Origin of the sequence: Xenorhabdus santafensis, assembly GCF_033949405.1 — a bacterium.
Lineage (GTDB): Bacteria > Pseudomonadota > Gammaproteobacteria > Enterobacterales > Enterobacteriaceae > Xenorhabdus > Xenorhabdus santafensis.
Window position 1 is genome coordinate 1 of record NZ_VCDN01000011.1, and the last position, 230686, is coordinate 230686.

At 44.5% G+C, this 230686-nt stretch carries 194 protein-coding genes, 1 tRNA gene and 7 pseudogenes; 97 read left to right on the forward strand and 105 right to left on the reverse strand.

Going from position 1 to position 230686, the window contains the following annotated elements; genetic code table 11:
• Positions 1-68 precede the first annotated feature (68 nt).
• The 6 genes from FE392_RS01670 to FE392_RS01695 all read left to right on the forward strand — a co-directional run bounded on the left by FE392_RS01670 (position 69) and on the right by FE392_RS01695 (position 8387).
• Complete coding sequence (locus tag FE392_RS01670; protein ID WP_319928497.1) at positions 69-332, forward strand: helix-turn-helix domain-containing protein; 264 nt, start codon at positions 69-71, stop codon at positions 330-332.
• 643 nt (positions 333-975) lie between these two features.
• A complete protein-coding gene (locus FE392_RS01675) occupies positions 976-2469 on the forward strand; it encodes a type I restriction-modification system subunit M (RefSeq protein WP_319928498.1) in 1494 nt (497 codons plus the stop codon).
• 12 nt (positions 2470-2481) lie between these two features.
• Complete coding sequence (locus FE392_RS01680; protein ID WP_319928499.1) at positions 2482-3975, forward strand: type I restriction-modification system subunit M; 1494 nt, start codon at positions 2482-2484, stop codon at positions 3973-3975.
• A complete protein-coding gene (locus tag FE392_RS01685; RefSeq protein WP_319928500.1) occupies positions 3976-5100 on the forward strand; it encodes a restriction endonuclease subunit S in 1125 nt (374 codons plus the stop codon).
• A gap of 4 nt (positions 5101-5104) precedes the next feature.
• Positions 5105-8167 carry a type I restriction endonuclease subunit R gene (locus FE392_RS01690; RefSeq protein WP_319928501.1) on the forward strand — a complete coding sequence of 1021 codons (3063 nt, stop codon included), beginning with the start codon at positions 5105-5107 and terminating at the stop codon, positions 8165-8167.
• Between the two features lie 10 nt (positions 8168-8177).
• On the forward strand, positions 8178-8387 hold the full coding sequence (locus tag FE392_RS01695; RefSeq protein WP_319928502.1) for a hypothetical protein: 210 nt from the start codon (positions 8178-8180) through the stop codon (positions 8385-8387).
• An 81-nt stretch (positions 8388-8468) separates the two neighbouring features.
• Here the strand turns inward: FE392_RS01695 and FE392_RS01700 are convergent, their stop codons facing one another.
• Positions 8469-9038, reverse strand: coding sequence for a TetR/AcrR family transcriptional regulator (locus FE392_RS01700; protein WP_319928503.1), 570 nt, complete (start codon positions 9036-9038; stop codon positions 8469-8471).
• 107 nt (positions 9039-9145) lie between these two features.
• On the opposite strand from FE392_RS01700, the gene FE392_RS01705 reads away from it, so the two are divergent.
• From FE392_RS01705 to FE392_RS01715, 3 genes are all read left to right on the forward strand, one after another.
• Entirely contained in the window at positions 9146-9613 is a 468-nt protein-coding gene (locus tag FE392_RS01705) for a nuclear transport factor 2 family protein (RefSeq protein ID WP_319928504.1), read from the forward strand.
• 538 nt (positions 9614-10151) lie between these two features.
• Complete coding sequence (locus FE392_RS01710) at positions 10152-11915, forward strand: GNAT family N-acetyltransferase (RefSeq protein WP_319928505.1); 1764 nt, start codon at positions 10152-10154, stop codon at positions 11913-11915.
• Between the two features lie 132 nt (positions 11916-12047).
• On the forward strand, positions 12048-12500 hold the full coding sequence (locus FE392_RS01715; RefSeq protein WP_319928506.1) for a GNAT family N-acetyltransferase: 453 nt from the start codon (positions 12048-12050) through the stop codon (positions 12498-12500).
• Positions 12501-12565: 65 nt separating this feature from the next.
• Here the strand turns inward: FE392_RS01715 and FE392_RS01720 are convergent, their stop codons facing one another.
• The 5 genes from FE392_RS01720 to treB all read right to left on the reverse strand — a co-directional run bounded on the left by FE392_RS01720 (position 12566) and on the right by treB (position 18227).
• The gene (locus FE392_RS01720) at positions 12566-12892 is read right to left on the reverse strand and encodes a lysozyme inhibitor LprI family protein (protein WP_319928507.1); all 327 of its coding nucleotides are present in this window, start codon (positions 12890-12892) and stop codon (positions 12566-12568) included.
• Complete coding sequence (locus FE392_RS01725) at positions 12893-13372, reverse strand: hypothetical protein (protein WP_319928508.1); 480 nt, start codon at positions 13370-13372, stop codon at positions 12893-12895.
• A 111-nt stretch (positions 13373-13483) separates the two neighbouring features.
• A complete protein-coding gene (locus FE392_RS01730; RefSeq protein WP_319928509.1) occupies positions 13484-14824 on the reverse strand; it encodes a PI-PLC domain-containing protein in 1341 nt (446 codons plus the stop codon).
• A gap of 263 nt (positions 14825-15087) precedes the next feature.
• Positions 15088-16746, reverse strand: coding sequence for an alpha,alpha-phosphotrehalase (treC, locus tag FE392_RS01735; protein WP_319928510.1), 1659 nt, complete (start codon positions 16744-16746; stop codon positions 15088-15090).
• 47 nt (positions 16747-16793) lie between these two features.
• The gene (gene treB / locus FE392_RS01740) at positions 16794-18227 is read right to left on the reverse strand and encodes a PTS trehalose transporter subunit IIBC (protein WP_319928511.1); all 1434 of its coding nucleotides are present in this window, start codon (positions 18225-18227) and stop codon (positions 16794-16796) included.
• Between the two features lie 533 nt (positions 18228-18760).
• Between treB and FE392_RS01745 the strand changes: the two genes are divergently transcribed.
• The gene (locus FE392_RS01745; RefSeq protein WP_319928512.1) at positions 18761-19639 is read left to right on the forward strand and encodes a hypothetical protein; all 879 of its coding nucleotides are present in this window, start codon (positions 18761-18763) and stop codon (positions 19637-19639) included.
• Between the two features lie 336 nt (positions 19640-19975).
• Positions 19976-20944, forward strand: coding sequence for a LysR substrate-binding domain-containing protein (locus FE392_RS01750; protein ID WP_319928513.1), 969 nt, complete (start codon positions 19976-19978; stop codon positions 20942-20944).
• Between the two features lie 108 nt (positions 20945-21052).
• On the opposite strand, the gene FE392_RS01755 is transcribed toward FE392_RS01750, so the two are convergent.
• Genes FE392_RS01755 through FE392_RS01765 form a run of 3 tightly spaced genes read right to left on the reverse strand, consistent with a single transcriptional unit; the run spans position 21053 to position 23531 of the window.
• On the reverse strand, positions 21053-22231 hold the full coding sequence (locus FE392_RS01755) for a M20 metallopeptidase family protein (protein ID WP_319928514.1): 1179 nt from the start codon (positions 22229-22231) through the stop codon (positions 21053-21055).
• Positions 22231-22680, reverse strand: coding sequence for a hypothetical protein (locus tag FE392_RS01760; RefSeq protein WP_319928515.1), 450 nt, complete (start codon positions 22678-22680; stop codon positions 22231-22233). The genes FE392_RS01755 and FE392_RS01760 overlap by 1 nt, the downstream gene beginning before the upstream one ends.
• Positions 22680-23531, reverse strand: coding sequence for a DUF3100 domain-containing protein (locus tag FE392_RS01765; RefSeq protein ID WP_319928516.1), 852 nt, complete (start codon positions 23529-23531; stop codon positions 22680-22682). The genes FE392_RS01760 and FE392_RS01765 overlap by 1 nt, the downstream gene beginning before the upstream one ends.
• A 210-nt stretch (positions 23532-23741) precedes the next feature.
• Between FE392_RS01765 and FE392_RS01770 the strand changes: the two are divergent.
• Positions 23742-23861, forward strand: a pseudogene (locus FE392_RS01770) (type II toxin-antitoxin system HicA family toxin); the annotation flags it as partial.
• A 259-nt stretch (positions 23862-24120) separates the two neighbouring features.
• Here the strand turns inward: FE392_RS01770 and FE392_RS01775 are convergent.
• Positions 24121-25122, reverse strand: a complete 1002-nt coding sequence (locus tag FE392_RS01775) for a zinc-binding alcohol dehydrogenase family protein (RefSeq protein WP_319928517.1) — start codon at positions 25120-25122, stop codon at positions 24121-24123.
• 99 nt (positions 25123-25221) lie between these two features.
• Between FE392_RS01775 and FE392_RS01780 the strand changes: the two genes are divergently transcribed.
• Entirely contained in the window at positions 25222-25575 is a 354-nt protein-coding gene (locus FE392_RS01780; protein ID WP_319928518.1) for a winged helix-turn-helix transcriptional regulator, read from the forward strand.
• Positions 25576-25655: 80 nt separating this feature from the next.
• On the opposite strand, the gene FE392_RS01785 is transcribed toward FE392_RS01780, so the two are convergent.
• From FE392_RS01785 to FE392_RS01825, 9 genes and pseudogenes are all read right to left on the reverse strand, one after another.
• The gene (locus FE392_RS01785; RefSeq protein WP_319928519.1) at positions 25656-26777 is read right to left on the reverse strand and encodes a DgaE family pyridoxal phosphate-dependent ammonia lyase; all 1122 of its coding nucleotides are present in this window, start codon (positions 26775-26777) and stop codon (positions 25656-25658) included.
• The gene (locus tag FE392_RS01790) at positions 26761-27957 is read right to left on the reverse strand and encodes an amidohydrolase/deacetylase family metallohydrolase (protein WP_319928520.1); all 1197 of its coding nucleotides are present in this window, start codon (positions 27955-27957) and stop codon (positions 26761-26763) included. The genes FE392_RS01785 and FE392_RS01790 overlap by 17 nt, the downstream gene beginning before the upstream one ends.
• Before the next feature lie 23 nt (positions 27958-27980).
• A complete protein-coding gene (locus FE392_RS01795) occupies positions 27981-28631 on the reverse strand; it encodes a DUF4310 family protein (RefSeq protein WP_439153451.1) in 651 nt (216 codons plus the stop codon).
• Positions 28632-28633: 2 nt separating this feature from the next.
• Positions 28634-29425 (reverse strand): DUF4311 domain-containing protein, encoded by a 792-nt coding sequence (locus tag FE392_RS01800; protein ID WP_319928521.1) that lies wholly within the window; start codon positions 29423-29425, stop codon positions 28634-28636.
• 126 nt (positions 29426-29551) lie between these two features.
• Positions 29552-29842: pseudogene (locus FE392_RS01805) on the reverse strand (DUF4312 family protein); the annotation flags it as partial.
• Positions 29839-30288, reverse strand: a complete 450-nt coding sequence (locus FE392_RS01810) for a glycine-rich SFCGS family protein (RefSeq protein WP_319928522.1) — start codon at positions 30286-30288, stop codon at positions 29839-29841. The gene FE392_RS01810 and the pseudogene FE392_RS01805, both read right to left, overlap by 4 nt.
• Positions 30289-30307: 19 nt before the next feature.
• Positions 30308-30589, reverse strand: coding sequence for a transcriptional antiterminator (locus tag FE392_RS01815; RefSeq protein WP_319928714.1), 282 nt, complete (start codon positions 30587-30589; stop codon positions 30308-30310).
• 362 nt (positions 30590-30951) lie between these two features.
• A complete protein-coding gene (locus tag FE392_RS01820) occupies positions 30952-32895 on the reverse strand; it encodes a BglG family transcription antiterminator (RefSeq protein WP_319928523.1) in 1944 nt (647 codons plus the stop codon).
• An 18-nt stretch (positions 32896-32913) separates the two neighbouring features.
• On the reverse strand, positions 32914-33456 hold the full coding sequence (locus tag FE392_RS01825) for a dihydrofolate reductase family protein (RefSeq protein ID WP_319928524.1): 543 nt from the start codon (positions 33454-33456) through the stop codon (positions 32914-32916).
• A gap of 728 nt (positions 33457-34184) precedes the next feature.
• Here FE392_RS01825 and FE392_RS01830 point away from each other — a divergent pair.
• The gene (locus FE392_RS01830) at positions 34185-34724 is read left to right on the forward strand and encodes a hypothetical protein (RefSeq protein ID WP_319928525.1); all 540 of its coding nucleotides are present in this window, start codon (positions 34185-34187) and stop codon (positions 34722-34724) included.
• A gap of 164 nt (positions 34725-34888) precedes the next feature.
• Here FE392_RS01830 and paaY read toward each other — a convergent pair whose 3' ends face one another.
• Both paaY and paaX read right to left on the reverse strand, forming a co-directional pair.
• Positions 34889-35485, reverse strand: a complete 597-nt coding sequence (gene paaY / locus FE392_RS01835; protein ID WP_319928526.1) for a phenylacetic acid degradation protein PaaY — start codon at positions 35483-35485, stop codon at positions 34889-34891.
• Complete coding sequence (gene paaX / locus FE392_RS01840) at positions 35466-36407, reverse strand: phenylacetic acid degradation operon negative regulatory protein PaaX (protein ID WP_319928527.1); 942 nt, start codon at positions 36405-36407, stop codon at positions 35466-35468. The genes paaY and paaX overlap by 20 nt, the downstream gene beginning before the upstream one ends.
• A 563-nt stretch (positions 36408-36970) precedes the next feature.
• Here paaX and FE392_RS01845 point away from each other — a divergent pair.
• From FE392_RS01845 to FE392_RS01870, 6 genes are all read left to right on the forward strand, one after another.
• A complete protein-coding gene (locus tag FE392_RS01845) occupies positions 36971-38983 on the forward strand; it encodes a type VI secretion system Vgr family protein (protein ID WP_319928528.1) in 2013 nt (670 codons plus the stop codon).
• The gene (locus tag FE392_RS01850) at positions 38980-39810 is read left to right on the forward strand and encodes a DUF4123 domain-containing protein (RefSeq protein WP_319928529.1); all 831 of its coding nucleotides are present in this window, start codon (positions 38980-38982) and stop codon (positions 39808-39810) included. The genes FE392_RS01845 and FE392_RS01850 overlap by 4 nt, the downstream gene beginning before the upstream one ends.
• 34 nt (positions 39811-39844) lie before the next feature.
• Positions 39845-40114: a PAAR domain-containing protein gene (locus tag FE392_RS01855; RefSeq protein ID WP_319928530.1), complete on the forward strand. Its 270-nt coding sequence runs from the start codon at positions 39845-39847 to the stop codon at positions 40112-40114.
• A 12-nt stretch (positions 40115-40126) separates the two neighbouring features.
• On the forward strand, positions 40127-41713 hold the full coding sequence (locus tag FE392_RS01860) for a hypothetical protein (protein WP_319928531.1): 1587 nt from the start codon (positions 40127-40129) through the stop codon (positions 41711-41713).
• Between the two features lie 55 nt (positions 41714-41768).
• A complete protein-coding gene (locus FE392_RS01865; protein WP_319928532.1) occupies positions 41769-42605 on the forward strand; it encodes a hypothetical protein in 837 nt (278 codons plus the stop codon).
• Positions 42606-42723: 118 nt separating this feature from the next.
• The gene (locus tag FE392_RS01870; protein WP_319928533.1) at positions 42724-43695 is read left to right on the forward strand and encodes a hypothetical protein; all 972 of its coding nucleotides are present in this window, start codon (positions 42724-42726) and stop codon (positions 43693-43695) included.
• Positions 43696-43756: 61 nt separating this feature from the next.
• On the opposite strand, the gene paaK is transcribed toward FE392_RS01870, so the two are convergent.
• The 12 genes from paaK to paaA form a co-directional block, all read right to left on the reverse strand.
• On the reverse strand, positions 43757-45124 hold the full coding sequence (gene paaK / locus FE392_RS01875) for a phenylacetate--CoA ligase PaaK (RefSeq protein WP_319928534.1): 1368 nt from the start codon (positions 45122-45124) through the stop codon (positions 43757-43759).
• A gap of 215 nt (positions 45125-45339) precedes the next feature.
• Positions 45340-46554, reverse strand: coding sequence for a 3-oxoadipyl-CoA thiolase (gene pcaF / locus FE392_RS01880; protein ID WP_319928535.1), 1215 nt, complete (start codon positions 46552-46554; stop codon positions 45340-45342).
• Entirely contained in the window at positions 46551-47015 is a 465-nt protein-coding gene (gene paaI, locus FE392_RS01885) for a hydroxyphenylacetyl-CoA thioesterase PaaI (protein WP_319928536.1), read from the reverse strand. Before paaI ends, pcaF begins: the two co-directional genes overlap by 4 nt.
• The gene (locus tag FE392_RS01890; protein ID WP_319928537.1) at positions 47008-48654 is read right to left on the reverse strand and encodes a 3-hydroxyacyl-CoA dehydrogenase; all 1647 of its coding nucleotides are present in this window, start codon (positions 48652-48654) and stop codon (positions 47008-47010) included. The genes paaI and FE392_RS01890 overlap by 8 nt, the downstream gene beginning before the upstream one ends.
• A 2-nt stretch (positions 48655-48656) precedes the next feature.
• Positions 48657-49454 (reverse strand): 2-(1,2-epoxy-1,2-dihydrophenyl)acetyl-CoA isomerase PaaG, encoded by a 798-nt coding sequence (paaG, locus tag FE392_RS01895; RefSeq protein ID WP_319928538.1) that lies wholly within the window; start codon positions 49452-49454, stop codon positions 48657-48659.
• A 3-nt stretch (positions 49455-49457) separates the two neighbouring features.
• Positions 49458-50231: a 2,3-dehydroadipyl-CoA hydratase PaaF gene (paaF, locus tag FE392_RS01900; protein ID WP_319928539.1), complete on the reverse strand. Its 774-nt coding sequence runs from the start codon at positions 50229-50231 to the stop codon at positions 49458-49460.
• Between the two features lie 10 nt (positions 50232-50241).
• Complete coding sequence (locus FE392_RS01905) at positions 50242-50430, reverse strand: hypothetical protein (RefSeq protein WP_319928540.1); 189 nt, start codon at positions 50428-50430, stop codon at positions 50242-50244.
• 34 nt (positions 50431-50464) lie between these two features.
• A complete protein-coding gene (gene paaE, locus FE392_RS01910) occupies positions 50465-51553 on the reverse strand; it encodes a 1,2-phenylacetyl-CoA epoxidase subunit PaaE (protein WP_319928541.1) in 1089 nt (362 codons plus the stop codon).
• 13 nt (positions 51554-51566) lie between these two features.
• Positions 51567-52070, reverse strand: a complete 504-nt coding sequence (gene paaD, locus FE392_RS01915; RefSeq protein ID WP_319928542.1) for a 1,2-phenylacetyl-CoA epoxidase subunit PaaD — start codon at positions 52068-52070, stop codon at positions 51567-51569.
• A gap of 89 nt (positions 52071-52159) precedes the next feature.
• On the reverse strand, positions 52160-52957 hold the full coding sequence (gene paaC, locus FE392_RS01920; protein WP_319928543.1) for a 1,2-phenylacetyl-CoA epoxidase subunit PaaC: 798 nt from the start codon (positions 52955-52957) through the stop codon (positions 52160-52162).
• A gap of 12 nt (positions 52958-52969) precedes the next feature.
• Positions 52970-53257: a 1,2-phenylacetyl-CoA epoxidase subunit PaaB gene (gene paaB, locus FE392_RS01925; RefSeq protein WP_092509782.1), complete on the reverse strand. Its 288-nt coding sequence runs from the start codon at positions 53255-53257 to the stop codon at positions 52970-52972.
• A gap of 34 nt (positions 53258-53291) precedes the next feature.
• Positions 53292-54233: a 1,2-phenylacetyl-CoA epoxidase subunit PaaA gene (gene paaA, locus FE392_RS01930; protein WP_319928544.1), complete on the reverse strand. Its 942-nt coding sequence runs from the start codon at positions 54231-54233 to the stop codon at positions 53292-53294.
• A gap of 327 nt (positions 54234-54560) precedes the next feature.
• On the opposite strand from paaA, the gene paaZ reads away from it, so the two are divergent.
• Complete coding sequence (paaZ, locus tag FE392_RS01935) at positions 54561-56633, forward strand: phenylacetic acid degradation bifunctional protein PaaZ (protein ID WP_319928545.1); 2073 nt, start codon at positions 54561-54563, stop codon at positions 56631-56633.
• Positions 56634-56930: 297 nt separating this feature from the next.
• Here paaZ and FE392_RS01940 read toward each other — a convergent pair whose 3' ends face one another.
• Together FE392_RS01940 and FE392_RS01945 are read right to left on the reverse strand one after the other, a co-directional pair.
• The gene (locus FE392_RS01940; protein ID WP_319928546.1) at positions 56931-57974 is read right to left on the reverse strand and encodes an LLM class oxidoreductase; all 1044 of its coding nucleotides are present in this window, start codon (positions 57972-57974) and stop codon (positions 56931-56933) included.
• 23 nt (positions 57975-57997) lie between these two features.
• The gene (locus FE392_RS01945; RefSeq protein WP_319928547.1) at positions 57998-58621 is read right to left on the reverse strand and encodes a glutathione S-transferase family protein; all 624 of its coding nucleotides are present in this window, start codon (positions 58619-58621) and stop codon (positions 57998-58000) included.
• Between the two features lie 596 nt (positions 58622-59217).
• Between FE392_RS01945 and FE392_RS01950 the strand changes: the two genes are divergently transcribed.
• A complete protein-coding gene (locus FE392_RS01950) occupies positions 59218-60105 on the forward strand; it encodes a LysR substrate-binding domain-containing protein (RefSeq protein ID WP_319928548.1) in 888 nt (295 codons plus the stop codon).
• 153 nt (positions 60106-60258) lie between these two features.
• Here the strand turns inward: FE392_RS01950 and FE392_RS01955 are convergent, their stop codons facing one another.
• The 9 genes from FE392_RS01955 to yhfZ all read right to left on the reverse strand — a co-directional run bounded on the left by FE392_RS01955 (position 60259) and on the right by yhfZ (position 69511).
• A complete protein-coding gene (locus FE392_RS01955) occupies positions 60259-60876 on the reverse strand; it encodes a short chain dehydrogenase (RefSeq protein ID WP_319928549.1) in 618 nt (205 codons plus the stop codon).
• Positions 60877-61095: 219 nt separating this feature from the next.
• Positions 61096-62247, reverse strand: coding sequence for a TcdA/TcdB catalytic glycosyltransferase domain-containing protein (locus FE392_RS01960; protein WP_319928550.1), 1152 nt, complete (start codon positions 62245-62247; stop codon positions 61096-61098).
• A gap of 413 nt (positions 62248-62660) precedes the next feature.
• Positions 62661-63749, reverse strand: a complete 1089-nt coding sequence (locus FE392_RS01965) for an aminotransferase class V-fold PLP-dependent enzyme (RefSeq protein ID WP_319928551.1) — start codon at positions 63747-63749, stop codon at positions 62661-62663.
• A gap of 24 nt (positions 63750-63773) precedes the next feature.
• Positions 63774-65123, reverse strand: coding sequence for a YhfT family protein (locus tag FE392_RS01970; protein WP_319928552.1), 1350 nt, complete (start codon positions 65121-65123; stop codon positions 63774-63776).
• Between the two features lie 10 nt (positions 65124-65133).
• Positions 65134-65511, reverse strand: coding sequence for a DUF2620 domain-containing protein (locus FE392_RS01975; RefSeq protein WP_319928715.1), 378 nt, complete (start codon positions 65509-65511; stop codon positions 65134-65136).
• Positions 65512-65599: 88 nt separating this feature from the next.
• Complete coding sequence (locus FE392_RS01980; protein ID WP_319928553.1) at positions 65600-66445, reverse strand: phosphotriesterase family protein; 846 nt, start codon at positions 66443-66445, stop codon at positions 65600-65602.
• 406 nt (positions 66446-66851) lie between these two features.
• A complete protein-coding gene (locus FE392_RS01985) occupies positions 66852-68081 on the reverse strand; it encodes a YhfX family PLP-dependent enzyme (RefSeq protein WP_319928554.1) in 1230 nt (409 codons plus the stop codon).
• A gap of 104 nt (positions 68082-68185) precedes the next feature.
• Positions 68186-68548: a PRD domain-containing protein gene (locus FE392_RS01990; RefSeq protein ID WP_319928555.1), complete on the reverse strand. Its 363-nt coding sequence runs from the start codon at positions 68546-68548 to the stop codon at positions 68186-68188.
• Positions 68549-68602: 54 nt separating this feature from the next.
• Positions 68603-69511, reverse strand: coding sequence for a GntR family transcriptional regulator YhfZ (gene yhfZ / locus FE392_RS01995; protein WP_319928556.1), 909 nt, complete (start codon positions 69509-69511; stop codon positions 68603-68605).
• Between the two features lie 500 nt (positions 69512-70011).
• Between yhfZ and FE392_RS02000 the strand changes: the two genes are divergently transcribed.
• Positions 70012-70899: an alpha/beta fold hydrolase gene (locus FE392_RS02000; RefSeq protein ID WP_319928557.1), complete on the forward strand. Its 888-nt coding sequence runs from the start codon at positions 70012-70014 to the stop codon at positions 70897-70899.
• A 6-nt stretch (positions 70900-70905) separates the two neighbouring features.
• On the opposite strand, the gene FE392_RS02005 is transcribed toward FE392_RS02000, so the two are convergent.
• From FE392_RS02005 to gntX, 8 genes are all read right to left on the reverse strand, one after another.
• Positions 70906-71433 carry a GNAT family N-acetyltransferase gene (locus tag FE392_RS02005; protein WP_319928558.1) on the reverse strand — a complete coding sequence of 176 codons (528 nt, stop codon included), beginning with the start codon at positions 71431-71433 and terminating at the stop codon, positions 70906-70908.
• 34 nt (positions 71434-71467) lie between these two features.
• Complete coding sequence (locus FE392_RS02010; RefSeq protein ID WP_319928559.1) at positions 71468-72019, reverse strand: RBBP9/YdeN family alpha/beta hydrolase; 552 nt, start codon at positions 72017-72019, stop codon at positions 71468-71470.
• Positions 72020-72260: 241 nt separating this feature from the next.
• Complete coding sequence (gene glpD / locus FE392_RS02015) at positions 72261-73748, reverse strand: glycerol-3-phosphate dehydrogenase (RefSeq protein WP_319928560.1); 1488 nt, start codon at positions 73746-73748, stop codon at positions 72261-72263.
• A 299-nt stretch (positions 73749-74047) separates the two neighbouring features.
• Positions 74048-74806, reverse strand: a complete 759-nt coding sequence (locus FE392_RS02020; protein WP_319928561.1) for a DeoR/GlpR family transcriptional regulator — start codon at positions 74804-74806, stop codon at positions 74048-74050.
• Positions 74807-74926: 120 nt separating this feature from the next.
• Positions 74927-75763, reverse strand: a complete 837-nt coding sequence (glpG, locus tag FE392_RS02025) for a rhomboid family intramembrane serine protease GlpG (RefSeq protein ID WP_319928562.1) — start codon at positions 75761-75763, stop codon at positions 74927-74929.
• A 176-nt stretch (positions 75764-75939) separates the two neighbouring features.
• Positions 75940-76266 carry a thiosulfate sulfurtransferase GlpE gene (gene glpE, locus FE392_RS02030; protein ID WP_319928563.1) on the reverse strand — a complete coding sequence of 109 codons (327 nt, stop codon included), beginning with the start codon at positions 76264-76266 and terminating at the stop codon, positions 75940-75942.
• A 320-nt stretch (positions 76267-76586) separates the two neighbouring features.
• Positions 76587-77162 (reverse strand): Fe-S biogenesis protein NfuA, encoded by a 576-nt coding sequence (gene nfuA / locus FE392_RS02035; RefSeq protein WP_319928564.1) that lies wholly within the window; start codon positions 77160-77162, stop codon positions 76587-76589.
• A gap of 59 nt (positions 77163-77221) precedes the next feature.
• Positions 77222-77905 (reverse strand): DNA utilization protein GntX, encoded by a 684-nt coding sequence (gene gntX / locus FE392_RS02040; RefSeq protein WP_319928565.1) that lies wholly within the window; start codon positions 77903-77905, stop codon positions 77222-77224.
• Between the two features lie 37 nt (positions 77906-77942).
• Between gntX and bioH the strand changes: the two genes are divergently transcribed.
• Entirely contained in the window at positions 77943-78716 is a 774-nt protein-coding gene (gene bioH, locus FE392_RS02045; protein ID WP_319928566.1) for a pimeloyl-ACP methyl ester esterase BioH, read from the forward strand.
• A 219-nt stretch (positions 78717-78935) separates the two neighbouring features.
• Here the strand turns inward: bioH and FE392_RS02050 are convergent, their stop codons facing one another.
• Positions 78936-79379, reverse strand: a complete 444-nt coding sequence (locus FE392_RS02050; protein ID WP_319928567.1) for an OsmC family protein — start codon at positions 79377-79379, stop codon at positions 78936-78938.
• A gap of 211 nt (positions 79380-79590) precedes the next feature.
• On the opposite strand from FE392_RS02050, the gene FE392_RS02055 reads away from it, so the two are divergent.
• Positions 79591-80766 (forward strand): MFS transporter, encoded by a 1176-nt coding sequence (locus FE392_RS02055; protein ID WP_319928569.1) that lies wholly within the window; start codon positions 79591-79593, stop codon positions 80764-80766.
• A 120-nt stretch (positions 80767-80886) separates the two neighbouring features.
• On the opposite strand, the gene FE392_RS02060 is transcribed toward FE392_RS02055, so the two are convergent.
• The 5 genes from FE392_RS02060 to FE392_RS02080 form a co-directional block, all read right to left on the reverse strand.
• A complete protein-coding gene (locus tag FE392_RS02060) occupies positions 80887-81126 on the reverse strand; it encodes a FeoC-like transcriptional regulator (protein WP_319928570.1) in 240 nt (79 codons plus the stop codon).
• Positions 81127-81141: 15 nt separating this feature from the next.
• Positions 81142-83466, reverse strand: a complete 2325-nt coding sequence (feoB, locus tag FE392_RS02065) for a Fe(2+) transporter permease subunit FeoB (RefSeq protein WP_319928716.1) — start codon at positions 83464-83466, stop codon at positions 81142-81144.
• A 165-nt stretch (positions 83467-83631) separates the two neighbouring features.
• On the reverse strand, positions 83632-83859 hold the full coding sequence (gene feoA / locus FE392_RS02070) for a ferrous iron transporter A (protein WP_319928571.1): 228 nt from the start codon (positions 83857-83859) through the stop codon (positions 83632-83634).
• A 407-nt stretch (positions 83860-84266) separates the two neighbouring features.
• Positions 84267-84791, reverse strand: a complete 525-nt coding sequence (locus FE392_RS02075) for a pyridoxamine 5'-phosphate oxidase family protein (RefSeq protein ID WP_319928572.1) — start codon at positions 84789-84791, stop codon at positions 84267-84269.
• Between the two features lie 453 nt (positions 84792-85244).
• Positions 85245-87596: a Tex family protein gene (locus FE392_RS02080; protein WP_319928573.1), complete on the reverse strand. Its 2352-nt coding sequence runs from the start codon at positions 87594-87596 to the stop codon at positions 85245-85247.
• Between the two features lie 263 nt (positions 87597-87859).
• Here FE392_RS02080 and greB point away from each other — a divergent pair, with 263 nt between their 5' ends.
• Complete coding sequence (gene greB, locus FE392_RS02085; RefSeq protein ID WP_319928574.1) at positions 87860-88342, forward strand: transcription elongation factor GreB; 483 nt, start codon at positions 87860-87862, stop codon at positions 88340-88342.
• Between the two features lie 122 nt (positions 88343-88464).
• Here the strand turns inward: greB and FE392_RS02090 are convergent, their stop codons facing one another.
• Entirely contained in the window at positions 88465-88635 is a 171-nt protein-coding gene (locus tag FE392_RS02090) for a hypothetical protein (RefSeq protein ID WP_319928575.1), read from the reverse strand.
• Positions 88636-88657: 22 nt separating this feature from the next.
• Here FE392_RS02090 and ompR point away from each other — a divergent pair, with 22 nt between their 5' ends.
• The 14 genes from ompR to FE392_RS02160 all read left to right on the forward strand — a co-directional run bounded on the left by ompR (position 88658) and on the right by FE392_RS02160 (position 101879).
• Positions 88658-89377, forward strand: coding sequence for an osmolarity response regulator transcription factor OmpR (gene ompR, locus FE392_RS02095; RefSeq protein ID WP_319928576.1), 720 nt, complete (start codon positions 88658-88660; stop codon positions 89375-89377).
• On the forward strand, positions 89374-90489 hold the full coding sequence (locus FE392_RS02100) for an ATP-binding protein (protein ID WP_319928577.1): 1116 nt from the start codon (positions 89374-89376) through the stop codon (positions 90487-90489). The genes ompR and FE392_RS02100 overlap by 4 nt, the downstream gene beginning before the upstream one ends.
• Positions 90490-90675: 186 nt before the next feature.
• Entirely contained in the window at positions 90676-91716 is a 1041-nt protein-coding gene (gene pstS, locus FE392_RS02105) for a phosphate ABC transporter substrate-binding protein PstS (RefSeq protein ID WP_319928578.1), read from the forward strand.
• An 81-nt stretch (positions 91717-91797) separates the two neighbouring features.
• Complete coding sequence (pstC, locus tag FE392_RS02110; RefSeq protein WP_319928717.1) at positions 91798-92754, forward strand: phosphate ABC transporter permease PstC; 957 nt, start codon at positions 91798-91800, stop codon at positions 92752-92754.
• A gap of 1 nt (position 92755) precedes the next feature.
• Positions 92756-93685 carry a phosphate ABC transporter permease PstA gene (pstA, locus tag FE392_RS02115; protein WP_319928579.1) on the forward strand — a complete coding sequence of 310 codons (930 nt, stop codon included), beginning with the start codon at positions 92756-92758 and terminating at the stop codon, positions 93683-93685.
• 45 nt (positions 93686-93730) lie between these two features.
• Complete coding sequence (gene pstB / locus FE392_RS02120; protein ID WP_092509709.1) at positions 93731-94522, forward strand: phosphate ABC transporter ATP-binding protein PstB; 792 nt, start codon at positions 93731-93733, stop codon at positions 94520-94522.
• Positions 94523-94753: 231 nt separating this feature from the next.
• Entirely contained in the window at positions 94754-95470 is a 717-nt protein-coding gene (phoU, locus tag FE392_RS02125; RefSeq protein ID WP_319928580.1) for a phosphate signaling complex protein PhoU, read from the forward strand.
• 302 nt (positions 95471-95772) lie between these two features.
• A complete protein-coding gene (locus FE392_RS02130; protein WP_319928581.1) occupies positions 95773-96621 on the forward strand; it encodes an ABC transporter substrate-binding protein in 849 nt (282 codons plus the stop codon).
• 74 nt (positions 96622-96695) lie between these two features.
• Positions 96696-97433, forward strand: coding sequence for an amino acid ABC transporter permease (locus FE392_RS02135; protein ID WP_319928582.1), 738 nt, complete (start codon positions 96696-96698; stop codon positions 97431-97433).
• A gap of 1 nt (position 97434) precedes the next feature.
• Positions 97435-98178 (forward strand): amino acid ABC transporter permease, encoded by a 744-nt coding sequence (locus FE392_RS02140; RefSeq protein ID WP_319928583.1) that lies wholly within the window; start codon positions 97435-97437, stop codon positions 98176-98178.
• Between the two features lie 244 nt (positions 98179-98422).
• Complete coding sequence (locus tag FE392_RS02145; RefSeq protein WP_319928584.1) at positions 98423-98902, forward strand: Hcp family type VI secretion system effector; 480 nt, start codon at positions 98423-98425, stop codon at positions 98900-98902.
• Positions 98903-98927: 25 nt separating this feature from the next.
• Complete coding sequence (gene ssp4, locus FE392_RS02150; protein WP_319928585.1) at positions 98928-99944, forward strand: Ssp4 family T6SS effector; 1017 nt, start codon at positions 98928-98930, stop codon at positions 99942-99944.
• Positions 99945-99990: 46 nt separating this feature from the next.
• Positions 99991-100680, forward strand: a complete 690-nt coding sequence (locus tag FE392_RS02155) for a hypothetical protein (RefSeq protein ID WP_319928586.1) — start codon at positions 99991-99993, stop codon at positions 100678-100680.
• Between the two features lie 8 nt (positions 100681-100688).
• On the forward strand, positions 100689-101879 hold the full coding sequence (locus tag FE392_RS02160; protein ID WP_319928587.1) for a hypothetical protein: 1191 nt from the start codon (positions 100689-100691) through the stop codon (positions 101877-101879).
• Positions 101880-101926: 47 nt separating this feature from the next.
• Here FE392_RS02160 and FE392_RS02165 read toward each other — a convergent pair whose 3' ends face one another.
• Positions 101927-103408, reverse strand: a complete 1482-nt coding sequence (locus FE392_RS02165) for an MFS transporter (RefSeq protein ID WP_319928588.1) — start codon at positions 103406-103408, stop codon at positions 101927-101929.
• Positions 103409-103511: 103 nt separating this feature from the next.
• On the opposite strand from FE392_RS02165, the gene FE392_RS02170 reads away from it, so the two are divergent.
• Complete coding sequence (locus FE392_RS02170) at positions 103512-104063, forward strand: TetR/AcrR family transcriptional regulator (RefSeq protein WP_319928589.1); 552 nt, start codon at positions 103512-103514, stop codon at positions 104061-104063.
• A 183-nt stretch (positions 104064-104246) separates the two neighbouring features.
• A complete protein-coding gene (locus FE392_RS02175; protein ID WP_319928590.1) occupies positions 104247-105584 on the forward strand; it encodes an NCS2 family permease in 1338 nt (445 codons plus the stop codon).
• An 85-nt stretch (positions 105585-105669) separates the two neighbouring features.
• On the opposite strand, the gene FE392_RS02180 is transcribed toward FE392_RS02175, so the two are convergent.
• Positions 105670-107139, reverse strand: a complete 1470-nt coding sequence (locus FE392_RS02180; protein WP_319928591.1) for a glycosyltransferase family 39 protein — start codon at positions 107137-107139, stop codon at positions 105670-105672.
• Positions 107140-107286: 147 nt separating this feature from the next.
• On the opposite strand from FE392_RS02180, the gene yihI reads away from it, so the two are divergent.
• Genes yihI through hemN form a run of 3 tightly spaced genes read left to right on the forward strand, consistent with a single transcriptional unit; the run spans position 107287 to position 109407 of the window.
• On the forward strand, positions 107287-107805 hold the full coding sequence (gene yihI, locus FE392_RS02185) for a Der GTPase-activating protein YihI (protein ID WP_319928592.1): 519 nt from the start codon (positions 107287-107289) through the stop codon (positions 107803-107805).
• A 40-nt stretch (positions 107806-107845) separates the two neighbouring features.
• Entirely contained in the window at positions 107846-108031 is a 186-nt protein-coding gene (locus FE392_RS02190) for a high mobility group protein Z (RefSeq protein ID WP_319928593.1), read from the forward strand.
• A 2-nt stretch (positions 108032-108033) separates the two neighbouring features.
• Positions 108034-109407 carry an oxygen-independent coproporphyrinogen III oxidase gene (hemN, locus tag FE392_RS02195; RefSeq protein WP_319928594.1) on the forward strand — a complete coding sequence of 458 codons (1374 nt, stop codon included), beginning with the start codon at positions 108034-108036 and terminating at the stop codon, positions 109405-109407.
• A gap of 266 nt (positions 109408-109673) precedes the next feature.
• On the opposite strand, the gene FE392_RS02200 is transcribed toward hemN, so the two are convergent.
• The 9 genes from FE392_RS02200 to FE392_RS02240 all read right to left on the reverse strand — a co-directional run bounded on the left by FE392_RS02200 (position 109674) and on the right by FE392_RS02240 (position 127117).
• Positions 109674-110288: a YjaZ family protein gene (locus FE392_RS02200; RefSeq protein WP_319928595.1), complete on the reverse strand. Its 615-nt coding sequence runs from the start codon at positions 110286-110288 to the stop codon at positions 109674-109676.
• Between the two features lie 423 nt (positions 110289-110711).
• On the reverse strand, positions 110712-112145 hold the full coding sequence (gene glnG, locus FE392_RS02205) for a nitrogen regulation protein NR(I) (RefSeq protein WP_319928718.1): 1434 nt from the start codon (positions 112143-112145) through the stop codon (positions 110712-110714).
• 38 nt (positions 112146-112183) lie between these two features.
• The gene (gene glnL / locus FE392_RS02210; protein ID WP_319928596.1) at positions 112184-113227 is read right to left on the reverse strand and encodes a nitrogen regulation protein NR(II); all 1044 of its coding nucleotides are present in this window, start codon (positions 113225-113227) and stop codon (positions 112184-112186) included.
• A gap of 214 nt (positions 113228-113441) precedes the next feature.
• Positions 113442-114851, reverse strand: a complete 1410-nt coding sequence (gene glnA / locus FE392_RS02215) for a glutamate--ammonia ligase (protein WP_319928597.1) — start codon at positions 114849-114851, stop codon at positions 113442-113444.
• A 510-nt stretch (positions 114852-115361) separates the two neighbouring features.
• The gene (locus tag FE392_RS02220) at positions 115362-116582 is read right to left on the reverse strand and encodes a hypothetical protein (protein WP_319928598.1); all 1221 of its coding nucleotides are present in this window, start codon (positions 116580-116582) and stop codon (positions 115362-115364) included.
• 183 nt (positions 116583-116765) lie between these two features.
• Positions 116766-118376 carry a hypothetical protein gene (locus FE392_RS02225; RefSeq protein WP_319928599.1) on the reverse strand — a complete coding sequence of 537 codons (1611 nt, stop codon included), beginning with the start codon at positions 118374-118376 and terminating at the stop codon, positions 116766-116768.
• Between the two features lie 568 nt (positions 118377-118944).
• Positions 118945-123504: an inverse autotransporter beta domain-containing protein gene (locus FE392_RS02230; protein ID WP_319928600.1), complete on the reverse strand. Its 4560-nt coding sequence runs from the start codon at positions 123502-123504 to the stop codon at positions 118945-118947.
• Between the two features lie 260 nt (positions 123505-123764).
• Entirely contained in the window at positions 123765-125360 is a 1596-nt protein-coding gene (locus tag FE392_RS02235; RefSeq protein ID WP_319928601.1) for a hypothetical protein, read from the reverse strand.
• A gap of 116 nt (positions 125361-125476) precedes the next feature.
• Positions 125477-127117: a hypothetical protein gene (locus FE392_RS02240; RefSeq protein ID WP_319928602.1), complete on the reverse strand. Its 1641-nt coding sequence runs from the start codon at positions 127115-127117 to the stop codon at positions 125477-125479.
• 900 nt (positions 127118-128017) lie between these two features.
• On the opposite strand from FE392_RS02240, the gene typA reads away from it, so the two are divergent.
• From typA to fabY, 4 genes are all read left to right on the forward strand, one after another.
• Positions 128018-129841, forward strand: coding sequence for a ribosome-dependent GTPase TypA (gene typA, locus FE392_RS02245; RefSeq protein ID WP_319928603.1), 1824 nt, complete (start codon positions 128018-128020; stop codon positions 129839-129841).
• A gap of 284 nt (positions 129842-130125) precedes the next feature.
• Positions 130126-130743, forward strand: coding sequence for a glucose-1-phosphatase (yihX, locus tag FE392_RS02250; RefSeq protein ID WP_319928719.1), 618 nt, complete (start codon positions 130126-130128; stop codon positions 130741-130743).
• An 81-nt stretch (positions 130744-130824) separates the two neighbouring features.
• Positions 130825-131262, forward strand: coding sequence for a D-aminoacyl-tRNA deacylase (gene dtd / locus FE392_RS02255; RefSeq protein WP_319928604.1), 438 nt, complete (start codon positions 130825-130827; stop codon positions 131260-131262).
• Between the two features lie 95 nt (positions 131263-131357).
• Entirely contained in the window at positions 131358-132275 is a 918-nt protein-coding gene (gene fabY, locus FE392_RS02260; protein ID WP_319928605.1) for a fatty acid biosynthesis protein FabY, read from the forward strand.
• On the opposite strand, the gene FE392_RS02265 is transcribed toward fabY, so the two are convergent.
• Both FE392_RS02265 and FE392_RS02270 read right to left on the reverse strand, forming a co-directional pair.
• Positions 132265-134049: an AsmA family protein gene (locus FE392_RS02265; RefSeq protein ID WP_319928606.1), complete on the reverse strand. Its 1785-nt coding sequence runs from the start codon at positions 134047-134049 to the stop codon at positions 132265-132267. The two genes, fabY and FE392_RS02265, sit on opposite strands and share 11 nt — an antisense overlap.
• Positions 134050-134253: 204 nt before the next feature.
• Complete coding sequence (locus FE392_RS02270; RefSeq protein ID WP_319928607.1) at positions 134254-135639, reverse strand: nucleobase:cation symporter-2 family protein; 1386 nt, start codon at positions 135637-135639, stop codon at positions 134254-134256.
• A 243-nt stretch (positions 135640-135882) separates the two neighbouring features.
• On the opposite strand from FE392_RS02270, the gene gltS reads away from it, so the two are divergent.
• Together gltS and FE392_RS02280 are read left to right on the forward strand one after the other, a co-directional pair.
• Complete coding sequence (gene gltS / locus FE392_RS02275; protein WP_319928608.1) at positions 135883-137097, forward strand: sodium/glutamate symporter; 1215 nt, start codon at positions 135883-135885, stop codon at positions 137095-137097.
• Between the two features lie 298 nt (positions 137098-137395).
• Positions 137396-138541: an MFS transporter gene (locus tag FE392_RS02280; protein WP_319928609.1), complete on the forward strand. Its 1146-nt coding sequence runs from the start codon at positions 137396-137398 to the stop codon at positions 138539-138541.
• Here the strand turns inward: FE392_RS02280 and recG are convergent, their stop codons facing one another.
• The 5 genes from recG to gmk are packed head-to-tail and all read right to left on the reverse strand — an operon-like array spanning position 138542 to position 144439.
• A complete protein-coding gene (gene recG / locus FE392_RS02285) occupies positions 138542-140623 on the reverse strand; it encodes an ATP-dependent DNA helicase RecG (protein ID WP_319928610.1) in 2082 nt (693 codons plus the stop codon).
• Positions 140624-140630: 7 nt separating this feature from the next.
• Entirely contained in the window at positions 140631-141347 is a 717-nt protein-coding gene (gene trmH / locus FE392_RS02290) for a tRNA (guanosine(18)-2'-O)-methyltransferase TrmH (RefSeq protein ID WP_319928611.1), read from the reverse strand.
• Between the two features lie 5 nt (positions 141348-141352).
• A complete protein-coding gene (gene spoT / locus FE392_RS02295) occupies positions 141353-143467 on the reverse strand; it encodes a bifunctional GTP diphosphokinase/guanosine-3',5'-bis pyrophosphate 3'-pyrophosphohydrolase (RefSeq protein ID WP_319928612.1) in 2115 nt (704 codons plus the stop codon).
• An 18-nt stretch (positions 143468-143485) separates the two neighbouring features.
• Positions 143486-143761, reverse strand: coding sequence for a DNA-directed RNA polymerase subunit omega (gene rpoZ, locus FE392_RS02300; RefSeq protein ID WP_010848451.1), 276 nt, complete (start codon positions 143759-143761; stop codon positions 143486-143488).
• 54 nt (positions 143762-143815) lie between these two features.
• Complete coding sequence (gene gmk / locus FE392_RS02305) at positions 143816-144439, reverse strand: guanylate kinase (RefSeq protein ID WP_319928613.1); 624 nt, start codon at positions 144437-144439, stop codon at positions 143816-143818.
• Positions 144440-144746: 307 nt separating this feature from the next.
• Here gmk and ligB point away from each other — a divergent pair, with 307 nt between their 5' ends.
• Positions 144747-146573 carry an NAD-dependent DNA ligase LigB gene (ligB, locus tag FE392_RS02310; protein ID WP_319928614.1) on the forward strand — a complete coding sequence of 609 codons (1827 nt, stop codon included), beginning with the start codon at positions 144747-144749 and terminating at the stop codon, positions 146571-146573.
• Complete coding sequence (locus FE392_RS02315) at positions 146548-146733, forward strand: hypothetical protein (RefSeq protein WP_319928615.1); 186 nt, start codon at positions 146548-146550, stop codon at positions 146731-146733. Before ligB ends, FE392_RS02315 begins: the two co-directional genes overlap by 26 nt.
• Here FE392_RS02315 and FE392_RS02320 read toward each other — a convergent pair.
• Entirely contained in the window at positions 146698-147315 is a 618-nt protein-coding gene (locus tag FE392_RS02320; RefSeq protein WP_319928616.1) for a trimeric intracellular cation channel family protein, read from the reverse strand. The two genes, FE392_RS02315 and FE392_RS02320, sit on opposite strands and share 36 nt — an antisense overlap.
• A gap of 135 nt (positions 147316-147450) precedes the next feature.
• Here FE392_RS02320 and FE392_RS02325 point away from each other — a divergent pair, with 135 nt between their 5' ends.
• Positions 147451-148737 (forward strand): YidR family protein, encoded by a 1287-nt coding sequence (locus FE392_RS02325; protein WP_319928617.1) that lies wholly within the window; start codon positions 147451-147453, stop codon positions 148735-148737.
• Between the two features lie 319 nt (positions 148738-149056).
• Entirely contained in the window at positions 149057-149818 is a 762-nt protein-coding gene (locus FE392_RS02330; RefSeq protein ID WP_319928618.1) for a YdcF family protein, read from the forward strand.
• Between the two features lie 347 nt (positions 149819-150165).
• On the opposite strand, the pseudogene FE392_RS02335 reads toward FE392_RS02330, so the two are convergent.
• Both FE392_RS02335 and FE392_RS02340 read right to left on the reverse strand, forming a co-directional pair.
• Positions 150166-150459: pseudogene (locus FE392_RS02335) on the reverse strand (YceK/YidQ family lipoprotein); the annotation flags it as partial.
• A 338-nt stretch (positions 150460-150797) separates the two neighbouring features.
• Positions 150798-151499, reverse strand: a pseudogene (locus FE392_RS02340) (IS1 family transposase).
• 170 nt (positions 151500-151669) lie between these two features.
• Between FE392_RS02340 and FE392_RS02345 the strand changes: the two are divergent.
• On the forward strand, positions 151670-151957 hold the full coding sequence (locus tag FE392_RS02345; protein ID WP_319928619.1) for a transposase: 288 nt from the start codon (positions 151670-151672) through the stop codon (positions 151955-151957).
• A gap of 337 nt (positions 151958-152294) precedes the next feature.
• Here FE392_RS02345 and FE392_RS02350 read toward each other — a convergent pair whose 3' ends face one another.
• Positions 152295-153140 carry a DMT family transporter gene (locus FE392_RS02350; RefSeq protein ID WP_319928620.1) on the reverse strand — a complete coding sequence of 282 codons (846 nt, stop codon included), beginning with the start codon at positions 153138-153140 and terminating at the stop codon, positions 152295-152297.
• 11 nt (positions 153141-153151) lie between these two features.
• Positions 153152-154372 carry an ATP-grasp domain-containing protein gene (locus tag FE392_RS02355; RefSeq protein WP_319928621.1) on the reverse strand — a complete coding sequence of 407 codons (1221 nt, stop codon included), beginning with the start codon at positions 154370-154372 and terminating at the stop codon, positions 153152-153154.
• Between the two features lie 456 nt (positions 154373-154828).
• Between FE392_RS02355 and FE392_RS02360 the strand changes: the two genes are divergently transcribed.
• The 4 genes from FE392_RS02360 to FE392_RS02375 are packed head-to-tail and all read left to right on the forward strand — an operon-like array spanning position 154829 to position 159505.
• On the forward strand, positions 154829-155224 hold the full coding sequence (locus FE392_RS02360; RefSeq protein ID WP_319928622.1) for a RidA family protein: 396 nt from the start codon (positions 154829-154831) through the stop codon (positions 155222-155224).
• 31 nt (positions 155225-155255) lie between these two features.
• Positions 155256-156569, forward strand: coding sequence for a carboxyvinyltransferase (locus tag FE392_RS02365; RefSeq protein WP_319928623.1), 1314 nt, complete (start codon positions 155256-155258; stop codon positions 156567-156569).
• Between the two features lie 15 nt (positions 156570-156584).
• Positions 156585-157946 (forward strand): 3-phosphoshikimate 1-carboxyvinyltransferase, encoded by a 1362-nt coding sequence (gene aroA / locus FE392_RS02370; protein WP_319928624.1) that lies wholly within the window; start codon positions 156585-156587, stop codon positions 157944-157946.
• 29 nt (positions 157947-157975) lie between these two features.
• Positions 157976-159505 (forward strand): asparagine synthetase B family protein, encoded by a 1530-nt coding sequence (locus FE392_RS02375; RefSeq protein WP_319928625.1) that lies wholly within the window; start codon positions 157976-157978, stop codon positions 159503-159505.
• 88 nt (positions 159506-159593) lie between these two features.
• On the opposite strand, the pseudogene FE392_RS02380 reads toward FE392_RS02375, so the two are convergent.
• The 3 genes and pseudogenes from FE392_RS02380 to FE392_RS02390 form a co-directional block, all read right to left on the reverse strand.
• Positions 159594-160276 (reverse strand): annotated as a pseudogene (locus tag FE392_RS02380) (IS1 family transposase).
• A 415-nt stretch (positions 160277-160691) separates the two neighbouring features.
• Positions 160692-161948 carry a valine--pyruvate transaminase gene (locus FE392_RS02385; protein WP_319928626.1) on the reverse strand — a complete coding sequence of 419 codons (1257 nt, stop codon included), beginning with the start codon at positions 161946-161948 and terminating at the stop codon, positions 160692-160694.
• A 297-nt stretch (positions 161949-162245) separates the two neighbouring features.
• Positions 162246-162809: a DNA-3-methyladenine glycosylase I gene (locus tag FE392_RS02390; protein ID WP_319928721.1), complete on the reverse strand. Its 564-nt coding sequence runs from the start codon at positions 162807-162809 to the stop codon at positions 162246-162248.
• Between the two features lie 239 nt (positions 162810-163048).
• Here FE392_RS02390 and glyQ point away from each other — a divergent pair, with 239 nt between their 5' ends.
• On the forward strand, positions 163049-163972 hold the full coding sequence (gene glyQ, locus FE392_RS02395) for a glycine--tRNA ligase subunit alpha (protein WP_319928627.1): 924 nt from the start codon (positions 163049-163051) through the stop codon (positions 163970-163972).
• 9 nt (positions 163973-163981) lie between these two features.
• Positions 163982-166051 carry a glycine--tRNA ligase subunit beta gene (gene glyS, locus FE392_RS02400; protein WP_319928628.1) on the forward strand — a complete coding sequence of 690 codons (2070 nt, stop codon included), beginning with the start codon at positions 163982-163984 and terminating at the stop codon, positions 166049-166051.
• Between the two features lie 109 nt (positions 166052-166160).
• Here the strand turns inward: glyS and FE392_RS02405 are convergent, their stop codons facing one another.
• Entirely contained in the window at positions 166161-167066 is a 906-nt protein-coding gene (locus tag FE392_RS02405; protein WP_319928629.1) for an EamA family transporter, read from the reverse strand.
• Positions 167067-167125: 59 nt separating this feature from the next.
• Complete coding sequence (asd, locus tag FE392_RS02410) at positions 167126-168244, reverse strand: aspartate-semialdehyde dehydrogenase (protein ID WP_319928630.1); 1119 nt, start codon at positions 168242-168244, stop codon at positions 167126-167128.
• 330 nt (positions 168245-168574) lie between these two features.
• Between asd and FE392_RS02415 the strand changes: the two genes are divergently transcribed.
• The 8 genes from FE392_RS02415 (at position 168575) to FE392_RS02450 (ending at position 177552) form a co-directional block, all read left to right on the forward strand.
• Positions 168575-168651: transfer RNA gene (locus FE392_RS02415), tRNA-Pro, on the forward strand.
• Positions 168652-169253: 602 nt separating this feature from the next.
• Positions 169254-170864, forward strand: a complete 1611-nt coding sequence (dppA, locus tag FE392_RS02420; protein ID WP_319928631.1) for a dipeptide ABC transporter periplasmic-binding protein DppA — start codon at positions 169254-169256, stop codon at positions 170862-170864.
• 145 nt (positions 170865-171009) lie between these two features.
• Positions 171010-172029 (forward strand): dipeptide ABC transporter permease DppB, encoded by a 1020-nt coding sequence (gene dppB / locus FE392_RS02425; protein WP_319928632.1) that lies wholly within the window; start codon positions 171010-171012, stop codon positions 172027-172029.
• Between the two features lie 10 nt (positions 172030-172039).
• On the forward strand, positions 172040-172942 hold the full coding sequence (gene dppC, locus FE392_RS02430) for a dipeptide ABC transporter permease DppC (RefSeq protein WP_319928722.1): 903 nt from the start codon (positions 172040-172042) through the stop codon (positions 172940-172942).
• A 12-nt stretch (positions 172943-172954) separates the two neighbouring features.
• A complete protein-coding gene (gene dppD / locus FE392_RS02435) occupies positions 172955-173935 on the forward strand; it encodes a dipeptide ABC transporter ATP-binding protein (RefSeq protein WP_319928633.1) in 981 nt (326 codons plus the stop codon).
• The gene (dppF, locus tag FE392_RS02440) at positions 173932-174951 is read left to right on the forward strand and encodes a dipeptide ABC transporter ATP-binding subunit DppF (RefSeq protein ID WP_319928634.1); all 1020 of its coding nucleotides are present in this window, start codon (positions 173932-173934) and stop codon (positions 174949-174951) included. Before dppD ends, dppF begins: the two co-directional genes overlap by 4 nt.
• A gap of 236 nt (positions 174952-175187) precedes the next feature.
• On the forward strand, positions 175188-175895 hold the full coding sequence (locus tag FE392_RS02445) for a HAMP domain-containing protein (RefSeq protein WP_319928635.1): 708 nt from the start codon (positions 175188-175190) through the stop codon (positions 175893-175895).
• 187 nt (positions 175896-176082) lie between these two features.
• The gene (locus FE392_RS02450) at positions 176083-177552 is read left to right on the forward strand and encodes a M16 family metallopeptidase (protein ID WP_319928636.1); all 1470 of its coding nucleotides are present in this window, start codon (positions 176083-176085) and stop codon (positions 177550-177552) included.
• Positions 177553-177606: 54 nt separating this feature from the next.
• On the opposite strand, the gene alkB is transcribed toward FE392_RS02450, so the two are convergent.
• Both alkB and ada read right to left on the reverse strand, forming a co-directional pair.
• Complete coding sequence (gene alkB, locus FE392_RS02455; RefSeq protein WP_439153452.1) at positions 177607-178272, reverse strand: DNA oxidative demethylase AlkB; 666 nt, start codon at positions 178270-178272, stop codon at positions 177607-177609.
• 108 nt (positions 178273-178380) lie between these two features.
• Positions 178381-179442, reverse strand: coding sequence for a bifunctional DNA-binding transcriptional regulator/O6-methylguanine-DNA methyltransferase Ada (gene ada, locus FE392_RS02460; protein ID WP_319928638.1), 1062 nt, complete (start codon positions 179440-179442; stop codon positions 178381-178383).
• Positions 179443-179586: 144 nt separating this feature from the next.
• Here ada and FE392_RS02465 point away from each other — a divergent pair, with 144 nt between their 5' ends.
• Positions 179587-179778, forward strand: a complete 192-nt coding sequence (locus tag FE392_RS02465) for a hypothetical protein (protein ID WP_319928639.1) — start codon at positions 179587-179589, stop codon at positions 179776-179778.
• A 304-nt stretch (positions 179779-180082) separates the two neighbouring features.
• On the forward strand, positions 180083-180562 hold the full coding sequence (locus FE392_RS02470; RefSeq protein WP_319928640.1) for an Hcp family type VI secretion system effector: 480 nt from the start codon (positions 180083-180085) through the stop codon (positions 180560-180562).
• Positions 180563-180595: 33 nt separating this feature from the next.
• On the opposite strand, the gene FE392_RS21235 is transcribed toward FE392_RS02470, so the two are convergent.
• The 8 genes from FE392_RS21235 to FE392_RS02500 form a co-directional block, all read right to left on the reverse strand.
• Positions 180596-181027, reverse strand: coding sequence for a DUF1240 domain-containing protein (locus FE392_RS21235; RefSeq protein ID WP_369292866.1), 432 nt, complete (start codon positions 181025-181027; stop codon positions 180596-180598).
• A gap of 292 nt (positions 181028-181319) precedes the next feature.
• On the reverse strand, positions 181320-181751 hold the full coding sequence (locus tag FE392_RS21245) for a DUF1240 domain-containing protein (RefSeq protein WP_369292867.1): 432 nt from the start codon (positions 181749-181751) through the stop codon (positions 181320-181322).
• 3 nt (positions 181752-181754) lie between these two features.
• Complete coding sequence (locus FE392_RS02475) at positions 181755-182645, reverse strand: hypothetical protein (protein ID WP_319928641.1); 891 nt, start codon at positions 182643-182645, stop codon at positions 181755-181757.
• 366 nt (positions 182646-183011) lie between these two features.
• Positions 183012-183224: a 2-hydroxymuconate tautomerase family protein gene (locus FE392_RS02480; protein ID WP_319928642.1), complete on the reverse strand. Its 213-nt coding sequence runs from the start codon at positions 183222-183224 to the stop codon at positions 183012-183014.
• A gap of 92 nt (positions 183225-183316) precedes the next feature.
• Positions 183317-184294 (reverse strand): inner membrane protein YhjD, encoded by a 978-nt coding sequence (yhjD, locus tag FE392_RS02485; protein WP_319928643.1) that lies wholly within the window; start codon positions 184292-184294, stop codon positions 183317-183319.
• Between the two features lie 193 nt (positions 184295-184487).
• On the reverse strand, positions 184488-188873 hold the full coding sequence (locus FE392_RS02490; protein WP_319928644.1) for a hemagglutinin repeat-containing protein: 4386 nt from the start codon (positions 188871-188873) through the stop codon (positions 184488-184490).
• A 192-nt stretch (positions 188874-189065) separates the two neighbouring features.
• Positions 189066-190781, reverse strand: a complete 1716-nt coding sequence (locus FE392_RS02495) for a ShlB/FhaC/HecB family hemolysin secretion/activation protein (protein ID WP_319928645.1) — start codon at positions 190779-190781, stop codon at positions 189066-189068.
• 691 nt (positions 190782-191472) lie between these two features.
• Positions 191473-191991 carry an Hcp family type VI secretion system effector gene (locus FE392_RS02500; protein WP_319928646.1) on the reverse strand — a complete coding sequence of 173 codons (519 nt, stop codon included), beginning with the start codon at positions 191989-191991 and terminating at the stop codon, positions 191473-191475.
• Between the two features lie 918 nt (positions 191992-192909).
• Here FE392_RS02500 and tssB point away from each other — a divergent pair.
• From tssB to FE392_RS02595, 20 genes and pseudogenes are all read left to right on the forward strand, one after another.
• Positions 192910-193407, forward strand: coding sequence for a type VI secretion system contractile sheath small subunit (gene tssB, locus FE392_RS02505; RefSeq protein WP_319928647.1), 498 nt, complete (start codon positions 192910-192912; stop codon positions 193405-193407).
• Positions 193408-193427: 20 nt separating this feature from the next.
• Positions 193428-194906 (forward strand): type VI secretion system contractile sheath large subunit, encoded by a 1479-nt coding sequence (gene tssC, locus FE392_RS02510; RefSeq protein ID WP_319928648.1) that lies wholly within the window; start codon positions 193428-193430, stop codon positions 194904-194906.
• A gap of 2 nt (positions 194907-194908) precedes the next feature.
• Positions 194909-195349: a type VI secretion system baseplate subunit TssE gene (gene tssE / locus FE392_RS02515; protein ID WP_319928649.1), complete on the forward strand. Its 441-nt coding sequence runs from the start codon at positions 194909-194911 to the stop codon at positions 195347-195349.
• Positions 195350-197182: a type VI secretion system baseplate subunit TssF gene (tssF, locus tag FE392_RS02520; RefSeq protein ID WP_319928650.1), complete on the forward strand. Its 1833-nt coding sequence runs from the start codon at positions 195350-195352 to the stop codon at positions 197180-197182.
• Positions 197146-198198 (forward strand): type VI secretion system baseplate subunit TssG, encoded by a 1053-nt coding sequence (gene tssG, locus FE392_RS02525; protein ID WP_319928651.1) that lies wholly within the window; start codon positions 197146-197148, stop codon positions 198196-198198. The genes tssF and tssG overlap by 37 nt, the downstream gene beginning before the upstream one ends.
• 5 nt (positions 198199-198203) lie before the next feature.
• Positions 198204-199499: a type VI secretion system-associated FHA domain protein TagH gene (tagH, locus tag FE392_RS02530; protein ID WP_319928652.1), complete on the forward strand. Its 1296-nt coding sequence runs from the start codon at positions 198204-198206 to the stop codon at positions 199497-199499.
• Positions 199483-200037 (forward strand): type VI secretion system lipoprotein TssJ, encoded by a 555-nt coding sequence (gene tssJ / locus FE392_RS02535; protein ID WP_319928653.1) that lies wholly within the window; start codon positions 199483-199485, stop codon positions 200035-200037. Before tagH ends, tssJ begins: the two co-directional genes overlap by 17 nt.
• A gap of 2 nt (positions 200038-200039) precedes the next feature.
• Complete coding sequence (gene tssK, locus FE392_RS02540; protein ID WP_319928654.1) at positions 200040-201392, forward strand: type VI secretion system baseplate subunit TssK; 1353 nt, start codon at positions 200040-200042, stop codon at positions 201390-201392.
• Positions 201393-201394: 2 nt separating this feature from the next.
• Positions 201395-202162: a type IVB secretion system protein IcmH/DotU gene (icmH, locus tag FE392_RS02545; RefSeq protein ID WP_319928655.1), complete on the forward strand. Its 768-nt coding sequence runs from the start codon at positions 201395-201397 to the stop codon at positions 202160-202162.
• A gap of 9 nt (positions 202163-202171) precedes the next feature.
• Positions 202172-203725: pseudogene (locus FE392_RS22100) on the forward strand (Clp protease N-terminal domain-containing protein); the annotation flags it as partial.
• A 168-nt stretch (positions 203726-203893) separates the two neighbouring features.
• Positions 203894-204937 (forward strand): annotated as a pseudogene (locus tag FE392_RS22105) (AAA family ATPase); the annotation flags it as partial.
• Entirely contained in the window at positions 204937-205734 is a 798-nt protein-coding gene (locus FE392_RS02555; RefSeq protein WP_319928657.1) for a helix-turn-helix domain-containing protein, read from the forward strand. The pseudogene FE392_RS22105 and the gene FE392_RS02555, both read left to right, overlap by 1 nt.
• The gene (vasI, locus tag FE392_RS02560; RefSeq protein ID WP_319928658.1) at positions 205731-206399 is read left to right on the forward strand and encodes a type VI secretion system-associated protein VasI; all 669 of its coding nucleotides are present in this window, start codon (positions 205731-205733) and stop codon (positions 206397-206399) included. Before FE392_RS02555 ends, vasI begins: the two co-directional genes overlap by 4 nt.
• 5 nt (positions 206400-206404) lie before the next feature.
• Positions 206405-207898: a type VI secretion system protein TssA gene (gene tssA / locus FE392_RS02565; protein ID WP_319928659.1), complete on the forward strand. Its 1494-nt coding sequence runs from the start codon at positions 206405-206407 to the stop codon at positions 207896-207898.
• Positions 207895-211503: a type VI secretion system membrane subunit TssM gene (gene tssM / locus FE392_RS02570; protein WP_319928660.1), complete on the forward strand. Its 3609-nt coding sequence runs from the start codon at positions 207895-207897 to the stop codon at positions 211501-211503. Before tssA ends, tssM begins: the two co-directional genes overlap by 4 nt.
• A gap of 79 nt (positions 211504-211582) precedes the next feature.
• Positions 211583-212989, forward strand: a complete 1407-nt coding sequence (locus tag FE392_RS02575; protein WP_319928661.1) for a VasL domain-containing protein — start codon at positions 211583-211585, stop codon at positions 212987-212989.
• A gap of 16 nt (positions 212990-213005) precedes the next feature.
• Positions 213006-215207, forward strand: a complete 2202-nt coding sequence (locus FE392_RS02580; protein ID WP_319928662.1) for a type VI secretion system Vgr family protein — start codon at positions 213006-213008, stop codon at positions 215205-215207.
• 43 nt (positions 215208-215250) lie between these two features.
• A complete protein-coding gene (locus FE392_RS02585; RefSeq protein WP_319928663.1) occupies positions 215251-215712 on the forward strand; it encodes a DcrB-related protein in 462 nt (153 codons plus the stop codon).
• Between the two features lie 13 nt (positions 215713-215725).
• Positions 215726-220282, forward strand: a complete 4557-nt coding sequence (locus tag FE392_RS02590; protein WP_319928664.1) for an RHS repeat-associated core domain-containing protein — start codon at positions 215726-215728, stop codon at positions 220280-220282.
• Between the two features lie 2 nt (positions 220283-220284).
• Positions 220285-220644, forward strand: coding sequence for a hypothetical protein (locus FE392_RS02595; protein ID WP_319928665.1), 360 nt, complete (start codon positions 220285-220287; stop codon positions 220642-220644).
• Positions 220645-220696: 52 nt separating this feature from the next.
• Here FE392_RS02595 and FE392_RS02600 read toward each other — a convergent pair whose 3' ends face one another.
• From FE392_RS02600 to FE392_RS02610, 3 genes are read right to left on the reverse strand one after another with little or no spacing between them, the layout of a single operon-like run.
• Positions 220697-221161: an IS3 family transposase gene (locus tag FE392_RS02600; RefSeq protein ID WP_319928666.1), complete on the reverse strand. Its 465-nt coding sequence runs from the start codon at positions 221159-221161 to the stop codon at positions 220697-220699.
• A gap of 9 nt (positions 221162-221170) precedes the next feature.
• Positions 221171-221494, reverse strand: coding sequence for an IS3 family transposase (locus FE392_RS02605; RefSeq protein ID WP_319928667.1), 324 nt, complete (start codon positions 221492-221494; stop codon positions 221171-221173).
• Between the two features lie 45 nt (positions 221495-221539).
• Positions 221540-222046 carry a helix-turn-helix domain-containing protein gene (locus tag FE392_RS02610; protein WP_319928668.1) on the reverse strand — a complete coding sequence of 169 codons (507 nt, stop codon included), beginning with the start codon at positions 222044-222046 and terminating at the stop codon, positions 221540-221542.
• 339 nt (positions 222047-222385) lie between these two features.
• Between FE392_RS02610 and FE392_RS02615 the strand changes: the two genes are divergently transcribed.
• Entirely contained in the window at positions 222386-222751 is a 366-nt protein-coding gene (locus FE392_RS02615; protein ID WP_319928669.1) for a hypothetical protein, read from the forward strand.
• Positions 222752-223377: 626 nt separating this feature from the next.
• Positions 223378-223911: a hypothetical protein gene (locus FE392_RS02620; RefSeq protein WP_319928670.1), complete on the forward strand. Its 534-nt coding sequence runs from the start codon at positions 223378-223380 to the stop codon at positions 223909-223911.
• A 67-nt stretch (positions 223912-223978) separates the two neighbouring features.
• Here FE392_RS02620 and FE392_RS02625 read toward each other — a convergent pair whose 3' ends face one another.
• Complete coding sequence (locus FE392_RS02625; RefSeq protein ID WP_319928671.1) at positions 223979-224344, reverse strand: DUF1090 family protein; 366 nt, start codon at positions 224342-224344, stop codon at positions 223979-223981.
• A 209-nt stretch (positions 224345-224553) separates the two neighbouring features.
• Here FE392_RS02625 and FE392_RS02630 point away from each other — a divergent pair, with 209 nt between their 5' ends.
• On the forward strand, positions 224554-225396 hold the full coding sequence (locus tag FE392_RS02630) for a 23S rRNA (adenine(2030)-N(6))-methyltransferase RlmJ (RefSeq protein WP_319928672.1): 843 nt from the start codon (positions 224554-224556) through the stop codon (positions 225394-225396).
• A 182-nt stretch (positions 225397-225578) separates the two neighbouring features.
• Positions 225579-226931 (forward strand): glutathione-disulfide reductase, encoded by a 1353-nt coding sequence (gene gorA / locus FE392_RS02635; RefSeq protein ID WP_319928673.1) that lies wholly within the window; start codon positions 225579-225581, stop codon positions 226929-226931.
• A gap of 104 nt (positions 226932-227035) precedes the next feature.
• Here gorA and FE392_RS02640 read toward each other — a convergent pair whose 3' ends face one another.
• Together FE392_RS02640 and FE392_RS02645 are read right to left on the reverse strand one after the other, a co-directional pair.
• The gene (locus FE392_RS02640) at positions 227036-227359 is read right to left on the reverse strand and encodes an AzlD domain-containing protein (RefSeq protein WP_319928674.1); all 324 of its coding nucleotides are present in this window, start codon (positions 227357-227359) and stop codon (positions 227036-227038) included.
• Positions 227359-228021, reverse strand: a complete 663-nt coding sequence (locus FE392_RS02645; protein WP_319928675.1) for an AzlC family ABC transporter permease — start codon at positions 228019-228021, stop codon at positions 227359-227361. The genes FE392_RS02640 and FE392_RS02645 overlap by 1 nt, the downstream gene beginning before the upstream one ends.
• Before the next feature lie 118 nt (positions 228022-228139).
• Here FE392_RS02645 and FE392_RS02650 point away from each other — a divergent pair, with 118 nt between their 5' ends.
• The gene (locus FE392_RS02650; protein ID WP_319928676.1) at positions 228140-228688 is read left to right on the forward strand and encodes a helix-turn-helix domain-containing protein; all 549 of its coding nucleotides are present in this window, start codon (positions 228140-228142) and stop codon (positions 228686-228688) included.
• 65 nt (positions 228689-228753) lie between these two features.
• Here FE392_RS02650 and lsrK read toward each other — a convergent pair whose 3' ends face one another.
• Complete coding sequence (gene lsrK / locus FE392_RS02655; RefSeq protein WP_319928677.1) at positions 228754-230346, reverse strand: autoinducer-2 kinase; 1593 nt, start codon at positions 230344-230346, stop codon at positions 228754-228756.
• A 68-nt stretch (positions 230347-230414) separates the two neighbouring features.
• A complete protein-coding gene (locus FE392_RS02660) occupies positions 230415-230555 on the reverse strand; it encodes a hypothetical protein (RefSeq protein WP_319928678.1) in 141 nt (46 codons plus the stop codon).
• Positions 230556-230686: the final 131 nt, after the last annotated feature.

The window sequence follows — 230686 nt, forward strand, 5'->3', positions numbered from 1 at the left end:
TCTCCGGTATTGCGAACCCTGCTTGAATCGCCACCATCAATATTAATTAATGGAAAGGGGTAGCAGGAATGAATAATGTTAGAAATGACTGGCATCAGGCCGATATTATTGCTGCATTACGCAAGAAGGGTACAACCTTAGCGGCTGTTTCTCGTGAAGCGGGACTCAGTTCATCGACATTAGCCAATACACTCAGCAGGCCGTGGCCAAAAGGCGAATGGATTATTGCTAATTATCTCAATATTCACCCATCAGAAATCTGGCCTAGCCGTTATTTTGATATGAACGGTAATCTTGTTGAACGTAAAGTTCGCGATAGTACTGCCAAATAACTTCATACCCCAGCCGTGAGGCACAGTAACATTCAATATCATTCATTTCTCATGGCTGCATAGCTCCTAAATAACGAGCATGAATATGCAATTGCTTTATGTGCAATATATGCAAATTATGATGAAGTTTTATGGGGGTATTTAAGGGGGTATATAGTTGACTTTATAAAACTAAAATGATTGTTAATCAACTTGTTACTATATTTTAAGTACTCCTGTGATCGAATAACTGCGACTGATGGCGATCTGTACAATGTCAAATACTGAAGTGGTCAATGATACTTGCTATTGATTATCCACAGTATAGTCTTATTGGCGGGCATAATAGTCATACGCCTACATGTAACATGCTTAATAACGCCTTAATTGATTGCATAATCCAATGCAGGCCGTTGTTCATTCGCCAATCTTCCCATATTCTATTACCCTCAAATTTGATGAATTCAATCAATATGAAATGCCATTCTAAATGGTAGATTAAAGATCAATCTTGAAAGAGGTGGTCACGGGTCTAAAATTGGCTGAAAAAACAGTATGTAGATTAGTAAGCGAAGGAAAGCTTCCTGGTTTCACAAAGTCGGCGTTCATGGCGCTTTAAGAGTGAAAATCTAGAAGCGTGGATAGAAGAGAATAAGAGCAAGCAATGACATTAATAAGTCTCAAAGATTTAGAAGCACACCTTTGGCATGCGGCCCACATTATCACAGGCCCAATCGACGCTTCAGACTACAAAACTTACATTTTCCCCATCCTCTTCTTTAAGCGCATCTGTGATGTTTACGATGAAGAGTTTGCAGATGCAATGGAACAAGTTGATGATGTGGAACTTGCGAAAAGTGATATCTTCCACCGCATTCAAATTCCATTAGCTTGTCATTGGAAAGATGTATTTGCTGAAACCAAGGATATTGGCCAAGCACTGAGAGAATCATTCCGTGGTATTGAGTTAGTAAATCCAAAACTTCATGGCATCTTTGGTGATGCAAGCTGGACTAACAAAGATCGTCTTTCTGATGAGTTGCTGTCTACTCTGCTAAACCATTTCAATAAGGTAAAACTCGGTGTCTCCAACGTTAGAAATGACGATATGGGCCGAGCTTATGAATACCTTATCAAACGCTTTGCTGATAAAGCTAATAAGAAAGCGGGTGAGTTCTATACCCCACGAACCATCGTTCGCCTTATGGTTAACATTCTTGACCCACAAGCCAAGGAAAGCGTTTACGATCCGGCCTGTGGTACAGGCGGCATGCTACTGGAAACTATCCACCATGTTAAAGAAAGTGGTGGAGATCCGCGTCTTTTGAAGATCAAAGGCCAAGAGAAGAACCTGACTACTGAAGCCATCGCACGAATGAACTTGTTCCTTCACGGACAAGAGGATTTTGAAATTGTTCGTGGTGATACGCTTCGTGATCCTAAATTTCTAAGAAATGATCAATTAGAAACCTTCGATTGTGTTATCGCTAACCCACCATTTAGTTTAAAAGAATGGGGATACGATAACTGGAGTTCAGACCCTTATGGCCGCGCTAAGTATGGGTTAGCGCCGAAAACCAATGGTGATTTCGCTTGGGTTCAACACATGTTTGCATCGCTGAATAATAAAGGACGTATGGCGGTTGTACTGCCTCATGGCGTCCTTTTTCGTGGCGGTGCTGAGGGCAACATTCGTAAGAAACTTTTGCAAGAAAACCGCATAGTGGCGATTGTTGGAGTTGCATCAAACTTGTTCTACGGGACAGGTATTCCTGCTTGCATTTTGGTGTTACGTAAAGAAAGACCTAAAGCACACAACGATCATGTGATTATCATCAATGCAGAAGAAATTTATACCAAGGGGCGAGCACAAAATACACTTTCAGAGCAGCAAGCAGATGATATTCACGACATCTATCAGCAGATGCGAGTGAAAGGCCCGAAAGCGGATGATATCGAAGGTGTTGCGCGTTGGGTGTCGCACAGTGAAATTGAAGAGAACGACTTTAACTTGAATATTGCTCGTTATGTGCAAAAACCGCTCAAGGAAGAAACTATCTCAGTCGAAGAAGCGTTAAAAGACTTCCAACAAAAGCTAGCTGCGCTTGAGCAAGCAGAACAAGAGCTTGAAGCATTACTGATTAAAGAGGGCTTTTGAGCTGTGAGTACTATGAACAAAAAGAAATTAGAAGACCTACTTTGGGGAGCGGCTGAGTTCCTGCGTGGGCAAATTGATGCATCTGACTATAAACAATATATCTTCCCATTGCTGTTCTATAAGCGTCTATCTGACGTTTATCTAGAAGAATACAATGAAGCGTTGGAATTGCATGAAGGTGATGCTGAATACGCTGCTATGCCAATGTTCCACCGCTTCGATATTCCTGAAGAAGCAAGTTGGGCGAAAATCCGTAATACCAGTAAAGATATTGGAGAAGCGCTGCAAAACGCATTGCGTCTGATTGAATCTCGTAATGAGCGTTTACATGGTGTATTTGGTGACGCACAGTGGACAAACAAAGAGCGTCTACCGGATCATTTATTGTCAGATCTGATTCAGCACTTCAGCAAAATTCCACTCGGCATTAAGTCGGTGACTCAGGATGATCTAGGTGAAGCTTACGAATATTTGATTAAAAAGTTTGCGGATGATTCAGGACATACGGCTGCGGAGTTCTATACCAACCGCACTGTCGTGCATTTAATGACGCGTATCATGCAGCTTAAGCCAGGTGAAACCGCATATGACCCAACTTGTGGTACAGGTGGTATGTTGCTTAATGCGGTAATGGACTTGCGCTTGCGTGGAAAAGAGTGGCGCAGTGTGCATTTATATGGGCAGGAAGTAAACTTGCTTACCTCAGCAATTGCTCGTATGAACATGTTCTTACATGATATTGAAGAGTTTGATGTGATGCGTGGCGATACTTTGGGTGATCCCAAGTTTATTGAAAATGATCAGCTCAAACAGTTTGATGTGATTTTTGCTAATCCACCGTATTCGATTAAGAAGTGGAATCGTGAAAAATTTGCAGCAGATCCTTATGGGCGGAATATGTACGGCGTTCCACCGCAAGGTTGTGCCGATTATGGTTTTTACACTCATATCATTAAAAGCTTAAAACCAGAGACTGGCCGTGCTGCAATGCTTTGGCCCCATGGTGTTTTGTTCCGTGATTCTGAGCAAGCAATTCGTAAGCAGGTGATTGAGTCAGATATTATTGAAGCGGTAATAGGGCTTGGGCCGAACCTGTTCTACAACTCGCCAATGGAATCTTGCGTGGTGGTGCTTAATTGCAATAAACCCGCAGAGCGTAAGAATAAAATTTTGTTTATTAATGGAGTTGAACATGTCACTCGTGAACGTGCTCACAGTCGTTTATCAAATGGTGATTTAGACGTTTTGGTTGAGGCTTACTTTAAGCCGGATAACCAAAGTGATATCACAGCGTTGGTAGATTTAGATGTCATTCGGGAAAACCAGCATAACCTTTCTATTCCGCTTTATGTGAAAACAAAAAATAGCGAAGAAACACATGATATTGAACATGCGATTGAAGCATGGGAAGCGAGTCGAGTGCAGTTAAAGAAACAAGCCAATAAGCTATTTGAGAGCCTTGCTGAACTGGGCTACGGCATCGAAGTGAGCAAGGTGGAGCAGTAAATGACAACAAAACAATTACCAGATGGTTGGCAAATGGTTAAGTTTGGCGATATCGCTAGGCATATTTCCAAGCGCGTCGAACCGAGCGAAACCGAGTTAGAGATTTATGTTGGTTTGGAACATTTAGATCCCGATAGTTTAAAGATTAAGAGACATGGCGTACCTAGTGACGTTGCGGGACAGAAGCTATTGGTGAAAAAGGGCCAAATTATTTTTGGCAAGCGTCGGGCCTATCAGCGTAAGGTGGCTGTAGCTGACTGGGATTGTATTTGCTCGGCTCATGCGATGGTTCTGGAAGCTAATTCAGAGATAGTAATTCCTGAGTTTTTGCCTTTTTTCATGCAGTCTGAAGTATTTATGAGTCGTGCAGTAGCAATTTCTGAAGGTTCTCTATCTCCGACCATTAAATGGAAAACATTGTCAGAGCAACGTTTTCCATTACCTTCAAAAAAAGAGCAAGTGTCACTAGTAAGACTATTGTCTGGAATTGATGGTGTTTTGGATAAAATTGATTCCTCTATTGATAGCCAAGAAAAATTTATTGAATCAGTTATTAATGAGCTGTTGCTTTGTCCAAGAAAAATCGAGCAAGACTCAGTATCAGTTGGCCAAATGTGTCGAGAACAACGAGTTAGAGTTGGTCCTGAACAGTTTGCTAAAGAAAGTACCTATGTTGGTTTTGAGCATTTAAGTGCAAAAAACTTCTGGGAAATTAATAAGTCAGATCTAGAAGGGATTGTCAGCCAAAAGCTTAGATTTGAAAGTGGCGATATTTTGTATGGAAAAATCAGACCCTATTTGCGAAAAGCTGCGCTTACAGCATTTGAAGGTGTTTGTTCATCAGACTTGGTGGTTCTCAAACCTGAGACTTCTGAAATGGGATTGATTTTAGCTTCTCTCTTTTGTAGTGAAACTTTTGCTCGAAATGCTATGAGTTCTGCAAAGGGTACAAAGATGCCAAGAGCAGATTGGAACGTTCTTAGCCAATTAAGGATAGCAAAATTAAGTAACGATCAGATTGTTCAAATCAATTCAGTTCTGCTTGAGTGTCGAGATTCTTTTAATAACCTTAAAAACAAAAAAAGTGCATTAATAGACATAAAAATGAAATTATTAAGGGGTTAGAAAAATGTTTAACGAACAAACCGTTACAGAAAATGGAATTATTGACCGCTTAAAAACGTTAAGCGGGATGAAGTGGAACTATTGTCATGGTGAGAACTTACCTAAACAAACCCAAGATATCTTTGTTGATACTTGGCTAAAAGACGCGCTTTGTTCGTTAAATCCTGATATTCAAAAAAATCCTGACTATGCCGATGAAGTGATTTATAAGCTGCGTGGTTTAATTCTGGAAGCCAAGCATACTGGCTTAGTAAAAGCGAATGAGAACTTCCAAGAATGGTTGATGGCAGAAAAGAGCCTGCCATTTGGTGAGAACGGCGACCATATCACTATTAACCTGATTGACTTCGACACCATCGAAAATAACCATTTTGTGGTGTCACAGCAGGTTCATTACATTGCGGCCACCGAAGTGTTTTTCGATATTGTCCTATATGTCAATGGATTGCCATTGGTTGTAGGAGAAGTGAAAGCCGCGACTCGCCCAAGCGTGACTTGGCAAGATGGTGCAGCTGACTTTATGGGGGGCAGCAAACACTATTGGAAGAATGTTGAACCGTTCTTTGTTCCCAACCTGTTGTGTTTTGCTTCTGAAGGCAAAACCTTTGCCTACGGTGCAATTAATGCCCGTGCTAAAGATTGGGGCCCATGGCATAAAACTGAGCAACGTGATGAAATTTTACCAAGCTTGGCAACGGTTTTAGATAGTGCTGAAGGGCTATTAAACCCGCAAACTTTACTGCAAATGCTTGAATCATTCGCCCTGTTTTCTACTGTGAAAATGGGTAAGGATACGCCACCAAGACGGATAAAAATTTTGCCCCGCTACCCGCAGTTTGAGGCCGCAAAACAAATTGTTGAGCGTGTGAAAAAAGGCTATCCCCGAAAAGGGCTTATCTGGCACTTCCAAGGTTCGGGTAAATCTCTGCTCATGCTTTATGCCGCTCGTATGCTGCGTTCCGACAATGAACTTAAAAACCCTACCGTGTTAATTGTTGTTGACCGCCGAGATCTGGATAGTCAAATTAATGAAACCTTCGGTGGAGCAGACGTTAAAAACCTCATTAAAGTCAAAAGCTGTAAAAAGCTTGGTGAGCATATTGAACAAGATAGTCGCGGCATTTTGATTACTACCATCTTTAAATTTAAAGATGTCGAAATAGATGATAACAACCCATATGGGTTAAATAGTCGTGAAAACATCATTGTGCTGGTGGATGAGGCGCACCGTACTCAAGAAGGCTCGTTGGGGGATAAAATGCGTTGGGCACTGCCTAATGCACATTTTTATGGCTTAACGGGTACGCCAATTTCTGGTATCGACCGCAATACCTTCAAACTCTTTGGAGCAGAAGAGGATGAAGGACGATACATGAATCGCTATAGCTATAAGCAATCCATTCGTGATGGTGCAACAAATGCGGTCAAATTTGAGCCACGGCTAGCGGAGCTTCGTGTTGATCGTGCTGCCATTGATGAAGCCTTTGAGAAAATGGCTGAAGAAAATAGGTTGAATGAAGAAGAGAAAACTGCGCTTTCAAAACGCGCTGGCAGGCTTGCCATTATGCTTAAATCACCAAGACGTATGGAGGCGATTAGTGATGATATTGCCAACCATTTCAACAGCCATGTAAAACCTAAACAAATGAAAGGCATGGTGGTGGTCTATGATCGCGATGCGTGTGTACAGATGTACTACCTGTTAGGTAAAAGATTGGGTTTTGATGCTGTAGAAGTAGTGATGAACGTCGATCAAGCACCAATCAAAGAGCAAGGTGGCAGCAAAGATGGCAAACAAAATAAAGATTGGCTCAGGTGGAGCAGCGATCTTGATTTGCCAATCCAAGAAGCGGATTTTGAACGGTGGCAGGAAATCGATAATGACGAGCAAAAGCAAAAAGACCTGATTGAACGCTATAAAGACCCTAAACAACCAATACAGCTATTGATCGTTACAGCGAAGCTACTGACAGGCTTTGATGCACCGATTTGTTACTGCATGTATCTGGATAAGCCTCTGCGTGACCACACATTGTTACAGGCAATGTGTCGTACTAACCGTTTGTATGAAACGGACAACGTAAGAAAGCAAATGGGGCTTATCATTGATTATCTGGGTGTATTCGAAAACCTGCGTACTGCGTTAGCATATAATCCAGATGAAATTGACGGTGTGATTGAAGGGATTGAAGCTTTTAAAGGGCTTTTGCCATTGCAGCTAAATAAGTGTTTAAGTTTCTTTCCAAATGTAGACAGAACCCTAGAAGGGTTTGAAGGAATTATGGAAGCACAGGCGTGCTTACCTACCAACGAAAAGCGTGATGAGTTCGCAGCTGCGTTTGGTGTACTCGCTAAGCTGTGGTCTGCAATCAACCCTGATGTATTTCTAACCCCTTATCGCGCTGATTATAAGTGGCTAGTACAAATCTATGAATCGGTGCGCCCAGTAGGCCAAACCGGTGCTCTTGTATGGGCGGCTTTAGGCCCAGAAACGATCAAGATGATTCATGAACATACAGATATCAAACGTATTCGTAATGATATCGATGAATTGATCATGGACGAGCATGCCATCTTTACACTAACCGAAAAAGAGCAAGAGAAGCGTGCCGCCCAGGTTGAAATTGATCTAATGGGCCGTTTACGCAGCAGTGGTAATCCTACGTTTGTTGCTCTTGGTGAACGTCTGGAAAAACTTCGCCAAGACTATGAAGCCGGAGTCATCAAAGCTATCGATTGGTTGAAAGGACTACTTGATACAGCTAAAGATACTGTTCAAGCTGAGCGTGAAACAGGTGAGTCACCCGTTACTCAAAAAGATAATAAACAGGCTTTAACAAAACTGTTCTTAGAAACTCGCCCTGAAAGTACTCCAAAGCTCATCGGTGATGTTGTCGAGCAAATAGACAAGATTGTGCGTTCAACACGCTTTGAAGGTTGGCAAACATCCAACAGTGGTCCTAGAGAAATTCAAAAGGCGCTCTTGCTAACTTTGGCCCAGTTTGGCCTAGGAAAAGATCAAGAGCTGTTCGCGAAAGCTTATGGATATATAGAAGAGCATTATTAGGAAATAAAAAATGCTGTGGACTGACGAACATATTCAGTGGCTCCAAGATACAGGGAATACCCTGATATTAGAGTGTGGTCGTCAGGTAAAAGTTTTTCGCTTTCATCACGAAGTAAGTGACCAAGTGAAGATGACACAGTCCGCGATTGGAAAAGAGTGCGTCCACCACATCACTATCATCCAAAGGACAGGTCAAAAATCTCGCACCCAAACTCCCTGAAAATTTCAGCCTGTTTGACCGTTTGGTGAAAAAATTATACCTACATTATCATAAATATGAGTAAACAGATCCTAGCACTAATTACTTACCCAAAAGCCCCGGATGTAATGACAGCCACTGTTCCAGCAGAGATACGACCTGATTACTTTTCTCACCATATTGTGCCATTACAATGGCTCCATCAATGAGCAATGTCATTTGCCTAGCCAGATCCCATTTTTCAGATGCAGCCGGAAGGTATCCTGCAAGGATCTCCGTCATTTCTTGCTTATGGGATTGCACGGCAAGCGATATTGCTGGTAATGCCTGAGAAAATTCAACAGCTGAATTGATAAAGGCACAGCCACGAAATTCTGGGCTGATAAACCATTTTTCCAATGCAGCGGGCAGGGCTTTTATGAGTGTACCACTCACTGACATTTCAGTGGTTAATGTGGTGCTGAACCAGTTAATCCAGCGCTGATGCCGGTATTCGAGAAAAGCCATAATCAGATCATTTTTAGACGGAAAATGCCGATAGAAAGTGACCTTGGTGACACTGGCTTCTTTGATGATACGGTCTATTCCAGTTGCCCTGATGCCTTCTTGGTAAAAGAGGTCATGGGAAACTTGGAGAATGCGTTCACGTGCAGTTGAGATATTTTTTGGCATGTTGACTCCTTTCATAAAATTATCAACTAAGTAGACAGATCTGTCTACTTGTATTACGATGAAAAACGTAGACAGACTTGTCTACCTCATTAACCAGGAGCAATACTATGCAAGTTCGTGCCCCAAAACCCCCTTTCAACAAAGCAACTGCAATTGAAAAAGTTCGTTTGGCTGAAGATGCATGGAACAGCCGTGATCCACAGCGAGTGGCAGGGGTATATGCTTTGAATACTCATTGGCGCAACCGCGTTGAATGTGTTGATGGGCGTGAAGCGGTGGTGGAGTTTTTACGTCGGAAATGGTCAAAGGAATTAGAATATCGATTAATTAAAGAACTATGGGCTTATGATGGGAACCGTATTGCTGTCAGGTTTGCCTATGAGTGGAATGATGATTCAAAAAACTGGTATCGCAGCTATGGCAATGAGAATTGGGAATTTAATGAACAAGGGCTTATGATCAACAGATATGCCTGTATTAATGATATGCCTATCAGGGAAGAGGAGCGCCTTTTTTTATGGCCATTGGGACGTAGGCCTGATGATCATCCCGGGCTTTCTGAATTCGGGCTTTAATTTTCAATTAAATCTGAGCTAATTTATTTTTAAGCACCTAGTAGATAGTTAGCGATATCATAACGGCAAAATATTTATCATTTCCTTGTCAAATTCATGTTTGGCTAATATGTCTGCCTCATATTTCATGATGTTTATTGTCTGAAATTTAGAGGCTTTTTTATTAATTTGTTTTTTCTTGGTGTTTTTTGAAAGAACTTAATAAATTAAAATCAGAGATAATTAATGAAATGTTGTGGTTTAACATGGAGGAAGTTTAATAAATGGTTTGTCCTGAAGAGGAAACTTGTTGAAAACTGATCGGATAAATACTCCCTAAAAATCCGAAATGATAAAAATCAACGAGTTATTTGTATAGATGAATTTTATTTTTTTGATGATATAACTGATTTTCATTTATTATTCGAAGCCATATAACATTATTATATTAATATATGGGTAAAAATCAGAAGTGATTTCTTGTAAATTAGTTACTCTTTTATTTGGATTGTGATTTTTTGAATACACAACGTCATTATTAGGGAGTAACGATACCATTATGGCACAAAAAATAACGTCTCTACCTATTCTGAAAGCAGCTAGAACTATTCTTGAAAGTGGTGTTGATCCAGAACAGCCTTTTTTTATTTTTGATGCCGACAGTGTGCGACAAAAAGTAAAAATACTTCGTTCTTCCTGTGCTAACTTTTTCAATAACTTTGAAATTTCTTCCTCACTGAAGTTTTGTTCGCTGGGGCTTTTTTGCCGGATCATGGCAGATGAAGGCGTCAGTGCAGAAGCGTGTTCCATTGAAGAGATGTACATGAGCTCTGCGGCAGGGTTTCCACATAATCGCATCATGCTGGATGGCCCACTGAAGTTATCCAAGGAGCTGTCATATGCCGTTCAAAACAATATCCTTATTCTGGTAGACGGTGTTGAGGAATTGGAAAGGCTGGAAAAAATTGCCGCTAAACAAGGCAAACAGTGCGGCGTGGGTATTCGTCTTTCGCATATGTATCGCGAAAATAAACCGTCCCGTTTTGGGGTGACTGAAGATGAATATCTGACAAAAATCTTACCGTTATTATCTAAATCCAGCTATTTGCATCTGGCTGGCTTTCACTTACACACAGGCTCAAACCAATCTGGATCCCGTAAATTAATCGAAAATCTGAGTAACTGGCTGCCTTTTCTCATTGAAAATCTTCCGGCAGGAGGGCACCTCAGTCTTGGCTGTGATTTATCGGCAGAAGCATTCTCTGAAAGTGTAGCGATTGAAACGTTGTCGCCAGAGGTATTTTTCAGGGAACTTCATGAATTACTGGGAGATTATGTCAATGATTACCATAAGAAATGGAAACTTATTTTTGAATCAGGCCGTTACCTCAGTGAAGAAAATGGATATTTATGTGGAAAAGCCTTTGGCAGCAAGTGGCGCTATAACGCGGAAGTTATTCAGACGAATCTGGGGATGAATTGGGTTCCGTCAATACACAAATCTGCCCATTCCTTTACTGTCATTGATGCCGGCTCCTTGGCAGAGCCAAATTATGCTCAGGTTGCGGCTGGCTATAATAGCGTCGAAAATGATACTTTCCTTCCGGTGGGGCGGCATGGTTTCAGGAAAGGGTGCCATTTCCTCATCCGGGGGTGTGGCTCGTATGATCTACAAACTGGTGCAGAGTGGAGCCGTCGGAAACCCACTGTATATGCGCTACTGGATGGCAAAATTGAGCTTGCCCGAATACAGCCGCCGGAGTCTGAGCTGGTGCCTCGCGATCTGTTACACAAGAGCGATTCCATCATCGTCAGGGCTAATTTAGTTTTATCGGCGCCATCACGGAATTACGCTCGCGGTCTTTATACCATCATCAATGAAAACCGTGATTACTTTAGTGAGTTTATGGCATGGCCGCGTTTTGTAACCAGTGAGAACGATACCGCAGAATTTATGGATTCATGTCAGCTCTCGCATCAAAAAAACGTAGGAAAAACTTATATTATTTTGCACGAGAATACGCCAGTGGGTTTATTGTCATTCAATAGCATTGATAACAAAAATAAAGCCGCTTATATAGGTTACTGGCTCGATCCTAAAATGCAGGGGAAAGGTATCGTTACTGAAGCGTTGAATGCGTTGGTTAATCACTATTCTGGCGGGGAGCTAATTAAGCGATTTGTAATCACATGCAGCACACAAAATACGGCCAGTAACAATGTAGCCAAACGTTGCGGTTTTCAGCTTGAGGGTAAATTGCACGATGCTGAATTAATTAATGGTATTTTTCATCATCAGAACATATATGCCAAAATTGTCTGAAAATGTGTGAAGAGGAATTAAATTATCAGGCAGTAGAAATTATTTTTATATCGGTATTACCAGAAAAGGGATTTTAACCATAACAAACTATATAAAAATATTAATTTATAAGTCCTTAAGGTAAGGTAATGTATGCAAGAAATTTTTTGCTGGGTAAAAGAAGAATACCAAGTATCAACTGATAAATCGCTATTAAATATTACAGCCATTCATCAATTTCTGACCTATGCGTCAGGTTGGGCCGATGGAATTGATCACGAAACAGTAAAACGTTCCATTGAAAACAGCCTGACGTTTGGGTTGTATAAAGATAAAGTCCAAATCGGTTTTGCCAGATTTGTGACGGATTTCGCTACTTTTGGCTACCTGTGCGATGTTTATGTATTAGAGGAATATCAGAAACAAAAACTAGGCCGTTGGCTAATCGAATGCTGCCAAGCCCATCCTGTGATACAGCGGTTACGACGAATTATGCTTGTCACATCAACGGCACCTTGGCTATATGAAAAATTTGGTTATGCACCTGTTGGTGCTGAACATTATGTTTGGCAAATAGTTCGTCCGGATATTTATAAGCAAGGGTAAGATGGTTGTTACATGAAAAAACTCAAGGAAAGAAAACCTCTCCTTGAGTTCCTGAATTGTTGCTATCAAATTGGTTTATCTATCGAGTCATACAGCGTATCTAATTGATTGATGCGTTTATGATAACTCTGCATTAAACAAGCAGTATCGCCCTTGCATTTTTGGCGCTGCTTCAACCATGTTGTTTGGTTATCATACATTTCACCTGATACGCCCATCGCGAACAACCCTCGCAGAAAGTTATATTTCACACTCATTTCCACATCCAGATCATTCAGCTTTTGGTTTGAGCAAATCGCTTTTTCATCAGGCGCCTTGGCTTTTGCACAGTCAAAGCTGGCAGCAAAACTGAACGGAGACAGGATTAGCAACATCAACCAGAGATATTTCATTTACTTTTCCTTATGAGGCAGAACAACAGGCCCTGGCCCGGTTTGCAATTTGGGCAGCACTATTTTTTCGAATGTGAAAGATTGTGCTTTACCGGCGGCATCCAATTTGCAGGTAAACCGGATATCATGCCAATCCATGCCTGTCCGGTACATGCCTATGCCAACCAATTCAGAAGAAGATGTCAGTTTTATATCATTTGGTGATGTTTCACCAAGAAAAACTTTGTCGGCATCTTTGTGATGTTTCTTAATAACAGGTAAAGCAAAAGGGCGGCAAATAAACTCAGCGATTTTTTTGGTATCAGACCAACTTTCTATCTCTTTCAGTGCTGATTTATCTGTTACTTGTTCACTAATTTGTTTTTCCAGGTATTTTTTCTGGCTCAAGGATAATTGCGTAGATGGTGTTTGCGCTTGCGCGATAGAAGACAAGAGTAGACAGCTAGCGCCAAAATAAGTTAAGTATTTTGAATAAAACATAATGGCATACCCTCTGTTTGAGATTAAAAAAGTATGACACAGATTTTGAGAGTATGCCATTTTATGAATATATTCAGTATCAATATAAAGTTAACTTTTCTATTATTACTATTAAGAGTGAATTGTCCAATTGATAACGAGAGACAAAATTGCTGTTGAATCATCTTTCACATTATCAATATGAATGATATTAGGATATATTCTTTTTGTAATATAGGGATATATAATTGGTATTAAACGCTCATTCGCATGATCAGCCAAGCTCTTGATGCTGTAGGAATCAATTTTATTACATGATACTGCTTCCTCAATACTTTGGGTTAAAGTCCATGACAATAAAAAATATTGCCAGAGGGAATTTTCATTCATTTTATTTATTTGGTCATCGGCCATTTTATCTAAATCATCTTCATGTGAATATTCATCGTACATATCCATATCGCTCATATAGAAGAATCCTTTATTTTTATATTTACCCAAATCAATATTGGTTTCTTTTTTTCCAACAAGGAACAAAACCGCCGGGCGAGTTCCATTATTTGTCATTTCATTAACGGTTGGTACTGAAATGTCAGGTAAGCTATCAAGATAATATAGGTGGTTGACATTCGTTAATTTTTCAAACAGTTTAAACCATTCTTCTTGGTTAAATTCGCGATAAGTACACAAGCCACACACATCTAAAGTCAGAGTGTGGTTAAGCCTTATGATAATCACTTCATTGTTGTTTTTGGTAAATTGATTAATACCATCAATGATAGAATCAAGCGATTCCCCATTAGCCCCTTCCCATGCCAAAACGATTTTTGAATAGTGCCCAGTATAGAATTTATCATCTTGAATGACAGGCCTGATATCAAAATATCGTGTGCCTAATTTCAATTGTCCGAAAATATTATTTGTCTGAGTTAATGTATTGCATTCACTGGCAAAAGTGGTTATCCATGTAACACTGCTCATTCCCGCATCATGGGAACCCGGAATGCAAATCTCCTCCAGTGAGTAATCTCCCAGTATATTTCGGTGATCTTGCATCCAAGATTCAGCGTTTATACTAGGCCCTATATAATGGCCAGACTCACCAATGAAAAATAATAAACAGGTGCTTTTTAATCTTGTGGGGAGTGCTACAACCGAGCCTTTTGCTTGATTTTCTGTTTCTAAATTTTCTAGGTAAACTTCCATATCGGGTTCTTTGGAACCTTCAATTTTGCCACGAATGATGAATGTGCTGTTTTGAGAATCCATTATTTGATATTTTATTTCAAAATCATCATGTGCAACATCACTATCAGTATAAAAAGTGAGATCTAGCTCAAATACACTTTTTGATTTTATTAATTTTGACTTTTCTGGAAAGGAAATTCTTATATTTGGTAGATGCTCGCCAATCTTTTTCCAGTCATGAACGGTACTGTTCATGACAATAATATTTTTATACCAACTCAGCATAATAATACCCCTTATTATAAGATGATTTTTATTTGTAGTTTAAATAGGGTTTGTAATTTAAGTATAGCAGACGTTATCAAATCGCCAACTTGCTTTAAGGGTATTTTTACATTGAGGGAGTATTGGTTTATTAATTGGTTATTTTATTTTGCGTTAATTTATTTAATGTATTTTGGAGTGTGCGTATCTCTTTTTAACAGAGATACGCATTTATTTATTTTACATATAATTATTATACAAATGACATTGTATAATAAATCATTTTATGAGGTGGAAATTAAATATACTGCCTCATAAGGTCTGATTTCATAATCTTTATTGATGGAAAACGGATAATTACTGATTAATACTTGCCATTCTTTATCTGCCAGCGAAGATTCCGGAGACCACAATTGTGTTTCATTACTCAGATTAGCGATAACCAGCAAGGTTTGATTCTGCCAGCGGCGCAGATAACACCAGAGTGACGGGTGTTCAGGAAGCAGATCCAAATAATCGCCGTATATCAGAATAGGTTGTTGCTTTCTCAACTTAATCAGATCGCGGTAGCAATAGAAAACAGAATCTTTGTCCTGCAATACCGCTTCGGCATTGATTTCAGCGTAATTACTGCAAAGCCCAATCCACGGTGTACCCGTCGTAAAACCGGCATTCGCGGAATTGTCCCATTGCATAGGCGCTCGGCTATTATCACGGGATTTCTGAGCCAGAATTGACAGTATTTCTTCTGGCTGCATGCCCCGTTCTATGCGCTCTTGATACATGTTCAGGCTTTCGATATCCCGATAATCTTCAATATGCGTGAAATGCGGATTCGTCATGCCAAGTTCTTCGCCTTGAAAAATGTATGGCGTTCCCTGCATGCCATGCAGCACCATAGCCAGCATTTTGGCAGATATATTGCGCAGTTCATTTTCATCACCAAATCGCGAAACAATGCGGGGTTGATCATGATTACACCAGAAAAGCGCATTCCAAGCCTTTTGATGCATGCCTTGCTGCCAAGTTGAGAAAATCTTTTTCAACTCCACATAATCAGGCTTGGCGCGAGTCCATTTTTCCCCGTTCGGGTAATCAACCTTCAGGTGGTGAAAGTTAAACGTCATGGAAAGTGCCGTTCCATCCAATGCACTGTAGCGCTGACAGTGCTCAAGAACGGTGGAAGACATTTCGCCAACAGTCATCAACCCCTTGGGCTGGAAAACATCACGGCTCATCTCTTGCAGGAATTCATGTATCCGGGGGCCATCGGTATAGAATCGACGCCCATCTCCACGATCATCATTTGGATAATCTTGCTGCTTGGAGACAAGATTCACGACATCCAGCCGCAATCCATCCACGCCTTTATCGGCCCAAAATTCGCAGATTTTTTTCAATTCAGTGCGAACAGGTTCATGTTCCCAGTTCAGATCTGCCTGCTCTACAGCAAATAAGTGCAGATAATATTGTTGGCTCTCTGCATGCCATTGCCATGCATTACCGCCAAATTTAGATTTCCAGTTGTTGGGCAGGGTGCCTTCAACGCCATCTTTCCAGATATAAAACTGACGATAGGGACTGTGAATATCCTGAGCGGCCTGGAACCAGGGATGCTGGGTGGATGTATGATTAAAAACCATATCCAGAATGATGCGGATGCCGCGCTGATGGGCGTTTTGCACCAAATTATCAAAATCCGCCATGGAGCCGTAATCGGGGTTGATGGCACAGTAATCGGCGACATCATAGCCATTATCAATTTGTGGAGATGGGTAAATGGGGGTGATCCAAATAGCATCCACGCCGAGGTGCTGCAAATAATCCAGCCGTCGGGTGATCCCGTTGATATCACCTGTGCCCTTACCTGTACTGTCCTGAAAACTTTTCGGATAAATTTGGTAGATAACACTGTCCATCCACCACGGTTTTTGTTCGGTCATATTTATACCTGTTAATTTAATACGTTTGATCGGATATTTTGATTACATTAACTGGTTATTTCATAGGCCTGGGCTGCTTTGCGCTCATTTCTGCGATACGCCAGAATGGTCAGCAACATTGGAACCACGATTGCAACAAGCATTGCGACCAAATAAACCATCCAGAACTGGGGCTTAATGGAAAGGATCCCAGGAATACCGCCGACGCCAATACCATTGGCTGTCACGTGATTGAAACCACAAATTAAACCAGCCAGGCTTGCGCCTATCATCGCGCAAAACATCGGATAACGATATTTCAGATTAATACCATACATAGCAGGTTCAGTAACACCCAGATAGGCTGAGATCGCTGCCGGAACGGAAATTTCTCGTTCTTTCTGTTTCTTGCTTGCCCAGATGATTCCAGCCACAGCAGAACCTTGAGCAATGTTGGAGAGTGCAATGATCGGCCAAATTGGGGTTCCGCCGGTGCTTTGTATCATTTGCAAGTCGATTGCCAACGTGGTTTGGTGTACACCTGTAATTACCAGCGGCGCATAGAGGAAACCGAACAGCGCCGCCCCGATGGGAGCAAAACTGCCTGTCATTAATCCTTTCACCGCCCAGGCAACACCATCACCGATAGCACGGCCGGCTGGGCCTATCAGGGCGTGGGCAAGGAAAACGGCCAGTAATAAAGAAACAACGGGAACAATGACAAGATAGAGATAATCCGGGATCAACTTTTTCAGCCGAGTCTCAATCCAGCCTAATGCCAAACCTGCCAATAGGGAAGGAATCACTTGTGCCTGATAGCCGACCTTGGCAATTGTAAACCAACCGAAATCCCAAACTGTGGGAGTTTGTTGGCCCAATAGGTAAGCATTCATCAATTGTGGGGAAACCAGCGTAATCCCCAAAATAATTCCCAGAATGGGGGTGCCTCCCATTTTTTTGACCGCAGACCAGCAAATACCTACAGGGAGGTAGAAGAATATTGCTTCACCGATGAGCCAGAGAAAATCATAGATACTTTGCCAAACAGGATAGAGTTGTGAGAGCGACTTACCATCACTGAATGGGATATCGCCGATTAGGTTGCGAAAACCGAGAATCAAACCGCCGCTGATCAGTGCGGGCAGTAATGGGAAAAAGATCTCGGCAAAATGTGAAATTGCATTTTCATACCATTTCATATTTTGACGAGCGGCTTGTTTAACCTCTTCTTTATTGGCGGATTCTTGGCCTGTGGTTTCAAGAAGGGCCTTATAATAAACATCCACATTTGTCCCGATAACAATCTGAAATTGGCCGGCATTGGTGAAGCAACCCTTAACCATCGGTAATTCTTCAATGGCTTTGGCGTCGGCTTTTTCTGGGGCATTGAGAACAAATCTGAGGCGAGTAATACAATGGGTGACGGAGGCGATATTCTCTTTTCCGCCGATTAAAGTAATAAGTTTATCAATATCCTTTTGATTTATAGATTTTTTCTTCATGCCTTTTCTCCTTGGTATGGCAGGAGTGATAAATAATGGGATTTTCTATCTACAATGCGATTAACAGAATGATTATGCTCGTGATGAGATAATGAATAGACTGCAATAATGGCAAATTTATCCTAGTCAGATTTCATGCTTTTTAATATGAAAATATGTATTGTTTGAGTTTTGGATCACACTTTGAACTATCACATTGAGTTTTATTAGTTATTTATATTCATTAAATTTATTAATGGAGGGGTTTAATTAATTCCGCAACTAATATCTTGTGATTATGATTTTAGTGTGTTTATCTATATTTGTAATGTTTTACTATAAACATCAGTATGCCTTGCGTATATACCCTAAAACTGTAATTTTCGGAAAGCCGTTCCCCCGCGATACAAGGAGCTAATTAATACATCTTGAAGTACGAAAGCGTAAACGAATTAACTAAAGAGCAATATGATTTATTTATCTTTATAGATAAGAAGAAATGAGGTAAATCATGAGGAATATGACTGAAATAGAAAGAAAAATTGCTGTTGTTAATGAATTTAAAAGTCGCATTCGCCGGCGTTATTGAAAATAATGCCATTGATAAAATGCGTGATACGATGATCCGGCAAGCCGAAGAAAACTCAAAAGACACGATATATGATTTTCATAAGTTCAGCGGCGGCCGTGGTTATCCAGACTTACATGCAAATATGAGAACGATCGCGCAAGATTTAAAAATAAAGTTAGGAGTGCTCAATCAAGAAGAATCGATTTTTGAAAAAATCTTTAAGTCAAAAGAGTTTTATATTGTTCATGCCAGCGACAGAAATCTTATAAATGAAACTAAAAAATCATTAACCCTTTTATCAAGGGCTAGACTGGATAAGACAGACATTCTATTTAATAACAGAAACTCAACAAATTTGGATATAGAAAATTTAGGCAATCACTATTATGTCTATTTTTCACTTGAGGTGGGTAAAGAACTCAAGAAAAGTAAAAGTAAATTTGGTAATCATCTTTATCGCATTAGATATTCTGGAAATAAATCTTCCTTCATTCATTCTTCTATGGTGTTGTTTGATCATCTCGTTCCTTCCATGCATTTGTATAAGATTAATGGCAATAAAAGGTTGCTCGATGATATTGACATTAGTCAGGAATCAAAAGAACAACTTACGCGTAGGAAGATGCAAAGAGGAAATAGCTCTTTCTCAGGGTTTGAAAATTGCATTAATGGATTATTGTATTCTATTCTCATTGATATCCGTAATTTGGATAATGAAGATGATAGAAAAAAACTTCTTTCCACCCACAGTGATGATGGAATTAACCTCATTATCAACGGACTATATCGCCCTGAGGTTAGAGTGCCGATAGTGGCAGGATTCCTTGAAGGAGAATATGAATATATACATCCTTGTCTTTGAGATTAATTAATTTTATTAGAAGTGCATTAAATTTTTACTCCCATCTAAAATGTTTTATAGGAAAACAGCCATCAATCCTTTTATACATGGGGTGGTGGCTGTTTGAATTACATTATTTTTTACAAATCTCAAACCAGCTCGCAATTCTTACTAAAACTTAAAAATCAACTGGCGATATATGGTTTATTCATCTTGAATTTTAGGTGTGCCATATTTATCTTGTTTTCTGACAAGAAAAAAATTAATACTTTTGGGTTGTAGGGTTTCAATTGAGATGGATATGGCTATTTACCTTTTCCTTTAACGATAAAAATTAATATTAGGATATTGTGAGCCATGAATTTCAATCAATTAAAAAGTTTTGTTGAGATAGTGAAAAATAACTTCAATATTACCAATACGGCAGAAAAGCTGTATACCTCACAGCCTACAATCAGTAAACAAATTAAGTTTTTGGAAGAAGAGTTGAATGTATCTTTATTTATCAGGAAAAATAATAGCTTATTGGCGTTGAGCCCGATAGGTAAGCAGGTACACCAAATTGCCAGTAATGTTATTGCTCAGGTTGAGAAGATAAAAAACGTGGTGGCAGAAGAAGAGCAGGAGCAGGTGATTAATTTACATGTTGCGACAACACATACGCACATCCGTTATAAATTACCGCGGGTTGTGGATCAATTCAGGGAGATATATCCACATGCTTCCATACATTTTCATCAGGGAACGCCCGCACAGCTTGCGGATATGGTAAGACATGGTGATGTGGATTTTGCAATAGCCACTGAATCCATGCATTTTTATTCAGACTTGTTAACCTTGCCGTGCTATCGCTGGACGCGCAGTGTTGTTGTGCCTAAAAATCATCCTCTGACAGATTTGGAAAGCATCACCATTGAAGAATTGGCAAGTTACCCATTGATTACTTATGTGTTTGCTTTTATGGATGATTCAACGTTACACACCGTATTCTACCAAAGTGGTGTTATACCAAAAGTGGTATTGACCGCAACTGATACAGAGATTATCAAGCATTATGTTCGGCAGGGGCTTGGTGTCGGAGTGATAGCAACAGCAGCGCTGGATGAGGAAGATATGGAAAAATTGGATATTATTAATGTCGATCACTTATTTCCAGCTAGTTTCACTTATGTTTGTATGAATAAGCGTGAATATCTGAAAAATTACATGTATGACTTTATCCTGTTATATGCCCCACACTTAGATAAGAATACAATTCAACTTTGTGAACGGTGGCAGCAGGTTGATTGCAGCCAATCCGTGTTGAATAGTCTACCGCTTCTTTGATATCCGCCTGATTTTTATAATTGACCTGACTTTCTTACACAATAGAAAGAATCATAAAGAGTAACTCGGTGTCCGGTTTATATTGCCTTTGCCGGACACCGAGAATAATTACCGTGTCGCAAGATTGATAAAAATTTGAGCGCCGACCAGCAGACAATCGTCGTCAATAAAGTAAGGGTTAGCATGCAGGTAATTATCGATTCCTTTCGCTTTATTGCCACTGCCGAGGAAGAACATCAGGCCAACGCGGTCTTTGGTGGCGTTTATCATATAACTGAAATCCTCGCTTCCCGTCATTGGAGCACAATTGGACTCAATATTTTCAAGCGGCAGAAATTTAGCGGCTGCTTCCAAAATACGGTCATGTGCCAGTGGATGATTTTCTATTGCTGGATAACTGTCATAAACAATGGTCGTTTTAAAACCCCTGATTTCACTACAGGCGATGATTTCCTTAAAACTGTTTTTCAGGATTTGATCAGTTTCTTTATCCATAGCTCGAATTGTTCCCCGCGCCTGCGCATGGTCAGCCACGGCATTGGGGATCGTTCCGCCTTGAACCATGCCACAACTAAATACAGCAGGGCTGGAAGGGTCAGTTTTTTTGGCGACGATATAATCCATGTAATCGATGATGCGGCAAGTTTCACGAATGGCATCCAAGCCTTTTTGGGGAGTGGAACCATGGGCTGAAATACCATGGACATCCAGCGTCCATGTTGAACCCCATGATGTCATTATCCCTGTATTGAAACTGATGTGCCCGGTGTCTTGCGCTCCGTTATTATGCAAGGCATACACTTCATCCACACCCTCCATACAACCCAACTCAACCATCTTATCCGCTCCCGGAACGCGCATATCTTCTTCTGCCATCTGGAAGATAAAGCGCACGTTTGCACTCAGTTCATGCCGGTACAATGATAAATAATTGGCCGTGGTCAGGGCGATAGTCATATGGGTATCATGACCACAATTATGGGCACATCCTTCATGCACAGAGGTGTGCTCATCGCTGGTCATATCGGGCATGGCGAGGGCATCCATATCAGCCCGGAATGCAATCAGGGGTTTTTCTGGATCAACGAATAAATCAGCAATAAATCCGGTATAGCCTTTATAGTCCGTAATGGTATAGCCAAAACTCGTCATTAAATCACGGCAGTAACGGGACGTTTTAAATTCCTGGCCGGATAATTCGGGGATCTTATGTAAATCCTGCCGCGTTTTTTTACTGAACTCACTCAATTCAAACAATTTTTCACTGACGTTATATTGATTGTTCACTAAATTACCCCTTTTATGCTGAATCCAATTTGAGCAACGAGAGAAGCACCGAAGAAGCAGCAGGTGGAGACAACCATAAAAATGACGATGACTTTCCAGGACATTTTTTTCAATTCCTCCAACTGTCCGCCGACAGATAAACCAGCAAATGCCAGCAGAGGGACACAACAGGATAAAAACGAGACTTTACCAATGGAATGGAGAAAAAACGTTCTTATTGCTGTTTCCGGCAGGCAAATCAAAATGCCGATAATCGTGGCATAAGCAAATGCTGGCAATGATGAAGGCAAATAATGTTTTGCCACAAGAGAGAGAAATATGATGAGGGACATAGCGATAAAACTATCCCACATATGATAGATGAGAATCCCTGATGTTAGTGTTTGGGTAAACATGGCGAGTAATATCGCCATAAAAGCCAGCTTCATATCAATAACGATATTTTTCATTATGCGACAGCCTCTTTAGTGGAAATTTTGTAAATTTTTTCCGAAAGAGGCAGGCCAAGATAGGTAAGAGACAACGCCCCCAGCGCTGACGATAGCAAATTAGATGCGGCGGCGACACTCAAGACCTGTTGCGCCATGACTTCATCCAACCCGTGGATCAGTGCACCGGATGCAGCACTCAGCATGGAACCTGAACCAACACCGGAACCTGCTGCCAACGCCAGCGGGTGAAGGCCGGTCAGAGGAGCAAGGCTGCCGAGTATGCTGAACCAAACTGTGCCAATAACCGAACCACATAAATAAATTGCCAGCACGCCAATATATTCCTGTGAGCCGGTACCGAATTTTCCTTGAATGACGGCAATTGAAGGCTCACGACTGATGGAAGAACCCGCGCCGATGGCCCGGCGGCCAAAACCAAATTTAATTGCCAGAGGAATAGCGATAAATACCGTCAATAAGTTACCAATCTCCTGAATAAACAAGGGAATACCGACACTCAATATCATTTTAATATTGGGAATAATCATGCCAGCATACTGGGTTCCCAATACCAACAAGCCAATGCCGACCATTTTGCCGCAGAAATCCTCTTCTTTTTTGGTAAAGTATTTCCCCCATAATTTTAATTTGTTACGGGTCAATTCTGCCGATAAAATCATGCCAATGATCACTGCAAATAACATCGGCAATATTGGAATAATGGCACTGCCCATTTTTATTTCTTTTTTACCAATAACATATTGAGATATGAAAATTAAAAATAAAGCGGCAGCGATACTGATAAAGAAAACATTTATCTGACTTCTATTTTCTTTTACTTGACTCCCTACTTCTACTTGATTTCCCATTTTCCCCTCCGTGTTATCAGATGTGAAGTTTATTCTATTTAAGGGGATGGGATTTAGTGTGATGAGCGTCATGTTTGTTTCATACCTATTTTTCATGCTTCATGAAAAATAGGTATTGTAATGAATGGTTAATTTTAATTTCCAAAATTATGATATTTATTTATATTAGGTTGAGTGTGCTTTATTTCTTTTTTTTTTATAATTATTGATTTTTTGCTGGGGACTGTTTACCAAACTCACCAGCCACATCCCGGTAATGTCATGGATAAAAGGGCGGTAAATGGCTTGCGTGAGTGGTTCGAAAATGTAATAGGATTAGATTATGATTAAAGGTAATAAAATCATTCACTTTACGTTATCCCGGCTGGTTAGAAGCGCGCTAAACAGGAAGTCTATGTATTAAAGTGAGTTACGAGGGAAACGAGACGGTAATTTATTTGACGATTGCATTCGGTGACCGATTAATCGGTCACCTTTAATCAGAGGGCAAATACACAAAGTTATTTACAAGTTTTATATCAATGTTGGATACGAATATTGCAACTATTGAAGTGCCCATATATGATTTTTATATTTTTTAAATATTGTATTAGAAACCTTCTAAAACAATTTTCCCTTTTGCTTTGCCGGATTCAATCAACTTATGTGCATACATTAAATTTTCAGTATTTATTTTTCCCAGGTTCTGATTCAATGTGCTTCTAATTTTTCTATCATCTACAAGTTGCGCGACTTCTTGTAAGAGATTTTTCTGCATTTCAATATCATCAGTTTCAAACATGGAACGCGTGAACATGGATTCCCAATGCACAGAGATAGATTTTCTCTTAAATGGCATAATATCAAATAATGCCGGATCGTCGATTAGGCTTAATTTTCCTTGAGGGGCAATCAGTGCGACAATTTGCTTAACATAAGTTTCTGTATGATTGGTTGAAAATACGTATTTTGGTTGTTCTAGCTGTAATGATTTAATCTGCGCATTGAGATCTTTAGTATGATCAATGACATAATCCGCGCCCAGTGATTTAACCCAAGATTTCGTTTCTTCTCTGGATGCTGTGGCAATAACAGTGAGATTTGTTTTTGCTTTTAGCAGTTGAATAGCAATAGAGCCTACACCGCCAGCCCCGCCAATAATTAAAATATTCCCTGATTGCTCTGCGGATATATTGAAACGGTCAAATAACACTTCCCATGCCGTTATTGCTGTTAAAGGTAATGCTGCTGCTTCTGCATTAGAGATTGTCTTAGGTTTAAGACTAATAATTCTTTCATCTACCGCTTGAAATTCTGCATAGCTCCCATCTCGGGTTAAGTCTCCAGCGTACCAAACTTGATCGCCGACTTTAAAATGTTTTACGTTAATGCCGACCGCAACAATTTCACCTACAGCATCCCATCCCAAAATATGTAATTTATCTAAGGGAATATCACCCCTTCTTACTTTAGTGTCTACCGGATTGACAGATATTGCTTGGACTTTCACAAGAACATCACGTTCTTTCAAATTGGGTTGTGCTTTTTCAATATCAATTAATGGGTTTTTAAACGTATTATCAATACTGGTTATATATGATATTGCTTTCATCGGCTTATCCTCTTGTTTTGTTTTTTTAGTTTAACTAATATTCCAAAATAAGTTATACCGACAAATTAGTCATATAGTGACCAAAAGGATACTATTGCAATGGGCAAACTTAAACATTCTCGCTTTAATTGCACTCCCGGATGTTCTGTGGAGGCGGCAATTGGGTTACTTGAAGGTAAGTGGAAAAGTATTATTCTTTGGCATCTACTCTGTGATGATGTATTGAGGTTTAGCGAACTGAAAAAGAAAATTCCGGCAGTGACACAAAAAGTGCTGACCCGCCAATTACGTGAACTTGAAGAAGATAAAATTATTATCAGAAAAGTCTATGCGCAAGTTCCTCCGAAAGTTGAATATCGGCTCTCAGATCTAGGTATTTCATTAACGCCTATTCTTACTGCTTTAAAGGAATGGGGAGATAAAAATATAAGTTTGTATGGAAAACCAATTTAGCTGTATTCAACATCATGTAGCTTAAGCGACTCAGCGCTTAAGCTTTTAACTGACAAAACTATTCGAGCCGTCAAAACGCGTTATTTCCTATCGTAAAAAACACCGAGTACTCGCTTGATTTCCCCTGCAATTGTATGAAGTTGAGCCGATGTCACACTGCGTATATCAGCTTCGATTTTTCCTTCATTCGCTTTATATTCCCGGAAGTAAATGGCAATTTTTCCTTGCCGGAGTTGTGCCAGAATATCGAATGTGTTTGCGCCGATTAACCGTTCATCAAAAGTCATTTCTGTTCGGGCGATATCGCGGCCTGCACTGTCCCAGACAACTTTAGCGGAAACTCCGGCAATACGGTTCAATATCTCAATGAATGGTGCCATTCTTGCAGCCATCTCAGCACCTGTTTCTTTCGTTTGATGAAGATAGTTTTCGATAGCCAATGTCAGGCCGAGAATGCCTTCTTTGCCGATCTTCATGGCACGCCCGATCCCGTAACGCTGCCGTTTAACCCAATTAACATAAGGTTGCTTGCCCATCACCAAGCCGCTGGTAGGCCCTTCGATGGCTTTTGCCCCGCTGTAGATAACCAAGTCAGCCCCTTGCTGATAATAGAGGGTTAAATCCTCTTCGGCGGCGGCATCCACTATCAAGGGTACATGATGTGTCTGTGCAACCTGAGCAGCTTCCGCTACAGTCAGCATGCTTTTTTGGACGGCATGGTGTGATTTGATATAGAGGATCGCAGCGGTTTGTGGTGAGATTTTATTGGCAATGTGCTTGGCACTGCATTCATTGGCAAAACCCGCCTCAACGACTTTACCGCCTCCCAATGTAATCATGGTTTCAACAGGCGCGCCAAAATTGACGTTATGCCCCTTGGGCAGAATGATGTCACGAGGAATTGTTGGTTCTGAATAGGGGTTGAGCAACCGTTCATCATTATCTTGGCAGATCACCGCCGCAACGGATTGGGCTATTCCCGCAGAGGCACAAGACACAACAACAGCACTTTCTGCATCAAGTAACCGGGCGATGTAGTCACCGGTTTTTTCTACCAAGTCGTCCATCTCAAAATAGTGTTTCAATCCTTCCGTGACTTGATTGATAACCGGTTCGGCAGGCGTTGAAACACCCAGCGCCGTCATACGCCCGGCTGCATTGATCACTTGGCGCAATTGGTATTTCTCATTGAGAGAGGTCATTGATAGCACTCCTTTCCACAGCTGTATTTCTGACAGTCAGATCTATTGCTGCGGTGTTTTTTGTCACGGCGTCTGTCATGGTGATATGAGTACCGGAGACAATGGCCGCAACGGGGATAAATTGCTGCGAGCCGATTCTGACTTGCCCTTCCGCATCGACAAGCTCGATACGTTGGTCTTTGAGTTCAAATATCGTGATATCGGCGTCACATCCCCGTTCCAATCGTCCTTTTTGTGGCAGATGCAGCAAATTCGCCGCGTTGATTGTTACACAATTTAGAATGTATTCAGCAGGAAGCCCCAAGTTGAGGAATTTCGTCATGACACTGGCAAGGCTGTAGACCGGCCCGCCAACCCGGTTTCTTTGATAGATATCGGAACTGATCATATGGGGGTGGGCGCCGAATTTGATGGCTTGTTCTGCAACGGAAAAACTGAGGCTCTCCGTCCCATGACCCACATCCAAAATCACCCCCCGGGCCAACGCGTCTTGGACTGCGAGTTTTAGCTTGCCGGTAGCGTCAAGAATGCGGTTTGGCTTGCCATTAAAACAGTGGGTAATGATATCGCCCTTGGTCAGCTGCTCGACCATTGCGTCCAGATTGGGAGGGGGATTGCCAATATGTACCATCAGTGGCAATCCGTTCGCTTTCTGCATGATTTTGGCTTTCAGCAGGGGCAAAAGCCCATTTCCGCCAATGACGCTTTTACTCATGCGTGCTTTTAGCCCGATGACAAAGCCTTTGTGTCGTCTGACCGCATCTTGCAATTGTTCATTGTCAATGCTGTTCATGTCAGCCAGCTCATTTTGGCTGCTGATACCTGTGCGGGCGATATTCAAAAAGGCATAAACTTGGGTTTTGGCCTTGCGTGACACAGCATAAAAATGGTCGATATTATCAGCTCCGGCACTGCCGGCATCCACCACCGTGGTGACGCCACTGGCTATACCAATCAAATCCGGTTCGTCAAAATAGAGAGGGGATTGTGGGTAACAATGGGTGTGGGCATCTATCCATCCGGCGCTGATGTGATAGTGTCCATGTAAATCAATTTCCTTGATAGAGTTTTGGCCCGTCGCTGCGAAAGGGCCAATGGCGGTGATTTTTCCATCATTGATGACAAGATCAACGATAGTCCCATTGATGAGTTTGCCTTGTTTGATAATTAGGTCATTCATGAGATACCTGCCTTTGATATGAGTTATGCTGCGACAGGGAAAAAGTAGCCGAGTACCATCGCTCCCAGAATTGCTCCGCCCGCTACGGGCTTTCTCCACAGATAAAACAGTAGTGCGCCAGCCAAAGAGCCAAGGCCGATTGGGATGGATGCCGCCATTGCCGCCAGAATGATAAGGGGGCCGAGGAAGCGGCCAGAGGCATTTCCTGCACCCATCATGACATCGGCACCGAAGGTGGAATTGCCCTGTGCTACTGTGAACTTACGGGTGAAGATAATAATCAGGCCAATGGCTACCCCCAGCAGCATGCCTGTGAGAAGCGATGCCCAGAAATTCGTGACCAGAAAATCAAAGCCACCCGCCAGCAGTAGCGCAGGAATGCCCAAGCCAACGCCAGTTTGCAGTGCTCCCCCGATATCAAGGATCCCGACCAGCGACCCTTCAACAACACGGGCAAACAGAAAACTGGCACCGAATGCGGCAACAGCGCCATAAACACCCGTATCGATGCCGGAGCGCAGCATGGCGACAAACGCCACTTCATTGAATGCGCCAAATCCATACACCACATACATATGTGTGCCAGCAAAAATTCCCGCAGACAACAGGCCGACAAACAGGGGAAACGTCCACTCGGCGTACCAAAAATCGTGTTGTTTCAGTTCATTATTCATGATTATTTCCCGCTTATAATTTGATGGATACGGTGCAGCCAGTTTGGTGCATCCAGCATGAAGGATTGCAGGAGTTTCAGATCGAATTCACGGAAGAAGCCGCTGAGGATGAACAGTAAAACGACAGCGACCAGCATGGTCAGGGTGATTTTATTCCAGCCGCTGTCATCGACGCCTTTGCCTATCAGGATCCCCAGCACCAAGCCGGGAATGGCATTGCCCATGATAAGCTGGGCACAGCCACCAAACAGGGTGGCCCAGAAACCGGAACGGCGCCCGGCATCGATTGCGGCGAGCCAGAACAGTACAGGCATGACCGTATTGACCAGCAAATTGGCGGCGGGGACAAGCACATGAGCGGCAGTGGTTTGTAAAGCAGCAGGCACGGCGGACGCAGTGGTATTCAAGAATGCCACCACCAGCGCTCCGATTACCCCGCAGGCAATCGCCATTTTTTTCGGGTTATGCAGCGTTTCCGCGACGTTGCGGTTTTTGAGCATCAAAACGGCGGCACCCCAGTTGGGAATGATGCGGTGATCTACATCCTGAGTGAATGCCCCTACGGCGACGGATGACGCCCAAGCGTTAAAGAAAAAACCAAGACCAAAAGAGAAGTGGGAAGCGGGATCGCCTTCACAGGCATTAAGTTCGCCTAACGTACGAAATGCCCCCATGCCCTGAACGGTCGGGGCGTGGAACATTCGTGCCGCTCCGGCTCCGAGGCCAAAACCACACAGCCCTCCGATAATCAAAGACATGCCCAGTATTTCGACAAAAGAGGCAGCAGTATTCATTATTTTTCCTCCCTATCATGGCTTGCCGGAATAATATTTTTTTTCGGCGTGGCCCTGTTCGGATAAAACAGATGATTTGGATGAAGCAAGTGGTTTGGGTAAAACAGAGGGATCGGATGAAACAGATTCTTCGAAAGAGATCGCCTGAACATCCAGTGAAGTGACGCTGACGTCAACGTCCAATACGACGGAATAGTGTTCACGCCGACGAGGCAGAAAAAAGAACAGGAATTTTTCGGTTGTCACTTTGCAAACAGCGCTGACGATGGAAATATCTTTCGGTTCAATGCGCAGGATAATGTGGGAAGTTCCTTGCAATACCGTGCGTTGCACTGAATTTAAAGCATCAGCGATGGCCTTCTGGCGTGAATCACCGGAACCGCTGACTCGTACGGAGGTTTCAAATGATTCTTTCATGATGTTTCGCTCCGTTTTTTCATGAAGGCACGCACAAGGCGCTCACCCAGTTCGGCTTTGTCCATAAAACCAAATCCGAGCACAGTACAGCTTTCACGGATTGCCGTTTCGCCTTCTTCGATGGAGCGCATGCCATGACGGACGGAATAGCCATATTTATTCTGTGCCGTGATAGCACCTGCGCCACCGCTGCCACAAAACGAGATCCCGATATCGGCTTGTTCTTGGTGCATCACATCACCCAGTTTCATATCTGCCGCCATGCCCGGAATCACAATTGCTTTGCCGCCCGCAGCTTCAATGCCGGCAGCAACGTTTTGCCCCTTGCCCAATCGATCCCCAATAACGACGACAACTTGTTTATTGGCAGGTTGCTTATCAACAGGTTGTTTTTGGATAGATTGCTCTTGAATGGATCGCTCTTTAACAAACAGTTTGTTGCCCATAGATTCTGCCTCCACATCATTAAGGATTGGAACGCGCAATTTCAAAATGTACTGACAGCAAATAAACCTCTTCAACAGCTAGTTCAGGCAGAATTTCAACGACTTGTGCCGCCAGTTTTATGGACTCCGGAGATATCTCATCAAACAGAGAAAGATCCACTTCCGGTAAGGATTCTCCGGTCTTGGCTCTCATAACCATTGCTTTAACATGGGATGCCAGCATCTGTTGCTGGGTTGGTGTGGTATAGGCGCCTTCTGCCGCCAGCCATTTGTCGATAAGCGTAAGCAACTCTTGGCTCATCGTATCGGGATCAATTTTGTGATCAGTTGAGTGATCAGAGATGTGATCAACAGTGGCTTTCGTCATATTGAAACGTATGGAGGAGTTATTCATAAAAAACCTCTCAGTCAAATTGATCGCGACAAATCACGCAGTGCCGCAAACAAATGCCGTTTTGTTTGCTGAAATCACCTTATCGATTTTATTTCTGGTTTTGGAGCAAACTAATTTCCGTTTCAAAGTGGAAATCAATTAAAAATAGGGGGGAGACATGCGTAATTGTGAGGTTTTTAAGTGTAAAAATGAGTAAAAATAGAACAATGTAATTTTCTGATCCTTTGAATGCGGTCACATTAAACCAACGTGCATTCTTTTGATAAACGCTATCTGGCTCTGCCAAGGCTGTCTTTAGCGATTAACTGAAAATCATCGAAATTTCGGCTGTGCAGCAACCTTTTAGTGGCTTTTTCCCTGATAAATGTCACAAACAGGTCGTAAATCGACATGGCTTCTTCATAATCTTCTTTGCTGATTGCGAGCAGAAAAATGACATTGGCTCGTTCTCTGGTTTCCTTATTCCATTCGACGCCCTTGGGGGCGAGGATAGTCACAACAACTGTTTTGAGTGCCAGTAATCCCAGCGTATGCGGCAGGGCAATATTCTCTCCCAGCAAAGTAGAGACAATGGATTCCCGTTCAATTAACGAGGGGTAGAAATCATCGTGAATATAACCACCCAACTGTAATTTTCGGCAGACTTTTTTGAACAGGGCTGATTGCGTTATTTCTTCCTTGATCACCATAAAATAACGATGGTCAAAGAAACGCTCCAGAATATAAGCACGTGATTGGTCTGCCAGTGTCAGTTTCCCAACTAGTTCTAACTGATAAGGGGTAGGAAACGGGGAAATTCTGGTGATGGGCTTATTTTTATCGGAAAGGGGCAGGGTTGTAATAACGAAGTTTTCCTCGACATAAGCCAGTTTATTATATTCATGGAACGACAGAGCGCGTTGGATCTTGAGTTGCGGAAATTGGCGGGCCACTTGCGCTTCAATCATCCTGCGTATTGCGTTGCCGGCATCGGAGACAAGCAAGACAGGAATCGCGCGCTTGTGGCCTGTGCCGTAATGGCGCTCCAGCCCAACAGCGATATGCACAGCCAGATATCCCAGTTCGTTTTCATTAATGACGCCGGGAAGCTGGTCTTCAATGCGGGCCAGTGCGCTGACAGTGATTTCATAGGCGAAGGGATGATATTGCCTGATATCCGCCAACAACGGGTTTTTTGAGCTGATTTGATGCTGCAACCGGCTGATTAACAAACTTAAATGTGCGGCCAGATCATTTCTCAACTGGTTGTCATGGCGTAAATCATAGTTATATGACTCATTGATATCATTGAGTATTTTATCAACCCAACCCAGACTTTCACGCATCCTGCAAACCGGGTCGTCATGTTGGGGAATACGTTGTGCCGCGATTTGCGTGGCGAGATAGTGGATTTCTGCCAGCGGCATCTCACTATCTAAAAAAGCAGCCAGCGCTGCCGAGATTTCCTCGCTCGCCTGCTGTATGACGTTATCTGGCTGATCAAGCGGGTTATATGCCATTGGACGAGACTGACAAAGGCGGAGCAGAGACACCGCACAGTTGAATACCAAATATTGGTGCCCTTCATCGGTAAGCTGGATATTCAACCGACTAAGGCTGTTTTGCAGGATTTCTGCAATAGCAGCCAGATCGATATGGGCGAGCACACCCATATTGAATGGATGCGATGGCAGCTCCATTCCCTTTGCATTGTGGTGCAACAATTGATGCAACAACGTGTCTGTCAGACAGGCCCGAATCAAACGTTCGTCACCATTCAGCCGAGTGCCCAAGCGGGGAATGCTTTCCAGCCGCAGGGAATATTGGCTGAATATTTCACGTATTGTGCCCATATCATGCTGTAGCGTACCACGGCTGATGCACCACGCCTCGGCGATATCATCCAGTTTGATGGGATGGGTTGCCAGCAATAATTTCAGCAGCAATGCATCAACACGATCGCGCGCAGTGCGGGGGATCGTCTGGATCACGTTCTGCTGTTTTGGCAGGGAGGAAAACAGCAAGTGATCATCAATATGGAGAGCGTAACCTTTCCCGCGTTTATAAGCGATCTTTGCCCCATAAAGATGCAGGACATCATTTAGTGTACTGATATCCGTGCGAATGGTACGGCTGGAGACACTAAAGCGCTTTGCCAGCTCATCTTGCGGCAATCTTTCAGCCTGAATCACCTCAAAGAGTTGGGCAAGGCGCGGATAGGGAAACAGAGCCATGTGGATTTCCTGACGCGGTTATTTTTCTGTTTTGATATCGATGATCATTTCAATGGCGCCACTGCGTAAAAAACGTCGTTGAGCCGGGACAGCATGGATAGCTTGGCTAACAGGCAGGAGAGGGATGCCTGCTCCTAAGAATACAGGAATACTGGTGATAAACAGTTGCTGTAACTCCCCTGCGTCGGCAAAATTGGCAGCGGTTTTCCCTCCGCCAATCACCCAAACATCTTTGCCTTTGGCGGCGTCCCTTGCTTTAGCGGCAATCTCTTTGGGGTGGCCTTGAGTGATGGTGGCATCAATATTGGCTGGAATACTTAAGTTTCTCGATGAAAGAATAAAAGAGGGAATGTTTTGGTATGGCCATTCACCTGCGGCATTCTTCATAATCCACTCGTAGGTTCCTGCCCCCATAATGGCGGCACCAATATTTTTATAAAATTCCTCATAAGGAGTGGCGTCATTACCCAGTGGAGATGCATATAGCCAGTCTAACTCATGGTTTTCAGTAGCAATGTAACCATCCATTGTAGCGGCGACATAATAAATGAGTTTTGACATATTTTTTCCTTATTTTATTTTATACGTAGGGCCAATCAGGGGGATTGTGATACTTGATTGGATAAAAGTAATACACGTAAGCTAATTTATGACTATACCAAGAAGAGAAAAAACATTCTGTCTTTTTACGTTATCTCTCCCAAAAAAAGAAAGAGGAGAAAGAGAAAATAAAAAAACATTTGTATTTATTCGGGGAGTTAGGATAACAAAATTATATTGTGTATTAATTATTATTTGTTTCTTGTGGTGACTTTCTCATGATTTAAGTATTGTAATTTTTAAGTGTTGTAGTTTTTGGTAATTTAGTTAACATTTATATTTGGTAGCATAATATAAAACAATATTCATTTAATGTTCAAAAATAGGATGTGACTCACTCGACAATAATCGTATTTATTTATAGAATTTTTCTATTATAAAGTCGTTATCTCTTCAAAAAATTTATTGCATGAGTGTGTTTTTATCGCAGGCTCAAAAAACCTATAGTTTTTCTGATATACCCAATGGGTTTCAAGTTGCATCGAGGCGGCAAGGGAATAACAGATTTGTCGGGAACGAACTTGCCCGTCCAAAGGCTGGCTAGAGGTCAAAGGGCAGGAACTGCTCAGTCACCCCCGGAACATAGATACCGTATGTTTATAAAAATGATGACCGGAGTGAATGAGCACGCCAACAAAGAGGCAACTTGAAAGACGAAAGGTATAGTTATCTTAGATAAGAGATCATGTATGAGACTTTTATTTTTTATTTTTTTGACTTCATTTTCTACGACTGCTTTTTCACAGCAAAGTGATCTGAGTTTCAGCGCTTGGGAGAAAAAAGGCGGCTGGGGCATCTATAATAAAAAACCTGACAGCCATTTTAACCCGTTGAATGTCAAAAAATATAGAGATGGTTATTTAATTTCATTTAGTTATATTATTGGCTTGTTTGAATTTAAGAATGTAAATAATAAATACTGCCTTATCGGTTATAAATGGAATGCAACAAAAGAACATAAGGAACATAAAAGCGTTATTGTATTTTGGGAAAACGCTAATTATTTGATTGATTGGGATTTACCTGATGAAAAAGTGGAAAACCGTTACAAGGCTATAATATTTAGTAAACCCTTTATTGATATCAATGAATCAGTTGTTCCTTATAAGGAAATAGAGGGAGAGCAATTTTTATGGGCGAAAGAAGGGGTGATGCAAGTGATTGATGACTGCGAGCGGTATGGGCAGAAAATCACGATCACACCAGCGGAAGTGCTGAATATTGAATAATTTTATTTGAATAACCTAAGCTGAAATAATTTTATATTAAATAAATCAATATTAAATAATTCAAGGATAATCCATTAAAGATTAAACAATAGAAAGCCTGCCCGTGAGCTACGGGCATTGTCGAAAGACTTAATTTTTTCAACACGGTGTCATTCTTTAAGACATTACAGCTTATTTTTCGGCACAAAATCTTGGCTAAAGACCAAGCGTTTGCGGTCAGGCTCAATCTCTGTCAGCGGTTCAACTTCTTTCAGTGTTTCTTTGCAGCGTGTTACGAGCGTATGGTATTCACGGGTACTGACGCGTTTCCATTCCAGCTCTTGCTCTGACAAATCACGCAGGACACGGGCGGGAGAGCCGATTATCAGTTTATTGGCCTCGAATTTCGCTTCAGCCTTGATAAACGCCATGGCACCGACAATGCAATTTTCGCCAATTTCTGCCCCATCCATAATTACTGAGTTCATGCCAATCAGTACGTTGCGGCGGATCTGGCAGGCATGCAGGATTGCCCCATGTCCGATGTGCCCATTTTCTTCAACGATTGTATCTTGCTGGGGATAACCGTGTATTACACAGTTATCCTGAATGTTAGAACCCTCTTTTATCACCAGACGCCCGAAATCTCCGCGCAGGCTAGCATTAGGGCCGATATAGACATGCTTGCCGATAATGACGTCACCGACTAAAACGGCAGTAGGGTGAACATAGCTGCTTGGGTCAATAACTGGGGTCAGGTCGTCAATCTGATAGATTGGCATGATTTATTCCTCCAAAACGTTGGTAGTAAACCGCGGCGGGTTGGGGCAACTGACCAATGGTCGTTTCACAGCGTTCGCTGACGTAGCGCGTAGCCCCAAGATCAATGTGCTGATAAATATTTATACACAAGTTACGGGCGATTTGCCCTTCCCATTGTGCGGGCAGCAAGGCATCTGGCAGCAGAGGATCACGCAACACCACGCGCCGGTAAAAGTGGATCAGTAACAAACGCAGTTGGAAACAGCGCTCTGGTGTCAGGTCATCTTGATGGCAATCCCGTAACAGGGCCATCAAGGGGCGAAAGGTGACGATAAATTCATGATAATGCTGTGATACCTGATCCAGTGCCCAACTGAGCGCTACACGTTCTTTCAGGCACTGCTCTGAACGGGGGTAAGGATAATCAGCACGGAAGTAGATGACGGAATCGCTGGCGTTGAGCTCGCTCAATAAAGCCGGGATATCGCTTTGGGAACTGCTTGGCGCAGCCATCAGTGTACTGTTGAGTTGACCGAACCCAAGCCAGCCCAGCACTTTTTTCAGGCGGGCGCGCTCGTTTTTGGGGGTACTTTCCAATAACAGCAGATCCCATTTTCCATCCCAGGCGGGTTGTCCATTGAGGTAAATTTTTCCCTCGGCATGACGAAACTGGCTCATGCCTTGCTCGGTAATGCGGTAATAGCTGCGTCGGCCTAATTTTTCGACCTCGAGCCAGCCTTCTTTTTGCAGGCGGAATACGGACGTCCTCACAAAACGATCACTGAAACCCATCGGTTCCAGCAAAAGACTTAAGCTGCCAAGCCAAACTTCGCCGCCTCGGTGGCTGAGTGCATCCCCATATAGGGAGATGATTAGCGATGTCCCGCTAATGGGTTGGGCATCAAGGGCATGCCGGATAAAGTCATCGAGTTTGTGTGTCATATTTTTCTGCAACCTGCTTAAAAGTGTGTCATGACATTAGCATAACTGTATAAATATACTTAAGGGAAGTGCATATTGTGTGACTTACGGGGGTTCAGAGGTCGCTCATCTGGGGGGATTCATTGCCTTCACAACCTTGCATTTTGGTTTTCTCAATGTCGCATAGTTACATTTAGTAAGAAACTTTCTTGAAAGCGATGACCGGAATTTTTCAGCGCTGCTTTGCTCGTTCCACGGTTTTTTTGAGGCAAAACGATCTGCATTTATCCGTTGTTAAAGACGCGCACCTTGCTATCAATCGCCAGTATGAACGAGTTGGTGTGTTTTTATCTGTTGTCTTAATAAGAAGTAAAAATAGGTAATCATCTGATTTTATTGAATCAGAGAAGTAAATCACAACTTTCCTGATGTGCTTTTATTTTCGCTGGTATATATAAATAATGTTGTTATATTTCGCCCTCAAGTGTACTAAAAATAGACAATAGTAATTTTATTACTAAATTATATTTGCTATTCAGATGATAACCAAGGAGTGGTACACCAAAAAATTATGGAGGGCACAAATGAGCAGGGCAATAGACAAAATTCACCAACTCTTTGACCGTTCCGGTCTGGTATTTACACTGGTTACGGAAAACTTACCTGAGCAGACTTTTGCGGTGGTCGATTTTTCTCTGAATGAAGCGTTATCAACCCCTTTCCGGCTGGAAGCAACACTGACCTGTCAGACTTCTGATATTAATTTTTGTGATGTTTTTGACAGGGATGCCGCCTTCACCGTTTATCGCAATGGGTTGGCTGAACGGCAAATTACCGGCATGGTGACGCATTTTTCACTGCAATCAACCGGACGCCATCGCAGCCACTACCATATCACCCTTCAGCCTGCTTTGTGGCGAGCATCACTGCGGGTCAATAGCCGGATTTTCCAGAATCAGTCCGTCGTGGATATTGTGGAAAGCCTGCTCAGGGAAAACGGCATACGAAACTATTTCTTTGCGCTGGGTTACAAACACCCGCCACGGGAATTTTGTGTTCAGTACGATGAAAGTGACTTGGCTTTTATCCAGCGCTTGCTGGCCGATGAGGGGATTTTCTACTACTTCACCTTCGATCAGGAACAGCACGAACAACGTATCGTATTTCACGATTCCTGTTTATCCCTCAATCAAGTGATTAGTGTTCCGTATCGCCCGGAGCCCGATGTCACCGGGGAAACAACCTGCATCCGTCACTTTAGCTGGTCAGAGCGCGTCGGGGTTGCGAATATCACAACCAAAGACCGGACGTTTAAAAACCCGCGCTGGAACCGGGAATTCTGGTATGAAGGGCGCAATCTTGATAACCAGCGCAGGCTGGACAGTTATCACTATTACGATTTTCCCAGCCGCTATAAAGATGATGAACTGGGGCAACGGGCAAGCCAGTACCGGCTGGAATATCTGCGCCGGGATACGCAGCTTGGCAACGGTCATGGCGACTGTTTTGCCCTGTGGCCGGGGCAATTGTTTAACCTGACCGATCACCCCAGAGCGGCTTTTAACGACCAATGGCAGCTCCTCCACATCACACATTCCGGGCGGCAACCACAGGCAGATGAAACCCAATCGGGCGAAGACGGCACGTGGCTGTCCAACCAATTTACCTTTACCACCCGAAAAAATACCTACCGTCCTTCCCCTTATCCAAAACCCAAAATGGAAGGCCCCCATATCGCCACAGTTGTCGGGCCGGAGGGAGAAGAAATCTTCTGTGACGAGCATGGACGGGTTCGTATTCAATTTGACTGGGACAGGTACGGCGAATTCAATGACCAAAGTTCTTGCTGGGTGCGGGTCAGTCAGGCCTGGGCCGGGCAATTAATGGGCATGATCGCCATTCCCCGCATTGGTCACGAAGTTCTGGTGGATTTTGTCCACGGCGACCCTGATCAGCCCATTATTGTCGGGCGGGCGTATCACGCCAACAACATTCCCCCGAACCGCCTGCCGATGGCGAAAACGCAGATGTCGATCCGGTCGAAAACCCATAAAGGCGAAGGATTTAACGAACTGCGTTTTGAGGATGAGAAAGATCGTGAAGAGGTCTTTATCCATGCGCAAAAAAATCTCGCCATTCAGGTGCGCAATTCACGGGGAGAGCGCATTAACTACGACCGCACAACCAGCATTGGTCATGATGATGAACTGGTGATAGCCAATAATCGCAAGGTCACGGTTGAGGGGCAGCAGGATCATAAAACCACCGGCAACTATATTGAACAAATTGACGGTGACCGCTCATTGCAGCTCAAAGGTGATTTAGCTGAAAAAATTCAGGGCGTCGTCAGTGTGGATGCGCAGGGCGATATCACCCTGCAAAGCGGCAGCAAAATTACCCTGAATGTCGGTGGCAACTTTATCGTGCTTCATGCGGGTGGCATTGATCTCAAAGGGGCTGCGATCAACCTGAATTCCGGTGGCAGCCCCGGCGATTTACTGGCGCCGGCCAATCCCGCCATCCTGCTTGCGGCGGCAAGTGAAGGTTCCATGTTTGTCGCCCATTGCCCAATGAAAGAAAAGGAGGCGCAGGAATGAGTCAGGAAAAACTCTACGCCATTATTGATGGTGCGGCAGAAGCCGATCTGTTTTTCATGCTGGAACGGTATGATCCGCCTTCCGCCTGCCTTTACGGTGAGCCTCTCCAGCCTGAATTGGTGGAAATTGCGCCTTATCTGGTGCAGGTGGATGAAAAAGTCAAAATCTGGCTGGAATGCCGCAAAACCCCGTGGGGGATCTTCGTCCACAGTAGCGCAGATATGAAAACCGTGCGCCAGCATTTACGGAAATACCTGCAAGTGCTGCTTCCCCAGCAGGAAAAACCGGTCTTTTTCCGTTTTTATGACCCGCGCAATATCTGGGATTTCCTTGGGGTATTGAGTGACTGGGAAGTGCACTGTTTTTTGGGGCCCATCTCACGTATTACGACCCTGTATCTTGAGGACGAGCGTACGGATAACTTTGCCAAGATAAGAGAGCCTTTTCCTGATAGTGCAACCAGCAAACGCAAAATGCTTGCCATCACAGACGTTCAATTGGAGAAGATACAGGCTATTTTCACAGAGCGTTATATTGAGAAACTAGCGGGTTTCATCCCTGAATGGCTGGAAAAAGCGCATTTTGATTTTATCCCTCATATCGACACCGTGGAATGTGCCCGACAATTTTTTGACTGGTTCAGTCGAAACGGCATTACGGATGATCGCAACGTTCGCGGATTACTCCAGCTCTTTATCACCCGACACTATCTCACCATTGATGACCTGCCGGCTGCGCTGCATTCCCAATTAACCGAATACAGCCAACCGGGGCATATGCGAGCCGAAAGCGTGTTAATTCAAGAATTAGGTCAAGTGCCTATTTAACAAAGACCTATTTAACTATAACAGGAAAAACAATATGGGTAATGCGGTCAAAATTGGTGATATCGGCACAGGACATGGCGATTGCTCGACAACTCCCGTTATTGCCGGAGCCAGCACAGTGAAAGTTGATGGAGACTATCTTGCTAGACAGGGGGATGCATTGGAATCCCATTGTTCACACCCAAGAGCAATCGCGGGAGGTTCCGGCTCCGTATTTATTGAGGGAAAACCTGCTGCCAGAACCGGAGATGCCGTTGACTGTGGTGGAGTCGTGATTGGCGGCGGTAGTGTGAATATTGGTTAAGGAGACAAAAAAATGACGTCGACAAAGGCAGGTTCTGCAATATGTGGTTGCGACAATCCGGATGATTGTACACATAGAATTGATGTGACATTGGATGGTAAAACGATGAGTTATCAACAGGGTTTATTTCCCTATCAGCTTCATTATGTTGTTGATAAGCCAGAGTTTACTGAAATACCTAAAGTTCCTATAACACTAAGCTCGAGCAGTAAAGGCTGTATATCACATAACTCAATGTGTCCGGTTGGACATTTATATAATGAAGAAAGTCAGCCAATTTCACAATTTTCCCCTAACAAGCCGTACTCGGGAATATTGCGTTATTCAAAAGAAACTAACCATTTTTTTGTTATTGATAATAGCCCGCTTATCCTTTTGCGTCGTTTTTTAGGCAAGGGTTTTTACTCACAACTAGATAAAGAAAGTTATTATGTTCAGGTTGATGAGTGTGCCGGAAAACCCTTAGTCGAGAAAACATTTAATGTATTTGACACTATTAGGAGAATAACGCTGGGGAATAAAACTATCCTCGGTACATACATTCATGTATATCTTAATGAAGCTCAAAAATTTAACGTTGCTATTGGAATGGCAGAAGAGATCAAGAAATATACCGAAGAGCAAAGGAAGAACCAACAAAAAGAGACCAATAGAAAAAGTGGATTGCGACATAAAGGCTCATATGGGTGGCGAAAAAATACAAAACCTTATGAGATTCGTAATGAATTAACCATTACCGGAGAAATTACTGCCGAAAAGGGCGCTGAAACACGGAGTTGGTCAAAAGAGCTTGAGTTTGAATTCAAAAAAGGCAAACAAAAATTAGACCTAATAGATACTGCTATTGATGGTATCGAAAAAATTAACAGTGTACTTGCATGTGGACATGATAAAGATAAATTTCGAGTTGCTAAATTAGATCTTGTCTATCCCTTAATTAATATTAGTGGCGGTTATAAACTTTCACACAGTGATAAATATCAACTCTTCCATAAATTTCATGCTGATATAACGGTAACACCATTAATAGGCTTAGAGCTACGTATTGATGTTGTACAAATATTTGCTGCTTACTATAAGCTTAATGAAGTCATCGCTGTAATACGTGAAGCGGGCGAAGAACATGAAAAAGAAATAAAGAAAGATAAAAATGGTGCATTTTATGGTGTACAGTTAGATTTAATTCTTAGTGGCGATTTAAGCGTTATATTTGGTTGGGAGTCTGATGATAAAGGAAGTTGGTCTTTTAAAAACGATGGCATATTAGAAGCAGGATTGGGAATTAGAGCTGAAACTAATATTCGTGGTGGTGTTCGTTATTATGCCCTTTATGGCTATTTTGATGCATCAGCACAAGTCTCAGCGAAGATGTTGGTCGCGCTGGAGTCCACAGAAAAAAATATGGAACTGGTGCTCTATCATGATGGAATTCAGGCATCAGCGAGTATTAAATATGGGGTAAGTATCCAAACAGAAGGAATTTATGATGGTAAATGGGATACGGAGGAAGAAAGTGAAGATAAACCTATTGAAAAAGATTGGATATTTCAAGAGCCACTACCAAGAGAAAAATCTCCTTACCGGATTTCTCTGGGGTAGCTTATTATTTTTTGTAATGCTAATGACAATAAAGTCTGCATCAGGAAAATCAACTATGGAGCATAAATATTTAGTTTCATTTAATACACAACGTAGTTTATGTGTTTTAAAAATTAACGGAATAGTAACTCTGGAAAATACAGCCTCACGAACAGGAACAGAATCCAGTGGTTATAATATATCCGCATTTTTAGAAAATGGTTCTAATACTGTTGAATTACTTATGGGGCGTAAGCCATTTGACAAAAAAACAGAAAAATTCCATCCAGAATCATGGTGTGACGTCACAATCAAAAAAGTTTCCTCTCATGGTGAGCAAGGGGAAGTGATCAGTAATATCAAATTAACTGTGGACAATAATGGAAACGTCATAACGAAAGACCCAATAAATTCAAATGAAAAATTTGATTACGCAAGCATGTCAATCAAAAAAGGAGAAGAAAATTTATTTGCGGCCCAAAAAACATTTTCGATAAATAATTTACCAAGCTGGATGTGGATAAAAGCGCAGCCAGTTACTGATAATGATTTACCTGCCATAAAAGAATTTTATCAAGAGATTAGTAATGCTTTTTCTCGTCATGATCTAGATAAAGTCTGGAAAATGAGCGAGCCAGCATGGGATGAGTGGGCTATAGCTGAGAACAGTAGTGCCAAGATATTTTTTGACTCTATGGATTTTGAAAGTAAATTAAATGATAAATTTGTTGTTAAGGAACCTGATTGGAAAAAATATAAGCTGGTTAGTTATAAAAATGGTAAATTATTTCGTTTAGAAAGAGGTGTGTTAGGTTCTTCACCTATAATTTTCCATAACAAAGAAAATAAAAAAAATTATCATTACAATCCCTATCTATCTATTATAAATGGAAAAATTGTTATCGCAAGATAATGACTTAATTTGGCTAACCAGTGATTGAAAATTCTGATTAGCCAAATTTAATCAATTAAGAAAATATTTAACTCAATGGGTTAAGAGCAACATAAAAATACAGAAGGCGTCAATAAACGTGAGTGGGTATTTCAAAAATCTCTTAAAAAAAACAAGTCGCCATTCAGACTTTTCCTGGCTTGGTTCTTTATTTTGTTTTTATATGTTATTCAGTAATCCTGCAACAGGAAAAAAGAATATGGAATATAAATACATATTATCCATGAATACTCACCGCAGTGTTTGTGTTGTTCGTCTTAATGAAATGATGGCTATGGAGAATGTGGATTCACGTAGTGGAACGGAGTCCAGTGGTTTAAATATTACTGCCTTTTTAGAAAATGGTAATAATACACTCTCTGTTTCAATGGGGAAGAAAGCGATTGATAAGGAGTTTAAAAAATTTAATCCTGATTCGTGGTGTGAAGCAATTATCAGAAAAGCATCTGCACATGACCAAGGCCAGATTGTGAGTTATATTAAGTTATCGGTAGATAAAAATGGGGATATTGTTATCCATACCAGCCCCAATCATATTGCCAACAATTCTTCTGATTTTGATTTTTTGGGGATGTCTAAGACCCGTGGAGAAAAAGGGCTATATCAAGCCAAAAAAATCTATCCTATTAATGGCTTGCCTGATTGGATGTGGACAAAAGCACGTTCTGTATCAGAGAATGACTTGCCTTCTATTAAATCTTTTTATCAAGAAATTATTGATACCTTTTCACATAATGACTTGGATAAATTATGGAGTATGAGTAAGCCTGCATGGGAGGAATGGGCTGTTGCTGATAATAGCAATCCAAAAATATTCTTTAATTCAATGGATTTTGAAGAAATGCTAAATAGCGGCGATTACATTATAAGAACAAAACCTGAATGGGAAAATTTCAGATTGGTCAGCTATAAAGATGGTCGTTTATTCCGCCTTGAAAAAGGAGCTTTCGGACGTTCACCTATATTACTTGATAATAAAATTACAGGCGACACTGCAACTTACAGTCCTTATTTATCCATTATCAACGGAAAAATCGTTATCGCAAGATAATGGCTTAATTTGGCTAATCGAAGTATTCAATAATGATTAGCCAAATGTTTTATTTTTACGATTAATCGCGGGAGCGATTGTCTATCACTCGAACGGCCTTTCCTTCTGAGCGAGGGATCTCGCCGGAGCTGACAAGGTTAATTTCTGTACTTAGCCCGGTCATGGATTTAATGTGATGACGCAATTGATGGCTGATATCGTTGCGTTGCTCTGCGCTAAATTGATCAGGCTCTTTCAGTTCGACTTTGACGGAGAGCCTGTCGTAATTGCCGATACGATCCACTTCCAATTGATAGTGCGGGGAGAGCTCTTTCATGCGCATAACCTGCTCTTCTATCTGTGAGGGGAAGAGGTTGATGCCGCGAATGATTAACATGTCATCAGAACGGCCGGTGATCCTGTCCATGCGGCGCATATTGCGTGCCGTACCGGGCAATAAACGTGTCAGGTCGCGGGTGCGGTAACGAATGATGGGCATGGCTTCTTTGGTTAAGGTCGTGAGAGTCAGTTCTCCCATTTCGCCATCGGCCAAATTATTCATGTTGTCAGGGTCAATCACTTCCGGGTAAAAATGATCTTCCCAAATAGTCGCGCAGTCAGCATATTCCAGTGATTCCATAGCGACACCCGGCCCGATGACTTCTGATAAGCCATAAATATCCAATGCTTTGATGCCCATACGGGTTTCAATCTCGTCGCGTATGGCATCACCCCAAGGCTCTGCACCGAAGATCCCGACGCGCAAGGAGCATTGGCTGGCATCCCCGCCCATTTGCTGTTCCAGTTCGTCCAGCAAGGTCAGGCAGTAAGACGGTGTCATCATGATAACGTCAGGTTTGAAGTCCTGAATCAGTTGTGCTTGTTTTTCTGTGTTGCCACCGGACATAGGAATGACGGTGGCTCCCAGCCGCTCTGCACCATAGTGCGCCCCCAATCCTCCTGTAAACAGGCCATAACCGTAGGCGACGTGAACTTTGTCTTTGGCGCTGGCGCCCGCAAAACGCAGGCAACGGGCGATGATCTCGGCCCAGTTGTCGATATCCCGCTGGGTATAACCCACGACCGTCGGCCGCCCGGTGACGCCGGATGAGGCGTGAATGCGCACCACTTGTTCCATTGGCACGGCGAAGGTGTCAAAAGGATAGTGTTCCCGCAGATCTTGCTTGGTGGTGTACGGGAATTTGCGGATATCCTCGAGTTGCTTGAAATCGCTCGGGTGGACACCCGCTTCGTCAAATTTCCGGCGGTACATGGGAACGTTGTTATAGGCGTGATTGAGCGTCCATGCAATCTGTTGTACTTGCCACGCCTGAATTTCGTCATGTGAGGCAAATTCGAGCGAGTCAGGATGTCGGTTCTGAAACTTATTCCGGTGTTGGGTCAAATGGTTATTGGAGTATGCTCTCAGGTCTTGTACGTTGTTGCTCATAATTGCCTGTCCTTTTGTTGGTGTGTTTGTAACAGGTTGCTTTTGTACGTATACCCTTTGTTTTTCTGGTTACAGCGTTGTTGGCTGTTCTTACTCCAGTTACTGTAATGCAAAAATTACAGCCAGTTATGCTCCTCAGGGAGCCGTTCCCTTGCCGCCGCGCTGCGATTTGAAATCCATCGGATATTTATGCAGGTGATGGTTACGTCAGGTTTTTATGAAATTCGTTCAATAATCATGGCGATGCCTTGCCCTACGCCGATGCACATGGTGCACAGGGCATAACGGCCAGCGCGCCGTTCCAGTTCAAGGGTTGCTGTCAACGCAAGTCGGGCGCCACTCATTCCCAAAGGATGGCCCAAAGCAATCGCCCCGCCATTCGGGTTGACGTGCTCCGCGTCATCGGGCAGTCCCAGTTGGCGCATCACTGCCAATGATTGGGCTGCAAAGGCTTCGTTCAGCTCAATGACATCCATTTGATTTAGGCTCAAGCCAGCAAGCGCCAGTACTTTTTGGGTGGCAGGCAATGGCCCAATCCCCATGATGCGAGGTTCGACGCCACAAGTGGCGGTTGCGACAATGCGTGCCCGTGGGGTTAACCCTTGTCGCAATGCTGCTGTTTCTGAGGCCACAATGAGTGCTGCCGCGCCATCATTGATGCCGGAAGCGTTACCGGCGGTCACTGTGCCGCCAGCGCGGAATGGCGTTTTGAGCCGTTGCAGTTGTTCAAATGTTGTTTCCGGACGGGGGTGTTCGTCTTGCGAAACGAGGGTTGAAGCGCCTTTTTTGCCGGATGCTGATAAGGCGACGGGAATGATCTCTTCTGCCAATATGCCCCGTTGTTGTGCGCTGGCGGCCCGTTGCTGGCTGCGCAAGGCAAAGGCGTCCTGAGCGTCGCGGCTGATTTGAAATTCAGCGGCCACGTTTTCCGCCGTTTCCGGCATTGAGTCCGTGCCAAATTGCTGCTGCATCAGCGGGTTGATAAAGCGCCAGCCGAGAGTGGTATCAAACATCTCGGCCTGACGGCTGAATGCATTGTTTGCCTTGCCCATCACAAACGGGGCACGGGTCATGGATTCTACGCCCCCAGCCAATACTAGCCCGGCATCATTGGCTTTGATGCTGCGGGCCGCAAAGGCCAGCGCATCCAAACCAGAGCCGCACAGGCGATTGACTGTTGTTCCTGATATTGCGTTTGGCAGGTCGGCCAGCAGCAATGCCATGCGTGCAACGTTGCGGTTATCTTCTCCGGCCTGATTGGCGCAGCCGAGGATCACATCATCAACTTTTTCCCAGTCCAGTGTCGGGTAGCGCGCCATCAGAGCCCGAAGTGGCAGGGCGGCCAGATCATCGGCCCGCAGGTTCGAGAGGACGCCGCCATAACGCCCGATGGGAGTGCGGATACCATCGCAGATAAACGCGTGAGTCATGATTTTTCTCCGAGGCTGTTTTCCTGACTGTCTGCCAGAACCGGATGATCCAAGCGATGGGCGCGGCCGTGAAACAGGGCCACGGTTTTGCCTTCTTGATTGATGATTTCGACGTTGTACAGCCCGGTGTTTTTACCCTGATATTTTTCAGAGGCGGTGGCGATAAGGTGATCGCCGGCCAATGCCGGACGGATGAAGTCGATAGTGCCGGAAGTTGCGACCGCAGCGTGCCCTTGGCTGTTGCAGGCATAGGCAAAGGCGGTATCTGCAAGACTGAACAGGATGCCGCCATGACAACTTTGATGGCCGTTAAGCATGTTAGGCATTATTGTCATGCTGAGTCGGGCTACCCCGGCATCAATATGTTCAATGTGTATCCCCATGTTTTTGGCGCAGGTGTCTTTGGCATACAGGGTTTCAATGCAGCGATGAGCCAGCCGGGTGGCGGTGTTATCATACATGGGCGCTCCCCCTATTATGGTTTTGGTGCTGCGGGGAAAGCTGCAATTTGGCGTGACCTGCCGCCAGTTGGCGCAATAAAGGCGCCGGGCGGTAACGGGGTTCGCCATAGTATTTTTGCAGATTTTCCAGTGTACTGAGCAGGTGCTTCCAGCCTATTTGCTCACCCCACTCCAGCGGGCCGATGGGATAGTTCACGCCATAACGCATTGCCAGATCGATATCTTCCGCACTGGCAACGCCTTTGTTGAGGGCATCGAGTGCTTCGTTACACAGCATGGCGACGGTACGCATGGTCAATAAGGCTGGATAATCCGGCAGGAGAATGATCTGTTTGCCGAGAGATTGCAGGAAGCCTATCACTCTTGCCGTCTGTTGGGGCGGGTTCTGAGAAGCTGTACTGAGTGTGATGATTGGCGCTGCGTGGTGATTGGCCGACAGATCAAACTGCATTACCGGGGCTCTGATTTCATCAGCAATCTGAGCACAGGTTCTCCCTTTGGTCAGCGTCAGGACAACATCATCAATCTGCAAGGTGGGAGAGTGGAAGCGATCATTTTTGTGTTCTTCGAAAATGATCCCATATTTCTGCAATTCAGATTGTTTCAGAAATTCAGTGAAATAGGGTAAAGCATGCCAATTGCCTGTGGCCCTGATCCGGTCAGGTTGTTTTTGTGCTTTGGCGTGTTTTGGCTCTATTTTAGGTGCCGGCTGAGTCTCTTTTTTGTTGTTGTCATGGTCTTTGGCATGATTTCCTTTAGTCTCATTACCTTTAAGATCATGATGATAAAAACCACGGCCGCGCTTGCGTCCCAGATGCCCGGCATCGACCAGCTCTTTTTGTTGTAATGAAGGCTGGAAGCGGGGATCACTGTGGAACGCGCGAAACAGGGATTCAGTCACGGTGTAGTTTATGTCATGCCCAATCAAATCCATCAGTTGCAATGGCCCCATCGCAAAGCCACCTGATTCTTTCATGACAGCATCCAGTGTTGCGGGGGTGGCAACCTGTTCTTCCAAGGCACGCAGTGCTTCGGCATAGAATGGGCGTGCGATGCGATTGACGATAAAGCCCGGGGTGGAGCGGCAAATGACGGGCTGTTTTTTCCAGCCGCTGATCAGTGCCTTGAGTGTCATCACAGTTTGGGGGGATGTTTCCAGACCCTGTACGATTTCCACCAGCTTCATCAAGGGCGCCGGATTGAAAAAATGCAGCCCCGCCATGCGTTGTGGGGTTGGCACTGCACGGGCGATGGCGGTAATCGACAATGATGAGGTGTTACTGGCAAACAGTGCCTTGGCTGAACAAATCGTTCCCAACTGACGGAATAGCTCTTGCTTCGCTTCCAGTTGTTCGATAATGGCTTCAATCACCAACGCACAAGGTGCCAGTGCCTGTAGTGAATCGACCGGAGTGATGCGCTGCAATAATGCTTCGGTTGGGCCGGCTTCAGCTTTACCCGCTTCCACGCGTTGATGCAGGCGCGCATGGAGGCCATCCAACGCATGACGTGCAGCGGTGCTGTCCATATCAAACAGCAGGACGGTATGCCCTGCCTGAGCCGCAACCTGAGCGATGCCAATGCCCATCGTTCCCGCGCCGATAACAGCGATGGGGCCTTTGAGTGCTGGCGTGTTCATCGTTATTTCCCCTGAAATTTTGGCTGGCGTTTTTCAACGAATGCGCTGACGCCTTCACAGAAATCTTCACTGTGCCCGCACAGGCGCTGTAAATCGCGCTCGAGGTCAAGCTGCTGATCCAGCGAATTGCCTGCTGCGGCATAAGTAGCTTGTTTGATGCAGCCAAGCGCCAGTGTGGGTTGAGTCGCCAGATGTTGGGCCAACTCTTGTGTTTTGCGTTCCAGCTCTTCAGGTTCGACGACCTGCCAGATCATGCCCCATTCCAATGCTTGCTCTGCACTGATTTTTTCGCCCAACAATGCCATGCCCATGGCACGCGCCTGCCCGATTTTGTGCGGCAGGAACCAGCTTCCGCCGGAATCGGGCGCCAGACCAATGCGGCAGAAGGCTTGAATGAAGCTGGCGGTGCGGGAAGCTATAACAATGTCACAGGCCAGAGCGAGGGAAACACCGGCACCTGCTGCCACACCATTGACTGCACCGATAATCGGTTTGGGCAAGGAGGTCATGCGCCGGATCAGCGGATTATAGTAACGTTCAACGGATTGGCCGAGATCGGGGGTGCCTCCATCAGTAATGATGGAGTTTCTGTCATTCAAATCCTGACCAGAACAGAAACCACGTCCGGCACCAGTCAAAAGAACACAGCGTACAGATTCATCCTGTTCAGCAATATCCATCGCCTGACTTAACTGTTGGTGCAACTCTTCAGTAAAACTGTTGAGGTACTCTGGGCGGTTAAGAGTGATGCTAAGGACACCCGCGTTAATTTCGGTAAGTACCATTGACTTGTTTTCCATTGATCAAAATCCTTTAAATGTCGGTTTACGTTTTTCCAGAAAGGCGGTGATGCCTTCCTGACGATCGGTTGTGCCCGCCAAAGCGACAAATTGCTGGCGCTCAGCGAGTAATCCTTGTGACAGGCTGGTTTCCTGTGCGGTCTTGAGTGCGGCTTTGGCTGCCCGCAATGCGAGGGGGGAAAATTCACTGATGCGCTGCGCGATTTGCTCTGCCCGCTCCAGTGTGTTTTCATCAATGCACACTTCGCTGACCAATCCCGCAAGCTGTGCCTGTTGGGCGTTGATGGCTTCCCCTGTCAGTACCATTTGATGGGCCAGTGCCTTGCCGACGCTGCGGATAAGCCGTTGTGTTCCTCCGGCTCCCGGAATTAGCCCCAACGTGATCTCAGGCAGGCCAAAGCGGGCGCTTTCACCACAAATCACAAAATCACAGGCCAGTGCCAATTCACAGCCGGCACCAAGCGCGTAACCGTTCACGGCGGCAATCATGGGTTTATTAATATTGTTCAGGCGTTGCCAAAGCTGTGGGCGACGATCAGTGATGGCCGTTGCCACGGTTTGCTGTTGTAGTTCTTTCAGATCAGCCCCTGCCGCGAAATAGCGCGATGAACCGGTAATGACGATAGCGCCGGTTTCTTTATCTGCATCCGCTTGTTCTAACTGTTGTACTAGCAGTTCAAGGCAATCATTGCTGAGAGCATTGCGCACGTCCGGCCGATTGAGGGTCAATGTGCGTACTCTTTGTTGCTGGTGGCTTATGATCCATTCCTGATTCATTGCGGGTTCCTCAGTTATACCCTTCGTCTTTCAAGTTGCCTCTTTGTTGGCTGCATTCATTCACCCCGGTCACCGTTTTTATAAACATACGGTTAGCTATGCTCTTGGGGATTATGAGAGGCTCCTGCCTCTCGCCGGGGGCGAGCCTGTGGCTGTTCAAATTCGTTCCCTTGCCGCCGCGATGCAACTTGAAACCCATTGGGTACATTTATGCAGGTGTTTAAACAAAGCGCTTAAACGTCAAAATCTACTACTACGCCATCGCCCTTCGGCCATGATTGGCAGCTCAGGATATACCCTGCCGCCAGTTGATCCGGTTCAAGGCTGTAGTTCACATTCATTTCCACTTCACCGGATTTAAGCTGGCATTTGCAGGTTGAGCACACACCTCCTTTGCAGGCGTATGGCAAATCAGCCCCCTGACGCAGGGCAGCATCGAGAATGCTGTCATCCTCGGCATTCATGGCGATGTTGAAAGTGCGCCCGTCCAAATGAATTTCGACGCGGGTTTCGCTGCGTTCGGCAAGATTGGCAGGGCGGGGGCGCGCTTGGGCATTTCCGGTATTGAATCGTTCGCTGTGGATGCAATTAGCCGGCATGCCCGCTTGTTCGAGTGCCGCATGGGCATCGTTCAGCATTGTTTCTGGCCCGCAGAGAAATGCCCGATCAAACTGAGTAAAATTGAGCAGGGTTTTGCCGATGCGTTGCAGGTGTTCAACATCAATGCGCCCGTTGAGCAGGGGGCTGTCAGTGACTTCCTGACTGAATAAGTACAGCACCTGAAAACGGCTCAGGTAGCGATTTTTGAGATAGGCCAGTACTTCCTTGAACATGACGGATCGGTTGGTACGATTGCCATAAATCAGGGTGAAAGTGCTGTCAGGCTCCAGCGCCAGCGTACTTTTGATGATCGATAAAATTGGCGTGATGCCTGAGCCGGCGGCAATGGCTAAATAATGCCCTTGCTGGTCGGCACTGGGAATATGGCCAAAATTGCCCTGCGGCAGCATCACATCCAGCTCATCCCCGACTTTTAATTGCTGGTTGATAAAGGTGGAAAAACGGCCTTGGTAGATGGCCTTGACGCCAATTTGCAGCACATCGTCCTGCGGTGAACTGCAAATAGAGTAGCAACGGCGCAGCTCTTCACCGTTTACCCGGGCCTTGAGAGTCAGGTGCTGGCCGGGCTGGTAGAGAAAGTGCTTTTTTAGCTCACTGGGAACATGCAGTGTGACGGTCACGGCTTCCGGTGTTTCTCGTTCAATGGCAGCAATGCTTAATCGGTGGAAGCTATGTGAACGTGTTCGGTGAAAAGTAACCATCTTCACTCCCTTATTAAATGCATTTGAAATAATCAAACGGTTCCAGACACTGCTGACAGCGATAAAGGGCTTTGCAGGCGGTAGAGCCAAATTCGCTGATTTTTTCGGTTTCATGGCTGCCGCAACGGGGGCAACTGATGGAAACTGCCTCCGTCGGCTTTTCGCAGGACAAGCCTTGGGGCGGAGCGATACCGGATTCTTTCAGACGCTGTTTGGCATCGGCATTCATCCAGTCCGTTGTCCATGCAGGAGACAGACTCACATTGACATGCACCGGCGCAAAACCCGCTTGAGTCAGCAACTGGCGGATTTCGTTAATCAGAAACTCCGTCGCCGGGCAGCCAGAATATGTCGGGGTGAATGTCACCTGCCAGCCTGTTTGCAAAGGCGTGACAGAGCGCACCATGCCGAGATCGGTAATGGAAAGCGCCGGCAGTTCTGGATCGGCAATTTGATGCAGACATTGCCAGATCTGATGAATTTCCGGTTTTTGTAATGTTGTTAATTGCTGTTCCATGATCCTTCCTCTCAACCTTTGGCTGTTCAAATTCGTTCCCTTGCCGCCGCGATGCAATTTGAAATCCATTGTGTATGTATCAATTACATTTACCAATTACAGTTGGGATAAGCCCGTTGCAGGGACTGCATTTCCGCCAGCATGTACCCTAAATGTTCTGTGTGTAGTCCTTGCTTGCCGCCTTGGCGATAGGGCAGCTCTGCGGGTATTTCCAATGTGGCTGCCGCAAATGTTTCGTTGACGATATCCAGCCACGGCTCATGCAGGGTGCGGGGATCCACGGCAATGCCTTCGGCAGCCAGCCGTTGCTCGATATCGTCGCAATGGAATAATTCACCGGTAAAACGCCATAGCTGATTGACTGATTGCTGGATTTTTTGGCGGCTTTGTTCTGTACCGTCCCCCAGACGGATCATCCAGCCCCGGCTGAATCGCAGGTGATATTCCACTTCCTTCAAGGACTTGGCGCTGATGGCTGAGATTTGGGGATCACGGCTTTGTACCAGTGCCTGATGCAGCAGGACATGGTAAGCATCCATGAAGAACTGGCGAACCAGTGTGTCGTTAAAGCCGCCGTTGGGTTGTTCAACCAGCAGTAAATTGAGGAACTCACGTTCATCGCGATGAAATGCCAGATAATCTTCATCAGGCTTTTTTTCTGAGTCTGGATGCGTATCTGGCATGATTGTGGCGGCATAACTAAGAAAATGGCGTGCCTGCCCCAGCAGATCGAGCCCGATATTAGACAGCGCAAGGTCAATTTCCAGCTCTGGTGCATGGCCGCACCATTCGCACAGGCGCTGTGCCAGAATCAGTGGCGTATCACCCTGCCGCAGCACGTAATCCAGCAAGTCATGATTGGATGTCGAAACGCTATGTCTATTCATGTTTTCGTTTCCCTACATATTCTTGATGCCATCAGGAATGGTATAGAACGTCGGGTGACGATAAATCTTGGTTTCCGATGGTTCGAAAAAAGCGCCGCGATCTTCCGGTTGTGAAGCTATCAGATAAATGGATTTTACGACCCAGATCGAGCAGCCTTCATTGCGGCGGGTGTAAGCATCACGTGCGTTTTCCAGTGCCATTTGGTCATCTGCCGCATGGAGGCTGCCAACGTGGCGGTGTGCCAGCCCCTGTTTGCTGCGGACAAAGACTTCATAAAGTGGCCAATCGGTATTGTTCATTTTATGTTTTCTCCTGTTCCGATAACGCAACGGATTAAGCAGCACGTTTTTTGGCTGCCATTTTTTTGGCATGGATAGAGGCCGCCTCTCGTACCCATTTTCCGTTTTCCCAAGCACGGCGTTTGGCTTCCAGACGTTCGTGATTGCATATCCCTTGCCCTTTCAGTACTTGATAAAATTCATCCCAGTTGATTTCGCCAAAGCGGTAATGCCCGGTAGTTTCATCCCAAGCCAGTTCAGGATCGGGGGCTGTCATGCCCAGAGCCTCCAATTGGGGTACTGTGTTATCAAGGAATTTTTGCCGCAATTCATCGTTGCTGAATCGCTTAATTTTCCACGCCATGCTTTGAGCACTGTTGGGGGAGTCATTGTCATTGGGGCCGAACATCATCAATGTGGGCCACCAGAAACGGTTGATGGCATCCTGCAACATTGCGCGTTGAGCCTCGCTGCCGTTTGCCAGTGCCATGACAGCTTCATACCCCTGCCTCTGGTGGAAGCTCTCTTCTTTGCAGATTTTCACCATAGCGCGGGCGTAAGGGCCATAAGAAGCCCGGCATAAAGCAACCTGATTCACTATCGCCGCACCATCGACCAGCCACCCGATGACACCAATATCCGCCCAGCTCAGCGTGGGGTAGTTGAATATAGAGGAGTATTTCATCTTGCCATCTAATAATTTTTGATAAATGTCTTGCCGAATACAGCCCAGCGTTTCAGCCGCGCTATAGAGATACAGGCCATGCCCGGCTTCATCTTGAACTTTGGCGAGTAAGACGGCTTTGCGGCGCAGTGTCGGGGCGCGGGTGAGCCAGTTGGCTTCTGGCAACATGCCGACGACTTCCGAATGTGCATGCTGACCAATTTGGCGTATCAGGTTCTGGCGATAGGATTCGGGCATCCAGTCTTTGGCCTCAATGGACAGATCCGCTGCAATTTTTGCGTCGAAATGCATCTGAAGTGGGTCAGTTGTCATGCTAGGCTCCATTGTGATTCTGATTTTTAATATTCGGATATAAAAATGAATCATTTTTTAACTATAAATCTATAAACCGTTAACAAAAATATCAAACATAAACATTGTATATTTGTTGTACACATCACAATATTAATTTAAAAATGTTTAAAATCAGTCTATTAAATTTTAATGTCTGGTGATGCCTGGGTTGTAACCCAGGATTTGGATATAAATGTTTTATTTTTGTTGCGCTGAATGGTGGTTATTGTTGGTGAAATATGTGATACATAAATAACAAGCCATGTCTTATTAAATGATTCATTAGTGAAATTGGTGGAGAAAAGAATGCAACAATTAACGAGTTACATTTGTGGTACTTGGGTATATGGGCAGGGCAACTCCAGAACCATTCATCATGCAGTCACTGGCGAAGCTTTGTATCAGGTATCTTCGGAAGGTCTGCCATTGAAAGAAAGCCTGGAATATGCCCGCGTACAAGGAGGCAAGGCGCTGTCGGCGATGACATTCCAGCAACGGGCACAGATGATGAAAGCCGTTGCCAAACATTTGCTGGCCAATAAAGAAGCGCTGTACGCCATCTCTTCAGAAACAGGGGCAACCCGCTCAGATAGCTGGGTGGATATAGAAGGAGGCGTGGCGACGCTTTTTTCTTATGCGGGCTTGGCTGGGCGTGAATTGCCGGATGATACCCTGTGGCCGGAAGATGAAATGATCCCATTGTCCAAGCAATCCCAATTTGTCGCTCGTCATGTACTGACTTCCCGCCCCGGTGTGGCTCTGCATATCAACGCCTTTAACTTTCCCTGCTGGGGCATGCTGGAAAAATTGGCGCCCACATGGATGGCAGGTATGCCGGCTATCATCAAACCTGCAACCGCTTCTGCACAGTTGACGCAAGCGATGGTGAAACTGATCATCGACAGTGGTTTGGTGCCGGAAGGGGCATTGCAGTTGATCTGCGGTGGCATTGGCGATCTGTTCGATCATCTTGATTATCAGGATGCGGTGACTTTTACCGGATCTGCGCAAACAGGACAGATGTTGCGTGCACACCCTCGGCTGATAGCAAAATCCATTCCTTTTACAATGGAAGCTGATTCCCTCAACTGCTGCATCTTAGGTGAGGATGTGACGCCTGAAATGCCGGAGTTTGGCGTATTCATCAAAGAAGTCGTGCGTGAAATGACTGTCAAGGCAGGGCAAAAATGTACGGCCATTCGTCGCATCATTGTGCCGGCCAATCAGATGGAACCCGTCAAACAGGCATTGCTCAAGCGGTTATCCGGTGTCGCGGTTGGTGATCCGACCCTGCCTGATGTACGCATGGGGGCGCTGATTAATCTGGAACAGCGTGACGAAGTGCAAACAAAGGTCAATGAGTTGCGCGATAGTGGCTGTGAACTGTTATGCGGCGGTGCGCTGGATAAACTGGTTCTGACCGGCAATACCAACAACAACGGCGCATTTTACCCGCCGACACTGCTTTATTGTGCCGATCCCATGACAAATCAGGTTGTGCACAGTACAGAAGCCTTTGGGCCTGTATCCACTTTAATGGCGTATGAGGATGCTGAACAGGCGATAGCATTGGCGATGATGGGGCAGGGAAGTCTGGTGGGTTCATTGGTGACTGCTGATGAGCAGATTGCGGCGCAGGTGATCCGGGCGACGGCGTGTGCTCATGGCCGTATGCTGATACTGGATGAAACGGCTTCTGCGGAATCCACAGGGCATGGCTCGCCATTGCCGATGCTGGTGCACGGTGGGCCGGGGCGAGCGGGCGGAGGCGAAGAATTGGGCGGGTTGCGTGCCGTGAAACACTATATGCAGCGTACCGCGATTCAGGGCAGCCCAAGCATGCTGGCTGCGATTGGCCGTGAATGGGTTCGTGGCGCGAAAGTGAAGGAAGATCCGATTCATCCGTTCCGTAAGTACTTTGAACAACTTGAAATCGGCGAAAGCCTGCTGACCGCCCGCCGGACAGTCACGGAAGCCGATATTGTGAATTTCGCCTGCTTGAGCGGTGATCACTTTTATGCTCATGTCGATAAAATCGGGGCGGCGGAATCCCTGTTTGGTGAGCGTGTGGCGCATGGTTATTTCGTCGTATCCGCCGCAGCGGGCTTGTTTGTGGATGGCGCAGTCGGGCCTGTACTTGCCAACTACGGCATGGAGAATCTGCGTTTTATTGAGCCGGTCAAAATTGGCGATACCATTCAAGTGCGCCTGACTTGCAAGAAGAAGATCAAAAAAGTCCAGAAAACGGCGGAAGATAAACCGCATGGTGTCGTGATGTGGGATGTGCAGGTGTTGAATCAGGAACAACAGCCTGTGGCGCTTTACAGCATCCTCACGCTGGTGGAACGGCAGCATGGCGATTTTTCCGCCTTGGTATAGATGCCCTGATGGATAGCACAGACCGCCGGCAATCCACAGAATTTCAATGTGGTTTACCCGCGGTCTGATACGGAGATAAAAACCTCCGGCGGTGATGGGTTCACTGTGTCTAGAAAATTATACCCGTTGTCTTTCAAGCTGCCTCTTTATTGGCTGCATTCATTCACTCCGGTCATCGTCTTTATTCTATGCGCCCGGAGGTTACTGAGAGTCAGTCTTTAGCCGGGTAAATTCGTTCCCTTGCCGCCACGATGCATCTTGAAACCCATAGGATATCTATTGCAACCACTTAATCCCTTACCATTTAGTCTCTAATGGAGAGACTCCCTCGTGAGACGGAAAATGTGGAAGCACGTATTCGGCCATTTCTTGTAAAATTTCCTGCGCCGGTCTTTCTGAGAAGTGTATTCCTAAAGCAGCATGGTTTACCCCGGCTTCTTTCCACTCGTTAAGTAAATCAATCAAACCGTTACGCCCTGTTTTTAGCGTGAAGCCCCCACGCAATGGCGTTCTTGGGAAATTTGGATCTTCGACCAGATCAATCCAATCATTTGTCATATGTGGACGGAACTCATTAGCAGGGAGTAGGCTGCGCCATGCTTTAATTTTTTCAGCCAACCGACGCGGGCCGGCGCTGTTATGAGTGGGTTCTGGGTAAGTCAGCCACCCATCGGCATATTCTGCAATCCAATCCAGTGATTGGCGTGAAGCGCCAGTAACAATGAGTGGAATCGCGCCAAATGTCGGTTTAGGAAGAAGCTCTGCACCGGTAAAGGCACCAAGAGGAGAATTAATATTTAGGTATCCCTCTTTCATCAGTTGACGAAAATAGGTGACCGTGTCTGCGAAGCGTTTGCCGCGTTGCTCAAAATTGACCCCGTAAGCCGGGAATTCAATGGCCCTGTCTCCAGATGCAATGCCAAGAACTAGACGCCCGCCGGAAATCTGATCAATGGTCGTCGCTGCCTTTGCCAGATCAATCGGGTGGCGTAATGAAAAAATTGCACTGCCCGTCGCTAAAGAGATGGATTTTGTTTTGGCACTCAGATAGGCCAGATAGGTGAATGGATCGAAAAGTTGCCCGGCATCGCCAAATGAAGGGTCAAATAAAGGTACATCCCGAACCCACACTGAGGCAAAACCATATTTATCGGCCTGAACAACGAGTTCTGATTGGCCTTCCATGACTTTCATATCACCTTGGTAAAATTTTTGCGGTAAAAAAAGCCCTATCGTAAGTTCGTTAGGGCGAAACATCCGCTGATAACCTGGATGGTTCGAAAATAATTGCGATGACGATCCTTGAATCTTGCCTGAAGGTACTGAAGTTATTTGACTCATTTATTTTTCCTCACATATTATTTCTAAGGGCCTGTAGCGGGTGCTGGAATAGAAATGCCACGTTGCACCGCGGGTCTGGCTGCGATTCTGTCATGCCATTCGCTTAAATATTTATAATGATGAAAATCAAAATTGATAATTTGGGCGATATGAGTCCAACCGAAATGAGCTATATCAGCGATTGAATAATCTTCCCCACCAAAATATAAATTATTGGCTAAGTGGTTATTCATGGTTGAAAAAGCACGTTCAGTGAGTTTTTTAAAGCGCTCAGTCGCTTCTTTATTTTTTCCGGAACCAAAATACTCAAAATTAACTCTTTGCCCGATAATTGGCCCAACACTGGATGCGTGGAAAATTAGCCATTGGATAGCCTGCCAACGCGCATTATGTTCAACAGGGAGTAATTTATTTGTTTTATCCGCCAGATAAAGAAGAATTGCCGCAGATTCAAATATTGTCGTATTTGTATCGCTATCAAATAAAACCGGTATTCTCCCGTGCGGATTAAGCTGTAAAAACTCGGGTAATAAATTTTCACCTTTATCTATCTGCACATGGTTTAACTCATAGGGAAGCCCGAGTTCTTCCAAAGCAATAGTAATTTTAAAACCATTGGGAGAGCTATCGGTATAAATGCTAATCATAATACGCTCTTTTTATTGATGAAATGTAATTGCCTTCTCCGTCTTTCAAGCAGCCATCGTTGTTGGCGACACTCATTTATCCCGGCCACCGCTGTTATCACTAGACGGTGTTCTATGCTCCCGGGGATGGCGGGAAGACTCTTTCCTCTCGGCCTCTGGTCAGGCAAATTCGTTCCCGACGACTTTGTTATTCCCTTGCTGCCGCGATGTCACTTGAAATCCATTGGGTATAGATAAAAAGGCAAATAAGGGCACACCTCTTTGTTACGAAAACAAGAGTTCATTGTCTCTTTATAAAATTGATACCTTAGCAGTAATTATTTCCGATAAATAAATTCCAAAATGAAATTTTAATAAGGGAAGTAACGTATTTTAAATAATGGAAATATTTCACATCTAATGCTATCAGGCATTTCCAAGTGCATGGTATCAATAAGAAAAAAATGACATGTTTGAGATGTGGTAATCATAAATATTAGCCTTAACTTTAAATTTCATCAGTTGATCAGTTAATGGTATTATTATTGAATAATCCATGTTTTCACAGAAAATAGAAAACGATATTTTCTATCTTAAGAGTTTAGAAAAACTAAATTATGGCTAAATCACTACCATTGCTTGCGTTGCGTGCTTTTGTTGAAGTTGGCCAAAGCAATAGCATCAAGGCCGCAGCACACGCTTTAAACGTCACTCCGGGCGCTATTAGCCAACGGATTCGGTTATTGGAAACACGGGTAGGTGCCGAGTTATTTACACGTGAAAAACATGGCATGCGCATGACAGAAGCGGGGGAAAAGGTTTACCCACAACTGCTTGATGCATTTCAACGTCTTGAAAAAGCCTATGATAAATTGGAAAGTTCGAAATCAAGGCCGACGTTAACAATAAATACTTCCCCCACATTTGCAGCTTCCTGGCTGGTTCCGCGCTTAGGCCACTTTACGGAGCAGTATCCGCAAATTGAGATAGAAATCCAAACCTCTTACTCTGTTGTTGATTTGAAACGGGATAGAGTTGATATAGCACTTCGTCACGGCCTTGGGAATTATCCAAAATTGTCTGTGACCCCGTTGATGTCCCCCGTTTTAATCCCAGTCGCCAGCCCAGAGTTAATTAAGGCCCACCAACCCGTAAATGAACCTATTGATTGCCTTAATTACCCATTATTGCAGGATGCCAGTCGTGCTGATTGGTATCTATGGTTAAGCGCACATGGTGCCTCTGTTGATGAACGGGCAGAACGCGGTTCATGTTTTGAAGATGATCTTTTACTCATCCGGGCCGCTAAATCAGGGCAGGGAATTGCTCTGGTGCCACAGGAATATGCTGAAGATGAAATTCGGGCAGGTCAGCTAGTGCAGGTTCTTGATAACCCTTGGCCTTCTAAATTCGCTTATTACGCAGTCACTTTGCCAGAAGCCACAACGCGTTTCGAAGTTAAGGCATTTATTGATTGGATAAAAGAAGAGGCAGAAACGGCATAGCAAAAGAGAACATAAAACCTGCCAGCATTTCTAAACTTGTCTACATCGCTATGGGTAAGGATACCCGTGACACAATGATTATCATCGCGTTTGATGAGAACGAATGAGCCAGCGAATATTTGCTGGCTACGAAGTCGATTAAATCAATAAAAATTATATTTCAATAACCACACCGCTTTCTTTGCCATAAATACTGCGGATATAGCCTTTGGCAACTTGCTCGCCAGTGCAGGTTTCTTGCCCCGGGAAAAATTTTGCGTAATGAGCAAAGGAACTCTCCAATAGCCGGGGGCTAACAACGTTGATTCGAATATTATTCAGTTCCGATGCTGCTGATCGTACAAATGCTTCAATAGCTGCATTCGCCACGGCGGTTTGTGAGCCATGAGGCGACAATATTTTGCCAACAATACCTGATGTTAATGTGATTGAGCCTCCCTGTTTGATGTATTTTAAAGATTGCAGGGCGACATTGATTTGCCCCAAAGCTTTATTATTGAGGCTTTCTTCGTAATCGCTTAATTTTTCAGGTAATGTCCAAGCAGTTTTGCCAAATGTACAGATGATGGCATCAAACATTTTATGGGCTGATAAAAAATCATTTAATTGTTGTTTATCAAATACATCTAATGCATTTTCTTTTGAGTGACGACTCGCAGCAATAATTTCTAATTTTGTCTGATTATCCGTTAATAAAACATGCTGTTTTTTGAGGTTATCAATGACGTTTTTTCCGATAGTTCCCGATGCACCAATGATTAATATCTTCATACTTATGATCCTATGCTGGAAAATTATTTATGACTATGCATTCTGCTTTACAGCGATATATCCAATAAGTTTCAAGTTGCAACGAATAAAGTTGCAACTTGAGAAACCGATAGGTATAGGTAAGATATCTTTTGGCATCTATTAAAGATAGGTTGAAAATGCTAAATGACAAAATCAGGTACACTCATACGGATAATGGCAGAGGTTATATGTATAAAGTCAACTAAACGGATCTTCATCTGAATATTGTTGATTGCCAATAGCAGACCAATCTCCAGAACCATCAACATCGAGAAAAATGTTATCATTTTTATGGGTGGACATAAGCCTATACTTCTTAGGAATTAGATTTTTATTTTTTGGATTGATTGTATTGTTAATTAGAATTGGCCCTGTAAACAGCATTGTATAAGTGATTTTTCGTTCTTCACGTTGATAGTCTGTTATTTTTTTTCCGTTTGAAAATTTTGTTTCATTAAATAACCCTGTTCGCCATAAAGGGTTTATAAAATTGCATTTTTCATCATGAATTATTTCTTTTTTCTCTTTCGTTTTTAAAATAAAATCAATCCGTTTATCTCTTAGACTAGCTTCATTGTGGCTTTTTATGTGTTTTACTCTTTCGAAGTAAGGGCTGTCACAAATTTGTTTGTAAAGATGATGCCTTTTGATTGTAATTGCCATTTCAATTATTAGGTTAAATATTTTTTTTGAATTTGGTAATGATGAAATAATAGCATTTCCGAATTCTTTACCAGAGTCTTCAAGACGCCAATTTCCTCCTGATACATCACCGATACCCATGTCAGTTTTAAGGGATAGGTAGCTAAATTTATCTTTTTTTGTTTTAATATTACTGAGTTCTACGTCAGCATCTAAATATATGCCGCCTTCCATGTATAGAATTGCAAGGCGCGCTATGTCACTGGCCGATGCATAATTGTGGCAGTTTCCATTTAAATGAATAGTATATATATGCCTTAAGTAAAGAATTAATTCTCTATAATCACCATAGAGGTTTTCATGGATATCTTCACATTCATCATTTCTGTCAAAAAAACTTAAACAATGAGGCTCTTCTTTTGGGACTGCACTTTGAAAATAGGCTTGTCTGGTCAGATAATCAAAAGCCGTGTCGATATTGTTATAGTTGAAATGAAAGGAGTTTCCTATTACATAGAAGTTACTCCCTTGATAATTAAATTTCATTTTATCTAACGTATTGGTAATTAATGATTTCACATTGCTGTTTCCCCAAATATTGACTTCAAAATTTGGGTTTTTATACTTAACCAACATCATTCTTTTTAATAGATTTTCTGGTATATTGCCACCTACCCAGAAGTAATGGATTTTTTTGGGGATTTCCATGTTTTTTCCTCTTTCGGTGTAATGTGAAATATAAATGGTGTGTTATTAATTAAGTTACCTTAAGGTTGATGGAAATATCAATTTTATGATAGATATAAGTTTGATAGATATAAACTGAATTTAGTTATTAGCGCCTGATGGGGTTTTCTGTTTTGGTATTTATGATCCAAAATAATGGGTAGATAATAAAAACAGATGAAATACCTTATGTGAAGAAGCTGTAATAGATGTAGCTAAAAATAACTTGGTTTTTAAATTAAATAATAATCAGGCGTTATGTTTTTTCAGCTTTTATATCACAATATTCCCATTCCATGATGCTGAAAAGGGTGATTCATCTCACATTATTTCAATATGATTTCTCACCGGGATTTTCGACTTGTTGATAACTTGGTGCTGAGATTTGTTTTTCGCTAATCTCTCAATTGACAACTTTCCCGCAAAATCCTCATTACGGTATCGGCTCCGCTGCGATTGGGATTGATGCGGATCATACGCTGTTCCAACGTCGGATCTGTTTGGCGGAAAGTCGCGGAAATACGGTAAAACAGCGGCGGGATTTCAAACTTTGACTCTGCACCCACCGGATAAGGCAACGCCCCGAAAGTATGTGCTGCTGCAAGTACCTTTTCTGCGATAGGGTCATGAAACTCCACTAATAATACTTTTGATTGGGCATTGGCGAGAAAGGCGTGTTTAATCTGAGGCAATTCCCCTTGATTCAACCGCATGACCAGCTCGTCATTCACTTCTGCCTGTACTGCGTGCATCACGGGGGCGAATACCATTCCACGCAAAGCTTCCATTGCCTGATAACCCTGTACCTGACAACCGCCGGAATACATGCTCCGGCGCAGGGCATCAATGGCAGTTTGTTTTCCTGTCACGAGGCCGATGCCTTGTGGCCCCAGTAACTTAAAACACGAAAATGTGGAAAGAGTGGCACCGTGCTGGCAGCCAATTTTCGCCACTTTCATGGCGGCGTAGTTGTCATCGACGAGTGACGGAATATGATGCTGATTCAATATGTCGATAACGCCTTGCAGTGAGTAGCTGTCAGACATTTTCTGGCGTGTATGCTGAACAAGGCAGGCGGCGGGTTGGTATTGGTGGATTGCGGCTGAAATGTGTTCCGCATGATTGAAATCCGCGCGGATGACGTGAAGCCCCATCTGCTCAATCGATGTTTGGGTTGTGGGATAAATGGGCGCATTATGCACAAGTAACGTCGAATTGGGGCTGACTAACGCCGCCAGCCCCGCGCGTAATGCGCCGGTTCCTGCTCCATTGACAAAGGCTGCACTCTCGGCACCAAAAAACTCCGCAATGACCGTTTCAATGCGCCGGGTCATCCGTGGTTGGTGAAGATCCGGGACTAAGCCCAGATCACCCTGCGAAAGAAAATCAGCCCCGGGAAAGTAACGACAGATAATGTCCACCAGCTTGAATTGTTGCTGCTGCGCTTGTGCCATCGTCATACTTTGCAATGGATAGGTTTTCATTGGTTATTTTTTTCCCGGAAAAACTTATTTTATTCCCAAAAGAAACAGCACGTTGGCAAGAATGCCCACGGCAATGGTTGCGATTGGGCCAATGGCCATTTCTACTAAAGGACGTTTAGATGTACGGTTAAGCAGGTAGATACCCGCAACAATCATAAAGCCCATGCCCGGCAAAATGGCGTTGGAGGCAATCATAGCACCAACCAGCAAGGCCACTTCGAGCATTTTGGTGATCGCGGTACGAATATGCCCGCTGCATGCTTTCACGCCGGGGTATTTATCCAGCCAAATTGCGATTTTCGCCAGCAACTGGATCTCGATGAACATCGTGATGCCGCCTGCGATAAAGGCAATCCAGGGATTGTTGGTTGCCAATCCTGCAACAAATACGAATTTCATGCCATTCGGGCTGTAAACGCCGGTGGCGATGGCCGTTGTTCCCACTAAAGGAATGAAGCCAATGGCACGGGCCAAGGCGACCAGCAAGGCATTGGTTTGCTCACCTTGTGCCATCAATTGCAGAGAAACCGGGCCCTCTGCCAGCAGGCTAAAAGACATGGTTGCCGCACTGGCAGTCAGACCGCCGCACAAGATCAGCAGCCATTTGTTTTTCTGGATGCGCTCGATACGGGTTGAAAACAGGCCGACCAAAACTTCGTTCGCCCCTTTTTGCTCTTTGGATTGGGCGGGGCGTTCACGCATGGCAAAGTAGAACATGGCAATCATTGACAGCAGCAGTGCCGCACCATTGGGATCAACGCTGACCGGTTTTTCAATCATGCCGCCAAAACTCAGCGGGCCAATGGCTTTGGTGCCCAGATAGCCCACCAATGCGGTGAACATCACCATAAGCCCTTTGCGATAGCCATATTGGTAGCCGACAACCATCGCCGGGAACAGGGCAAAACAGGCAACAATCGGATCTCCGACTTTCTTGAGATCATCAGTGAAATTCACGGGCAGCATCGCAAACAGTTCCACCACTGAGCGCAGGCCGGCCAATAAGGCGATGGCATACAGGGCACCGATGATGCCAGAAGCGATATATCCTCTCCGGCTGTTGGCACACCAGATGCCAATCATGTCGGTGCCGAGCAACAAACTATGTACCAGCACAATGGGAGCGGTGAGCGAGAAAGGAATGCCGAAACCCACCACCAAGCCAATGCTCAGGGCAAAGCTGGTTGCGGCCAGTGCCTTGCGGCTCATGCGCCCTTCAAGGTACTCCGGCAATAATGGACGCAGGCCGTCATGGAAAACGGCGATGCCACGGTTTGCCATCATCGCGGCAATGGCCCCGATTGCAGCCAGTAATCCTGCTTTGAAAGGGTCAACTTCTATCAATCTCATCAGGAATTCATGTAAGTGTTGCATGATGGTTCCCTCACTGTGAGATGGCGGTCTGTGAAATAATGGTATTGATGATCACCGGCAAAACCATATCAATATCTTGTCCGGTAAACCCAAATGCCTTTTTCCCTGCCTTGACATGGGCGATTATCTCATCATCAGACAATATTTTTCCCGGCATACTGATAGTGGCACATTGGTTCAGGCCGATAAGGGCGATTGCGATGGCCAGCGCTCCGCCGCCACCGGTATTGCAGGCACCAAGATAGTAATCTGCTTCGCCATTTTTAACGGCCATCGCCGCTTCAATGTCATTCATGATGGTAATTGAAGTCGCTTTGTCCCCCGCCAATCGACGAATACCTTCGGCTATTGCCCCTTTCTCTATTTGTCCACCAACGACAAATCTCATATTCATATCCCTCTCTTTGTATCTTCTATCGGATTGCTTTTTGAAAAAGCTATGTTTTTTTAACACTGAATTTTCAGTGCTGGTTTTTTTAAAGGCTGTGCTGGAAAAATCGTGCAGGATTATCACGTAACATCTGATCTATCTGCATTTGGGAAAACCCGGCTTCGAGTAACATAGGGACAAAGACGGTAAGCAGATAATCAAACCCATTCCCTCCGTTGCTTTTCAAATGGGAACGGCGAGTAATATCTTGGGAAAGCATAACCCGATCAAGCCGCCCATATTTGGCGATCTCTTGTAACATGGCGATGCGACCGCTATCTGGATAGTAATTATTTTTGCCGATTGTATCGAATTGCACCCATGCCCCTGCTTCCAGAATGGGTATGATGGTGTTCAGGTTATCTCGCAGATCGCAATGACCAATGGCGATATGCTCAGGAGAGACACCAAGATCTGTCAGCAGTGCCAGTTGTTCGCGCCCCATCGTGCTGAGCGTGGTATGGGTGGAAATGGGGCAGCCGGTCGTTTGGTGGGCCAATGCCGCCGCCGCAAAGACTTTTTGCTCATCTTCCGTGATTTGCCCAAGGCTGGAGCCAATCTCGGCTATTATTCCCGCTTTTAATGCCGTGCCATCAATGCCGATTTCAATTTCCGTGATCATGTCATCAGCGATCGCTTGCACGCTCAATTCTTTGAAATGGTCAGGGAAAAATGGCTGTTTGTAGTAGCCGGTTGAGGCAATAATATTGATGCGGGTATCACGCATTAAATCCAGCAAAAAAGCCGCATTGCGCCCCATGTAACGGTTAGTCATCTCCACTATGTTCCTTACCCCAAGGGCATGGAGCTGGAGAAGTTCATCAACTATCAGGTCATATTGATCCAACCGGCAATCCAGACTGTCTTTTGCGCCGGAAAGGTCGATATGCAAATGTTCGTGTACATAGGTATACCCTGATGCGTCAAAACCACGATTTTCTGATGAAGATTGCAGTGTATCCCCCCAATGTTCAACTTGATATCTTTGATATCCCGCTGCCCGAGTGAGTCTTCAACTGCATCAATGATGGATGAGGAATACGAAGCGGAATGTATGGGCGTATCCCCAGTTTGCTTTTAGTTTCCCATAATGGCCTTTATAAATGATGATGTTATCAATGGCTATTCCACAAAATAGCCATTTCATCGATTTATCGTGCACAAATATTCATAAAGTCATCGCGCAGGATCATGAGGGAAATCTACTATAGCGAAAATAACATTATTTGATGGCAGAGTAATACTATATGTAATACCGATAATTTTATATCTATAACGTAATACCCATATCGGGGGAGTTACTGGGTATAGCCGTTATTCTTCCAATTTCCCTGACTGTCATAGATGCCTTCAAGTTTGGGAGAGCCCGATTGAATGCCTGAGACCAGGGCCACATCACTGCGGGTCACGAAAACCTGAGAGCGGAAACACATAATTACCGGGCTGCCGATTGGATGTGTACCTGCAATGGGGAGATGGTAGTCAATGCAAGGATCGCCCAAACGCAGTATGCGCGTGGTTTTGGGTGGAGCGGTTTTAGGTGGGACAGTTTTGGGGAAAGGATGCAGGGGGGATATTTCTGGTGAGACGTTCTCAGAAAAAACCAGCGCATGTTTCATGTGTCCACGTTTGTAGTAACCGCCACCATAGCAATAACTATTGCCATCATGATGATGTGAAACTTCGGTGACATAAGCCATTGCGATATGTTCTGGCTCTTGGCCTGTGATATTTGCAGGGATTGTCCCGGTTAAAGCATGGCCTGGCTCAAGGTGGGTAGCTCCATATTTGGCCAGCAGCGGGATAGTATTGCAGCTTGACGCAGAAGGGGCATTAATCTGCGAAAGTTTCACGCCGAGTTGTTCAAGCCGGTTTCGCGCGCGAATGAGGGTCAGCAGATTGGCTGTGGGTAAGGTGGTTTGATAGCGTGAATCCCACGACAGGCAAGGAAAGTGGGTCAGGCCACTTAATTTCACTCCCGGCATCTGTTTTACGGCATCGACAACAGATTCAAGCTCATCAAAGGTAATGCCTGCTTCCTGACAGGGGAAGACAATATCTCGTTTATCAAAAACTTTAAGCATGATGGGTTGAACGCGTCCCAGCTTCTCAGCCGTATCCGAAATCGTTTGCGCCTTTTCACGTGAAAAAACTGTAATGATGTCTGGATTGCGCTTAAGCAGAGTTTCTATTAAATGCGTCGGCGTCTGTACCAGATGGCCGATATGACATAGCGGTATATCGTGCTGGCTCAGGCTATAGGCTTCCTTGAAATCGACAGCGACAACGCCGCGGTAGCCCAACTCAATCAGTTTCTTGGTCAACCAAGGGTTGCGCCCGAACTGCTTGGTCATCAAATAGAGTTCAATATCGTGTTGATTGGCGGTTTTCAGCAGTTTCCGGCCGTTATTTAAAACCTGATCAACATCGATAATGTAGGTATCTGGCAATATTGTGCCTTGTTGCCAAAGTCTTCTTGCAACTTCAATCAATTTGGGGTTTTGTTTTTTCAAGGCATTAATAAACATAGGTTTCTCTTCATGTCTGCAAAGCAGCAAGGCTGTGTGAAAACAGAAACTGTTTACGAAACAAAAATCTTCATTTTTTTGAATATTTATAATGTAATCAAAAGCTAACTGCTTTCGAAAGAAAGCATTAAACCATATAAATTTACTAACAGGTAGCCTTCTTCATTAGGATGTAATGTCTCGGTGAATTTTTTTATGAGGGAGCGGTGGATGGTGATGAGTTGATTGTAATGTTCAGAAAGCTCTATTTTTTCCAGTATTGTCCTATCCAGCGGGGAAACTGTTTCTCCACGGCGTGACCGCATGAAAGCGCTTGCCATATGGGTTAGAGCCATTTCACCTTGTGGATGGCGGACAGGAATGAACCAGACGTCTTCCAGCTCATGCATAACATCCAGCATGCTGTCGTAGATATCTCGTTCGATGACGCCACCTTGCAGCAGGATAGTTAAGCGTTGTTCTATCATTGCTTTTTGTTACACGTCTTTATTAATAAAGTGGTTGTTTGAGTTTTTCGAATATCAGTAAACGGGTGTGATGATACCTGCTACAACGTCTTGTTGATGGCTCAGCAGTTCATCCCGGTCAACCATGGTATGCAGGAGTTGCTGGATGGGAATATTATCTTTGCGGGCAAGGATAACGGCTTCAGAGGCTTTGACAAAGCTGTCGCCATCACCAGGGATCAACGTCATCAACCCCTGTGAGAGCAGCTCATGGCCTTGCCCCACGTTCCAGATAGCCGCATCGATGTGGCCTTTTATTATTTGATTCAGACATTCATGATAGGAAACTTCGACCAATTCAATCTCTTTGCCTTCAAAGTACTGATTTGTCATTATTTTTTGGTCTGCCGAGGTGCTGTCTAGCCCTACGCGGCGAATCGATTCCATTTCGCCTTGACGAAAGATCAATCTATGCCTGTCTGTATAACTTTGTGTCCCTAGTGAAAGCGCAATATATAAATCTTTATTTTCAGGATGTTGTTCTGCGGCAAGCCTTGATGTTACTGCTAAGTCGTATACACCATTTAGCAGGCATTCAATGCGGATATCTGAGCCACGCATATGTGCAAAGTAAAACGGTATCCCTGCACATAAGGCTTTCAAACCACTTGCCAATCCTTCATAGGCGCGGGTGTAAGGAAGCGGCATCGCACAGACCACATTGCCGATATCGGCATACTCCAAGAGCAATTTATGGTTAATTTGTGCAAGAAAACTACCATTACGACCACGACGCTTAATTCCAACTGCTTGTGTTTGTTCAAGGGATTTTAATGCCGCTTGCATTAAACCTACGGACAAACCACATTCTTTGGCTAACAATTCTATAGTTTTTAGTCGGTTGCCACATTGTTCTGAGAGGAGGTAACGAGCAAGAAATGCTTGTGCAATTCCCTCTTTTTTAATGAATGTTTGACTCATCATTGCAAGTTGCTATCCATTCTTGTTTATCTTCATAAATTTGAACATAAATCGCAATAAGCGAATTAAAGAAACTGGATTAATATCACAATTGCCAAAAAAATGAAAATTTAAAAAATAACAAAGTCCAATATTATCAATCTTTTGAAGATATATTTTTATTTCGCTTTGAAGATATAAAAAATCATTAATTTGGAAGAAAATAGGGATGGCAGGAGATTAACTGCATCTGAACGCTATATTTTTCTATCTAGTTAGTGATTTTTGCTGCGCTATTTATCACGTTATAGAATAATTAGGATAACATTTTGCAGCTAATTCTTGCGTTAATCAACAAAATATCTCACTGTTGTAATTTATTTAAATGTATCGAAAATTTAATTTAACTGTTTTGAATATTATTCTTTACATGTGTATACCCAATAATAAATTTGGCTTATTTTAAGCCTATACTTTAAATTTATATTTCGGACTGTTATAAAAAATAGAAAAGGTTGCCGCCCATGAAAATTACAGCTAATCATATTTCGATTGAAATTGAAGACAGCGGTGGAGAAACACGCCCGGTTGTTTTGCTTATTATGGGGTTGGGTATGCAGCTTATTGACTGGCCGGATGAAGTTGTCAGCCAATTGATTGACGCTGGATTCCGGGTGGTCCGTTATGATAATCGTGATGCAGGGCTGAGCCAGCGCTTTGAGCATGTCCGGCGAGGCGCCCTTCTTTGGCAAAAACTTCGCTTTCGTTTCGGGCTGCCTGTACGCCCATTTTATAGTCTGCAAGATATGGCGGATGACGCCTTGGGGGTGCTTGATGCGTTGAATATTCCGAGAGCCCATATTATTGGCGCATCGATGGGAGGAATGATCGCCCAGAGACTGGCTGCCATTTATCCTGAACGCGTGATGAGTTTAGTCAGTATCATGAGTTCCAGCGGTGCTCGCCACCTTCCTGCGCCCAAGCCAGAAACGATGGCTGCATTGCTGTCTAAACCTGCCGGCACCAGTGAAGATCAGTTAGTTGATCATCAGCTTAAAGTCACCCAAGCTGTGCTTTCACCTGCTGAATCTTTTGACAAAGATAAGCTGGTTCAGCATATCAGGCTAGCTTTACGCCGCGGCGGATATTATCCCAATGGTTCAGCTCGGCAGATACTGGCGATAATGGCTGATTCCGGCAGAGCAGAACTTTTGGCCCAAATTCGCTGCCCAACCTTGGTTGTGCACGGCGAGGACGACCCTTTAATTCCAATGGCCTGTGGAGAAGATACGGCCAAGCGCATTGCCGGAGCCGAATTTCTGCCGATACCAGAAATGGGCCATAGCTTCCCGCTTTCATTTATGCAGACTCTGGCCGGAAAAATAATTCCATTTTTGCATGGAATAAAATAATAATGCCTAATCGTGCAGTTTTTTAGTCATTATATGTAATGTGCTCTGCTGTTTTGGGCTGGTAAATACAATATCTTTTTGCTTTTGCATTCCTTTGTTGGCATAAAACTTAATGGCGTTCTTGTTATTTTCCAGCACTTCCAACCAAAGCCACTTTTGTTCCCATTCCCGACCGAGTTTTACTACATGATCAAATAATTGTTCTCCATATTTTTTTCCTGTCAGGTGTGGAATTAAATAAAGTTTATGTAGATAAAGGCCAGTGATATTTTCATCTGGAATGGTTTTATTGATAATAATTTTACTGAAACCGATGACTTTGGCATTTACATCAGCGGTTTCGGCAAGAAACCATTTATGTTCGGAAGTGTGCAGTGATGTGGATATTGTTTCTAATGAGCACTCTTCCGTAAGATATTTTTCCAACTCATCTTTATCAAGCCACAAATTCGAAAAATGAAAGCGGTAGCTTGTTTCAAACAATTGAGATAATAGTGCCGCGTCTTTTGATGTTGCTTCTCTAATTTTCAGCATCGAATTTTCCGAAATTATTTTGTAATGTCAGGATTCAGCCGATGAGCCCATTATTTGATATTTCGTTGATGAGCTGTTCTCCTGTCAACCATTCTCCATAACCTGCGGCAGTATGAATATGGCCTGCCCTGTGTAAAACAATTAAATCAGATCCCCAGCAATCGGCTAATGCACGGGCTTTTTCCAACGATAAAAATTCATCGTTATCACTGCATACCAGAGTAGATACAAAAGGCAAAGGCGACATTGCCAGAGGCCGTTGAATCTGAATTTCCAATGGTGCATTGGGGCTATCGGCATCTGCGGGAGCCACAAGCAATGCGCCTTTTACCCTGTCGCATGTTCTTTCTGCTGCCCATTGGGTGATGGTAACCGCGCCACAACTGTGGCCAATAAGAAAGAGTTCTCCGGAGGTTTTTTCGATTGTTTCATCAAGCCGGTTTAGCCATTGTTCCCGAATAGGGGAATTCCAGTCGCTTTGCTGTACTCTGACAATATTTGAGTATTTTCTTTCTAAATGGGATTGCCAGTGATCTGGCCCGGAATTGGTATATCCCGGAACGATTAAGAACGTTTTTTTTGCCATCATTTATTCCAGAAGGTTTTTCCAAAATACTATCATGGCGATAAAAATTTGCATGCTGAATAGCGTGCTTAATTCAGTAGAAAATAGGGAAGGGAAACTGAATATCAGAAAGTGCTATTTCGAAAATTTATGTGCTTTGTGTGGAATATTGATGAGCGGTAAGGGGCAGGGGAATTTAAAATGGCGATAATTTATTATCGCCATTCATTTTAATTACGCAAAATCAGCCTTGTAATTAAGCCTACTTGGCGTTCTGGGCCAGCCAGTCAGCAACACGCTGTTTTTGCTCATCGGTGAGCCACATACCCAGTTTAGTACGACGCCAGATAGCATCATCCAACTGTGTAACCCACTCGTGTTCGACCAAATAGCGCAATTCAGCTTCATACAGGCCATGACCAAAGCATTCGCCGAGATCAGCCAAAGCGTCTGAACCTTTCAGGATAATTTGGCTGTTGCTGCCGTAAGTACGGGCATAGCGCAGGGCCACGCCTTCTGGCAACCAGTTGTGGCGTTGACGCAGCAGGCGGGCATAGCCATCACGGTCACAGCCTTCCAGCTCACCGCCCGGCAATCTGCCATTTTTAGTCCATGCCTTGCCAGCATTTGGATAGTACGCCACCAGTTTCTCCAGCGCATGTTCTGACAATTTACGATAGGTTGTCAGCTTACCGCCGAATACGGACAGCAATGGTGTCTTGCCTTGATCATCCTGTACATCCAGCGTGTAATCACGTGTGATGGCTTGTGGTGAGTCTGATTCATCGTCACACAGCGGACGAACACCAGAGTACGTCCAAACAATGTCACTGCGTTCAAGTTGTTTCTTGAAGTGGTCGTTGTAGACTTTCAGCAGATAATCGATTTCATTATCGTCAATTTTGACTTCTTTCGGATCGCCTTTGTATTCAACATCGGTTGTGCCGATGATGGAGAAATCATCATTCCATGGAATGACAAACACGATGCGGTTATCTTCGTTTTGCAGAATATAGGACTGCGGTTCATCGTGGACGCGAGGGACTACGATGTGGCTGCCCTTGATCAAACGGATGCCATAAGGTGATTTCAGTTGCAGCCCATTGTCGAAGAAGTTTTTTACCCACGGGCCAGTTGCATTCACCAAGCCTTTGGCGCGCCATGTGTGGGTTTCGCCGGTTTTAAGATCTTGTGCTTCAACTACCCAAAGATCATTTTCACGATATGCACGAGTCACTTGAGTGCGGGTACGAACCTCTCCGCCGTGTTTCTGTACTTCTTGCGCGTTTAGTACAACTAAACGAGCATCATCAACCCAACAGTCGGAATATTCAAAACCACGGGTGATGGACGGCTTCAATACTGAGTTTGCACCGAATTTCAGCCCCTTACTGCTCGGCAAGCTAACACGTTTGCCCAAATTATCATACAGGAACAGGCCAATGCGGATCATCCAGGCTGGGCGCAGGTGTGGTTGGTGTGGCAGGCGAAAACGCATTGGGAATGCAATATGCGGAGCCAGTTTAAGCAAGACTTCACGCTCTGCCAGTGCTTCACTGACCAGACGGAATTCATAGTGCTCAAGATAACGCAAGCCGCCGTGGATCAGCTTAGAGCTGGCAGACGAAGTCGCGCTGGCCAAGTCTTGACCTTCCAACAGCAGGACAGAAAGTCCCCGGCCAGCAGCATCTGCCGCAATACCAGCGCCGTTAATTCCGCCGCCGATTACAATCAAGTCTTTGGTTTCCATTGCATACCCTCTGAAATGTTCGAAACAGTTCTTTAATGTTCGTTTTCGCTCAGGGATTGTAATCAAAAATTCATCAATCGCCAACTATTAACTCAGAAAAAACATCTTCACGTGATACAGATAACAAGTCATTATCATATCTATAAGATTAATCAGGATTTTGTGGGATACAAATTTAGGCTGAAGTTTGGGAGAAGTCTTGGGTGACTGTTCCGGTAAAATATTGGATGGACTATACAGAGGAGAACCCCACCAACTTATCAATATCAGGTGGGGAACGCCTGAGAATAAGGGGGAAGCTAGCAAAGCTCCAGCTTGACGCTGTATTGATCGATGATTTTCTGGATATTGAGAGGCGGTGCTTTATTGGTGAACAAATAATCAATCAGGTTCATGTTGCCTAGGTTAACCATCGCACTGCGGCCAAATTTCGAATGATCAGCAACCAGCATGACACAACGGGAGTTTTCGATAATGGCTCGTTTGGTACGAACTTCGTGGTAATCAAATTCCAGCAGGGAACCATCGTTATCAATGCCGCTGATCCCAAGAATCCCGAAATCAAGGCGGAATTGAGAGATGAAATCCAGTGTTGCTTCACCAATGATGCCGCCATCACGGGAGCGAACTTCACCGCCCGCCAAGATCAGACGGAAATCTTCTTTGCCCATAAAAAGGGTTGCCACATTGAGATTGTTGGTGACAATCCGTAAATCCCGGTGATTGAGCAGTGCATGTGCCACTGCTTCCGGCGTTGTTCCAATATCAATAAACAGCGTCGCGCCGTTTGGGATTTGAGTGGCAACTTGCACTGCAATGCGGGCTTTTTCATCTGACCACATGATTTTGCGGTCATGATAAGCAGCATTCACTGAGCTGGAGGGTAAGGTGGCTCCGCCGTGATGACGGTGGATTTTATTTTTATCTGCCAGATCATTCAAATCACGGCGAATAGTTTGAGGGCTGACCTCAAAATGCTCAACCAGCTCTTCAGTGCTGACATAACCTTGAAGGCGTACCAACTCGACTATCGCATCATGTCGCTGAGTTTGCTTCACAAAATTCCCCTAATATTTGCATATATCCACTTTGCTTCATTTCGCCCTGATTTGTTTCAGGCCATAACAAGACATTCATGGATATAAATGGATTATAGTTGACCCAAGTGACTTGGAATATTATTGATTTTTTTGTCTGCGTAAATTATCCCATAGGCCCATTAATAACCCGATAATTAATCCTGAAACATGAGCGGCATTTGCGATGCTCAATGAAAATACATCGAAATAACCAACCAATAACCAGATGACTGAGACAATAATTAGCCCTCTGGGAAGATGAACGCCTCGATTGGGTGAAATTTCACCGGTCAACCAAACATATCCTATCAGCGCATAGACTACACCAGAGAGCCCACCGAACTGGGATCCGCTAAACAATGATTGTGCCCATCCACTGAAAAATGCAGATACTATTGTGATTTCAAAGAGTTTTCCTGCTCCAATCCGGCGCTCTACCTGAGTGCCCAGATACCACCACAATGCGAGATTGAAGAGAATGTGCATCAACGAGAAATGCAATAAAGCATGAGTCACCCAACGCCATAACTCGAAATACTGCTCACTGTGAGGCCATGCCAGCCAATTCATGACTTCGGGTATTCCCGCAATCTGTATCCAAACAAACACAAGTATGCAGAGTACGGTTATGGCAATAGTGAATGGGCCAGATCGACTTTTGAGTGTTTCCCAATTTAGATTGTTGCGATACTTAAAAGAGTTGTTGAATTTCCCGGTTTTCCAACTGGCTGCCTGATAGCGTTCATTAAGGGGATCACGGGAAAAATGATGAAGTTCTTCTTCAACCAGGTTTAGATGGCTGGCATTTTCCAGCCATAATTCAACCAGTAATGGTTCACTGGTGGGGCGCATGATCAAATGAATGTCCTGTGTCGCCATATAGTCAATAAAGGCTTGAGCCAGCCGAGGATTGGATATTGAAGTTACATGGATCATTGCTCGTCTTATGCCTTATGTTGAAGTTAATCGCACAGGGTTAATTGTGTTGAAACTTGCTAACTTGAAGCCATCTGTTTTAAACCAGCACGTTAAATATTTCACTAAGAATTAACATAATTGGTTAATTATTAACATAATGAACCAATTATTAACGTCATGAAATGGTGTTAACGTTATGACACGGTATCAACGGCATGAGGATAGTTCCTTTGCCAGGCTTCAAAACCACCATTGACGCTGTAAACTGTTTCGAAACCAGTATTGATAAGGTATTGTGCGGCTCCTTGGCTGCTGTGGCCGTGGTAACACATCACCATGACGGGGGTATCAAAATCCGTTTCTTGCAAGAAATTATTGATTGTTTCATTCGTCAGGTGAAATGCGCCTGTTGCATGACCGGCCCGGAAACTTTGTGGGTCACGGATATCAACCATGGCTGCGGTTTTATTTAGCCAAAACTGATAAGCTTGCTCTGGGTCTATTGTTTGAAAATGATCCATAAATACTCAATTATGTGGTTTCTAAAATTTTCGCTTCCAATATATTCATTTCTTAATAGTTATCTGGTATGACCTGAACACCTTCCCAATATTTGGATTGGCAAGGCGTGGAAATACAGATAGAAAGATCAGAGACAGAAAGCGGTTATATCCTTCGCCTTTCAAGTTGTTGCTTTGCTGGTGGCACTCGTTCATTCCAGCCACATAGTTATCTATGTGGCTGGGGATTATTGAGAGGTTCTTGCTTCCCGACCTCTGACCATGTCCTTGTCGCTGCACCGAAACTTGAAATCCATTGCGGATATAAAATGATAAAAATATCAGTAATACGAATGTTCACCGCGCTGGTGTTCAGTCAAGTCTCTCACCCCTTTCAATTCAGGGAACATTTGCAGTAGCTGTTTCTCAATCCCTTCTTTCAGAGTGACATCGACCATTGAACAGCCATTGCATCCGCCACCGAATTGCAAAATGGCATAGCCTTCATCGGTGATTTCCATCAGGCTGACACGGCCACCATGCCCTGCAAGCTGAGGATTGATCTGCGATTGTAGGACGTATTCAACGCGTTCAATCAGTGGAGCATCGTCAGCTACTTTACGCATTTTGGCGTTCGGGGCTTTCAGGGTCAGTTGGGAGCCAAGTTGGTCGGTGACAAAGTCAATGACAGCTTCTGCCAGAAAAGGTGCACTGATTTCATCAACGTAGGCAGACAACTGCTCAAACTTCAATTCGGTATCAGTAGCTTCAACAGCATCCGGTGGGCAATAGGAAACGCCACATTCTGCGGTCGGTGTTCCTGGATTAATGACAAAAACGCGGATCTGTGTGCCCGGTTCTTGATTTGCCAGTAGCTTGGCAAAGTGCGCTTGCGCTGCTTCAGTAATATTAATCATGTCATTTGCTCAATAGTTGACTGTTCTAGTTGGTTATAATACGCCCATTTATAAAGGAACTACAAGGTTCGGCATATTGCCCAAGCCTGTACAGAGCGGGCACCAGCACGAATTAATAATTGTGATGCTTCATGCAGTGTGGTGCCTGTGGTGATCACATCGTCGAAAATCGCGACGTGCTGATTGGCAAAATCACCTTGCAATTTAAAAGCATACTTAAGATTGTTTTTCCTTTGGGCGGCAGATAGGCTCCGTTGTGTGAGTGTAGCACGTGAGCGTTGCAAAATATTGGGGTGATATGGGCATTGCAGCCAACGCGACAGGGAATGGGCCATTAGCTCAATTTGGTCGAATCCCCGTCGCCAGCGTTTTTTTCTGTGCAGGGGAATGGACACAATACATTCCGGTTTGGGCCAGCGACCTTCCCGATATCCCTGCAACCAATGCAGCAGGAATTGCCGGGCCAGTATTGGTGCGAGTTGCGGTGTGTTGTGATCTTTGTAGCGCTGGATAAGCTGGCTTAATGGCGGAGTGTAATCCGTAATGGCAATCAAGTGTTGCCACGAAGGAGGATGCTTCAGACAGCGGCCACAGGCAATATCGCTGGTTTCGGAAGGCAGCGCGCAACGGGGGCAGACAGCTTGCAGCCGTTTCAGTTGCCGGTGGCAAGTGCTGCATATTCCATGATAGGCACAATACAAATTTTGATGGCATAGCCAACAGTATCCAACCATTGCTAGCATAGTCCCTTCCTTGGTGAGAAATAAGGTGAGAATAACAATGAATCAATTGTTTTGGCAGACAATCGGTGATGCACCTCGCGATCTTGTGATGCTGCACGGCTGGGGATTGAATGCAGAAGTCTGGCGTTCAGTGGAAACGCGATTGGCTCCGCATTTTCGTTTACATCTGGTGGATTTGCCCGGATATGGGCGCAGTCAGCCGCACTCTGCCATGTCATTGGTGGAAATGGCGGAGGCGGTGTGGCAGCAGGCGCCGGAAAAGGCTTTGTGGCTCGGGTGGTCTTTGGGGGGATTGGTTGCCAGCCGGATTGCGCTGGATCACCCAGAACAGGTTTCAGGTTTGATCACGGTCGCATCTTCACCGAAATTCAGTGCCGGCAGCGATTGGCCGGGCATTAAGCCTGAAGTTCTGAGTGCATTTGAGCAACAACTGAGTACTGATTTTCAGAAGACCGTCGAACGTTTTCTGGCATTGCAGACATTGGGAACAGAGAGCGCCCGTCAGGATGCCCGTTTGCTGAAGTCAGTAATATTGGATCAGGCAATGCCGACGGTTGAGGTTTTGAATGCGGGCTTAGAAATATTGCGCACTGATGATTTAAGAGAGGAGCTCCGCCAGCTTCGATTACCTTTCTTACGCCTTTATGGTTATCTCGATGGCCTTGTACCGCGCAAGGTAGCGGAGCAATTGGATCAAGAGTGGACACATAGCCATTCCGTTATGATGCGCCATGCGGCCCATGCGCCTTTTCTTTCCCATCCGGATGAGTTCGCTGAAGCGTTAATAAATTTCACGACTAATCTCGGATAAAAGTTATTTACACCTAAAAATTACCCATAATATTAAAAATTATGGGTATCCCCTTCGTCTTTCAAGCTGCTTCGCTGTTGGCTGCACTCATTCACTCCGGGCACCGTTTTTATAAACAGCTTTTATAAGCATACGGTTAGCTATGCTCGGGGATTATTGATAGGCTCCTCTTGTGAATTTGTCATTCCCTTGCCGCTGCGATGCAACTCATTAATGGGTTTATTCTATAGGATAAATTTCAGTGACAATTTCCGGTGTATTGACGATGGTATCGAGAACAGGGCAATTACTCTCAACAAAGCCAATAAAATCGCGAATTTCCTGCTCGGTATTATCTGCCTTGATATAAAACTTGGAGGTGATTTTGGAAAATCCCATTTTGGCGTCTTTATTTCTGCCGGTGAAACCATCGGTATCCAACTCGCCTTCCATTTTGACCTGAATATCGATTAAATTGATCTTATGCTTGCGGGCATAACTCTTTGCCACAATGCACTGGCAGGCGCCGAAAGCCGAAAGCAAGGCTTCCACAGGGTTCATGGCCTCATCAGTTCCCCCCAGATTTTTAGGCTCGTCAATGTGGAAGCTAAAATCCCGGGATGAACATTTCATTTTGAGACGACCAACTGATTCAACTGTTGCAGTAAATAACTCTTTAGGCATGTAATTATCCTCTGGTCATTAATATCGAAAAACTGCATGTAAGATAATAAGAAAATGTCTTTTACTTTTCAATGACACCAAAATAAATGAATTTATTCTTCATCAACGTCATTTATTGTTTAATATTGAGTGAGATGCTTTTTTATCCCACGTTTTTCATTGGTTGATTCAAGTGAAAAATGGGCCTTTCATTGTTAATAAGATATTTTATATGGAAATTAAAATAAAAAAAGAATATATAATATTTATCGCTTGCATCACGGTTTTTTTATCGCAATTAGGTAGTTCAATGTATTTACCTGCATTGCCGTTGATTGCAGAAAAATTATCGGCCCGGCAACAAGATATTGCCTTATCTTTCCCCGCCTTTTTAATTGGCATGGCGGTATTGGTGCTTATTTGGGGAGGGTTAAGCGAAAAATATGGCCGAAAAAAGGTGCTCTCAATGGCTATCCTCTTTTATTCCTTGTGTAGTCTTGCCATAGCGGTGGTCAGTAATACAGAGGTGTTCATCTTTCTCCGTTTTTTGCAGGGGGTGGGGGCAGGAGGAATGTCCGTGCTTTCCCGCATCTTAATCAAAGATTATTTTAGTGGTGATCGGTTAGCGAAAAGCCTTTCTTGGCTCTCGCTTTCATTTGTGGTTTCGGTGGGAATCGGGCAATTTTTAGGTGCCTTGGTGACAAAATTCTTGGGCTGGCAGGTCATCTTTTTCAGTCTGGCTATCACAACACTGGCATTGTTTGCGTCATTCCTCCTGATAAAATTTCCGGTCATGCAACTGACTCCCTCCTCCCTTTCTTTTAAACAAACTTACGTTGCCATTTTGCGCCATAAGCCATTTCTTCTGCCTGCTTTAGCGGGGGCATTGGGATATGGGATAGTCGTTACATTTAACACTAATGCGCCGTTTATCTTCCAAACCCACCTGCAATGGAACGCATATGAATATGGTTTGCTGGGGTGGCCTATCAGCATGACCTATTTTTTGGGCGCATTTATCGTTAACCGTTATGTTGTCAGGAAAGGCCGTGAATTGATCATCCTGATGGGATTGGGAATATTGCTGTTTGGTTGTTCGATGATGTTATTGGGCGGGGTTTTCTATCTGGCCTTGCTTTTCTGGCTGCCATACTGCGTTGCACTTATCGGGCAGGCGATTATTTATCCTATCAGTATGTCGATGTCTATTGAAAAATCCCCCATCGGAGGGGGTTACGCGGTGGCTTTGTGTGGTTTTCTTCACCAAGTCATGGCGGCTGTGATTGGTATTGCTGCAAGTATGTTGCCAAGCCAATATCCCTGGATAACGACGCTCTTAATTCTCTGCCTTGCGTTGGGCGTAATGCTTTGTGTGCTGTATTCTCTGCGTCAGCCCATCAGGCATTGAGTAAACGTGAAATCCAAATTTTTTATGATCTTGGAAAGATAGGATCTTGGGAAAAGATTCGAACAGATTAAAAATAGTTGAGAGCCTGCTTTAATCACATTCCATAAAGCAGGCAATACCTCAATTTTTGGCTGCCAATTGGTACGCTTTAGTGTCGCATTTCTGCGTTTCCGGGCATTGCTTGCAACCCCCGCTGAGGCAGGAGGAAGCATCCACTTCCTCCAGTTTGCCCATCATGACAAGCTGCTTGAGCATGGCCTCCACCATAGGCAGCGGTGATGAAAACTGATGGCTCAGTGATCTCGCATCCGTGCGCCCATTGAGGGCGACGGCATCTCTGATTTCCAGCAAGCTAATCATGTATGGCTCCTGCGACTAGTGACAACTGTTATCTGAGCAGGCGCAGTCACGCTCAGCCGTATTGTTGAACGCGACTGTGACTCTGCTACGTGCGCGGCGTAAACCAATAAATATCAGAATGTTAACCACCACTACCGCCAAGATAGTGATCAAACTTTTTTCTGGATGGGCAGAAAACATGGTTATCTGGTAAAACAGCGCTGCCAGCGAATAAGCGACGTTCAAGCCCCACAAAATGGAGAAAGTCATCCAGCCACGGCTGGTTTCTCGGGCGATGGCACCCATGACAGAGACACAGGGAACGTACAGCAATACAAAGATCAGATAACTGTAAGCAGAAATGGCAGAGCCGAATTTGGCGCTCATGGTTCCCATGGTGCCGCGATCCATATTCCCATCACCTTTGCTGGCCTCAATCGGGTTGGAAAGTGCACTCAAAGTAAAAGTTTCTTTCAGGCTATCCCAGGTTTCTTCAACTGAATCTTTCAACTGGCCCAACAAATTGAATTCATCTGGGTTAAATGGCTGTTTAGTGATGTTTTCTGCGGTATACAGGGTGTTCAGGGTACCAACAACAACCTCTTTTGCCATTGCACCAGTCACCAGACCGACAGTCGCTTGCCAGTTATCGGGATGGACACCAATGGGTTGCAGTATGGGAGTAATGACTTTACTGGCGGAAGCCAGCGCGGATTCATTGATGTTGTCCACGGTTTTCCCCGAAAAGGAGAAACTATTCAGGGCACCAATGAACATACTGGCGGCGACGATAACTTTCCCCGCACGTATCACGAACCCTTTCAGCCGTTGCCATGTCTGGAGTATCAGAGTTTTGGCGTGGGGAACGTGATAGACCGGCAATTCCATGACAAATGGGGATGCTTCCCCACGCATCAGCGTGTATTTCAGGAGCAGGCCAGTGAGAATAGCCACGACAATCCCCAAGATGTAGAGGGAGAAAACGAGGCTTGCGCCGCTTTTGCCAAAGAAAGCCGCAGCGAAGACGGCGAATATTGCCAGCCTTGCCCCACAAGACATAAACGGCGCCATCATAATAGTAATCAGGCGTTCACGGGGCGCATCCAGTGTCCTGGCACCCATCACAGCGGGTACGTTACAGCCAAAACCGACAATCAGGGGAACGAAAGATTTGCCCGGCAGCCCTATGGCCTGCATCAGCTTGTCCATGACAAATGCAGCCCGTGCCATGTAGCCTGAATCCTCAAGGAAGGAGAGGAACAGGTACATCATGCCGATTTGCGGAACCAGTGGCAGCATGGTATTGATTCCCCCACCGATGCCTTGGGCAAGGAAAACCGTCAGCCAATTGGGGAAATGGAGTGTATAGCCCAGCCACTGCATTCCATCAATGAAAATGGCAGAGGAAGCACCATCGAAAATAGGCTGTAGCGCTCCGCCAATATTGATAGCCAGTACAAACATCAGGTACATGACAAACAGGAAAATCGGGATGCCCAGCCAGCGGTTCAGGATAACGCTGTCCAGTGCTTGGGTCAGTTTGTTTGGCGTTGCTGCTTGGATATCAATGACCACCTGACAAATGTTATTAATGGCTTGATAGCGGGCGCTGGCAATAATCAGGTCGGGTTCTGCAATTTGCTGTTGTTGCAGTCGGGCCTTGCTTTCGTCCAGTTGTGCCTGAGTCAGCCCGGAAATTTCACGGCTGTAAATATCGCCTTCCAGCGTTTGCAGTGTCAGCCAGCGACGCTGCGGTAAAGGGAATTTATCTGTGATCTGACTGGAAAGGCGGTTCACTTCCTGCAATAACGCATCAGGATAGGCTACCTGTGTTGGTGTTGGTTCTTGGGCTGGTTTCTGCGGGTAGTTATCGATGACGTTTTTCAGGGCATCGATTCCCGTCGCTCGGGTGGAAACCAGCGGGATAACCGGGCAACCAAGGCGCTTCTCCAGCGCGGCAACATCAATGTTGATATTCTGGCTTTGGGCGATATCCAGCATGTTCAGCGCAATAATGCAGGGTATTCCCAACTCAATGAGTTGCAACGAAAGGTAAAGATTGCGTTCCAGATTCGAAGCATCAACGACATTGATCAACATATCGGCTTCACCACTGAGAATGTAGTGGCAGGCAATTTGCTCATCAATGGAGGTTTGCTCTGAAATGGTCGTGAGGGAATAGGTGCCAGGAAGGTCAACTAGCTCAACCTGATGGTCATGGGTAGCAAAGGAGCCTGTTTTGCGTTCTACCGTAACACCAGCCCAATTTCCCACGCGTTGCCGGGAACCAGTGAGCTGGTTAAAGAGCGTTGTTTTGCCGGCATTTGGATTGCCGAGCAGGCCTATGGTTAATTGTTTCATCATACTTCTGCCAATCAGGAAGTGATACTGTCGTATCCTGTTATATGAAGTGAGTAAGTGATGGTTGCGTTGAGCGAGTAAAGCGATCTGCGCATTTGCTCTGAACCATAATTATCTCTGAATTATATTTACTCTAAACTATATTTTCATTTTGGCTGAACGCCGTTAATTCAGCTCTTCATCCAATATGAGGCATTCCAACTCACTTTTACGAAGACTGAGATTAACCCTGAGTATCTCTATTTGCACTGGATCGCCCAACGGCGCGGTGCGAATAACCTGAAATGTAGCATCAGGCAACATGCCAAAAGACAATAACTTCTGGCGGTAAGCTGGGGTAATATCAGAAGAATATCCCAAGATTTTATACCTGCGCTCCGGAATAAGTACCATATAACCTTCCGTTTACATTGATAATATAAGTGATTATAAGAATTATTATCCTATATAAAGGGGAATTAACAAGTATTAATTACGCTAGCATATCTGAGAATGGATTGCTAATGAGAATAATATTCAATTGCGTCACTGGTTATTTATCCCTGAATTTGCTCGAAACAAATTGATATTAATCAAATTAATGTTACTTTCTTTGAAAATAAATGATTAATATAACTGTAGAGTATTTTCAGAAAATTCCTTTTATTGATAAAAAAAATCGGGCAGTAAAAATGGGAATATTGATGTGAACTATCATTTCCAAAAACAATAACAAACACCAACAAGTCCTGAATAATCATCAGGACTTGTTGGTTCTTATTTTTGTATCAATTTTTTAAATGATTATTTATTGCCATACATTAATCTTTGGGGGGATAACGCAATTCACTCAGAGGAACCTGAACACGATCATCATCTTGATGTTGGCTCCAGGCATCAGCATCGTATACCCACCATGATTGGATCTCCAGTTCATAAAAACGGCGCTCTGCATGACCTTGATAGTCACTGATAGGACGCGATTTTTTCTTTCTGATATTTGCATCAGGATAGGTTTTCAGGAAAAAGTAATCGTAGGTTTCTTGCAACCGCTCATCAGGAACTTGACGGGCATAGCCGACAAATTGAGAGCCAGCCAGATCCAGCACTGAACCAGGCAGCATTTTGCTGCTGTAAATGGTACCGCTGACACGGGGATTGATATGCAACTCTTGTGAGTGCCGTGTCTTTTGCTTTGAGTACCAGATAAGTGTCAGTGGATCATATTTGGCAATATAAAACATCGTAGATGACCAGACAGAATCTGCATCCGGATCATGGGTAGAAAGAGTGAAAAAACGGATATTGCTGAGTAAATCAAAACTGCTTTGGACATACTTGTTCATTGTCTTTCCTCTACAGTGTGAATTTGCCCTCTATTTCCCACATCTTTCAAGCTACATCTCGAAATCAACAGGATAGAGAACATATTGGTTTTAAGTTGATTATATTTTTTATTTATACAATAACTTCTCATTATTATGAGGTTTATTGCAAGGCGAATTATACGGAGTATTAAAAGGAATGGGCAGTCATTACAATCTATTTAAATTTATCATGTTATAAATAAATATGATAAATTCCATGAAATTTAAGTTATTAATTCTATGAAATGAAGCTCCATCACTGTAATAATTGTTTTTTATTCATGATAATAAATAAATGAAAAAGTGATTGGATTGAACAATATATTGAATTTAGAACGATATTCACAATTAACAGGGTCAATTTTATCGACAATGATAAAAATTAACCCTGTTATATTTTGCTGTTAAATCAAAATGGCAAAAAGCCTGAGATTAACGTTTTTTGCCAAATGCAGCCGCCAGTGCATCACTCATGGCGCTATTGGCAAAAGGAGAGGAACCGGATGAACGGGATGCATGGCGGTTTTTGCCATTACCGTTGCGATCATTTCCAGAACGCTGCTCCTGACGGTTGCCACCTTGTGGGCCACCGCGGCGTACTGACGTTTCGCCGGGTTTTTCATCAAGACGCATGGTCAATGCAATGCGTTTGCGGTTCAGGTCAACATCCATCACTTTCACTTTCACGATATCGCCTGTCTTAACCACAGTATGTGGATCTTCCACAAAGCGATCGGACAGAGAAGAGATATGCACCAAGCCATCCTGATGAACACCGATATCAACGAATGCACCGAAGTTGGTTACGTTGGTCACTGTGCCTTCCAAAATCATGCCCGCTTGCAGATCGTTCATGGTTTCAACGCCGTCGGCAAATGTCGCCGTCTTGAATTCAGGACGTGGATCGCGGCCGGGTTTTTCCAACTCTTTCAAGATATCGGTAACGGTCGGGATACCAAATTTCTCAGTTGTGTAATCTTGGGCGTTCAAATTACGCAAATTGGCAGGGTTGCCCATCAATTCAGGCAATGTCTGTTTGGTCGTTAACAGGATTTTCTCAACCACGGGATAGGCTTCTGGGTGAACAGTTGAAGAGTCCAGAGGGTTCTCACCTTGATTGATACGCAGGAAGCCCGCACATTGCAGGAAGGCTTTCGGCCCCAGACGGCTGACTTTCAGCAACTGGTCACGGTTATCGAAACGACCGTTTTCATCACGCCAGTTAACGATATTTTGGGCAACAGTGCGGCTCAGGCCGGCAACGCGGGTCAGCAAGGCGACCGACGCTGTATTCAGGTCAACACCGACGCCGTTTACACAGTCCTCAACCACGTTATCCAGTTTTTTCGCAAGCTGAGTTTGGCTGACATCGTGCTGGTATTGACCAACCCCGATGGATTTAGGGTCGATTTTCACCAGCTCAGCCAGTGGATCTTGCAGGCGGCGGGCAATGGAAACGGCACCGCGCAGGGAAACATCCAGATCAGGGAATTCCAGTGCTGCCAGTTCAGAAGCGGAATAAACCGATGCCCCGGCTTCGCTGACCACCACTTTCTGGGCGGTAACGTCAGGGTACTGCTTCTGGACATTGGCAAAGAAACGCTCTGTTTCACGGGAAGCGGTACCGTTACCGATCGCAACCAGTTCCACTTGATGCTTGATACACAGGGCAGCAACGCTGGCGGCGGCTTTGTTTTCTTGCCCGGTGTGCGGGTAGATGGTGTCGGTGGCGATCAGTTTTCCGGTCGAATCAACAACCGCAACTTTTACACCTGTACGTAAACCCGGATCCAGACCCATAGTGGCACGCATGCCCGCAGGTGCTGCCATCATCAAGTCGTGCAGGTTACGGGCGAATACGTTGATGGCTTCTTCTTCGGCTTTTTCGCGCAGGGTGCCCATCAGCTCGGTTTCCAGATGCAACAGCACCTTGATGCGCCATGTCCAGCTCACGACAGCCTTGCGCCAGCTGTCAGCCGGTGCGTTATTCAGGCGCAGATCCAAATGCTCGGTAATCAGTTGCTCGCAGTAACTCTCTTTCGGGGCTTCCTCAAATTGAGGATCAGCATTCAGGGACAGTTGCAAAATACCTTCATTGCGCCCGCGGAACATAGCCAGAGCACGGTGGGAAGGGACAGAGACGACGGCTTCGTGGTGATCAAAATAATCACTGAATTTCGAGCCTTCTTCCTCTTTGCCTTCGACAACTTTGGCAACCAAGTGCGCATTTTTCCACAGGTATTCACGGACTTTTGCCAACAAAGATGCGTCTTCGGCAAAGCGCTCCATCAGGATATAGCGAGCGCCATCCAGTGCAGCTTTGGTATCGGCAACACCTTTGTCCGCATCCACATAGGTCGCAGCAGCCAATTCCGGCTCTTGTTGCGGATCTTGCCACAGCAGGTCAGCCAGAGGCTCCAGACCTGCTTCAATCGCAGTCTGTCCACGGGTGCGGCGTTTGGGTTTATAGGGGAGATACAGGTCTTCCAGTTCAGTTTTGCTCAATGTGGAATTGATAGCTTCTGCAAGCTCAACTGTCAACTTACCCTGTTCTTCAATCGATTTAAGAATAGTCTGACGGCGGGAGGACAGCTCACGCAGGTAAGCTAGACGGCTTTCGAGCTGGCGGAGCTGTGTATCATCCAGACCACCGGTGACCTCTTTACGGTAACGAGCGATAAAGGGAACTGTGTTCCCCTCATCAATTAGAGTAATGGCGGCTTGGACTTGCTGTGGCTGAGCCTGTAGCTCACCGGCAATGATTTGACTTAAGGATTCATTCATGGTCTGTTTTCTTCAAATTTCTTAACGCCTGTAAATACCCTTGGATATTGTCAGGCAGAGCTGGATAGGATTCGGGTTTTCACCTGAAATACTACCGGCGTGGTTCAAACTGGCTCCATTTATACGTGCTGAGCGCGATAATTTCCAGTTTAGTGCGATATTTGCCGCATATGCGACAGAATTTATCGCACAACTTCCGGGTTGAGATTGGGTTGAGATATAGTATTTCGCTATTAATCATCTTTTCTCATGTGAGTTTTTTCATGGCCAAAAGTAACTACATCACCCGCGAAGGTTGGCTCGAACTTGATAGGGAGCTGAAATATCTTTGGAAAGAGGAACGGCCCAAAGTTACTCAGGCTGTTTCAGATGCAGCAGCACTGGGAGACCGTTCGGAAAATGCTGAATACATTTATGGTAAAAAAAGATTAAGAGAAATTGACCGTCGCGTTCGATTTTTATCCAAGCGGTTGGATGTGCTGAAAATTGTTGATCCTGATCCACGGCAAGAAGGCCGGGTTTTTTTTGGGGCATGGGTAAAAGTTGAAAACGAAAATGGTGAAGAGCTTATTCTTCGTTTGGTAGGACCAGATGAATTCGAACCGGCTAAAAAGTGGATCTCCATTGATTCCCCGGTAGCAAGGGCATTACTTGGCAAGCAGGTTGATGATGAAATCTCCGTAATGACCCCAAATGGCATGGCAATTTACTGGATTCTGGAAATTGATTATAAGCCTTTAGCATAAGTCAAGATGATTGAGCGATATAAATAGGAAAACAAGGATAGAAAACCAATACATAAGCAATTATTGCTAATGTAGGTAATGGCCTTAAAATACAGATGGTTGGTTTCTATACTCAATGGATTTCAAATTGCATCGCGGCGGCAAGGGAGAACATCCCCGGGTGCATAGATAACCGTCTGTTTATAAACACGGTGACTGGGATGAGCGAGCGCAGCCAGCAAAGAGGCAGTTTGAAAGACGAAGTGTACATTGCGTAATGGGTTTTCTATCAGAATCATGGAAATTGCAGGCATGGAGCATCTTGGGAGCTGAAACATGCAAGAGAGTTATAAGATCCTTGTTGTTGATGATGATATGCGTTTGAGAGCGCTATTGGAGCGCTATTTATCGGAGCAGGGTTTTCAAGTTCGTAGTGCAGCAAATGCGGAACAAATGGATCGCTTGTTAACCAGAGAGTCGATTCAATTGATTGTTTTGGATCTCATGTTGCCGGGTGAAGATGGATTGTCTATTTGCCGGAGGCTGAGAAGTCAGAATAGCTCGATACCGATCATTATGATATCTGCGAAAGGAGAAGAAGTTGATCGGATTGTTGGCCTTGAAATCGGGGCTGATGATTATATTTCCAAGCCCTTCAATCCACGCGAATTATTGGCACGCATGCGTGCTGTGTTGCGTCGCCATGCCCATGAATCGCCAAGAACACCGACACCGGTTGACGCTGTGGTCAAGTTCGGTAACTTTAAACTTGATCTTGGGACACGTGAAATGTTCCATCAAAATGAGCTATTGGCTTTAACCAGCGGCGAGTTTTCTGTACTGAAGGCTCTGGTTTCCCATCCGCGTGAGCCATTGTCCCGGGATAAGTTAATGAATCTGGCACGGGGACGGGAATATGGCGCAATGGAACGTTCTATTGATGTGCAAGTTTCCCGCCTTCGCCGCATGATTGAAGAAGATCCTGCCCATCCCCGTTATATTCAGACCGTTTGGGGCTTGGGTTACGTCTTTATACCTGATGGAAACAAGGTATGAGAAAGCAGAGGATTTCGTCATGCCCCCTGCTTTCCTCTGTCCTGTATGCAGTGTTGACACTGTTTTTGGTGCTGGCATTGTCTTTGATGATGACCGGGTTACTGGGCAGTTTGCTGACTGACTATCCTCTTGCCGACCTGCTGGTGAACGTAGAAAAACGGTCATTCAGCACGGAGTTTCCCTATCTCTTTATTGGTGTTTTCACTGGAGCCTGTGTGGTTGCGCTATCTGTATGCGCAGCCTTCTGGCGATATCTCCATATTCAGAAACGCGCCCTGAAAACCATACAAAAAGCCATCCTGCATATAGGAGAGAAAAAAGGGGCCAAGCCATTGCCGGCAGCAGGGGCGCCGGCCGTACGTTCGGTTATGCAGGCGGTTAACCAATTGTCAGACAGATTGGCATCACAAGACAGTGACCGGGCAGTATTGCTGGGCGGTGTAAGCCATGATTTACGCACGCCGTTGACCCGGATTAGGCTGGCAATGGAAATGATGGAGGGGAAAGATGAATTTCTCACTGAATCCATTTATCAGGATATTGAGGAGTGCAACGCCATTATTGATCAGTTCATCGATTACCAGCGGGCAGGGCAAGAGATGCCAAAGAGTCGCTGTGAACTCAATGAGTTGCTTGCTGCGGCTATTAAATCTGAAACTGTCATAAAACCTGAAACTACGGTGAGCCCAGCCCAAGGAAATCATGTTGGGATTGAGAAAAATCTGTCTGCCCATCCCATTTTTGTCATGGCTGATCCCCTTTCCATTAAACGTGTCATTGCCAATATGTTTACTAACGCCCAACGCTATGGCAATGGATGGGTACGAATCAGCAGTGGCACCACAGAGAAATTTGGCTGGTTTCAGGTGGAGGATAATGGTGCTGGCATGACAAAAGAAGAAGCGGCAATTTTGTTCCAGCCTTTCATGCAGGGGGGCAGAATTCGCAATGCGAATAATGATGGTAACACCAGTAGTGGCGCGGGATTGGGGCTTGCAATAATCCGTCGTATCATCGACTGCCATGCAGGGTATATCGAAGTAAATAAAAGTGAAAAAGAAGGTCTGTCTATCCGAGCTTATCTGCCATTGGATACAAAATCAGGTCAATAATCGTACTCTAAAAAATCCCGCTGTCATAAAAATGTCATAATTCATACATTTTACTGTCATTTAATTCACCTATTTTCCCTTCTGCACCAGTTTTTAATCTAAAAACCAAATTGTTAACGATATTCGACATGCGTTTTCAATTAATGATGCGTATCCCAGCGGGAGCCAGCAGGAGAGATAAATAGTATGAAACTAATGCGTACCACCGTGACAAGCATCATGGCAGCCGTAGTTACCATGACATCCCTGTCTTCATTTGCTGCTACCAGCCTGACGGGTGCTGGTGCGACATTTCCCGCGCCGGTATATACCAAGTGGGCAGATTCTTACCAAAAAGAAACGGGTAACAAAATCAATTATCAAGGCATCGGTTCTTCCGGTGGTGTAAAGCAGATTATTGCGAATACCGTTGATTTTGGTGCATCAGATGCCCCATTGGCAGATGAGAAATTGGCGGCTGACGGTTTGTTCCAGTTTCCAACGGTAATCGGCGGCATTGTTCTGGCCGTCAACATTTCTGGCATTAAATCCGGCCAGTTGATTCTGGATGGAAAAACCCTTGGTGACATCTACCTGGGGAATATTAAAAAATGGAATGATCCAGCCATTGCAAAACTGAATCCTGAGCTGAAACTGCCGGATCAAAATATTGCCGTGGTTCGTCGTGCAGATGGATCTGGAACGACATATGTTTTCACCAGCTACCTGTCTAAAGTCAATGCAGGCTGGAAAGATAAAGTTGGCACGGGCAGCACTGTCAAGTGGCCAACGGGGTTGGGTGGCAAGGGTAATGATGGCATCGCGGCCTTTGTTCAGCGCCTGCCCGGTTCAATTGGGTATGTGGAATATGCCTATGCAAAACAGAATAACCTCGCTTATACCAAACTGGTAACCGCAGATGGCTCAGTGGTTGCGCCGACGGCCGAGAATTTCAGCGCAGCGGCCAAAGGAGTGGATTGGAGCAGCAGCTTTGCCCAAGATCTGACAAACCAGCAGGGTAGCAGTGCGTGGCCGATTACTTCCACCACATTCATCCTCATTCACAAACAGCAGGCTAACGCCGCAAATGGCGCTGAAGTCTTAAAATTCTTCGATTGGGCGTATGACAAAGGCAAAAAACAGGCAAAAGATCTGGATTATGCCGTACTGCCAAAAGAAGTGATTAGTCAGGTACGAGCAGCATGGAAGAGCAACATCAAAGACAGCAGTGGCAAACCGCTATATTGATGAAGTTTCTGTATCCTGAATCAATCATTGTAAAACTTCCCCCCTTCGGGGGGGAAATAACCCAAAATGAGAATTAAGCGTATGGCCGAACGTAAAACGGCACTGAAAGCTCCAAGCAAAAATGGTGACATCATTTTCAGTACGCTGGTCAGATTGGCCGCGTTGCTGACATTGTTCTTGCTGGGAGGCATTATCATTTCCCTGATCTTTGCCTCTTGGCCGAGTATAAAAACCTTTGGTTTTTCTTTTTTGTGGAATAAAGACTGGGATGCACCGGCCGGGCAGTTTGGTGCCTTGGTACCGATTTATGGCACTTTGATGACGTCATTAATTGCGTTGATCATTGCTGTTCCGGTGAGTTTTGGTATCGCCCTATTTTTGACAGAGTTGGCACCTAACTGGTTAAAGCGCCCGCTGGGCGTGGCAATCGAACTGCTGGCCGCGATTCCCAGCATCGTTTATGGCATGTGGGGGTTGTTTGTTTTTGCCCCGTTGTTTGCAACCTACTTCCAGCAACCTGTTGGTGATGTGCTATCGAGCATTCCCATCGTGGGTGAGCTGTTTTCTGGCCCTGCCTTTGGTATCGGCATTCTGGCGGCGGGTGTCATTCTTGCCATCATGATTATCCCGTACATTGCTTCTGTCATGCGTGATGTGTTCGAACAAACTCCCGTCATGATGAAAGAATCTGCCTATGGAATCGGCTGTACAACCTGGGAAGTCATTTGGCATATCGTCCTGCCTTACACCAAAAATGGTGTCATTGGCGGGGTGATGCTGGGGCTTGGCCGTGCCTTGGGAGAAACGATGGCCGTAACCTTTATTATTGGCAATACCTATCAGCTTGACAGCTTATCGCTGTACATGCCGGGCAACAGCATTACATCTGCTTTGGCAAACGAATTTGCCGAGGCTGAATCTGGCCTGCATACCGCGGCGTTGATGGAGCTGGGGCTTGTCTTGTTTGTTATCACCTTTATTGTACTGGCGTTATCAAAACTGATGATCATGCGTCTGGCAAAAAACGAGGGACGCTGAGATGACAACCAGCAATAAGACAACTACCAGTAATCAACCGTCCTCAGCTTTGGTGAACAAAACCCTCAGTGAAGTCGATATAAAGAACCGTCGCCGCATGCAGTCATGGCGTCGCCAGAAAAACCGCATAGCGCTGATGCTTTCCATGGGCACTATGGCATTTGGCTTGTTCTGGTTGAGTTGGATCTTAATCTCCACCATCACCAAAGGCATTGATGGTATGTCGTTGGCGTTATTTACCGAAATGACACCGCCTCCCAATACCGAGGGCGGTGGATTGGCAAACGCCATTGTCGGCAGTGGATTGCTTATCTTCTGGGCGACCGTATTGGGCACGCCACTGGGCATCATGGCGGGAGTTTATCTGGCTGAGTATGGCCGGCGCTCATGGCTGGCAGAGATCATCCGTTTTATCAATGACATTCTGCTCTCAGCCCCATCCATCGTGATCGGCTTGTTTGTTTACACCGTTGTGGTGGCGAAAGTTCAACACTTTTCTGGCTGGGCTGGGGTGATTGCTTTGGCGCTGTTGCAGGTTCCGATTGTGATCCGCACGACGGAAAACATGCTGAAACTTGTGCCTGATAACCTGCGGGAAGCGGCTTATGCCTTGGGAACGCCGAAATGGAAAATGATCTCTGCCATTACATTGAAAGCCTCCATATCCGGCATCATTACCGGCGTATTGTTGGCTATTGCCCGTATTGCCGGTGAAACGGCCCCGTTATTGTTTACTTCGCTTTCCAACCAGTTTTGGAGCACCGATCTCAGTCAGCCGATTGCCAACCTTCCTGTCACGATTTTCAAGTTTGCGATGAGTCCATTCTCTGACTGGCAGCAACTGGCATGGGCGGGAGTGCTGTTGATCACCTTATGTGTTCTGCTGATTAACATCGTGGCGCGCGTTATGTTTGCGAAGAAAAAGTACTGAATATAAGCAGTACCCAATATTTTATATAGGTAAAGAGAAGCACTAATGAATAAAGCTAATGACACTGCAGTAAACAAAACCGCGGTAAGCAAAATTCAGGTACGTGATCTGAACTTCTATTATGGCAAGTTTCATGCGCTGAAAAACATTACGCTGGATATTGCACAGAATAAAGTAACGGCATTCATTGGGCCGTCAGGGTGTGGCAAATCCACATTGCTGCGTACATTCAACAAAATGTATGAACTGTATGGTGAGCAGCGTGCAGAAGGCGAAATTATTTTGGACAGCACCAACATTCTGACCGACAAGCAGGATATCGCCTTATTGCGTGCCAAGGTCGGCATGGTTTTCCAAAAACCGACACCTTTTCCGATGTCAATTTATGACAACATCGCTTTCGGTGTCCGCCTGTTTGAAAAACTCCCGAGAGCTGAAATGGATGAACGTGTCCAGTGGGCGCTGACCAAGGCGGCATTGTGGAATGAGACGAAAGATAAATTGCACCAGAGTGGATACAGCCTGTCCGGCGGCCAGCAACAGCGCTTGTGTATCGCCCGCGGTATCGCCATTCGCCCGGATGTTTTGCTGTTGGATGAACCTTGTTCGGCACTTGACCCAATATCCACTGGTCGAATTGAAGAGTTAATCAGTGAACTGAAATCAGAATATACCGTCGTTATCGTCACGCACAACATGCAGCAGGCTGCACGTTGTTCAGATTACACGGCATTTATGTACCTTGGTGAACTGATTGAATTCAGTGACACCGATAGATTGTTCACTACACCGAAGATGAAACAAACCGAAGATTACATAACGGGTCGTTACGGTTGATACTTGGTATATCCCAATGGATTTCGAGTTGCATCGCGGCGGCAAGGGAATGACAAATTCATCGGGAACGAATTTGAACAGCCAAAGGTTGAGAGGCAGGAGCCTCTCATAATCCCAGGAGCATAGATAACCGTATGTTTATAAAAACGGTGACTGGGGTGAATGAGTGCAGCCAACAAAGAGACAACTTGAAAGACGAAGGGTATAAGCGGGGCATATAGGGGAACATTGATGGACAACCTGAATCACAGTAAACACATCTCCGGCCAATTCAACGCTGAGCTGGAATATATCCGCACGGAATTGATGACCATGGGTGGTCTGGTGGAAGAGCAGCTCCGCAAAGCTATTCTGGCAATGCACAATCAGGATGAAGATTTGGCGCGGCAAGTCATTGAAGATGACCAGAAAGTTAACATGATGGAAGTGGCAATTGATGAAGCCTGTGTGCGCATTATTGCAAAACGCCAGCCGACGGCCAGCGATCTGCGCCTCATCATGGTCATTTCAAAAACCATTGCTGAACTGGAGCGCATTGGCGATGTTGCCGACAAAATCTGCCAGACAGCACTGGAAAAATTTTCACATCAACAGCAATCGTTGCTGGTCAGCCTTGAATCATTGGGGAACCATGCCATTCAAATGTTGCACGATGTTCTCGACGCTTTTGCCCGCATGGATCTGGAAGAAGCGATTCGTATCTATCGTGAAGATAAAAAAATCGACCAGGAATATGAAGGCATTGTGCGTCAGTTAATGACATACATGATGGAAGATCCGAGGACTATCCCAAATGTCATGACTGCACTTTTCTGCGCCCGCTCCATTGAGCGAATTGGTGATCGTTGCCAGAATATCTGTGAGTTTATCTTTTACTATGTCAAAGGGCAGGATTTCCGCCATGCAGGCGGCGATAAGCTGGAAAGATTACTGACTAAAAAAGAGTGATCTCTTTGACCAATATAAAGCGCCGGCATTTAGCCGGCGTTTTTATTCCATAAAAGAATAAATATAGCATTTTATATTATTTCAGGTGCTATAACGAAATTGATAGCTTTTGTTAGTCATATAAGAACTTATAACTATACCCAATGAATTTCGAGTTGCATCGCGGCGGCAAGGGAATTCATCCCCGGGAGCATAGATAACCGTATGTTTATAAAAACGGTGACCGGGGTGAATGAGTGCAGCCAACAAAGAGGCAACTTGAAAGACGAAGGGTATAAATTTATTACTAACAGGGGTGTGTAATGAAGATTCGCAATAAATCTCGCGTAGCGGTGACAGCACTGCTGACTGGTCTGGCACTGGTTTCAGGTGTAGCAAAAGCAGATAAACTCGACGACATTAAAAAAGCAGGCACCGTACGCATTGCAGTCTTTGACAGCAACCCCCCATTTGGTTTCATCGATCCTAAAACGAAAAAACTGGCAGGCTACGATGTCGATATTGCTAATGCTATCGCCAGTGATCTGGGTGTCAAACTGGAACTGCGCCCAACCAATCCGGCAAACCGCATCCCTCTTCTTTCATCCAAAAAAATTGACCTGATCGCGGCCAACTTCACGGTAACTGACGAGCGAGCAAAACAAGTTGATTTCTCTATTCCCTATTTTGCCACCGGGCAGAAGTTCATCGCTCGCAAAGGCATTCTGACCAATCCGGACGACATTGCTAAATTGCGCATCGGGGCGGATAAAGGCACCGTGCAGGAGATCACCTTGCGCGAGCGTTACCCGACTGCAAAAGTCATCTCTTATGACGATACCCCGCTGGCTTTTGCCGCCCTGAGAAACGGTAATGTTCAGGCAATCACACAGGATGATGCGAAACTGGTTGGCTTGTTGGCTAATGTGCCTGAAGCCCAAAAAGCAGATTTTGAAATTTCACCTTTCAGTATTACCCGTGAATATCAGGCAGTAGCGGCGTCTAAAGGAGAAGGGCGCTTGATTGGCGCGGTGAACCAGACTCTGCTGAAACTGGAAAAAGACGGTGAAGCTGAGAAAATTTATAACCGCTGGTTTGGCCCGGAAACCAAATCCGCCCAGCCGCGTGGTGACTTTAAATTTGCCCCATTGGAAAATCAGGCAAAGCAGTAATCTTTTTTAAAAGCAGTATGTGATACCAGCCCCGTGACCGCGGGGCTTTGTTGTTTGCTTATGCGATAAATGATATGTTTGAGCAATTTATTACCGAGCACTTATTGGCTCCCGAATATCTACAATGGCTGTGGCAGGGTTTTCTGATTACCTTGTGGCTTTCTGCCTGTGCCATTATTTCCTCTACTTTACTGGGCTTCGTGGTTGCTGCGGCGCGGGATAGCCAAATCAGGCCACTGCGTTGGCTGGTCACGTCTTATACTACCCTATTTCGTAATACCCCTTTGCTGGTTCAACTGTTTTTCTGGTATTTCGCATCCGGCCAAATTTTACCGCAAGACGCGATGATATGGCTGAACACGCCCCATTCAGTGACGATTTTCGGTCTGGAGCTGGAATGGCCGTCTTTTGAATTCTTGGCGGGGTTCATTGGCCTGACTCTTTATTCCGCGCCTTTTGTCGCAGAAGAGTTGCGGGCAGGTATCCAAGGAATCGGACGCGGGCAAAAATATGCAGCCCACGCCTTGGGCTTAACGGGTTGGCAGGCCATGCGGTATGTTGTACTGCCGCAGGCATTGAAAATCGCCATGCCACCTTTATTGGGGCAATACATGAATATCGTCAAAAACTCCTCATTAACTATGGCGATAGGCGTGGCGGAACTCTCCTATGCCTCCCGACAAGTGGAAACCCAGACGCTGAAAACCTTTGAGGCATTTGGGGTCGCCACGGTGCTTTACATTGCCATTATTGCCGTGATGGAAGCTTGGGGACAGTGGCGTCAGCAAAAAACATTGGCGAGGGGATGCTGAGATGGATTTTACCGTTATTGCAGAAAACTGGCGCTATTTGCTGTTGGGAACTTTTCCCGACGGGCCATTGGAAGGGGCAGCATTGACGCTGGCGATCAGCATTATGGCAGGCACGATTTCTATCGTACTGGGCATCTTGGGCGGCGTTGCACTGGCGATGCTGCGCGGATTCTGGGTCAATCTGCTGGCGGCAGTATTGGGATTTTTCCGTGCCATCCCGGTGATCATGCTGATTTTCTGGACGTACTTCTTATTGCCAGTGGTACTGGGAATGGAAATTCCCGAAATCACGACGGTTGTATGCGCGCTGGCATTAATTACTTCCGCTTATTTGGCTCACGGAGTTAAAGCCGGCATTCTGGCAATCGGTGAAGGCCAGTGGCGAGCTGGGTTATCGCTGGGATTCAACCGTTGGGAAGTTCTGTGGCATATTGTCTTGCCGCAGGCATTGCGTATGATGATCCCCTCATTCATCAACCAATGGATTGCCTTAATCAAAGATACTTCCCTTGCTTATATCGTTGGTGTATCGGAATTATCATTTCTGGCAACACAAGTTAATAACCGCAGCATGGTATATCCGATGGAAGTTTTTTTATTTGTTGCGCTGATTTATTTTGTAATGTGTTTATCACTGGAGTTAATTGCCAATTATATTGCCCGAAGATTCTCTGTGAAACGGGAAAAAACCGCAATTTTTGGGTTCTGGCGTAAAAAGCCTACGGGTATGGTTACGGAAAGTTAATATTTTAATTCGTTACTTATTTTTTATATAACTCCCTACTGATTGAAGTAGGGAGTTTTTTTTACCTGAAACAAAAGTAATAGAAAATTGTTTCATTTAATGACCTGATATTTTTCTTATTGAAGCCAAATATTTTTATCTATGAGACCGATTCTGATTTTAGGACTGAGTCAGTATTTTTTGATTAAAATTCCTGCTATAACACCGGAGGTAAGATAAAAAAATGATGAAGGATTAAGACAATATGGCTAATTCGATTTATGTAACAATTAAAGGCAAACTTCAGGGGTTAATTTCTCAAGGCTGTTCTACACTGGACTCTATTGGTAATAAATTTCAGTTGGGACATGAAGATCAAATTTTTGTATTGCAATTTAACCACGGTGTTTCTCGTTCACAAAATGTCGCTCATCAACCGGTTAAATTTGTAAAGCCTCTGGATAAATCCTCTCCGTTATTAATGATGGCAATTTCAAATAATGAGGAACTTGACCTGATGTTTGATTTCTATCGAACATCACAAGCAGGTGGTCAGGAACGTTACTACTCAGTTAATTTGCGTAATGCGAAATTACTCAATTTGAATGTGCAGTATCCACATTCTGTTAACCATAATGATCAGCAACCGGAAGAGGTTGTCGCAGTTAAGTATAAAGATATTGTTTGTCAGCATCATGCTGCGGGAACATCAGGATATTGTGTTTGGGAAGATACCGTTTATTAATTAGCAATCACAGGTGGTAATTAAAATGCGATTTGAAAATCTTACGTCACAACTGAGGAATGAGTTTGATGAAAGTAAGTTGCCAGACTTTCATCTTTCCTACCAATTTAGCAGTTCCCCTCCTGATATAGATTTTAAGTCGGTAGCTGACGCTTTGGATTGCCACCGTGATTTTTATGGCGCAGGGATTATTTACTCAGATGGTCTGTATAAGCGCTATTTGGTTAGGCCATCGAAAAGGCGCGCAAGTCCGGCTGTTTCTGAATTAACACATATTATTATCTTCAATCTTGAAGCAGGTGTTGCCCCGGAAGTAGAGCTGAAAAAAACAGTTTCAGATCCCGATTTAATGCCAGAAATTGGTTCTACAGCGCTTTCGTGTGGTGGTGCGTTGGTATCTGGACTTGGGTTATTAGGTTCAGGAGCAGCAGTACCATTTACAGGAGGAATGAGTACGCCGGCAGTAGTGTTAATGTACGGTGGTCTAACGGCATCTGGCCTTCAATGTGTGAATGGAGGTTATAGAATTTATCAACTGACAGGCGCTGGAAAGGAAGGAATTGAACATGTTGCTTGGCTAGATTCACAAGATTGGTATGTTACAACCTCAACTCTATTAGATGTAATATCCCTTGCTTCGGGAGCTGCCGCATTAAAGGATGCATATAAGACTTATAAGATAATGAAATCGGCTTCTCCTCGGCGCGCTTCAGAATGGCTGAAAAGCATGCCAAGACATGAGAGAAAGAGGTTAACTGAAGAAATTATGCGACATAATAATCCTGGAATATCTAATCAAGCAATTAAGAGAGCTATAGCACATGGAAAGTACATCAAGCGTTACCCTACAGAGGATATACAAAAGGCATTATTGAGTCATTTGAAAAACTCTCTTACTGCAGCCGGTGGGTTTGTAAGTAGCGGGATGACAGGTACAATCAGGAATCCGGGCAATATATTAACATCGGGTAAGTATATTATTGGTACGATTTATTCTATTGCTTATGAAATGCCTGCTAGTTATTTATCGGAACATTTTTAGTAACTATAGTTATTCCCTAGAATAAACTTATTGTGATAATTACTTTATGAATATAAAAGATTTTTTGTTGAATACAGGATTTAAAAAACTTTTAGATAGGACTTATGATCTAGAGGTAAAAATAAAAAACTCTGATCCAGAGCTAGAACACATTACTTTGGATGAACTTAGCTATAAAAAATACGTAAATTATCCTGGTAGAATTAAGATAGTGTTTTTAATATTTTTTATTACTATAGTTTACATGGCATTTTTTTCAGGCATAGCATTATCTATACCTAATTTGTTAGTGAGTCAACCAAGTCATGAAATAAAAACAATTGCTTTCTTTTTGTCATTAATTATTAGTGGTGTTATTTCATTTTTTCATCTTTGGTTTACTCTAGGTGGTTATTACTATGGTCCTGTAATACAAAAACATGTAAATTCCGTTGTCTTTTTTTCTAGTTTAGCCATTGCTATCTTTAGTGGAGTATTTAGCTCTGATTTCATTTACTTCTTTTTTATAGCATTATGTTGCTTGTTTATAAAGTTGATATTAAATGGGGCGTATTACTCTGGTTTCATATGGAGCAGGATGTGTATTAGGGTAAATGATGTTCTTTTTAAAAAAGAACTTAATAAATTAAACGGATTGAATAAAAAACAACTAAGAGAGTATTCAAGGAATTCTCAATTAGAAAAGCGCAAAAAAATAAGGGATAAAAAAAGAGAAGGGAAAGTTACGGGGAAATAGGGTTGAATATGAATATAATAGAAACATTAACCAACAGGCAATACAAACGTATTTTGAGATTGTGCAAAAATATAGATGATAGAATCAAAACCGGTGATACGTCTCTTATCGAAGAGCCTGATATTGTCAGACTTAAAGATAAAATCGCCATAAACCGCTCTTCAGAAGAAGGTGTGTTATTGGCTTTGTTTCCCATATTATTATTTACCTCTTATATCATATTGGTCATTGTTCTTTACGATTTCTACTTCTCCTATGATGTGGCTGGGTTTCATCGCTCTGCCAATATGTTTATTATTTCGACTATTTCTTTACTGGCATTTTATGCTTACCGAGGTAATATCTTTGCTTTTAAGTTCATTAATGCATTGAATACATTGAGTATTTGTTTTACCTTATTTATTCTTTCCCTTAATTTTTTTGCCTATAATATGCACCATGAATGGCATTTGTTGATTATTGTATTTTCTAATTTTTTCATAAATAGAATTATTATAAATAGCGCTTCTTTTTCTCAAGCTATGACGGAAATCTTATGGTTTAAAACAACGAATCAGCTACTGAAAAAGCAAATAGACAGCGAGTCTGATGAACACACTGATTATCAGAAGAAAAATATACTCATCATGATTTGGCAATATTGTGTATTGAATACAAATCTCAATAGCACGCTAAAAGCAGGCTATAAACTGAATTTGAGAATAAAGAAAAACGACGCTACGCTGATAACAGAAAAAAGAATAAATAAATATCAGCATTTGCTGGATTTCGGTATGTCAAAAAAAGCGTTATTGATGACGGTATTATCGGCTGTTTTATTGATAAAGATTTATGTGATTGGAACGTTTATGCTGTTATCTCATTTTGATAACAAAGATGATCTGCCCATCTTATTTTTTACAATCGTATCTACAATAGCCTTTGCTTCTTTAGCTATTTTACTCACTCAACGAGGCGTGACATTAGGTTTCAGGATGCTAATTTTGGCACGTTTTCTTTTTATCCTGATGGTTGCCTTATTGGTGTGCCTTAAATTTGTCATGGGAATTCTGGAGTACAGTAATATTGCTTTGTCCATGATTATTCTGGAGTTCTTATTGGTATTCTTCATGCTGAATACGGAATATTACAGTAAACATCTCAGAGAGTTACACTGTTTTCTGGCATGGCATAAGATAGCTATAAATCAGCATAAGTAAATTGCAGAGGTACACCGGATGGCAATGTGTACCTCCGATTTATCGAATCAATGACGTTTTTCTTTCCCGAAGGCTGCAATTGCGCCAGAAATCAATAACAGCAGTGCCCCGGCCGTGATACATACCGACAAAAATGAGTAATTGAACGCCTGTTTTGCGGCTTGAATCAGTGACAGGGCAGCATCTCCCGTCAATTGTTCAGCGGCGAGCAGCGCCTCGTCAATGCCGTTTTTTGCCAGCGCTGGCATGCCCGCATCCGCCGGAAGTGTAAAGGAAGCGCTGTAAACAGCGACCATCAGGCTGCCGAGAACCGCTATCCCTAACAAGCCTCCCAATTCATAGGCGACTTCTTCAATGGATGCCGCTGTGCCTGCATTTTTCTCCGGAACATTCAGCATAATGGAAGTAGAAGCGGCCGTCATGGCGGCTCCGACACCAAATCCAATGATACTGAATGTAACAATTTGCACTAACAGGCCAGATTGCAAACCAAACAGGTAGCCAAAAGTGCCCAGTCCGGTTAAGGCGAATGAGAGCCACATGAGCCGTTCTGCACCAAATTTCGGAATCGCCATTCCGGCCAGCGGCCCTGCAATAAAAGCCGCGATAGGAATGGGTAAGATAAGAAACCCAGCCTGCAAGGGAGACAGCCCCAGAGCAAGTTGGAATCTCTGGCTAATGGCGAGTTCCATACCGACAAGTGCGGCGGTGGAAGAAAAAGCTGCAATGATTCCTGTTGCAAAAGCCCGATTGCGAAACAGACTGAAATCTATCATGGGCTTTGGCGAGCGCAATTGTCGGCGCACAAAAACGGTGGTGAATATCAGCCCTATGGCACCTGCTATCGCGGCTGCTTCTAACGATGACTCTAGCTTGCTGACTTCTTTGATTGCATAAGTGAGGCCAATCAGGCCAAGCATGATTTGTATTGCGGCAATCAGATCGATTGTATGCTCTGGATTACGCCGGCTTTTGGTGATGAAAATCAGCCCAAAAACCAGTGCGATAAAAACGATTGGAACGTTAATCAGAAAAACCGAACCCCACCAATAATATTCAAGCAACAACCCGCCAATGACCGGGCCAAATGCGGCACCCCCTGAGGCAACGGCTGACCAAATGCCGATAGCAAGTGCCCGCTCTTTAGGGTTTTCAAACGTGTGGCGAATGATCGCGAGGGTTGCCGGCATCATCATCGCTGCACCGAAAGCCAGAATGACACGCGCTGTGATCAGCATGCCGGGGGTAGGGGAAAATGCAGCCATCAGTGATGCAACACCGAAAACGGCCAGCCCATTGGTAAAGAGTTTTCTGGCACCAAAACGGTCACTCAACGCTCCCATTGTGGGCAGCAATCCGGCGATAGTTAAAGTATAGGCATTCATGATCCACAGTTTTTCAGAAGCGGAAGCGCGCAAATCATGCGTCAGCCGTGGCAAGGCTGTGTAAAGAACGGTCATATCAATCACAATCAGAAGCAAGGCACTGGAAATGATGACCAGCACCAACCAGCGAAGATTTGTTTTCATAAAAATTTTACCAATATTGTCGGTAGCGATAGACTGCCAAACTTTGATTAAATTGTTGGCAAATATTATAAATACATACGTATTTATTTAAAAGGGGGGAGATATGGGACGTCGTAAGACTATTGATCGGGAAGTTCTGTTAGATGCCGCAGAACAAATCGTTACAACACAGGGAGCGGCGGCTCTTACCATTGATGCAGTGGCGAAAGCGGTCGGCATAACCAAAGGCGGCGTACAATACAATTTTGGTACGAAAGATGCCCTAATTGATGCGATGTTTGAGCGTTGGGGTGAGAGTTATGATCAGCAGTTCCAAAAAATTGCGGGGGAGAACCCGAATCCGCTGACCGCAATGCACGCACATGTTGAAGCGACCCGGCAGTCTGATGCTGCATCAACCGCAAAGGCGGCAGGATTAATGGCTGCGTTGTTGCAAACACCGGAGCGCCTGAAATCGACTAAAGCGTGGTATCAGGAACGCATGGCAGGGTTAGACATGGCAACAGTGGAAGGCCGTCAGGCACGTTTGGCATTTTTGGCCACTGAAGGCGCGTTTATTCTGCGTTTTTTCGGTTTAATGGAGATGAATGAGGATGAGTGGGAAGGCATTTTTGATGATATTTCGACTTTAATGCCATCAAAGATAGCTGAATAGAAAAAATAACGCATAAAATATCGTCATTCAATGAATGTCCTCAATAATCATCATGTTATTTAACTTATTGATTGTCATTGACGCAAACGATTTCTTTTTTTGTTGTTCCACAGTAACGATTTTTATGGGTTTCCTGTAGGATAAGTCGAAAACTTCGTTTTTTGGGATGGGAAATCACATTACATGAACACAATAAACTCAGGCTCTGAAAAACGTCAGGGCTTGCTTCAACGCGTGTTTAAATTAGAGGAACACGGCACGACGGTTCGCACTGAAATGGTTGCCGGCCTGACAACCTTTCTGACGATGGTTTATATCATATTCGTCAATCCGCAAATACTGGCGATGGCGGGAATGGATATTAAAGCCGTATTCGTCACTACCTGCTTAATTGCGGCAATTGGCAGTATTTTGATGGGATTGATGGCGAATTTACCTATTGCCGTTGCTCCCGCGATGGGCTTGAATGCCTTCTTCGCGTTTGTTGTCGTGGGAGCGATGGGGATTTCATGGCAAGTTGCAATGGGCGCGATTTTTTGGGGCGCTGTGGGCTTGCTGCTCCTGACTGTCTTTCGTATCCGATATTGGATGATAGCGAATATTCCGCTGAGCCTGCGCGTGGGAATTACCAGCGGCATTGGTCTTTTCATCGCAATGATGGGACTGAAAAATTCGGGCATTATCGTTCCTAATCCCGACACAATCGTGTCAATTGGCAACTTTGCTTCCCATAATGTGCTGCTGGGAACACTGGGGTTTTTCATCATTGCCATTTTGGCAGCACGCAGTTTCCATGCGGCTGTATTGATTTCCATTGTGGTGACGACTGGCATCGGCTTGATGACAGGGCATGTGGAATATCACGGTATTTTTGACTTGCCACCCAGCGTGATGAGCGTGGTAGGTAATGTCGATGTGAAAGGTGCATTGGACATTGCACTGATTGGCGTGATTTTCTCGTTCATGCTGGTTAACTTGTTTGATTCTTCCGGTACGTTGATTGGCGTAACGGATAAAGCCGGGCTTGCGGACAGCGAGGGTAAATTTCCGCGTATGAAGCAGGCGTTGTATGTAGACAGCCTCAGCTCTGTTGCAGGATCTTACATTGGGACGTCTTCGGTGACTGCCTATGTCGAAAGTTCTTCTGGTGTTTCGGTCGGCGGGCGCACTGGCCTGACGGCAATTGTAGTCGGGATCCTGTTCCTGCTGGTGATGTTTATCTCTCCGCTGGCCAGCATGGTACCGGCTTATGCCACGGCAGGCGCACTGGTCTATGTTGGTGTTCTGATGACGTCCAGCCTGACCCGGGTGAAATGGAATGATCTGACGGAATCCGTACCCGCTTTTATCACTGCGGTAATGATGCCATTCAGTTTCTCCATTACCGAAGGCATCGCACTGGGCTTCATTGCCTACTGCGCAATGAAATTGGGAACGGGCAAATGGCGTGATATCAGTTTATGTGTTGTTGTGGTCACTCTGCTGTTTATATTGAAAATGGTGTTTGTTGATGCCCATTAAAAACGGTTGATGCCATTACAAAAGCCTGACAGGAAAGAGTCTGTCAGGCTTTTGTATGAGATAGGCAATCTGCTGTTATCGATTTTTATTGCTGGTTTTCTGGCGTGACAAAACCAATGCAGACTGTTTCGGATTCAGCACTGGGTTGTGCCTGAAAGGAAAACGCTTCCTTATGGCTAATCACCAAGGTTGGCCATTCCTGCAAAATAGGCTGAAAATCTTCTTGCTCGCAGCTTTTACCTCGTTCACCCACCAGCAGTGCGCCATGTTCCACAATCTCTTTTTCTTTGATATGTCGATTGTAGATATTTGGTGGCATACCTTTATTTAATTCCCAAGGCTGTATTGTTTCCGGACGATAGTGGCTATAAAACGTCAACCACTGATGCAGATATTCCCCGCCGACATAACGCAATGGTGTTGAGTACAGCTCATTCCAGCGTTGGTCAAGCTGGCTGGTAAACGCCTTGATTCCAACAAATTTCTGACCAGCGCCACGAACATTCGCCATCATGATACTGGCATAGCCGAACACCACCAAGACACCAAATATGGCTAATCCCCGTAGTGTTCCATGCAGCGATTTGGTTGGATAGACCGTGATTGAACCCACTAGCAATGCAGGTGAAACAACCATAAAGGGTTGTATCCACTCAGTCATGCGCCCGCCTTGATTAAAGGAAAACCAGCTGTAAATAATCAACAAAGGCAGCAGGATAACGATATTCACCAAGGCACTGGATTGCTGTTTCGGCCAACCAATCCGGCCACCGAGCAAATAAATAATGATGCTAAGGATAATCAACGGATAGAACACGGAAAGGACAGCTTGCGTGGTGTGCAGATTGAACCCTTTGTGGATTTGGGAATCTACCCACTTAAAGGCCACAAAATCATTGTGTACCAGCCACCAAACGTTTGGCAGCACTAGTGCGAACCACACTAAAATCGCGAGATAAAACAGCGGTTCCCGATAGTTGCGGCGTACTTTGGGGACGAACAGGGAAAGCAAAAAGACGGAACCGATGATGGAAAGTGATGAGTATTTCCCCATCGTCGCCAGCCCGGAACAAAGCGCGAATGCCAGCCACCATTTGGGATTATCGTCAATGGCGCGCAAGAAAAACAGCAACGACCATGGCCAGAGCATCACTAAAAGGTAATTATCATTATAAGGAATAATATCAAAGTTAATGATGCCGGATAGATTCAGCGTCAGCATGGCAAGCCAAGCGAGCAGTACTTTGCCGGTCAGGCGGAAAGCCAGTTGCCAGACACCCAACATACCGATGGCGATGGCGACAAAATGGGTGAAATACCAATAAAAACTCAGAGAGATATTGCTGATGTGGATGGCAGGTAGCATTATGGCACCGACTAACCAAGGGTTTTTAGGAGATCCCCATTCTCCGTTTATTCCCCAGTTGAGTGCTTCAACGGCATCATAAGGAACAGTTGGATCAAGAAAATAACTGACTAGTACCCATAAAGCAGCATAACCAATGACCCAAAGATACAATGGCACGCGGTAAGACGAAGTATCAAAAAGACGCATAATGGTTAATGATCATATTATTTAAATTAATGTGACCTGAATATTAGCCGAAGTTTGAACCATAAGTGAATGACATTGGATGTTAAAGGGCGTTTCTGTTAGATTCCGCCGAAAATATATTGATAAAAGCGAGTTGAGTCACAAGCTATGAGTCCATTAAAGAAAAAATCACCAGCGAAACCTTCCGCTGGCAAGCAAAAAAGAAAAAGCCGTGCAGAGCTGGATGCGGAAGGACGTGAACGCAAACGCCAGAAAAAGCGTCGCGGTAACCCGACCGGCAGCCGCAGTAGCAACAGCAACAATGAGCGTCGATCAACGAATAAGCAGGAAAAAGATCCGCGCATTGGCAGTAAAGTTCCGGTTCCTCTGGTCGTCGGAGAAAAAACAGCAATTGTGAAACCGGCAATCAAACCGGTTGTGGAAAAAGCAGTCCCTCGCTTATCTCCGAAAGAAGAGCTGGAAATGCTGGAAAATGACGACCGCCTGGATGAGCTGCTGGAACGCGTTGAGCAAGGCGAAAAACTGTCTCAGGAAGAAAGTGCTTATGTCGACAACATGCTCGATCGCATTGATGCACTGATGGAAATACTGGGTATCAACCCAGAAGAAGATGACAGTGAAGAAGAGCAGCAGGAAGATATTATGCAACTATTGAAAGGCAAGTAATTACTGCATCTACGGATTATGAATAAAAGGCGGATTCTTAATGAACAGTGTCTTAATAACCACTGTTCTAATAACCACAGTCTTAGTATGTTATTTGTTGTGGTTATTGGGTAAACTGTGGCGGCTATCGCGACGTAAACGTCAGTTACGCAATACCATCATGACACAGCGTTTCAACTCCATGAAAAAGTTGCGTTTTGATGGGCGAAAACAGCGGAAGGAATAAGCATGTCAGAGCAAGCCATTGTTTGGGATCTGCCTTTGATCCAAAAATACAACTATTCAGGGCCTCGTTATACTTCATACCCCACGGCACTGGAATTTAACCAGCAATACGATGACGCTGCTTTTATACAAGCCGCGAACCGTTATCCTGAACGCCCACTCTCCCTCTATATCCATATCCCGTTCTGCCATAAACTGTGTTATTTCTGTGGCTGTAATAAGCTGGTCACGCGCCAAAAACACAAAGCAGATGACTATCTGAATGTGTTGGAAAAAGAGATTGCTGCCCGCGCTGAATTATTTTCCCGGCGGAAAGTCAGTCAGATGCATTGGGGCGGAGGCACGCCAACCTATCTGGATAAAGCGCAAATCAGCCGGCTTATGTCGATGTTGCGACAGCATTTCCATTTTCTGTCCGAAGCTGAGCTTTCCATTGAAATTGATCCACGGGAAATTGAGCTTGATGTCATTGATCACCTGCGTCACGAGGGCTTTAATCGCCTGAGCATGGGGGTGCAGGACTTCAATAAAGACGTACAGCGTTTGGTAAACCGAGAGCAGGATGAAGAATTTATTTTTGAGTTGGTCAACCGTGCGCGTGCAACGGGTTTCACATCCACCAGCATTGACTTGATTTATGGCTTGCCGAAGCAAACGCCAGAGAGCTTTGCTTTTACATTACAGCGCGTTCTGGCATTGTCGCCTGACCGCCTGAGTGTATTTAACTATGCACACTTGCCGGATTTATTTGCAGCGCAACGTAAGATCAAAGAACAAGACCTACCCAGCGCGACGCAAAAACTGGATATTTTGCAAGAAACGATTTCAACCCTGACAGGTAACGGCTACCAGTTTATCGGGATGGATCACTTTGCCCGCCCTGATGATGAGTTGGCGATTGCCCAGCGGCAAGGTATTCTGCACCGCAATTTTCAAGGGTATACCACACAAGGAGAGTGCGATTTACTTGGCCTGGGTGTTTCGGCAATCAGCATGCTGGGAGACAGCTATGCGCAGAATCAGAAAGACCTGAAAACCTATTATGCTGCGGTGGAAGCGCAAAACCATGCGTTATGGCGTGGTTTGTCTCTGACGCAGGATGACTGTATTCGCCGTGATGTCATCAAAAATTTGATTTGTAACTTCCGGCTACACTTTGCAGATATCGAACAATGTTATGGATTGAATTTCACGGATTACTTTGCTGAAGATTTACAATTGCTGGCACCATTGGCAAACGATGGATTGGTTGAAGTAACAGAATCGCAGATCCAAGTATCTCTGAAAGGGCGTTTGCTTATCCGTAATATTTGCATGTGCTTTGACAGCTATTTACGTAGTCAGATGCGTCAACGGCAGTTTTCGCGGGTGATATGAATAGTAGTGGGCAGGGTTGAGAATATTGCTGTATTGTATTAGAATTGAACAGTATTCAGCATGAGCTGCGACTATGAACAGTGGGTTTTTACTAAAAATTTCTGCTGGAGTAGTGCTGATATGCCGCCAATATTAATTGGTCCTTCGACGAGGTTAATCTTTAGCCTGACAGTCACTTGGGATAGCAAAGCGATTTGTGAAGAGGAGCGGCAGTTTACATCTGCTTAGTATTTTAAAGCCCAGCGATGAGTTGGGCTTTATCATATTTAGGGTTTGATTAAATGATTCCAGTCACTTTTCAAAATATCCCCCAATATCAACATAAATCTTCGTGATTCCTTTTTTAATTGGGCGTTAATTGGTTCATTATTTCTATGATGCGCGGTTTCAATATATAAAAGTAAATTTTCATTTTTGACCTTTAATTTCATTATGATATAAATGCCTTTTTGAGGATGACTTCGGTCTTTTTCTTCTAACCTTATTACCTTTCCCTTTAACCTGCTTTCTCTGCATATCTTATGTGATATGTTTTCTATGATATTTAATAAAGCGAAGGTGTATTTATATCTTATTTCATCGAATATTCGATGCTCTTTTATCACTCCATATTCATATTCTGTAATTAAAATGGTATTTTTATCACAGTCTTGTATGGCCTTAGTGTAACAATGATGACTAAATATAACTCTTACATATAGTTCGCCTTTTACCTTATTTTTAGAACTATCCTTATATTCATATTTGATTTTGATAGTTTTAGGTGCCATGTGGGAAAGATCAAATGACTCGTTTGTTTCAGGATGAGTATAAGTTCTATTATGATAGACCTGCTCATTCCATTTGTATGTTCTGTGGGCCAATACATAATTACCTTTCATTTTTTATTTTTGATAATAAATAATTTAACCCACACATTCAAATTATTTATATTTTATGTTTTTAATTAAATAGAGTGGGTAAATTGGCTTTATTGCCAAATATAATAAAACGGCAGACGAAGATATCATGCAAATAAAAGCGCATAGACGTTGGCTTGGTAATCAAGCGACAAAAATATCGACAGAAAGTGGTAACTTGATGATAAATAGCACAATTGGTGTACTTGCTAATCCTAAAAAGCCATTAAGGTCATTGGCATTTTAGATGGAAAATTGTCTCTCCCAACGGAAAAAGAGTTCACTAAATATAATAGTGAAATCCTTTAAACTTTTGAGGGAAGAAAGCAAACTGAAGCGATATTATCTCAGTTTATTGATTTTAATGAATATTAAATCAGCAGTAAATAATTGAGGGGAGCGTTATTACTCCAGCCCCAATTCCTTCAATTTCCGTGTGATGGTATTCCTGCCCCAGCCCAGCAAACGAGCAGCTTCTTGCTTATGTCCATTGGTATGCTCCAGTGCACAATTAAGCAGAGTACGTTCCAGCAGCGGCAGGGCATCAGAAAGCAGATCGGTTTTTCCCTCTTGTAGAGCATGCTGCGCCCATTTTGCCAGCAATGCAGACCAATCCTCATAAGAAGAAACAGGAGGAGGCAGAAGCAAGTTTTCCGTTTGCCCTGGGGATTGGCTTTCAATTAAGTCAGTCGGAAGATCTTGCACCAATACTTCTTTGCTGGCGGCCATGACAGTCAGCCAACGGCAGACATTTTCCAATTGGCGGACATTTCCCGACCACGGTAAGCGAGCCAAGGCAAGTTCTGTATCAGGATGCAGAACTTTGGTTTCAACGCCCAGCTCTTTGGCAGTTTGTTGCAGGAAATGGTGAGCCAGACGAGGGATATCTTCTATCCTGTCCCGCAATGGAGGCAGTTGAACCCGAATGACATTCAAACGATGGTAAAGATCTTCACGGAATTTACCTTCTGCCACCCGTTGTTCAAGATTTTGGTGAGTGGCTGCAATGATGCGGACATCGACTTTTATCGGCGCATAACCCCCAACCCGATAAAATTGACCTTCAGCCAGTACCCGCAGCAGACGGGTCTGAATATCCAGCGGCATATCACCGATTTCATCCAAAAACAGAGAGCCGCCATTGGCTTGTTCAAAACGCCCATGGCGTACTTGGTTTGCACCTGTAAACGCGCCTTTTTCATGACCAAACAATTCGGATTCGATTAAATCTTTCGGAATTGCGGCCATATTCAAGGCGATAAATGGAGCGGAAGCCCGCGGGCTATGACGATGTAAGGCTTGGGCGACCAACTCTTTACCAGTGCCAGATTCCCCATTGATTAACACGCTGATGGAGGAACGGGAAAGCCGGCCAATAATCCGGTATACCTCCTGCATGGCTGGTGCTTCCCCAATCATATCTGAGACAGAGGCGGCCACTTGTGGATTGGCGATGGATTGATGTTGCTCGCGATAATGACTCAATGCCCGTTCAACCAGTGCAACGGTTTCATCGATATCAAAGGGTTTTGGCAGATAATCGTAAGCGCCGTGCTGATAGGCACTGACAGCGGCATCCAGATCAGAATGAGCAGTCATAATGATGACCGGAAGCTGTGGATGAGTCTGTTTAATCTGATTGAGCAGGCTTAGCCCGTCTAATCCGGGCATGCGGATATCTGAGAGCAGAACTTCGGGGCTGCCCTGTGATAAAGCGGTCAGTACTGAATCTGCATTCTCAAAACTGGTACATTCCATACCTGCGCCACTCAGCGCCCGTTCCAGTACCCAGCGAATAGAACTGTCATCATCAACGATCCAGACTTTTCCCCGTTGCATAGTCATCCTCACTTCTTGATCAACTGATTATTGGTCGGTTATTTTTTGATAGGCAAGTAAATGGAAAATTCCGTGTGCCCCGGCCAACTGGAAAATTCGAGCTTCCCAGCATGCTGAGTAATTAGATTACGGGCGATGGATAGCCCAAGTCCAGTACCGCCTTCATGCCCACTGACCATCGGGTAAAAAAGTGTATCCTGAATATTCGTGGGAATGCCCGGCCCGTTATCTTCAATATCAATTCTGGCAGCCAGACGGTAACGTTCACCCTGTAGGGTCATCTGGAATGCGGTTCGTGTTCGCAGAATGATAGTACCGCCTTTTTCTCCCAGCGCTTGCAGGGCGTTGCGGGTGATATTCAGTAAGACTTGCTCGATTTGATCAGGATAATGCGCCAATTCGGGCAGGCTGGGGTCATAATCTTTGATTAGCGTGACATTGGCTGGCATTTCCAGCGAAACTAACTGATAGACACGTTCAACGACATGATGGATGCTCTGCCTGGTTTGGGTTCCCGGATATTGCGGCCCCAGCAATCGATCAACAAGCGCGCGCAACCTGTCCGCTTGTTCGATAATCACTTGCGTGTATTCCCGCAAAGACGGCTCCGGCAGTGCTTTGGCAAGCAGCTGAGCTGCTCCCCGCAACCCTCCGAGAGGGTTTTTGATTTCATGTGCCAGCCCCCGAACCAATTCCCGCGCAGCCGCTTGCTGTGCTTGTTGTATCTGCTCTTGGCTTAACCGGCGTTGACTATCCATAGGCGCCAGTTCCAGCAAGATAAACTGTCCGGAAATTGGTTGGGCACTGAGCGACATAACATGAGAGTGATTGTTGATAACCAAGATAACTTCGTTATCAGTAAAACCATGGCCGCGAATCAGACTCGAGCGCATCAACTCTGTATCCAGTGAGATATAGCTGAATAGAATGGGAAGAGGCGTACCGAATAATTTGCGTGTACTTGGTGCCAGCAGTTGCATTGCAGAATGGTTGGCGTAACGGACAATCAAATCATTATCCAGTACCAGAACGCTGTTTATCAGTGAATCGAGAATTTGTTCTGCTTCGGGCAAATTAACCATTGTGATTCAATCTCTGCACTTTTTTGGTGCATTGTAGTCTATCCAGCTTAACGCGATGAGTCATTCGTTCTGTAGGTATATTTTTATTTCGTCTGGAACGAATATTCAGGATAGCATGCGTGTGTGGGAAAAAAGCCCATCTTATGATGGGCTAAAAGTTTCACGGCAACAAAAAAGGGACAGCAGCAAGGCCATCAAAATACAGGTTAAAAAATTACACGCTGTAATACAGTTCAAACTCCAGAGGATGTGGAGTCATACGGACACGCTCAATTTCACCTTTCAATAAATTGATATAAGCATCAATCGCATCATCAGTGAAAACACCACCGCGGGTCAGGAATTCACGGTCTGCATCCAGCTCAGCCAAGGCCTCATCCAAAGAAGAGGCGACGGTTGGGATCTCTTGTGCTTCTTCTGCCGGTAAATCATACAAGTTCTTATCCATGGCATCGCCCGGATGGATTTTGTTGATAATACCGTCAAGCCCTGCCATCAACAGTGCGGAGAACGCCAAATAAGGGTTCGCAGCCGGATCAGGGAAGCGGACTTCAATACGGCGGGCTTTCGTACTGGCGACAACCGGAATGCGGATAGAGGCTGAACGGTTGCGGGCAGAGTAAGCCAGCATGACAGGCGCTTCAAAACCAGGCACCAGACGTTTGTATGAGTTGGTGGTTGGGTTAGTGAAAGCATTCAATGCACGGGCATGCTTAATAATGCCGCCGATATAGTACAGGGCCGTTTCAGACAGGCCGCCGTATTTGTCGCCGGCAAACAGGTTTGTGCCATTTTTAGACAGAGACATGTGGCAGTGCATGCCGGAGCCATTATCGCCAACCAGCGGTTTTGGCATAAAGGTGGCAGTTTTGCCAAATTTATGGGCAACGTTATGAACCACATACTTATAAATCTGAGTTTCATCCGCTTTTTTGGTCATGGTATTAAAGCGGGTAGCCACTTCATTTTGCCCGGCGGTTGCGACTTCGTGGTGATGTGCTTCAACCACCAACCCCATTTCTTCCATGGTCAGACACATTGCTGAACGCAGATCTTGGGAAGAATCTACTGGCGGAACCGGGAAGTAACCCCCTTTGATGCCGGGACGATGGCCTTTATTGCCGCCTTCATAACGTGTTCCGCTGTTCCATGCGGCTTCGGTATCATCAATATGGTAATACGAGCCGGAAATAGAAGTACCGAAGCGGATGTCATCAAACAGGAAAAATTCAGGTTCTGGGCCGAATAAAACCGTATCGGCGATATCACTGGCCCGCAGAAAATCTTCTGCGCGTTTAGCAATGGAGCGGGGATCGCGGGTATAGCCCTGCATTGTGCCCGGCTCCAGAATATCGCAGCGCAGAATAAGCGTGGTCACGTCGAAGAAAGGATCAAGCATAGCCGTGCTTGGATCCGGCATCAGTACCATGTCAGATTCATTGATGCCTTTCCAGCCACCGATAGATGAACCGTCAAACATTTTGCCATCTTCGAAGAAATCTTCATCAACTTGATGGGCAGGTATGGTGATATGTTGTTCTTTACCTTTGGTATCAGTAAAACGTAAGTCAATAAACTTCACCTGATGTTCTTCAATCATGGATAAAACATGTTCAACGGACATACTGAGTTCTCCTGGTTTGCATCAGCCGGATAAAACGGGGCAAAAAATTTACTGTTTTATTCTGGGCTACTGTATATCTCTGTACAGTCAATTTTTACGAGATTTCTATTGCAAAAAGAAATGCGAAAAGTGTGCCAACTTTTTAAAAGCCTTTAAGATCAGCACGTACAACCTAGATGGATCGAAAAATAAACAGATGAAAAAACGATTTTAACGGCGCTTGCACCAAATTGGAGAGCGTCAAGTTTATAGTTGCATCATTATGGTGCAATAGGGCGTATCATTAGGATAACAGCGCGTTTTTTAGACGCATTTTCTGGAATAAAAATAAAGTGCGTAATTTGGGGGATTCAAATAGGGAGTGTCTGTAACTTGTTTATTTACCAAAATGCTGTAAATCCCCGTCACTTAGACGGGGATAAATTCACTTTTCTGCACCTATGTTTTTATCTGAATGCAGAAAATTTCTATAGATAGTTAATCCCTTAGTTACCTTAATTTAAATCATTATTAAGGGTAAGTATCTATATAACCCTGCCAAATGTTTCCATAAACAACATCAGGATCAAGATCATTTCCTATTTGATAATCAAAGAAAATTAGTCCGTCATTACCATCTTGATAACCCAGATTATTATTTAAAAGATTATAGGGGATGGAAATTGTTAATGTAGCTGTCTTCCCTCCTTCATCATCGGGATTAGTTGGTACTCGACCTGTAAAAGACGTTATGAACGTTCTGGTGCTGGAAGTAATGTATAAATTTAATTTAATTTCAGTACCAAAAGGCACTTTACTTGTGTCAGTGGGATCATTGGTTCCCGTTACCTTGACAAATAACCCTGGATCATCTGTTGTGGCTGTAAGTATAGCATCGTCATTAATTATACTATATTGATCCATAGGGCCACGACCAGACGAATTGTAAACTGTGCATGCTTCATAGGTTCTAATGACATCTGTCCAAGGCTTATTTGGCCTGCCTTTATAAGTGAAGGTTAATGGCCTGGATTTATAATTATCTATACTTCCTATTTCTTTGATGACTACAAAACTTAAATGTAATAATTTATTTTCATTAAATATGATATAAGGTAGTTCAAAATAACTTTGTAAATCACTCCCTTGTAATATTTTAATAACTTTCTTAGTATATTCTTTGTTTACAAAAAATAGAATGGAATCTCCACTTTTAGGATTATCATAACTAATTTTTACATAAAATTTACTTGATCCATCCGATTTTAAACCAAGTCCCAAAAGATTTAATATTTGTGGTTCAGGATATTTTTCTTCAAGCTCATCTAAATTTTTATCAACAATATATATTGTATGCATTGCAGCAATGGGGTCTGTCAATCCTAATATTTGTGCAAATAAATTAAGTTTTGAACCTACTGATTTTATGGGATGAACAAAAAATAGAATATTGCCACTTTCATTTGTTTCAACAATAAAACCTTTGTATTGCCCTTGTGGTTGTATTTTTATTTTTGTTGTATTATCGCGATCATATATTGTCACTGCATCAAATTGCAATTCATCCAGTGATGATACAAATATTTTTGCCTTTCTTAATGGAGTTCCATATTTGTCTCTCACAGTGGTTGTAACTTTAGTATATATATTTTTAGGATAAGTCCCAGATGCTAAAGGGATTGCTAGAAAAGGGGAATCGATATCTAATCTTAACGTTTTTAGGTCTATATCATCTACCGTATAGTTATTCATATTTTCCTCATTTGTCTATAGATGATAAAAATATAATGTCGATGTTTTTTAACTAAAGTGTTAATGTCGTTATGTTAGGAATTTTCTGTATATACTTTGATGCTTATGATGCGTTTTTTTCATTCAGGCTATCATTTAGATGATAGCCTGGATATATCAATACATTTTTATCGGTAATTGATCTTATTGTTGGGTTTCAATCTCAGCTGACCATACCTTGCTATGCATTATCTTTCCATTATATGAGAAAGTATAATCTAACTGGATAGTTCCAGCGCGGTTACTATAAGCTGCTATATTCTCTAAATCCGCAAGAGGAATATTAATTACTGTGTAAATTCCATCGCTATGAGTTGCTATTTCTTTAGATTGATAGTTCGTAATTCCATTTTTGTTTCCTGAGTTTATATATGAATTTAAAGTCACTATGGTACCTATGGGCACATTATCTGTTACATTTGTAGAATCATTAGTTCCTAGTATTTTTATAAACAGTCCTTCACCTTCTCCATGTGGGTATTTAATTATATTATCGTAATTAACCTTACCATTATTTGCTATCGTTACGCCTTCATTAACACCTAGGCTTGTATAAACAATACAGCGTTCATAATTTCTTGATATACCATCTTCGGGGCTATATGGTATACCTCCCATATAGGTTAATGGCAGCGGCATAGAAATTAATGAGCCTCCTGTTTCTCTAACGATAATATAAGATAATTTAGATTCAACCCCATACTGAAAAATTTGATAAGGTAATTGGAAATTAGGAATTCCTAATTCATCTTTTGGAGATTTAATCGTTACATAGTGGCCTGAATATTGAGGATTTTTTCCTTGTGTAGCAACAAGAAAAAACACAGTGTCGCCTGGGAGTGGGCTTTTATATTTTGGTATTGTAACTATGAAATTTTTCTCATTATCTTCAGCGATCAAAATCCCAATAGGATCATAGCCTAAAATACTTGGAGACCATGCTGCTTGATCACTGCTGGTGGGTTGCCCACCATAAATAGAATAAATAGGAGGGGCATAACCTTCGTAAGAAAAAATGCCAAAAATAAGAGTGGTTAATTGTGCTTTACCTGGCGTTGATGCTTGTGCATGGACATAAAAGATGATTTGCCCATTTGCGGCTGAATTGATAAAAAAACCATCTCTTTCATTAAAAGGAGAAATAGGCAACATTGTGCTGCTATTATTACCCAACGGATCAGAAGAATAGGAGAAAATAGTTAATTGGCTTTCTTGGCTCGATGATATGAATATTGGTATGTCAGACAATGGTTTTTTATGCGTTTGGTCAAGCAAAACTGTATGCACTTTAGTCGTACCAGCATTTGTTGGCTTATTGTCTTCATATGGTGATTGTAAATATACATTATCGACGATAAGAGCTAGAGAATCTTCGTTAATATCCTTAGCGTAACGAATGAAATTGCGACCCTCAAAATCTGCAATGTTATTTGAACTAATATCAAATGTAATTTTGTCTCCATATGATGCATTGTTTTTAACAAGGCATTGAATGGTAAGAGTGGCAATTTTTTGTGATGAATCTAGTAAAAATGGGACTGGAGTAGAGGATGTAATATCAGCGTCATTAACTGTAGTAAACTTAATTCCTCCCGTTATATTTTTAATGAAAATGCTAGCTGTTGGAGCTAGGGTTGAAGTTGAATTGACTGTAATGGTAAGTGGAAAAGATTGGCCTATTATCAAGTCACCACTTGCTTCTAAGCTATATTTAACATCTGGTTTGTTTTTAGTCTTGGTAGTTGATCCTGACATATCTAACCTCATTTATATAAAATAATTGTTTTTATACTGAATTTACCAGTGCTAATTTTATTGATATAAACGTCACTGACTATTTTTTGTTTATGATATTTTTTATTTCTTGATTTCTTGATTTCTTGATTTCTTGATTCAGTGAAAATATTATTTAGTTTGTAATATTTATTGAATCATATTCATACAATACACTTTCTAATCTAATGAATATAATGAAAAATAGTTATCGCGCGATAACAAAATTATATTGTTGAAAGTATTCAATGTAATTGAATGTAAATATATATATGTGCATTTATTTTTACAACAACTCGGAGTAATGAAAGTGTTCTATGCTAATTTTCGATAGTTTTTTGAAAAAATAAACCAATTAGTATGTAAACTGAGAAGGAATAGTGAGGTGTTTAGCTACCTCCCGTTGTGTTGGCTTTGTGGCATAAACCATCCGGATATGATGAAGACTATACCAAGATGGTATCAATTTCTAGAAAACTGTTTATTATATTCACAGTATTTATGTGACCTTGGCCACTTTATTTAGTGGCCAATTTTAAAATTGTAATGCCTAATTAACAGAGGAGCTTATTGTACTGCATATTAATAGCCCTTTAGCATCATATGAGTTGTCGATTTCATCTGTAATTGAGTTATATATTTTATAACCATCGCCAGACTGAAGCTTAAGTCTTAAATCTCCTTTCTTTACATTGGTGCTATGATAATAAAACACTCCCCAATTATAAAGGTTTTTAAATTCGTCATGAACTGATCTTCCATTACTATTAGATTTAAAATCTTCTATTGTATAGTTTACAAAATGAGCGCCATTACTAGAACAATCAATTCCATCATTAGCAGAAAAATAAATATCTTGATTGTTTCCTGGATTGAACATTAAATATCTTCCAGTGGTTAATATATATTCATGCAACTCAATGACCCCATTTTTTCTGTTAATCATTGCTTGGATTTTCCCTGTGCCATTTCCATTAACAGTTATAGGTCCTTTATTATACTCCCCTAGACTAACCATATTTTGGTCAAGATTAGTGTTTATAGGGATAAATTTGTAAGTTAGATCTGATGTATCAAAGTCTTCATTTGGTTTTTTCGATGATCTCAATCTTGCCGCTAAACTTAGAAAATAGTTATAAGGTTGTGGTTCTTTGAATATTTGATTCGCTATACTTTCATTGTTTATATTGTAAGCATACATGACTGCAGTGTTAACCTCAGGATCAAAACGAACTGAATTACTCGCGCCCGTATTACTAGTTTCTTCCTCTCCTGTTTTTTGATTATGCATCTTCAATGTCACTTTGATATCTTTACCCACGCCAACATGGCTATTCAATGTTGCGTATAAATACCCTTCATCATCTGTTGTGAATGGCGTTGCTTCATTTTTAGGGTTATCAGGCTGAGTTTTAGGTAATTCATTTGTATCGATCTGAGTTTGATCATGCGCCCAATTAACGTTACTAAAAGTATGGCGTTTAATGGCATCATTTGTACCTTTTTTAGTAATCAGGGCTCTGTATAGATATTTATCCTTTCCATTACCAATGAGTGGTTTTTTCGAATCAAAAGGTCCATTAGAGCCGCCTTGTTCAACGCCATAAACTTCAATTTTTTTGATATCAAAATCGATTGGTGGTTCTTGAAAATTTATAGGCTCTGAACAATTCTGTTTGGAAGGTTTGGGGGCATTCACAATATTAAGGCAGACAGTTGCCTCTCTTATTACTGGATCCGGATCTTTCTGCGTACTGTACAAAAATACCGCTAATTTCCCGCCGGTTTGAGCAGTCACATCTTTTGTATCTGACAGCCAAGTTTCATTTGGTTTTGAACCGGCAGGCAGGTTCAATTCCCATTTAAATTTGATCTTTTGCTCTGCATAAGGCGTTGTTTTGTTACCAGACTTTAAGACGACATTTGTATCGATTTGGTAGGCTTTCTGTCCATCAGGTGGAACAGTTCCATTTTTGGGCGTCAGTGTTATTTTTTCAATGGTTGGCCATTGGAATTCCACAGGTGGCGCTGACTTGGCATTCTTATCGTTAGTCGAAACGGTAACAACTACATTTGAAGCCTCAACGGTGCTGGTAAGTTCTGCCTTGAATTGGCCATTTTTACTGTCATCTCCTTCTTGTGATAAAGAAGTGAGTGTGACACCTTTAATCTTTGGCTCCCAATCCCAATGCACATTTTCAATTGCCTCCGGTTTTCCATCGGCATCGGTGATGGTGGCCGTATAAATATAGGTTTCATAAATCGCCTGAGGAGTGGGTTTATCTGCTTGGATTGTAATATGTTCCGGCTTAAAAGAGACTACTTGTTGCGCTTTAACAGGGGCTTGCTCTTCAATGGCGAGCGATACAGCAATGTTATTTACTGCTGTTGTACTGCTCAATTTTGCGTATAAATATCCTCCATCATCTGTTTTTGTACTTGGATATTCGAGATTAAGGCCTTTAACTTTTTTATCTGAATCCCATCTTACATTGGCGATTTCCTGATTGGGGACAGGGTTGCCATTAATATCGGCAACGACAGCAGAATAGGTATAGTGATGGATACCATTTGCGGTTAAAAACGGTTTATCTTCAGGTTTAACTTTAATAATCCCTTTTTGAATATGATAACTCTTGGTGTCAGCAACAAAGGCAACCAATTTTTGGGCGTTAGCTGGTTGCTGCTTTCCGATAACAAGAGAAACGAGTAGCTTATCAATGGCTTCTGTACTGGTTAAGGTTGCGGTTAATTTCCCATCGGGAGCCGTTGTATCACTGTTAGGACGAAGCTTAAGGTTTGGGTTGTGGCTTTCATCTTGGCCCTCCTTTGTCACACTCCATTGCAAGCTCTCAATTTTTTGCGTTCTCACTGGCTGCCCTCGACCATCAACGACGATACCGGTAAAGGTATAGGAATGTTGGCCATTTGCGCTTAAGGGGCCTGGAAGATCGACATCCAGTCTATTGTCTTGAATATGGTAGCTGGCTGTATCGGCAATAAAGGACACCGCACGTTCTGCATTAACCGGTTTTTGATTGTCAATGGACAGTGATACCATGACATTTTCTATAGCGTCATTACTTGCCAGAGTTGTGGTTAATTTCCCGTGCTCATCGGTGGTGAGATCGCCTTCTTGCGGTTCCCAAATCAGCCCATCTACATTTTTATCTTTACTCCATGTCACATGGGGTATTTTTTGCGTTCTGGCGGGGTTCTTCTGATGATCCAGAATCACTGCCGTAAATTTGTAGGCTTGTTTACCATTCGCCACTTGGGTCTCTTGGGGTGAAACGTTAATTCTATCGACATAAAAATTGGCAGCAGTTTCATTAAAACTGACTTCGCCTACTAATTGCGGAGGCTGGCCATTGAATTGGAGGTAAACTTTGACATTTTCATGTGGCTGGGTGCTGGTTAAGATGGGTTTAAGATTGAATTGCCCATTGCCATCAAGCGCAACAGAAGTTGGCTGTTGCCAATTAATGAATTGCAATCCTGATTCTGGGCCGGTTTTGGGTTCGGTGGCCCATTGGACGTTATCAAGAGTGATATTTTTTATTGGTGAGTTATTTACCGTATCAAAGGTCACAATAGGGTTAAAGGTATACCCGTCTTCTTTATTACCGGTAGCAGATAAGGGGCCCGATGGAATAAAATTGGCTTCTGACTGTTTTTTCACCATAAATGGGCGGACAATAACCATGATTTCAACCGGGACCGATTTTTGGTTATCTGCCATTTCAGCCAAGGCATAAATTGGGTAATTATTATTTTGATTATTACCGGGCAAATAAGTTGGCAGAGTCACTTTGATTGTATTGCCCGTATTAGAAGATAGCTTTCCACCGTGTTCTATAAAATCTTTATTAGTTGTCCAATGAATTTGCTTAACAGATTCATTGGACGATAATGTCGCTTTAATATCTTGTTGTTCATGACTGAACCCAACGAGTGTTGCAGGAAGGGACAGTTTTGCAATGGGCTTTTTCTGATGCTCAAGTACGATATTGTTATTTCTTTCCACTAAATCATAACGGCTGCTCGCTAATGTCCGCATCGATGTGACATTTTCTGGCGATAATTGAGCCCTAAGAGGCGTTCCCAATTTATAGTTTAAACTGGCCAAAAATTGAGTTTCAGTATGATTACTTTCTCCTTGTTTATAATCAACACCCAAGGTGAATAGCGGAATGGGGGTATAAGTCAGACTCAGTTTGGCCAGGCTCGGATTTTTCTGCTTGGTATCACGGTTGAACAACGTAATGTTATCGCCAAAATATTGCTCATAAGCGAGTTTGGCTCCCAAATTAGGGTAAGCCGGAAGGAAAAATTCACCTTGAATGTCATAACCGTTAGCAGGGCGTTCATGATAATTCTGAAAATTTCGAGAATTCTGCCAATGGCTTAAGCGCCAATACGTATTGGCCGAGAGTTTAATGTAATCTCCCCAAATTTCGCCCCCTAATCCCATCCGCTGATTTTGCCCTGTAAGATCGTGATCATAAAATGTATTCAGTCCATACATCCAGTTTTGGTAAAAATAACGTCCTCCTAATCCGATATTAACGGTATTTCGGTTATCTTTGTGACGGTAACCTACCTGAGAAAAAAACAACCAATCGGTTTTGTTATCGTAGAAGGGCAGTAATAAATCGAATGAGTTATTTTCCAGTGTGCCTTTTTTATCTAACCCAAAGTTAATTCGGGCCATACCAAATTGGGATAGCCATTTTTGTGTCTCAGAGGAAACGGTATTGTTGAATTTCCCTAAAGCATAAGATCTTGCTTGCTCAGCCAGCTCGGAAGGTGAAGAGGATAGGATATGGCTCGCAGTATGCAAATTTTTTACAATATAATCAGTAGATTCAGCGTGTAAGGTTTCATTGTTTTTTTTTATATGATTTTCTTTATGCGTAATCGAATTTAAATTTTTTTGATTTAATGCGTTAACTTGAATCGCCATATTATCTTTCGCATCTATTTCTTGCGAAAGTGTTTTAGCTGTGGATAAATGCTCTTCTGCAAAGGCATTTATCATTGTAGATGGTATTAGTAATGTATAAAGAAAAACAAAAAAAACAATAAATTTACTAATATATGATGACATATAAAACCACCTCGAAGTATTTTGCCTTTGATAGCCTCTATTTTTTATGTTTTAGTCAAAAAAATGGAGCTATTTCCCTACTGTTCTATATTAGTAAGTACTGATGACTTAGTTATGAAAAGTAATTATCAGTTGATAACTAAAAGTTATCTATATATTCATTGTTATCTCAAAAGAATAAACCGCCGATGAAGTTTTTCTATCCAGAAAAATATTTCAACGGCGGTTTAAGGTGAATTTAGGTAGAATAATAATTTTTATTAAACAGTTTTAATCTCTGCTGACCAAATTTTGCTATGCATTTTTTCCCCTTTATTTGTAAAAACATAAGTTAACTGAATGGTTCCAGGCTGCATGTCATATGGCTCAATCATATTGAGGTCATCGTAAGGAATATTGAAAACCCCATAAATACTGCCATCTGATTGCTGTTTTATTTCAAAGGGTGGATAAGAAGTGATGCCATTCTTATTGCCAGAATTAATATAAGAGTTTAAGGTCACCATAGTTCCTATTGGTACTTTATCTGGTTCTGCATTAGAATCATTAGTTCCTAGCACTTGAATAAATAGGCCTGTACCAGCACCATCTGGACATTTAATTATATTGTCGTGATTAATTTTACCGTTGTTTTCTATTTTTAAACCTTTATTAACACCTAGGCTTGTATAAACAATACAGCGTTTATAATCTCTTAATACACCGTCTTCAGGGCGATATGGTGTTCCTCCCATATAAGTTAATGGCAAAGGAATTGACGTTAATGAACTTCCTATGTTTCTAACGATAATATAAGAAAATGTAGATTTAACACCGTATTTGAAGATTTGATAAGGCACACGAAAATATGGAGTTCCTAATTCACGGTTTGGATTTGTAATCGTTACATTTTGGCCTGAATATTCAGGATTGTCTCCTTGTGTACCAACAAGAAACAACACAGTATCGCCTGGAGCTGCATTATCATATTGAGGTATTGTAACGATAAAATCTCTTTCCCCATTTTTAGAGGTCAAATACCCAATAGGTTCATAGCCTAAAATGCTTGGTGGCCATACGATCTGGCTACTATCACTAGGTTTTCCGCCATAAAGGGAATAAATGGGGCTAGCATAACCTGCGTTAAAAGTACCAAGGATGTTAGAGATTAATTGTACTTTTCCTGATAATGATTCTTTTGCGTGAACGTAAAGAGTGATCTGCCCGGATGAATCTGAATTGATCATCATTCCATCTTTATGCTCAAATGAAATAATAGGCAGTATTGTATCACCTGCATTATCAGAAGAATAAGATAAGAGTTTTAAGTGATTGTTTGGGACTGAAGTTATAAATATGGGCGTATTAGATAATGGATTGTGATACTTCTGATCCGTAATGACTGTATGTACTTGAGTGGTGTCTTTTTTTGTTGGAGCATTATTTATACCCGTTGATTGTAAATACGTATTATCAACGATGAGATTTAATGAATCGGGATCAATATCTTTAGCTTTACGTCTATATTGCCTGCTTATGAAACCTGCAATGTTTGAGCTAACATCAAATGTAATGTCATCGCCATATTGCGTTTTGGAGTTAACCGTACATTCAATGGTGACTGTAGCGGAAGTCATATTTCTATTTATAACAAAAGGGAAATAAATAGATGATCCGACAGGTGCTTCAGCTGGGCCTGAAAAAATGATGTTGTTTGATATGTTGCTAATTAAAATATGCGCTGCTGGAATTATTTTTTCTTTTGAATCTACCGTAATACTAAGCAAGAATTTTTGACCTATTATCAAATCTCCGTTTTCTTCCAAATTATATTTGACATTTAGCTTGTCATTATTAAGATTGATTAATTCTGACATGTTTAACCTCATTAAAATAAAGTTATTGGTTTTTATATTTAATTTGCCAGAGGTGCTTCAATTTGTTTAAATGCCTCTGACTGTTTTCTATATTGAAAATAAATTGTCAATGCTTATTATTCTGGCCTTGTATCAATATTTCCTTCCCACAATTTGCTGTATAAAGTGTTTTCCCCTGTCGAGAAGGTATATTCAAACCAGATAGTTGGAACTACACCAGTAACAGCATTTGGATAAAAACCAGAAAGCGTTTTTTCCTCAATATGAAAAACTGCTTTTGCATATCCACTACCATCGGCATCCAGCGTAGTTGGCATGAGCTGTTTGAAAGGCAATTTCAAACTATTATATTCTGTTTCTATATACATAGTCAGAGTGACTTCGGTACCCAATGGTACATTTGTTGCAGAGTTGTTTTTACCTAATACTTCAATAAATAACCCTGTATTTGGTTTTTCATGGTTGTTGGGATAGGCCTTGATATTATCAATCCCAATTGTTGTTCCATTAGGGATAATATATCGTCCATGGATTTTATCTTTGTAAGTGCTTGTGTAAATGATACAAGGATCATAGTTACGTTTTACATTAGTTGGTGGCCTATATATTACTCCGCCCTGAAACGTTAATATTGAAGGTGCAGAAGTCTTTGAGCCTGCTCCAGATTGGTAAATAGCCATATAGGAAAACTCAGTCTGGATGTTTAAATCAAATATATCATAAGGTAATTTAATGGAGTAATTATCCAAACCAAGATCTTTATCAGGATTTACTACATTATAATAATGTCCAGTAAAAATTTTCTTTGTATCTTGATTATCTTTTTTAGTGAAAAATAATATATAATCACTCGGACTAGCATTGGCATAATCTTCTACAGCGACATAAAAATGGGGATCACCATCTGAAATTAAAGGGCCGTTAAAATACCCTAAAATATTAGGCCAATGTATGGCATCAAAATAATTAGCAGGTTGAATATTAGCAATAAAGAGAGGAGAATTGGCAGCTATTGGCTTTAGAGCAATTCCTGTGACCATAGCCCCCAACTCAAGTACCATTGAGAGAGGTTTCTGTGGATAAATATTAAGTTGTATTTTCCCGGTACTATCAGAATTTATCCATGCTCCTCTAATATGACCAAATAGTTGTGTTGTCATTTTAATAGTTGGAGCGATATTATTATAAAGGTTAACGTGTTTCAATCTTGCATCTGATTGAACATCGGTTATAAATATATATGCATTAGGCAGTGGGCCACTTTCACCCATTAATGTTGTTGTTACAGGAGCAACGGCTGTTCCACTGGGAGGAATATTTTCTCCTAATGGTGCCTCTAAAAATGCATTTTTGTTTTCAATTGTCAGGGCTAATGAATCTAAGTTGATTGTTCTTGCAGTACTTTTCACATCTATTGTATTGATAATGGGTATGTCAGTTGTAATAGTAAATGTAATTTCATCCTTGTCATTTATTGGGGTATTATCTGAATTTGTTACACTTAAATAAACCGTCAATGATGATAGCGTTCCACTTCCAAACAAGGGCACACTTGTAATAGGAACGCCGTTTAGATTTAAAAATGTAACGTTTTTAGTGGATTCAAATTTAATAGTAGGTGGATTATCTTGGGGATTATTTGTTGTTAATGTAACAACTAGTGGAATAATTTGCCCTATTATAAAGGTTGAATTATTTGTTAATTCTACATCGTTTGGTAAATATGCTGCTAACACACCTTTTTCGTTATTAACCATTTTATCACCTCATGTGAATTTTATTGATATTATTATTTATAGCAACTCATTAAGCTTAGTTTGATGCGACTAATAAGATGGGGTTACATCTGCATGCTAATTTTTATGAAAAATAAAAACCAATGAAAAATAATTATCATTTGATAGATGTTTTATATCACTGCACCATATAATTAATGTGATAATCACATTTATTTATTGAATTGTGGGGCGGGGTTGCAGAGGTGGTTTATGCTTTTATTCGGCATAGAAGGAAAATAATCACCTTATAGGTAAAAGATGAATTTGATTATTTAATAAAATTTAATCTGTCTGACGCTAAAACCCCAAATTACTCCATGAAGAACGTTTTTTATTTAATAGGATTGATTATAATAAAACAATTGCTGATTTTTATCTGAAATAAATTTGTTAGATGTATTTCAATTATTATTACGATACGTAAAAACCAAACAATTAAAAATAAAGCGCTACATTCCGATGTACCCCAATGAATTTCAAGATATAACGTGACGACGAAGGTCAAGGAAATGACAAATTTGTCGTGAACGAGTTTGCCCAGCGAAAGACGGGGCTTCGGTGAGTGGCGGTTACCTCTCGTCATCCTCAGATATGCAGATAATCGTATGTCTAAAAAACGGTAACTGATCTGGGCGTAGCGAACAAATAGGATATTAGATCAAGGCATATTAAGACTGGCAAAAAGGTACAATTCACAATGCGGAAGCGGGATAAAACAAAGGAATAACCAAACTTCCAAGGTGATGCACTTCACATTTATTTCACTCTTTAGGTATAACGTGTAAAATAGCAGCATATTTGTGTTAGATGAGTGTAGCGGCGTCCTGCCACGCTGCATCCATTTAACATTTTTTCATATAGCTAAAACGGTAAAAATACTTGTCAATTAATAACTTAAGAAATATCGCCATCATCGCGCACGTCGACCATGGCAAAACCACGCTGGTTGATAAACTGCTGCAACAGTCCGGTACTTTCGGTGAGCGTGCTGCAACTACTGAGCGCGTGATGGATTCCAATGACCTGGAAAAAGAGCGTGGCATTACCATTCTTGCGAAAAATACTGCAATTAAATGGAATGATTACCGCATCAACATCGTAGACACCCCAGGGCACGCCGATTTTGGTGGTGAAGTTGAACGCGTAATGTCAATGGTTGACAGTGTGCTGCTGCTGGTTGACGCGATGGATGGCCCAATGCCACAAACTCGCTTTGTAACCCAGAAAGCATTTGCTCATGGCCTGAAACCGATTGTGGTTATCAACAAAGTTGACCGTCCTGGAGCACGTCCTGATTGGGTTGTGGATCAGGTATTCGACCTATTCGTAAACCTGGGTGCAACTGATGAGCAATTGGATTTCCCAATTGTTTATGCTTCTGCACTGATGGGGATCGCAGGTAACGATCACACTGATATGGCTGAAGATATGACTCCGCTGTATCAAGCAATCGTTGACCATGTTGAACCACCTAAAGTTGACCTTGATGGCCCATTCCAGATGCAGATTTCTCAGCTGGATTACAACAACTATGTTGGCGTTATCGGCATCGGTCGTATCAAGCGTGGCTCGGTAAAACCAAACCAAAACATCACCCTTATCGATAGCGAAGGCAAAACCCGTAACGGTAAAGTGGGCAAAGTCTACAGCCATTTGGGACTGGACCGCATCGAAACTGACAAAGTGGAAGCGGGTGATATCATCGCGATTACTGGTCTGGGCGATCTGAACATTTCCGATACTCTGTGTGAAGTCAATGCGGTTGAAGCGTTGCCAGCACTGGCGGTTGATGAACCTACAGTCAGCATGTACTTCTGCGTAAACACCTCTCCATTCTGTGGCCGTGAAGGTAAGTATGTGACTTCCCGTCAGATCCTTGACCGCCTGAAAAAAGAGTTGGTTCACAATGTGGCACTGCGTGTTGAAGAAACCGAAGATCCGGATGCATTCCGCGTTTCAGGCCGTGGTGAACTGCACTTGTCTGTTCTGATTGAAAACATGCGTCGTGAAGGCTTCGAGCTGGGTGTTTCCCGTCCAAAAGTTATCTTCCGCGAAATTGATGGCCGCAAGCAAGAGCCTTTCGAGCAGGTGACTCTGGATATCGAAGAGCAGCATCAGGGCGATGTGATGCAGGCACTGGGTGAGCGTAAAGGTGAAATGCGTGACATGCTGCCAGATGGCAAAGGCCGTGTTCGTCTTGATTACGTTATTCCAAGCCGTGGCCTGATCGGCTTCCGTACTGAGTTCATGACAATGACTTCTGGTACGGGTCTGCTGTACGCAACATTCAGCCACTATGATGATGTTCGCCCAGGCGAGATCGGCCGCCGTCAAAATGGTGTACTGATTTCTAATGGTCAGGGTAAAGCCGTTGCTTACGCGCTGTACAGCTTGCAAGAGCGTGGTAAATTGCTGCTGGGTCACGGTACTGAAGTGTATGAAGGCCAGCTTATCGGTATTCACTCACGTTCCAACGACCTGACTGTTAACTGCCTGACCGGTAAGAAACTGACTAACATGCGTGCGTCAGGTACTGATGAAGCGACAACACTGACTCCACATATTAAGAAATCACTGGAGCAGGCGCTGGAGTTCATTGATGATGATGAACTGGTAGAAGTGACTCCACAGTCAATTCGTCTGCGTAAACGTCATCTGACTGAAAACGATCGTCGTCGCGCGAGCCGCAGCAAAGACGCTTAACGGCTTATTACGCATGGCGTAATGGCAAGTTGAACATGAAGAGCTTAGGGTGTTTCGGCACCCTGAGTTTTTTATAACACCGCATTTTCCTCTAACTATCTCTTTCTCTTAATATTTCCTGTCATTTATTTTCAATCTTTAATTTTTGCGATTTTAACTATCTCCCTCGAAATATAACCGCAACCCAGTAAAAAGTAGTTTGCTTGTTTTTTTGTCTACTATCCTTTTTTCTGAATGAAATTATGATAAAAGTAACGCACGATGAAAATCAGTCGGGAGGAGTTATGCTGTATATTTTCGATATGGGTAATGTAATTATTGATATTGATTTTAAAAGGGCTCTGGCTGTCTGGAGTAATCTGAGCGGGACACCGTTGGCAACATTATCCACTAAGTTCTCATTGGGGGAGCTGTTTGAAAAACATGAATGTGGGCAAATCAGTGATGCTGACTTTGCAGAAATGATGTGTGATGAACTGGATGTTTCACTCAGTTTCGAACAATTTACTGAAGGATGGAATGCGATTTTTATTGATGTCAGGCAAGACGTTATTGAGATAATGAATAAATTGCGCGCGCAAGAGCATCGTGTAGTTGTACTGTCAAATACAAATCATCTGCATTTTGAGTATTGGCCAGAGCATTACCCTGAGATTGCAGCATCAACCGATTTTCTTTATTTATCTCACAACTTGGGCGTGCGTAAACCGACACCTGACATTTTTCAACATGTATTGGAGACAGAAGGTGTGGCAGCGGAGCAAGCCATATTCTTTGATGATGTCTTGGAACATGTTGATGCAGCAAAAGCATTAGGTATCAATGCCATTCATGTGACTGGCAGGAATGTCATCCCTGCTTATTTTGATAGGCATGATTTTTCACTTCCCACAGAAACTTAAATATTTTCCGCTCATGCATGCGGGAAATGCTTTTCTCCATTTTACCTTGCCCGAACAGGGCAAGGATCACAGGTAAGAAGAATGATCGCATTAATACAGCGTGTAACACAGGCAAAAGTTGTTGTTGAAGATGAAATTATCGGAGAAATTGGACAAGGATTACTGGTGTTATTGGGGGTCGAAAAAGAGGATGACCCACAAAAAGCACAGCGATTATGCGAAAAAGTAATGAAATACCGGGTATTCAGCGATGAACAGGGGAAAATGAATTTAAATGTTCAACAAGCGAATGGAAGCTTGCTGGTCGTATCCCAATTTACATTGGCTGCGGATACTCAGAAAGGCTTAAGGCCCAGTTTTTCCGGCGGGGCAGAACCGCAAAAAGCAGATGAACTTTATCGCTATTTTGTTGAACAGTGCCGTCTAACTGGTGTAAAAACAGAAATGGGGAAATTCGCAGCAGACATGCAAGTCAGTTTAACCAATGACGGACCTGTGACTTTCTGGTTGCAAGTATAACGCCGGTTACAAGCATAACGAAATAAAGTAACCCATCTTGTGCTGAGCGTTCCCTTAACTACACACGACAACACACAAGAGAAGGGGCTGTTTCTATGTACCACCTGAGAGTACCTCAAACAGAACAAGAGTTGGAAACCTATTACCAATTTCGTTGGGAAATGCTGCGTAAGCCACTCCATCAGCCCATTGGTTCAGAGAAAGATGGCTACGACTCGATGGCTCATCATCAAATGGTGGTGGATGAACATGGTAATCCGCTTGCTGTTGGTCGCTTATATATCAATGCGGATAGCGAAGGGGCTATCCGTTTTCTGGCGGTTCACCCTAATGTGCAACGCAAGGGATTGGGCACTCTGATTGCGATGGCTCTGGAATCTGTTGCCCGGCAGGAGGGGGTGAAACGGGTTGTTTGCAGCGCGCGGGAAGACGCGGTTGATTTCTTTGGCAAGCTGGGCTTTCAAAACCGTGGGTTGATCAATGGTGCCAAGGCCACACCAATTAACCATTTCTTGATGATCAAACCCATCATGACCCTTGACGATATCCTGCATCGCCCGGATTGGTGCGCTGAGTTGCAGCAAGCCTGGCACAAACATATTCCGTTGAGCGAAAAGATGGGGCTGCGGATCACGCAATATACTGGTCAGCGGTTTATCACCACCATGCCAGAAGCCGGGAATCAGAATCCACACCATACTATTTTCGCGGGCAGTCTGTTTTCCCAGGCTACGTTGACGGCTTGGGGGCTGATTTGGCTATTGTTGCAGGAGCGACAATTAGGAGGCGATATTATTCTGGTTGATGCCAATATTCGTTATCGGCAGCCCATTACAGGGCGCCCCAGTGCAACGGCTGATTTCAATAACATGAGCGGTGATTTGGCCCGCCTTGCCCGAGGCAATAAAGCACGCGTAAAACTGGAAGTGTCCTTGAGCGGCGAACAGGGTGTCGGTAGTGTATTCACCGGCACCTACATTGTTCTGCCGCCCGAACGTTTTGTTACAGCTTGATGCTTGTGCAGCCCTGATCCTTTACAGCCTGCTTGTCTACTGCTGAGTGCTCTGCCTCATTGGTATCCTCGGATGAGCGGGCTGCCGGAGAACAGCGGTTTGTTGAGATCATACCTTGTTCAATAGACTGTAGTTCTTTGTTTGATGCCTTATCTTCGGCAGCCAGAGTACCCGTAATGGTTTCCTTAATATTATCAGCGGAGAGGTCGCCGCTGATAGCGAGTGAGAAATTCCCTTCCCCTTGAATGTGCAGTGGAACCCAGCCCCATTGAGGGAGAATATTCAAATTGGCATTCATCCCTTTGAAACTAAGGCTAAAAGGTGTTTGGGGAGGGCGTTGCTCCGCCGTAGCGGTAATTTGCAGTAATCCATCATGGGTAAAGGCATTCAATTTATCAATGGTGATTTTTTCATTGGCGGCATGTAATTGCAGATAAGGCCGGATAATTTCAATTTTGTTGAATGTTGCTCCGGCAGCTTGTAGAGATGCCTGACCATTCCACAGCCCCCATTTGCCCTCTTTCAAAATCTCCATCTTTTCCACATGACCTGCGAGGGTGGTGAACTGGAGCGGAAAATGGGGATTGGTATCAATCAGCAACGTGTTATTGATAGTGATGTCATCTAGCGTTAAACCGGATATCCACTTAGGGGCGGGCGATTTAAAATAGTTGAGCCAGTTTGATGGCAAACTATAGAGCAGCCCTGATATGGAACTGTTTTTGAGAGTCAATTGCCGATTTTTACGATCCCACTGAGATTGGATATTGAACAGTCCTTTTTGATAATGAGTTGTCAGATTGGCAATGGTGAACAGGGAGCCAGAAAAACGCAGTTTCCCAAGCGTATCGCTGAACTGTGCATCATTGAAGGTGATGTTCATGGCATTAAAATCGATCAATCCATCCTCAGCCTGCCAACTGCCATCGACCAGCCCCAAGTTTTTAATCGTGCTGTCCAGATAATCAACAGACCAGCCTTTTCCCTGCAATTTGGCATTGGTGATATTGAGATCTTTGATGTAAGTGGCCGGAAGGTGGCTGATTTTCTCTTTCAATGCCTCCAGAGTGTCGGGAGACTGCCAGCGGATATCGCTAACCAGAAGATTATTCCAGTGCCAACTGCCATCGGGGGATTGCTGACCGTCTCCAGAAATGGCGCCCTGCAAAAATGTTGCGCCAAACGAATCAATATTCAGGGTGTTATTCTGGTAACGGCCCTGTACAACGATATTTTCAACAGGAATGCCATTCCATTGAATTGAGTTGGCGCTGAACTGATATTGGCCGTGGCCAAACGGTTTCTCTGCCGTTGGAAACCAAGGGGCGATCCCTCCGGTGATATTTTCCCCTTTAATGTCTGTCTTGGGAGTCTTGACCTGAATATTCATTTGATTCAGTTGTAAAACATCAGCTTTTAAAACGAGAGGAAATTGATTGCCAGATAACGTGAGAGTCCCTTGCTGCAAAGTGAAACGCTGGAAGCGCTGGGGAGTGAACAAATCTTGCCATTTGAAATCGATGTTAATGTGGTTGGCACTCAGTGAAGAAGGGCTTTGTTTATCGCGAATGTCCACATGGCTCAATGTCAGGGTGAAGGGAGACTGCCAGTGATGGCTGATAGTTTCAATACTGACCTGATAATGTCCTTGCCGGTTGAGCCATTGACTTAATTGTTTCGCCCCCCAATGCGTCTGAATAGCAACATAGAAGACGATGATTGTCAGGATCAATAACAATAAAAGAGTGATAAAAAGCCTTCCTAACCACTTCATGATCTCACCTCGATTCCCCCAGAAAGAAGCCCTTTTATGCCGCAAAAAGAATATGTACTCAATAGATGGCAGTGTCAAAAATAAGAATTAGTCCCTTTTAGGTGATGTTAGTTTAGATAATGCGAATGGCTGCGCAAAAATATGAATGCATAAAATAAAACTCCCGCTGAAGGGCGGGAGTAATAAAAATATTCAGCTGGTTGATTATTTTTCTGGCGGAAAAATCAGGTTAAGCAGAATGGCAGTCAGGCCACCGGCGGCAATTCCCGAAGAGAGTAAATTCTTCACCCAATCAGGGGAAAATTGCAAGATCAGTGGTTGTTGAGAAACACCCAAACCAACTGCCAATGATAGAGCGATGATCATAATTGCACGGCGATTGAGTGGCTCGCGGGATACGATTCTGACGCCAGAAGCCGCAATGGTACCAAACATCACAATTGTGGCTCCTCCCAAGACCGGTTCAGGAATATGCTGTACAAAACCGGCTACGGCAGGGAATAACCCCAGTAAAACCAACATGGAGGCAATGAGATAACCGACATGGCGGCTGGCAACGCCAGTCAGTTGGATAACGCCATTGTTCTGGCCAAAGCAAGAGTTTGGAAAAGTATTGAATACCGCAGAAACCATAGAATTAAGACCATTTGCCAGCACACCGCCTTTGATACGCTTCATATATAGCGGGCCGCTGACAGGCTGCTCGGAAACATCTGAAGTTGCCGTGATATCACCGATAGTTTCCAGCGATGTCACCATAAAAATCAAAATGAGAGGGATCAACAGATTCCAGTCAAAAGAGAGCCCGTAATAGAACGGAGAAGGAATGGAGATAACAGGGGCATCTTCTTTTGGCATGGTTTGGGGAAGCATGCCCATATACCAGGCCACCAGATAACCTGTCGTCATGGCAATGACCAGAGAGGCAACCCGCAGGTAAGCGTTCTTTTGGCGATTCAGCAGGATGATAACTGCGAGAACGACACCTGCCAGCAGCAAATTTTTCGGAGCACCAAAGGTGCCTTGCTGAATTGCAGAGTAACCTCCGCCAATGGAGGTCAACCCGACCTGTATCAGTGACAGGCCGATAATCATTACCACGATGCCGGATACCAGAGGCGTAATGACTCGCCTTGCCAGATGCAACATGCGGGAAAGCACAATTTCAGTTGTTGAGGCGATCATCAGCGTACCGAATAACGCAGCCATCATGGTTGGAATATCTGCACCACCATTCTTTAGCGCCAGCCCACCCATAATCAGCGGTGCAACAAAGTTAAAACTGGTTCCTTGAATGGAAAGCAGGCCAGAACCAATTGGCCCCAACGAGCGAATTTGGATAAGCGATGCCAGACCTGAGGCAAACAAAGACATGCTGATAATGCGTTGTGTATCTTGTTCTGGAAGCCCAAGCGCCTGGCAAATTAACATTGCCGGCGTAATAACCGCAACGAACATTGCCAGTAAATGCTGGCATGCAGCGAATAAGGCGTGGGGAAGCGGAGGCTTATCTTCGAGGCGATAGAGCAGTTCAGTGTCTGATTTTTTGGAAACTTCTGATGAATTGGACTCACGAACGGAATTGAGCATATTGTGAAATTCCCGATTAACAAAAAAACGCAATTTAAATGATCTATATCAGTAAAGCAATCGTTTGCGTTTAATTTTCATTATAAAAAACGACTTAATTCCGTCACATTTTTAAATGTTTTAACTTGTGTTTATTAATAATTTTCTTTCTAATCCAATCCCTACCTGCTCTTGGCGTTTTTATAGGATGATTATAACGTCACATTAAATTAACATAATATTAACAATGGAAGAGGTACATAAATGTATCATCTGGATATTTATGGCACGCTCGTTGCTGCCACTCTTGTTTTGCTACTAGGAAGAAAACTCGTACAAACAGTTCCATTTCTCGAGAAATATACAATCCCCGAGCCAGTTGCCGGCGGATTATTGGCAGCTTTCACTTTGCTGATAGTGAAACAGTTGACGGGTTGGGAGGTCTCTTTTGATATGTCTCTCAAAGATCCCCTCATGCTAACTTTCTTTGCCGCCATCGGCTTGAATGCTAACCTTGCCAGCCTGAAAGCGGGCGGAAGATCACTCATTATCTTTATTTTCGTCGTTGTTGGCTTGCTGTTTGTGCAAAATACCGTGGGTCTTGCCTTGGCGAAAATGTTGGGCCTCGACCCATTGATGGGACTGCTGGCTGGTACTGTTACGCTTTCAGGCGGGCATGGTACTGGCGCCGCATGGGGGCAAATTTTTACCGAACGTTATGGCTTTGAGAGTGCGACAGAAGTTGCGATGGCCTGTGCGACATTTGGTTTGGTCTTGGGCGGTCTGATCGGTGGCCCGGTAGCGCGTTTTTTGGTGAAAAACACCAAAACCCCGGGTTTGAACACAGATGACACAGAAATCCCGACAGCATTTGAGAAACCGTATACGGGCAGGATGATTACCCCACTGGTTATGCTGGAAACCATCGCCATGATCTCAGTCTGCCTGCTGGCGGGCAATTATATTCAGAACGTATTAAAAGGCACTCCTTTTGAATTACCCACTTTTGTGTGCGTGCTGTTTATCGGCGTAATACTCAGTAATGGCTTATCCATGCTTGGTTTTTACCGAGTATTTGACCGAGCGGTTTCCGTATTGGGTAACGTCAGTTTGTCGCTGTTCCTTGCCATGGCGCTGATGAGCCTGAAATTATGGCAACTGGCTTCCCTTGCATTACCTATGTTGATCATCCTCTCTGTACAGGCTGTGGTTATGGCTCTGTACGCTATTTTTGTCACTTATCGGGTGATGGGAAAGAATTTTGATGCGGCAGTACTGTCGGCAGGACACTGTGGTTTTGGCTTGGGTGCAACACCAACCGCTATTGCAAATATGCAGGCAATCACGGATCGTTTCGGGCCTTCGCATGTGGCATTTTTACTTGTGCCAATGGTCGGTGCGTTCTTTATTGATATCGTGAACGCAGCCATTATCAAATTGTATTTGTTGTTGCCAATATTTCCAACTATAGCAGGTTAAATTAATTTTTTAACTTGCCTGATATTCTGGCGATATATGCCGTTGAGTTTCTCAACGGCATTTTTTTGCTTGTTGGTTGGCACTCAATGGCAAGGATTAAAATAAATTATTTTATATTTAAATAAGTTGAAAAATAACAAGGCTTAATTATTGATAAAGGCAATTTATGGAGGTAATAAATTATTTATTCGGTAAAAAATATAATTAATGATATTTCGAAATTCGCAAAATAATCAGTTTCATTCTATAGACAAAAGCTATATAAAATGAAATGTCACTATCAAGGATAATAATAGCTATGTCAAAAAACCTTTCTATCACGATCCTCACCTTGGCCTTATTTACGGCGACTTTTGCTGTTAACCTTCAAACGCCTTTATATAGTGTTTATGCTGCCCAAAGCGATGTTGGGGCAACGGAGGTGACTATTGCTTTCGCTGCTTATGTGGCAGGGTTGATGCCAACACTTCTCTTGTTGGGAGGGCTATCGGATAGAATTGGCCGCCGCTTGCCCATTACAATAGCTTTATTGCTTGCAGCAGCAGCGACGGTGCTTTTGGTTTTGTTTCCCAATTGGGAAAGCCTTTTTGTCGCACGGGTGTTGCTTGGCATTGGAGTAGGATTAGTCACAACTGCCGGGACAGCCTACATGACCGAAATCATGGGAGCCAATCATATCCGGCGTGCTACCTTGATAGTCACATCATCCACCTCACTGGGTTTCGGCGGAGGGGCTTTGGCGACAAGTTTAAGCCTTGGGTTACAAGGCCCAACCCTCATGCCAGCCAGCTTTATTGCCCTGTTTGTCATCGCGCCGGTTCTTGCCTTTATCGGGCTGAAAATGCCGCGCCTTGATGTTCCCCAGCGTGTATCACTCCTCCGATTCCCGGTCTTTCCTGAGAAAGTATGGGTATTTGGAATCGCTATGGCTTTGGCGTGGTCAACAACGGGAATGATAATTGCGGTCGTACCGTTGGGGCTGAAAGCTCAAGGTCTGGATGGTTGGACAGGGTTTGTGATTTTCTTGGCGCTCTTTATCGGTTTTCTCTGTCAGCCCATTGCACGCCGAATGGCAAATCAAAAAGCACTTTCTTTAGGATTATTGTTAACCCCGTTGGGCTTTCTTGTGCTCCTTGCCGGCCTATGGGTTCAATCAATCACCCTAATATTGGTAGGAACAGCGATTACCAGTGCTTCCAGCTATGGTTTCACCTATCTTGCCGCGTTATTCGAGTTCTCTTCAAAAGCGCCGGATAATCGAGCCAGAGCAACTGCAGGCCTGTTTATTTATGCTTATATCGGGTTCTCTCTTCCCGTGATTGCGAGTGGCGCTTTAGCTGATCAGTTCGGTTTACTGCCGGCAATGATGATATTTTCGATAACCCAAATAATCATTACCTTGGCTACAGCTTGGTTGTGGCGTAAAAATTTTCTCAAACCCTGATTAAGCGTGACTGTATTGAGAACGATCCGGCAGCCAGCGCTCAATCAGTGCCTTGGCATGTTCAGGATAGTGCTGGTGGATATAGCGGGCGATGCGTTGGACTTCGGGCAACATACTTTGGTCACGCAATAAATCCGCTATCCTGAATTCGGCATTACCGGTTTGACGAGTACCCAACAACTCTCCCGGCCCACGGATTTCCAGATCTTTTTGGGCGATAACGAAACCATCGTTGCTGTCCCGCAAAACTTGCAAACGCAATTTGGCCGTATTGGTTAATGGTGTTTTATATAACAGGACGCAATGGGAGGCTACGGCACCACGCCCGACACGCCCGCGAAGCTGGTGCAATTGGGCCAATCCGAGGCGTTCGGGGTTATCGATGATCATCAGGCTGGCATTGGGCACATCAACCCCCACTTCAATGACGGTAGTAGCGACTAATAGCTGCAACTCCCCTTGCTTGAAAGCCTCCATGATGGCTTGTTTTTCAGCCGGTTTCATCCTTCCATGAACTAAACCAATTTTCAGCTCAGGCAATGCGAGGGTCAGCTCTTCACTGGTTGCTTGGGCTGCCTGTGCCTCCAGTACTTCAGAATCTTCTATCAGAGTACATACCCAATAAGCCTGACGCCCTTCATCCAGACAGGCACTCTTAATGCGCTGGATAATGTCATTACGGCGTGTATCAGGGATAGCAACGGTTGTGACGGGTGTCCGGCCGGGAGGTAATTCATCAATGATGGAGGTATCCAGATCAGCATAAGCCGTCATTGCCAATGTGCGTGGGATTGGGGTTGCCGTCATGATCAATTGATGGGGATGAAAGCCTTGTTCCCGGCCTTTTTCCCATAATGCAAGGCGCTGGTGGACACCGAAACGATGCTGTTCATCGATGATAACCAATGCAAGACCTGCAAATTTTACCTGTTCCTGAAACATGGCATGAGTACCGACAACCATGCTTACCTGACCGCTCGCTATCGCGTCTTGCTGTGCCTGCCGAGCCTTGCCTTTCTGTTTGCCTGCCAGCCAACCAACCTGAATGCCAAGGGGGTCAAGCCATTGGCGGAAAGTATTGGCGTGCTGCTCTGCCAGCAGTTCGGTAGGTGCCATTAATGCCACTTGTTTGCCGTGGGCAATGGCACGGATAGCGGCTAATGCGGCAACCAGTGTTTTCCCCGAGCCGACATCACCTTGTATCAGCCGCATCATAGGGACATTTTTCTCTAGATCATGCTCTATTTCTGCAACAACACGAGCCTGTGCGTTGGTAGGGGAAAATGGCAGTTGACGCAAAAGTTGTTGTTTTAGTGAATCATCCGCCAGAAGGGGCTGAGCATGAAAACGCTGGGCTCCAGCCCTCACCGCCAGCATACTTAAATGGTGTGCCAGCAACTCTTCCAGGATTAATCTTTTTTGGGCTGGGTGTCGGCCATTTTCCAAATCAGTCAGGGAAATATCTGGCGGGGGATGGTGCAATGTATGCAGTGCATTGGGCAAGCTGACCATCTTCCGACTGAATTCTTCCGGCAGTAATTCATTGATGGCACAGGTATCCAATATTTCCAATGCTTGTTCGATTAATTTTCGCAGCGTTGCCTGACGCACACCTTCGGTTGTGGGATAGATGGGCGTTAGCGTCTCTTGCAATTGAATGTTGTCAGCGTGTTGCTGAACTTTATATTCGGGATGAATTATCTCCGGCCCTTGATTGCCACGACGAATTTCACCGTAGGCAACAATGTGTCTTCCTTCAGCCAAGTTGTTTTTCATGGCCGCAGTGAAATTGAAAAAACGCAGGGTTAAAACGCCAGTCCCATCGCTGATTTGGCAGGTCATGATACGCCGCCGCCCAAAAACCACATTGGTACGTAATATTTCACCGGTTACTGTGGCATAAATTCCGGGCAGCAATTCATTGATTGTATACAGGCGGGTTTGATCTTCGTAGCGTAAAGGCAAATGCAAAAGCAAATCCTGGAGATTGACCAACCCTAATTTGACAAGTTTAGTCGCCTGACTGGCTCCAACACCACGCAGCGTGGTTAAAGGAATGGCATCAAGCAATTGGCCTTTCATGGAATACCTATCTCCGTTGGTGTGATTTTGATGGTGCAGTCGTTGCCTGCATTTCTGCCCACCATGCTTCACTTGCGATGATTTGCCCTTGTTTATCAATCAATGGCTGTTCCAATCCCTTACGGCGCGAAACGGCAGCCAATACCGGGTATCCCCCTTCAAAAAGCAATTTTTGTTGCTCTTCTTCTGGCAAGGTACTCTCTTCCCGCTGGTACATGCCAGCCAATTGGCGCTGGCGTTGTGCTTCATAGAGGATAAGCGCAGATGCGACTGAAACATTCAAAGATTGCACCATACCTGCCATCGGAATAATGATGTCATGATCTGCCAAGGCGATGGCTTGCTTTGAAATGCCTTTCTTTTCCTGGCCCATAATGATGCAGGTAGGTTTAGTGTAATCAATTTGACGGAAATCGACGGCTTTATCAGAAAGATGGGTTGCCAGTACTTGCATGCCATCGGCTCTAAATTGCCGGACGGCATGCTCAATCGTGGTGTGCTTTTCCACCTGAACCCAGCTATTACTGCCTGCTGCGGAGGAGAGCTGGGTTCTTAACTGTTCTGTGGGCCAGATAGCGTGGATTCGGTGGATACCAACAGCATCCGCCGTACGAATAACAGCGGATATGTTATGAGGTTTATGGACTTCTTCTAAACAAATCGTCAGGTCAGGTTGACGCATTGCCATCATCTGGCATATCCGGGCGTAACGTTTAGGATTCATAACCTCTAGTTTCGATTACGGCTAACTCGCATCACGTCTGGCATAACACGTATTTTACGCATGATATTTGCCAACTGGATACGGTCTTTGGTTGTTAGCCTGATGAAAGCACAGTAGACGCGGCCATCTTTTTCCTCCGTATTCATGCTTTGAATGCTGGAGTTGGCATCGTTAATGGCAGCAGTCAGATTGGCCAGTGCGCCCTGATGGTTAAACATATCGACTTTAATTTCGGCAATAAAGTCACTATTGATATCTTTATCCCACTCGACAGGCATGAATTTTTCCGGTTCTTTCTGGTATCCACGGATATTCCGGCAAGATTCGTGGTGAATAACCAGACCTTTCCCCGGGCTGATATGGGCAATAATGGGATCACCGGGAATTGGGCGGCAACATTTGGCAAAGGTAATCAAAATGCCGTCAGCGCCCTTGATTGGCAACTTACGGGATGAATTCCCGTTATTGCTCGGGACTTTCTCTGTTGCGCCAAGTAATAAATTGCGGGCGACGACGACACTCATCGCGTTACCCAGCCCGATTTCCGTCAGTAAATCATCCAATGTCGCGAGTTTCATTCTCGCAAGCTCTTTGTCGATGTTTTCCTGCGGAATATCGGCAATCTTAGTGCCGTTACCCAAAGCATGATTGAGCAGACGGCGACCCAGCCCAATTGAATCATCCCGTTTCAGGTTTTTCAGTAACTGACGGATCTTAGCCCGAGCCTTAGAACTGACGACAAAGTTTAGCCATGCCGCATTGGGCCTTGCCCCCGGTGCTGTGATGATTTCAACGGTCTGCCCGCTGCTGAGTGTCTGTGAGAGAGGGTAAGGCAGGCGATCAACACGGGCGCCGACACAAGCATGGCCGATATCTGTATGAACAGCATAGGCAAAGTCAACAGGAGTGGCACCCGCCGGTAATTCGACAATGCGGCCTTCGGGGGTAAAAACGTAAATCTCATCGGGAAATAAATCAGATTTCACGCTTTCAATAAATTCAAAAGAACTTCCGGCACTTTGCTGAAGTTCCAGCAAACTCTGCATCCAGCGTTGAGCACGAACTTGCGCAGTTGTGCCCGATTCCCCTTGCTCTTTATAGGCCCAGTGAGCAGCAACACCCATCTCTGCCATCTGGTCCATATCTTCAGTACGGATTTGCACCTCAACTGGCACGCCATGTGGGCCGATAAGAGAAGTATGCAGAGATTGGTAGCCATTGGCCTTGGGAATGGCAATATAATCTTTTACTCTACCCGGACGCGGTTTGTATAAACTGTGCATTTGCCCCAGTACGCGATAGCAGGTATCAAGATTATTGACGATGACCCGAAAAGCGTAAATATCCATGATGGAATGGAAACGCTGTTCTTTTAGATGCATTTTGCGATAAATGGAGTAGAGATGTTTTTCGCGACCGCTGACGATACATTTGATGCCAGCATCTGTTAACCTGCCTTCAATTTCAGACAGAATTTTCTGAATCATCTCTTTGCGATTGCCGCGGGCGGCTTTGACAACCTCTTTAATTACCCGGTAACGATTGGGATACAGGGCTTCAAAACCAAGCTCTTCCAGCTCTGTTTTCAGGTGATGGATACCCAAACGATGAGCCAGAGGGCTATAAATTTCCAGCGTTTCCCTGGCAATGCGCCGCCGTTTATCTGGGCGCAGAGAGCCAAGGGTTCGCATATTGTGTGTACGGTCTGCCAGTTTGATCAAAATGACGCGGATATCCTGCACCATTGCCATGATCATTTTACGGAAGTTCTCGGCTTGTGCTTCTTTCTTATCACGAAAGTTCAGCTTATCCAGTTTGGATACGCCTTCCACCAAACCGGCAACGGCCGTGCCAAATAACTGCTCTATATCCTGAAATGTGGCTGGGGTATCTTCAATGACATCATGCAGAAGAGCCGCCATAAGTGTTTCATGATCAAGGCGCATCTCCGCCAAAATGCAGGAAACAGCAACAGGATGAGTAATATATGGCTCACCACTGGAGCGAGTCTGCCCTTCGTGGGCATCCCGCGCAACCACATAGGCCTGCTTAAGTAGATCGATTTGATCTTCAGGCAAATATTTCAGAACAAGCTGATTAAGGCTTTCAAACAGGTACAAGGCAGACCTACCGTAAAATTAACGACGACCTTCAGCGATAACAGAAACGGCTTTGATTTCCGCGGCTTCTTGTTCTTGCTGTTCCTGACGCTCACGAACATCCAGAATCTTATTGTTAATGAGGCCTTGCTCGATTTCACGCAGAGCAATAACAGTCATCTTATCGTTTTCTTCAGGAACGAGAGGATCTTTACCACCTGATTGCAATTGGCGTGCTCGGCGAGCAGCGACCAACACTAGGTCAAAACGGTTACCAATTTTCTCTACTGCGTCTTGAACAGTTACGCGTGCCATATGTGTGCTACTCCACAGATAAATAAATGACTGGGCATGATACTGAAACTTGGTTCAGTCTGCCAATAATTTGCTGATTAAGGCGTCATGCCGCTGAGTTTGGCGATCTAATCGTAGACGCTCTGAACGAATAATGGATTGTAAATCGGCCAGTGCCGTATTGAAATCATCGTTGATGATAACGTAATCATATTCGTTGTAATGTACCATCTCTGCAACAGCCTGAGCCATGCGAGAGGCAATAATTTCTTCGCTGTCCTGACCTCGCCCACGCAGGCGGCGGAGCAACTCTTCCTGAGACGGTGGAAGAATGAAAATGCTGCGGGCCGCCGGCATTTTCTGGCGGATTTGCTGTGCACCTTGCCAGTCAATATCAAGAAAAACATCAACACCACTGGCAAGGGTATCTTCGATAACTTTACGGGAAGTACCGTAATAATTACCAAAAACACAGGCATATTCCAAAAATTCATCATTACTGATCATAGTTTGGAATTCATCAACAGTGACGAAAAAGTAATGTTCACCATGATTTTCGCCCGGACGCGCTTGGCGTGTTGTATGTGAAACAGAAACCTGAGTGTCATACAAAGGCTGAGTTTTCAATAAAGCCTGAATAAGGCTTGATTTGCCTGCTCCACTCGGTGCAGAAACAATATATAACGTTCCTTGGTTCATGATGATTTCTTGACTGATTGGGTATAAATAAATGCAAGCGCAGGAATATAAAATCCCACATAGTATACACGGATACGTAAATCCATGCAGCGTTACAATACATGCCAATGGAGATTTCAACAAAATTTTTTCTTAACAAATCGGCGTTACTGCTTAATTTTGCGAAACAATTTCAGGAAAAATAGATGGTTGCAGAAAACAGTCATTTATTTTTCGAAACGCTTCGCAAACCTACCTTTTGCATCTTGGTAAAAATCATCGGGTTTTCTATTCTCTGCTCGTGTTTTTAGGAGCCTATGGAGCAAGGATGCTTAATTCTTTCATCATTTTTTTAATCACAGCATGGATGTTGCTATTCGGCACGCCAATGGCAGTGGCAAACGAAGTTAGTTGCCCTGAATGGCCTCCGGAAAAATTTCAGCATGAAATTAATCAACTGACACTACAGGTAAATAAGTGGGAACATCTTTATCGCCAACAAGGCATTAGTGAAATAGATGATGAAATCTATGACCAACTACTGGAGACCTTGGGGTTTTGGCAACGTTGTGCTCAACAGAAATCAGGCCGCACGAATTTTTTGGAAGAAAAGATAGCTGATATGCCGGTGTTGCCTGCACCACAAGGGAAAAAACAGGCTCATCCCGTCCGTCATACAGGCTTAAATAAGCTGAAAACCGTGCAGGAGGTAAATCAATGGCTACAAGGGAGGAAAGACGTTTGGCTGCAACCAAAGGTTGATGGTGTTGCTGTGACTTTAGTGTATGAAAAAGGCCAGTTAAAACAGCTTATCAGCCGTGGCAATGGGATAGAAGGGAATGATTGGACAGATAAAAGCCGGTTTATCACCAGCATCCCTGATCAGATAGATAATGCGGCGGGGCGTTTGGTATTGCAGGGAGAGCTTTTCTGGCAGCAGGAAAGCCATCGGCAATCCGTCATGGGGAGTCAGGGTTCACGCAGCAAAGTTGCGGGTTTAATGATGCGCAAAACACCCACTTCGGAACTTAAGCATATAGGTCTCTTTATCTGGGCCTGGCCTGATGGACCACACCCAATGGGAGCCAAATTGAAGCAGTTGGCATCAATGGGGTTCCCTGTCACTCAGCAATACAGTCATTCAATAGCCACAGTGGAAGAAGCTGAAAAGAAATGGAAAGAATATTTTACCCAACCTTTACCTTTCGCGACGGATGGTGTGGTTCTGCGTCAAGAAGTTGAACCTACAGGCCAGCAGTGGCAAGCAGGATCGAACAGTTGGGCTGTTGCGTGGAAATATCCCTTACAGCAGCAGGTCACAAGCATCAAAGATGTTAATTTCACAATAGGCCGGACAGGGAAGGTATCTACGGTATTGGAACTAGAAAAAGTGAAGTTGGACGATCGGTTGGTCAGCCGCGTCAATATAGGCTCTGTCAGGCGTTGGAAACAGTGGCATGTTTATCCGGGTGATAAAGTGACCGTCGCGTTGGCGGGGCATGGTATACCCAAGCTCGATAAGGTTGTATGGCGTATTTCTGAACGCGCTGATATTCAGCCACCAGATGAGCGGGAGTACCATTTTCTCAGTTGCCTTACATTCAGACATTATGCCGATTATGCCGATTATGCCGATTATGCCGATGGCTCTAATGAAGGGGAGAAGGGTGGGCAGTATTGTGAACAACAATTTATCGCCCGTTTAACATGGCTCGGCGTAAAATTAAAAATGAAAGGCATTGGACAAGGAACATGGTCGATGCTGGTAAAGCATGGGTTGGTAGCGAATTTAACGGATTGGTTGGCGTTGAATAAGGGGCAACTTGAGAAAGTACCCAATATTGGGACCAAACGTGCAGAATCCATATTTTCCCAATTCCAGCAGGCAAAGCTACGCCCATTTCCATTGTGGCGTGAAGCGATAGGAATGCCTTATGCCAATCGGCTGGCGGGCGATATAAGCTGGCATGAGCAGTTATCAAATAAGGCGATAACGAACTTCCTGACGGTAAAACAGGCAGAAAAAATTTCAGCGTTTTTACAGCATCCAGAAATTAAGGCCGTGATTCAAAAACTGGCGTTACACGACATTAAGGAAATGCCGTGGAGTGGGAAGCATGAAACGGGGAATGAAGAAAACAACAGGGGAAAATAGCCATATCAAAGATAGCCATATGAAAGGTAACAATATGGAATCGTCAGGGATGGATAAAGGCGATGGAAATGAAGCAGGAAATAGGGAAAAGGGCAGAGAAAACTGCCCCAAAGAAGCGTGTTGGTTAATGATCTGTTCCATCATAATTGAAGATGGGTAAACCAAGACGATAACGGATTGCAATCAAACGGGCGGTTAGCCCTGCAACAAGTGTAATTAAGATCACACTATTTGGATGCAATGGAGTATGTAATAAAGCGATATAAAGCCAGGCAGCAGCAAAAGAGACGCCAGCATAAATCTCTTTTTGGAATACCAGAGGGATGGTATTACAAAACATATCGCGTAGTACTCCGCCAAAAACGCCAGTAATTACGGCAGCAATTGCTGCGATAATCGGGCTGTAGTGCATATCCAACGCAATTTGTGCACCAATAATGGAGAACACAATTAAGCCAATTGCATCAAGGATAAGAAAGAGACGACGTAAATGTTTCATCATGGGTGCAACCCAGATGGTGATCACAGCAGCACAGGCAACGGTCACAATGTATTCTGGGTTTTTTACCCAGCCTAGCGGGTAGTGACCTAGAATTATGTCACGGACGGTGCCACCCCCAATGGCTGTCACGGAAGCAATGATAATAACGCCGAACACATCCATTTTTCGACGCCCTGCGGCTAATGCACCTGTCATGGCTTCAGCCGTAATACCGATGATATAGAGGACACTGAGTAGCATAAATTTGTTCAAATGGAATATAACGTATAAGTAAAGAGTACTGTCGAAATAATAACGCCTCGACTGAAATTTTTTAGTTAACTCTCGATAAAATTAGTTTTTATTATCCGAAACCTCGCGAAAAAAGGTAGGAAAATGGTCTCCAAGGAACGCCAAATTACATTCGATAGCCGTAGCCATCAGATAACTAATATAAATATCTGGACGCCGGATAGCCAGTGGATAGTATACGATGTTCGTCCCAGTGGGGCCTTTTTTACAGGGTTAACGATAGAAAAAATTCATGTCGAAAATGGACAAATTGGAATTATCTATCAGGCCAAAGAGGGTGCCCATGTCGGTGTTGTAACTGCCAGCCCCAAAGAGCCGGTGAGTTATGCGTTTATTCATGGCCCGGAAAATCCAGACGACCAATGGCAGTATGATTTTCATCATCGCCGTGGGGTCATTGTTTCTGATACCCAGCCAAATGTAGCGATTAACATTGATGCCATGGATATTACGCCTCCTTATACCGCAGGTGCATTGCGTGGCGGTACACATGTTCATGTTTTCAGCCCTGATGGCAGTCGCTTAAGTTTTACTTACAACGATCATGTGATGCATGAGTTAGATCCTGCCCTTGATTTGCGCAATGTCGCCGTGGCTGTTCCGATGCGGGCGGTGACTTCAGCGAAACAACATCCACGGGAGTATGACGGCAGCCATTTTTCAGTTGTTGTCAGCGAAACCACAGCAAACCCACGTCCCGGAAGTGATGATATTAATCGAGCTTATGAAGAAGGATGGGTTGGGCAACAGGGATATCTCAAAGAAAATGGTCAATGGCAGCGTTGGGCATTGGCCTTTATTGGTGATACTCGTGCTGAAAATGGTGAAAAAGTTCCGGAAATCTATCTCGTGGATTTGCCGGATAATGACGAAGATTATGCCATTGCAGGCCGTCAGCCCTTGGCAGGTACTGAAACAACATTACCTGCCCCTCCTTTAGGAGTGAAACAGAGGCGTTTGACTTTTACGCATAATAGGCGCTGGCCGGGAGTGTTGAATGTTCCTCGGCACTGGTTGAGGTCTTCGCCGGATGGCAGCAAAATTTGTTTTTTGATGAGAGACGAAAAAGGAATCGTCCAATTATGGTACATTTCTCCAACTGGCGGTGCCCCCAAGCAAATAACCCATAGCATGGACGATATACAGTCTGCTTTTAATTGGGATAGCCGTGGCCAGTTTATTGCTTGTGTCTGTGACAACAGTATCGTGCTTTACGATAGTGAAAATGGAAACATGCGGCGTTTAACAGAACGCACCGATGAAGCGCCCTGTGCTGATGCAGTAGTAATATCACCGGATGATCGTTATGTTGCCTTTATGCGTGATATTGACGGATATCGGCAAATATTTGTTGCTGAAACAGGGATTTGATATACACGTCGTCTTTCAAGTTGCCTTTTTGTTGGTTGCACTCATTCACCGTCTTTATAAACTTACGGTTATCTATGTTTTCGGGGACGAATTCCCTTGCCGCCGCGATGCAACTTGAAATCCATTGGGTATAGTTGTACCTGAAATAAAACCGCTTTAATGGGCATCGTGGGCGAATGGCAATACCCATATGGGTTTATATAACCTTCGCTTTTCAAGGGAACGCAATGCGACATATGCTAGCCCGAGCGCGGCAATGGTGAATGGCAATCCCGACTGACCTGCTTTTGGCGATTACTTTTTATCGGAGGCTATTCGAATGACGCTCACGATGCTTATCGTAATAATTGTGCTCGCCGCTAGTTGTGCAGCATTCAAGTGGCGTCGCACAAGTAGAACGCTCTACGCTATATTGATCATCCTGTTTCTGGCGATCGGCTGTGGCCCCATTCCGGCATGGCTGCTGAGCAACCTACAATCTGCCTATGACGTGAAACCAACAATTGCATGGAGCAAACGCAATGCGATTGTTCTGCTGGGCGCCGGCACCGAAAAAATCGCACGCACCAATTCAGTCGAGCCGGGAACGTTCTCATATGCGCGCATCGTCGAGGCGGCAGAACTTTATAACGACTGTCGAAAGACCAAAGCGGATTGTAAGATCATCGTTAGTGGCGGTGACGCGAATCACACCGGCTCGCCAGAAGCGACGGTCTACCGAAGTTCCCTGCTCAAACTCGGTATCGACGCAGCCGATGTGTTTCTCGAATCCAACAGCATGAATACCTGGCAGAACGCGCAATTCACGAGCTCCGTGCTGCGGCGCTACAACCCCGATCGCGTGCTGCTGGTTTCGTCGGGCATCCATCTACGACGCAGTGTGTTGTACTTCGCGCATTTCGGGGTTGCCGCGTTACCGGTGCGTGCGGACTATCTGCGCGCCGTGCTGTCTCCGCTACCGCTGTCGTACAATTTCGCCGTCGCGGATTTTGCGTTGCATGAATATGTCGGCATCGCCCGTTACTATGTGTACAACGCGCTAGGTTGGAATCCCATGAGGCAACATCCGGGCGATGCATAGCGCGAGAGCAGCAACGCCTTGAGTGCTCCGGCGTATTCCTGCCGCCTTCTCAGCGAATGCGGTTCTTGGCCGATGTAGTCGGGCCGCTGCAGCTATGCAGCCGGGATCGCTGAAAAAATGGAACTTTTCGCTGAATTGGGCGCAAAGCCCCTTCAAGTTGCCTCTTTGTTGGCCGCACTCATTCACTCCGGTCACATAGTTATCTATGTTTTCGGGGATTATTAAGAGGCTCCTGCCTCTCGACCTTTGGTCAGCCGTTGGTTGGGAAAATTCGTTTCTGACGAATTTGTCATTCCCTTGTCGCTGCGATGCAACTCGAAATCCGTTGGGTATGATGACTTATTTTTCTCTAGCTGTTCAATCCGATGCTTTGGAGATCCTTTCGCGTTGTCCTGATCAGAGCGGGCGTAATCATAGGGAAGTAAAAGCGTATCTAAAAGCGCAGAAAAAGGGAGGTCAGCCGCAAGCAGGGGCTTCATAACCCACCCGGTTTTTTCGTCTTTTATCATTTTAATATTGGCTTTTGCACCGGAATAATAACCTTGATGGGGGCCACTGTGTGTCATGATACTGGAGCAACCTGTAACGAGTAACCATCCCAGTGTGGAACATAACAATAGAAGTATTTTACGGTTTTTCATCATTTCCATGATCTCAATGAATTAATTTGCCAGTGTCCAGAAACTTTAATTGCTCTTAAATGCTACTGTTCTCAACGCGTGAAAATAACCTTCAATACTGTTCATTCATTAATACTATTTACTATAGTCAGGTAGTACTCGGTTGGCTATAGCACTTATCGCTAAATTTAATAATTTTTTGTGATGGAAATGCTAATTCTGTTTCTAGGTTTCATTTGGGGAGAGTCTTGGAAATGGAATTTTATTTAATAAGTTGATAATAAAATATTTTTTATTTTTTTGCGTTTGTCTAATGACCGAGTTTTGGGTCGGTCATGTATTCAACCCGTTGATGCATATTAAATATAATATTCACGTTCAATGACAGTACCGATGACTTTATCATGAATTTCCGGCGATTTAGAATAACCCAACGTCTTTCTATTGAGCCGTTTAAATCGGTTGTGCAATGTTAAATTCTCCCACTCAATACGTTGAGTGAAATTGTTTTCAACAAGATGCTGGCTTTTAGGTAGTAGATTGTACGCCTTGAAATTATCTGTATGCCAGAAAGTAATATTAAACGAGGCGAGCTTTTTAAGCAGTTTTTTGAGTGTTTTTTTGTTTTTCGCCCCAAACGTATGAGCAATGATACGCTTCAGACGAGGCTCCTAAGCATACCATAACCAGCGCCGGTATTTTTATTGCAGGCGAATGACCAAACTTCATCAACTTCATCAACTTCACAAACGAGCTGAATGTTGGCCTTATCTAAGGAAAGTGTCATTACGCATCGCGGTTTAAGTTTTTTAAAACGCGAACAACAGAATTAATACTGATATGCAATGCACGAGCAGTATCACGGATACCGGCATTGTTCATAGCAAGGTCAACGACCTGCTCTTTTATACCGGTTTTGATGCGCGATAAGCGTAATCGATCTAAAAGATTCGTTTATATACAGGAGGAGATATAGCGTTGATGGCCAGCCTCGTCTTTGCCGTGTTTTTGACGTATTCAACTTGCTGACAAAATCGGTATTTTACTTCAACCGTCGGCATTTTATTTCCCCAACAAATGGTTATTATGCATATAAATCAACGTGTTGGGAACTCAGTCCGATTTTGAGTATTTTAAGCGAGTCTCCTTTTCAGGCGGTTCATTTATTGTCCAGGGAAGCAAATCGCTCAATCCTCATATAATAACAACCCGCAATGAGCAGGGAAAATGATTGCCCAAATTGTTTGATAACCCGTTGAAATTTATCACACGCAGAACCAACCGCTCAGAAGTGCTGGATCTGATTTGTCGACGTAATGGTTTTGAGTTTCGTCTTATCCGCCGCTGGATTACCGAAGAAAATCGCTTCTGTCTCTGGCTAACGAATTTGCCTGCGGACGGATTTACCGCCAGTGAGATCATGGATATTTATCTCTGCCGCTGGCAAATAGAACTGTTGTTCAAAGAGCTAAAATCGCATACAAATTGGCACAGATTTACCACAAGGAAAAAACGATAGCCACGGGATTCATCTGGCTCAAATCAATTATAGAAAGCCTGCTCCAAAAGGCGTGGTCGAAAACGTATTTTTGGCTGGAAAAAGCACAAAAATATTTATGCCAGAACGCTTTCAAAACACCACAAAGAAAATCATGTAAAAATAAAGTATCGGATGCGTGTTTTGAAAGAATCAATTATTAAGATCCTGTCTATGAGGTTAGGTTAGTCAATAATCTGCCATTCCCCAGGGGAAGCATTTCCCTTGGGGAAGTTCACTTCTTTTCAGAAAACATCTTTATGGCAAATCATAATCCGAATTTAAAACGAGCGCACAAAACATTTATGTAAATATAACATTATGCTTTTAATAGCATTACTCCAAAAATTATAGTGATTATACCTGCAATTTGTATTCTGCTTAGTCGCTCTCCGCGAATGAAAAAACCGAGTAAAGCGGTAACGCCACTTGCTAATGAACTTAACACTGTAACAATGGCTACATGACCGGTAGATGCTCCATAAGCTAATGATGCAAACCCAATTAAGCTGAAAAAACTAATTGAAAATACAATGCTGAGGATTTTAATTGGAGGAACTGAAAGATTGCTATGTTTTAGTAAAACCAAAAATAATATTACTATTGCTGTCAAATAATAGACCCAAAGAGCATTCAACACTCCCAAATCTTTAACCGCATACTCCCCTTGCAACCAGAATCCTATGCCAAACATTAAAGAAGATAAAAAAGCAAAAAAAATAGGTTCTAGGGTTTCTTTATTTTTGTCACTCGATTTAGGTATGCTTGTTAAACAGGCTCCAACCACACAAATAAAAAGACTGATAATGACAATAACAGTTAATGGCTTACCACTCAGGAGAGATAATATGGTTGTAACAGCACCATAAAGTGAAGCAATGGGAGCAACGATAGAAGATTTTCCTATCGATAAAGCTTTCAAGAGGAATACCATTGCAAGTAAATTACACAAAGATGCAGCAGTGCATATGATATAAGCCAATATACCTACATCGAAATTAAGTCCTTCAGAAAATAGAAATACAATTATAGTTAGTAGACCAAAACCAAAAAATTGACTATAAAAAAGAGATTTAGCAACACCTAGTTTTCTTGCTGCATGACCAGCCAAAAAGTCTGTACTTCCCCAGCATAAAGCTGAAAGTAACCCCATGAAAATAGGCATGATTCCCTCAACTATTTATATTTTATTTCAAGATGTTTATTTATTTCTTCTGCGTTACTCATGGCTTCAGCACAATTTTCGCCCTTCGCAAGAATATATCCAATTATCTTACCAAAATCCTTATTTTTTGAGTTTGAAGTAGTCATGCCCTTTTTGAATCCGAAAGATATTAAGTTATTGTTTTTCTCCTTAAATAGGACATCATCAACAATGCCAAGTTCATTTTGAAAAATGAAAAGATCTGCAACAAAATTATATGTTGGCTCTTTTTCAACAACAATTTCTTTTTCAATTCCGCATGCAAAGTTGATTAAAGTTTTAACCGCAGAAATACCTGAAGTTAGTAAAATTTGTTCAACTGCTCGCGCTCCCGCAATTCTAATATTGATCTCAACAAGAACTGGCCCATTTGATGTGTATATAAATTCAACATTTAAAGCTCCACCTTGAAGCCCTAATGTATTTACCCACATAAGAACATTACTGCAAGCAATTTGAAGTTGAATTTCTGAGAGATCTGATGGATGTGATATTCCTGTCATACACAAACTGTCATGTGGAGAAACAAAAATCCTATTTACTCCTAAAACATGCCATTCACCTTGATTATAAACCAACTCAGCACCATAAAAATGGCCTTCTAAAAACTGTTCAATTAAGAAGCCTTCATTTTTACGGCCAAGATATGAAATCGATTCTGATTCTGAAATATCTAAAATTGCTCTTTGATAGCTTTGTTCATCCTTACATAAGAATACGCGATTTGCACCCGCATCTCTAACAGGTTTAAGAACAAACGGATACGGTGTGTCGATTTTTTTATGCGAATCTCCTATTGATATAACCTCATATTTTGGTTGTGGAAATCCATTTAATGACAATATATCCCTCACATTTTTCTTATTGAATGAGTTATGTAGCCCTTTTAAATTTGGATGTGGAAGATTAAATTCAAGCGCTACTTCAGAAGCTGTTATCATTACCTCATCATAACACCCGAGAACAGCCCCAACATTAATTTCTTTTTTATTTAAAAAATCAATAATGATCTGACTGTTACATGTATCAATATCGTAAACAAAATCAAATAATGATTGATCAATTTCGTGATGAAAATTAGGTTTAAAATATTTTAATCCCGTAAGTAAAATAGGGGAATATCCTAACTCTCTTATATAATCTATGCCTGAAACCTCTGTTGGTTTTGATTCTATAAAAATAAATGTTTTCATTTTGTCCCTTATCCTTAATGGTTTGATTTAAAAAGGTAGGAAAGTTTGCAAGCCTATGATTTATAATCAATGACTATGCGTACAACAAATTCTACGTGATAAAGATATATTTTGGAATTTTTTTTCACAATTGATGATGAATTTTTATGAAAATATGTTGAAGTTGATGAAAAATTGAACTTTGTCACACTTCTTTTTTTATGGTGATGATATAAGATGATATATGCATTTTATGTATTAGATACAGTTAATTAAAAATAATTTTTTTCTTAAAATTAGCAATGAAATTGCCATGCTATCAATTGTTGATGTTTTTTAATTACATAAAAATAATTGATTAAAGTGACATTTTTTGCTCTATATGGTTACGCTTTATCTTAAATTATTATCTTAAATCGTCATATAGAATTGATAGGTTGCTCTGTTTCTTACTCTTAATATTGAAAGGAAATTATTATGTCTAAGATAAACAAAACAGTTTTTAGCCCATCCCCTTGGGAACCCAAAATGGGATATTCACGGGGTCGCCGAGTTGGTAATCAAATTTTTATCGCCGGATGCGTAGCTTCTGATGGTGATGGTAATGTAATGGGTAAAGATGCATATGAACAAACAATTTACATTATCGAAAAAATAGAAAAATATCTCAGGGAGCTTAATGGTGAACTTCCTGATGTAGTAAGTACAATAACTCATCTTAAAGATTTTAAGCATTTTGATGATTACTGTAGAGCTTTTAAAGAAAAGTTTGGTGAGATTAATCCTGTAAACACTACTATTGCAACTAATTCGATGGTTTTATCGGAACACTTAGTTGAAATAACTGCGATAGCCATCGATACCAAAGAGTAAAATCTCTCTGTATTAAATAAGGAGGCTTAGTATGGATAAGGTTAGTATTCTCCCTGGTTCTATTCTGAATGGAAGTATAGTTATACCCTCTTCTAAGCCTCATATGCAACGGGCTTTGTTGTTGAGTTTGTTAAATGAAAATAAAACAAGGATCACAAATATTTCATGGTGTACAGAAACTGAGGACTTGTTAACAGCTCTTCAAAAGTTTGGCCTTGATATTCTGAAAAGAACAAATAAAGAAATACTGCTAAAGGGTGTCAAACCTCCATTTTTTTGTAAAGGTGTAATAGACTCTAACGGTTCAGGTATGTTATTTAGAACCATTCTTGCCTTAGCTTCCCTTTCAGAGAATGATGTATACATCAAATGTAATAAGTCGCTATTTGGTAGAGATAGTATTTTAGATTTGGGATACTTATCGCATCTCAACTTGAAAGTGGAAAAAGAAGATTCTAATATCTTTCATGTTTCTAAGATGCTCCATTCGCATATAGTTCCAATATGCACAGCGAAAAGCACGCAATTCTTAACATTTTCATTAATGGTAAAACCTCTTTCTAAAAATAAAGAAATACTTATTGATAAAAAAGGAATTGATACGGATGGAAAGTATGGTTACTTAAAAATCACAATCGAAATGATGTCTTTGCTTGGATGTAACGTAATAGAGCTTGATTCCTGCTATTTAGTAACATCTTATGATAGTAAAGATATTGAATTAGTTATGCCTTCTGATTTCACAGCATTCAGTTATATTGCATCATCTGTGATAAGCATTGGCGAACCTTGTGTTGTGCGAATATGTAATTTTATATCAGGAAATACTCTTAATGAAGAGAAACTATTTAACATATATAAAAAACTTGGATTAATTATTGAAGTTGACTTAAAAAAAAATGAGATGGAAATATCAATTTCAAACCGGCAGGTGAATCTAAATGAAGAGTTTGATCTAAGGGAATTGCCTTCTGTAGCGACTAATATTATTGCGGCTGCCATTAACAATCATGGAAACGTCACATTTAATGGTTTATCTGCAATTAATAACCATAAATGCCAAAGAGCATTTGTTATTAGTGAAAATATCAGGAGCATGGGAGGTGAGTGCCAGCTAATATTTAATGAGGTTGGTGCTTTTACTAAGCTAAAAATAACTGGCAAAGGTCCGATTAACGGAGGTGGTCATATATCGAGTTATAATGATCATAGGATTTGTGCATCAAATATCATCGCCTCGTTGGGAGCAAAAAAAACGACAGTTATTGATAGTGTTGATAAGTTAAATGATGGGTTTCCTAATTTTATCGAATGCTTAAGTAAGTTAGGTGCAAAAATAAATTAAAACAAAGAGGTTTTTATGAAATATTATGGTAATAATTATCCTCCTTTTATTCAAATAAATAATACCACATATTTATATGGTAAATTAGATTTACCTGCATCAAAGAGTTCGTCGACGAGAGCTATATTAACAGCATCTTTAACTCCTGGGCTTTCTAGAATTAAGAATATTGCATCAGGCAACAATACAACCACAATGATTGATAATTGTAAATTGCTTGGTGCAAAATTTACTTATGATACTTACGGTACAACAGTAGTACAAGGCATTGACATAAAATCAATTGAAAAAAAGGTGACCTTTAATCCTGGGAATTCAGGTGTTGTTTTGCGTCTCTTGATGGGAATCGCTAGTTATTTACCTAGTTCAAAGTTTATAACAAATTATCACCATTCTTTAGGCCGGAGATCCCAGCTTGAAATGGTTGATGCCCTAAAGATGCTAAATGTTAAATGTAATGCTATTGGCCCAGAGGCCATTCTTCCAATTGAGATTGAGTCAGACCGAGACATAGGTGGTTATACCGAGATTTCATGTCGTAAAAGTTCACAGTTTTTAAGTGGCCTTCTTTATTTAGGGGCTGTTAGTAAAAAAGATCTTCATATAAAGGTAAAAGATTCGATTACTGCTCCCTCAATGGTTCATACGACTATTAACAATCTTAGAAAAGCAGGTATTTCCATAGATTACGATAACGATTTTAAGAATTTTTATACTTTAGGGAAAAGTGAGTTTATTCCCTCAGAGTTTAATGTGGGTGCGGATCCCGCTAGCACTGCTGCAATTTTGGCACTTTGTACTTCATTAAACTCTAATGTTACACTCAATGGATTTTTTGAGGAAGAATTAGGCAATGGAGCCGTCATTAATTATTTAATTCGAAGCGGTGCAATTATTACTCATATTAACGAAAGTTCAATTAATATAAAATCTGATGGAAAGCAAGTTTTAGCTCAAGATTTTGATGGCTCATTAGCCCCTGATGCTGTTCCGGCTCTTGCTGCATTAGCTGCTTTTGCTGATGGTAAGAGCACTTTTTATAATATAGAGCATATCAGATATAAAGAATCTGACCGTATATCAGACTTTCGAAAGGAATTAAATAAAATCGGTGTGAAATCTGAAGAAACATTCGATACACTTACCATTTATGGTAATCCTAACGGTTATAAAGGTGGTGTAGTTGTTGATGGGCATTTTGATCATGGGTTAATTATGGCTCTGACTACAATAGGCTTGCATTGTGAAGAACCACTCATCATAAATGAGCCATACCATGTTGGTCAGACTTATCCTGAGTACTTTTCTGAAATTTACAAGTTAGGTGCGGATGTTAATGAGTTGAAAGTTTCCGCCCCCATTCCTGAAGATGTATAATTTATTTCTACTATTCTAAGGATATAATTATGTGTGGAATTGGTGGTATTTTTAACCTCGAAAAATCAACTATTTTTGAATTAAATAATAAAATAACCTCTCTAATGTCGAAAATAGCACATCGAGGAGATTCAAATAGATTTAATGAAAATATAGTTAGGAATAACTTCGCACTTTCAACTAATAGACTTGCTATAGTTGATCGTGAAATAGCTATACAGCCTATATCCGATACTGAAAAAGATATTCATGTAGTATTAAATGGGCAGATATATAATTATAAAAAACTTAGAGATGAGATGAGCCTTTTAGGATATGAATTTCATAACAAAGGAGACGCTGAGGTCATTTTAGCTGCTTACATTTGCTATGGGAAATCCTTCGTTAAGAAACTTGATGGTATGTTTTCTTTTATTATTTTTGATAACAAAAATAATAAGTTTCTCTTAGCAAGAGATCATGTTGGTATTAAGCCATTGTATTATAGTAAAAAAGGAGTTGATTGGTATGTTGCATCTGAGCAAAAATCGCTAATTGAGTTTGGTTCAGAAATATATACTTTAGAGCCTGGTACTATATTTGATGGATATACTCACGATAAGTACATAAATTATGATAGTACAATAGATTCAAAGGATGATTTTAATTTTGCAAAGAATAAGGTTTTTTGTCTATTAGATGAAGCTGTAAGTAAAAGGGTTGATACCGATTTGCCTATCTCTGTAATGTTCAGTGGCGGCATTGATAGCGCTATTATTTTATATTTGGCAAATAAACATCATGATAATGTCACGGCTATTTCCTTTGGTGTTCCAGGTTCCAGTGATATTGATATCGCAGTTAGATATTGTGCTGAGAACAATATTAAGCATATTGTGTATACATTTTCTAATGATGATCTAATTAGAAATATTAATGATTCTATATATTTTGGGGAGTTTTTTGAAAAAATTGATATAATAGACTCCGCAATTGCACATTTTGGCTATTATGTCGCTAACAAATTTGGCTTTAAAATAGCTTTATGTGGTGAAGGTAGTGATGAAATATTTGCTGGATATGACTTATTCAAAACATCATCTTCACCAAGAGAACTATCCCACTATCGCTTAAAAAATCTTCATAGGACAGATTTGCAACGAGTAGATAGAGCAAGTATGAGAAATACGGTTGAAGCTCGTGTTCCATTTATGGATTCAGCACTTGTTCCTTATATACTAAGTCTCGATTTTTCATATAAACTCTATGGAAATATTGAAAAACACATTTTACGTGAAGCTTTCAGAGATAAACTTCCTGATTATATAGTTGATAGGCCAAAGATAAGAATGCCTGACGGTAGTGGGGTAAAAAATATTATTGTAGATTATATTGATACTTGTGAAACTAATCTACCGAAGAGTGTGGTTAGTAAATTGAATGAAATTGGACTAACTGATGAAGGATCTATTTTTCTTGCTGAGAAATATCTTTCTTACAACTATCCAATACCAACTCAGCGCTTTAAAGAGGTTAACAAGGATTTTTCCGAGTCAGGATATTTCGATTTTATTTCGTGAGGTTTTCTACAATAATTAAATTTATTTTCTAGCGCCCTATTACAGGGCGCATTCTATTTTTGGTCATGTATTCAACCCGTTGGTACTATTAAATAGTATATTCACGTTCAATGAAAGCACCTATGACCTTATCATGCATTTCCGGCGATTTAGAATAACCTAACGTCTTTCTATTGAGCCGTTTAAGTCGGTTGTGCAATGTTAAATTATCCCACTCAATATGTTGAGAGAAAGTCTTTCCAACAAGATGCTGGTTTTTGGGTAATAGATTGTACGTCTTGAAATTATTTGTATACCGGAAAACAATATTAAACGAGGTAAGCTTTTTAAGCAGTTTTTTGAGTATTTTTTTGTTTTTCGCCCCAAACGTATGAGCAATGATACATTTCAGACGAGACTCCCAAGCATACTGTAACCAGCGCCAGTATTTTTTATTGCCGACGAATGACTAGACTTCACTAACTTCACAAACAAATTGAATGTTGACTTTATCTAGGGGAAGTGTCGTTACGCATCGCGGTTTAAGTTTTTTAAAACGCGAGCAACAGAATTGATACTGATATGCAATGCACGGGCAGTATCACAGATATCGGCATTGTTCATAGCAAGGTCAACGATTTGCTCTTTTATACCAGCTTTGTATGCGCGATAGGCGTAATCGAGTTGAAAGGTTCGTTTACAGGAGAGGCTGCGATAGCGTTGATGGCCTGCTTCGCCTTTGCCGTGTTCAACTTGCTGACAAAACTGACATTTTACTTCAACCGTTGTCATTTCATTTTCAAAAAATGGCTATTTTACATATAAATCAACGGATTGAATACACAAACAGCCAATTGTTAATATATTTAACTGCATTTACTCCATTCATTAAATGTGCTTTAGGTCACATAATCCTGCCCAATCACCCCTATTTGACCTTAATTTGGGATAGTAGAGGCAATTTAAAGTTAAAAAATACTGCTTATTCAAACTATTACATAAATATTTTTCTGATTAAATATACGCAGTTCAGGGAAGGTATATAAACAAGGATTGTTTTCCTTTCCTAGTGTGTGTGAAGAATTCTTTTGGGATTCTAATAACTACTGTCCTGTTCGCAGGTAAAAGTCCTCGTTATCATCTTGCTCCCTCCCCCCTAAATGAGGGAGCTTTTTTTTATTCTGATGATTATCACTTGCCGTACAGATTAGCGTTCAGCTTCTCTATGGGCAATTTCAATTTCTTCAGACAGAATACGGATCCCTTCTTCGATTTTTTCCTCATCAGGGATATAGTTCATGCGCATGCATTGATGGGCATGAGGCCAATCATGTTCCAATCCCGGGAAAAAGAAATGGCCCGGAACCATCAGCACTTTCCTTTTCTTTAACCGCTGATAAAGCACTTCCGTCGTAATTGGCAAGTTCTTGAACCAGAGCCAGAGGAATATTGCACCTTCCGGTTTATGGATAAGGCAGCGTCCTTCTGGTAAGTGGCGACGAATAATTTCGATCACGCGCTCTACCCGTGCCTTATAAAACGGCTGGATGACATTCTGTGATAGGCGGAACAGATCATTTCGCCTGATCATCTCCAGAGCGATGGCAGGGCCGACGCCACCCGGAGCCAGGCTGATAATGCCGTTCATATTGCTGATCGCGCTGATGATTTTTTCATTGGCGATGATTATCCCACAGCGAGAACCCGGCAGGCCAAGTTTGGACAAACTCATGCACAGGATAATATTGGAGTTCCACAGCGGGGTAGCTTCGCTAAAAATAATGCCGGGAAATGGAACACCATAGGCATTGTCGATAAGCAAGGGGATTTGATGCTGTTGAGCAATTCCATCCAAACGCAGCAGTTCTTCGTCTGTAATGACATTGCCTGTTGGGTTGGTTGGGCGGGATACACAAATCAGATTGATATCTTCGGTAATATTCAAATGGTCGAAATCAACGTGATATTTAAATTGCCCGTTGGGCAGCAGTTCTATATTGGGTTTATTCGCAACAAATAACCCTTCATCCAGCCCGGAATCTGAATAGCCGATATATTCTGGCGCAAGGGGAAATAAAACCCGTTTCATTGAGCCGTCTTCAGACCGGCCGGCAAATAAATTGAATAGATAGAAAAAAGCGCTTTGGCTGCCGTTGGTCAGAGCAATATTCTGCGGTTGGATCTCCCACCCCAGTTTTTCCTGTAATTCTTGAGCCAGTGCATTTATAAGCGTATTTTTCCCTTGTGGCCCGTCATAGTTACAGAGTGTTTCGCTCAATTGGCCGCTTGACGCCATGTCAGTCAATATTTGCTGGAAATAATCATCCATTTCAGGAATATGGGCAGGATTGCCACCACCCAACATAATTGCGCCAGGTGTTCTAAGACCTTGGTTGAGATCATTCATCAAGCGAGTGATCCCTGAATTTTGTGTAAATTTGTTTCCAAATTGCGAGAATTTCATAACGGTGTTTGCGTCTGTTTTTGTATAAGATGGAGACACCATACTCTGCCCATTACTAGGGTGCAATGGAGTAAAGTAGCCATTCTGTGTTTCTATATATTGTGTGTCGGGTATTTTTTGGATTTAACAACCTGATATTTGAGTTTAATCCAGTTTTTTATTTTAACGTGATATTTTTGTTTATTTTTATGCGCTAATTTTAAATTTTTCTCCACTCATCGATAATTAACTTACGTGACAAATTATTTTGAATGAGCGCCATTTTTAATTTGGGCTATTTTCTTTCACTACTTCTGGCTATTTTCGGCATAGGCAATTGGTGAGGTGATCATTTACCAAGCCTGCCGCCTGCATAAAAGCATAGCAGGTTGTACTGCCAATAAATTTAAACCCACGCTTTTTCAATGCAGTGGAAAGGGCGTCAGAAATATCAGTTTGAGCAGGAACTTCTGCCGAAGTTTCCCAGTGATTGATCCGGGGTGAACCATCCACAAAGCGCCAGATAAACTTGCTGAAATCGTCACCTTGTTCTTCCATGCGCAGATAAGCGCGGGCATTATGAATAATTGCGTTGATTTTCGCGCGATTACGCACAATGGCAGGATCTTTCATTAATCGTTCAACATCGCTTTCATCCATGTTAGCAATTTTGGCCGGATCAAATTGGTGATAGCACTTTCTATACCCTTCGCGCTTTTTCAGAATAGTGAGCCATGATAAGCCAGCTTGTTGCCCTTCAAGGCAAATCAATTCGAAAAGCTGTTGGCTTTCTTTCAATGGCTTGCCCCATTCATTGTCATGGTAGGCCAAATAATCAGGATCAGATGTTACCCAACCGCAGCGAGTGCTTTCCGTGTTCATAACGGCTTTATCCATAAATGCTTTTTCCGTAAGTGCCTTGCTCATAAACTAAACATCCTTGCAGATGAAGTTGAAGAATAGAACTGATTTTAGCTGTATAAATATACAAGTAAAGAGACTTAAATAAGATTTTTTTATACTGCGGCAAAATTGGCAGACGATCAGTGCTGTATATCTTACGGTCAAAGGGTATACTGACCCCTTTCGTTTAATTCTTATGTATCGCGTGCGGATTCAACATGCAAAAGTTTGATACCAAAACCTTTCAAGGGCTCATCCTGACATTACAGGATTACTGGGCGAATCAAGGCTGTACCATTGTCCAACCACTGGATATGGAAGTCGGCGCAGGAACCTCTCATCCTATAACCTGTTTGCGTGCTTTGGGGCCTGAGCCTATTGCCGCAGCTTATGTGCAACCTTCCCGTCGTCCAACTGACGGTCGTTATGGCGAAAACCCAAACCGCCTCCAGCACTACTACCAATTTCAGGTTATTATCAAGCCATCGCCGGATAATATTCAGGAGCTGTATCTTGGTTCTTTGAAAGAACTGGGGCTTGATCCTACCGTTCACGATATCCGTTTTGTTGAAGATAACTGGGAGAACCCGACTCTGGGAGCTTGGGGGCTGGGTTGGGAAGTTTGGTTAAATGGTATGGAAGTGACTCAGTTCACTTACTTCCAGCAGGTTGGCGGCCTTGAGTGCAAGCCTGTAACCGGCGAGATTACTTACGGTCTGGAACGTCTGGCGATGTATATTCAGGGTGTTGACAGCGTTTACGATCTGGTATGGAGCGACGGCCCGCTGGGTAAAACCACATATGGCGATATTTATCACCAGAATGAAGTTGAACAATCCACTTATAACTTCGAGCACGCCGATGTGGATTTCCTGTTCACCTGCTTTGAACAGTATGAAAAAGAAGCGAAGGAATTGTTGGAACTGGAAGTTCCGCTGCCATTGCCAGCCTATGAGCGCACTCTGAAAGCGGGTCATACGTTCAACTTGCTGGATGCCCGCAAAGCGATTTCCGTGACTGAACGTCAGCGTTATATCCTGCGCATTCGCACCCTGACCAAAGCAGTTGCTGAAGCTTATTATGCCTCCCGCGAGGCGCTTGGCTTCCCTATGTGTAACAAGACTATTCGTAATAAGAACTAAGAGGCCATCATGACTCAACAGACTTTCCTTGTGGAAATCGGTACAGAAGAGCTACCACCAAAAGCACTGCGTTCGCTGGCTGAATCTTTTAAGGCTAATTTTGAAGCAGAGCTGGATAACGCTAATCTGGGTCATGGTGAAGTTAGCTGGTTTGCGGCTCCTCGCCGTTTGGCGCTGAAAGTGGCAGATCTGGCTGCGGCACAGGCTGATCGCGAAGTTGAAAAACGTGGCCCTGCAATTGCTCAGGCGTTCGATGCCGAAGGCAAACCGACCAAAGCGGCGGAAGGTTGGGCCCGTGGTTGCGGCATTACCGTGGATCAGGCTGAGCGCATGGTCACGGATAAAGGTGAGTGGCTGCTCTATCGTGCCCAAGTCAAAGGCCGTGAAGCCAAAGCGCTGTTGGCAGATATGGTGAGCAACTCTCTGGCTAAACTGCCTATCCCTAAGTTAATGCGCTGGGGTGATAAAGAAACCCAATTTGTTCGTCCGGTACATACTGTCACTATGCTGCTGGGCAGCGAAGTGGTTGACGGCAACATTCTGGGTATCAAATCAGATCGCATTGTTCGCGGGCACCGCTTTATGGGTGAATCTGAATTCACCATTGAGAATGCTGAACAGTATCCGGCTATTTTGCTGGAACGTGGCCGCGTGGTTGCAGATTATGAAGCGCGTAAAGCGGCGATCAAACGTGATGCAGAGCAGGCAGCCGCTCAACTTGGTGGTGTGGCTGATCTGAATGACAGCTTGCTGGAAGAAGTGACCTCGCTGGTGGAATTTCCTGTCGTTCTGACGGCGAAATTCGAAGAAAAATTCCTCGAAGTTCCTGCCGAAGCACTGGTTTACACCATGAAAGGTGACCAGAAATATTTCCCTGTTTACGATAAGTCAGGAAACTTGATGGCGAACTTCATTTTCGTCAGCAATATCGAATCTTCTGATCCGCAGCAAATTATTTCCGGTAACGAAAAAGTAGTACGTCCACGCTTGGCAGATGCGGAGTTCTTCTTCAAAACAGACCGCAAGCAGCGTCTGGAAGATAATCTTCCTCGTCTGGAAACCGTCCTGTTCCAGAAACAGTTGGGTACACTGCGAGACAAAACCGATCGCATTCAGGCTTTGTCTGGCTGGATTGCGGAACAAATCGGCGCAAATGTGGAACATGCGGCTCGTGCGGGTTTGCTGTCCAAATGTGACCTGATGACCAACATGGTGTTCGAATTCACCGATACACAGGGCGTGATGGGGATGCACTATGCCCGTCATGATGGCGAAGCCGAAGAGGTGGCGCTGGCATTGAACGAACAGTATCAGCCGCGTTTCTCGGGTGATGAATTGCCATCAACAGGCGTTTCCTGTGCTGTCGCCATTGCCGATAAAATGGATACGTTGGCAGGGATCTTCGGTATCGGCCAGCATCCGAAAGGGGATAAAGACCCGTTTGCGTTGCGCCGTGCGGCATTGGGCATTCTGCGCATCATCGTTGAGAAAAAACTGCCTCTCGATCTCCAGACATTGGCAGAAGAAGCGGTGCGTCTGTACGGTGACAAGCTGACCAATGAGAAAGCTGTGGATGATGTGGTTGAGTTTATGCTCGGTCGTTTCCGCGCTTGGTATCAGGAGCTGGGTTACAGCGTTGATACCATTCAGGCAGTGCTGGCACGTCGTCCGACCCAACCTGCTGATTTTGATGCCCGCATGAAAGCGGTGACGCACTTCCGCACCTTAGATGAGGCGGTTTCTCTGGCGGCAGCCAATAAACGTGTTTCCAACATTCTGGCAAAATCAGAAGAGAAACTGAATGACAGCGTTCAGGCGTCTGTCTTGAAAGCAGCAGAAGAGATCCAACTGGCAACACATTTGGTTGTGTTGAAAGAAAAACTGGTGCCACTGTTTGCGGAAGGTAATTATCAGGATGCGTTGGTTGAATTGGCTTCCCTGCGTGAAGTGGTCGATGCGTTCTTCGATAATGTGATGGTTATGGATGAAGACTTGCAAGTCAGAATCAACCGCCTGACATTATTGAGCGAGTTGCGTGATCTGTTCTTGCGTGTTGCAGATATTTCACTGCTCCAATAAGTACTATCCGGCGAATATTATTGGATTGTTCGCCTGAAGTTATGGTTTGAAATAGAACTTAGTTGTGTAAAACCGCCCGCTTAATCACGGGCGGTTTTCTTTTTAGGCGCTACGTTTTTTTTATGGCCCAGTAAGTGCCGACAGACACTAACAGCCAAGTCATCATAGTGGCACTGATAGTGGCTTCTGAAAGGATGCTGGTATTACCATACAGCTGCATGAGCACGACCAACACGGGCATCAGAGGAGAGATAATCGCTACCCTGAATGGGTCGAGGCTTTTTAGGGCGAATTGTATCAATACCATCGGTATCATCACAAAGATTAAGGTCGTCAGTAGAATGGACACTGCCAGCTCTTGATTGAACACGACCGTGTGAGTGGAAAAGCCAATAATGCCGGAGAGGATGATGGTGAGGTAAAAACGAAGGCACATGACATCCACAATACCAAAACCATTCAGCATGATTTTTTTAGTCAGGATATTGTTCACCGACGTTGCAATACCGGCAAGATAGCAGCACAGCAACGACAGAGCAATTTGCAGAGGCGGTGTGCCTGCGATGATGCCTTCGCCATACCAAGCCCTAATGCTAAGAAAGACAATAATAAGAAACAGAGCCACGCTGATGCTCAGTAGTTTGAGTGATAAAGCCTGTTTCAGGAACAGGCGAGAAATCACCGCCGTCGCAATCGGATTGATTCCAAGGGTGAGTGTCGTGACCAATGTGGGTTGGAGGTAAGTTAGTGGATAAATCAGTAACCCCCAGCCGACAAAGCTACTGATATTGAGGAGAAATACTGGGCCGATAACGCTCTTTTCTCGGATACGGCGCCACAGCGTACTGATGTGGCGGATATTCCAGAATAAAAAAACCACGGTAGTGAGAGTAAAAGTAAAAAAACAGACGATGAAAGGACTTAAACGCTGACTGATTTCACTCGTCATGAGCATTGAAAAGGCGGTGATAAAGCACCAACTATAAGCTGCAAAGTAACCCATATATTGACGCATACTATTTCCTTTAATGAGCTATGGTTCCATAGCCAGTTTTATTTTTTCATCACGAATTTTTACGCTCGGCCAAGAAGGATATTGAGCATGCGTCTCAGTGGCTCTGCGGCCCCCCAAAGTAGTTGATCGCCTACCGTGAATACGGAATAGATGGGCTCATTATTGAGTGACATTTTTTTATAACGGCCTATGCCAACTTTGAGTGAATTACTGATAGCGGCAGGGGTTAACTGGCTAATGCTGTCTTCTTTATTGTTTGGCACATAGTTCACCCACGGATGCGCGTTTTGCACTAGGCTGGCAAACTCTTGTTCACTCACTTCACGTTTCAATTTCATCGTAATAGCGGCACTGTGGCAGCGTATAACCCCAACGCGAACGCACAAACCATTAACAGGGATAGTACCCGGCGGTAGCCCCAGAATTTTGTTGGTTTCCACTTCACCTTTCCATTCTTCCCGACTGTTTCCATCACCGAGATCGCTATCTATCCAAGGGATGATGCTACCCATTAATGGCGCACCTAGAGCGTCGGTTGGCATTTCTGAATTGGAGATCAACTCGCTGATTTTTTTTACCAACGGCAGTATGGGTGATTTAACGGCGAGTTCTTCCTGATTGAGATGTTGGTTGACGTAAGCACTCTGGGCAATTAATTCGCGCACTTGTTTGGCGCCGGCGCCGGAAGCAGATTGGTAGGTCATCAGGCTCATCCATTCAATTAAATCTGCTTTGATTAACCCTGCGAGGCCGATTAGGCTCAGAGTAATAGAACAGTTTCCCCCCACAAACAGTTTAAGTCCGTCATTAAGCGCTTTGTCGATTTGTGTGCGATTAACCGGATCAAGGATAATGCAGGCCTCTTTATCCATACGCAGCGCCGAGGCAGCGTCAATCCAATAACCTTGCCAGCCGCTCTTTTTCAATGTTGGGTAAACTGCTTTGGTGTAATCGCCACCCTGGCAGGTGATGATGATATCCATCTCTGCCAACGCTTGAATATTATTGGCATCCTTTAACTGGTAAGTGGTGCCATTAATGGTTGGCCCGATAGATCCTGCACTGGAGGTGCTGTAAAAATGTGGGGCAATGCCTTGGAAATTACCCTCTTCCAACATGCGTTCCAGTAAGACTGAACCCACCATTCCCCGCCAACCGACTAAGCCTACTTGTTTCATATTCCTTAACCCGTATTAAGTTAGAATTGTTAACAGTATGAATGAAATTTGTTATATACCCTATGAATTTCAAGATGCATCTCGGCGGCAAGGGAATGAATCTCCGGTCACATAGCTAACTATGTGACCGGAGTGAATGAGCACAGCCAATAAAGAGGCAACTTGAAAGACGACGGGTACATTAGAGTCAGATTGAAGTCATTAACGTCCGGACGATGCCATTTATATCTGCCATGGCGTACATTATGGTTGTATTCTCGCCAATTAAACACTTATCTTTAAAAAGGTATTGACGGTTTGCGGCGCTGGCAGTAAGATGCGCTTCGTTTTCGGCGAGTAGCGCAGCTTGGTAGCGCAACTGGTTTGGGACCAGTGGGTCGGAGGTTCGAATCCTCTCTCGCCGACCAGCATTCAGAAACCCCGCTCTTATGAGCGGGGTTTTTTCTTATGTGGCATTTTTACTTTTTTATAAACCTTGTAGGCTGATAAAAAAGTAAAAAATACCTCTCTCACTTTTTATCATCCTTACTTAGATCTGTTTTTGATTTTTTTATAAATTAAATTAATGCATAAGATGGCTGATTTAATAAATAACATGACAATTTGCATGTTAACTGATTATATTTAAATCAATTATCCTTACAGGATATTCCCCGGATCTTATGTTTCCCCGCCTTTTTTGTAAGCTCACCTATCTATTATTTACGTAATTGGTCACAAATTAGAAAATATCGTCATTAGATATTAATTCTGATTATTTGCCGATTATTTGGTTGTATTGTCTACTTAACGTGCGTGATGTCATATTTTTTAACCAAGTTTGTTAATAATTTTTTGCTTTTATGTTTTTCTTATGTGTGTAACGTAATGTGTACTTATGTTGACGTTAGGCATAACAATTGATTAATTGATAAACGAAAAACTATAAAACAAGCTGGGACAGTGGCATTTAGGAAGAAAACTCTGGGCTGGCTAGAACACAATAAACATAACAAACGGAGCTTAAGTAATGGCAATCTCCAAAAAAAAACAGTCCAGCTTTTTGAAACTGGGCGTCGGTCTTATCGCTCTGGCCGTAACTGCCAGCATTCAGGCTAAAACGCTGGTTTACTGTTCCGAAGGTTCCCCTGAAGGATTCAATCCACAGTTATTTACGACTGGGACGACTTTCGATGCCACGGCCAGGCCAATTTATAGCCGACTGGTGGATTTCAAATTAGGGACAACAGAGGTTATTCCTAGCCTGTCTGAACGGTGGGAAGTCAGTGAGGATGGTAAAAGCTATACGTTTTATTTGCGTAAGGGCGTGAAATGGCAGAGCAATAAAGATTTCAAGCCAACACGTGATTTCAATGCTGATGATGTTATTTTTACTTTTATGCGTCAGAAGGATAAAAACAATCCTTACCATAAAGTTTCTGGCGGCGGCTATGAATTCTTTATTGGCATGGATATGGGGAATCTCATCAGCAAAATAGAAAAAGTGGACGACTATACTGTTCGCTTTGTGTTATCTCGTCCTGAATCTCCTTTCCTGGCTAATTTAGCAATGGATTTCGCTTCAATTATTTCCAAAGAGTATGCTGATGTCATGATGAAGGCTGGTACACCGGAGAAAGTTGACCTGAATCCGATTGGTACAGGCCCGTTCCAACTACAGCAATATCAGAAAGATTCCCGCATTCTCTATAAGGCATTCAAAGATTATTGGGAAGGACCCGCGAAAATCGATCGTCTGGTTTTCTCCATTACTCCTGATGCTTCTGTTCGTTATGCAAAATTGCAGAAAAATGAATGTCAGATTATGCCGTACCCAAATCCGGCCGATATTGCCCGCATGAAGCAGGATAAAAATATTGTCCTGAAAGAGCAGGCGGGATTGAACATCGGTTACCTCTCATTCAATGTCTCTAAGCCTCCTATGGATAACCTGAAAGTGCGTCAGGCATTGACACTGGCTGTAAATAAAGACGCCATCATTGAAGCGGTGTATCAAGGGGCAGGGCAAAAAGCGAAGAACCTGATTCCCCCTACAATGTGGAGTTACAACAATGACATTAAAGATTACAGCTATGATCCCGCCAAGGCGAAGGAATTGTTGAAAGAAGCAGGCTTCCCAAATGGTTTTGAAACGGATTTGTGGGCTATGCCAATACAGCGTCCGTATAACCCCAATGCCCGTCGCATGGCGGAAATGATCCAAGCTGACTGGGCGAAAATTGGTGTTAAAGCAAAAATCGTCAGTTACGAGTGGGGAGAATACCTGAAACGTGCCAAAGACGGGGAGCCGAAAACCGTAATGATGGGATGGACAGGGGATAATGGTGATCCTGATAATTTCTTTACTCCACTGTTTAGTTGTACAGCCCAAGAACAGGGTTCCAACTATTCAAAATGGTGCTACAAGCCATTTGAAGATCTTATTGTAGCTGCCCGCGAATCCACTGATATCAATAAACGAACGGATCTTTATAAGCAAGCTCAGGTGGTGATGCATGAGCAAGTCCCTGCATTGATGATTGCCCACTCGACGGTTTACGAACCTATCCGTAAAGAAGTGAAAGGCTATGTGGTCGATCCGCTCGGCAAACACCTCTTTTACAATGTTGATCTCAAATAACTCTTGCTGCTGAGCTGTTGTGATTTTCCATCCCCCAGATTTTTCTGCGGGGATGGTTTCGCTTCTTTAATGGGCAAGTCAAATATGGCATTACACCAAACGGCCTAAAGAGCCGTGACTGGTATTTAAAAAGAGAATTCAGGATATGCTGCAATTTATCCTCCGACGTCTGGGATTGGTGATCCCGACGTTTATTGGCATTACGCTGCTGACTTTCGCTTTTGTACATATGATCCCCGGTGACCCGGTGTTGATTATGGCAGGGGAACGCGGCATTTCTCCTGAGCGCCACGCTCAATTAATGGCTGAAATGGGGTTGGATAAACCTCTCTGGGAGCAATATTTTCATTATGTTAATGGAGTAATGCATGGTGATTTGGGCATTTCTTTAAAAAGCCGAATTCCAGTATGGGACGAATTTGTTCCGCGCTTTAAGGCCACTTTCGAACTGGGCTTCTGCGCGATGTTACTGGCTATCTCAGTCGGTATTCCGGTTGGGGTATTGGCGGCAGTTAAGCGAGGTTCCATTTTCGATTACACCGCGATTGGTGTGTCATTGACTGGTTACTCCATGCCAATTTTTTGGTGGGGGATCATGCTGATCATGCTGGTCTCTGTCCAATTAAACCTGACCCCCGTGTCCGGACGGGTAGGTGATAGTGTTTTTCTTGATGACAGCTATCCCCTGACGGGCTTTATGCTGATTGATACGCTGTTTTGGGGAGAAGAGGGCGATTTTAAAGATGCTGTGATGCATATGATCTTGCCCGCCATTGTGCTGGGAACAATTCCATTGGCGGTCATTGTGCGTATGACCCGCTCTTCCATGCTGGAAGTATTGAGTGAAGACTATATCCGTACTGCTCGCGCGAAAGGCTTGAGCCGTATCCGTGTCATTATCGTTCATGCGTTGCGTAACGCCCTGTTGCCCGTCGTTACGGTAATCGGTTTGCAAGTGGGGATGACGCTGGCCGGGGCTATTTTGACCGAAACTATTTTTTCATGGCCGGGTCTGGGGCGTTGGCTGGTTGAAGCCTTGCAACGTCGAGACTATCCCGTCGTGCAGGGTGGAGTATTGCTGGTGGCGAGCATGATCATTTTGGTTAACGTACTCGTCGATTTGCTGTACGGCATCGTCAATCCACGAATTCGTCATAAAAATTAAGGAGCACATGATGACTCAAACAACTGAGCCAGCAGTATCGAGTGCGCCAGAATTGATGACGCCGATGCAGGAATTTTGGCACTATTTCAAACGTAACAAAGGGGCGGTCGCTGGCCTCATTTATATTATTATCATGCTGCTCGTTGCCATATTGGCGGGAGTATTGGCACCACATGGCCCAGCCGAACAGTTCCGCGATGCGTTGCTGACGCCTCCGGTATGGCAGGATGGCGGAAGCTGGCAATTCATTCTCGGCACCGATGATGTCGGGCGCGATATTCTATCCCGCTTGATGTACGGTGCGCGCCTTTCATTGCTGGTTGGCTGTATGGTTGTGGTGATGTCACTGATAATGGGCATCGTGCTGGGCGTGCTGGCAGGTTATTTCGGCGGTATCGTGGATATTGTCATCATGCGCATTGCCGACATCATGCTGGCACTGCCAAGCCTGTTGCTGGCATTGGTTCTGGTGGCAATCTTTGGCCCTTCTATCGTCAATGCATCACTGGCCCTGACTTTTGTCGCCCTGCCGCACTATATTCGTTTGACGCGAGCGGCGGTGTTGGTTGAAGTTAACCGGGATTATGTTACCGCTTCTCAAGTGGCTGGTGCGGGAGCCATGCGCCAGATGTTCATCAATATCTTGCCAAACTGCTTTGCGCCCTTGATTGTGCAAGCGTCATTGGGTTTTTCGAATGCCATCCTCGATATGGCTGCCCTTGGGTTTTTGGGTATGGGTGCACAACCACCGACGCCAGAATGGGGCACCATGCTGGCAGATGTTTTGCAATTTGCCCAGAGTGCGTGGTGGGTTGTGACCTTTCCGGGGCTGGCTATCTTACTGACAGTTCTGGCATTTAACCTAATGGGGGACGGGTTGCGTGATGCGCTCGATCCTAAGCTCAAGCAGTAGGGGTATTGTGAAATGGCATTGTTGAATGTAGAGCAATTATCGGTGCACTTCGGGGACGAAAGTACACCATTCCGCGCCGTTGACCGTATCAGCTACCGTGTTGAGCAGGGTGAGGTTGTCGGGATTGTGGGAGAATCTGGCTCCGGGAAGTCAGTCAGTTCATTGGCGATTATGGGGTTGATTGATTATCCGGGTCGGGTCATGGCGGAAAAGCTGGAGTTTGATGGCCGTGACTTGATGAAAATTTCAGAAAAAGAGCGCCGTCAATTGGTTGGTGCGGAAGTGGCGATGATTTTTCAAGATCCCATGACCAGCCTCAATCCGTGTTACACCGTCGGTTATCAGATTATGGAAGCGTTGAAAATCCATCAGGGTGGTAATCGAAAAACCCGGCATCAACGGGCGATCGACTTGCTGACACTCGTGGGTATTCCTGATCCTGTTTCTCGTCTGGATGTTTATCCGCATCAATTATCAGGCGGAATGAGCCAGCGCGTAATGATTGCCATGGCTATCGCTTGTCGCCCGAAACTCTTGATTGCCGATGAACCGACGACGGCATTAGATGTCACCATTCAGGCGCAGATCATCGAATTACTGCTGGAACTACAGCAGCAGGAAAACATGGCCTTGCTTTTGATTACCCATGATTTGGCGCTGGTGGCAGAAGCGGCACACCATATCATTGTGATGTATGCCGGGCAGGTCGTCGAAATTGGCAAGGGAACGGAAATTTTCCGTGCTCCGCGCCATCCTTATACACAGGCGCTATTACGGGCATTGCCTGAGTTTGCAACGAATAAATCCCGTCTGGAATCACTGCCGGGTGTTGTGCCCGGGAAATATGATCGTCCGACAGGATGCCTGCTCAATCCTCGCTGTCCTTATGCCAATGAACGTTGCCGTCAGGTAGAACCTCCATTGCAGTCAATAGGAGGGCATCAGGTTAAATGTCACACGCCGCTGGATGACGAGGGGAGGCCGCGAGCATGAGCACTCAAAAAAATAGCAGCGAACAGAAAATGCCTACGGCGCCTTTGCTGAAAGCCACTGAGTTAAAGAAATACTATCCGGTGAAAACAGGCGTATTTTCCTCAGAACGTATGGTCAAGGCGTTGGATGGGGTTTCATTTGAGCTGGAAAAAGGCAAAACACTGGCGGTTGTCGGGGAATCAGGATGTGGAAAATCCACTCTCGGGCGTCTGCTGACCATGATTGAAAAGCCAACGGATGGAGAGCTTTATTATCTGGGGCAAGATTTATTAGTCCCCAATAAAGAAGCAGAAAAACTTCGCCGGCAGAAAATTCAAATTGTATTTCAAAACCCTTATGCCTCCTTGAATCCCCGCAAAAAAGTGGGGCAGATCCTAGAAGAGCCATTGCTGATTAATACGTCGCTTACGGCAGATGAACGTAAGCAAAAAGTCATGCAGATGATGGAAAAAGTAGGGTTAAAGTCGGAGCATTATTTGCGTTATCCGCACATGTTCTCCGGTGGTCAGCGCCAGCGTATTGCCATTGCCCGTGGGTTGATGCTGAATCCGGATGTGGTGATTGCGGATGAGCCGGTTTCCGCGTTGGATGTTTCAGTGCGGGCGCAGGTTTTGAATTTGATGATGGACTTGCAGCAGGACTTGGGTCTATCTTACGTTTTTATATCCCACGATCTTTCGGTCGTTGAACATATTGCCGATGAAGTGATGGTAATGTATTTGGGGCGCTGCGTAGAAAAAGGGCATAAAGAGGTGATTTTCAATCATCCGCGGCATCCTTATACTCAGGCGCTGTTGTCTGCGACTCCGCGTCTGAACCCTGAATTGCGGCGTGAGCGTATCAAATTGACGGGTGAATTACCCAGCCCGATGAATCCGCCTCCTGGGTGTGCCTTTGCGGCCCGTTGTCGTCGGGCATTCAGTCACTGCACCCAATTCCAGCCTCAATTGAAGCAATATGGCGGGCAACTGATCGCGTGTTTCGCGGTCGAACAGGAGGAAGGCGCATCCTTTTAATCGCATTTGACCGGGGTGAGTGAGCGTAGCCAGCAAAGCTGCAACTCGAAAGACGACAGATATATAATAGATTGAAGTGTATATGTCGTCATATTAGAGCATATCACCGTTATATCCCGGTCATTTTTCTATTTTGAATTCATCAAAATAAGACGACCGCAAAGAAAATCAAGTATACTCAGACGCATTGTTAAGGTGCAGTCACCAGTCTTTTTACAATTATCGGTTTGGATAAGATGAAATTGCGTGTCAAACGTTCGTTAACCATTAAACAGATGGCCGCAGTGACAGGAGTCACTTTGGTAACCATTGCCATTTTCATCACGATCCAGTTATCGCACTTGTTGCAGCAACGGAAAGATGACTATATCAGCCAGCTTAATAATGCGGCTGTACAGATTCAGGCTCCTTTGACAGACGCGTTATTGAGTTCGGATCTCAATAGGGCAAAGACCCTATTAATAGGGCTTAAGACTTCAGGCATTCTGGGGCGGGCAGATGTGGTATTGTCTGACAATGTTCGGGTAATGAGCCTGGATTTTGCTACTCATCGTCCAATCCCGGAACTGGCAAAGCAGGTTTTCGGCATTCCCGTTGAAGTGAATATCCCTCTCTACGTTTATGGTGTCTCGCCAAAAACCGTAGAATCACAGGGGCATCTCATCTTGCAGGTTGATTCCAACAGGGTATACCGCTTTGCTTTAAATACACTTGCATTAATGTTGACCACTTATTTGTTGCTCGCCCTTATTCTTACCGTGGCGATAAGCTGGTGTGTCAATCGAATTATCGTCCATCCTCTGCGCGATATCGCACGTGAATTGAATGAAGAACAGCCACCCGCACCAATGCCCTGCCCTAAAGGCCATCGGGATGATGAATTGGGATTACTGGTAAAAGGCTACAATCGTCAAGTTAATACGCAGAAAACACTATCAAAATGAAACCTTATAAGATGAACCGTGGTCTATATCCTATGGACTTCCAGTTGCCTCAAAACGGCAAGGGAATACAGCCAACAAAGAGGTAACTTGGAAGACGACGGATATCATTCCCGATGGTAATATTCATGCCGTGATCATTGTCGTAGGCTGTAAAGGATAAAAACTAAACAGGTAGGGGTAAGTGAGAATGCAGGGCAACAAAATTGGATATCTTATTGGTGGCACGCTTCTGGCGATGACTAACCTAGTTCAAGCAGAAACCTTGCAGCCCGACCCTGCCTGGCAACAGGGGAAACTTGATAATGGGTTCAGTTGGGAAATCCTGCAAACACCACAACGGCCCAATGACAGGATCCAGTTGCGGTTACTGGTCAAGACCGGTTCACTCTCTGAGAAGAAACAGCAACAAGGTTATACCTATCTTATCCCTAAAATTGTTTTATCCAGCAGTAAAGATTTATCATCACAAAAACTTGAAAATCTGTGGCGCAACGTCATCGATACTAAAAATCCTTTTCCTCCCGCCATTGTTTCATATGATTTCACGCTCTACAGCCTGAGCCTGCCAAATAATCGCCCTGAACTGCTGCAAGATGCATTGATATGGCTATCCGATATCGCCGGTGGAGCGGTATTCACGCAGGAGACGCTGGCGCAGGCCATGAAGGATAACGGGAACCTTGTCACAACATTTCCATCTGACACTCAAGATCCGGTATGGCGTATGCGGCTGCAAGGCTCTACCCTGATCGGGCATGATCCCGGAAGGCCGTTATCCATGCCTGTGGATGTGAAGAAAGTGGCTGATTTCTATCAGCAATGGTACACCCCGGATGCAATGACTTTGTATATTGCGGGTAATGTTGATAGCCGAACATTGCCAGAACGGATCAATCAAACATTCACGCCATTGGCAGGCAAGCGGCAGACACCCGTTCAGGTGCCCACATTATTGCCCCTGAAAGCGGCAACAGTTGGGGTTGTGAGCGATAAAGCCCAGCAGGACAGTCTGTCTCTGATCTGGAATCTGAATTGGTTTCCGATTACTGACTCTAAGGCACTGACTCAGTATTGGTTAAATGATCTGGCGCGTGAAGCCCTGTTCCATTACCTGCAATTGGGGCTTAAGGGTAAACAAAGTGATATGAAGTTGAGTTTGGATTGCCATGTTATTTATCAACGGGCGAATTGCTCATTAAATCTGGGAGCGCCTGCGGATAAATTGATGGCTTCGACACATTATCTGGCCTCCCAGCTGTCATCGTTGCGTGAAAATGGCTTGCCACAAGAACAGTTTGATGAACTCTATGAGCAAAACCGTAAGCAGCTCCAGCATGTGTTCGCCATGTACGCTCGTTCTGATACCGCTTCATTGATTAACCAACGGCTGTTATCACAACAAAATAATGTGATAGACATTGCCCCGGAACAATATCGGCGTTTAAGACAGGCATTTTTATCTTCCCTGACGCCACAGGTTTTGAATAAAAAACTGCAAGAGATGCTGTCTCAAGAAATTTCTTTTATTCTGCTGCAACCAAAAGATGAAGCGGCAATTAATGTTAACCAGATAAAAGACAGTTTTAATCAGATTATGCGGCCGGGGCCATTGCCCGAGAGTGCAAAAGAGTCTGGCACAGAGAAAGCGGCGCAGTAACAGAGGCGAACCAGAATGGATGGGTAGCCCAATGGCATTTTAAGATAGCGAAATTTAATGCCGTGAAACATGCCGGAATGTGAGGTTATAACGCACGTTATCTTGCAAAGGCGAGGGGGCTATTCCATCTTTGAGCGGCAATACGCCGTGATAACACAGGCGAGAATCCCCTCCCCATACAACGATATCGCCATGAGTCAGAGTAACGCGCTGGCAAGGCTGTTCGCGCTGTAACCCACCGAATAAAAAAGTCGCCGGTAATCCTAATGAGACCGACACGATGGGATGAGAAAAATCCATCTCATCTTTATCCTGATGCAAAGACAAACGTGCACCCGGATGATATCGATTAATCAGACAAGCATTCGGAATAAAGTGAGAGAATCCTGCGCGGTGAGCGGCTTGTTGAGCAATTTGCAGGAATATTGTCGGTATCTGCGGCCATGCCTGCCCTGACATAGGATCAGTTTCGGTATAGCGGTATCCTTGTTCATTGCTTGTCCAACCAAACGTGCCGCAGTTGGTCATGGCGATTGACATAGTATGCCCGTTCGGAATGACAAAATGGCGAAAGGGGGCGGCTTCAGCAATCGCCGTAATGTGCTGCAATAATGCTTGCGCTTCATCATAGGCAAAGCCGCGCAAAACAACCGCATCCTTTGCCAGAGGCTCTTGCCATTGGCGAAGGATACTGTCATCGTTGGCAAATAAATCATCTATCATCATTGTCACCGAGCATCATAAAAAAGCATTTCGAAGAGATAGCACAGGTTGCCGTACTTCCTCCAGTTTGCGACATCGTTCGTTAAATAATATCTGCAAATACCTTCATCGCGTTTTGGCCTCCCGGGCCAATAGTTCTCGTTTACGCTCCACTCCCCAACGATAGCCGGATAAGTTTCCGTCATGCCTGACTACGCGATGGCATGGGATCGCGACTGCCAGCATATTGGCCGCACATGCATTGGCAACTGCGCGCACAGATTTTGGCGAACCAATGCGTTTAGCGATTTCGGTGTAGGTCACTGTCTTGCCTACAGGGATTTCCTGTAAAGCGAGCCAAACACGTTGTTGAAAGGCGGTACCTCGAATATCCAGTGGCAATGTTAGCGCAATTCCCGGCGTTTCGATAAACCCAACGACATGGGCAATCAGTTGTTCAAACTGGGGATCTCCACCGATAAATTCTGATTGTGGGAATTTATCTTGCAGATCTTGCAGGAGTTTATCTGGGTCATCCCCCAATAAAATCGCACAAATCCCTTTTTGACTTTGAGCGACTAAAATATGGCCCAATGAGCATATGCCGAGCGCAAAGTAGATTTGCATTCCTCTCCCGCCTGCGCGCCAAACTTTTGGTGTCATGCCCAATAAATCAGATGAGATTTCATAGAAGCGGCTGCTGGAATTGAAACCCGCATCTAAAATCGCTTCGGTCACACTATTATTTTGTTCTAAATTATCTCGCAAACGCTGAGCACGGTAAGCATTGGCGTAGGCTTTTGGCGTCAAACCCGTTTGAGATTTGAATAGCCGGTGGAAATGGAATGCACTCATTCCGACATGGCGGGCAATCTTTTCCAGTGTGGCGTTATCATTTTGTTCGATGTAACGGCAGGCTTGCGCTATTTTGGCAAGGTATCCGGCCGCTTGTTCTGGCTGGTTATTAGACAAGCGCTTACTTGGGCGATAGCCTTGCTGCTCGGCGTCGTTTTCGTTATCAAAAAACACGACATTCTCCCGTTTTGGGAGGCGGGCAGTACTGGAAGGCTGGCAATATATACCCGTAGTGCGCACAGCATACACGAAATGATTGTCAGCCTCCTTGTCACGTTCAACGACAGCCTGCCAACGTTTATCATCGGTCGTCCACAAATTTTTGCCACTCATATATCACCTGTGATAGTTAGCTGATGAGTATCGGAATACTGGTATATAATGGCTGAAAAAACACTCCGCTCCTTGCTTTTTTAATTTTTGGAAAAATTGGAACATTGAAGAATGCGATTATTGAAGTTATTGATGCGGTTTTCTATGTACTTATTGCAAAGCGTGATCATAGGTCTTAGCTCTGGCTCATTGATAGCACTTGTTTATTTTGGTTTGCTAACAAATTTTTCTGATAAATATAACTACCTATTTTTCTCACTGGCGGGACTGGGGATTGCTGCTTTATTGTATTATTTAACCGAAAAGATTAAAGATAAACTCTCAATATTACAATGAAAGGTAGTTATCGGATATTTCCGAGATAAATTCATGATAATTTTTGTTTTAGAGATATATAATGGCTTTAAAAAATAGCCAGCGAAAATATTGCTTATTTTTTAGAAGCTCATTGGAGCCGATTTTGCTACGGTATAATTGGCCTGTAACACCTATAATGACTTTAGTTACAATCACGTAAATTGAATGCAGATAACCAAGTTATTTTAACGTTTTCTTGTTAATAAAAAGCTATTTTCATTATTTCCAATATGCTAAATTAGGTTTCTTAATATATTTTTATAAAAATAGGATGATAATATTTATGTCATACATGATATATCTAACCTTAAACGGTAAGAAGCAAGGGTTAATATCAGCAGGGTGCTCAACACTAGAATCGATAGGAAATAGATATCAAAAAGGGCATGAAGATCAAATACAGGTGCTTAGTTTAAATCACTCAATATCACGTCAGCAAAATGTTTCTCACCAACCTGTGCAGTTCGTTAAACCTATCGATAAATCGTCACCATTATTGGCAATGGCGATAGACTCTAACGAGTCACTGGATGGTAAATTTATTTTTTACAGAACCAGCCAGACAGGCCAATTAGAACTTTTTTATGAAGTCAAAATTACAGAAGCAACTATCATGGATGTTTCCTGTATCTATCCCCACTCGATCAATGATTTTGATTCCATGCCATATGAAAAAGTTGTTTTGAACTACAAATCCATAGCCTGGAATCATATCACTGCCGGAACGTCTGCCTATAGTATTTGGGAAGACAGAGTTTATTAAATTACTGAACTAAGCATATATATAGCTATATGCTTAGTTACATGATTTTATATCTTTAACATACTTATTTGGAGCGACAAGCGAAGTTCTATAAGGGCATTTGACATATCCTGAGTTTTGCAATTTATAATCAACGTAGATAGATACGGGAACGCTGGCTACAAGAGATAGTACAGAAATTAATATGCACAAATTTACAAAAAAACCACTGAATGGGGTTCGAGTACCTATTAAACAATTTTTGATTGCCCCAATAAACATACTGTAAACTATTGCCATACCAAAACATCCAACAAAAACTCTCCAGGAAAAGCGTATTATTTCCTCCATGTTAATTAATGACAAAAAATCTATCCAAGAAAAATATAAAAATAACGTCAATAAAAACAAGAAAAAAAGCGACATAACAATACAGAAAATCCTCTTCCATATAGTTATCTGTATTTTGTTTTCTTTATATTTCATAGGGTTATTTTTCCATTATTTTGATTTTTGCATTATCGATTCTATATTGAACAAGTTAAACAGGGCAGTTGGGTATTTTTTATGAGGTTAAAATAACAGGACAGCTATCATGGATGTTTCCTGTATTTATCCTCACTCGATCAATGATTTTGATTCCATGCTATACGAAAAAATTGTTTTGAACTAAAAGTCCATAGCCTGAAATCATATCACTGCTGGAACGTCTGCCTATAGTATCTGGGAAGACAGGGTTTATTAAATTACTGAACTAAGCATATATATAGCTATATGCTTAGTTACACGATTTTGGATCTTTAACATACTTATTTGGAGCGACAAGAGAAGTTCTATAAGGACATTTGACATATCCTGAATTTTGCAATTTATAATCAACGTAGATAGACATCGGAAAGCTTGCCACGAAGGATACTGCAAAAATCAATATGCACAGATTTACTGAAGGCCCACTCCATGAAGATGGCGTACTTACCAAGCAATTTTTTATTAACGAAATAAACATATGGTAAGCGATTGGAAGACCAAAACATCCAAGGAAAATTCTCCAGGAAAAGCGTATTGTTTCCTCCATATTAATAAATGACAAAAAATCTACCCAAGACAAATATAAAAAGAATGTCATTAAAAGTAAGACAAAAATTGATACAACAATGCAAAAAATCCTATTCCATAAAGTTATCTGTATTTTGTTTTCTTTATTTGGCATAAGTTACCTATAAGAAAGTGGTGAGCGTGGGATAAAATTATACTTTGGTGTTGCTAAGTGATCACGGAGCCTTCTTTTGGCTTCCTCATTCCTGAAGGCTTCTATGAGTTTCGCACTTAATTGATATTTTTCATCTAGATGGTACAAAATTGCTGCTACAATAACACCGAAAATAAACAATCCTATAGCAACTCCGATTACACTAGCGCCCGTCACTACATAAAAAGCAGATATAGCTTTCCCTACTACTAATGTCGCTGAGAGAGAAACAATGGCTTTTGCCATATCCATAGTAATATTACCCAAAAAGTTATGAATGTCATATTCATCCCTTACCAATAATTCAAAGATTCGATAGGCACCAGCAACAATAACACAACGTCTTGCTCCTGTAATAATACCATTTATTACACCTTGCGAACCTATTCCCATGTCTATCATTTTCCAGTGACTCGCACCATATTTTGCAGCAGTTAAGAATTTCCTAACGCCTGTCCGTCCTGTTAATTTTATGCATTTGTTTCCATATTTATCAATATATTGAGTAGCCTTAACACCAAAATAACTGCTAAGTTCGTTTGCTGTTCTAGCTAATCCAGAAAGATCAAGGAAACTACCCGAAAATGACGTCGCAATATCTGCACACTTAAATGCAGCTTCTTTCCATGATGCATTTGGCTTAGGGTTACATAGATTTTTTACAGCACTAATGGCTTCTTCGGCTGTCAACAAAACATAGAGTTCTAGATCTTCGTCTAACTTCTTTTCCATTTCATCGAGTTGTTGCTTCATTTCCTTTCTTCTCAAATCATCGATTTGTTTTTGAAAGTTAGCATGTTCTTTTAGATTAAAATCATCGGCAACAAGTGTTCTTAAATGAGGATCGTATTTCATGTAATAACTCCCTTTATATTTTAGTGAGTAATTTATTTTGGTGATTTTATCTTTTAGCCATAGGTGTTTTTCATTACGAATGAAAGATCACAATGTAACACTTTAATGGAGAAAAATAATCCTATAAATTGGGTGCTATTTAAACATGTTATAAGCCTTATTAACGCAATTTTCTAGGTAATTATTGCCAAGCGTTAACAATAGGGCTTGGTATATTTCATTTATTACGATTATTTATTTTTTACTGCCAACAAATTTAGATGATAAATATAACCATCTATCTTCCTAAATTGCGAAACCAAAAAAAAAATCAGCCAGTTAAAAAAGCGGCTGATTTCTTTAATTATGAGAAAGAATGTGATGACTTTACGACTTTGCTTTCGCAGCAGCCCTTAACTCAGTCACGTTCTTTCCTCCAATACCCCAGTTATCTGTTTCGACTTCATCAATGATCACAAAAGTTGTAGCGGGGTTTTTTCCAAGTACATCCACCAGCAGTTGGGTTGCACCTTCAATCAGCTTTTGTTTTTGTTCAGCAGTGGCGCCTTCACGAGTAATTTTGATGTTCACAAATGGCATAAAATGATTCCTTTATAGTTTGTTATGAGATATTCCCACTTTGGTACGGGAGTGTAGGTACAGCAAAAAACAGTTTTATTGTTGGATGAATCTTATTCTGGCTTTTTCTCTTCAGCCGTGGCAATCCACGCGGCACAAAAGAGTGTCAGACGGGCGAAGAAATAGAAGAATGCCATTAAACCGATCACTGAACCAAATGCTGCTCCGGAAGGAGAACTGGCAAGGCGTGGCAACATCATGGTCATGATGGATTTGATGATTTCAAATCCGATGGCTGCCATTAATGTGCCTTTGAACAAAGCCTTTCGTTCGGGTCGGTGACGGGGCAATATCCATAATATCCATAGAAATAACAAATAATTGGCAGAAATGGAAATGATCAGGCCGATGGATGTCCATGCAGGGCGAAGCCATTCAATGTTCTCCAATCCAAGGGCATGGACGATAGTGGCTTGGGCTGAACCAGCGATGGAAGTCAGTGAAAGTGTCATAACCAACGCAAATAAAAGCCCGAACAAGGAAAAAAAATCACGAATGTACTGGAAGTAGATTTTCTCTTTATCTTCGTGATTGCGTTCCCAAATATCCCGGGATTGGGCGAGTATCGCCTCGCGTAAGTTTCCGACCCAATTTACTCCGGAGTAAAGTGCAATCGCAAGCCCTGTCAGTCCCACCGTTGTTCTTTGGTTAACTGCCGTGTCGACGCTGTTTTTCAGGGTATTGGCAAGAGCGGGATCGTTGATGCTATTGGCAATGCCATTGATCAGGCGAGCCAGTAAGTCTGGATTGGAGGCCAGCACAAAACCTGCAATCGCAAATGAGAGCATCAGGATCGGGATCAGGGATAAAAAAGAGAAATAGGTGATGGCAGCGCCAAATTGGCTGCCCATTCGATCATTAAAACGCTGTGCTGCCCGAATTAAATGAGCAATAAAAGGAATACGCCGGATAGCATTGCCAATACGAATTGTCATGGAAAGGGCTTTTTTGCTGCCATGTAGCCCTTTCTCTAGTGGAGTGCGGCTTTTCCTCGTACCGGTTTGCTGCTTATTTTCAAGATCAATTGGCATTACTTCCCCTTAAATCTGGTCGTGCTGAGTGTTATTCACCATTGATTGCTCACCATACCGTTATTCATCATATTGTTAAGTAGAAAATATCGGTATGAGAAAAAAAGAGTAACAGGCGAAGCGGAAAAGGCAATATGGAGAGGGGAAAGAACGGTAGCGGCATCAGCCGCTACCGTACAAGAGATCACGATGATCAATCTAATTTGTAGCCTTTCATGTTGCTGTTAACAGCAGGAAGTTCAGTATTATTGCTTTCGTTTTTCACGAAAGGCACTTTACCGGAGAAAAAGTCTTTTTGTGCCGAGAAGGCCAGACCTGCGATGGAATCCGGTAGGTTAACTCCCATGTTTTTGCTTCTGTCGTATCCCGCGACAGATTGCTGATGGATCTGTTGCGTGTTGACCACAACAGACCCTTGGGCGCTGTCAATTTTACCTGCCACCAAAGACGTTTTATTGGCGATATCCAGATTCACTCTTTGATTGCCGGTCAGGGCTGTTTGCTCCCCGATTGACTCCCGATCGAGTGTATCGTAATTGCCTTTCAGTTTGCCTTTGAAGCCCTTGAAAGTCGCTGCCAATTGTTCTTTCAAACCCGGATTTTCCCCTTCAGCCTTGGCATTGTCGGTTGCTACCGGCGGAGCAGGCAGTTTATTCAGATTGTCGCCCTTGACGGTTCTGCTATAACCCAAGCCAGCATCCAGACCGACGTTCAGGCTATGGGTGCTATCTTTCAGGCTTTCCACATTGAAATTGCCGCCAATTTTACCTGTAACTTCACCCGCAGTGACATTCGCACCTTTGAGTGATGTATCTCCGCCACTGGTCAATGTGAGATTGTTGCCGGAAATTTGTGTGTTGCGATGAGTCGTTTGGGTCAGTTGATTGACGCCAAATTTCAATTCGCCACCCATGTTGTATTTGTTGTCGATGATGCCCGTTGCATTATTATCTGCTGCTGTGTCAGCACCTTCATTTTTGCGAGCCAGGGACGATGTACCACCGTTGGCTTTGGCACCAAAATTCCAACCATCGGCATAAGCGGTGTCCTGTGCTGAAGTCAGGTCGATTTTTCCACGCTGGGCGGTTAAACCAACTTGCTTACCTGAAACCTGTGTTCCTTGTAAGGCCAGATTATTGCCGGCATGCAGATTGACTCCTCGTTCACCGGTAATCGCGCTGGTTTGGGCCGTTGTGTTATTTTGGTGGTCAGTATTGTAACCGCCTCCCAGACTGCCACTGAAGTTATTGCCATCAGGGTTAGTTCCCGCTGTCAGGGAAACTTCGGCATTATAACCGTGGCTTTTCTGTTCGTTTCGGTTGGTCGCATGGTTGAACTGGATATTCCCACCTGCGTCAATGTTGGCTGAACCATTATTGGCTTTGAACGATGTCGCTTGATAGCGAGCATCTCTGGTCACTTGAACATTGACATTGTTATGGGCATTGATATTGCTGGTGACGGCACTGCTATTTTTGTGTGATGTTTCCTGATAGCTGCCGCTGCCTTTACCATTAACGGAAATATCCGCCCCGGTTGTGGTGTAGACACGCAAACGGCCATCGCCTTTGGTGTCAGCAGAATAGCTGTTTTGCTGATTGAATGCAGCTTCGCTGGTATGGCTGCCGGCGGTCAGTGAGACACTGTCTTTCCTGGCCTGATATTGGGTGCCTTGATCGTAGATATCACCAGTTGTTGTCGCCTTGATATCACCAGCCTTGACGGACGTCACAACCGCATTGGATTGATGGCTATTGGTGTAGCGGCTGCTGCCATTCATGGCCAGTTCAATACCGACATTAGGCAGGCGTGTTTTCGAGATAGACATATCCAGCTTGCTGTCGGCAGCGGCTTTGGCTGTTTTTTCCACCGGGCGGGTTGTTGAACTGTAATCGGCTGTGCCGTTGATCTCTCCCCCTACCTGCAATTGCTCGGTTGAATTGAATTCGGTGTTGGACGTTGCCACATTTTTGATACTGCCGGCATTGGCCTGATAAGTTCCCTGAACCTGATGATCAGTACCTTGCTGTTTCAGTTCACCCTTTGCGTTCAGTTCGAGATTACCGGTAATCCGTGTTTGGGCTACAGTTGACGTTGTTTGGCGCTGGTACTGGTTATTGCGGTTATAAACGCCTTCCGCACCACTGCCGAGTTTATCCATGCCACCGGTGATAAATACGTTGCTCTGGAGTTTTTCTTGTGAAGTCGAAGTTGAAGCGTTGTTTTCTCCCGCCAGCAAGGAAATATTATTGCCGGTTATTTTCGCATCACCCTGCTTGGTCACCAGATGGGAACCTGTCACCGTAACATTTTGGCCGGAATTCATAACGAGAGTGCCGCCATTCAATTCGGATGATTTCTGGGCTGTACTCGCGTTTTCCTGTTTATTGAGTGAGTGCTCAAAACCTATACCTGCCCGGTATTGCTTATCTTGTGTTTCCTTTGTGTAGTAGTGCCACTGGAGGTCACTTTTGGTCTGTTGAGACTGATTCTTCTCACCATAATTCAGTATGTTGATATTACCTGAAGTATTGAGTTGCAACTCGCCGGCGCTTTTCGCCAGACTGCCAATGACATTAATATCTTTATTGCTGAGCAGTTTCAGTTCGGTATCAGAGCTCAAATAGCTGCCGGAAGATTTTTGCTGTTTGTTTTGTTCCTGATTGGTATTTTTGGTGATGTTGAAGATGGTGCCTTTTCTTTCATCTACTGTTTTAGAAAGATGGCTGACGGCGTTATCAATCGTTAAGTGCCCGTCATTGGCTTCAACATAGGCGCCTTTTTGGGCTTTAATTTTACTGCCCGTAATGGTGATACCATTTACTCCACTCAGCAGCAGATGCCCGTTGGCAGTCACTTCGGAAGCATGGTGTGTTTCAGATTTGTCGCTGTTATTTTTATTGCTTCCACCCGCGAGGCCGCCCCAGTATGTTTTATCTTTGGTGACGAGATGCTCATTAACGAGAGATTGCACGGCAATATTAGTTTTTTGTCCCGCTGAGACGATCATATTTTTGTCGGAATGAATACGGGTGCCGACAATATCGACATTCTCGCCCGCTTTGATGCCCAAATCTCCGCCGGAGCGCAATTCATTATCAACATTTCTTTGAGAGGTATTGATATCATTCCAGTAACCTGTCTGTAGCGAGGCCTGATGATTTTTCTTATACCCGCTCTCTTTCACCATGTCCGATTCCACTAACCCGGCCAGTTTCACCCCTTTTTTGGCGGATACAGACAATTGATTACCGGCATCGATTTTGCTGCCAAGTACTTCGGCATTGCCTTCGTTGGCAGTCAGGTGAACATTTTCACGGGCAGTAATGGTATTGCCTTCATACTGATATTTTTCATCTTCTTTAGTGACATCATATTGCCAAGACATTTGCCATTTATTATTAGTATCGCTATTAAACTGGTGAAGTTGTTGGCCTTCTAATGCCAGGTTGGCACCCGTCAGTTTGACATTATCCCCTTTAATATCCGTTGCCATCACTTTATTGTCTTGTTTGGCAACCAAAGTGATGTTTTTACCCGTCAGCTGGGTACGGGCGACCGATTCACTGATCTGTTTTTGTTGGGTATATTGACCCTTGAATCGGCCTTCGGAATTATCATCGCCAAGCGTATTTGATGAAGAACGATGCATGAACCCTTGGGACAGTATGTTTTTGCCTTGTACGGCAATATCGCCACCTTGCAATGTCGCGGCTTCTAACTTCACGTCGCCAAGAGAGGTAATGTCGATGCTATTGTCTGCCGTCATTTTGCCTTCTAAATTGACGCCACTTCCTTCTGCTGTATTTAACAGGCGAATGCGCCCGGCCTGCATACTGCCCAAATAGTAACTATCGAGTGCGCCAATTCTCGCTGGTTGCGAAGCCAAAATACGCCCATCGGCTGAAACTTTGTTATTCCCGGTGGTGATGTTGAGGTCTTTTGAGGTAACGATTTGTCCATTGCTGTTAATTTTTGGCGCAATCAAATTCAGGACATCGCCGTGAGATAAGCCGTTGTTTCTGATATTCAGGGTGTTTTGGTTATTGAAGTTGCTGAATCCCTGCAAAATACCATTGTCTACCAGCGGGTTGCCGACAACCAATGAAGCCTGATTGGTATTGATAAAGCCACAGCCATTACAGGTAATGCCGTTGGGGTTTGCCAGTACGTAATCGGCGGCCATGCCAAATATTTCCTGTTTACCGAGCAACAATGAAGGATTACGGCTAATCACCTCATTTAATATCACGGTTGCCGTGCGCCCGTTCAGGTTGCTATTGGCCGAGAGCTGACCTGCCAATTGAGATTGCCCGTCAATCAAGGAGTTGTTTAATACCGCTCCTCTTTCGTTAACGTTGAATTCGTTGTATTGGTTATACGATAAACCGGATTCTGAAGGTGCAACAATATTTACTACTGTTGCACCGGTGTTGGCTTGATTAACATCCGGGCGGTGTGCGGCATCACCTCCGGGCGTAATGTTATTGGCGAAACTGACTGAACAGGTGGCCAGAATAATAGCCATTGATGCGGCGAGTTTTCCCGTGGGAGATAACTTGAACTTTTTTCTTTTCATATTATTACCTTTTATTTTCTTTCTTTATTTTTACCCGCCGTTTTTCAAATTGCCTCTTGGTTGGCTGTATTCCTTTGTCGCCTTGATGCAACTCGAAACTCTTGAGGTATCCATATGCAGTTATTCGGGGAAAAAAATCCCCCTGGCTTTCTACTTTCAAAAAAACATCAAACGGATTAACAAATTAAAAAACTAAAAAATGTAAGAAAAACGAGTTAACAGTTGCATTGGTTCATCTGAGTCCCTGCCTTGGTGAAAGAAAAACTTGCCCCGACTGATTTCAACATCCGCAAACAGGTGTTGATAACGCAAGGTCAAGCCCGCGCTCAATCCAGCGCTGCTTTTCCAGCCATGTTGACTGCGATAGCCTTTCATTTGTCCGATATCCACCCCCGTGCGCAGCGAAAGGGAACCGTTGGAAAAGGGGATGGAATGAGAAAGGGTATTTCGCAGATACCAGCCGTTATCCCCCGATAGGGTATTTTTGCTGAACCCGCGCACGGCATTACGATCGGTGACATTGAACCATTCAATGCCCGGCAGCGCATCTCGGCTGTATTGGGTATGAAATTGGCTCTCAAATCGGTAAGGAACATTCAAAAGCGTAAAACGCTGCTGCCAGTTCGCCGACAACTTCCCTTTAGTAAATTTTTTATTCCCGTCGGTTGTGAACGTTTGATTGCCGAACCACGGCACGCCTCGCTCGATACTCATATCAAGGGAAAGCAACCCGGTAGGAATAATCTGCAAATGGCTGACTCCCAGCTCCAGTATCCCCAAGGTCTGGCTGTTGATCGACGTGGTGGCGTCTTGAAAGGAGTTTCTGTAATTTTTGTAAACCAGTTGGCTATATAAGATATCAAGCTGGTGCTGATTGCGGTGGAACACCCAATCCGTGCGCATTCCCGTTTGTTGTGAGCTGCCGTGTAGCTTAACTTGGTGTAATTGAAAACGGGGACGGCTGGTGTACTGGGAATAGCTGTTGAAGCCGCTGAATGTCAGGGCGCCATAAGGGAGCGAATAGAATAGGGTATAAGCACGATTGTATTGATTGTTGTACGAGCCATCGGGCTTATTGACGCTACTGCTGCCGTTGAGGCTGACAAAGTCAGATAACCCTAAGGGGCTATCCACACTGGCATTGAGACGGGTAATCCACTTTCCTGTACTTTTTTGCCCGTAATTATCCGTTGTGGTTGTGATGCGCCACGGGGAAGCGTGTTGATTATGCAGTTTGATAATGGAACCGCCACTGATCGTTCCGGGCAAAATATCGAGGGTCGTTTTGTTTGATTGCAACCGGTTTGCCTGATCCAACCCTTGGTCAAGCTGGTTTAAATTGAGGGGCCTGTTGATCAGGTTCGGGAATAGCATGTTGCTGTTGACCCAGCGGTCACTTCCTTCTATAGCCTCAATAAAACCTTCGACAACATTGATCCCCAATTCTCCATCCCGATTGGGCGGAATAAATTGTACCCGCGCAGTGATATAGCCTCTGGCAATATAAAGGTTAGTGATTTCTGCTGATAATTTATTGATATCGTTGCTGGTAATACAACTGTCAGACAGTGCGCTGAGGGTATTCAAATCACTTAAGGGAAGCAGCGTAATACCTTGAAGGTAAACACTTTGAATATTAATACCATTGATAGCCAAACAGGGAGGTGCTTCCACCAGTACAGGAGAAATAGCCTGTGGCGAAACGCTATCAGCGCGGTTAATCAGCTCCTGATGACGGCGTTCTTCAATTAATTGTTCGATTTCCCTGGCGGTATCCTGCAAGGTCTTCCTTGTTTCATCTGCCGGGAAAACAAGATCGGGTGCGTCAGGTGATGCACTTGCTTGAAATGAAGTACTCAGTGATATTGAAGTACTCAGTAGAATGAAAATTGCCGTCCTTTTAATCATTGGAATACCCAAATGGCAATGATGAATGAGGAAAGTGTCGTTTTGGGCTAAATGCAACCTTCCTAGTCTATTAATTAATCATTAAAGCATAGAAAATATTTTATTTTGCTCTGATTAATAGTCGAGTATTGTACTAAGGTATTATTTACGGTCACAAATTTGTATTATTGACTTATAATTTCCGATTTTACTTATTTCACATGCTTATTATTAGTCACTAAAGTAAATTCAATGTGGTTTTAATTAAAATTCCAAAACGATAATGAGTTAAAATTAGGCTTGTATTTTACTTTGTGTTATTTGGCTTAAATAATTTTACTTATGTCATTTTTATGACGGGGTTCAGGAAAAGATTCGAAAGAGAAAGTGGAGAATAATAAGACAGGGGTATAAAGGAGAGTGTGACAAGGAAAATGTAATAAGATCTCTTTGGCAAGCTAACTTTTGAACGTTTAATCACAAGTGTAATTATACATCAATTCATATTTATTTATTATGAAAACAATTTCCATATAAAAATCTTACGGTAGTAAAAAAATCACAAGGATGAATATCGTAAAGAATAATATATAAAATAATAATGGGAATTAAATCAAATTAACAGAGGTTTTAGATATATTTGAATTAATTCAGCCAATGAATAGTATTCATTGGCTGAGAGGTTATTGCCTAATACTTAATTAATAAGATATTAAGCAACAATTGGCGCACGCCAGTCGTCAGCACCAGAAGTACCGGCAGTAGTGTGTTCCCATTCAATCTTACGATAAGAAAGAGAAACACGAACTAGCTGAGTGAACTCTGTTTTTGCTGGATCTTGGCAATGTGGCATTTTGCAATCGATATCAACGATAGTTGCATCTACCAGTTTAGTAGTAAAGAAGTGCTCTTGTTTGCCTTCGATAGAAGTACGGTACCACTTCAGTTCTACAGTAGTCAGCATTTCGCCAGAAGCCAGCGCATTATAAAGCAGAGGAACGGCTTTATTCAGAGCAACGGTAAAGCGGAATGGCTTGTGTGCACGCTGGCCAGAAGGCTGTCCAGACTGTGGATCAGTTGGAACAGTTACGATGTGGTCAAATTCTTGAACCAGCATTTCGTCTTCGTGACCTTGAACAAAGATATTACCTACTGATTCAGCAGTGAATGCACCAGCAGTAATATTGCCTTGAGTTTTACCATTGATGGAAATATAACATGGAGTTGGCATATGAATATCCTATAAAAGTTTACCAATATATGTGTAAGTGTTCATTCCTTGCGTGATAATTTCAATTGTTAATTAAAATGAAATTACCGCTTGCCAAACACTCGGGGCGAATAATAAAGCTGAAATTGTCTAATGCAAAGGCATTTGAAAAATGCAACACGAGCTATAATTCAATGGCAAATAAAAATTTTATAATTATTGCCGTTGTGAAATTTATGGCTGAGTGTTTATAAAAAAGAAGTTAATTTAACTGGCGATAAAATGGGTAATTATTTTTTAAAATTAATAAGTAATTGATATTTAGTCATTTTTTGTGTGTTTGTTTAAATGTGTATTATGATCATTTTAAAAGTGTTAAGTAGATCAAAAAATTGAAATAATTAATAATTTATTGATACATAATTAATCAAAATGAAATAAAAAATGACATTGACACCAATTATATAAATTGACTCGTTGTTTATGATTTATTCGCTTGAAGATAAAAAATATTCCTCTTTATACAATTGGCAGTTAATAGGTCTGCGTACTCTTATAGAGAGTAAAACCAAACATTTCTCTATTTTAAGATAAAAGATTGCTTATAGTGGCTTACGAGTTGATATAAATGAACTAAAAGCGTGAATAGAGGGTTTTATCAATTTGTGTTTAGGCTTTACATCAAAAAAATAAAGTGTCAAACTCGGAATTGACGATTCTCATATCGATGTTATTTCCGTACGTGGATTAGGATATATCTGATCATTTAACTATATATTGATATAAAAACCACTCGTATCTACAAATACGTTTGCTTTCTTTAGCCTATTTATTAGGGGAAGCTCCCGTATTTGTTATATGAGTAAACATTGGAATCATTCTCTCACCAATAATGGGTTGTTAGACAGTTCATGGTTGTATTAGCCAAAGGATTCAAATATGAGTAAGAATAGTCCAGGTAGCGTAGCTCCGAAAGAAAGAATTAATATTAAGTATGTTCCTAATACTGGTGACCAGACCGCAGAAGTAGAATTACCTCTGAATCTTCTGGTTGTTGGTGACTTGAAAGGGAAAAGTGAAGATACGCCAATTGAAGAACGGCAGACGGTTTCTATTAATAAGAACAATTTCAATGCCGTAATGAATGAAGCGAACATCAATCTTTCTTTTAACGTCCCTAATCGCCTTGATGAGAAAAGTGAAGAAGACCTGCCAGTTAATCTGGAAATAAAATCCCTGAATGATTTCTCACCTGACAATATTGCCAAGAAAGTTCCTGAATTAAACAAACTTCTTGAGCTTCGTGAAGCATTGGTTGCATTAAAAGGCCCACTGGGAAATATCCCGGCATTTCGTGCTCGCTTGCAGTCACTGTTGGATGATGAGTCCGTTCGTGAGCAACTTCTGAAAGAACTTGAAATCGTCAATAAAAAATAACTGGTTAAAGGAATCTTTAAATGGCTCAGCACGAAGAAAACAGCACAGCTATTGCTTCCGGCGCAACGACCTCCCTGCTTGACGAGATTATGTCCCAAGCAAGAATGACGCCGGAAAATGATGGCTACTACATTGCTAAACAAGGTGTGGCTGCGTTTATCGGCAGCATTCTGGATACTGGCTCCAATGAAGAACCTATCAACAAGCTGCTTGTTGATAGAATGATTGTTGAACTGGATAACAAGCTGAGTGAGCAGATGGATGAAATTCTGCACGCCAAGCAATTCCAGGAGCTGGAATCTTCCTGGCGTTCACTGAAAATTTTGGTGGATCGCACAGATTTCCGTGAAAACATCAAAATTAACATCATCCATGCGACTAAAGATGAGTTGTTGGAAGATTTTGAATTCTCACCTGAAATTATCCAATCTGGTTTCTACAAGCATGTTTACTCTACAGGTTATGGCCAGTTCGGTGGTGAACCTGTTGCAGCCGTTATTGGTAACTATGCGTTCGGCAATACTTCACCTGACATTAAACTGATGCAGTATGTCAGTGCGGTAGGTGCAATGGCTCACGCGCCATTCCTGTCTTCTGTTTCACCTGAATTCTTCGGTGTTAACAGATTTACAGAACTGCCAGCCATCAAGGATCTGAAGTCGGTCTTCGAAGGCCCTTCACACACTAAATGGCGTGCACTGCGTGAGTCTGAAGATTCTCGCTACCTGGGTCTGACCGCACCACGTTTCTTGCTGCGCCTGCCTTATTCCAACGTTGAAAACCCAATCAAAAACTTCAACTACCAAGAAAACGTCAGCCGTGACCATGAGCATTTCTTGTGGGGCAACACTGCGTACTTGCTGGCAAGTTGCCTGACAGACAGTTTCGCGAAATATCGCTGGTGCCCGAACATCATCGGCCCACAAAGCGGTGGTGCAGTCAGCGATCTGCCTGTTCACCTGTATGAAGCAATGGGCCAGGTTCAGGCGAAAATCCCAACTGAGGTTCTGATCACCGATCGTCGTGAGTTTGAACTGGCAGAAGAAGGCTTTATCACCCTGACCATGCGCAAGGGTAGCGATAACGCAGCATTCTTCTCTGCAAACTCTGTTCAGAAGCCAAAAGTTTTCCCAAATACCCGCGAAGGGAAACTGGCGGAAACCAACTACAAATTGGGTACGCAGCTTCCGTACATGTTCATCATCAACCGTCTGGCTCACTACATCAAAGTATTGCAGCGTGAACAAATCGGTTCCTGGAAAGAGCGTCAGGATCTGGAGCGTGAACTGAACATGTGGCTGAAACAGTACATTGCTGATCAGGAAAACCCACCAACTGACGTTCGTAGCCGTCGTCCTCTGCGCGCCGCTGAAATCAAGGTGCTGGATGTTGAAGGCGATCCAGGCTGGTATCAGGTTGCGATGCAAGTTCGCCCTCACTTCAAGTACATGGGTGCAAGCTTCGAACTGTCTCTGGTTGGACGTTTGGATAAGGAATAATCATGGCTGCGCTGTACAGTTGGAACAGAGGCAGCTCTGCCAGTCTGTTTGAGCGCATTCAAGGGAAGGGCTCCGGCTCTTCCCGTCAGTCAAGGATGCGTGCACTGCTTGACTCTATCAAGAAGCATTTGAATGAAGTTTTGAACACTCGTCCCGGTGCCTGCCAAAGTGCCGTTGAGTTGGGAGTCATTGATCTCAATGACGCGACTGCGACATCGGTAGATTTTAAACAAAGTATCGAATGGGCGATTGAAGAGTGCATCAGAAATTATGAGCCCAGAATATCAGCGGTTTCTGTCAGTGCCATTCATGATGATTCAGATCCGTTGCTGTTGAGCTTTCATATCAGCGCTGAAATCTCTCTGGATGATATCAACGATCTTGTGGAATTTAGCATCCAGCTGGATAACAACCGGCGCTATTGCCTGGAGCGAACTCAATAAATGTCATTTGAAAAATATTTCAGAGATGAGTTGAATTACCTGCGACAACTGGGGAAAGAAGCCGCAGTTGAGCGCCCTCATCTTGCTGCATTTTTATCAGAACAGGGTTCTGATCCTGATGTTGAGCGTTTGCTTGAAGGTTTTGCGTTTTTGACAGGCAACTTGCGGGCAAAAATTGATGATCAGTTCCCTGAACTGACTCACGGCTTGCTCAATATGCTCTGGCCAAACTATCTGCGCCCGACTCCCAGCATGACTATCATCGAATACACGCCTGATGAGAGCGTTGTGACGAAAGCGACACAAGTCAAGCGTGGCACACAGATTATGAGCCATGCGCTGTCAACTCAAGATGATATTTATTCGAACGAGAAATCGAGCGATAAAAAAGACGATCATGGCCGTTGCACTTTCACGCTTTGCCGTGATGTCTGGTTATTCCCGTTTTCCGTCCGTGACATTTCCGTCAATAACAGCAATGAAAATGGGATCATCGGCCTGGATTTTACGTCGAAAACTGAGCTGGATCTGCATGAGCTGGAGTTGAACAAGCTGCGTTTTTACCTGAGTGGCGATGATTATACGACGTCTCAGCTCTATTTCTGGATTTGCTATTACTTCAGAAAAGCAGAGTTGGTTGTGGGTGACAAGGTCATTCCCCTGCCAAACTTTGATTTTGTGCCGGTAGGATTTGAGCGGGAAGATGCGCTGCTTCCTTACCCGAAAAATGCCTATATGGGATACCGCATTTTGCAGGAATATTTCTGCTTTGCGGAAAGTTTTATGTTCTTTGACGTGAAGGGTTTCCCTGAGCTGCCTGAAGATCTCAAAACGAAAGATTTCAAACTGAATTTACACTTTTCTCAGGCACTGCCGCCGGAAGCCAAAATTCGCCATGATACTTTTCGCCTGCACTGTACACCGGCAATCAACCTGTTCCCAATGGACAGCGAAGCGATTGAACTCAATGGCAGCCAGACCGAGTATCCCCTGAAGGCCAGCTATAGCTTCCCGGATAATTACGATATTTTCTCTGTCGATGGCGTAGAAAGCTGGCTGACAGGTGAAAGTGGTGAACGCAGCCGCGCCCGCATTGGTGAACGCGTTTATACGCCGTTTGAAAGTTTCAATCACCAAATTGATACCGAAGACGAAAGCTCAATGCGTTATTACCGCCTTCGGGTGAAAGAATCCCCTTTCCGAAAAGGGCTGGAACACTTCATCTCATTCGTGCGGGGAGATGAATCAAACCTGCTCAGACTCAAGCTGAAAGAGAACGTCTCTATCAGATTGACCTGTACCAACCGCGAAATGCCTCTGGATTTGCGGGTTGGCGACATTAATTACCCCTCTATCGGCAGCCCGTCATTTGCGACATTCCGCAATATCACGCGACCGTCAGTTCCGCTCTATCCATTGCTGGATGGTGGCCTGCACTGGTCACTGCTGTCAAATATGTCGCTGAACTATATGTCACTGCTGGATAAGGATGCATTGAAGCAGGTACTGCGTACCTACGATTTCCCGAGTATTCACAATCGGCAATCCAAGCGCTCATCGCAGAAACGGCTTGATGCCATTGAAAAGATTGAAACAGAGCCGACAGATCGTCTGTTCCGCGGCCAGCCAGTGCGTGGGTTGCGTTCAACACTGTATATCCGGCAGCACGCCTTCAGTTCAGAAGGTGAGCTTTATCTGTTCAGTACGATCTTGTCTCGGTTTTTCTCACTGTATGCCAGCGTCAATGCTTTTCATATGTTGAAGGTAATCAATTTAGATAATCAGGAATGTTATGAATGGCCGGTACAGATAGGTCAACACTCGTTGATGTAATCACTGAGCAAGATCCTGCCACACCGCTGGCATTGGATATCTCACAGTACAACTTCTACCAGCTGGTTGAGCTACTTAACCAGCTGGCGGTAGCGTGGGAAAAAACCGGGGAGACCGATCGTCCCGATCTGGAGTCTGTCCGTTTTCGATCCAGTGCCAGTCTGGCATTTCCGACTCGTGATGTCATCTCGCTCGCGCAGTCCAGGAAGGGGTACTTCGAACTGGAAGTGTCCTTTTTGGGATTGCACGGCAGCCAGTCTCCGATGCCAGGCTACTATCTGGATTCACTGGCATGGGAAGACGCTCAGGGAGAAAACCGCCTGACGGATTTTCTCAACCTTTTCAACCATCGCCTGATTACGCTCCTGCATCAGATCTGGCGGAAATACCGCTACTACATCTGCTTCAAGAAAGGTGGGGAAGATAACTTTTCCCAGCGCATGTTTTCTCTCGTCGGTTTGGGTAGTGAAGTCAACCGCCGGATGTTGAACATCAACCACAGCAAAATGCTGGCATACGCCGGATTGCTGGCAAGTCCCGGCCGCTCACCGGAAGTGATATGCAGCCTCGTTTCCCACTGTTTTGATTTGCAGGATGTCACGTTACATGGCTGGCAATTCAGAAAAGTCACAATCCCGCGAGATCAGCAAAACCGTCTGGGGGGAACGAATAAAGGACAGACAATCGGGGATACCGAGCTGTCCGTATTGGGCCAGAACTTCACCATCGGTTCATGGGTTGGGGATTATAGCGGCAAGTTCCTGCTAAGCATCAATAACTTAACCAGAGACAGATTCTTGTCATTCCTGCCAGATGGAAAGAATTACACCCCGTTGGTGATGTTCATTTCTTTCGTGATGCGCAGCCAGTTTGCTTGGGAATTGCGTCTTGGCCTGGCTGAAAATCAGGTAAGTGGCATGGTGCTGGGGGCGAAGCAGAACAACCATCTGGGGTGGACCAGTTTTCTCGGCGAACCGGAAAAGAAACCCTTTGTCACAATTTCAGTTATGGAATAACGACTATGGAAAAACATCAACCAATCCTTTCATTGCGGGTTATTAACAGCGAACAGCTGGAAAGCGGCAAAGCTGCCAGCTGCCTGTTCTCGACACAGGGAGGCACGGTCGGTAGCAGTGAAAGCCACCTTTGGTCTGTGCAGGATCAACAGGGCAATATCCACCCATCACAATTTGCCATCAAATGGCAGGATGGGGCTTTTTGTCTGCAAGTCTTGTCTGATCCAGTGAAGATCAACAACGCAGTATTAACCTCTCAGTCAAGCCTCATTCGCTTGCAGCAGGGGGATCAGATCAGCGTGGGTGATTTGTCCGTTAAGATCCACATCAGCTTTTCTGAATCAGATCGCGTCGATCCTTCAACGGTTTCGCCGGAATCACTGGTTTCCAGCTACAGCAACCCGCTGGATGCCATGCTGGAAGGCGCGCCGTTACAAAAATCTGCATTTGCCCATGATGAAAGCATTGCACCGACAGTCATGCACCGTTTCAGTGATGATCCACTCAAGGTGCTTGACAGCGAAAGTCTGACCACGCTGCAACCACAGGTTGAAGCAAATGATACTGAGCAACTCTTGCCAGCCGATCATTACCAGTCACCCCCATTTGCTAACCCTATTTCTGATAACAGAGGCAGTGTTATGGATCAGGAGTTCCTTGATTTACCGGATATCAATTCCGACCAGCGGTACGAAGATATGGATGTTGACCATGTTGCTATTACCCCTCTGATGCGCGGGCTGGATGTGCAATTGCCTTTGCATGACACCCAGCAGGCAAATGATTTCCTGCAAGAGATGGGCAAAACCATGAAATCCGCCATTGAAGGGCTATTGGCGCTCCAGCGTGAACAGCATGGATTGCGTGATAAACAGCTTCGTCCTATTGAAGATAACCCGCTGCGCCTGAACATGGATTATGACACCACCATGCAGGTGATGTTCTCCGATCAGAAAAGCCCGGTTCACCTGTCTGCCCCAGCGGCGGTATCGGAGAGCCTGCAAAACCTGCAATTGCATTACCAAGCCAACCGCACGGCGATTTCTGCTGCGCTGGACACCATGCTGGAAGCCTTTTCCCCAGAGCAATTGCTGCGCCGTTTCTCGCATTATCGCCGCAGCAATGAAGCCAAAAATAAAGATGCTTCCTGGGCATGGGAAATGTACACCAACTACTACCGTGAATTAGCTTCCAGCCGCCAACAAGGATTCGAAAAGCTATTCCGTGAGGTGTATGAGCAGGCTTATGACCGCGCATTGCGTCAGGGCTTAGAGGAATCCAACAATGATACTTTCCGCTAGTCACCGTGTGTGGGCTGTAGGGGTTTTATTGCTGTCCGCGATGTTGCTGAACGGTTGTAGCAGTGCATGGGATGCAACAAAGAAAGTAGGTCAGGTTATCTGGGATCCTTCCACGCCAGTCGGCAAACCGGATGAACAGCCTTCAGTTGCCAGCATTACATTGCTGGCAGAACCCGACATCAACCCTAATGAAAGTGGTGAAGCGGCCCCTGTTGAAATGAATCTGGTTTATCTCAGCGAAGATTCACGTTTTCTGGCAGCCGATTATGAGCAACTGGAAAGTGACAAGCTCGAAAAGGCGCTGGGGAAAAACTATATCGATCATCAGGATTACACCTTGCTGCCGGGGCAATACAAGCCCTTGGAAGCAATCATGTTGGAAAAGAAAAACCGTTACATCGGTGTCATCGTTCACTATGCAGATGCAAATCAATCTGAATGGAAAAAGATCATCCGAGTAAAAGACATCGGCCGCCGTTACCACATCTTGGTGCATGTCAGGAATAACGACGTCGAATTTAGAAAAGAGGAGGAGTAATCATGCCGGGTAAAAATCGGGTGATTTGGCACGAAGGATTATTCATCAAACCACAACATTTTCAGCAACAACAAAAGCACATTGATTATCTGGCGCACAGCCTTGTTTCCGTGTTGACGCCTTATGCGCACGGTTTCAGCTCCCTGAGCATCAATGATGATTTGCTCAAGCTGGGGCGTATCGGCATTACCGAAGCCAGCGGCATCATGCCGGATGGCACGGTATTTTCAGCGCCAAGTCAGGACTTGCTGCCAAAACCGCTGGATATCGAAAATCTCAATGATCTGAAAAGCAAAGACATTTATCTGGCATTGCCAATGTCCAGCGACACCATCCGGGAAATCGCTGACAGGGATGCAGAAACGCAAAGTGCAGTGCGTTATCGGGAATTGCCTACCGATGTCCGTGACTTGCATACCAAAGGCGGAGACTCTTTTGCTCTCAACCTTGCCCAGTTGACCCCTGTCCTGATGCAAGGTTCTGAGGACATGAGTGCATACACGGCGCTGCCTCTGTGTCGCATCAGAGAAAAGCAAAAAGATGGCACGATTGTTCTGGATAACGACTTTATCCCGACATGTTTGTCGATTTTCGTGGCAGATAAACTCAAGCGTTTCATGGTAGAAATTGATGGCTTGCTGACTGAACGCTCAAGAACTCTGGCGAAGCGCATTGGCTCACCGGGCCAGCAGGGTGTGGCGGATGTGGCGGAATTTATGATGCTGCAATTGCTGAACCGCGTTCAGCCTCTGTTCAACCACTACGCAAAACAGACCGTCCTGCATCCGTTGTATTTATATACCGAGTTGCTCCAGACCTGTGGTGAGCTGAGAACATTCACTGATGCAAGCCGCCTGCCGGGCAATATACTGGCGTATGATCACAATAACCTGACAGACACCTTTCAGGACGCGATGCACGCCATTCGTGATTCACTGAACGTTGTACTGACGCCACGTGCGACATCCATTGCACTGAAACAGAACGAAGGCGGCATCCGAGTGGCAACGCTCCACGACAACGATTTGCTGCGCAAGGCCGAATTTGTACTGGCAATCAGTGCCAGCACGCCGCAGGAACAGTTGCGTCGTCAGTTCGTCCAACAAACCAAAGTCACTTCAATGGAAAGAATCCGCGATCTGGTCAGCGTCCAGTTGCCGGGTGTGCCATTGATTGCACTGTCCGCGGCACCTCGCCAGCTGCCGTATCACTCTGGATACACCTACTTCCGTCTGGATCAGAAGAGCCCGGCATGGAAAGAGATCCAGCAAGGCAATTCCATCGCATTCCACGTATCGGGAGATTTCCCGGACTTAGATATGCAGCTCTGGGCTATCAGGAGCGGTAAGGAATAATTATGAGTGATATCAATGTTGACAGTCTGTCACTGGAAAAGCCTGAAACGCTGAAAGCGTTTCAGCGCCAATACCAGTTACCGTTACGTGGTGAAAGCCTTAACCCAATGATCGATGCCGCCACTCCTTTGCTGGGGATGGTCTTACGTTTGCAGGATATGCATGACCAGGCACTGCCGGACAAGCTTTACCAGCAGGTTGTCACTGATATCCGAGCTATTGAACAGTTCTTGCAAACCAAAGGTTATGAACCGGGCGCGATTGTTTCATTCCGCTACGTACTGTGCACCTTCATTGATGAAACTGCATTGGGGCACGGTTGGAACAGTCAAAATGGATGGTTGAAGCAATCACTGCTTGTGCACTTCCACAATGAAACGTGGGGAGGTGAAAAGGTTTTCGTATTGCTTGAACGCTTAATGGGAGAGGCACAGCGCTATCAGCACTTGCTGGAGTTCATTTACCTCTGCCTCTGTCTGGGATACCGCGGACGTTACAAAGTCAGCGCCCAAAAAAGCGATGACTTTGAGCGCCTGTTCCGTCGTCTGCAACAGCAGCTTCATTCATTGCGTGGCGAAACTCCGCCAACAACGCTGTATGTCAACATCAACGAGAGTGACGCGCGTTATCGCCTGAGCAGAAGATGGACTATCAAGCACCTGCTCTGCATCAGCGTAGGTTTATTGGTGGCAATTTACAGCTTTTATGCCATTCGCCTCGGTGATCAAAGCCAAGACATATTACAGCAGCTAAGTAAATTATTAAGATAGGAAGTCGCTATGATTCAGATTGATCTGCCTACCCTTGTAAATCGTTTAAACCCGATGACCCGCCATGCATTGGAAGCTGCTGCGGCATCCTGCGTCAGCCAGCAACAACCGGAAATTACGGTTGCACAGTTGCTGCTGCAAATGATCGACACTCCACTTAGCGATGTGCGATTGATTTTAAATAAAGTAGATATTGATAAAGATCTACTGAAAGAACAGCTCGATCAGGTGATGGTTCATCATCAATCGATTGTGCAATCTTACCCCAATTTCTCCCCAATGCTGGTGGAGTGGTTGCAGGATAGCTGGTTACTGGCGTCCACGGAGATGCAACACAGTGAACTGCGCAGTGGCGTACTGCTGATCGCATTGTTGTTCAGCCCGCTGCGCTATCTGGCACCACAAACAGCACGCCTGCTGGCTGGCATCAACCGCGAATTGCTGCGCCAGAACTTTGCAGAATGGACTAATGGCTCCGCCGAACAGCCTATCGATACCAGCGGCAAAGAGGGGCAGAGCGTACATCCGGCCAACAGCGACAGCCTGCTGGCGCGCTTCGCCCAAAACATGACTGAACAGGCTCGTCAGGGCAAGCTGGACCCGGTTTTATGCCGCGATAACGAAATCGATCTGATGATCGATATTCTTTGCCGTCGCCGCAAAAACAACCCCATCGTCGTCGGTGAGGCGGGTGTCGGTAAAAGTGCCCTGATTGAAGGCTTGGCGCTGCGCATCATCAATGATCGTGTGCCGGAAAAATTGCGTAACAGTGAACTGATGACGCTGGATTTGGGGGCATTGCAGGCGGGTGCGGCAGTAAAAGGTGAATTTGAAAAACGCTTCAAAGGCATCATGACTGAAATCAGCCAGTCACCAAAACCCATCATCTTGTTTATCGATGAAGCTCACACGCTGATCGGTGCTGGTAACCAAGCGGGCGGGCTGGACATCTCCAACCTGCTGAAACCTGCGCTGGCACGTGGCGAACTGAAAACCATCGCCGCAACGACCTGGAGTGAGTACAAAAAGTACTTCGAAAAAGACGCGGCACTGTCCCGTCGTTTCCAACTGGTCAAAGTTTCAGAGCCAACCGCAGACGAAGCGACCGTTATCATGCGCGGCCTGCGTGCCATTTATGAAAAAGCGCACGGCGTACTGATTGATGATGAAGCCCTGAAATCCTCTGCGGTATTGAGTGATCGTTATCTTTCTGGCCGCCAGTTGCCGGACAAAGCGATTGACGTACTGGATACCGCCTGTGCCCGTGTTGCCATTAACCTGACTTCACCGCCACGCCAAATCTCTTCGTTGACGACCGAACTGCACCAGATACAAATGGAAATCGAGGTGCTGGAGCGGGAACAACGCATGGGGCTGAATGACCATGCAGAACGATTGGAAGAGCTGAAAAATCAGCAGGCAGACGTTCAGGAAAAACTCCTTGAACTGGAAAAAAGCTGGCAGCAACAGCAGGAGTTGGTAACGCAAATTATCGAACTGCGCAGCCAGTTACTGGCTGAGGACAAGGCACCTGAAGAGGCGTCAGATGAATCTGTGGAGAACGCCGTTGAAACCATTGCGGAAGCGGCAGAGGAAGATTCAGCTGAACAGTCTCTTGATCATGCCATTGAGCAAGTGGCTGAAAACGCAGAAGAGCAGGATGTGGCAGAACAGGATAATGTCGCCATTAATGACGAACAGTCCCTGATCGAAAAACTGGCGGTTCTCAACGCACAACTGGAAGCACTACAGAAACAGCAAACGCTGGTTTCCCCGCATGTGGACAAAACCCAAATTGCGGCAGTCATTGCTGAGTGGACGGGCGTGCCATTGAACCGTTTGTCACAGAGCGAGCTGTCCATCGTCACCGAACTGCCTACCCATTTGGGACAAAGCATCAAAGGGCAGGACATTGCCATCCAGAACCTGCACAAACACTTGCTGACCGCCCGCGCAGACCTGCGCCGTCCGGGACGTCCCCTGGGGGCATTCTTGCTGGTGGGGCCAAGCGGTGTCGGTAAAACGGAAACCGTTCTGCAAATTGCAGAGCTGATGTTTGGTGGCCGCCAATATCTGACAACCATCAACATGTCCGAGTTTCAGGAGAAACATACCGTTTCCCGCCTGATTGGCTCACCTCCGGGCTATGTAGGTTATGGCGAAGGCGGTGTACTGACCGAAGCCATCCGTCAGAAACCTTATTCCGTCGTGCTGCTGGACGAAGTGGAAAAAGCACACCCTGACGTACTGAACCTGTTCTATCAGGCTTTCGACAAAGGGGAACTGGCTGACGGGGAAGGGCGCATCATCGACTGTAAAAACGTCGTGTTCTTCCTGACGTCCAATCTGGGCTATCAAACCATCGTGGATAACGCCGAGCAACCCAACCAGATCAACGACCTGCTCTATCCGGAATTGGCGGCATTCTTCAAGCCTGCACTGCTGGCCCGTATGGAAGTGATCCCTTATCTGCCGCTGGGCCATGAAACACTGAAAACGATTATTCAGGGCAAACTGGCTCGTCTGGATACTTTGCTGACCCAACGCTTCAATGCGGAAGTCACCATCAGCGATGAAGTATCGGAAGAGATCCTGCAACGTGCGACCCGTGCCGAAAACGGTGCCCGCATGCTGGAATCCATCATTGATGGAGCACTGTTGCCACCCGTTTCATTGCTGCTGTTGCAGAAAATGGCTGCGGGGACACCCATCAGTGCCATTCGCTTAACCGTAGAAGAACACGAGTTTAAGGCAGAGGTAGAGGAGGCGGAATAATGAAACAGAGGCTGAAAAGCGCGTTAGCGTTATTGGAAGATGACACTATAGAACAACTGGTTGACCATTTTTTGCAGGTCAGCCATAGCTCGCGTTTTGATGCCCTGTTGGTTTTCCTGCTTAACATCACTGAAAACAGGCTGGAATGCTATAACTTGCCGGAACCTCAGCAAGCCAATTCCCGCCGGCTGTACGTAGACATTGATGACGTCAACAACCCCTTGATACAGGTATTGCGCAAGGGAAGCCCGACCGTCTGGGATTCCCTTAATCACGGGGCGCGCATTGATGATGCCTATTTCCGTACATTTATTGCAGAACTGCCGCATAACTGTGGGTTATACGGCATACCCCTGTTTGACTGCAACGGACAGGCTTGCGGCGTAATCGCCATTTTTGCCGAAAATGTCGACCATTTCACCAACAATGAAAACATGTTCGGCATCTATTGCCATCTTATGCAGCATCGCCTGAAAAAATTGCAGGAACTCGAACAACTGCGCGGGCAGTTGCGCCAAATCCGTCAGGTATTTCAGGTTCAACGCCAGAAAGAAAAACAACTGGATGAACTGCTTGCCTCCCTGAGTGAATCAAAAAACCCAGCGGCGGCCAGCAGTATCTCCGTGGATTACAGTCATATCGATAATCTGCCAAAGGCCATAGAAGAATTTGAAAGCGCCGTGTTAGTCCAACGTCAGCGTCATTATGGCAATGACACCAAATTGATTGCACAAAGCTTGGGGATCTCCCAGCGGACGTTGGTTTACAAACTGGCTAAATACGGGTGTAGATTATGAATATTGTTTTAATTGTTAGTTCATTGCTCGCGTCATTGGCAGGGAACCCCAAGCTCGCAGAAGTCGTGGGGCCAAAGGATGCTGTTGCGGTAAAGGAAGAACAAAATTTAGTTGAACTGCAAAAATGCCGTTTTGAGCCATCTCCGCTTATTCGGCTGGCATGTTATGACAGCGCATTAAATAACCTCAAATTCAAGGAAGTAGAAGTTCCATTCGAGAACATGGGAGCTTCATGGCGCAAGGCGATGGAACAGGAAATGCAACGCGATGATTATTCCACCGGGTTCATTGTAACTCAGGGAAAAAATGGCGCAGCACCCGTTATCCTGACCACTCCGGCGATTGGGGTTCCTCCGCCCCGTCCCGTCTTAATGCTGAGTTGCATAGACCATATTACCCGCTTGCAAGTAGCACTGCCTCATGTTGTGAAATCGGGTGATGTCACGATAGAAACGGACAAAACCCAGTTTCGCACCGAATGGTTCGTGCGCGAAAACGGCTATTTATGGGAATCCAGCCGTGGGTTGCCGGGCATTGACGAAATCAAGCGCCTGATGAACAGCGAGCGCATGACCATTACGGGCAGTAATGGCAGCCGCGTAACCTTTAACATTTCTCAGTTGGAGCAGGCAGCGAAACCATTGCGTGCTGCTTGCCGTTGGTAATCGACATGGACATCAGAACACAATTCGACTGGTTCGGCTCCCTGCTGGCTCCTTTGTCCGATGAACAGATTGGCAAGGCACTGGCGGAGGATGAACCTGCATGGGAATACATTGACGGTGAGATGATTAAATTCGGCTCACTGTCACATGGTTCGTTGGATGTTGAAGAGATCCAGCGAAAGTCATTGCAGTTATTGAGTGAAAATAACAAAGATTTCCGGTTGGTGGTTCATTTGCTGCGCACACTGCAACACGCAGGTAAGCCGGCTGAATTGATCCTCGCCATGGAATTGCTGACTGAGTATGTCAAAAATTATTGGGAAAAAGCATGGCCAACCAAGCCGCTGATAAAACGCCGACTGGCACAGCAGTTGCTCAAGCGTTTTGACTCCGCTCAAGGCAGTTTCATCGAACAGGCGAGCAAGGGGGAGCGGGATGATGCACAAGGTGCATTGGCTCACCTCGCACAATGCTGGCACGCCAATGAACCGGAACTGGCGAAAGAAGTTGATCAACTGCGCATTCGCTACAACCGACAACCAGAAACGGTACCAACGGCTTCCAAGCCGGAGCCTGCGGCTGTCTCTGCATCTGCTGGAAAAGCCACTGCGGGAGACACTGCGGCACAAGCCTCCCAGCACGTTGAGTCTGCACCCATGCCGGACGTGGACGTCAACAGCTCAAGTGACAAAGCGTGGAAACAGACGCTGCTGACCGTCGCCGATTTACTGTGTGAACGGCATCCAGATTCCGCCATTGGTTATTCGCTGCGGCGTCACGCTGTCTGGCACACCATCACGGCGGCCCCGATGGCAAATGCCACAGGCAAAACACCCTTGGCCCCGACTTCCGCAGATCGCACCGCTGATTATCTGGCGCGATTGCCTATGGCGGACAACAAATTGCTCCAGCAAATTGAGCAAAGCCTGACATTGGCCCCTTACTGGCTGGATGGTCATGCCATTGCGGCACAGGCGGCATTGCAATTGGGTTACATGAACGTTGCGCTGTCCATTCGTGACGAACTGAACGCTTTTCTGGAACGGTTGCCCGTGCTGAAAACCTTAAGTTTTTCCGACATGAGTCCGTTTGTTTCTCCAGAAACGCTCGATTGGCTCGCGCCTGAACCTGTGGCAACGGGCAAGGGCTCTGTTTCCGCTGATCAGGAAGGCATCTGGCAGTGCTTCCAGCAACAGGGTCTGGAAGCTGCCCTGAAAATGCTGGAAGAACACCAGCAACAGCTTACCGAACCACGGGATCAATTCTACGGCCAACTGCTCAACGCCCAATTGCTTGAAGAAGCGGGCATGACGGCGCTGGCCCAACAGCACTACCGGAACTTGTTATACACGGGACAACACATGTTACTCACTCAATGGGAACCCAACCTGCTGACGATGTTGTCAGAAAAAACCATGCTGTCAGAAAAAATGGCGCAGGCTGAGAAACTTCCTTCTTCTATTAAGGATACTGCTTCAAACAGGAGCGTTAACCCATGAAATGGCCCTCTTTGTCATCTTTGGCACCCCTGAAATCGGTTTTGCCGGCGCTTGGGAAGTTTAAGTCCCTGACACGCCTCAAGGCTCTGTTTGCCATTGTTCTGGCGCTGATCCCCTGCCTGCTGTTAATTGCAGTCTGGTGGTGGGGGCCGGAATGGAAAATCCGTGACGACTATCCATTGGAAAGTTTGACTTCACGTTGGCTGGCAACTGCCCTCATTATCATGATGGTACTGCTTTGGATCGGCGTGAAAGCGTGGCGTCGCTTGCGGACACTGGAAAAACTCAACCTGGATGTTGAGCTGAAAGTGGTTGATCCGGTGCGGGTCGATATCGAGTATCAAGATCGTTATCTCGACCACTGGAAATCTCAGTTACAGCGCCATCTGGATTCGTACAATTACCTGTACGAACGCCCGTGGTACATGGTCATCGGTAGCCAGAAAAGCGGTAAAACCGCACTTATCAAGGAAGGCTACAAACTGTCAGAAATTGCAGCGCCGGAATATCTGCGTCAGGACGGCAACGTCTCGCTGATGTTGCGCTGCTGGTTAGGGGAAAAAGCCGTCATCATCGACCCGAAAGGGCAATTGATTGACCAACCCGTGCCACTTAACAGTGACAAACCGCAAATCAACAGCCGCCTGTGGGAAGCCTTGCTGGGCTGGTTGGCTGAAAACCGCCAGCGCCAGCCGCTCAATGGGATTATCCTGACCGTGGATACCCTGCGCTTATTGACTGACAACCGCGAACAGCGTGATCGTTATGTGCGGGAAATCCACCAGCGCCTGCAAGAAGTCCGGCTGACTTTCCACAGTCAGTTGCCGATTTATCTGGTCATGACCAAAATCGACTTGCTGCATGGTTTTGAAGCGATGTACCAGTCACTGGATCGCAAACTGCGTGACCAAATCCTCGGGGTGACATTCAGCCTCAACAACCGTGATGAAAAAGCATGGCGCGGCGAGCTGGAGCAGTTCTGGCAACAGTGGATGAACAACCTGAATATCGCGATGCCGGACATGATGCTGAACAACGTGGATGCCAACCAGCGCAGCGCCCTGTTCAGTTTCACTCGCCAGGTCCAAGGATTACACAGCTATGTTGTCCAGATGCTGGAAGATATTCTGTATAACGACGAACACCACCGCCCGACTTTGCGTGGCGTTTATCTGACATCAGCACATCAGGTAGGGCAGATGGATGATCTGTTCACCCAATCCGCCTCGGCGCAATATCACTTGGGCTCCCAAGCCTTCCCGACCTGGCCGGCGGGAGATACGCTGCCATACTTTACCCAATCCCTGTTCGAAGATGTCCTGCTGGCAGAGCCGAATCTGGCAGCCGAAAACCGCATCTGGCTGAGCCGGAACCGCCGCCAGCTCTACACTTTCTCCACCATCAGCGCATTGGTCATCATGGCAACATGGGGCGGCTGGCATTACTTCTACCAGAAAAACTATCGCGCGGGTGAAGAAGTCCTGACACAGGCGAAAAAATTCCTGTCCGTACCGCCACCAAACGGTGAAGACCACTATGGCAACCTCCAGTTGCCTCTGCTGAACCCGATCCGTGATGCAACGCTGGCCTACGGTAACTACCACGAACATACCTCCTTTCTGACCGACTTGGGGCTGTATCAAGGCGGACGTGTTGGCCCGTATGTGGCGGGAACTTACCTGAAACTGCTTGAGCAGCGATTCCTGCCATCCCTGATGATGGGATTGCTGGACGATTTGAATAAGGCAGAAGCAGGCAGTGAGGAAAAACTCGAAGTCCTGCGTGTCATGCGCATGATGGAAGATAAAAGTAAGCGCAACAACGGGCTGGTCGCACAATACATGCGTGAGCGCTGGAGTAAGGAATTTCATGGGCAGCGGGATATTCAGGACGCATTGCTGACCCACCTGGATTACGCACTGGATCGTACTGATTGGAAAAAAGAACGTGAAGAAGGCAAACAAGAAGCCATTGCCAGCTTCGCACCTTTCGTCAAACCGATCCGACAGGCGCAGCAAGAGCTGAAAACACTCTCCGTTAAACAACGGGTTTACCAGAACCTGCGCATCAAGGCTCAGGATGTCCTGTCTGCCCCGCTTAACCTGCGTGACCAGATTGGCCCCAGCTTTGATGACGTGTTTGTTGCCAGCAACGAAAAACGGTTGGTGATCCCCCAATTGCTGACACGCCACGGTCTGATGGATTACTTCGTCCGGCAGAAAGACGAACTGACGAAATTGACCGAAATGGATAGCTGGGTGCTGAACATCGCTAAAAATAAGCAGGATAAAACCAGTGGGGCGGGTTCGTCACAGAGCAACGATCGGTACAGTGACGAAGACCAGCGACGGATACTGAAAGAAATCAACGATCTGTATTTATCGGAGTACACCGCGACGTGGCGGGCGGCGATGAACAATCTGGAAGTGCGTGACTTTGATGATCTGCCGCAAGCCATCAGTGCCATCGAACAGGTGATCAGCGGAGAACAGCCCATCAAGCGGGCACTGCAAATCCTGAGTGATAACACGACCGTGCCTCTGACGGGTGAGGCGTTGAGCAGCAAGGAAAAAGATGATCGGCAGGGTAAATTGGAATATCAGTTGCTAAACAGCATCAGCCATGACTTTGCCCAAGAAACCGGAGTTCTGGTTGAACATGGTGACAAAGGCAGCACCCTGCAAACCGTCTACCAGAAACTGATGGCATTGCACCGTTACCTGCTGGCTATCCAGAACTCGCCGGTTCCCGGCAAAGCCGCCCTGCAAGCCGTTCAGATGCGTCTGGATAAAAACAACAGCGACGCGATTTTTGAAGTGCAGCAGATGGCGAAAACCCTGCCGGCACCGCTGAGCCGCTGGGTCGGCGATTTGGCTGAACAGGCATGGCGCGTCGTGATGATGGAAGCCGTGCGTTCGCTGGAAGTGGAATGGAATAACACAGTCGTCAAACAGTACCAGACCTATCTGGCAGGGCGTTATCCCTTCAATCCGAAAGCGACCGAAGAAGTGCCGCTGAGCGAATTCGACCGCTTCTTCCGGCCGGGCGGAACGCTGGATGCCTTCTACCAGCAGAACCTGAAACCGTTTGTGGAATATAACCTGACCACGGGCACCGACGGCAAGATGCTGATCCGTCCGGACGTCATGAAACAACTGGGTGTGGCGAACCGTATTCGCACCACCTTCTTTACACCACAAAACGGCCTTGGTGCCCAGTTTGCCATTGAGCCTGTCAGCCTGACCGGCAACAAACGCCGTGCCTTGCTGAACCTTGACGGCCAGTTGGTGGATTACTCCCACGGACGCAGCAACGTGGCTCGGTTGATTTGGCCTAACTCCATGCGGACAGGCACTGAGAGCAAACTGACCCTGATGCCGGACAGAAGCAATCAGTCACCGCGTTCCATCAGCTTCACCGGACCTTGGGCCCAGTTGCGCCTGATTAACAGCGGCAAACTGACCAACGTCCAGCCGGGCTTCTTTGATGTGCGTTTCAATGTGGATGGCGGCGAAATGACTTACCGCATCTACGTGGATGAATCTGACAACCCGTTTGCGGGTGGGCTATTCAGCCAGTTCAAACTGCCGGACACCCTCTATTGAGGTGAAGATCCGCCAGTTTTAACAGTCAACCCTCCCCCTGCCTTTGGGCAGGGGTTTTTTTAAGGAGAAAAGCAAGCGTATGAGCGGGCATCCTGAAAATCTGATTATCCGGGCGGGCGGCAGTCCGCTGAACCTGCCTGAATTTGCGGTCATCCGCGATGAAATCAACAAAACCAGCCACCCGTCGCAGCCGGAAGTTAACTGGCCGCTGGTGGAATCCCTGTCATTGACCGTGTTTAAAACCAACGGCGTCGATTTACAAACCGCCATCTACTACACACTGGCCCGGATGCAACTGAACGGGCTGGCCGGGTTTACCGAAGGCTGTGAATTGCTGGCGGGCGTTATCGTCAGTGAATGGGATAGCCTGTGGCCGCCCCAGCCGCAGGTTCGCACCGATTTATTGGAATGGTTCCACTCCCGTACCGGCAGTATATTGCGCCAGATGGACTTTGCTGCCAATGACCTGCGGATGATTTACCGCGCGGAGCGGGCGCTCCAATTGATTATTGATCGCTTGCAGCAATCAGACCTGAAACGGTTGCCGAGGGTCGAAAATTTGTTGTGGTTCTTCCAGAACGCAGCGAAAAAACTGGAGAAACCGCGTCAGGCTCCGAAACCTGCATCACAGCCCGTGCAGATGCCGCCGCTGGTCTACCTGTCCCAGTCGGAGACTGAACCGGAAACCCCGCCGCCGCCGTCTCCTCCTCCGCGTCATGAACCTAACTCGACGGCGGATAATCAACAGCGGGTCAGAGTTCAGTTTCCTGAAGAACCACCGAAAGGCTTGAACGTCTGGCAGGGATTTGGCCTCGGCGCCATGTTGGGGCTGCTGGTGTTGGTAGGCAGTTGGTTGCTGTTCTACAAGCCGCTGCAACAACAACTGAACGCCATGACCGAACAACCGGCGGGTGCCCGGCTGGCCTGGCTGTATCAGCCGGACTTGGACACCTATGCCACCCAGCTTGAGCGTCTGGCAGAAACCTCCCCCCTGACCAACTGGGAGGCTGCCCGTACCCTGACGGAGACCGCCGAACAACACTGGCCGGCCTCCCCGGTACAGCAACAAGCCACCCGCCAATGGCAGCAGCAGGTCACGGCCCGCATCGACAGCGTGCCCCTGAAAGGCAGCTGGGACACCACCCGCGACCAGCTCCAGCAGCTGGCGGACAAAATCCTGTTACAGGAACGCACCCGCGGCAGCTTCACGCTCTCCTACCTGAAAACCGCCATCTATGACATCCAGCGCAGCCACGGCAGTGACGTCCCGCTGGAAGAGCTGTTGCGCCAGCTCAGTGTCTACGCGGTAAAAGGGAAAAGTGCCCCGCCCGTGCTGCTGAAAGGGATTGATGACCGCTTTAACGCCTTGCTCGGCCGTTATGACCGGCTGCGTCAGGCGACTGAAAATCCGGCCGGCAATTTGGCCGGAGACAGTAATTTGACCAAACACGATGAACAAGCCGTCACTTCGGACGGTGGGCATTAATCAGGGAGACATGTATATGTCAGTGAAAAAGAGCATTGCGAAACTGAAGAAAGGGCAGGCACTTGTCCAGCAAGGACAGCAGGCAGCCCAAATGGCCAAAAAAGTCACCGGTGCCTTGGGCGGCGGTGCCGCGGGTGCGGTGGGACTTATTCCCGGTGGGGGTTTTGGCGGCGGCCTTGGTGGCGGCGCAGGCAATCCGGCCGCAAGTGCGGGGGGCTTAATCCCCGGCGGCGGCTTTGCCGGGGGTATCAGTGGGGCTGGCGGTGGACAGGCCGCCGGGCAGGGGTTGGTAGCCCGGGCCGCCAGCGGCCAGAATGCGGCGAGCAAGGCGCTGGAAAAAGCCGGCCAGCTCCTGGGCGGCGGGTTGACGGCCCCGAGCGGCCTGCAATTTACCCTGACGGCGGGCGGTTTGCCGCCGCAGACGTTTGTCGTCACCGACTTCAGCCTGACGGAAGGGTTCTCTCAGCCGTTCAACCTGAGCGTCGGGCTGGCAAGCGCCGACCCGGCCATTGACTTTTCGGCTGTACTGGACCGCACCGCGACCCTGACCATCCTGCAGGAAGGGGTGGAGCAGCGCAGCATCACCGGCATGGTGGCGCGCTTTGAACAGGGCAACACCGGGTTGCACCAGACCAGCTACCAGATGACCATCCGCCCTGACTTGTGGCGGACCACCCTGCGCCAGAACTCCCGCATCTTCCAGCAGCAGGACATCGCCACCATTGTCACGGCCATCCTGAAAGAGCACGGCATCCGCGACGTGGTGTTCAGCCTGCGCCATCCGCACCCGGAGCGGGAATTCTGCGTGCAATACCAGGAAAGCGACTTTGCCTTCCTGCAACGGCTGACCGCCGAAGAGGGCATTTTCTACTTCTTTGAATGCGGCAGCGGGCGTAACACCCTGGTCTTCGCGGATGACGCCGGCTCGGTGCCGCCGGGTATCGTTATCCCGTATCAGCCGGGGGACAGCAGCACACTGGGTGAGCCGTCGGTGAGCAGCCTGACCAGCAGTGCCCAGGTACGCCCGGCACAGGTGGAGCTCAAGGATTACACCTTCAAAAACCCGGCGTGGCCGGCGGAGTTTCGTGAGCAGATGAAGGAGGAACAACTGCAGGAGCAGTATTACGAGCATTACGATTACCCCGGCCGCTTCAAGGACGAGGCGCATGGCAAAGACTTTACCCGCTACCGGCTGGAAGCCCTGCGCAGCGATGCAGTCACCGGGCAAGGCAGCGGTAACGCCATTGCGGTGCAACCGGGCAAACTGTTCACCCTGACCAACCACCCGCGCCTTGACCTCAACCAGCCGTGGCAGGTGGTGGGGGCGAGCCACAGCGGCAGCCAGCCGCAGGCACTGGAAACCGCCAGCGGTGACAGCGGCACCACCCTGCACAGCCACTTCAGCTTTATCCGCCACAACCAGAACTGGCGCCCGGCCCCGTTGCCGAAACCGATTGTGGATGGCCCGCAAATCGCCAAAGTGGTCGGCCCGGCGGGGGAGGAAATCTTCTGTGACCAGTACGGCCGCGTCCGCCTGCAATTCCCGTGGGACCGATACGGCAAAAGTGACGACCACAGCTCCTGCTGGATACGCGTCAGCCAACCGTGGGCCGGACAGGGCTGGGGCATGCTCGCCATCCCGCGTATCGGGCAAGAAGTGGTGGTGGACTTCCTGCACGGCGACCCGGACCAGCCGATAATCACCGGGCGCACCTACCATGCCAGCAACATTCCCCCTGGCTCCCTGCCGGGCAGCAAAACCCAGATGGCGTTCCGCTCGAAGACCCACAAAGGGGAAGGGTATAACGAACTGCTGTTTGAGGACTCGAAAGGCAGTGAAAGGCTGTCCCTGCATGCGCAGAAAGATATGCACACCACGGTGAAAGATAACCAGAGCTTGGTGGTGGAAGCGGGAAACAGGACGCTGACTATTCAGACCGGGGATGAACATAAGACCGTGGCACAGGGCAACCTGACGGAGAACATCTGCCTGAGTCGCAGCACGGAGGCAAACTCGGTACAGGTAAAAGCGACGGCAGGCAAAGGGGGAGAGGGAACACAGCTGTATGAAGCGCAGGATGACATCACCCTGAAAGTCGGCAGCGGCACCATCCAAATGACGAAGACCAATATCAAACTTTCGTTTGGCGGTTCCAGTATTGAGCTGAATGACAGTGGTATCACCGTGCTCGGTGGTGCGATTAATTTGAATAAATAACACATTTTCTCATTGAAACCAGAAGAAAAAACAAGGATTGACCATGACCGATAAACTGACCCTCTCCCCGTTCCATTTCAATGCCGGTACTGTCATGTTGCCGGCCAGCTGGCAGGACGCGAGCATTCTGGTGCTGAACAGTGCAGATGAAAAGAATGGCACCAGTTTTACCATCTCCCGTGACAATTTGCCGTGGGGGTTGGCGTTCAGCCAGTTTGCCGAGCGGGAAATGACCGCCATTGGCAAGCAACTGAAAGAATATGAAGCGATAGCCCATGAGTCCGGTGAGCTGAACGGATTGGAAACAGAGACGTTTGAATTTCGCTGGCGTGCGCCGAATGGTGTCGTGCATCAATTGATGATGATGCTGAATGCTCCCCAGGAGGTGCTGATATTCACGGGAACTTGTCAGGGAGCGATGACGCCAGTACAGCGGGAACAGATTCAGGCCATGATGATGACGTTCAAATTGCGTGAAATTCAGACCTTAACCTCAAAGGATTGAGCGGGAGGAAGCAATGAGTGTGACTCAAAGTGTCATGACCGGGGCTGCCGCAGCGGGGCGGCCCTATATTCCGCCGCAGGTTTATGTCCCGTCATCAGCGCGGGAAGGGCAACCCACTCCTGTTCCACCACAGACTGAACCCTCTTTTTCGGATAAGGCCTTGACCTTTTTGCAGAGTGAGGAGTTTGAACAAGCCAGTCTGGTTGCCGCAGGCACCTATGCGGTTGCTGCTGGAGGTCCCATCGGAGGAGCCGCTTTTGTCGCGGGTGTCGCGTCGGCGAAAGTCGGGGCGGAAATGGGGACATGGGTGGGGGAAGCGATTGCTCCCACCGTGGCGCCTATGCTCGCCGGTATATTCGGACAGCAGAAGGTGTCCACTGAAGGCGAAAACCCCGCCCGACAAGGGGATGCGATTGCCCACCAGAACAAAAATGCGGGTTTGTGGGGAGCCTTGGGTGGAATTTTATTGGGAGCAGTGGCGGCGGTTGTAGTAGGCGCGCTGGTAATCGGAACGGGCGGTGCCGCATTGGCGGTTATCGCCGGTGCTGCTGCCGGAGGACTGGCCGGAGGATTTGCCGGGGGGGTATGTGCCAGTGTCGGTGCTGCACTTGGCAACTATGGCAGTAATAAAGGAACGATTCTGGAAGGGTCTCCCGATGTGTTCTTTGAGGGAAAACCTGTAGCACGGAAAGGGGATCCGGTGGGGTGCAGTGACCATCCACCTGGGGTGGTTGCCGAAGGTGCGAAGACGGTATTTGCCAACGGGAAGCCTATCGCTCGCCTGGGGCACCGCACTACCTGTGACGCCAATATTAACAGCGCTGCTGGGTCTATTTCCATTACCAAAGAAACAGGGGCAGCGCTACCCATTCTGCAAGAAAGTAATAAATGGTTGCAGTGGGCGGTTGTTATCGCAGGATTGTTGCCATTGCCGCGTAATAAGAAAGGGGTGACCAAGCAAGAGAAACCCAAAGAATCGACGCAAAAAACCAGTAAAAAGCCCAAAGAAGAGGATGTTTGTGGTGATCCGGTCGATATGGCTACGGGGGATTTCCTGCAACAATGGCCAATGATCTCCCTGCCAGGAACATTGCCTCTGTCGCTTGTTCGAACCTACCGTTCGACCACCGATTTCGCTGGGCTGCTAGGCCCAAAATGGGCGGATGATTGGTCACGGCACCTGATCCAAAAAGGGGAGGAAACTCATTTCTCGGATGCAGACGGCGTTGTTTACACGTTCCATACCCCTGAGGAAAAGGTTTTCTCCGTTAACCTGCACGCCGGGCATTACTTACTGTTTGGAGAATTGAGTGGCGAGTTGCATGTATTCGATCGTCAAACCCAATTGATCTTGAGTTTTGAGTATCAGGACGGCGAACGCCGTTTGTTGTCTGCCATCCGTGACCGCCATGATAACCGCATCATGTTCCATTATGATGATCTGCACGATGAGGGGATCCCTCAATTGGCACAGATTACGCATACCGATGGTTATCGCTTGTTGCTGGATTATGACCAGAGCCGGCTGATATCGGTAGAATACCTGACGGACGAATTGCGCCAGCGGCTGGTAACCTGCCAGTATGATGAACGGGGTTACTTGTCGGAATGTGACACTTTCCAGCACAGCCACTTGTGGCATGAATATGACACCCACGGCTACATGACCCGCTGGCATGATAGTGACTCGACTGATGTTTCAATGGGTTACGATAGCCGGGGTCGGGTGGTGTCAGTTTCTACCCCGGAAGGCTATTGGCAGGATCGTTTCCAATATGATGACATCAATAGGGTGACAACCTACCTGGATGCGGAAGGTGGGTGTACGCGTTATTGGTATAATAAAGACGGTCAAATTACCCGTAAAGTTGATCCTTTGGGGCGGGAAACGCTGCTTGAATGGGATCTGAGTCATAAGCTCTCAGAGACCGACCCGCTGGGCAGAAAAACCACGTTCGAATACAGTCCGTACGGCGAACTGATTACGTTGACATTGCCTACCGGTGAAACGTTTGTTTACGCGTATGACGAATACGGTCAATTATTGCAGACCACATTACCGGATGGTAAAAACTGGTGTTTTCACTACAGTGAAAAGGGTGCGTTAGATTCCGTTACGGATCCACAAGGGCGTTTGGAAGAGTACCGTTATAATCAGCACGGCGAGTTATTGCGTAGAATACAGCCGGATGGGACGCAATGGCGTTATGGGTATGAGCAGCACCGATTACATCAGGTGTTATTACCCAATGGTTACACCACACGTTATGATCAGGATGGGTTGGGACGGCTGTGTTGCGTGACCGATGCGTTAGGACAGGAAACCCATTTTCAACACAGTGCGTTTCATGCCAGCCCAGAAAATAGTGTAACGGAAATCGAGCTACCGGATGGTGTGAAGCAGCAGATTGACTACGACAGTGAACGCCGGGTCACCGCCGTCACTGATGGTGAAGGAAACACCACGCGCTACGTATATGGGCCGTTTGACTTACTGACACAATTGATCCGTCCGGATGGAACCACATTGAATTTTGGTTATGATCGTTTGATCCGGCTGAACAGTGTGACCATGGCAACGGGTGAGGTGTATCGTTATGAACGTGATCTGGCCGGTCAAATTATCCGTGAAACCGATTTTACCGGACGGACAGTGGAATATGCTTATGATTTGCTAGGCCGCCGTACGTTGACCCGTCATCCGGATGGGCAGCTGATCCGTTATTGTTATACTGCCCAAGACCAAATAACTCGACAGGAACACTGGACAACGGGAAAAGTAAGTTGCGAGCTGAACTCCGTTACCGAATACCGATATGATAGCCAGCGGCGATTGATCCGGGCGGTTTCCGATGATGCAGTGGTCGAATTTGACTACGGTGAGGCCGGTAACCTGATCAGTGAGCGGTTGAATGGCCGGGAAATTACCCGTGAGTGGGACAGTATCACTGATCTGCCGACAGCAGAAACGTTGGATGGAAATACCCTGCAATTTGGCTATGACCGAATGGGTTGGATTAACTATATTCAGTTTAATCAGCACTGTCCCTTATCGTTGCATTATGATCCGCTGGGGCAGGAAACGGTACGGGAAAGCCCAGAAGGTTTTATTTTGGCCAGCCGTTATACGGCAACAGGATTATTGGCGCATCAATCAGCCGGTCATGCGACGACCCTATTCCGTGAAACTCTGCAGCAAAATAACCCGCACTTCCCTCCACAGGCGACAGCCGTGAATCGCAGCTGGCAATATGACCGGACGTATAATGTCAGGGTGATTGATGACGGACGCTGGGGACAGACGCGCTACCGTTATAATAGTAATAGTCAAATTGTTCAAACGATGTATCAAGGGGCTCGGCCATATGAAGAACAGTTCAGTTATGATGCCAACGGTAACTTAAACCTGCATCTTCCGGTGGACGCAAAGGGGGCAGTTGCGCAAATAGCTCAGCGTCAGCAGGCCGGGCGTGTAGTACAACAAGGCAACATCCGCTACCGCTATGATGATAATGGCCGATTGGTAGAAAAAACGGAAGAGCGCGATGGATTTCGACCACAGGTTTGGCGCTACCGCTGGAATAGCCAAAACCAGCTCACGCATTGCGAAACGCCGGACGGCTCTCGCTGGCACTATCGCTACGATGCGTTTGGCCGAAGGATACGCAAGCTCAAGGTGCATGACGGCAAGCTGACGGCGACAAACCTGCAACGTTGGCTGGACGGTAAACCGGATCTCACTCCGCGTAACACGGCTATTTACGGCCAGGAATACCTGTGGAGCGGTGATCAACTGATTGAAGAGACTCCTGTCTATGCTGATGGCTCATTGGCCTTAGACCAACGTATCCGCTGGTTATACGAGCCTGGGTCACTCACGCCGTCAGCCAGATATGAGCAGGGTAAGCTGCATTACGTGGTGAGTGACCATCAGGGGACTCCGCGTGAAATGCTCGATGAGCAAGGTGTTCTTATCTGGGCACAGCGACTGACCACATGGGGAAAAGCGGAAAAATCGCAGGTGATTGCCTCCAATGATCCGAATTATCATGTGGGCTGTAACCTGCGGTTCGCAGGGCAGTATGAGGACGAAGAAAGCGGGCTATACTATAATCGGTTTCGTTACTATAATCCGGAAACAGCCCAGTATATTTCACCTGACCCGATAGGGTTGATGGGCGGGTTTAATCCGTATGGGTATGTGGATAATCCTACTGGCTGGATTGACCCTCTGGGATTGCAGCCAAAGCATAGAGGAAGAATTCAAGCTCAGGGCAGTAAATTAGAAGAATCTTTTGCTTGGGCGCAGGATACGCCTATAACTGCTAAAGACGCATTAGCTGGTCTAAATGATCTTGAAGCAAGTTTAAATAAAAAAGATAGGGCATTGAGAAAAGCCGAATTTGAGAAGGCAAGGAAATTTATTCAAAATGCAGAAAAAGGCGGTGGTGTTGAGGCTCAAGTTAGTAAAACTTTTTTAGTTAAAGGAACAGCCCATGAACGTGTTGATATTGAGGTAACTACGGGAAAAGCCTTTGTCTCCGATGCACCACAAAATGGGAAGTGTTAATAATGTTTGAAAATTATTTAAATGATGAACAAGTTTATTATGAGCTTGAACAGTATTGGGATAGTCTTTTCTTCAGCGTGAACGATAGTAGCAGTGATGAATGGATAGCCCCCTATTATAATACGTATTATAATAACGGCTTGAAATTTATGGATGCCAATCCCATTTTTTCTGCGAAATCTAAGGTAACTGATAAATCTATAAAGATAATTCAAGAGCCGTTAGAGGAATTGGATAGTGTCCAGTATTGGATTGACTCTAATGAAAAGAACGAATTAGTTATAATCTGCTCTTTTTCTGAAGAAAATATATTGGCCGTTAAAAAGTTAATTAAAAAATGGCTTAAAAATCTGCTCAATTAAATAATATAAAAGCCGGAAAGATGAACTGACCCCAGAAAGTTGGACATTGTAGTTAAACGGCGTGTAAGGCCTGGTTTCGATATTCTATCGGAGTTAGGCCTTTTAATTTCACCTTGATCCGTTTTGTATTGTAATATTCAATGTATTCCTCTATTTTTTCAATCAGTTCATCCGCACTTTTAAAGTGCTGCTGGTGATACATTTCTGTTTTGAGTAAGGCAAAAAAGTTTTCTGCCATCGCATTATCCAAACAGTTCCCTTTCCTCGACATACTTTGTTTAATATCTTTATCAGCAAGTTGCTTTTGATAAGCCCTATGCCGATATTGCCAACCTTGATCACTGTGAATGAGTGGCTTAGAGTGAGCATCTAGCCCATCTAATGCCCCTTTTAGCATCTCTGTCACTAAAGGCAGACTCGCTTTTTTCGCCACGTTGTAAGCGATAACTTCTTGATTAAATAAGTCAATAATAGGTGATAGATAGACTTTTTGTTCATTCACTTTAAATTCCGTCACATCCGTTACTCATTTCTCATTAGGTTTTGTCGCGCGAAAATCTCTTGCCAACCAATTCGGTGCTGTTTTTCCAACTTCCCCACGATAAGAACGATATTTCTTCGGCCTTACCGTGGATTTTAGGTTTAATTGCCCCATTAATCTTTGGACTGTTTTATGATTGATTTTAAAGCCATTTTTTCTCAATGCTAAATGAATGCGGCGATAGCCATAACGACCTTTATGCTCATGATAGATAGTTTTAATCATCTCTATTTCTTGTTCATAAGCACGCGTTTTTTTTAAGCGCCTGGCATTGATAGTAAAACACGCTTCTTGCAAGATTAATGGCACAAAGTAAGTGCTTTAATGGATATTTCTTTTTAAGAGCTAAAACAATTAACGCTTTTTCTTTGCTAGTGGGCGTTTCTTCTGTTCCAGCTCTTCTAACTTTTTTAGGACAGCATTTTCTGCACGTAAATAAGCTAATTCTTCTTTAAGTTCCTCAACTGTCCTTTCGTCATCAGACTTCGGCGGAGTTTTAGGTCGGGATTTCATTGGGGGTCTTCCTCGCTGATGACTTTCGAGTCCTTTGATACCGGTTTCATTATACTTATCAAGCCAAACTGATAAGGTACCTGGAGTCGTTAAATTGAGAACTGCACTAGTGTGAGTGAGAGACCAATCATGTGTCCACATTAATTTTAAAGCTTGGAGTTTTGTGACAGTACAAAGAGAGTGAGACGTTGGCAAAAAGGCGTTATCGCCATGAATGGCAACAACTTGAGCCCAGTATCGAATTTGTCGAGAAGAGATTGAATATTCCGCTGATAGCTTATCCGATGTGTTACCTGCTAGACATCGTTTAGCAATAATGATTTTTAGTTCACGACTATATTTAGACATAAAAAAACCCCCAGTAATTAGTTGTCCAACTATTGGGGGTCACTTCAAGTTTCACTGAGCTGTTCTTGCTGGCGCTGGTACTGTTGCTTGATGCTTAAGTATCACCAACTCCCTCCATGATCTGACAGCATGCACACAGCCCCATAAACCCCGTACAATTAGATGAAAAACCCTGCCTCTTCTATAATCCTATTACCACTTTCAGGCACTATGCTCTTGTGCCAAGACTTATCCCAGAGTAATTTGAAAAACAAAACCGCTCTTGGTGGTCTGTTCGTTTCGGAAGAAAAATAACGAACAGCAGACCTTTTTCCGATCAGTAACTAAAGGGGCTGGATAATGAAACAAAAACTACGGTTATGCTTTTTAAGCGTAGTATTTACTGTTTTTCCAGAAGTATCATTCGCCGCTTACACATCAGTTTTTGAGACAAAAAATTATGATATCACCATCAATGTTCGCTGCCCGGAAGGGAATGTCAGTTGTGATGATGTTGTATTTTCGCTATTCAATAAGCAAAAACAGACCGCTATGGTGATGAAAGGCAAAACCTTGAACCGGGATTGTGTAACAGGAAGTTGTGATTTTTATGGATATGAATTCAAGAATAAAGGGCTGGTATACAAAATTTATCAATATGGAATTTTTGATATTTCAAAAAAAGGAAAGGTTATTTCTTCAGAATCTGGTGTGTTTAGGTATTGAATATTAACAGCGATGTTAATGATAAATAAGACAATTGAGCTTGCATTAAGTGCCGTATTATGAATCCCGAAGCAAAAAGCCTAATAAAATACCAGTATGTATAAAAGATCAGCCTTTATTAAAATTCCCATATATCTAATTTCGTTAAAACTATCAATAAATCACATTAGCAATCATTTTTTTCATTTATTATTTGTTTACCATGTTTTTCTATTTGTAATCAAAAAAATCACGAGTACAATTACTATACTTTTCGCCACTCAGAGTCACCTGCCAAGGCGCTCTTGATGTTGAAAAATAGAAATAAATGTCAATTTTTTATCTTGTAACCGCACTCTAAGTGTTTAATAGCAATTAAAAAATAATTGCTTACAGGTAATGTGGAGTTTCCTCCCCAGTTCAAGATATCCCTCATGACATAGTATAAACACTGAAAAAATCAGGCTTTCGCTGGAAGTCAGGGCATCTTTTTTCTGATGTGTTTATCAATATCTGGTTATGAAGGCGGGTTCTGAGGAATAGTGATAAAAACCAGTGTTGCAGATTTAATAGTAATGAGTTGATTTTCAAGGTTAAAATTTAAAATCCGTTTTCTCATGTCAATTTTGATGATGAAGGGGTGAATGATGTTTTTCCATGTGGTCAACAAAAATAATATTATCATATTTGCATTACTTTTGGGTGTTGTCATTTTATTGTTATCTTTTAGTAACAGGCAATGGAGCATAATTAATTATGCCGATAAATATTGTCAAAAAAATACATCTTGCTTGATTGATATCAGTGAAATAACCTCTTTTGATTGGGATAAAATGTATATTATCGATAAGGGAATGGATCGAGAGGATATTGAGGGCATCATCGGCACAGCCTTTAATGATAAAGCCAGCCTTTTTTATAAAGTTATCTTTGTCAGGAATGATAAGGTCATTTATTCAAGGGAGTACAGTCCTTCGGATGAATCTTATGAGAAAAAATTAATTAAGCCCAATTTTCATTATCCTGATGAAACAAAAGAGGATTATTTTAGCCATTATGCAATTTCTAAAGATAATGCTATTCTTTCAGTCGAAATTGAAAATGAGCCACGTATGAGTGATAAAGTTTACTATAAGATTTCACCTTCGAATGCTCAGCAAGTCAGGGGAAATAGTTTGTAAATTTCCCCTGCACCCCGAGCTGTTTTAGCTATAGGATGAACTGAGTACGTAGCTTGATATCGGTTTGTTACTTCTGCTTGGACTGTGCTTTTTTGCCTGTATTCATACCGATTTTCTTTGTCGGCTTACGAGTCTGTTTTTTGCTGTTTTTCTGTTTTTGAGGCGGCAGTCTGCCAGACAAGTTATTTTTGGTGATTTCTGATTTATTGTTTTGTTCTTGCAGGCGTTTTTCCAGATCACACGTGGTTTTGATATTGTCCAGTGTTCGGGTTAATCCTGTTATCAGGCGCTTGTCTTGGTCTGCCTGAGCGTATTTAAGTTGTGTTTCCAACGCTTTCTTTTTTATCTCACATCCCGCTCTATTTTGGCTTGCATAGGCACTACTCATACTGAAAACGATCAATGCAGATAGGATCATAGTTTTCGACATCATGAAATATTCCTAAGGATATTGATAATACTTAATCAAAATTTTATACGCTGATCTCGAATTTATCCTGAAAATTACACTGGATTGGTAACAGGAAAGAGGCAAGAGGAGACTTTTATCTTTTTTGCCGAGAATGAGGCTATAATGCACCTTTCGTTGTCTGGTAGGGCATCAGGCAAGTTATCAGTATTCTGCTCTCGGGGTTAAATTGAATGTTAAGTTATCGTCATAGCTTCCATGCCGGCAACCATGCTGATGTGCTGAAGCACACGGTGCAAAGCCTGATCATTGAGTCACTCAAAACAAAAGAAAAGCCTTTCCTGTATCTGGATACCCACGCTGGCGCAGGTCGTTACCAATTGAGCGGGGAGCATGCAGAGCGTACGGGAGAGTATCTGGAAGGCATTGGCCGAATTTGGCAGCGTGATGATATTCCCGAAGAGTTGGCCTCTTATATGGATGCCGTGAAGGCGCTGAATCCAAATGATTCTTTGCGTTATTATCCGGGTTCTCCGCTGATCGCCCGCCATTTGTTGCGGGATTATGATGAGCTGAACCTCAGTGAACTGCATCCCAGCGATTTTCCGTTATTACGTTCGGAATTTTCCCGTGACGAACGTGCCCGTGCTCTGCGGGAGGATGGCTACCAGCAGCTGAAATCCAAATTGCCACCAAGAAGTCGCCGGGGTTTTATCCTGATCGACCCTCCTTATGAATTGAAATCAGATTATCGGATGGTCGTTCAAGGCATTCAGGAAGGGTATAAGCGCTTTGCAACCGGAACCTATGCGTTGTGGTATCCCGTTGTATTGCGTCAGCAAATTAAACGTTTAATCAAAGAACTGGAAGCAACCGGTATCCGCAAAATCTTGCAAATTGAGCTGGGCGTGCGCCCTGACAGTGATCAACGCGGTATGACGGCATCAGGCATGATAGTCATTAATCCACCGTGGAAACTGGAACAGCAAATGAAAGCAGTGCTGCCGTGGTTGCAGCAGGTACTGGTTCCTGAAGGCACTGGGCATGCTTCAGTTGAGTGGATTGTACCTGAGTAAAAGGTGCTTGAATAAATTGAGCCTGAAAAGGTGAAAGTTCAGCGGGATGTAACGGCTTAATAGCTGTGACCTATGGCATTAACAGTCACAATCATCCACAGTTGATGGTCACTTTCTGTAATAATAAGCGCCAGGTTGAACTTTACCCAGTAAGTTAATTGATTAGACGGGAATTGCCTAAGATGAATAAACATTACGATTATATTGCAATTGGTGGCGGCAGTGGCGGCATTGCTTCCATTAACCGTGCAGCCATGTATGGGCAGAAGTGTGCCCTGATTGAAGCAAAAGCATTGGGCGGAACATGTGTTAATGTGGGTTGTGTACCGAAGAAAGTCATGTGGCACGCTGCCCAGATTGCGGAATCTATTCATCAATATGGGCCTGATTATGGTTTTGATACGACAGTTAATCGCTTTGACTGGAAAAAATTGATTGCCAGCCGCACTGCCTATATTGATCGCATCCATCAATCATATGAGCGTGGATTGAATAACAATAAGGTGGATGTTATTCAGGGATTTGCCCGTTTTATTGATGCACACACTGTTGAAGTTAATGGTGAGAAGATCACTGCTGATCATATTCTGGTTGCTACAGGCGGCCGTCCATTGCGCCCTGAGATCCCCGGCGCGGAATATGGCATTAATTCAGATGGTTTCTTTGAATTGGATGAGTTGCCAAAACGCGTTGGCGTGGTGGGAGCCGGTTATATCGCCGTGGAAATCGCGGGTGTTTTAAATGCTCTGGGCAGTGAAACGCATCTGTTTGTCCGCAAGCATGCACCACTGCGCACTTTCGATCCGATGATCGTCGATACGCTGCTGGAAGTGATTGAAAACGAAGGGCCAACACTACATACGGAAGCAATCTTAAAATCCGTGGTTAAAAACAGTGATGGCAGCTTAACCATTCAATTGCAGGATGGCAGAGAGCAAACGGTTGATGTATTGGTTTGGGCGATTGGCCGTGAACCGATGACAGATAACCTGAACCTGTCTGTTACAGGCGTAGAACTGGATGAGAACGGTTATATTAAGGTCGATAAGTATCAGAATACTAATGTAAACGGGATCTACGCTGTTGGTGACAATACCGGGGCAGTGGAACTGACGCCAGTCGCGATTGCGGCGGGCCGCCGCTTGTCAGAGCGCCTGTTTAACAATAAACCCGAAGAGCATCTGGATTATACCAATGTGCCAAGCGTGGTATTCAGCCATCCGCCAATAGGTACAGTGGGTTTGACGGAGCCACAGGCAAAAGCGCAGTTTGGGGATGATCAGGTGAAGGTTTATACCTCTTCATTTACCGCCATGTATACCGCAGTGACACAATACCGCCAGCCGTGCCGCATGAAATTGGTTTGTGTCGGGGCAAACGAAAAAATTGTCGGTATCCACGGTATTGGCTTTGGTATGGATGAAATGCTGCAAGGTTTTGCTGTTGCACTGAAGATGGGGGCAACGAAAAAGGATTTTGATAATACAGTTGCTATCCACCCGACTGCGGCGGAAGAGTTCGTAACGATGCGGTAATGCCATTGTTGTGATCTAGAAGATCTCACGGTTACCTTATGGTTTAAAAAGAGCCGGCCGAACACTAAAACGTTCGAGCCGGCTCTTTTTATATTCACTGAATATTATTTGATTCCCGCATAGCGCAGTAGTGCCGCCACACTGGCTGCAACAAAAATCACGACAATCAGTGGTGCTTTTTTCCAGGCAAGGATCATGGCAACCGCAACGCCCAATACACGCGCCATTCCCGCAAAATGCGTACCTTCGTAGAAGGTTGCGGCGAGTGCGACGGCAAATAATAATGTGGTGGCTGAATCTTTAAGCAGTGCTTGTTTGTGTTCTGATAATGCCAGCTTATTACCCAGTTTTGTGCCACTGAGGCGCATTAAATAAGTGCCGATTGACAGCAGCGCGATGCCGAGAAGGATCAGGGTATTATTCGCCATTATTTTTTCCTCGCCAATAATCCTAACAATGACATTAATACGGGCAATCCCACCGGCGTAAAAGGAACGGCTGCAAGTGAAAGTGCAGCACCGCTCGTAGCCCGGGTCAGTGTCGTTCTGTTTTTGAGTGATGGAATAACCAAGGCCAGCAAAATCGCAGGGAAGACGGCATCCAAGCCAATGGTTTCTGGCGCAGGAAGCAATTTACCGAGCATGCAGCCAATGATGACGCCGAGTGGCCAAAATACCACAACGCCGATACCGCATAGCCAATAAGCCGCTTTGCGTTGTTCGGGCGTTTGCTGAGACAGGCCGAAAACGACGCTTTCATCATTCATTATGTGGCATCCTAAATATCCCATGATGCGATTGCCAACCAATTCACGTACCGCTAATCCGAAAGGAAAATGGCGGGCATTCACCAGCAAACCAGCAACAGCGGCAGCGATTGGATTGCCACCGCTGGCGATAATACCGATAAACATAAATTCTGATGCCCCTGCGACAACTAATGTGGAAAGCAGCAGTGGAACCCAGAGGGGAAAACCGTATGCCATGGCTAATGAACCATAGGAAACACCAACTACACCGACAGCTAGGCAGACTAAAAATATCGCCTTTTTGATATCACCTGTCAGGCAGGAGAAAGAGTGAGCAGACATATAACCTTATCCATATCGAACAATTTTCTATTATAATGAACACAATTTAAGGTTACATCAAGTCGAACGTTATGTTCGTTTTAATGAACATTGAGTTAATGAATACTGGAGTAGTGGCATGACACAGCCGATCAGTGTGATCGCAAAAAGTTTAGTTCGTGAACGTGCAAGAGCGGGGCTTTCATTAACAGAAGTTGCCCGACGAGCCGGGATTGCTAAATCCACCTTGTCACAACTCGAAGCTGGCAGTGGTAATCCGAGTTTGGAAACACTCTGGGCATTATGTGTGGCACTGAATATCCCTTTTGCCCGTTTACTGGAACCACAGAGTAATAAAACGCAAGTGATTCGGTGTGGTGAAGGGACTAAAGTTGTTGCGGAACAGGCGAATTATCAGGCCATTTTATTGGCAACCTGCCCGCCAGGCGCACGGCGTGATATTTATTTATTGATGGCGGAACCGGATGCTGATCGAATCTCCCACCCACACCCGCCGGGTTCTGTGGAGCACATCATTATCACCCGTGGTCGCGCGCTGGTTGGTTTAACAGAAGCGCCAGTCGAACTGGGAGAAGGTGACTATATCTGTTATCCCGCGGATGTAGCCCATATTTTTAAGGCGCTGGAGCCGGATACCCAAGCCATTTTGGTTGCCGAACAGAATTAACAGATTGCAGTGTGCCAGATTTGGCGAAATCGGCCTCTTACCTGCAAAGAGGCCATCTCTGAAGATTACAATCCCGGAGCTTTCCACAGCGACGTTGTCAAGCCATCGTCCACCAAATGCAATTGATCCGCATACACAGTTTGCCAATCTTTTTTCGCTTTCTGGTAGATCTCTCGATGCTCTAAATTGGGTTGATATTCCCGCTCCCAACGAACCAATCTTTCCCCTGTTTCCGGCATGGAGCCATATAACCCTACGCCAACGCCTGCCGCAATTGCGCAACCCAAGGCTGTTGCCTCTTTGACGACGGGAACCCGCACCGGCAACCCGGTCACGTCAGAGAGAATCTGGCACCAGAGTTTGCCTTTCGAACCTCCGCCAGCGAAGACCAATGAATCCGCTTTGACGCCTGAAAACGCCGAAACCATGTCGAGATTGCATGCCGAAACGATAGCTGCGTTCTCTTCCAACGCCCTGAATAAAGTGGCTTTGTTGCATTTTTCCGGATCAATCGAGAGATTGAGGAAAGAGGGCGCGGCGTGATACCACGATTTAAAGCGCATCACATCGGAGAAAATTGGCATGACACCATGTGCCCCGGCAGGAACCCGTGCTGCCATATCCTCCAGCAAGCTGTAGGCATCAACACCCAGGCGCTCTGCCAGTAGTTTTTCTTCTGCACAGAAAGCATCGCGGAACCAGCGCATGGTCAAGCCGGTAAAGAAGCTGATCGATTCTGCCTGCGCCATGCCCGGAATAACGTGTGGATTGATGCGGATATTCATGTTCGGGTCGGTGATGGGTTCAGGCAGGTTGACGACTTGCTGCCAGAAGGTGCCTCCGAGTACCGCAGTTTGGGCGGGTTTGACAACACCAATGCCGAGGCAGCCGAGCTGGACATCACCGCCACCCATAATGACGGGGGTTCCGCTGTTCAGGCCACACTCTGCCGCTGCTTTTTCCGTGATATAACCGAGCAGGCTTCCTGTTTCTTTGACAGGGGAAAGAATATCAGAACGCAAGCCGGCCATTTCCAGCAGGCTCGGGCGCCAATCCCGGCTGACCAAATCCAGCATGCCTGTGGTGCCAGCGTTGGAAGGATCCACGGCTAATTCATTGCTTAACATATAAGCGAGCCAGTCACTTATCATTGTCAATGTGCTGGCTTGCCGATAAATATCGGGGCGGTGATGGGCCAGCCAAAGAAGGCGCGGCATGGCGCCCAGTGCTAGAGTCTGGCCGGAATAACGATAGACATCATACTCGAAAGTATTGTTGTACAGTTCCTTGAGCTCGCTGACTTCATGACTGGAGCGGGCATCAACATTGGCACACGCCCAGATGGGATCGCCATTGCGATTATAAAGGACGATACCTTCCCGCATTGAGCAGGCAGCGACGCCTTGAATCGCTTCGGCGGGCAGATCTGCTTTTTGCAGTGCTTGCCGGATACATTGGCAAGTCAGTTGCCAGTTGTTTTTCAGGTCAAACTCCATCGAGCCAGCAACATTCGGTACAGGCTGGTGTACCCATTCAGCCTGTCCGACGGCTATCTGATTTCCGTCGAGATCAAATATAACTGCACGGATACTGCCAGTTCCTGCATCAAGCGCCATCAAATACTTCCCTGATGGTTGGGCATGAGTGCGTTGAGTCATGATACTATCCTCATCTGTCGTTATCTTCTTATTTGATATGGCACAGGGGATGGATAGTTATTTGTCGATCAAGTCAGCATAGCTCTTGCGGTCTGTTCTTCTGTTACCAGTGAATTGATGTATCCGGAGCGCATGATTGTTGTTTCTGATTGCAGACAGTTTGCCCGCATTATTTTTTTGGTAGTAGTGGCTTGAGTAGTCAATGTCATCGGATAATACAATCCTTTCTGATAATAGTTGTTTCTTGATTGATTTAATCGACATAACAACTTTTTTATCCATAAAGAAAGGATAAGCGCGAAATACTATTAATGTAATAGGAATTAATCGTAAAGCTTTG

Excerpts from the sequence above, each read along its gene's own strand:
- FE392_RS02475 (WP_319928641.1), bottom strand. The coding sequence starts at position 182,645 with ATGAAATACGATCCTCATTTAAGAACACTTGTTGCCGATGATTTTAAT.
- treC (WP_319928510.1), bottom strand. The coding sequence starts at position 16,746 with ATGACCGAACAAAAACCGTGGTGGATGGACAGTGTTATCTACCAAATT.
- glnG (WP_319928718.1), bottom strand. The coding sequence starts at position 112,145 with ATGCAACGGGGAAAAGTCTGGATCGTTGATGATGACAGTTCTATTCGC.
- pstA (WP_319928579.1), top strand. The coding sequence starts at position 92,756 with ATGACAACCAGCAATAAGACAACTACCAGTAATCAACCGTCCTCAGCT.
- FE392_RS01725 (WP_319928508.1), bottom strand. The coding sequence starts at position 13,372 with ATGTTTTATTCAAAATACTTAACTTATTTTGGCGCTAGCTGTCTACTC.
- aroA (WP_319928624.1), top strand. The coding sequence starts at position 156,585 with ATGAAATATTATGGTAATAATTATCCTCCTTTTATTCAAATAAATAAT.
- FE392_RS21245 (WP_369292867.1), bottom strand. The coding sequence starts at position 181,751 with ATGCCAAATAAAGAAAACAAAATACAGATAACTTTATGGAATAGGATT.
- FE392_RS02630 (WP_319928672.1), top strand. The coding sequence starts at position 224,554 with ATGTTAAGTTATCGTCATAGCTTCCATGCCGGCAACCATGCTGATGTG.
- nfuA (WP_319928564.1), bottom strand. The coding sequence starts at position 77,162 with ATGATTAATATTACTGAAGCAGCGCAAGCGCACTTTGCCAAGCTACTG.
- FE392_RS02595 (WP_319928665.1), top strand. The coding sequence starts at position 220,285 with ATGTTTGAAAATTATTTAAATGATGAACAAGTTTATTATGAGCTTGAA.
- FE392_RS01860 (WP_319928531.1), top strand. The coding sequence starts at position 40,127 with ATGACGTCGACAAAGGCAGGTTCTGCAATATGTGGTTGCGACAATCCG.
- gorA (WP_319928673.1), top strand. The coding sequence starts at position 225,579 with ATGAATAAACATTACGATTATATTGCAATTGGTGGCGGCAGTGGCGGC.
- gltS (WP_319928608.1), top strand. The coding sequence starts at position 135,883 with ATGTATCATCTGGATATTTATGGCACGCTCGTTGCTGCCACTCTTGTT.
- ada (WP_319928638.1), bottom strand. The coding sequence starts at position 179,442 with ATGAGTGGCAAAAATTTGTGGACGACCGATGATAAACGTTGGCAGGCT.
- FE392_RS02225 (WP_319928599.1), bottom strand. The coding sequence starts at position 118,376 with ATGTCAGGATCAACTACCAAGACTAAAAACAAACCAGATGTTAAATAT.
- FE392_RS01820 (WP_319928523.1), bottom strand. The coding sequence starts at position 32,895 with ATGGCTCTGTTTCCCTATCCGCGCCTTGCCCAACTCTTTGAGGTGATT.
- tssG (WP_319928651.1), top strand. The coding sequence starts at position 197,146 with ATGGCCGGTACAGATAGGTCAACACTCGTTGATGTAATCACTGAGCAA.
- FE392_RS02165 (WP_319928588.1), bottom strand. The coding sequence starts at position 103,408 with ATGAAAACAAATCTTCGCTGGTTGGTGCTGGTCATCATTTCCAGTGCC.
- FE392_RS02625 (WP_319928671.1), bottom strand. The coding sequence starts at position 224,344 with ATGATGTCGAAAACTATGATCCTATCTGCATTGATCGTTTTCAGTATG.
- dppF (WP_319928634.1), top strand. The coding sequence starts at position 173,932 with ATGAGCACTCAAAAAAATAGCAGCGAACAGAAAATGCCTACGGCGCCT.
- FE392_RS02160 (WP_319928587.1), top strand. The coding sequence starts at position 100,689 with ATGAATATAATAGAAACATTAACCAACAGGCAATACAAACGTATTTTG.
- FE392_RS02175 (WP_319928590.1), top strand. The coding sequence starts at position 104,247 with ATGAACACAATAAACTCAGGCTCTGAAAAACGTCAGGGCTTGCTTCAA.
- yhfZ (WP_319928556.1), bottom strand. The coding sequence starts at position 69,511 with ATGATGAGTCAAACATTCATTAAAAAAGAGGGAATTGCACAAGCATTT.
- tagH (WP_319928652.1), top strand. The coding sequence starts at position 198,204 with ATGGAAAAACATCAACCAATCCTTTCATTGCGGGTTATTAACAGCGAA.
- FE392_RS02330 (WP_319928618.1), top strand. The coding sequence starts at position 149,057 with ATGACGCTCACGATGCTTATCGTAATAATTGTGCTCGCCGCTAGTTGT.
- FE392_RS01695 (WP_319928502.1), top strand. The coding sequence starts at position 8,178 with ATGCTGTGGACTGACGAACATATTCAGTGGCTCCAAGATACAGGGAAT.
- FE392_RS02130 (WP_319928581.1), top strand. The coding sequence starts at position 95,773 with ATGAAGATTCGCAATAAATCTCGCGTAGCGGTGACAGCACTGCTGACT.
- fabY (WP_319928605.1), top strand. The coding sequence starts at position 131,358 with ATGTACCACCTGAGAGTACCTCAAACAGAACAAGAGTTGGAAACCTAT.
- FE392_RS02060 (WP_319928570.1), bottom strand. The coding sequence starts at position 81,126 with ATGATTAGCTTGCTGGAAATCAGAGATGCCGTCGCCCTCAATGGGCGC.
- FE392_RS02265 (WP_319928606.1), bottom strand. The coding sequence starts at position 134,049 with ATGAAGTGGTTAGGAAGGCTTTTTATCACTCTTTTATTGTTATTGATC.
- tssJ (WP_319928653.1), top strand. The coding sequence starts at position 199,483 with ATGATACTTTCCGCTAGTCACCGTGTGTGGGCTGTAGGGGTTTTATTG.
- tssF (WP_319928650.1), top strand. The coding sequence starts at position 195,350 with ATGTCATTTGAAAAATATTTCAGAGATGAGTTGAATTACCTGCGACAA.
- FE392_RS02385 (WP_319928626.1), bottom strand. The coding sequence starts at position 161,948 with ATGAAATTCTCGCAATTTGGAAACAAATTTACACAAAATTCAGGGATC.
- FE392_RS01720 (WP_319928507.1), bottom strand. The coding sequence starts at position 12,892 with ATGAAATATCTCTGGTTGATGTTGCTAATCCTGTCTCCGTTCAGTTTT.
- FE392_RS02365 (WP_319928623.1), top strand. The coding sequence starts at position 155,256 with ATGGATAAGGTTAGTATTCTCCCTGGTTCTATTCTGAATGGAAGTATA.
- FE392_RS02480 (WP_319928642.1), bottom strand. The coding sequence starts at position 183,224 with ATGCCATTTGTGAACATCAAAATTACTCGTGAAGGCGCCACTGCTGAA.
- feoA (WP_319928571.1), bottom strand. The coding sequence starts at position 83,859 with ATGGTACTTATTCCGGAGCGCAGGTATAAAATCTTGGGATATTCTTCT.
- FE392_RS02620 (WP_319928670.1), top strand. The coding sequence starts at position 223,378 with ATGTTTTTCCATGTGGTCAACAAAAATAATATTATCATATTTGCATTA.
- FE392_RS01845 (WP_319928528.1), top strand. The coding sequence starts at position 36,971 with ATGAGCAGGGCAATAGACAAAATTCACCAACTCTTTGACCGTTCCGGT.
- FE392_RS02235 (WP_319928601.1), bottom strand. The coding sequence starts at position 125,360 with ATGTCAGAATTAATCAATCTTAATAATGACAAGCTAAATGTCAAATAT.
- FE392_RS01985 (WP_319928554.1), bottom strand. The coding sequence starts at position 68,081 with ATGTTTATTAATGCCTTGAAAAAACAAAACCCCAAATTGATTGAAGTT.
- feoB (WP_319928716.1), bottom strand. The coding sequence starts at position 83,466 with ATGAAACAATTAACCATAGGCCTGCTCGGCAATCCAAATGCCGGCAAA.
- yhjD (WP_319928643.1), bottom strand. The coding sequence starts at position 184,294 with ATGCCAATTGATCTTGAAAATAAGCAGCAAACCGGTACGAGGAAAAGC.
- FE392_RS01700 (WP_319928503.1), bottom strand. The coding sequence starts at position 9,038 with ATGCCAAAAAATATCTCAACTGCACGTGAACGCATTCTCCAAGTTTCC.
- FE392_RS02355 (WP_319928621.1), bottom strand. The coding sequence starts at position 154,372 with ATGAAAACATTTATTTTTATAGAATCAAAACCAACAGAGGTTTCAGGC.
- FE392_RS02240 (WP_319928602.1), bottom strand. The coding sequence starts at position 127,117 with ATGGTTAATAACGAAAAAGGTGTGTTAGCAGCATATTTACCAAACGAT.
- FE392_RS02315 (WP_319928615.1), top strand. The coding sequence starts at position 146,548 with ATGAAGAAAACAACAGGGGAAAATAGCCATATCAAAGATAGCCATATG.
- FE392_RS02645 (WP_319928675.1), bottom strand. The coding sequence starts at position 228,021 with ATGTCTGCTCACTCTTTCTCCTGCCTGACAGGTGATATCAAAAAGGCG.
- FE392_RS02230 (WP_319928600.1), bottom strand. The coding sequence starts at position 123,504 with ATGTCATCATATATTAGTAAATTTATTGTTTTTTTTGTTTTTCTTTAT.
- FE392_RS01810 (WP_319928522.1), bottom strand. The coding sequence starts at position 30,288 with ATGGGCAACAAACTGTTTGTTAAAGAGCGATCCATTCAAGAGCAATCT.
- yihI (WP_319928592.1), top strand. The coding sequence starts at position 107,287 with ATGAGTCCATTAAAGAAAAAATCACCAGCGAAACCTTCCGCTGGCAAG.
- FE392_RS01990 (WP_319928555.1), bottom strand. The coding sequence starts at position 68,548 with ATGATAGAACAACGCTTAACTATCCTGCTGCAAGGTGGCGTCATCGAA.
- FE392_RS02375 (WP_319928625.1), top strand. The coding sequence starts at position 157,976 with ATGTGTGGAATTGGTGGTATTTTTAACCTCGAAAAATCAACTATTTTT.
- FE392_RS01850 (WP_319928529.1), top strand. The coding sequence starts at position 38,980 with ATGAGTCAGGAAAAACTCTACGCCATTATTGATGGTGCGGCAGAAGCC.
- dppA (WP_319928631.1), top strand. The coding sequence starts at position 169,254 with ATGGCAATCTCCAAAAAAAAACAGTCCAGCTTTTTGAAACTGGGCGTC.
- FE392_RS02500 (WP_319928646.1), bottom strand. The coding sequence starts at position 191,991 with ATGCCAACTCCATGTTATATTTCCATCAATGGTAAAACTCAAGGCAAT.
- FE392_RS01945 (WP_319928547.1), bottom strand. The coding sequence starts at position 58,621 with ATGATTAGCATTTATACCGATAGCTCTCCCAATGGTTTTAAAATTACT.
- paaF (WP_319928539.1), bottom strand. The coding sequence starts at position 50,231 with ATGAATCAGGAATGGATCATAAGCCACCAGCAACAAAGAGTACGCACA.
- FE392_RS01940 (WP_319928546.1), bottom strand. The coding sequence starts at position 57,974 with ATGAGTCAAATAACTTCAGTACCTTCAGGCAAGATTCAAGGATCGTCA.
- FE392_RS02155 (WP_319928586.1), top strand. The coding sequence starts at position 99,991 with ATGAATATAAAAGATTTTTTGTTGAATACAGGATTTAAAAAACTTTTA.
- pstC (WP_319928717.1), top strand. The coding sequence starts at position 91,798 with ATGGCCGAACGTAAAACGGCACTGAAAGCTCCAAGCAAAAATGGTGAC.
- paaG (WP_319928538.1), bottom strand. The coding sequence starts at position 49,454 with ATGGAAAACAAGTCAATGGTACTTACCGAAATTAACGCGGGTGTCCTT.
- FE392_RS01865 (WP_319928532.1), top strand. The coding sequence starts at position 41,769 with ATGGAGCATAAATATTTAGTTTCATTTAATACACAACGTAGTTTATGT.
- pstS (WP_319928578.1), top strand. The coding sequence starts at position 90,676 with ATGAAACTAATGCGTACCACCGTGACAAGCATCATGGCAGCCGTAGTT.
- FE392_RS01775 (WP_319928517.1), bottom strand. The coding sequence starts at position 25,122 with ATGAAAGCAATATCATATATAACCAGTATTGATAATACGTTTAAAAAC.
- paaC (WP_319928543.1), bottom strand. The coding sequence starts at position 52,957 with ATGAATAGACATAGCGTTTCGACATCCAATCATGACTTGCTGGATTAC.
- FE392_RS02220 (WP_319928598.1), bottom strand. The coding sequence starts at position 116,582 with ATGAATAACTATACGGTAGATGATATAGACCTAAAAACGTTAAGATTA.
- FE392_RS01790 (WP_319928520.1), bottom strand. The coding sequence starts at position 27,957 with ATGAATGACCTAATTATCAAACAAGGCAAACTCATCAATGGGACTATC.
- FE392_RS02170 (WP_319928589.1), top strand. The coding sequence starts at position 103,512 with ATGGGACGTCGTAAGACTATTGATCGGGAAGTTCTGTTAGATGCCGCA.
- FE392_RS02180 (WP_319928591.1), bottom strand. The coding sequence starts at position 107,139 with ATGCGTCTTTTTGATACTTCGTCTTACCGCGTGCCATTGTATCTTTGG.
- FE392_RS02470 (WP_319928640.1), top strand. The coding sequence starts at position 180,083 with ATGTCATACATGATATATCTAACCTTAAACGGTAAGAAGCAAGGGTTA.
- FE392_RS02445 (WP_319928635.1), top strand. The coding sequence starts at position 175,188 with ATGAAATTGCGTGTCAAACGTTCGTTAACCATTAAACAGATGGCCGCA.
- FE392_RS02075 (WP_319928572.1), bottom strand. The coding sequence starts at position 84,791 with ATGAACAAGTATGTCCAAAGCAGTTTTGATTTACTCAGCAATATCCGT.
- rpoZ (WP_010848451.1), bottom strand. The coding sequence starts at position 143,761 with ATGGCACGCGTAACTGTTCAAGACGCAGTAGAGAAAATTGGTAACCGT.
- FE392_RS01890 (WP_319928537.1), bottom strand. The coding sequence starts at position 48,654 with ATGAACACGCCAGCACTCAAAGGCCCCATCGCTGTTATCGGCGCGGGA.
- FE392_RS02280 (WP_319928609.1), top strand. The coding sequence starts at position 137,396 with ATGTCAAAAAACCTTTCTATCACGATCCTCACCTTGGCCTTATTTACG.
- FE392_RS01960 (WP_319928550.1), bottom strand. The coding sequence starts at position 62,247 with ATGGAAATCCCCAAAAAAATCCATTACTTCTGGGTAGGTGGCAATATA.
- icmH (WP_319928655.1), top strand. The coding sequence starts at position 201,395 with ATGAGTGATATCAATGTTGACAGTCTGTCACTGGAAAAGCCTGAAACG.
- gmk (WP_319928613.1), bottom strand. The coding sequence starts at position 144,439 with ATGAACCAAGGAACGTTATATATTGTTTCTGCACCGAGTGGAGCAGGC.
- paaE (WP_319928541.1), bottom strand. The coding sequence starts at position 51,553 with ATGGTTACTTTTCACCGAACACGTTCACATAGCTTCCACCGATTAAGC.
- paaZ (WP_319928545.1), top strand. The coding sequence starts at position 54,561 with ATGCAACAATTAACGAGTTACATTTGTGGTACTTGGGTATATGGGCAG.
- FE392_RS02080 (WP_319928573.1), bottom strand. The coding sequence starts at position 87,596 with ATGAATGAATCCTTAAGTCAAATCATTGCCGGTGAGCTACAGGCTCAG.
- FE392_RS01965 (WP_319928551.1), bottom strand. The coding sequence starts at position 63,749 with ATGAAAACCTATCCATTGCAAAGTATGACGATGGCACAAGCGCAGCAG.
- FE392_RS02615 (WP_319928669.1), top strand. The coding sequence starts at position 222,386 with ATGAAACAAAAACTACGGTTATGCTTTTTAAGCGTAGTATTTACTGTT.
- glyS (WP_319928628.1), top strand. The coding sequence starts at position 163,982 with ATGACTCAACAGACTTTCCTTGTGGAAATCGGTACAGAAGAGCTACCA.
- FE392_RS02585 (WP_319928663.1), top strand. The coding sequence starts at position 215,251 with ATGACCGATAAACTGACCCTCTCCCCGTTCCATTTCAATGCCGGTACT.
- FE392_RS02000 (WP_319928557.1), top strand. The coding sequence starts at position 70,012 with ATGAAAATTACAGCTAATCATATTTCGATTGAAATTGAAGACAGCGGT.
- glnA (WP_319928597.1), bottom strand. The coding sequence starts at position 114,851 with ATGTCCGTTGAACATGTTTTATCCATGATTGAAGAACATCAGGTGAAG.
- FE392_RS01905 (WP_319928540.1), bottom strand. The coding sequence starts at position 50,430 with ATGGGTTTCAAGTTGCATCGCGGCGGCAAGGGAACGAATTTGAACAGC.
- FE392_RS01680 (WP_319928499.1), top strand. The coding sequence starts at position 2,482 with ATGAACAAAAAGAAATTAGAAGACCTACTTTGGGGAGCGGCTGAGTTC.
- recG (WP_319928610.1), bottom strand. The coding sequence starts at position 140,623 with ATGAAAGGCCAATTGCTTGATGCCATTCCTTTAACCACGCTGCGTGGT.
- FE392_RS21235 (WP_369292866.1), bottom strand. The coding sequence starts at position 181,027 with ATGAAATATAAAGAAAACAAAATACAGATAACTATATGGAAGAGGATT.
- FE392_RS01975 (WP_319928715.1), bottom strand. The coding sequence starts at position 65,511 with ATGAGATTTGTCGTTGGTGGACAAATAGAGAAAGGGGCAATAGCCGAA.
- FE392_RS01780 (WP_319928518.1), top strand. The coding sequence starts at position 25,222 with ATGGGCAAACTTAAACATTCTCGCTTTAATTGCACTCCCGGATGTTCT.
- glpD (WP_319928560.1), bottom strand. The coding sequence starts at position 73,748 with ATGGAAACCAAAGACTTGATTGTAATCGGCGGCGGAATTAACGGCGCT.
- FE392_RS02555 (WP_319928657.1), top strand. The coding sequence starts at position 204,937 with ATGAAACAGAGGCTGAAAAGCGCGTTAGCGTTATTGGAAGATGACACT.
- FE392_RS02090 (WP_319928575.1), bottom strand. The coding sequence starts at position 88,635 with ATGCCTGCAATTTCCATGATTCTGATAGAAAACCCATTACGCAATGTA.
- FE392_RS02390 (WP_319928721.1), bottom strand. The coding sequence starts at position 162,809 with ATGAACACGGAAAGCACTCGCTGCGGTTGGGTAACATCTGATCCTGAT.
- FE392_RS01950 (WP_319928548.1), top strand. The coding sequence starts at position 59,218 with ATGGCTAAATCACTACCATTGCTTGCGTTGCGTGCTTTTGTTGAAGTT.
- tssK (WP_319928654.1), top strand. The coding sequence starts at position 200,040 with ATGCCGGGTAAAAATCGGGTGATTTGGCACGAAGGATTATTCATCAAA.
- FE392_RS01955 (WP_319928549.1), bottom strand. The coding sequence starts at position 60,876 with ATGAAGATATTAATCATTGGTGCATCGGGAACTATCGGAAAAAACGTC.
- FE392_RS01670 (WP_319928497.1), top strand. The coding sequence starts at position 69 with ATGAATAATGTTAGAAATGACTGGCATCAGGCCGATATTATTGCTGCA.
- tssM (WP_319928660.1), top strand. The coding sequence starts at position 207,895 with ATGAAATGGCCCTCTTTGTCATCTTTGGCACCCCTGAAATCGGTTTTG.
- FE392_RS01765 (WP_319928516.1), bottom strand. The coding sequence starts at position 23,531 with ATGGGAAATCAAGTAGAAGTAGGGAGTCAAGTAAAAGAAAATAGAAGT.
- tssC (WP_319928648.1), top strand. The coding sequence starts at position 193,428 with ATGGCTCAGCACGAAGAAAACAGCACAGCTATTGCTTCCGGCGCAACG.
- FE392_RS01730 (WP_319928509.1), bottom strand. The coding sequence starts at position 14,824 with ATGCTGAGTTGGTATAAAAATATTATTGTCATGAACAGTACCGTTCAT.
- glpG (WP_319928562.1), bottom strand. The coding sequence starts at position 75,763 with ATGATCCATGTAACTTCAATATCCAATCCTCGGCTGGCTCAAGCCTTT.
- FE392_RS01830 (WP_319928525.1), top strand. The coding sequence starts at position 34,185 with ATGAGACTTTTATTTTTTATTTTTTTGACTTCATTTTCTACGACTGCT.
- FE392_RS02650 (WP_319928676.1), top strand. The coding sequence starts at position 228,140 with ATGACACAGCCGATCAGTGTGATCGCAAAAAGTTTAGTTCGTGAACGT.
- FE392_RS02100 (WP_319928577.1), top strand. The coding sequence starts at position 89,374 with ATGAGAAAGCAGAGGATTTCGTCATGCCCCCTGCTTTCCTCTGTCCTG.
- FE392_RS02005 (WP_319928558.1), bottom strand. The coding sequence starts at position 71,433 with ATGCTGAAAATTAGAGAAGCAACATCAAAAGACGCGGCACTATTATCT.
- pstB (WP_092509709.1), top strand. The coding sequence starts at position 93,731 with ATGAATAAAGCTAATGACACTGCAGTAAACAAAACCGCGGTAAGCAAA.
- FE392_RS02055 (WP_319928569.1), top strand. The coding sequence starts at position 79,591 with ATGGAAATTAAAATAAAAAAAGAATATATAATATTTATCGCTTGCATC.
- hemN (WP_319928594.1), top strand. The coding sequence starts at position 108,034 with ATGTCAGAGCAAGCCATTGTTTGGGATCTGCCTTTGATCCAAAAATAC.
- FE392_RS01760 (WP_319928515.1), bottom strand. The coding sequence starts at position 22,680 with ATGAAAAATATCGTTATTGATATGAAGCTGGCTTTTATGGCGATATTA.
- paaA (WP_319928544.1), bottom strand. The coding sequence starts at position 54,233 with ATGACAACTGACCCACTTCAGATGCATTTCGACGCAAAAATTGCAGCG.
- FE392_RS02145 (WP_319928584.1), top strand. The coding sequence starts at position 98,423 with ATGGCTAATTCGATTTATGTAACAATTAAAGGCAAACTTCAGGGGTTA.
- dtd (WP_319928604.1), top strand. The coding sequence starts at position 130,825 with ATGATCGCATTAATACAGCGTGTAACACAGGCAAAAGTTGTTGTTGAA.
- phoU (WP_319928580.1), top strand. The coding sequence starts at position 94,754 with ATGGACAACCTGAATCACAGTAAACACATCTCCGGCCAATTCAACGCT.
- paaY (WP_319928526.1), bottom strand. The coding sequence starts at position 35,485 with ATGCCAATCTATCAGATTGACGACCTGACCCCAGTTATTGACCCAAGC.
- trmH (WP_319928611.1), bottom strand. The coding sequence starts at position 141,347 with ATGAATCCTAAACGTTACGCCCGGATATGCCAGATGATGGCAATGCGT.
- paaB (WP_092509782.1), bottom strand. The coding sequence starts at position 53,257 with ATGAACAATACCGATTGGCCACTTTATGAAGTCTTTGTCCGCAGCAAA.
- FE392_RS02580 (WP_319928662.1), top strand. The coding sequence starts at position 213,006 with ATGTCAGTGAAAAAGAGCATTGCGAAACTGAAGAAAGGGCAGGCACTT.
- bioH (WP_319928566.1), top strand. The coding sequence starts at position 77,943 with ATGAATCAATTGTTTTGGCAGACAATCGGTGATGCACCTCGCGATCTT.
- FE392_RS02360 (WP_319928622.1), top strand. The coding sequence starts at position 154,829 with ATGTCTAAGATAAACAAAACAGTTTTTAGCCCATCCCCTTGGGAACCC.
- FE392_RS01970 (WP_319928552.1), bottom strand. The coding sequence starts at position 65,123 with ATGCAACACTTACATGAATTCCTGATGAGATTGATAGAAGTTGACCCT.
- yihX (WP_319928719.1), top strand. The coding sequence starts at position 130,126 with ATGCTGTATATTTTCGATATGGGTAATGTAATTATTGATATTGATTTT.
- FE392_RS02405 (WP_319928629.1), bottom strand. The coding sequence starts at position 167,066 with ATGCGTCAATATATGGGTTACTTTGCAGCTTATAGTTGGTGCTTTATC.
- lsrK (WP_319928677.1), bottom strand. The coding sequence starts at position 230,346 with ATGACTCAACGCACTCATGCCCAACCATCAGGGAAGTATTTGATGGCG.
- vasI (WP_319928658.1), top strand. The coding sequence starts at position 205,731 with ATGAATATTGTTTTAATTGTTAGTTCATTGCTCGCGTCATTGGCAGGG.
- FE392_RS02135 (WP_319928582.1), top strand. The coding sequence starts at position 96,696 with ATGTTTGAGCAATTTATTACCGAGCACTTATTGGCTCCCGAATATCTA.
- gntX (WP_319928565.1), bottom strand. The coding sequence starts at position 77,905 with ATGCTAGCAATGGTTGGATACTGTTGGCTATGCCATCAAAATTTGTAT.
- FE392_RS02190 (WP_319928593.1), top strand. The coding sequence starts at position 107,846 with ATGAACAGTGTCTTAATAACCACTGTTCTAATAACCACAGTCTTAGTA.
- FE392_RS01825 (WP_319928524.1), bottom strand. The coding sequence starts at position 33,456 with ATGTCAAAACTCATTTATTATGTCGCCGCTACAATGGATGGTTACATT.
- FE392_RS01705 (WP_319928504.1), top strand. The coding sequence starts at position 9,146 with ATGCAAGTTCGTGCCCCAAAACCCCCTTTCAACAAAGCAACTGCAATT.
- pcaF (WP_319928535.1), bottom strand. The coding sequence starts at position 46,554 with ATGACTCACGCGTTTATCTGCGATGGTATCCGCACTCCCATCGGGCGT.
- glpE (WP_319928563.1), bottom strand. The coding sequence starts at position 76,266 with ATGGATCATTTTCAAACAATAGACCCAGAGCAAGCTTATCAGTTTTGG.
- FE392_RS02270 (WP_319928607.1), bottom strand. The coding sequence starts at position 135,639 with ATGCTCAATTCCGTTCGTGAGTCCAATTCATCAGAAGTTTCCAAAAAA.
- ligB (WP_319928614.1), top strand. The coding sequence starts at position 144,747 with ATGCTTAATTCTTTCATCATTTTTTTAATCACAGCATGGATGTTGCTA.
- FE392_RS02575 (WP_319928661.1), top strand. The coding sequence starts at position 211,583 with ATGAGCGGGCATCCTGAAAATCTGATTATCCGGGCGGGCGGCAGTCCG.
- dppD (WP_319928633.1), top strand. The coding sequence starts at position 172,955 with ATGGCATTGTTGAATGTAGAGCAATTATCGGTGCACTTCGGGGACGAA.
- paaI (WP_319928536.1), bottom strand. The coding sequence starts at position 47,015 with ATGTATGATAACACCGCCACCCGGCTGGCTCATCGCTGCATTGAAACC.
- glyQ (WP_319928627.1), top strand. The coding sequence starts at position 163,049 with ATGCAAAAGTTTGATACCAAAACCTTTCAAGGGCTCATCCTGACATTA.
- FE392_RS02200 (WP_319928595.1), bottom strand. The coding sequence starts at position 110,288 with ATGAAAGGTAATTATGTATTGGCCCACAGAACATACAAATGGAATGAG.
- FE392_RS02610 (WP_319928668.1), bottom strand. The coding sequence starts at position 222,046 with ATGTCTAAATATAGTCGTGAACTAAAAATCATTATTGCTAAACGATGT.
- FE392_RS02320 (WP_319928616.1), bottom strand. The coding sequence starts at position 147,315 with ATGCTACTCAGTGTCCTCTATATCATCGGTATTACGGCTGAAGCCATG.
- FE392_RS02140 (WP_319928583.1), top strand. The coding sequence starts at position 97,435 with ATGGATTTTACCGTTATTGCAGAAAACTGGCGCTATTTGCTGTTGGGA.
- FE392_RS02325 (WP_319928617.1), top strand. The coding sequence starts at position 147,451 with ATGGTCTCCAAGGAACGCCAAATTACATTCGATAGCCGTAGCCATCAG.
- ssp4 (WP_319928585.1), top strand. The coding sequence starts at position 98,928 with ATGCGATTTGAAAATCTTACGTCACAACTGAGGAATGAGTTTGATGAA.
- ompR (WP_319928576.1), top strand. The coding sequence starts at position 88,658 with ATGCAAGAGAGTTATAAGATCCTTGTTGTTGATGATGATATGCGTTTG.
- dppB (WP_319928632.1), top strand. The coding sequence starts at position 171,010 with ATGCTGCAATTTATCCTCCGACGTCTGGGATTGGTGATCCCGACGTTT.
- FE392_RS01715 (WP_319928506.1), top strand. The coding sequence starts at position 12,048 with ATGCAAGAAATTTTTTGCTGGGTAAAAGAAGAATACCAAGTATCAACT.
- dppC (WP_319928722.1), top strand. The coding sequence starts at position 172,040 with ATGACTCAAACAACTGAGCCAGCAGTATCGAGTGCGCCAGAATTGATG.
- FE392_RS02490 (WP_319928644.1), bottom strand. The coding sequence starts at position 188,873 with ATGAAAAGAAAAAAGTTCAAGTTATCTCCCACGGGAAAACTCGCCGCA.
- paaK (WP_319928534.1), bottom strand. The coding sequence starts at position 45,124 with ATGAGCAACAACGTACAAGACCTGAGAGCATACTCCAATAACCATTTG.
- FE392_RS01785 (WP_319928519.1), bottom strand. The coding sequence starts at position 26,777 with ATGACCTCTCTCAATGAGAAATACCAATTGCGCCAAGTGATCAATGCA.
- FE392_RS02450 (WP_319928636.1), top strand. The coding sequence starts at position 176,083 with ATGCAGGGCAACAAAATTGGATATCTTATTGGTGGCACGCTTCTGGCG.
- tssA (WP_319928659.1), top strand. The coding sequence starts at position 206,405 with ATGGACATCAGAACACAATTCGACTGGTTCGGCTCCCTGCTGGCTCCT.
- FE392_RS01675 (WP_319928498.1), top strand. The coding sequence starts at position 976 with ATGACATTAATAAGTCTCAAAGATTTAGAAGCACACCTTTGGCATGCG.
- FE392_RS01745 (WP_319928512.1), top strand. The coding sequence starts at position 18,761 with ATGAATTTAAAAGTCGCATTCGCCGGCGTTATTGAAAATAATGCCATT.
- FE392_RS02590 (WP_319928664.1), top strand. The coding sequence starts at position 215,726 with ATGAGTGTGACTCAAAGTGTCATGACCGGGGCTGCCGCAGCGGGGCGG.
- FE392_RS01710 (WP_319928505.1), top strand. The coding sequence starts at position 10,152 with ATGGCACAAAAAATAACGTCTCTACCTATTCTGAAAGCAGCTAGAACT.
- paaX (WP_319928527.1), bottom strand. The coding sequence starts at position 36,407 with ATGACACACAAACTCGATGACTTTATCCGGCATGCCCTTGATGCCCAA.
- FE392_RS01800 (WP_319928521.1), bottom strand. The coding sequence starts at position 29,425 with ATGAATACTGCTGCCTCTTTTGTCGAAATACTGGGCATGTCTTTGATT.
- FE392_RS02010 (WP_319928559.1), bottom strand. The coding sequence starts at position 72,019 with ATGGCAAAAAAAACGTTCTTAATCGTTCCGGGATATACCAATTCCGGG.
- asd (WP_319928630.1), bottom strand. The coding sequence starts at position 168,244 with ATGAAACAAGTAGGCTTAGTCGGTTGGCGGGGAATGGTGGGTTCAGTC.
- FE392_RS02050 (WP_319928567.1), bottom strand. The coding sequence starts at position 79,379 with ATGCCTAAAGAGTTATTTACTGCAACAGTTGAATCAGTTGGTCGTCTC.
- paaD (WP_319928542.1), bottom strand. The coding sequence starts at position 52,070 with ATGGAACAGCAATTAACAACATTACAAAAACCGGAAATTCATCAGATC.
- FE392_RS01750 (WP_319928513.1), top strand. The coding sequence starts at position 19,976 with ATGAATTTCAATCAATTAAAAAGTTTTGTTGAGATAGTGAAAAATAAC.
- FE392_RS02465 (WP_319928639.1), top strand. The coding sequence starts at position 179,587 with ATGTACTTATTGCAAAGCGTGATCATAGGTCTTAGCTCTGGCTCATTG.
- tssE (WP_319928649.1), top strand. The coding sequence starts at position 194,909 with ATGGCTGCGCTGTACAGTTGGAACAGAGGCAGCTCTGCCAGTCTGTTT.
- FE392_RS01795 (WP_439153451.1), bottom strand. The coding sequence starts at position 28,631 with ATGAATAATGAACTGAAACAACACGATTTTTGGTACGCCGAGTGGACG.
- treB (WP_319928511.1), bottom strand. The coding sequence starts at position 18,227 with ATGAAGAAAAAATCTATAAATCAAAAGGATATTGATAAACTTATTACT.
- FE392_RS01815 (WP_319928714.1), bottom strand. The coding sequence starts at position 30,589 with ATGAGCCAAGAGTTGCTTACGCTTATCGACAAATGGCTGGCGGCAGAA.
- FE392_RS02660 (WP_319928678.1), bottom strand. The coding sequence starts at position 230,555 with ATGACATTGACTACTCAAGCCACTACTACCAAAAAAATAATGCGGGCA.
- FE392_RS01690 (WP_319928501.1), top strand. The coding sequence starts at position 5,105 with ATGTTTAACGAACAAACCGTTACAGAAAATGGAATTATTGACCGCTTA.
- FE392_RS01685 (WP_319928500.1), top strand. The coding sequence starts at position 3,976 with ATGACAACAAAACAATTACCAGATGGTTGGCAAATGGTTAAGTTTGGC.
- FE392_RS02640 (WP_319928674.1), bottom strand. The coding sequence starts at position 227,359 with ATGGCGAATAATACCCTGATCCTTCTCGGCATCGCGCTGCTGTCAATC.
- FE392_RS02495 (WP_319928645.1), bottom strand. The coding sequence starts at position 190,781 with ATGATTAAAAGGACGGCAATTTTCATTCTACTGAGTACTTCAATATCA.
- FE392_RS02350 (WP_319928620.1), bottom strand. The coding sequence starts at position 153,140 with ATGCCTATTTTCATGGGGTTACTTTCAGCTTTATGCTGGGGAAGTACA.
- greB (WP_319928574.1), top strand. The coding sequence starts at position 87,860 with ATGGCCAAAAGTAACTACATCACCCGCGAAGGTTGGCTCGAACTTGAT.
- glnL (WP_319928596.1), bottom strand. The coding sequence starts at position 113,227 with ATGGTTAATTTGCCCGAAGCAGAACAAATTCTCGATTCACTGATAAAC.
- FE392_RS01855 (WP_319928530.1), top strand. The coding sequence starts at position 39,845 with ATGGGTAATGCGGTCAAAATTGGTGATATCGGCACAGGACATGGCGAT.
- tssB (WP_319928647.1), top strand. The coding sequence starts at position 192,910 with ATGAGTAAGAATAGTCCAGGTAGCGTAGCTCCGAAAGAAAGAATTAAT.